The sequence below is a fragment of the Sphingopyxis sp. GC21 genome, assembly GCF_025727575.1.
Lineage (GTDB): Bacteria > Pseudomonadota > Alphaproteobacteria > Sphingomonadales > Sphingomonadaceae > Sphingopyxis > Sphingopyxis terrae_A.
On record NZ_CP095845.1, the window covers coordinates 1,879,301 to 2,100,274 of the forward strand.

The window sequence follows — 220,974 nt, forward strand, 5'->3', positions numbered from 1 at the left end:
GCGCAGCTCAATGTGTCGAACCTGACCAACGAGGATTATTACACCGGCGTGCGCAACAATGTGAACAGCACCACCGGCATCGTCACCGGCGGCTGGGCGACGCCCGGCGAGGAACGCTCGGCGGTCCTCAGCCTCTTCTACAAATTCTGATTGCAACCCCGGGCGCGGCGATTGCCGCGCCCGGGCTTTTCGGCTTAGTAACGCGCATGATCCGCATCATTCCCGACCTCATCGATGCCGAGGGCGTCAAGGCGCTCCGCACCATCCTCGACCGCGCCGACTGGATCAACGGCAACGAGACGTCGGGACCGCAGGCGGCACTGGCCAAGCGCAACCAGCAGCTTCCCGAATTCGGCGACGCGGCGGTCGAGGCGGGCCGGATGGTGATCGACGCGCTCGGCCGCTCGCCGCTGTTCATGGCGGCGGCGCTGCCGCTCAAAATCTATCCGCCTTTCTTCAACCGCTATTCGGGCGGCGAGGCGTTCGGCGATCATATCGACAATGCCGTGCGGATGCGCCGCGGCACCGATTTCCGGATTCGCAGCGACCTGTCGGCGACGCTGTTTCTGGCCGACCCAGACAGCTATGAAGGCGGAGGCCTGGTCATCGACGGCATGGCCGATGCGCCCGGCGTCAAGCTCCCCGCCGGCCACCTCATCCTCTATCCGTCGAGCACCGTTCACCGCGTCGAACCGGTCACGGGCGGCGTCCGTGTCGCCAGTTTCATGTGGATTCAGTCGATGATCCGCGATCAGGCGCAGCGCAACCTGCTGTTCGACCTCGACCTAGGGGTTCAGGGCGCCGCCGCGGCAATGGGTCAGGGCGATCCGACCGTCGTCCGTCTGACCGGCGTCTATCACAATCTGCTGCGCCAATGGGCCGACGCCTGAAGGCCTGGCGTTCCTAATCCAGCATCGCGCGCCACTCACGCGAGACATATTCGCGGCCGTCCGCGATCATCTGCATCGCAAGACCCTGCGCATCGGCAAGCGCCATGCCCTGCTCAGGACCAACGACGGTGAGCGCGGTCGCCCAGCCGTCGGCGATCATGCAGCTGCGATGCACCACCGTCACCGATGCCACGCCGTTGACGAGCGGGCGCCCGCTGCGCGGATCGAAGCTGTGCGAATAATGGCGGCAGCCGTCGGTAAAGCCGCGCCGGTAATTGCCCGAGGTCGCGACCGACAGGTCGTGCAGCGCGAGCCGCCAGGGCGCGAGCGACTGGCCGGGCGGCGGCTCGACATCGACCCACCAGGGCTGTGCGTCGGGCTGCAGCCCCTCGCCGCGCAATTCGCCCCCGACTTCGATCAGGAAATGGCGCACCCCGCTCGCGAGCAGCTGCTCGGCAGCAAGATCGGCGCCGAATCCCTTGGCGATCCCCGACAGGTCGAGCGCCGCCCCCGTCCCGCGCCGGACGCGCGCCGCCGCGGCATCGAAGGCAATGTCAGGTGGTGCATCGGGCGGTGCGATCTCGGGCACCGCAGCGACCGGCCCCGCCGCACCGAAGCCCCAGCGTTCGGTCAGCAGCCCCAGCGCCGGATTGAACGCGCCGCCGCTCGCTTCGGCGATCGCGGTCGCCGCAGCCATCACGCGCGCAAATTCGGGCGGGATCGCGTGCCATTCCCCCGCGGGCGCGCGGTTCAGGCGCGACAGGTCCGATTCCGCTTCCCACTGGCTCATCTGCCGCACGACGCGATCGAGCGCGCGCCGGACGCTTTCGCCCGCCGACGCCGGTGCGTCGACCGCCTGCAACGACCAGCTCGTGCCCATTGTCCGTCCCGAAAAGCTCCGGACCGGCACCCCCGGACGGCGCGCCGCAAAGGCGGCGGGCGTCAGCGCCCGGGGGATCAATATCCGGTCGGTCAGGGCGCCATGACCTCGAGCGTCGTCACATAGCTTGCGCGGCGGGCAAGCGGCGGCGGGCCGCCCGCGCCCTCTTCGCGCTCCGCCTGCGGCGTGGTGACGTTGAGCCAGTACATACCCGGTTCGAGCCAGCTGATCGCGACCTTGCCGTCAGCACCGGTCTTGAGGACCATCTGGCCCAGCTGGTCGCGGTAGCGGATACCGCCCGGGATCACCGTGACGGGCAGGCCCGCCGCGGGCTTGCCGTCGAGCAGGAATTGAAAGGTCGCGGTTTCGCCCGCGAACAGATCATTGGGGTGCGTCACCGGTACCAGCTCGATCCCCTTGCCGGTCGGGGCGAACAGCGTCGTCGTCGGCTCACCCACCGTCACGAAAATCTCGTTGCGGTTGTTCGCCTCGGCGGTTCGCACATTGGTCGCCCCGGCGGGCAGGCGCTCGGCCAGATTGGCCGCCGTCGTCCCGCGCGGCAGGCGTTCGGTCTTGCCGTCCAGATCATAGCTGCCCATCAGCATGTCGGCGACCGAGGCGATGCGCCACGTCCCCTTCTGCGTCAGATGCACGTCGAAGGTGCTGCGATAGCGGCCGGTCGCCTTGTTCTCGATCGGCGCTTCGCTGCCGTCGGGCGCCCATGCCTTCATCGCGTCGAGCCGCAGCGGCTGATGCTCGAAATAGAACAGGTCGTTCGAAACGGCGGCATCGACCGTCACCCACGCATCGTCGCCCGACAGCACGGTCGAGGACGGCAGCATCCATTGGCGGTGCGCCTGCGCGGGCGCTGCGGCGAAAAGGGCCAGCGCGGCACTCGCGGCGATCAGCAATCGGGTCTTCATGATCGGTCCTCTCTTGATCAACGGAAGGAAATCGAAACGGTGCCAAGTTCGGTCTTGCCCGCCGCGCGGCCCCCGGCGCCGGCCTTGGCGGGCCAGCGGAACGGAATGCGCAGCAACTCGCGCCCGCCGACTTCGCGCGCAGCCTCGATCACCAGGACATAGTCGCCGGGCGCCTGCGCCCCGAGCTGCGCGCGGCTGAAGGCGATCCTGTGCGCGCCCGGCGCGCGCGTCGCACCCGTCACGCCATTGGCCGGCAAACGCATCGAACGGCCCGAGGCGCGCCACCACTGCCGCACGTCGCGCAGCCATTTGGTGCCCTCGTTATTCTTCATGTCATGGTCGTACCAGATCGCGACGGTCCTCGCGGGCGCGCCGGCCTTCTCTACCCAGATGGCGACATAGGGCCGATGATATTCGGCGACCTTGATCTGAGGGATGGTGACGCTGACCTCCATCATCCCCGGATCGGCGGCGAGCGCCGGCGCCGACAGCGCCGCGCCCAGCCCCAGCGAGGCGCTGGTCAGGACGGATCGAAACTCAGTTTGCATGGCATCTCCTTAATGGATGAAGAGGATCGCGATGGTGGCGGGGATCGCCACCCCCGCGCCGACGAGCGGCCAGGTGCTCTTGCGCTTGGCCGAATGAAGCTGAAGCAGCACAAGCCCGGTCAGCGCGAACACCAGGCAGGCAAAGGCGAATATGTCGATGAACAGGCTCCACGCGCCGCCCGAATTGCGCCCTTTGTGCAAATCGTTGAGATAGGAAATCCAGCCGCGGTCGGTGATTTCCGCGGTGGCGGCGCCCGTCGCGCGATCGATCGCGACCCAGGCATCGCCGCCGGGACGCGGCGCGGCCATGTAGACCTCGTCGGCGGACCATTCGACTTCGCCCGCACGGACCGGAAAATTCGCCTCGACCCACGCCGCAACCGGCGCGGGGAGCGTCCTCTTGTCGTCCGCCGGGTCCGCCGCCGCCAGCGCTTCGAGCAGCGGCGCCGGCAATTGCGCGCTACGCTCGGCGACGCGCGGTGCCCCCTCTATATCGGCGGCATGGTTCAGCGTGAAACCGGTGATCGCGAACAACAGCAGCCCGATCAGGCTGATAGCCGAGCTCATCCAGTGCCACATGTGAAGCTGTTTGAGCCAGAAGGCGCGGCGGCTCTTCTTGGTCGGCGTGCGCGTTGGGGTCGGTGCGTGCATGGAGGAGAGAGGCCCTTGAAATTTGGCCCTCACTATCGCGAACGATTCGCATTTACAATAGATAAGCGGGCGAAATTTGCGCGCATGCCCGCAGCCGCGGGCGACCGCCGCGAGCTGCTCGAGACAAATGGAAGGAAGAGGTGGCGGAGACGGAGGGATTCGAACCCTCGGTACGGTTCCCCGTACGACGCTTTAGCAAAGCGTTGGTTTCAGCCACTCACCCACGTCTCCGCATGGTCTGCCGCGCGAACGGCAGGTTGGCCTGAGCGGGCGCTATAGCCAGACCGATCCCGCCCCGCAACGCCTAACATTGGCCTTTTTGTCACTTATTCCCCTATTGGTCGGTGGAAATGATTCGGTCCGGCGCAAAATCGACTCAAGTCATCGCCCGTTCATTGTCGCGCCGACAGGATGAGTCATGGTTAACCCGGCTTGCGGCGCCCGAAGCCGCCGATTTTTGGGGGATTATATGCGGAATGCGCTCACCAATCTTGCCGTTGCGGCTCTCGCCTCGATCGGGCTGATGCTCGCCGGGCCGGCGGCGCACGCACAGATGACATCGGTCGATCCCAATACGGCGATCGATTCTGACCTCAACAATCCGGCGCCCCCGCCGCCTCCCCCGCCCGCCACGACGACCAGCGACCCGTCGCTCGACAGCGACCTTGCGACCGGTGCCGAACAATATTCGGTCACCTCCCCCGACGCGAGCACGACCACCGCTGCGCCTGCAACCGGAACGACGGCCGCCGATGGCACCACATACAAGGAAGACGATCTGATCGGCGCCGCCGAAGGCGTCTTCGGCAAGGGCGCGCAGGGCCTCGCCGGCCTCATCGAAGATATTCTGAAGAAGCAGGGCGAGCCCAACGCTTATATCGTCGGCCGCGAAGCTGGCGGCGCGCTTGGTATCGGGCTGCGCTACGGATCGGGCACACTGTACCACAAGATCGAGGGTGAACGCCCCGTCTACTGGACCGGTCCCTCGATCGGCTTCGACGCGGGCGCCAATGCCGGCAACACCTTCGTGCTGGTCTACAATCTGTTCGACAGCGAGGATCTCTACAAACGTTATCCGGCGGGCGAAGGCGCCGCCTATCTCATTGGCGGCTTCAATGCGAGCTATCTGCGGCGCGGCGACGTAGTCCTCATCCCGATCCGCGTCGGCGTCGGCGCGCGGCTCGGCGCCAATATCGGCTATATGAAATTCCGCAAAAAACAGAGCTGGGTGCCCTTCTGAAGCACCCGCCACCCCCAAAGGGCGATGGGCCCGCGTCTCCGGACGCGGGCCTTTTTCTTTGGAGGGAAGCCGCGTTGCGGCGCGGTGGGATATGACTGGAATCGGCCCTTAAGCAGACTCTAGCTCAATCTTTTGATCCGCCTCTCGGGGCACGATCCATCCGAATATCACTGGCACCCAGTTGATGATTGATCCGCCGATGTTGAAAGCTACATGATCCGAAACATGCAATGTTGATCCCATGCCAAACTGGAGGATCATCAAAAGCAACCACGCAGTGGATAGCTTCGCATCGCGAAGGCGATGATAAGACATTATCGTCAGGGCAATCCCGGCAACGACTGCAACGAGAAAGATAAACCACGCGGGAATGCCGATATTTGCCGACGCTAAAGCAACGCCAGTAATTGCTACAAGCGCTGCCGAACCAATCCGGTAGCGCGACCTCTCCCCGTAGCGTCTCACATTCATCGGCATCATCAACAGCCTAAGATATGATCCGTCCACTGACCATTTCAAATCCGCCGCACCTCAATCGCCGTCGAAGGCGATCAGCGTTTCGCACGCGAGGCCCGCGGCCTCGAGCCGCTGCGAGCCGCCGAGGTCGGGAAGGTCGATGACGAACAGCGCCGCGGCGACGTCGGCGCCAACGCTGCGCATCAATTCGGCGGTCGCGAGAATGGTCCCGCCGGTGGCGAGCAGATCATCGACCAGCACGACGCGGTGGCCCTCGGTGACGGCGCCTTCGTGCAGCTCGAGCCGGTCGGTGCCATATTCCAGTTCATAGTCGACGCCGATGGTCACGCCGGGCAGCTTGCCGGCTTTGCGCACCGGCACCAGCCCGATACCGAGCGCGGTCGCCATCGCCGCGCCGAACAGAAAACCGCGCGCCTCTATCGCCACGATCAGGTCGGGGCGATAGCGAGCCGCGCGGTCTGCCAGGCGGCGGACGCTTTCGGAAAAGCCCGCCGCGTCGCCGATCAATGTCGTGATGTCGCGAAACTGGATCCCGGGTTTCGGGAAATCGGGGATCGTGCGCACCAGCCCCGAAAGGTCGAGGTCGGGACGCGGCGGAAGGGCGATCATCCTCGACCGCCCTTCGCTATGCCCGCGTCCCCAATCCTCAATGTTCCTTGCCGGCCCAGATGTTCCGGTACGACAGATAGGCAAGGATGGTGAAGATCAGAAGGTAGAGGAACACGGCCCAGCCGGTCCACACGCGCTTCACCAGCTTGGGTTCTGCCGTCCACACAAGGAAGGCGGTCACGTCCTTTGCCATGCTCTTGAGGTCGTTCGGCGAACCGTCCGCGAAGGTCACCTGACCATCGGCCAGCGGCGGTGCCATCGCGAGGTTGAGGTTCGCGAAATAGGGGTTGTAGTGCAGGCCGGTCGCCGGCTGCAGTTCCTTCGGCAGGTTCGCCGGCGGGTTCTGGAAGCCGGTGATCAGCGAATAGACGTAATTCTTGCCGTCTTCGCGCGCCTTGGTGATCAGCGAAAGATCGGGCGGCAGCGCATTGTTGTTCGCCGCGCGCGCCGCGGTTTCGTTCGCATAGGGCGCCGGGAAGTGATCCGACGGCAGGCCGGTGCGGGTCGCCGGCTCGCCCGTGTCGGGGTTGATCGACGGGATATTATCATAGCTTTTGGCAAAGCTCTTCACCTGACCCTCGGTATAGCCGAGTTCGGCGATGTCGCGGAACGCGACGAGATTCAGGCTGTGACAGGCCGAGCATACTTCCTTGTACACCTGCATCCCGCGCTGCAGCTGGGCCTTGTCCCAATGCGGGAACATGCCGTCGCTGGCGAGCGCGAGGTGGCGCGGGTGCTTGTGGAATTCATGCACCGCGTTGGGCTCGTTCGAGAGCGGCGTGGTGAAGATCGCGCACAGCAGCGCCAGGATGAAACCCAGGCCGACGAGAAATCCGAGCGGACGAACCATGGCTGTATCAGCTCCTATAAAAGTCCGGCGCTCAGGCCGTTGCCGGGGCCGACGACGCGTCGGCATTCTTGGCGAGGACCGCCTCGGTGATCGAATTCGGCATCGGAAGCGGCCGTTCGATCCGCGAGATGATCGGCAGGATGATCAGGAAGTGCGCAAAATAATAGGCCGCGCACAGCTGGCTGAGGATCACATAGGGCTGCTCCGCCGGGCTCTTGCCGCAATAGCCCAGGATGAACACGTCGACGACGAGGATCCAGAAGAAGATGCGGTTGAGCGGACGATAGTTCGACGACTTCACCGGCGAGCTGTCGAGCCACGGCAGGAAGAAGAGCAGCGCGATCGCCGCGAACATCGCGATGACGCCCCACAGCTTCGCATCGATCCACAGGAAGTTGAAGGTGAAGGCGCGCAGAATCGCGTAGAACGGCCAGAAATACCATTCGGGAACGATGTGCGCCGGCGTCGAAAGCGGATTCGCCGGGATATAATTGTCCGGGTGACCGAGCAGGTTCGGGCTGAAGAAGGTCAGCGCGACGAAGATCATCAGGAACACGCCGAGGCCGAAACCGTCCTTCGCGGTGTAATAGGGATGGAAGGGGACGGTGTCCTGTTCGTCCTTCACCTCGATACCGGTCGGGTTCGACGAGCCCGGGATATGCAGCGCCCAGATGTGCAGGATGATGACGCCCGCGATCACGAAGGGCAGCAGATAGTGGAGCGAGAAGAAGCGGTTGAGCGCGGCGTTGTCCGGCGCAAAACCGCCGAGCAGCCAGACGCGGATCGGTTCGCCCACGGCGGGTATCGCCGAGAAGAAGCCGGTGATCACCTGCGCGCCCCAGAAGCTCATCTGGCCCCAGGGAAGGACATAGCCCATGAAGGCGGTCGCCATCATCAGGAGGAAGATCACGACGCCGAGCAGCCACACCATTTCGCGCGGCGCCTTGTACGAACCGTAATAAAGGCCGCGGAAGATGTGCAGATAGACGACGATGAAGAACATGCTCGCGCCGTTCATGTGCGCGTAGCGCAGGAACCAGCCGGCGTTCACGTCGCGCATGATATGCTCGACCGAGTTGAACGCGACGCCCGCATTGGCGGCATAATGCATCGCCAGCACGATGCCGGTGATGATCTGAATCGCGAGCGCGGCCCCGGCGAGGACGCCGAAGTTCCAGAAATAGTTGAGGTTGCGCGGCACCGGATAGCCGGCCCCGATCGCATTATAGACGAGACGCGGCAGCGGCAGCTTCGCGTCGAGCCACTTCATCAGCGGCTGCTGGGGTTCATAGTTCTTGGCCCAGGGAAAGCTCATCTTATCTCGCTCCTCAGCCGATCGTCACGACGGTGTCGCTGTTGAATTCATAAGGCGGCACGAACAGATTCTTCGGCGCCGGGCCTTTGCGGATACGCGCCGCGGTGTCGTAGTGCGAACCGTGGCACGGGCAGAAATAGCCACCATAATCGCCGCGCGGCTCGCCCTCGGCGGCGCCGAGCGGCACGCAGCCCAAGTGGGTGCAGACGCCTAGCGTGATCAGCCAGTTTTCCTTGCCGGGCTTGGTGCGCTCGTCGAGCGTCTGCGGATCGCGCAGATCGCTCAGTGGCACCTTCTTCGCCTCGGCGATTTCGACGGGCGTCAGGTTGCGGACGAACACCGGCTGCTTGCGCCAGCTCGTCTTGATCGCCTGACCCGACTGGATCGCGGAAATGTCGATTTCGGTCGACGACAGCGCCAGCACGTCCGCTGACGGATTCATCTGGTTCACCAGCGGCAAAACGACGGTGGCCGCACCAACACCCGCGAAGCTGACCGCCGCGATATTGATGAAGTCCCGGCGCCGCACGCCATCCTCGATGCCGGCGTTGAGATTGGATTCACTGGCCATTCGATTGCCCTTGCGCTGGGTGAACTGACAATGGTTCTCGGAAAACTGGCCACCCCGTTTTACGCGCGCAAAGCGTCGCAAATCCCGGCGGCCCCTCCGGGAATTGCGGGCCTGATAGCCGCACACAACAGCCTTGCCAACAGGCAATTTCCGCTTTGTGACCGCTATGTTGCCCCCTCTCGATTCCGCAAGCGCGCGAAGCTAAGGCGGAGCGATGCAAATCGCCCTGTTTCAGCCCGACATCGCCGGTAACGTCGGCACCATCCTGCGAACCGCGGCCTGTCTCGGCGCGCGCGCGCACATCATCGAACCGTGCGGCTTTCCTTTTTCCGACCAGGCACTGCGCCGCGCCGGAATGGATTATGCCGTGCGCGCCAATGTGCAGCGCCACGCCGATTGGGCGGGCTTCGGCGACTGGAACCGGGCCGAAGGCGGGCGGCTGGTGCTGATGACCACCGCGGGCGCGACCGCCCTGCCCGATTTCGTCTTTCAGGAGGGCGACGTGCTGCTGCTCGGCGCGGAGTCGTCGGGCGTCCCCGCGCATGTCCATGCCGCCGCGGCGGCGCGGGTCGCGATTCCGATGCGGCCGGGCTTTCGGTCCTTGAATGTCGCGGTCGCGGCTGGCATCGCGCTGGCCGAGGCACTCCGGCAGACGAAAGGCTTTGCGTCATGATTTCGCTCGATCCCCAGCAACAGGCGGCGCGCGACTGGTTCGAGTCGCTGCGCGACCGGATCTGCGCCGCGTTCGAGGCGATCGAGGCCGAGGCGGGCAGCGACGCGCGCTTTACCTATACGCCGTGGGACCGCGAGGCCGAGGGTGTTGCGGCGGGCGAAGGCGGCGGCGGCGTGCGCGGGGTGATGACCGGCCAGGTTTTCGAAAAGGTCGGGGTCAATGTTTCGACCGTCGCGGGCGAGTTCGCGCCCGATTTCGCCCAGTCGATCAACGGCGCCGAAAGCGACCCGCGCTTCTTCGCCACCGGCATCAGCCTCGTCGCGCATATGGCCAATCCGCATGTTCCGGCGGTGCATATGAACACCCGCTTTCTCGCGACGACTAGGCGCTGGTTCGGCGGCGGTGCCGACCTCAACCCGCCCATCCCCTATGCCGAGGACACCGACGCCTTTCATGCGCGGCTGCGCGCCGCCTGCGCGCCCTTCGGTCCCGATGCCTATGCCCGCTATTCGAAATGGGCGGAGGATTATTTCTATATCCCGCATCGCGGCGTCCATCGCGGCGTCGGAGGGATCTTCTACGATCATCTCGAATGCGCCGACGATGCAGGCTTCGACCGCAATTTCGAGTTCACCCGCGCCGTGGGCGAGGCCTTCCTCGACATCTTCCCTCAGATCGTGCGGCGCCGGATGAACCAGCCCTTCACCGAAGCCGAGCGCGAGGAGCAACTGGTGTGGCGCGGTCGCTACGCCGAATTCAACCTCGTCTACGACCGCGGCACGCTGTTCGGGCTCAAGACCGGCGGCAATATCGACGCGATCCTGATGAGTCTGCCGCCGCTCGCCAAATGGAGCTGACGAAAAAGGGGCGCCGCGTCGGCTGCGGGCGCCCCTGAATCTTGCGATATTGACCGTCGATCAGGCGAATACGCTGCCCGCATCGACGGGCCCGAGCGCGCGGTAGATGCCCGCCGGAATCCCGACCTGCAGATAGGCGACGGGAATGCTCATCACGATGCTGCCGACGATCAGGCCGACCATCGATCCCGCGCCCGGCATCCCGCCGCTCGCAAAAACCGAAAAGCCGACCACCGCGCCAAGGATCATCGCGATCACCAGGAAGGCGATGCCCAGCAGGATGAAATAGGCAAAGATCTTCCACTGCGCCGCGCCGGTGATCCGCCACGATTCGGACAGGCCGGTCAGGACGTTGAAGGTCCGCTTGTCGGCCATGATCGGCCCGGTGCAGCACAGCCGCGCCGCGAGCCAGACGATGAACAGCAGGAACAGCGGCACGAGGATCAACATCGCGAAGCCCATCCCTGCCAGCGCCGATTCGCTCGGCTGGCGGCCGCTAAGCAGCGCCGGCGCAAAGGCGCCGCCGAAGAGCAGAAAACCGATGATGCCGATCACGAAGAGGATCGCCGCCGTGAAAAGCAGCACGGGCAGCGCGGCGACCAGCCCATAGCCGAGGGCCCCCCCGACATTTTCCTGACCGTCGCTAAAGCCCAACCGCCACGAAGCAAAATAGCTGCCCGTCTGGAGGATGTAATTGACCAGGCCCAGCAGCATCGCAAAACCGCTGAACGCGGCGAAAGCCCCTGCCCCGCTCGTCATCCGCGCCGGATCGAAGGCGGCCATGCCGCCGCCGAGCGCGAGTTGCAGGATCAGCGGCACCGCGATGCCGACGCCGATCAGCGCGATGGCATGCTCGGCGGCACGGCCGCTGAAAAAGCTGGTCGCATAGGACCAGGCCTGACTGATGCTGATATTATTCACATCCATTCTCCCCTGTTGGACATGGTCAGGCGAAAATATCTCCCGCCTGGGTTGTCGCCAGCTGCCGATAGGCGGCCGCCGAAATCGCGATCGAGACCATCGTCGCGACGAGCCCGAAGCCCGCTTCGACCAACCCGCCGAGCATCTTGCCGACGCTGCCCGCGCCGCCGATCATGCCGACGAGCCCGCCCACCAGCGAGGCGGCGATGATGACGACCAGCGTGACGAGAAACAGGAAGAGGAAAATGCGCCAGCCATTGCCGCGCGTCATCTGCCAGCTCGTCGCGATCACCTCGACCGGATTGCGGATCGCGCGGTCGGCGACCAGCGGCGCGACGAAAGCGAGCCGCCCGATCAGATAAAGCCCCGGAATGATGAGCAGCAGAAAGCCGACGCCCAGCATCAGGCCGGTCAATATCTGCACCGCCACGATGGTGAGCAGCATCGAGGCGGCAAAGCCCAGCGCCTCGCCGACGCTGGTGCTCGACCGCGACAGCCACAGCCGCATGATCGCCACTGTCCCGAACATGGTGAACAGCGCAACGCCGATCTGATACGGCAGCATCTGAAGGATATTCTGCCGCATTGCTGCGGTCAGCTGGTCGATCGTCGCTTCGGCGGGCGGCTCGATCGGCGCCGGGCCGAACCAGGCCACCGCAAGCGCCGGCAGGAAAAGGAAAACCGCCGCGATGGTGCCGGTGAGCGGGCGGTGCGCCTTCAGAAGCTGAATGGCATCGTCCCACGCCGCGCCCATATCGAATTTTGCCATTGATACCCCGTCATTTATCGCTTCGGATTGGCGCTGAACCTGACTGGCTTCGCAGCCAAAGTCCAGCCCCGTTCGGTGCGGGTGCCGCCCCCTTGCGCTTCGCGCCCGCGCGGGGCAGAAGCCGCGCGATGTCCGCGCTCCCGCCTCCCGAATGGACCGTTTCGCCCGGCCTTGTCGATTTTCCCGCCGCGCTTGTCGATATGGAGGCGCGCGCCGCCGCGATCCGTGCAGGCACGGCGGGCGAGCGCATCTGGCTGCTCGAACATCCGCCGCTCTATACCGCCGGGACCAGCGCCGACCCCGCTGAGCTGCTCGACCCGCGCTTTCCGGTCTATGACGCGGGCCGCGGCGGGCGCTACACTTATCATGGCCCCGGCCAGCGCGTCGGCTATGTTCAGCTCGACCTCGCGCAGCGCGGGCGCGACGTGCGCGCCTATGTCCATGCGCTCGAAGGCTGGGTGATCGACGCGCTCGCGCGGCTCGGCGTCGAAGCGCGCCGCGCCGAGGGGCGGATCGGCATCTGGACCGATGACCGCGACGGCCGCGAGGCCAAGATCGGCGCGATCGGCGTCCGCGTCCGGCGCTGGGTGACGCTCCACGGCTTTTCGCTCAACGTCGCGCCCGACATGACGCATTTCGGCGGCATCGTACCATGCGGCATCGCCGAATTTCCGGTGACGAGCCTGGCGGAGCTTGGTCGCCCCGCTGATTTCGCCGCGGTCGACGCCGCACTCGCCGATGCCCTTCCGGCCTTTCTCGACAAGCTCGCGGCCAGCGATTAGGACCGGCACATGACGCGGATCATCCTCACCTCGCTCCTCACCTTGTCGCTCGCCGCCTGCGGAGGCAGCGAAGGCAGCAAGACCACGACCAAGCTCGACGCGGTCGAGGTCGAACCCGGCGCGATCAGCGACTCGATGATCGTCCTCGACAATGCGGCGAGCGACGGCACCGCGGTCGACACGAGCGTACCGAGCGACAATATGAAAAAGGCCGACAGCAAGGCCGACGACGAAAGCGTCGACAGCAGCAGCAGCGATGCAGCGCCCGCGGATCAGAGCGACAATCCCGACGCCGTTCCCGCTCCGGCGGCAAAGAAGGCCCAGGTCGACAGCCAGTAGGGCGGTCGCGAGCCTCTTCGCTCAGCGCAGCCCCAGCGTCTTGTGCGTCTGGAGCGACAGGCGCCAGCGCGGATCGCGCATCACCAGATCGATACAGTTCCGGACATTGTCCGCGGCATTGGCATCGTCGAGCGGCTGGATCAGCCGATGCGCAAAATCGAGTTCTGCGAGCCGTTCGACATCGCTTCCCGGCTGCGGCCACACCAGCTTGAGTTCGTCGCCGCTCGTCTGGACCAGTTCGCTGCCTGCCTTGGGACTGATACAGATCCAGTCGATCAGCCGCGGCACCGGCAGCGTACCGTTGCTTTCGATCGCGACGGTGAAGCCCTCGCCATGCAGCGCCTCGATCAGCGCATCGTCGACCTGCAACATCGGCTCGCCGCCGGTGAGCACGACATAGCGGCCCCCTTGCGCCGCCCCCCATGTTTCGCCAATCCGCTCCGCCAGCGCCGCAGCATCGGCATATTTGCCGCCCAGCGTCCCGTCGGTGCCGACGAAATCGGTGTCGCAGAATTTGCAGATCGCCCTGGCGCGGTCCTGCTCGCGCCCCGTCCACAGGTTGCAACCCGCAAAGCGGCAGAAGACCGCGCGCCGTCCGGCCTGCGCCCCCTCGCCCTGCAGCGTCAGGAATATTTCCTTGACCGCATAGGTCATGGGTCAGGCCTCGACTGCGTAGCGCGTCGGGTCGGCGAGCCCGGCGTCGGCGAAGCCCTTGCGGCGCAGGCGGCAGCTGTCACACAGGCCGCAATGCAGTCCCTCGGGCGTCGGGTCGTAACAGGACCAGCTCATCCCCGCATCCATGCCGAGCCGCGCCGCCTCGGCCGCGATGTCGGCCTTGGTCATATGCTGCAGCGGCGCATGGATCACAAAATCGACCCCCTTGTCGCCGTCGCGCGTCGCGAGCTGCGCGAGATGCTGGAAGCCCGCGATGAATTCGGGGCGGCAATCGGGATAGCCTGAATAGTCGAGCGCGTTGACGCCGATGAAGATGTCCTGCGACCGCCGCGCTTCGGCGAGGCCGAGCGTCAGCGACAGGAAGATCAGGTTGCGCGCGGGAACATAGGTGACGGGAATATCCTCGCACACGCCGTCCTTGGGCACATCGATGTCGGCGGTCAGCGCCGACCCGCCGAAGCGCCGCAGATCGAGCGGCAGCACGATATGCTCGGCCGCGCCCACCGCCGTCGCAATCCGCGCCGCCGAGTCCAGCTCGACGCGGTGCCGCTGGTTGTAATCGACGGTCAGTGCAACGATCCGTGCCCCCGCCTCGCGCGCCAGTCCTGCGCAAACCATCGAGTCCAGACCGCCCGACAGAAGGACGATCACCGTTTTTCCGGAAAGATCCTGCATCGCGGCGCGATACGCCCGCGCCGCGCTTCGCGCAAGACCGCGATTTGTGCGGCGCACCAAAGAAAATGGGCCGCGCGTCGTTCGACGAGCGGCCCAGTGCGGCATGAATGCCGTTAGGGAGAAGGACACACATCGGCGTGTCGCAATCCCCCTTCTAGCGAAGGATGGTTAACAAAAGGTTTGTTTCAGCAGCCGCCGGCGCGGCGCGCCTCGATCGCCTGCGAGAAGGGCTTGCCGTCGGCGATCCCCTGCGTGTCGATCTGAACGAGGCGGTTCGTTTCGCTGCGGATCGTGGTGCGGCCATGCCCGGCGCCGGGGCAGGTGTAATGCACCGTCACCGATGTCGGCGTATCCTCGATCACATAGCGCGAGCAGGTCGCGCGCGGATGATAGACCTGGATCAGGCGGCGCGCGTCACCCAGACATACGGTCTGGAGTACCGCATCCGTGCCGCGCTCGCGCAGCTGCCAACTGCCCTTTTCCAGCCGGTCGAGCATGGCCAGCGTCGGCGCCTGCGCAGGCACCGCGCTCGTCGCTCCGGTCAGGGCAAGCGCCATCGCCGATATGCGAAACATGGGAGAGAAGATCGTCATTTGCACCTTGTCCACCGGCCGTTCCGTGTGGAACGGCAACGACCCCGCGCATCACCTAATCATCGAACCCGCATATTTCAACCATTCAGCGCACGCATGCCTCGCTTCATCGACGGCCCGTGCGTCAGTGGCGGGTCGCGATCTCGGCGAGCGGGACGGGGAACAACCGCGAACAAAAGGCGCAATCGACCTGGATGATCCCCTCTTCGTCGGCCATTTCCTGCCGTTCGGCTTCGGGAAACTGTGCCAGCACCCGCGCATAATGGTCGATGTTGCAGCGGCAGCCGCGCGACACCGCCACGCCGGGTTCGACGCGCACTTCCTCTTCGTGGAACAGCCGCCACGCCAACGTCTCGAGCGAGGCCGCGGCGTCGGTCAGTTCCTCGTCCTTCAGCGTCGCCGCAATCGTGCGCGCATGGTCCCATTCGGGATGATCGGCGCGCGCTTCGATCCGGTCGCGCCCGACCTCGCCGTCGGGCAGATGCTGCAGCAGCAGCCCGCCGGCGACACAGCCGAGCTCAGCGTCGTGCCGCGCGCAAAGGCGGACGAGGCTCGGTATCTGCTCGGACTGCTCGAAATAATGTTCGGCGGCATCGGCGATCGACGATCCTTCGAGCGGGACGATCCCCTGCCAGCGCTCGCCGCTCACCGCCTGATCGAAGGTGATCGCCAGAAAACCCTCGCCGAACAGACCGAACAGCGTCGGATCGGGGCCGACCTCGGCCAGTCGTTCGGCATCGAACTTCAGATAGCCACGCAGCTCGCCAGCGCGATAATCGCAGACGAGCAGATCGACGGGACCGCCGCCGGTCTGCGCCTGCAGCGTCATCTGGCTTTCATCGTCCTTGAGCGTCGAACCGAGCAGCACGGTCAGCACCAGCGCCTCGGCGAGCAGCTTTTCCATCACCGGCGGATAGCTGTGCGCCGCCATGATGCGGTTGAGCACCGGCCCCAGCCGCACGAAGCGGCCGCGGACATGCCGCTCGGCGATGGTGAAGATCAGGGGTTCGTCGAACCAGGTTTCGCGCGTCTCGCTCACAATTTCCCCAACGCCCACAAAAGAACCGATTTCTGTGCATGGACGCGGTTTTCCGCCTCGTCCCACACGCGCGACTGCGCGCCGTCGATCACCGCATCGACCACCTCTTCGCCGCGATGAGCGGGCAGGCAGTGGAGGAAGAGCGCATCGCCCTTCGCCTTGCCCATCAATCGCTCATCGACCTGATAGGGCGCCATTGCGGCCAGTTTGTTGTGGGCATGCTCCTGCCCCATCGACACCCAGGTATCGGTGACGACGATATCGGCGCCCGCGACCGCCTCGGCCGCGTCGCGCAGGATGTCGATGCGCGCGCCCTGTGCGCGGGCCGCCTCGACGAAGCGCATGTCGGGGTCGTAGCCTTGCGGCACCCCGGCGCGAACATTGAAGCCGAACAGCCCCGCCGCCTCGATCAGCGAGGCGAGCACATTATTGCCATCGCCAAGCCACGCGAGCTCAAGGCCGGGCAAGGCCTTGCCGCCCTCGACGATCGTCAGCAGGTCGGCAACGATCTGGCACGGGTGCGACAGGTCGGTCAGCCCGTTGATCACGGGGACGCTGGCATGTTCGGCCAGCTCCTCGATCTTCGCATGATCATCGGTGCGGATCATGATCGCATCGACATAGCGCGACAGGACGCGCGCCGTATCGGCGATGGTTTCGCCGCGGCCGATCTGCATCGACCCCGCTTCCATCACCATCGCGCTGCCGCCGAGCTGGCGGATCGCCATGTCGAACGACGCGCGCGTGCGGGTCGAATTCTTCTCGAAGATCATCGCCAGCACATGGCCCGCAAGCGGCGCGTCGGCATCGACCCGGCCCTTGGGCCAGGCTGCGCGCGCCGTCTTGCGGTCGATCGCGTCGGCAAGCATCGCCGCGATGGCATCCCCGCCCGCGTCGGACAGGTTCAGGAAATGCCGCAGCGCGGGTGCGCTCATGCTTCCGGCGGCGTGTAGCTCGCCGCCCCCGCCGACAGTTTCTCGATACATTCGTCGATATGACCCTGTTCGATGTTCAGCGGCGGCAGGATGCGCACGACATTGTCGCCCGCCGCGACCGTCAGCAGTCCGTGGTTGTCGCGCAGATGCGCGACGAAGGCACGGCTGTCGGACTTCATCTTGATGCCGAGCATCAGGCCCATGCCGCGGATGCTTTCGAACAGATGATCGTGATTGGGGATAAGCTGTTCGAGCGCGCCGCGCAGCCGCTCGCCCGTCGCCTTGACCTGATCCATGAAGCCATCCTCCAGGATGACGTCGAACACCGCCTGCCCCGCCGCCATCGCCAGCGGATTGCCGCCATAGGTCGATCCGTGCGTGCCGATGACCATGCCGCGCGCCGCCTTTTCGGTGGCAAGGCAGGCGCCGAGCGGGAAGCCGCCGCCGATGCCCTTTGCGGTCGCCATGATGTCGGGCGCGACGCCGAACTGTTCATGGGCATAGAGCGATCCGGTGCGCGCGACGCCGCACTGGACCTCGTCGAACACCAGCATCAGGTCGCGTTCGTTGCAGATGTCGCGCAGCCCCTGCAGAAAGGGTTGCGACGCCGGGCGGATACCGCCTTCGCCCTGCACGGGTTCGAGCAGGAAGCCCGCCGTGCTGTCGTCGACCAGATCGAGCGCGGCGTTGAGATCGTCGAAGGGCGCATAGGCAAAGCCCGGAAGCAACGGGTCGAAGCCCTTGCGCAGCTTTTCCTGATTGGTCGCCGAAATCGTGCCGAGCGTGCGCCCATGAAACGCATTGTTGAAGGTGATGAGCGTGTGCTTGTGCGCATTGCCCGCGCTTGAATGATAGGCGCGCGCGGTCTTGATCGCACATTCGACCGCCTCGGCGCCCGAATTGGTGAAGAACACCGTATCGGCGAACGTATTGTCGACCAGCCGCTGCGCAAAGGCTTCACCCTGCGGGCTGCCGTAAAGGTTCGACACATGCATCAGCGTCGCCGCCTGATCCTGGATCGCCTTCGTCAGATGCGGATGGCCGTGACCGAGGAGGTTGACCGCGATGCCGCTCGCGAAATCGAGATAACGCTCGCCGCGCTCGCCGATCAGATAGGCGCCCTCGCCTCGCACCGGACGCACACCGCACCGGGGGTAAACGGGCATCAGCGGCGTGATCGACATATCGGGCACCTTTCCAAAAAGCCTAAAGTAAAAAGGCGACCCCAAAGCGGGCCGCCCTTGCACGGGCCGCCCCTATACCGCCGCCGCCAGAGGCGCGTCAACACGGCGCCTGACCCTGTCCTGTTCGATGCAACCAAGCCCTTTGATCCGCGTTCGCCCAATGATGCGAAAGATGCCCGCGCTCCTGTTGCTGCCCCTGCTGCTCGCCGCATGCGACGGCATGCCGCGCGATGCCGGCGGCACCAGCGAACGCATTTCCCGCACCGGCACGATGCGCGTCATCGTCCTTCCCGCGACACCCGACGCCGCGCCCGCGCTCGCCCTGCTCGGTCGCTACGCTGCGGCGCATGGCGCAACCCTCGCGCGCGTCGAGGCGCATGGCGAGCACGCCCTCCACATGCTTGAAGAAGGCGATGTCGATGCGGTGGTCGGCCATTTCGCCAAGGCCTCGCCGTGGAAGACCGAAATCGCGCTGTCGAAGCCGCTGACGCATGGCGAGCCCGACGATGCCGACACGCCCGTCCTGCGCATCGCGCGCCGCAACGGAGAAAATGCCCTCGTCCTCGCTACCGACCGCATGGTCGCAGAGGCGCGGCGATGACCGTCCACGGCGGTATTGATCCCGTCATCGCCGCCGACGTCCGGCGCGGCGAACGGCTCGAATGGTGGACGCTCTTCTGGATGAGCAGCGTGATCGTGCTGATGTGGCTGACGATGGGCGCCAGCCAGGCGATGAAATCGGCGGTGATCGAAGATTTTCTGAGCCTGGTGCCCGCGATCGTCTTCCTGCTCGCGGCGCGATGGGAACGCCGCGATCCGAACCGGCGCTTTCCCTTCGGCTATCGGCGGGGCAACAGCCTGGCCTTTCTGATCGCGGCAACCGCGCTGCTCTCGGTCGGTGCCTTCCTGTCCTATGAAAGCATCACCACGCTCATCCGCCGCGAACATCCCACCGTCGGCGGCGTCACCCTCTTCGGCCACACGGTCTGGCTCGGCTGGCTGATGATCGCGGCGCTGGTCTATTCGATCGTCCCGCCGATCATCCTCGGCCGGATCAAGCAGCCCGTTGCCGAACGCATCAAGGACAAGGTGCTGCACACCGACGCGCTGATGCAAAAGGCCGATTGGCAGACCGGGCTGGCGGGCATCGCGGGCATCGTCGGCATCGGTCTCGGCTGGTGGTGGGCCGATGCGACGGCAGCGCTGTTCATCGCGCTGTCGATCGTCAAGGACGCGATCGGCGCGCTCGATCAGGCGGTCGCCGAACTGCTCGACGGGACGCCGCGCAAACTGGCCTCGAACGAACTGTCCGACGATGCCGAGGATCTGATCGCGGCGCTCAAGGCCCGCTATGGCGATGTCAGCGTGCGGCTGCGCGAAACGGGCCGCTATATCGATGCCGAGGTCGATTGCCCCTCGCCCGCCGACGTGCCGACCGCCGCCGACCTGATGGGGGGCGACGCGGCGTGGCGCCTCGCCAGCCTGAGCTTCCGTCCCGAACCGAGCGATCCGCCCGCCTGATCAGAGGCGCTTCGCCGCCTCGATCGCGATGGCGAGCGAGCGCTTGCGCGCGACATGGTCGTACATCGACGACGCGACGATCACCTCGTCGGCGCCGGTGCGCGCGGCAAAACTCTCTAGGCCCGCGGCGATGTCGTCGACCGTGCCGACCGCCGAACATTGCAGCACATGGTCGAGGATCGCGCGCGCATTGGGTGGAAGGCTGTCCTTGTAACCCGCCAGCGGCGGCTTCATCTTGCCCGGATTGCCGGTGCGCAGCGCGACGAACGCCTGCTGCTGCGACGAGGCGAGCAATTCGGCCTCCTCGCGCGTGTCGGCGGCGAAGACGTTGAACGCGGCGGCGGCGTAGGGCTCGGCCAGCTGCTCCGAGGGCCGGAACTGGCGGCGATAGATGTCGAGCGCCTCGTCGAGCGCGTCGGGCGCGAAATGACTGGCAAAGGCATAGGGCAGCCCGAGCATCGCCGCGAGCTGCGCGCCGAACAGGCTCGACCCCAGGATCCACAGCGGCACATTCGTCCCCTCGCCCGGCACCGCGCGGATACCCAGCGGGTCGTCCCCGGCAAGGAAGGCCTGCAATTCGACCACATCCTGCGGAAACTGGCGCTCGTCGCTCGCAAGATTGCGGCGCAGCGCCTGCGCGACGCGGCCGTCCGATCCCGGCGCGCGGCCAAGGCCCAGGTCGATGCGGCCGGGAAACAGCGCCTCCAGCGTCCCGAATTGTTCGGCGATCACCATCGGCGCATGATTGGGCAGCATGATTCCGCCGGCGCCGATCCGGATGGTCGACGTCGCCTGCCCGATATGCGCGAGCACCACCGACGTCGCCGCACTCGCGATCCCCGCCATCCCGTGATGCTCGGCCACCCAGTAACGCGCATAGCCGAGCGCTTCGGCATGGCGGGCAAGATCGGCGGCATTGGCGAGCGACTGGGCGATCGTGCCCGTGTCGGTGACGGGGACGAGATCGAGGAAGGACAGTTTCAGCATGAAACCGATATGCGGTGGCGGACGATGAGGTTCAAGGCGTTACCCTCGATCAAGCCCGCTCGTCCTTCGGCGAATCCATCAGCACATAGGTGGTGATCGAATGGACCTGCGGCAGCACGCCGAGCACTTCGGTATGGAAATGCTTGTACGCCGCCAGATCCTGCGTCTCGACGCGTAGCAGATATTCGATCGTCCCGGTAATATTGTGGCATTCGCGCACTTCGGGTGCGAGCGCCATCGCCGCTTCGAAATCGCTCTGCGACTTCTTCGTGTGCGACGACAGGCCGACGGTCACATAGGCCAGAAAGGTCAGCCCCAGCTTCGCCGGATCGACCACCGCGCGATAGCCCTTGATGACCCCGCTGCGCTCGAGTTCCTGCACGCGGCGCAGACACGCCGAGGGCGACAGCCCGACGCGGTCGGCGAGCTCGATGTTGGAGATTCGCCCCTCGCTCGCAAGTTCGCGCAATATCTTGCGGTCAATCTGATCCAGTCCAGCCATAAGTTGCAAAACTTATCACATTGACGCCAAAATTTGCAACCCGCCGGGACAGTTTCGCCCTTATGTTGCGCGGCATGCAACAGACCACCTTCGCCGCGCTTGCCGCCTTTGCCCTCGTCTCGTCGATCACGCCGGGGCCGAACAACATGATGCTGATGGCTTCGGGCGCCAATTTCGGACTGCGCCGCACCGCGCCGCATGCGCTCGGCGTGGGGTTCGGCTTCACGCTCATGATCGTCCTCGTCGGCGTCGGGCTGATGGGCCTGTTCGACCTGTTTCCGGTGTTGAACCTCATCCTCAAGGTCGTGAGCGTCGCCTATCTGCTGTGGCTGGCGTGGAAGATGGCCAACGCCGGCGCGCCGAGCGGCGGCGACAGCCTGCGCGGCAGACCGATGAGCTTCGGGCAGGCGGTGCTGTTCCAGTGGGTCAATCCCAAGGCCTGGTCGATGGCGCTGACCGCGATCGCGCTCTATGCGCCCGATCGCAATATCGCCGCGGTCCTGCTCGTCGCCGCGATTTTCGGCGTCATCAACCTGCCCTCGACCAGCCTGTGGGCGGTGATGGGCGTTTCGCTGCGCGGCTGGCTGTCATCGCCCGCACGGCTGCGCGCCTTCAACTGGACGATGGCGGTGCTGCTCGTCGGATCGCTCGCGTTGCTGATCTGATTGCAAGGTTGCGATCCGCAACCTATGCACGGGCCAGCTACCCCTCTCGAGACCGGAGATCCGCCCCATGAAAACGCGCCGCCTGGGCCAGAGCGCCATCCACGTCACCGACATCTGCATGGGCACGATGACTTTCGGCAGCCAGACCGATGAGGCCGAGGCGCTGCGCATCCTCGACCGCTGCTTCGACGAGGGGATCAATTTCTACGACACCGCCGAAGGCTATCCGGTACCGCCGGACATCAAATGGGTCGGCCGCACCGAAGAGATCGTCGGTCGCTGGCTCAAGACCAAGAACCGCGACGCGATCATCCTCGCGACCAAGGTCTCGGGACCGAGCCATGTCTGGTTCAAATCGCCGTGCCGCGGCGGCATGACTGCGCTCGACCGCCACAACATCCGCACCGCCATCGAAGCAAGCCTGACGCGACTGCAGACCGACTATGTCGACCTCTACCAGACGCACTGGCCCGACCATGACGCGCCCTATGACGAGATCATGGACGCGCTCGACGAGCTGGTCCGCGAAGGCAAGGTACGCATCCTCGGCTGCTCGAACGAGACGAGCTGGGGCCTCATGAAATCGCTCGCGGCGTCGGAAAAGCTGGGGGTCGCCCGTTATCACACGATCCAGAATAATTTCAGCCTCAACAACCGCCGCTTCGAGGACGAGCTGGCGCAGGTCTGCCGCCAGGAGGGCGTCAGCCTGATCCCCTATTCGCCGCTCGCCGGCGGCGTCCTGTCGGGCAAGTATCAGGGCGGCGCGACGCCCGAAGGCGCGCGCTTCTCCCGCTATCTGGCGATGGAGGGGCGGCAGGCCGCAATGGGCCGGCGCTTCGTCAACGACAAGTCGCTCGCCGCCACCGAACGCTATCTCGCGATCGCCGCCGAGGCCGGCATCGACCCGGTGACGATGGCGACCGCCTGGTCGAAGCAGCATGACTTCGTCGCCTCGACCATCGTCGGCGTCAGCGGCTACGACCAGCTCGAACCGATCCTCGCCGCAAAGGAGCTGGTGCTCGACGCCGCGCTGATGAAGACGCTCGACCGCGTCGGCAAGGACATCCTCTACCCGATGGGGTGATCGACACGGCGAAGCGTCGGCCATTCGAGGACGAGCGCCTCCCCACACCGTAAGCCCCGCCATGCCTTCGACACCGTATCGAAGGCAGCAAACACGTCGGCTTGGACAGCGTCGATCCGCGCGCGCTCGTCGCTGCTGAGCGTTGTGCGCACGCGCGCAGCCTCGTCCACCGCCGCGCGCTGCGACGCGCTGTCCGAACGGGTCCGGCTGCGCCAACCGATGTCGAACAGGAAAGCGGCGAGCTCGGACAGTTCGCCTTCGCGCCCCTGCCCCTTCATCAGCGCTGCACCCTTCGCTGCCTGTTTGCGCGCCGCGCGGCGATGGGTCCTGGCATCGGCGCCTTCCGGGGCGCCGATATGAAAGGACCCGGCATCCCCGCCCGCCCCAATCTGGCCGAACACGCCGCCTTTCAACCCGAGAAGCGCTTAGGCGACAAAATGCACCATGTCGTGCGGCAAGTCGGGATCGAAACCCGGCGCGGGATCCATCACCAGGGCCGGCGCCGACGCGCGATCGATCCGCATCGCGTAACGCCGCTCGCCCGACCGAATGAAATGAACCCTCATCGCATCATCGGCGGCGTCAGAGCGCCGCCTTGAACAGCTCGAGCATCCGCCCCCACGCCTTTTCGGCTGCCGCCTCGTCATAGGCCCGGCCGTCGGGCGGGCACCAGCCGTGCATCGCGCCCTTATAGACCTCGACCTCGTGCCACTGCTTGCGCGGCAATAGGACCGCGTTCAGCCGGGTCTTTTCTTCAGGGTCCTTCGCATCGTCATTATCGGCGATCGCAAAGAGATACCCGGCGTCGCTCGCGGGGATCAACAGATGCGGGCTGTCGGGCTTGTCGGTCGCGACCGACGCGCCGTGAAAGCTCGCCGCCGCCTTGACGCGCGCCGGATTCAGCGCCGCGGTATAGATGACCATCGGCCCGCCCATGCAATAGCCCGCGGTGCCGACCCCTTTCGCCGTATCGACCTCCGCCTGCGCATCGAGGAAGGCGAGATGCGCCTTGGCGTCGGTCTGCACGAGCGCGCGGTTCAGTTGCTTGAGATAGCCGAACAGCGTCTCGCGCACGCCGGGATCGTCGAAATCATGTCCTGCATAGACCACCGGCGCCTTCGCCCAGCGATAGAAGGGGTTGACGCACAGCACGGAATAGCCCGCCCCGGCAAGCCGGTCAGCCATCTGGCGAAAGGCGGGGCGCAGCCCGCGAATGTCGGGCCACATCAGCACACCGGGATGCTTGCCCTCGCCGGGCGCGACGAAATAGGCGTCGACGGTGCCGTCGTCGGTCGTGATCGTGACGTCGCGCCCCTTGATCGTCCCAGCCGCACAGGCCGCTGCGGGCAGCATTGCCGCCACCGCCCCGACGCCCATCAGCGCGCCGAAGTCGCGGCGCCGCACGGGCAGACCGGCACGGTCAAGGTCGGCTTCGGTAAATTCATCGCACATCGCATCTCTCCTCGGGTGGGGTGGGCCGTGAGAAACGGCAGGAAACCGCCGCTCGTCACGCGCGATCAGGGTTCGCGCGGACGGATCGCCGGGTTACCCGCAGCCTAACCGGCCTTTCCCTTGCAGGACAGCAATTTATGCGGTGGCTGCAATCGGCAGGCGGTGCAGCGTGGCGAAGTCCTCCGCAACATGGTGGACGCCAACGGCGCGCAGCATCGCGCCATGCGCGCCGCGATCGACGATATGCCCGGCGCCGCAAAAGCCGACGACTGTCATCCCCGCGGCAAGCGCCGCCTGCGCGCCCGTCGGCGAATCCTCGATCGCCAGACAGGCGGCGGGAGCGGCGCCGATACCCTTCGCCGCCGCCAGATAGATGTCGGGATGCGGCTTGCCGCGATCCCAGCCGTCGGCGCTGTAGACGTGCCGGCCGAAATGATGCGCAAGCCCGAAGCGGTCGAGCGACATGGCGATATAGGCAGGGCTGCTCGACGAGGCGATCGCGCGCGGCCGGTCGCCCAGCGTCGCCAGAAACTCGGGCGCGCCCGGCACCGGCGCAAAGCCCTCGGCAAAGCGCTCGCGCGCCCGCGCCCGGTGCTGCTCGCGAAAATCAGGTGGCAGCGGCCCGCCGAGCCGCACCTCGATCCGCCGCTGCGTCTCCTGCCAATTATGGCCGTAATAGTCGCGCAGACACTCGTCATAGCTCGTCGGCAGGCCGATCGCGGTCAGGCTTTCGGCAAGCGTCGTGTTGGCGCGCACCTCGCTGTCGGCGATGACGCCGTCGAAATCGAAAATGATGGCGGTGGGCATTACGCGAAACTCATTATCTTCATACTTCACCGATAGAGCGGCCGGGGTCAGGAGACACAGTCATGAAATTCATTACCCTGAAATCGCGCGGCGGCGACTATCTCCTCGTTGCCGAAAATGTCGCCTGGCTTCGCGACTATGAAAATGGCCAGACGCAGGTCGGTATGGTCGGCGGTGCGCCGCTTCTGGTCGCCGGCAAGATCGACGACATTGCGGCGTCGATCCTGGCGCAAGCGAACGCGGCGGAGTGAACCACCGGACTCAGGGCATCACCGCGGCTTCGCGCGCATAGCCCCACGCCCCCTCGCCCGACCAGCCGCGCCCGTCGGGATAGACGAGCTTCAACCCGCTGAGCCGGTCGGGCGCGAACAGCCGCATGTTGACCCCCATCAGATCGACCGCGCCGCCCATCCGCTCGATCAACCCTGCGGTCGCCGACCAATGCGTCGAACAGCCGCAGGTCGTACAGAAATGCAGATCCGAATTGGGGTTCGCCCGGTCGGCGCGATTATAGGTCCGCGTTTTGCCCCCGATCGCGACGTCCTTCGGCGAATAATAGGCCCAGAGGATGCCGTGCGAAAGGCAGAGCGAGCAATTGCACTCGGCCACCTCTTCGGGCGCCTTGGCAAGACGCACCGAGACGGCGCCGCAATGGCAGGTCGTGTTCCAGGTCACTCCACCGTCACCGATTTCGCCAGATTGCGCGGCTGGTCGACGTCGGTCCCCTTCGCCACCGCCACATGATAGGCCAGCAGTTGTACCGGCACCGCATAGACCAAGGGCGCGATCAGCGGGTGGACCTTGGGCATCTCGATCGTCGCCATGCAGCCGTCGCCGGCTTCGGCGAGGCCTTCCGCATCCGAAATCAGTACGACCTTCCCGCCGCGCGCCATCACTTCCTGCATATTGCTGACGGTCTTTTCGAAAAGCGGCCCGCTGGGCGCGAGGACGATCACCGGAACCGCCTCGTCGATCAGTGCGATCGGGCCGTGCTTCATCTCGCCCGACGCATAGCCTTCGGCGTGAATATAGCTGATTTCCTTGAGCTTCAGCGCCCCTTCGAGCGCCAGCGGATAGTCGGGGCCGCGCCCCAGATAGAGGACGTCGCGCGCCGGGGCGATCAGATGCGCCATCGCTGCGATTTCCTCGTCATGCGCGAGCGCCGCATTCAATGCGGCGGGCGCTTCGATCAGATGCTTTACGATCTCGCGCTCGTCAGCCTCGCTGAGCTTGCCCTTCTTGAGCGCGAGGTGCGCGGCGAGCGCCGCGAGCACCGCGAGCTGACAGGTGAAGGCCTTGGTCGACGCGACGCCGATTTCCGGCCCGGCGTGCGTCGGGAGAAGCAGGTCGGCCTCGCGCGCCATGCTGCTCGTCGGCACGTTGACGACCACCGCGATCGTCTGGCCGTTGGCCTTGCAGTGGCGCAGCGCGGCGAGCGTGTCGGCGGTCTCGCCCGACTGCGAGATGAAGAGCGCGAGCCCGCCCGGTTGCAGCACCGGATCGCGGTAGCGGAACTCGCTCGCGACATCGATGTCGACCGGAACCCGGGCAAAGGTCTCGAACCAATATTTGGCGACCATGCCGGCATAATAGCTGGTACCGCACGCGACGATGGTGATGCGGTCGATCGCCGACAGGTCGAAATCCATCTGCGGCAGCGCCACCGTCTGTTCGAGCGGGCGGATGTAGGAGGAGAGCGTCTGCGCGACGACGGTCGGCTGCTCGAAAATCTCCTTCTGCATGAAGTGGCGGTAATTGCCTTTTTCGACTGCCGCGGCGGTGACGCCCGACGTCGTGATCTCGCGCGTCACCGGATTGTTGTCGGCGTCGTGGATCTGCGCGCCGCCCTTCGTGATGACGACCCAGTCGCCCTCTTCGAGATAGGAAATCTTCTGCGTGAGCGGCGCGAGTGCGAGCGCGTCCGAACCGAGATAGGTCTCGCCTTCGCCATAGCCGACGACAAGGGGCGAGCCGAGGCGCGCGCCGATCAGCAGGTCGGGATGCTGGCGAAACGCGATCGCGAGCGCGAAGGCGCCGCGAAGCTGCGGCAGCACCGCCTGCACCGCCTCCTGCGGCGACTTGCCCGCCTCGACCTGTTCCGAAACGAGGTGCGCGACGACTTCGGTGTCGGTTTCGCTTTCGAACACCCGGCCGCGCGCCTGCAGCGCCTCGCGCAGCGACTTGAAATTCTCGATGATCCCGTTGTGGACGAGCGCGACTTCCTGCGTCGCGTGCGGGTGCGCATTGCTCGTCGTCGGGGCGCCGTGGGTCGCCCAGCGCGTGTGCGCGATCCCGACGGTGCCGGGCGCCGGATGGCCCGCCAGTTCCTTGACGAGATTATTAAGCTTCCCCTCGGCGCGGCGGCGGATCAGCTGGCCATCCTCGACCGTGCACACCCCCGCCGAGTCATAACCGCGATATTCCATGCGCCTCAGCCCGTCGACGAGGCGATCCGCCACTTGGGCCTGGCCGATAATTCCGATAATTCCGCACATGGGGATTCTTTCTGCTTAGCGAATTTGAGGGACGCGAATACCCGGCATATTTGCTGGGAAATCCTTGACATTTCGGGTCACGAGGATGCGATGATTAACCTGCGCCGACGCCAGGATCATGGCATCGGCAAGCTTCAGGCGCGGACGCTCCCTGCGCAAAGCAGCCGCATGTGCCGCGATGCGCGTATCGACTTCATCGATCGAAAAGCCGCCCAGAAAATTTTCGATGATCTTGAGCGTGCCGCCGGGCTCTTTCGACAACACCTCGATCCATGTGATCCGGCTGATCCAGGGACGGTCGACGCGCGCAATTTCCGCATGCGCAATCCGGTCCCCGGTCAGCGCATCGATCAGGATGTTGCTGTCGAATGAGTAGCCGCTCACTTTTTCTTCTGCTTGCGCGAAGGCTTCTTGCCCGACTTTCGGGGCGCCTTCATTTCAAGGTAACGCTGACGCTCCCGGCCATCATCCTCGTCGAACAAATCTGGGAATTCAGCCTTCACTTCCTCATAATCATCGTCCCACGGACGAGTCCAGGATGCCCGCTCGCGACGCTGCCATTCAACGGCGTCGCCGATGTCATCCCGATCATTCCATGCGCCGAAGGCCTGATCGAGCCAATGCTTCGAACCGGCATCGTGCGATTGCGCCTTATAGGTGGCCACGACATCGCGGAGAATCGACGCGCGCGACTTGCCCTGCTCGGTCGCAAGCTGGTCGAGCCACTTGATGTCCTCATCGGGCAGGTCGGCAAGTATCCGCGTCATTGATATACTGATATCATATCATGATATCATGTCAATCCTCACGCGCGCCCGAAATTGCGGTCGACGAAGGTCATTGCAAATTGCACCGGATCGGCAGGGCGGCCGTGCGCGGCAGCGAATTTGACGCGGCCGTCGTCCCAAATCTTGCGGATCTGCGCCGCAAGGTCGGGCGCGAATTTCATCTGCTGCGCAACCATCTCCTGCCAGCTTCCGGCAAGGCCCAGGCTGTGGCGCAGCGTCGGTTCCATCGCCGCACAATAGCTGCGCGTCGGCTCGTCGAGATGCCCGATCGCGTCGAGCACCCAGGCGTCGACATAGCGCAGGAAGGGCTTGTCTTCGTAACGGTCGCTCATGCCTTTTTCTCCGCCGCCTTCTTCTTGCGCATCGCGTCGTGGAAGCGGTCGGCCCAGCCGGGCTTTACCGACTGTTCGGCGCGGACAATGCGCAGCTCGCCATCCATCACGTCGCGCGTCACGGTGCTGCCCGCCGCGACGATCGCGTCGGCGCCGATCTTCACCGGCGCGACCAGCGCGCTGTTCGACCCGATGAAGGCGCGTTCGCCGATCACCGTCTGATATTTGAAATAGCCGTCATAATTGCAGGTGATTGTGCCCGCGCCGATGTTAGCGCCCGCCCCCACCGTCGCATCGCCGATATAGCTGAGGTGGTTCGCCTTCGCGCCCCTGCCGAGCACCGCCTTTTTCACCTCGACGAAATTGCCGACCTTCGCCTTGTCTTCCAGCACCGCGCCGGGGCGCAGCCGGGCATAGGGGCCGACCTCGCACCCCGCGCCGATACTCGCGCCCTCGATATGGCTGAAGGCGCGGATCGTCGCGCCGTCGGCGACGCGGACGCCGGGGCCGAAGACGATATTGGGCTCGACCGTCACGTCGCGGCCGATTTCGGTGTCCCAGCTGAACCAGACGGTTTCGGGCGCACGCAGTGACGCGCCGCCCGCCATCGCCTCCTCGCGCTTGAACGCCTGCCACTGCGCCTCGGCAGCGGCGAGTTCGGCGCGGCTGTTGATCCCCGCGACGTCGGCAGCGTCTGTCCTGACCACGGCGCAGTGCCGACCGTCGGCATTGGCGATATTTACGATATCGACGAGATAATATTCCTTCGCCGCGTTGTCGTCGGTTACGCGTGCGAGCAGCGCGAATAGATCGGCCGCCTTTGCCGCCATCAGTCCCGAATTGCAGAGGCGTACCGCGCGTTCGGCCTCGCTCGCGTCCTTGTGCTCGACCATTTTCACGACGCGATCGCCATCGGTGATCACGCGGCCATATTGCAGCGCATCATCAGGCTCGAACGCGAGGACGACGACTGCGGGCGCATCGGCAGCGTTCAGACGGTCGACCATTGCCTGCATTGTCGCGCTGGGCACAAAAGGCACATCGCCATAAAGGATCAACACATCGCCGGTGAAGCCCGCAAGCGCATCTTGCGCCTGCTGCACCGCGTGCCCCGTGCCGAGCTGCGGCTCCTGCACCGCCAGCGCCGCGCTGCCCGCGAGTGCCGCCTCGATCTGGTCGGCCTTGTCGCCGACGACGACGACCTTCTTCGCGGGCGCCAGCGCGTCGACCGCGGCCATCAGATGCATCAGCATCGGCCGCCCGGCAATGGGGTGCAGCACCTTGTGGAGATCGGACTTCATGCGGGTGCCCTTGCCCGCGGCAAGGATGACGGCGGCGATGGAATTGCTCATGCCGCGTGCCATGCCAGCAAATCATTGCGGTTTCCAGAGCGAGCGGCCATGCGGACCGGCATGAGCGACTTTCCCTTCCGCATCGTCGGCTTCGATCTCGACGGCACGTTGATCGACACCGCGGGCGACCTGACCGCCGCGGTGAACCATGCGCTGGCGCGGATAGACCGCGCGCCGCTTGCCGAAACAATGGTGCGGCCGATGATCGGGCTCGGCGCGCGTCACATGCTCGAACAGGGGCTGATCGCGACCGGCGGCGTTCCGGCGGAGGATTTCGATCGCTTGCTCGGCGAACTTCTTGCCTATTACGAAGCGCATATCGCGATCGAGAGCCGCCCCTACCCCGGCCTGATCGCGGCGCTCGACGCGCTCGAGGCGCGCGGGGTGCGCTGCGCGGTGGCGACCAACAAGGCCGAACATATGGCGCGCAAGCTGCTCGGCGAACTGGAACTGGCGGATCGCATGGCTGCGATCGTCGGCGGCGACACGCTCAGCGTCCGCAAGCCCGCGCCCGACCCCATCATCGCGATGATCGAGCGGAGCGGCGGCGGGCGAACCGCCTTCGTCGGAGATTCAATCTATGACGTCATGGCGGCGCGCGCCGCCGGGGTGCCCAGCGTCGCGGTGCGTTTCGGCTTTCTCGATCGCCCCGCCGAAGCCTTGGGCGCCGACCATCTGATCGGCCATTATGACGAGCTTCTGCCGCTGCTAGCGGGACTCTAGCTCTTCCGCCACTTCGTCCAAAGGTGCTTCGCCAGCAGCACCGGCGGCATGCGCAGCCAGTGCGAGCGGATGTAGAAAGCCTGTTGCAACGCGAAATTCGTGGGTCGCCCCCAATCGTCGCGCGCGAGCAGGCGGCGGACGAACCAGCCATCGCCCGGCTCGCGCCGGTCCCAGCCGGGCGGCAGCGCCGCACCGTAAAGATCGCGCGCCAGCCGGGCGGCGCGCTGCACCGGCGCGCGCAGTCCATGAAGCGCGGCGCGCGCTTCGAGCTTAGCCCAGAAATCCGCATCGGCGGCCGCGAAGTCGCGCGTCAGGCAATGGAAATCCCACAGATTGCGCAGGCCGCCCTGCAAGTCGCCGTCGGCGAGCAGATGCGCGGCGCAGTGGCACGCCATGTCGCTCGGACACAGCACGGCAAAACCGCCATCGACCAAGACTGCATCGCCGATCATCGCCAGCGCATCGGGCGTCACCCGGTGCGTGCGCGGCAATATCGTGTGGTGGACGTCGATCATCCGGTCTCGGCCCGAGTGGATCAAGGGCGGCAACTCGTGCATATGCTCGCGGTAATAGGCGTCGTCATAGGGATCGGGCTTCACCCATTCCCAGCCCGCCTCGATCAACTCGTTTTCGGCGCGGCCGATGTCGTGCCAGCCGACCAAAATGTCGAGGTCGCCGATCTGGCGCCCCTCGGCGCAAGACAGGCCCGCCGCCGCATAAGCGGTGCCCTTCAGCAGCACGAACGCGATCCCTTCGGGCGCGAGCGCGCGGCGCGTCATCTCGGCCTCCCACAGCGCCTGCGCCCGCGCGACCGCGGCGGCGGCGCGCTGGTCGGCAAGCAGCGCCGCGACGGGCGGCGGCAGCGCCGCATCCGCAAGCCGGTGGGCGAGCGTCGCGAGCAGCGCCTCGGCGCGCGCGGCGCCGATCACTCCGTTCCAGTCGCGCGGCGCTAGGCCGTCCGCATCGCGCCGCCCCGCGAGCAGATCGATCAGCGTACGCACCGCGCTCATCGCGCTGCCTCCGTCCATAATTGCTCGACCAGCGCCATGCCGGCCGCGCTGTCGGGATAGCTGATGCCGAAAGCGGGGGCCTCGCGGACCAGCCGCGCCAGTGCGGCAAAGCCCGCCTCGCCGAGCGCGACATAGTTCGTCGATGCTTCGGTCAGGCGGACGAACACCTCGCCCGGCGCCATCGGCTCGATCGCCGCCGTGCCGCCGAAGCGCGGAAACAGGATCAGCGCGGGCCGGGCCGGTTCGTGCATCGCGGCGATCGCATCGGCGCGCGGGATCAGATGGCGGATATCGCCCTTGGGCGTTCCGGCAAGCAGCGGGCCGAGCCGTGCGGGGTCGACGCGCACCGCCATTTCGGCGATCGCCGCATTCTTCAGGCTTATGGCGCGCGGAAAGCCCAGCGCATCGCCGCTTGCGGGTTCGATCAGCGTGAATTCGTCGCCCATCAGCCGCCACGCGCCCTCGCCGAGCAGCGCCGCGAGCGTCGATTTCCCCGACCCCGATTCGCCCGACAGGATCACCGCGCGCCCGCCGCGCGCCACTGCGCTCGCGTGGAGCAACATGTGCCGCCGCCAGCCGAGCGCGACCTGCAAATTCATCCCCATTTCGGCGGCCAGCAAGCCCATCGACAGCGGCAGCGGAAGAGCGTCAGGAACGATAAAATCGCCGCCGATATGCACCGAGGGGCGCAGCCAGCGGCGCCACGGGCGCGCGGCGAACAGCCGCACCGTCGCATCGGCGGGGCGCGCCATGTCCTCGGGATAGCCCGCATAAAGGCGGTCGAGCGTCTCGATCGGCGCGCGCCAGTCGCTGCCGATGCGAAACTGGACCGGCCCTACCGCGATGCGCGTGCTGTGCCTCACGCCGGCGCCACCAGCCCCAGCGCCGCAAGCTCGGCGAGCCGCTCGCGCAAGACCGCCGCGACATCGTCGCCGCCCGCGCCCCCCAGGTCGAACATGGCGGCAAGCCGCTCCGCCAGCGCGCCCGCATCGCAGGGCGTATCGCCCATTGCGGCAATTATTTCGGGCATGGGCGCGACGACAAGGTGCGTCTGCATCGATCGCCGGTCGAAGATCGCGGTCAGGTCGCCAAGCGGCTCGATACGCAGCGCGCCGGCCTCGGGGGCACGATAAAGCCTATCCGCCATAATCTTCCGCGGCGCTCGTCAGCTTGGCGAGGATCGCCATCAGCGCGGCGCGCTCGCCCGCGTCCAGCGCCGCCTCCAGCTTCGCCTCGCTGGCGAGCGCAGCGGGCACGATCGCGTCATAGAGCGAGCGGCCCTCCGCGGTCAGTTCCAGATGGTGCGAGCGTCCGTCGGCCTCGTGCGCCTGGCGCGCGATAAGCTGGCGGTCGGCCAGCGCCTTGGCGGCGCGATTGACCGTCACCTTGTCCATCCGCGTCGCGGCGACCAGTTCGCGCTGGGTCAGCGGTCGCCCTTCGCCGAGCACCGCCATCAGCCGCCATTCGGGGATCTTCAGGCCGAAGCGGCTCTGATATTCGGCGGCAATCCGGCTCGATACCGCGTTCGACGCAATCGACAGCCGATAGGGCAGAAATTCCCCGAGATTGAGTGTCTTCGCCGCCATGCCCCTATCCTTATCGCCTCTGCGCCGCCTGCGAAATCAATAAGCGGCGCGTATACCTACCCACAAGGTCCGCGGCGTCGCGCGTTCCAATATGCCCGCCGACGACAGCGCCGCCGGAACGAGCGCGTCGAAGATATTCTCGCCGCGCGCTTCGATCCGCAAGCCCTGCGTCAACCGCAACGACATCCCGGCATCGACGGTCAGCGCATCGCCGAGCGGTTGCAGCCCCAGATCATCCTCATTCTGCCTGCCGATATAGCGCAGGGTCGCGAAGCCGCCGAACGGTCCCGCATCGCCTGCGCGCAGCGACAGGCTGGCGCCATGTTTCGCGATCTGCGCCGGCCGCTTGCGGTCGAGCGCAGCCGCGGCGCCCGACGCCGCGACGCGCGCATCGGTGAAGGCATAGGTGGCGCCCAGCGTCAGCGGGCCGACGCGCTGTTCGGCGCTGACTTCGGCGCCCTTGCTGTCGATCGCATCGAGATTCTGGCGCTGGCTATAGCTCGCCCCCGCCGCGACGAAACCGACGCCGGGGAAATTGCCCGGACCGGTGCCCAGCGTGACATTGGCGATCGCATTGTCGAGCCGGTTCGCGAACAGCGTGACGCTCAGCTTCGTACCGCCGCGCCTCCAGTCGGCGCCGATCTCGCCGCCCCACAATCGTTCAGGAGCCAGCGCCTCGTTCGCGGCCGTCGCATGGGCGCCGACGCGGAAGGGCCGGTAGAGTTCGTTGAGCGTCGGCAGGCGCCAGCCGCGATAGGCGGCGGCGCGCAGCGCCACATCGCCCGCCGACCAGCGGACACCCGCACGCCCACTGCCTTCCCAGCCCTGCCGCGCCGCAATGCGGGCGTCGGTGATCGTCGATCCACCGAAATTATATTCGTGCCGGTATCCGGTGCCGATCCACCATTGATCGACCCGGCCGCTGAGCGTCCACAGCAAGCCGTCATCTTCGCCACCCGACGTCCATTCGGCGAAGGCGCCGACGGTGTCGCTGCTGCCCCCCGCGCTGCGGTGACGGCCGGGATTGAGGCCAGTGAAGAAATAATCCTCCTCGGTCCGCCCGACGGTGCGGCGCCAGTCGGCGCCGATACGCAGCGGGTTGGCCGCGCCGAACGCAGGCCGCAATTCGACGCGCGCGCCGAGCCCGGTCGTCGGCACCTGCTGAAAGAGCGCCGGCGCCACGCTGTTGCGGTTCGCCGCGACGCTGGCAAAACCTGTGTCGAAGTCGCGGACCTGGACATAGCCGAGCGCGAGCCATTGCAGCCCGTCCGCGGGTTCGTGCAGGTACCGCAAGCTGGCATCGATCCCGTCGACCGTGCTGGTCGTGAAATCAGTGCCGCGGTCGCGCCGGTCCGAAAAGCCGCGCACGCTCGCCTCGATCCGGCTGTCGGGGCCAGTATCGAAGCGCAGGCGTACGCCCAGCCCGCCTTGCCGATAGGGCGCGGCGCGATCGGCGCTGCCCCGCTGTCTTTCGACGACGGGCACAAAGCCATCGCCGCGGCTGTAGCGGCCGTCGACCGCGACCTGTCCGTCGCCAAGCCGCGTGCCGACGCTGAACGCCGCATCCCAGCCGTCACGGCTGCCATAGGCAAGGCTCGCCTCGCCGCCGTCGGTCATCTGCGAATAGAGCGCAACGGTGCCCGCCAGCGCGCCCGGTCCGTCGGCGCCGCTGCCGCCGCCACGGGTAATCGCGACGCCGCCCAGCCGGATCGCATCATAGGCGCTCCACGCCACCCAGCCGCCGAACGGGTCGGCCTGCGGCACCCCATCGAGCGTCACCAGCGCGCGGCTCGACGCATTGCCGCCCAGCCCGCGCAGCGTGACGCCTTGGCTCGTCGGATGCGCCGATCGGCTGTCGCTGCGGCGAAACTGGACCAGCCCCGCCTCGTCGCGCAGCCGGTTCTCGACGCGCGCGCCAAGGCCGGGATCAAGGTCGGTCAGCACGGCCACCGCCTGCCCCGCGTCGCCGCTCCCGCTGAGCAGGCCGCCACCGGTCACGATGATGTCCTGCGGCTGCGGGCGACGATAGTCGGCGATCACAATGTCGCTATCGGACGCCGCCTCCTGCGCCAGCGCCGCCGCCGGCATCGCCAGCGCGGCCACCCCCAACACCAGCCGGATCACGCGGGCTTCACCGCATCGGGATGCGCGCGCCGGAACGCCTCATGCTCCATGCACGCAGCGTCGATTTCCATGAGGCGCGGATAATGATCCAGCGGCACCTCGAACCGGCGTGCATTGTACATCTGCGGCACCAGACAGCAGTCGGCGATCCCCGGTTCGTCGCCGCCAAGATATGGGCCTTCGCCGGCCATTGCCTCCAGCGCATCGAAGCCTTGCAATATCCATTCGGCGATCCAGCGATCCTTGGTCTGTTCGTTGAGCCCCAGGTCGCGGGTCAGATATTTGAGCACGCGCAGATTGTTGAGCGGGTGGATATCGCACGCGACGACATAGGCCTGCGCCAGCGCTACCGCGCGCGCCATCGGATCGTCGGGGATCAGCCGCGGTTCGGGGTGCGCGCGGTCGAGCCAGTCGATGATTGCAAGGCTCTGGATGATCGGCTCGCCGTCGGCGACGAGCATCGGCACGAAGCCCTGGGCATTTTGCGCAAGATAGGCGTCGCTCTTCTGTTCGCCGGCGATCAAGCTGACCTCGACGCGCTCGTAATCGAGACCTTTGAGGTTCAGCGCGATGCGAACGCGAAAGCTGGCCGACGAGCGGAAATAATCATGGAGGATGAGAGCGGTCATCGGGCCAGCCTAATGCGCGTCTTTGGGCATCGCCGCAATCCATTCCCGCAACAGCGCCGCGCCTTCCTTGTGAACCGTCGAGCGGCCAAGTTCGGGCATCGCAATGCCGGGGTCGAGACTTTCGAGGCGGTAGATCAGGAAACTGTGGTCGGGATCGCCCGGCTGGATCGCGAAATCCATGCCGCCGCTTCCGCGCCCGGCCGCAGTCGGACGCTTGCCGATGCCGTAGTTGACCCCGACCGGGTCGGTCCAGCGCAAGAACAGCCCGCTGTTCGACGCGCTGCCCTCGGGATTGTGGCAATGTGCGCAATTGGCCTCGAGATAGGCGCGCGCGCGGTCCTGCAGCGTGCCGCTCGCCGGATCGTCCCAGCGCGGCATCGCCGGCTTCAGCGCCGCAGGGTTGGTGAAATAGAGCGCGCGCGTATCGGCGCCGACCGTATCCGCCAGCACCATGTTGCGGGCCTTGGGGCCGATCGGGACGATCGCACCCGCGCGGCTGTGGCATTCCTTGCACTGGTTGCGGTTGGGCACGCCATATTGGATCGCATGCGCCGTCCCGTCGGGGCTTTTGAACGCCACCGGCACGCGCCGCCCCGCGATGGCGAGCGAGGCGTCCCGGCCGTCGGCGTCCCAGATATAGGGCAGCGCCACCCAGCCGCTCGCGCGGTGGATCAGCAGCCGCGTCTCGACCGGACGGCCATCGTTGAAGTCGGGCCAGCCGAAGCTTTTGACGATCACAGTGCCGACCGGAAAATCGACCGTGCCGTCCGCCAGCACCGTCGCCCGCTTGCCCGCCGGGATCGACACGAACCGATGCTTTTCGGCATAGTCGCTGAACAAGGGCGTGCGCAGCGTGTAGGCAAAGCTCGCGATCGGCCGCGCCGGATCATTCCCCGCGAACAGCCCAAAGGCGGAGAGCTTTGCGGGCATCGCGCTGCCCACGATCAAGGCCTGATCGACCGCGGCCGGCGCCGCCCCGCCGCCCGCGCTGGCGTAGAGCAGCGCCGCGATCAGCGCGGCGGCGATACGCTTCACTGGACCTTGGCCTCCATGCCCTCCGGCAGCACGATGGCGGGCAGCGCGGGCGGCGGCGTGCCGCCCAGCTTGACCGGCACCGGCTTCGCTTCGCTCTGCGGCGTCGTCACGTCGGGCAGGCCGAGCGACAGCACGCCGACATCGTCGAGGACGATCGCGTCGCCCGCGCCGTCCCACAGCACCGGCGGAATCGCTCCGCCCATTGCCGCCGCGATCTCGGCTCCGCCCGGAAAGGCCGGCGCGAAGCCCGCCTTGCCATGCGCATTGTCGCGCACCACGATCTGCCGCGGCAGCGGCTGATATTTGGGGTCTTTCTGGTCGTAGCGATAGCCGACGATCATCACATTGGCGGTGCCATTGTCCTCGAACACATTGTCGAAAACCTCGACATTGCGGTTCGCCATCACCAGAACCCCGGTCCCCGTCGGCACGCTGGCGACGATATTGCCCTTCGGCGCGAAATTGGGCGTGCTGTTGTCGCTGACGACATTGTCGAAGACGCGGACATTATGCCCGCCTTGCTGCGGCAGATTGGGCAGGTCGAACACCAGGATCCCGCCGGTATTCTTGTTCGCGATATTGTCGTGCACGTCGGCGTCGAAACAGTTTTCGATCTCGATCCCGGCGACATTTTCGGTCGCGATCGAATCGCGCACGACGATGTTGCGCGACTGGCCCACATAAATGCCGGCGTCCGACGCGCCGCGCACATAGACGCTGTCGATCAGCACATCCTGGCTTTCGACCGGATAGATGCCATAGGCGCCGTTGGTTTCCTTAGGGCCCGCGGTCCATTCGACGCGCAGTTCGTTGTAGACGATGCGGTCGGCACCTTTCGACTTGATGCCGTCGCCGCGCGTGTTGAGCACCGCGAAATTGGTCAGCAGCACATCGTCGGAGGTGACGAGCAGCCCCTCGCCCGCTCCCTGCTGCCCTGAAAAGTCCAGGATCGATCCGCCCTCGCCGGTCCCCGCGCCGCGCACCGTGACGTTATCGACATCAAGCGACAGCCCGTCGGTCAGCTTCCAGGTGCCCGCACCCAGTTGCACGACATCGCCGGGCTCGGCGAGGATCAGCGCTTCCTGCAGTTTCTCGTTGGCGTCGGCGCCCTCGGCCGAGACATTGATCGTCTTGGCCGCGGCCGGACTGGCGGCGACCGCGACCATCGCGGCGGCCAGCGACAGGACATGGAATCGCATTGCACACTCTCCCTTGTTTTGCCCGAGCATGCGGCAAGACTTGACGGATGCCAAGCGGCTTGCTGACAAGCATGTCATTGGCGTGGCGGCACGCGCGCGGGAGACAGGCCGAATGATCGACAATCGCTTTGTGCAGATGATGGCGCGCTACAACGGGTGGCAAAACCGCGCCGCCTATGCCGCCGCCGACACGCTGACCGATGCCGAGCGACGGCTGGATCGCGGCGCCTTTTTCGGGTCGATCCACGCGACACTCTCGCACCTTCTGTGGGCCGACCGCATCTGGCTGTCGCGCTTCGACCGCTGCCCGCCGCCCGATTGTCCGGGCAATGAAAGCGGCGGCTTCGTCGCCGACTGGGACGATCTGAAGGCGCAGCGCACCGCGATGGACACGCTCGTCGTGACCTGGGCCGACGCGATGGCGCCGGGCGCCGTTGCCGGCAATCTCGACTGGTACAGCGGCGCCGCGGGCCGGGACGTCTCCGCCCCGCTCGGCATCGTGCTGCCGCATATCTTCAACCATCAGACGCACCACCGCGGTCAGGTGCACGCGATGCTGACCGCCGCCGGGTGCCGCACCGAAGACACCGACCTCTTCCTGATGCCGACGGCCGACTGGCTGGGCTTCGATCACAGAAGCTAGGCGCCGGAGACTGGGCCGCGTAGACAAATTCCAATGCTGCGAGGACGGCAGCTAACCTCCATTTCGTTCCGAAAGCTGCCTTTCCGGACACGACCGATTGTAGACGTCCGGCCGCTCAACTGACTGCTATTTTGTGTCCCCGCTTTGAAAAAGCTTCATTCGAGCGAGCCAGAAAAGCCATATCATTCCAGAATAGGTTGCTATCGCCAGCATCCGTCCCGGCCAAAGCACCTCGAAAACAATCTCGGAGTCAGGTCGGAAAAACGGCAGACCGATCCACGATCCCAGCGGCGCATAGTAGAGCTGATGAAGGGCAAACAATATCAGATTTGGAAAAAGCTTTAGTAGCAGGAGCAAGGCCGCGGGTGCCGCCAATATGGCTATCGTGATGATCCTGATGGACATACTGCCTTTTTTTAAGCGCGAAATCTTAATGGCAGCTCACCACCCCGGTTTTCGCCATCGGGTGCAGTTCGGGCCGAGATGGCAGCTAAAGACCATTGCGGACGTCGCATCGCAGCGGCATTAAGCGTCGATGAAACCAAGCCTTCTGATCGCCTTTATCGCGCTAGCGGTCATTTTAGCATGGATGGGGTGGGCTTTCCGGGGGTTACTTGTCGTTGATGCATGTCTTGACGCGGGCGGCAGATGGCAAGCCAATGGGCAATATTGCCAAAGTGCTCGCTGACCGGTGCTACGACAGCATTCGACAGATACTGTTGAAAAAGTCGGCCGCCGCACGGCGCCCATCGAATTTCGGTAATAATGATTCATGAAGTCTCGGCCGCGCGAACGATCGATGCGCATAGGCAACTATACTTGGTTCCAATATGGCCCGCCAAAACCCCTTTCGGACTTTTTCAACAGTATCAACCGATCTTAGGCCATTCCAATCGAGACGAGGGTGCGCCAATAGCCGTCATACGTTGACGCCCCGGGGGGGGGGCATCGCGGTGCTTGAATATCGTGTAGCCGGAGGCCTGAATCCCTAGTCGCCGAGCGGACGCTCCGCTTGGGTTTTCACATAGCGTCCCATGAACAGGATCAAACCAGTCCGTAGGTCGCGCAGCAGGAAAAAGAACGGCTTGTCCGCCCGGAATATGAACGGCGGCGGAGGTGGTTCCCTTCGGGCGCTGGAGACGACGATATCCCCGACCGCAGTGGCGGCCGCAGCCTCCGCACCGACCTCGTCCACATCAAGATATGTCTTGTGAATGACGCGAGCGATTTTCAGTCCGACGGCTTCGGGAACCTCGCCGGGGTATGGAATTGTGGCCATTCCCGAAAAGTCGGCATCGTCTGAAAATGCTGTGGGTGCGCCCATCGAGATAAGAGAATTCTTGAGGTCCTGCCGCAATTCTACATGCATCTTGGGTATCGTCAGGATGGTTTCGCGCCGCTCGGCGTTGGCGAGGTCGGTAAGCCAATTTGCGAGATCAGCGGCGGTAAGCTCTTCTTCGAATTTCGGCAGGCCCTTTGCCGAATTGGGCAGAAACACAACCATTTCGACTTCGTGACCCACGTACGGCAGCGAGATCGCCTTGAAGCCGCCCCGCTCGATCAGTCGAAAGTTGGACTGCTGGCGCATGAGCGGCGTGGAAACCTGATCGCCACTCAATTGCGTGAAAGGCTCCGTTTTTGTCTGCTTTTTATCGAAAGCGCCAGCCCATGCGCCCTTCCAGTAGATGGCATTGACGAGGATCGCGCGAGTTCGTTTTGTGATGTCGTCCGGCAGCAGCAGGTCTTTGATCTTGCCCCGAGTGCTTTCTGCAACCCAGCTATTGATCTGGATGCGCGCGGCATTCGCTCCTCCGCGAAAGTTCACACGCTGCAACCCTGCCTGCGCAAAAGCCGTCACGTCCTTCTCATACTCGGGCAGAAGCGGCATCTCGTCCTGCAACCAGACGGCATTCGCCGTTCGTAGTTCGCGTCGCGGTCCGGAAAAATTCATCGTGTCAAGCACTTGCCCGTTGGCACGCAGATAGTCCCACGGCGGCTTGGTGAAATGGAATGTCTTCTCAAGCTCCCCCGCCGTCGTACCGCGCGCGCCGCGATAGGCAAGACCTATGGCAACCGAAACGCTGGCGGGCGAAAGGAAATGGTTTTCATCAGCGGTCAGCGTGCGCCGATAAAGGTCAAGCGAGAACGTGTTGATCCCTGAAATAGCTGCTTTCGCATCTGATTCGACCACTGCCGAAATGGTGCGGATTGGCTCGTTCGACGAGACATCCGCGTCCTGGCAAAAAGCTGGCGAGGCCGTTGTCGTCGCCGCAATAACAACGATCTCTGCGATCCTGCGGAATGACATTTCTTGCTCCCACCCCTTCTTCAGCGCTACCCTTGTGCAAATTTCCCATGACTGCGTTAATTCTATCTTGGCTGATAATTATTAAGTCGTGGCACCATCGGATACTTGTAGCCAAATCCCGGCAGCATTTGCATATAGAAGACGCAGAGCAGCCTTTCAGCTCCCCATCCCATCCCGCTCATTCAGCTCGATGCCGAACATTCGCGAAAGCGGACGCTCCATGAGGTTGGTTTTTGTCCATGCGCCTTAGCTCCCCGACCCCAGCGCCCCGTCTTCGTCGTCCACCTTCGTCTGCCATCGGCTCGGTCCCCTTGCCTTCCTCTCATGCGACCGCGACGCATATAATCGACGAAGTCACTCGAAATTACCAATCCGATTGCTATATTCGATCAATGCAATATTACCTGCCCTCGCTAAAGCAGATGCAATATCTCGTCGCGCTGCACGAGCATGGCCATTTCGGCCGCGCCGCCGATGCCTGCAACGTCACCCAGTCGACGCTGTCGGCGGGTATCCGCGAGCTGGAAACCCTGCTCGGCCAGACCCTCGTCGAACGCACCCGCCGCGTCGTCCGCTTTACCGGGCTCGGCGACGCGATCGTCGAAAAGGCGCACCGGGTGCTGCGCGAGGCGGAGGAGCTTGCCGACATGGCCGCCGCCGCCTCGGCGCCGCTAGTGGGCGAATTGCGGATGAGCGTGATCCCGACGATCGCGCCTTTCCTGCTGCCCGACCTGTTGCCGCGGCTGCGCAAGGAACGCCCGTCGCTCAAGCTGTTCCTGCGCGAAGAGCCGAGCGCGCAGGCGTGTGAATCGCTGCACCACGGCCAGGTCGATTGCGTGCTGCTCGCCCTGCCCTACGCCTGCGGCGATGTGGAGAGCGAGGCGCTGTTCGACGACGCGCTGTTCGTCGCCTTCCCCGGCGATCAGTCGGAGGAACTTCCCGCAATGGTCAGCGCCGACCAGATCGACCCCGCGCAGATGCTGATGCTCGAGGACGGCCACTGCCTCAAAGACCACGCCCTTGCGGCGTGCAACCGCCCCGAACTGCGCGCGGGCGCACGCATGATGGGCACTTCGCTCCATACGCTCGTGCAGATGGTCGACAACGGGCTGGGTATCACCATGTTGCCGCAGATGGCGATCGAGGCGGGCATACTCGACCACACCGACATCGACACCCGCCCGCTCGATTCCGACCACGACTGGCGCACCATCGCCCTCGTCTGGCGCAAGGGCAGCCCGCGCGCCGACGAATTCCGCATGCTCGCCGACATTTTCCGCAAACACCGGGCAAATTGACCGACAGACCGCAACCGCGCCAGGGCGCGCAGCAGTAAAGCGCCCGGCCGGCAGCGGCCCCATTTATAATCTTATGAAAGTCCCGCGTCGATATATTGGTCCCCGGCGATCGAACAATCGCTAACGACCCCATGGCAGTTGCGGCGAATATTGATTATCGAACGCCCGATGCGGCTTATGATTTCGGCCTTTTCTTTGCTCGCGGCGTCCATCGTGATCACCTGTGTTATCGCGAGCGGGATGGAGCGAATCCCGGAGATCACGCGAGATCTCCCAGCAACATACGCCGAGGGTGGGCCGATCTTCGATGCGAGGCTGAAAGCTCGCTTCCCCCTCGGCACTGCTGAAAACGCCATCATCGAGGAGTTGGAGCGACAAGGTTTCTCAATCAAAGAGGGGCCACATGGTCGGTTCGCCACATTCGTAGAGAAGAAGCTGATCGTCTCAAACATATGGAATGTCGGCTGGGAGGCCGAGAACGGGGCGGTCTCGAAGATATGGGGGGTATATGGTGGTCGCGGCCCGTGAAGCACCTAACCATCCCAAACCGTCCCTTCCGCCCGCTCCCTAATCCCAGCCCTCCGCGCGCTCTTGATCGGCCGCGCGCGGTTCGACCCAGCGGACGGCGCCGTCAGCCAGCGTCTCGCGCTTCCACAGCATGACGTCGGTCTTCAGCCGGTCGATCAGAAAGGTGCAGGCAGCGAGCGCTTCGGCGCGGTGCGGGCTGCTGGCGAGGACGAGCACGATCGCCTCGCCCGGCGCCATCGCGCCGACGCGGTGGATCAGCGTCAGCGCCGGCAGCCGCCAGCGGTCCGCGGCGGCGTGCGCCAGGTCGGCGAGGCCGCGCTCGGTCATTTGGGGGTGATGTTCGAGGAACAATTGGATCACGCCGTCGTCGCCGCGCACCCGGCCGACGAAGCTAGCGGTAGCGCCGTGCCCGCCCGCGTCGTGGCGGTCGGTCTCGGTCGCAAAGTCGATCGCCGCGTCCTGGACGACGACGCGGATCATCCGCCCGTCACCGGCGGGAACAACGCGACGTCTTGGGCGCCGGCAAGCGCCGCGTCATTGCCCATCATCTGGCCGTCGATCGCGACGCGAATCCGCGCCGGATCGGCAAAGGCCCGGGCGCCGCGGTCGTCGCGCGCGGCGAGCCATGCGATCAGGTCGGACGCGGTCGCGACATTGGCGGGCGGTTCGACCTGCTCCTCGCCGCATCCCATGCGTTCGCGCACCCATGCGAAATAGGCGAGCTGCAGCGCCACCGGCGTCAGTCCATATGCTTCAGGCCGACGCGCAGATAATCCCAGCCGGTGATCATCGTCAGCACCGCCGCGCCCCACAGGGTCGCCAGGCCGACGCTGCGGACCCATTCCATAGCGGGCAGCGCGCCCGCCAGGATCAGCGCGCCGAACGAGACAAGCTGAAAGGTCGTCTTCCATTTGGCGAGCCGGGTGACCGGCATCGACACCTGCAAGGTCGCGAGGAATTCGCGCAGTCCCGACACGATGATCTCGCGCAGCAGAATGACGAGCGCGGCGATGACGTGGATGCCGGTGATGTCGCGCGTGAAGACGAGCAGCAGGATCACCGCCGCGATCATGATCTTGTCGGCGATGGGATCGAGGAAGGCGCCGAGCCGCGACACGGTGCCGCGCGCGCGGGCAACATAGCCGTCGAAATAATCGGTGATGCCCATCAGGCAGTAGAGGACGAAGGCCAGCGCATAATAGAGCGGCGCCGGCTGGTGCGTTCCCTCGCGCGCGCCCGGCCACAGCAGCGCCAGCAGGATCGGAACCGTCAGGATGCGCGAAAGCGTCAAGATGTTCGGTAGGCTGAGCATGACCCCTGATCGCGCGAAAGTTCCAAAATGGGCTTTGACCGTCCAAGCCCTAACCGATAAGCCCCCCGGGCGACAACCGAATTGCCCCTTTGGCGCGGCCGGGTCGCTATGTCGGACTGCAATGATGGAATTTCAATGACCGGATCCTTTGCGCTTTTGAAGCAACGCCGGTTCCTTCCCCTGTTCGTCACGCAATTGCTCGGCGCGTTCAACGACAATCTGTTCAAGAATGCGATGGTGCTGTTCGTCGTCTACGGCGTCTTCAACGACGAAGCGTCCGAAACGCTGTTCAGCGCGGTCGCGACCGGGCTGTTCATCCTGCCCTTCTTCCTCCTGTCGGCGCTCGCCGGGCAGCTTGCCGACACGCGCGACAAGGCGATGATCATCCGCATCGTCAAATTCTGCGAAATCCTCATCATGGCGGTCGGCGGCACCGGGCTCGTCCTCGCATGGATGGGCTGGGCGGTGCATCTGGTCGCCATTCCGCTGATGATGCTGGCGCTGTTTTCGATGGGCATCCACTCGACCTTCTTCGGTCCGATCAAATATGCGATCCTGCCGCAGCATCTGGAAAGCGACGAGGTGCTGGGCGGCACCGGGCTGGTCGAGGCCGGCACCTATATCGCGATCCTCGCGGGCACGATCCTCGCAGGTATCATCGACGTCGAATGGGCGGCGCTCGGCGTCGTGCTCGTCGCCTTCATCGGCTACTGGACCGGGCGCAAGGTGCCGCCCGCGCCGCCGCAGCACGAGGAAACGGGGATCGACTGGCACATCGTCCGCTCGTCGATCGCGCTGGTGCGCGGCACGATGCATATCAAGCGGCTCTATCTCGCGATCCTGTCGATCAGCTTCTTCTGGACGATTGGCGCGGTGCTGTTCATCCAGTTCCCGCCGCTGGTGAAGAATATCCTCCACGCCGACAAGAGCGTCGCGAGCCTGTTCCTCGCGGTCTTCTCGATCGGCATCGCGATCGGCTCGGTCGCGGTCAACCGGCTGCTCAAGGGCGAGGTATCGGCGCGCTACAGCCCGGCGAGCGTCGTCGTGATGGGCGCGTTCGTCGTCGCCTTCTATTTCGTCTGCCGCAACTGGGAGCAGGATCCCGCGGGCACGCTCTACGGCATCGGCGGCTTTTTAAACCACGCCGATGTCATCCCGCTGCTCGCCAGCCTGATGGGCATCGCGATCAGCGGCGGCATGTTCGTCGTGCCGCTCTATGCCTTCCTGACCACCACCGTGCCCAAGGACCAGACCGCGCGCACCGTCGCGGCGAACAATATCGTCAATTCGGGCGCGATGGTCGCGGGCTCGCTGCTCGCTATCGGGCTCGGCTTCGCGGGCGTCGGCGTCGTCGATCAGCTGTTGATGAGCGCGGTCATGTGCCTGATCTCGGCGTGGCTCGCGGTCAAGCTCCACCGCGCCTGCGACTGACGCCCGCCGCCCTCTTTCGCCTCAGCGCTCCCCCGCCGCCAGCCGCGCGCGCAGCGCCGCCAGCTCGCGCGGTGGCAAGGGGGCGAGCGCCGCCGCCGGCTTGCCCTTGCGCAGCCGAGCGCGATCCTCGTCGGACGGTTCGACCCGCCGCACGCGCACCGGCACCACGCCATGGCGGTGCGCGCCGAGAGCTTCGGCGGCGCCTTTCGACAGGTCGATGATGCGCCCGCCGCCGGCGAACGGCCCGCGGTCGTTGACGCGCACGACGATCCGCCGCCCGCTGTCGAGCGCCGTCACCTCGACATAGGTCGGCAGGGGCAGCGTGGTATGCGCGGCGGTGATCCAGCCGGGCCGGAATTTCTCGCCATTTGCGGTGCGATTGCCCGATTCGCTGCCGTACCAGCTCGCATAGCCGACGGCGTCATAGGCAGGCGCGGCGGCGGGGACATAGGTCGTTCCGCGGACCGCATAGGGCTTGCCGATCCGCACCGGAGTATCGGCCACCGGGCGATATTGGCCGCCCGCGCAGGCGGACAGCGCCAGCATGGCAAGGCCCGCCCCCGCCGCGCGCAGCATCGCCTATCCCATCACCCACTGGCGCCGCGCATAGCCCTGCGCCCACAAAAGCGCGGTCAGGTCGTGGTGGCGGATCGCCGCATCGGCGGCCGCGGCGGCGGCGGGATGCGGGTGATAGCCGATCCCGAGCCCCGCCGAAGTGATCATCGGAATATCGTTCGCGCCGTCGCCGACCGCCAGCGTGTCACCCAGCGTCAGCCCGCGCGCCGCGGCCTCGGCGCGCAGCGTTTCGAGCTTCGCCGAGCTGTCGACGATCGGTTCGGCAACCTTGCCGGTCAGCTGGCCGCCGGCGATCTCCAGCTCGTTCGCGACCACCTTGTCGAAGCCGATCGCTTCGGCAACCGGCGCGGCAAAGGGCAGGAAACCGCCCGACACCAGCACCGACCAGGCGCCATGCGCCTTCATCGTCTGGACCAGCGTGCGCGCACCGCGGGTCAGTCTGACGCGTTCCGCCCGGCATTCGGCGATCGTCGCCTCGGCCATGCCGCGGAGCAGCCCGACGCGCTCGATCAGCGCGGCGCGAAAATCTAGTTCGCCGCGCATCGCGCGTTCGGTGATCGCGGCGATCTGCGGCTTGATCCCGGCATAGTCGGCCAGTTCGTCGATGCATTCGACGGTGATCATTGTCGAATCCATGTCGGCGATGATCAGCTTCTTCGTCCGGTCGCCAAGCGGCTGGACGACGACGTCGAGCGCGCCATGATCCATTTTTGCCAGTTCGGCGCGCGCGCTGACCAGACTGCCCTGAAAGAAGATGTCCGCGGCGTCGCCCTCGTCGATCCAGTGCGGCGCGCCCACCTCATGTCCTGTCGCATCGAGACGGTCGATCGCTTCGCGGACCACCTCGCCCGTCAGCTTCCCGGCTGCTATCAGCGTTGCAACGAACATGGCATCTCCTTCTTCTTCCTTCACGCACCGTCCACCGGTGGCGCTTATCGCTGGCCCCACCGCCAGCGGCAAGAGCGCATTGGCGGTCGCCCTCGCCCAGGCGCTCGGCGACGCAGAGGTCGTCAACGCCGACGCGAGTCAGGTTTATGTGGACATCCCCCTCCTCTCGGCACGGCCGGACGCGGCGGAGATGGCCGGCATCCCGCATCGCCTCTTCGGTCATGTCGATGGCGGGTCCGCCCACAATGCGGCGCGTTGGGCCGAAGAAGCGCGCCGCACCCTGTCCCACGCGCACGCCGCGGGGAAGGTTCCCATCCTCGTCGGCGGCACCGGCCTCTATCTGCGCACGCTGCTCGACGGCATCGCCCCGGTGCCCGAAATCGACCCGGATATTCGCGAAGCAGTGCGCGCCCTGCCCGTCGCCGACGCTTATGCCGCGCTCGCCAAAGCCGATCCCGCCGCTGCCGCCCGGCTCAATCCTGCCGACACGACCCGCATCGCGCGCGCGCTCGAGGTGGTGCGCGCGACCGGCCGGACGCTCGCTGCGTGGCAACAGGAACGCAGCGGCGGCATCGCCGAGGCGATCACGCTGGTGCCGCTCATTCTGCTGCCGCCGCGCGACTGGCTGCGCGAGCGCTGCGACACCCGCCTTGTGCGTATGTTCGACGGCGGCGCGATCGAAGAGGTGAGCGCGCTGCTCGCGCGCGGGCTCGACCCCGATCTGCCTGTCATGCGCGCGATCGGCGTGCCGCAGGTCGCGGCGCATGTCCGCGGCGAAAGCAGCCGCGAGACGGCGCTCGAGGCGGCGCAAGCGGCGACCCGCCAATATGCGAAGCGGCAATATACCTGGTTCCGCCACCAGCCCCCCGCCGGATGGCCGCGCCACGAAGAGTCATTATCCGTCGATTCCGTCAATCAGATCGCAATATTATTACGTGATAGACTGTTGACAGGATAGAATCATATACCTATTGCCCGCTGCCTGCTGCGGCGCAACAAGGCCGCGGACAGGCTGCGCCCAGCATCGGGCCGCACGAAGGAAGGAGCGCATGTCGTGAAGGAAATGAGTGGTGCCGACATGGTGGTTCAGGCGCTGGTCGACCTCGGGGTCGATACGGTGTTCGGCTATCCGGGCGGCGCGGTACTTCCGATCTACGACGCCCTCTTCAATCATCCCTCGATCAAGCATGTCCTCGTTCGCCACGAACAGGCCGCGACCCACGCGGCAGAGGGCTATGCGCGCTCGACCGGCAAGCCCGGGGTCGTGCTCGTCACCTCGGGGCCCGGCGCGACCAACGCCGTCACCGGCATCACCGACGCGCTGCTCGATTCGATCCCGATGGTCGTGCTGACGGGTCAGGTGCCGACGACGCTGATCGGCACCGACGCCTTTCAGGAATGCGACACGGTCGGCATCACGCGCCACTGCACCAAGCATAATTATCTGGTCATGGACCCCGACCGGCTGGGCGCCGTGATTCACGAGGCTTTCTACATCGCGACGCACGGCCGCCCCGGCCCCGTCGTCATCGACATTCCGAAAAATGTTCAGGTCGCGACGGGCAGCTATAGCGTGCCCGAAAAGATCGAGCATCAAAGCTATCGTCCGCAGGTCGAACCCGATGCCGGCGCCATCGCGCAGGCGATCGACATGATCGCCGCGGCCGAACGCCCGATCTTCTATACCGGCGGCGGCGTCATCAACGCCGGCCCCGACGCCAGCGCGGCGCTGCGCCAGCTCGTCAGCCTGACCGGCGCTCCGATCACCTCGACCCTGATGGGGCTGGGCGCCTTCCCGTCGGACGATCCGAAATGGCTCGGCATGCTCGGCATGCACGGCACCTATGAATCGAACATGGCGATGAACCGCGCCGACCTCATCATAGCGGTCGGCGCGCGCTTCGACGACCGCGTCACCGGCCGCCTCGACGCCTTCGCGCCCGAGGCGAAGAAGATCCACATCGACATCGACCGCAGCTCGATCAACAAGATCGTCCCGGTTGACATCGCGGTCGTCGGCGATGCCGGCCGCGCGCTCGACGCGCTGATCGCGGCCTGGGCCGACAAGGGCCACAAGGCGCGCGACCTTGGCGAATGGTGGCGCCGCATCGACGGCTGGCGCGCGACGCGCTGCCTCGACTTCCCCGAAAAAAAGGACGCGGGCGCCGAAATCATGCCGCAGCGTGCGGTCAAGGCGCTCTTCGACGCGACCCGCGGCCGCGATCCCATCATCACGACCGAGGTCGGCCAGCATCAGATGTGGGCGGCGCAGCATTTCGGCTTTGCCGCGCCCAACCGCTGGCTCACCTCTGGCGGGCTCGGCACGATGGGCTACGGCTTTCCCGCCGCCGTCGGCGCACAGATCGCGCACCCGAACCGCCTCGTCGTCTGCATCGCGGGCGAAGCCTCGCTGCAGATGAACATCCAGGAAATGGGCACGGTCAGCCAGTACCGCCTGCCGGTGAAGATCTTCATCCTCAACAATGAATGGATGGGGATGGTCCGCCAGTGGCAGGAACTGACCTACGAAAGCCGCTATTCGAACAGCTATTCGGACAGCCTGCCCGATTTCGTGAAACTGGCCGCCGCCTATGGCTGGACCGGCCTCAGGATCGACACGCTAGGCGAGCTTGAGGACGGCATCCGGCAGATGATCGAGACGCCGGGTCCGGTGATCGTCGACTGCCGCGTCGCCAAGCTCGCCAACTGCTTCCCGATGATCCCGTCGGGCGCGGCGCACACCGACATGATCCTCCAGCCGAGCGACGTCACCGGGACGATGGACGACGAAGCGAAAGCGCTGGTGTGATGATGGCAGACGCTCTTCATCCCCTCCCGCCTGCGGGAGGGGCAGCAAGGCTTGCGAACTTGTTCGCTCGCCGCAGCGGGGTGGGCACCGCAACGCCGCCTGCTCGATGCGCTCGCACCCACCCCTCGATCCCCTCCCGCAAGCGGGAGGGGAAGGAATAACGATGAAAATCACCACCGAAACGGGCGAGCGCCACGTGCTCGCCGTCACCGTCGATAACGAGGCGGGCATCCTCGCCAAGATCACCGGGCTCTTCTCGGCGCGCGGATATAATATCGAAAGCCTGACCGTCGCCGACATCAGCGCCGATCATGCGCTGTCGCGGATCACCATCGTCACCTCGGGTCCGCCCGCGGTGATCGACCAGATCATCGCGCAGCTCGACCGGCTGGTGCCGGTGCATCAGGTCACCGACCTCACCGATCAGGGCGCGCATGTCGAACGCGAGATCGCGCTGGTGAAGGTCGCCGGCACCGGCGAAAAGCGCATCGAGGCGCTGCGCCTTGCCGACGTCTTCCGCGCCAAGGTCGTCGACACGACGCTGACGAGCTTCATTTTCGAAATCACCGGCAACAGCGACAAGGTCGACCGTTTCATCGCGCTGATGCGCGAATGCGGTCTGGTCGAGGTCGGCCGCACCGGCATCGTCGCCATCGCCCGCGGGCCGGAGGCGCTCTAGTTTCACTTTCGCGTTCCCCCGCGAAGGCGGGGGTCCAGTCAACGTCAAATGGGTCCCCGCCTTCGCGGGGACACACTATGGGGAAGAAGAAAATGCAGGTTTACTACGATCGCGACGCCGACCAGGATCTGATCAAGAACAAGAAGGTCGCCATCCTGGGCTATGGCAGCCAGGGCCACGCCCATGCGCAGAACCTGCGCGACAGCGGCGTCAAGGATGTCGCGATCGCGCTGCGCCCCGGCTCGGCAACCGCGAAGAAGGCCGAAGGCGCCGGCTTCCGCGTCCTGTCGAACAAGGAAGCCGCCGCCTGGGCCGACGTCATCATGATCGCGGCGCCCGACGAGCATCAGGCAAGGATTTATTACGACGATCTCGCCGACAATCTGAAGCCCGGTGCCGCGCTCGCCTTTGCGCACGGCCTCAACATCCATTTCGGCCTCATCGAGGCGCGCCCCGACATCGACGTCTTCATGGTCGCGCCCAAGGGCCCCGGCCACACGGTGCGCAGCGAATATCAGAAGGGCGGCGGCGTTCCCTGCCTGATCGCGGTTGCGCAGGAAGCATCGGGCAACAGCGGTAACGGCCACGCCAAGGCGCTCGCCCTCAGCTACGCCTCCGCCGTCGGCGGCGGCCGCAGCGGCATCATCGAAACGACCTTCAAGGAAGAGTGTGAAACCGATCTTTTCGGCGAACAGGCGGTGCTGTGCGGCGGCATCACCCACCTCATCCAGGCGGGTTTCGAAACGCTCGTCGAGGCGGGCTACGCCCCCGAAATGGCCTATTTCGAATGCCTCCACGAAACCAAGCTGATCGTCGATCTCCTCTATGAAGGCGGCATCGCGAATATGCGCTATTCGATCTCGAACACCGCCGAATATGGCGACATCAAGACGGGTCCGCGCATCATCACCGACGAGACCAAGGCCGAAATGAAGCGCGTCCTTGCCGACATCACCTCGGGCCGCTTCGTCAAGGATTTCGTCCTCGACAACCAGGCCGGCCAGCCCGAACTCAAGGCCAGCCGCAAGGCCGCCGCAGCGCATCCGATCGAACAGACCGGCGCCCAACTGCGCGCGATGATGCCGTGGATCGCCAACAACAAGCTGGTCGACAAGGCGGTCAACTGATTGGCGACGGGGGAAAGCGTTCCCTCTCTTTCCGCTCGTGCTGAGCCTGTCGAAGCACCGTTCGTCCTTCTTCCATCGTCGAAGAATAGAACCGCCCTTCGACAGGCTCGGGGCGAGCGGATTTTCCTGTTGTGAGATTATCATCCTTGCCCCCACGGCCTGATCCCTTTCACGCCCACCGTGCCGACCTCGAAGCCCTCGCCGCCGCCGACCGCCGCCGCGCGCTCGCGCCGCGCGCCGGGATCGATTTCGCCTCGAACGACTATCTCGCGCTCGCGGGTTCCTACGCGCTCGCCGAAGCATTGGCGCAGGGCGCCGCGCGCGGCATTCCGGCTGGCTCGGGCGGCTCACGGCTGCTGCGCGGCAACCATGCCGAGCATGAAGCGCTCGAGGCGCATGCGGCGCGCCACTATGGCACCGAGGCGGCGCTCTTCTTCCCCACCGGCTTCGCCGCCAACGCCGCGCTGTTCGCGACGCTGCCGCAGCGCGGCGACCTGATCGTCCACGACGCGCTGATCCATGCGAGCGCGCACGACGGGATGAAACTCGGCCGCGCCGAGCGCACGGAGGCTGCGCACAACGACCCGCAAGCCTTTGAAGACGCGATCCTCCGCTGGCGCGCGGGCGGCGGTACCGGCACGCCATGGATCGCGGTCGAAAGCCTCTATTCGATGGACGGGGACAGGGCCCCGCTCGCCGATCTCGCCGTCCTCGCCGACCGCCACGACGCGGTGCTGATCGTAGACGAAGCGCATGCGACGGGCGTCTATGGCCCGGCAGGACAGGGGCTTGCCCACGCGCTCGCGCCGCGGGCCAATCTGATCACGCTCCACACCTGCGGCAAGGCGCTGGGCTGCGAGGGCGCGTTGCTCTGCGGCCCCGCGATCGTGCGCGACTTCCTCGTCAACCGCGGCCGTCCCTTCATCTTCTCGACCGCGCCCTCGCCGCTCATGGCATGGCTCGTCCGCCAGGCGCTCGAAATCGTCGCCGAACAGCCCGAGCGCGCGGCGCGGCTCTCGGGGCTCGTCCGCCACGCCGAAAAGCGGCTCGCGGCGCTCGGCATCGCGCCGAGCGGCAGCCAGATCATCCCCGTCGTCATCGGCGACAACGCCCGCACGATGCGGATCGCCGCCATGCTGCAGGCCGAGGGTTTCGACATCCGTGGCATCCGCCCGCCGACGGTACCGCAGGGCACGGCGCGGCTGCGCATCGCGATCACCCTCAACGTCTCGACCCGCGACATCGACGCGATGGTCGATGCGCTGTCGGCGGCGATGGCGGCGGCATGACCCGCTTCGTCGTCACCGGCACCGATACCGGCATCGGCAAGACTGTCTTTTCGGCCGCGCTCGCGGGCGCGCTCGGCCTGCCCTACTGGAAGCCGATCCAGTCGGGGCTCGAAGAGGAGACCGACAGCGAAGCCGTCGCGCGCCTCGCCGGCGTTCGCGTCCATCCCGAAGCCTGGCGCCTCGTCACCCCCGCCTCGCCGCACCTTGCCGCCGAAATCGACGGCGTGACCATCGACGCCGACGCGCTCGCCCCGCCGCCCGGCAACCTGTTGATCGAAGGCGCGGGCGGCGCGCTCGTCCCCGTCACCCGCACGATGCTCTACGCCGACCTGTTCGCGCGCTGGCAGATTCCGGTGATCGTCTGCGCGCGCACCGCGCTCGGCACGATCAACCACAGCCTGCTCACGATCGAGGCGCTGAAGGCCCGCCACGTCCCCATCCACGGGATCGCCTTTGTCGGCGAGGCGGCCCCCGACAGCGAAGCGATCATCGCGGCACTATCGGGCGCAAAGCGTCTCGGCCGCCTCCCCCACCTTGACCCGCTGACCCCCGAGGCGCTCGCGGCGGCTTTCGCGGCCAATTTCAACATCGCGGATTTCTCCTGACTCCAATTCCCGTTCGCCCCCGAGCTTGTCTAAGGGCCGTCCTTGTCTTTATCGGGCATCCGACGAAAATGCGGTGTTTCGACAAGCGCAGCGCAAACGCAAAAGAGAGAAACCGCCAATGTCCCCCGTCTGGCACCCCTTCACTCAGCACGGCCTCGGCGAGCCGATCCCGCTGATCGACCGCGCCCGCGGCGCGCGCCTTTACGACGCCGAGGGCAATAGCTGGATTGACGCGATCTCAAGCTGGTGGGTGACGACGCACGGCCATGCGCACCCGCAAATCATGGCCGCGATCCGGGCCCAGACCGAAAGGCTCGACCAGCTCATTTTCGCGGGCTGGACACACGAACCCGCCGAGAGCCTCGCCGCCGAACTGATCCGCATCACCCCCGACCCGCTCACCCGCGTCTTCTTTTCGGACTCGGGTTCGACCAGCGTCGAGGTCGCGCTCAAGATGGCGCTCGGCTACTGGTTCAACATCGGCGAGGCGCGCAGCCGCATTCTCGTCCTCGACCACAGCTATCATGGCGACACGATCGGCACGATGTCGGTCGGGGAGCGCGGCGTCTACAACCGCGCGTGGCAACCTTTGCTGTTCGACGTCGACGCCATCCCCTTCCCCCATGAAGGCATGGAGCAGGCCACGCTCGACGCGCTCGAAGCCGCCTGCCTGCAAAAGCCCGCCGCCTTCATCGTCGAGCCGCTGATTCTCGGCGCCGGCGGCATGCTGATCTATCCCGCGTGGGTGCTCGCCGAAATGCGCAGCATTTGTGCGGCGCACGGCGTTCTCTTCATTGCCGATGAAGTGATGACCGGCTGGGGCCGCACCGGCACGCGCTTCGCCTGCGACCAGGCGGGGGTGATCCCCGATATCGTCTGCCTGTCGAAAGGCCTCACCGGCGGCGCGATGCCGCTCGCGGTGACGCTGTGCAGCGAAGCGATATTCGCGGCGCATTATTCGCCCGACCGCGCAAAGACCTTCTATCATTCGTCGAGCTACACCGCGAACCCCATCGCCTGCGCCGCCGCCAACGCCAATCTCGCCATCTGGCGCAACGAACCGGTGCAGCAGCGGATCGACGCGCTCGCCGATGCGCAGGCCGCGCATCTCGCGATGCTGGCGGCCGATCCGCGCATCACCAACACGCGCCACCTTGGCACCATCGCCGCGCTCGATCTCGTGGTTCCCGATGCGGGCTATCTTTCGGCGCTCGCTCCCCGCCTCACCGCCTTCTACCGCGATCGGGGCGTGCTGCTGCGCCCGCTTGGGAACAGCGTCTACGTCATGCCGCCCTATTGCACCGGCGCTGACGAACTCGCTGAAATATGGGCCGCCATCGCCGCGTCGCTCGATATCGCCTGAGCCCGGTTCGGCTTGCGTTCATCTTCGCGTGCCTATTGCGGATACGGGGATGGTCAGAGGGAACGCCATGTCGATTTCAACCGCCGCCCCGTCGCTGCTGCTCGCCGCTGCCATGCTGCTGGCCCCGCTACCCGCCGCCGCGCAGGACGAAAGCCTCGCGCAGCACAGCGAACCGCCCGAACGCATCTCCTTTCTCGTCACCTATGGCGACGACCATTGTCCGGTCGCCGAGGGTGAGGACATCGTCGTCTGCGCCCAGCGCCCTGAATCGGACCGCTACCGCGTGCCGAAGGAGTTGCGCGGCAAGGACGAGGACACGTCGGTCGGCGGCAGCGCCTGGGGCGCGCGGGTCGAGGATTATGACAATGTCGCCCGCCTGACGCGTCCCGACAGTTGCTCGGTGATCGGCTCTTACGGCTTCACCGGCTGCACCGCCGCGATGCTGCGCCAATGGTTTGCGGAGCGCCGCGCCGCGGGGCAATAACCCTCGCTTCCCGCCAAAGCCGCCCAAGCTCCCCAAAGCCCTCTACGCCCGATTTGCGCCGCGTCGCAATTTTGCCTAACCCTTTGGCTTCCGGCTTCGCCGCCTTGCCGGCGCGGCCGTTCGCGGGGGGCGGGATATGCGGCGGATGCGGACGATGCTGGCGGGGATATGGGCGGTGTTCTGGCTCGTCGCCGCGCTACCGGCCGCGGCGCAGATCGTCCCCGACCTGTCACCGGCGACCGCCGAGAAGGTTGCCGAGAATGACCGCAAGGAACTGGCGGCCGATCTTACCGACCGCGCCGCCATCTCCGAACGCACGCTCAAGCTGATCGCCGCCGACCGCGGCGAGAAGAGCGCTCCCTATCTCGCCAAGCTGCTCGTCCACGCGAATAATCTCAGCTGGGCGCACCGGGCACCCGAATCGCGGCAGGCGCTCGTACGCGCCGTCGAAATCGCCACCGCGCTGTACGGGGCGGGCACCTATGCGACCGCCGATGTCGAACGCCAATATGCGATCGCACTGCGCGTCAACGGCTACCGCGAAGAGGCGATCGAGCCCTTCTCCCACTATGTCCACGCGCTGACCGAGGAAGCCTATGGCTGCGGCCGCCGGGTCCCCGGCATGGTGATGGGCTGCGCGCGCGACGATACCGATCTTGGCGATACCCTGCTCGAATATGGACAGATGCTCAACGACGTCGGGCGCGGCGGCGAAGCCGTCGCCGCTTTCGATGCCGTCATCGCGCGCTTCGAACCGCGCTGGGCGGGGTGCGAGGGCCCGGCATGGGGCACGCGCTGCGACCGCGCGCGCGACAAGCGCGCCGACATGCTGTCGAGCTACGCTGCGCTGCTCGCCCTCGTCGGCCGCGCCGACGACGCCGGGGCGCTGCGCAAACGGCTGTTCGACGACAGCCTCGCCGCGATCGATGCCTGCACCGGCGACGATTGCGAAGGCCCCGATTTCCGCCTCGTCCGCCGCTATTACGACTATCGCGCCGCGCTTGCGGGCGCGAACCACCCCGACGACGCGCTTGCCCTCGACGAACGCATCCTCGCAATCCTGGTCGCCAGCCCGCATTATACGAAGGGCAAGGCGGGCAGCGGCGAATATTTCGACAAGGATATGGTCAATGATGTGACTGGCATCGCCGAAGCCTATGCCAAGGCGGCGGTCGCGGCGGGCAAGGCCGACCGCGCCCGCGACCAGCTCGCCCGCTATGGTTTCGGTGCGCTCGTCGGCACCCAGCTCGCCGGGATCGATTTCGACGCCGAGCAAAAGGCGATCGAGGCGGAGAGACGCACCCTGTCGAGCTATGGCGACGAGATCGAACGCATCGCCAACAGCCGCCGCAAGGTGGCGCTGTTCGCCGGCCATTACGGCAAGGACAGCGACGAATATGCCAAGGCGCTGCGCGACCTTGCCTGGGATCTCGACGATCTGCCCGTCAATGATACCGAAGCCGAAGCCGTCTACCGCGAGGCGCTGGCCGTCGAACGCAAGGCGTTTGGCGCCGGTGATTTCCGTACCCTTCATGCGCTCGACAATTTGACCACCTTCCTCAAGAAGCGCGATCGCAGCGCCGCCGCGATCGCAGTGCTGGCCGATGTGCTGGGCGATCCCGCCAATGACCATCTCGCCCTCTATCTCGACCCCGACCGGCGCTCGGCGCGGCGCGGCAGCTTCGGCGATCCCGACGACACGCTCAACGCGCTCAAGGCCGATCTTTCCGAACTGCTGCTGCGCAACCGCGGCGATCCGGCGCTGGCGCTCGCCGCGGCGCGCCATGCCGCGCTCGGCATGACCAGTTTCCGCGATGCGCTCGGCTTCGACCGCTTCGACGAAATGAAGCTCGACTGGGTGACCGCCGATCCCTGGGCATGGCTCGGCGAACGCCGCTACGCCGATTATTTCCTGCTCTACGCCGACGCCCTGTGGGCGAAGGGCGTACATGACGGCGCTGCCGCCGAACAGGCTTTCACCGCGTTGCAGGATGCGATGGCGGGAACGACCAGCCGGGCCGTCGCGCGCGCCGCCGCCGAACGCGCCGCGGCGCGCGCTTCGGTCTCGCCGCTCGTCGAGGAACGACGCCGGATCGATGCAGAGATCGCGGCGCTCAACACGAAGCTCGAAACGCTCCCCGACGACCCCGCCGAACGCCAGCGTCAGTTCTCGACGCTGCAATCCGAAATCGCGCGCAAGGACGATCGCCGCGCGCAGGTCGATGCCGCGATTGCCGCGGCGACACCCGACTATTTCGCGCTGATCCGGCCGCGTCCGCTCGCCATCGCAGAGGCGCAGGCGCTGCTCGCGCCCGACGAAGCCTTCGTCATGCTCGTGCCGTCCGAATGTGGCACCCATGTCCTGCTCGTCACCCATGACGCGCTGCGCTGGAATCGCGCCGACATGCCCGCGGCAGAGGTCAACGCGCATGTGCGCCGCCTGCTGTGGGACGTCGGCGCCAGTATCGACGTCACCGCCGAAGAGGATGCAAAATGGTCGGCCGAAGGCGAAGGCGATTTTCCCTTCGATCGCGGCACCGCCTGGCTGCTCTACGACCGGCTGCTCGCGCCCTTCGCCGCCGATCTTGCGGGCAAGCGCCATCTCTTCACCGCCGCGACCGGGTCGCTTTCCTCGCTGCCGCTCGGCATCCTCGTCACCGAAAAGCCGACCGGCGCCGATGGCGATCCTGCGGTGCTGCGCGCGACGAAATGGCTCGCCGACGGCCCCGCGCTGCTTCAGCTTCCTTCGCTCCAGTCGCTGCAATTGCTGCGCGCGGTCGCGGCGCGCGACGAGGGCCAGGCGGGCACGCGCATGGTCGGCTTCGGCGATCCGGTGCTCGAGGGTCAGGCGGCCGCACGCGGCATTGCCGGCGCCCGCGCGCGCGGCACGCGCAGCAGCGGACTCCCCGTCACCGCCGGGCTGCAACCCGCGATCGGCGATGCGCAGCCGCTCGCCGATCCCGCGGCGCTGCGCCGCCTTGCCCGGCTGCCGGGGACCGAGGCCGAATTGAAGGCGATGCAGGCGCTGCTCGGCGCCGACGCCGCGCGCCTCTATCTCGCCGGCACCGCTACCGAAACGAATCTCAAGCGCAGCGATCTCGAACATCTCTCGGTGCTTTTTCTCGCGACCCACGGGCTGATCGCGGGCGAGGTAAAGGGGCTCGCCGAACCCGGCCTGGTCTTCACCCCGCCCGCCACCGCGACCCCGCTCGACGACGGGCTGCTTACCGCGTCTGAAGTCGCGGGGCTGCACCTCGGCGCGCGCTGGGTCGTGCTGTCGGCGTGCAACACCGCCTCGGGCGACGGCAGCGAAGGGGCGCCGGGGCTGTCGGGGCTGGCGCGCGCCTTCTTCTTCGCGGGCGCCGAAAGCCTGCTCGCCTCGCACTGGCCGGTGCGCGACGACGTCGCCTCGGTACTCACCGTGCGATTGTTCGAACTGATGCAGAAGAACCCCGGCCTCTCGCGCGCCGAGGCGTTACAGCACGCGATGCGCGATATCCGCAACGATCCGCGCGCCGACGACTTCCTCAAAAGCTGGTCGCACCCCAGCGCTTGGGCGCCCTTCTCGCTGATCGGCGACGGGATCGACTGAGCGGACGAAACGCTGCGTTTCCGGGCGACGCGATTGACGGCGACGCGCGCCCTCGCCTAGCATCGCGTCTCCCCAACAGGAGGCTCCCGCTCATGCGCCGTATCGCATCGCTCACCACGCTTTTCGCTCTTGCCGTCGTTGCCGTTCCCGTCGTCGTCGCCCAGGCGCCCGGCGCCCCCGGCGCGCCCGACAAGAGCCGCGTTACCGCCGGCACCTACGCCGCCGATCCTGCGCACACGATGGTCGTGTGGCGCGTCGATCACCTCGGCTTCAGCAACTATACCGGCATCTTCGGCGACGTGACCGGCACCCTCGTGCTCGATCCCGCCAACCCTGCCGCCGCAAAGGTCGACGTCGTCATCCCGGTGTCGAAGGTCACCACCGCCAGCGCCGGCTTGACCGCGCATCTGCTGCGCGCGGGCAAGGACGGCGGCAAGCCCGACTTCTTCGGTCCCGCCCCCGCCGACGCCCGCTTCGTTTCGACTGCGGTCGTCCTCGACGACGACGGGACAGAGGCAAAGGTCACGGGCAACCTCACCCTCAATGGCGTTACCCGCCCCGTCACCCTCGACGTCGAATTTCACGGCGCCGGCATGGGGATGAGCAAGAAGGATACCGTCGGCTTCGAAGCCGAAACAACGATCAAGCGCAGCGATTTCGGCGTCCTCTACGGCATCCCCTTCGTCAGCGACGAGGTGAAGTTCGACATCCACGCCGCCTTCGAAAAACAGTGACGCATCAATCTGTCACACAGCGCCGCTAGCCAGGGGGCGGGGTCCGGTTGGGGCCCCGCCCTTTTCGCAGGAGTCGGCACGATGAGCGAACTGGTTCGCGAAATAGTCGAGGTGGCCGCCATGGTCGGCGGCGATGCGGACGATCCGCTGCTGATTGTCGAGGCCGACGGCCTCGCCCCCACCGCCGGATGGACGCATGTCCGGCTCGAACCCCATGTCTACATCACCCCGCCCGACGACGGGGTGCAGGATTTCGACCTTGTCGGCGATCGCCCGGCGGGCAGCGCCGCCGATGCGCTCGCCCCGGTTGAGGCGGGCTGGGAAGGCCCGCTTGCCGACTGGCTGATCGGCGTGCGCATCCACGCCGCTGACAATATGGTCGAGGAGGAAGTCTTCGAATTCGGCGATGATTTCGATGACGATGACGACGACGACGCGCGCGATCCCGCCGAAGGCCACGTCCGCGACAACGAAGACGCCTGAGGGGGCAACGCCCTCTCCCGCCGTTAACCCCACCCTGCGCCGGGCCGCCGCCCATCCTCTCGGATGGCGGTCCGGCGACATTTTCGCACGTTGCCCTTGCCAAGCGCGACATAATGCATCATGGGGGCGCCATGCGCGGCAACGCTCTTCTTCTTCTGCGACTTACACGCCCTTGGGCGTGACACTGGCTGCGCGTTAGTCGCGGCCACCCGCTCAAGGGTCCGATCGACACAGCCAGCCAACCCCAGCAGAAGAATTTCACTCCATGACCATGCTCCGCGACCCTTCGGTCAAATACCGCCCCTTTCCCCAGATTCCGCTGACCGATCGCCAGTGGCCCTCGCGCACGATCACGCGCGCGCCGATCTGGCTGTCGACCGATCTGCGCGACGGCAACCAGTCGCTGATCGATCCGATGGATGCCGAGAAAAAGACGCGCTTCTTCGACCTGCTCGTGCGCTGCGGGCTGAAGGAGATAGAGGTCGGCTTCCCCGCCTCGGGCGCGACCGATTTCGACTATATCCAGAACCTCGTCCGCTCGGGCCGCGTCCCCGATGACGTCACGCCGCAGGTGCTGACGCAGAGCCGCGCCGACCTCATTCGCACCAGCTTCGACAGCCTCGCGGGCGCGAAAACCGCGATCGTCCACGTTTACAACGCCGTCGCGCCCGCGTGGCGCAAGATCGTCTTTGGCATGGACAAGGCCGATATCAAGGCGATCGCCGTCGAAGGCGCGAAGCAGCTGCGCGACAATGCCGCGCGCCTGCCCGGCACCGACTGGCGCTTCGAATATAGCCCCGAATGCTTCTCGACGACCGAGATCGATTTCTCGATCGAGGTCTGCGCCGCGGTGATGGACATTCTCCAGCCCAGCGCCGACAAGCCGATCATCCTCAACCTGCCCGCGACGGTCGAGGCGGCGACCCCCAATATCTACGCCGACCAGATCGAATATTTCGGCAAGCATCTGCCGAACCGCGACGCCGCGCTGATCAGCCTGCACACGCACAACGACCGCGGCACCGGCGTCGCCGCGGCCGAGCTCGGCCTGCTCGCCGGCGCCGACCGCGTCGAAGGCTGCCTGTTCGGCAATGGCGAGCGCACCGGCAACACCTGCCTCGTCACCATCGCGCTCAACATGTACACGCAGGGCGTCGATCCCGAGCTGGATTTCTCGGACATCGATCAGGTCATCCAGACGGTCGAATATTGCAACAATATCCCCGTCCACCCGCGCCATCCCTATGGCGGCGATCTGGTCTACACCGCCTTTTCGGGCAGCCATCAGGACGCGATCAAGAAGGGTTTTGCCGCACGCGAACGCCAGAATGACGAAGCGTGGGAGGTGCCCTATCTGCCCATCGACCCCGCCGATCTGGGCCGCAGCTACGAAGCGGTGATCCGCGTCAACAGCCAGTCGGGCAAGGGCGGCGTCGCCTGGGTGCTTGAACAGGACAAGGGACTGAAGCTGCCCAAGAAGATGCAGGCGAGCTTCAGCCACGTCGTCCAGGCGCTCGCCGACGAAACGAGCCGCGAACTCGCCGCCGACGATATCTGGCAGGCGTTCGAACGCACCTATCTCGCCACCGAAGGCAAGCGCTTCCAGCTCGTCGACTGGTCGGAGACCCATTCGGGCGCCGACCGCATCTTCGCCGGCAAGCTAACCATCGACGGCACCGAACGCAGCGTCAGCGGCCGCGGCAACGGCCTGATGAGCAGCGTTATCGCTGCGCTCGCCGAATCCGGCGGCCCGCTGATGGACATCGTCGATTACAGCGAACACGCGATCGGCCAAGGCAGCAATGTGCAGGCCGCAGCCTATGTCGAATGCCGTACCGCCGACGGGAAAAGCCTGTTCGGCTGCGGCCTCGATACCGACGTCGCGACGGCGAGCGTGCGGGCGATACTTAGCGCGGCGAATGGGGCTTAAAGAAGTCATCCATCACTCGCCTCCTCGCAATCTCCCATTGGAAAACTCAGCTCCAGCGGGCGAAGGTCGGCATGTCGCCGTCCGCCGTCTATCAGTTGAAACAGCGGCCCTAAGGGGCGACGTTTCGCATCGGCTGCGCGGCGGCGGTGCTGATTGCGCGGACGCGGCTCGCCGACGAGTTTCTCGACTGCGCGATCCGGGGGCATGACGAGCCGGTGGAGATGCTGCGCGAAGAGGGGCGCAGTTTTGCCAAGCGCCGCCGCACCGACGCGCGGCTCGACCGCATGGTCGAAACGCGGGCGCGCGCGAACGATCGCGCGGTCGGTCCGCCCCCCGCCGCCGGGCGCGCGGCGCACGCCACGTAAAACGGCGCCGCGCGGCTGAATAATGGCGAATATTGTGGCGATCGTGGAAAATAGAATGGCGCGTCTTGCTTATATTCCGCCGGCTCGGGATGACTTAAAATCGGGGGGCGTTGCGGCGCGCAATTTTACCGCCATTTGCGCGGCACCTTGACTTTTCGGGAACAATCCTCCATATCGGCCTCGCTAACGTCGCCTGCGACGGAATTTGACGGCCCCTTGGGGCAGACTCTTCCCTTCACACGCTACCAGCTCCTCCGGTGCTTTTGCCGGGGGATTCCCGTTTCTCGTGAAAGGAAACACCCTATGCCGATCGGCACCGTAAAATTCTTCAGCCAGGACAAGGGCTATGGCTTCATCGAAAATGAAGATGGCTCGGGCGACGCATTCGTCCACATCACCGCCGTCCAGAACGCCGGCATGACGACGTTGGACAAGGACCAGCGCGTCCAGTTCGAACTCGAAACCGGCAAGAACGGCAAGACGTCGGCAGTCAACCTCCAGTCGGCCTGATCTTGGCCAAAGAGGAAGTCATGACCTTCGAAGGGCAGATCAACGAGATCCTGCCCGACGGGCGCTTCGGTGTCACGCTCGAAAACGGTCATCGGCTGATCGTCTATACGGCGGGCCGGATGCGGCGTTTCCGCATCCGGTCGGTCGTCGGCGACGCCGTGCGCGTCGAAGTGACGCCCTATGACCTCAGCAAGGGCCGCCTTGTCTACCGCGAACGCGGCGGCGGGCCGGTTCCGCCCAGCCAGCGCAAACGGCGCGGGCTCTGATCCTTCAAGGGTCAAACGATACGGGATCGGCGCAGTGGCGCCGGTCTCCAAAAACCACAACATCCAAAGCAAAGATAAAGATGATGACGAACTTCTATAACAACCCTTCTATTTTTCCCGCTCTGCCCGCGCTGTCGCTGGCCGGCCGGGCGCAGACGGCCCGGATTTCTCCGGCCCGCGCGCCGCGCCGCCGCCCGACGCTGTCGCGCCGCGAGCTTCGGCGCCTGATCGCCGATATGGTCGATTGATCGACCGTAACGGACAACCGTACAAGGAAGAGCAGCCATGTCGGCCACCACCGAATTCTACATCGCCCAGGCGGACAAGTGCCGCACCGATGCCGATGCATCGTCGTTGACGCAGGTGCGCGACCGCAATCTGCGCGCCGCCGCGGCGTGGCAGGCGATGGCCGACAAGCTGCTTCACTCCGAACGCCTGCGCGCCGAAAAGGAAGCGCGGGTCGTGGAGGAGGCTGAAGCCAGAACGACCGCGCCCGCGCCCTGACAGGTGCGCCGTGCGAGGCGCCGCTCAGCCGATGGTGCGCCACTCCTCATGCACGATTTCGCGGGCAATCCGTCCGCCGCGCATGTGAAAGACATGCACCAGCCGGAGCTCGACCCGCGCCCCGATCGCCACCGGTGCATTGACCATCCCGTCACCCGTCAGGCGAAAGCGCACCTTCATGTCATCGACGACGCGAGTTTCGGTGGCAAAACGGTCGAGCGGCTCCAGTTCGACCTCGGCCAGCGAGGCGAACATGCGGCGGTAATTGGCCTCGATTGCCGACTTGCTGTCGAGATATAGCCCCCGTCCCGGCACTTCCAGGACGATGTCATCGGTATAAAGATCCATCACCGACGCCGGATCGCGCGCCTCATTCTCGATATGCTCCGCCGCCACCGCCAGATTGCGGGCCACCATCTCGTCGCTGCGGTCCATCGCGGCCACCACCTGCTCCATTGCCGTCACTTTCTATCACAGCCTCCGGCGGATCGCCGATATAGGCAGTTATTCTGTCTAATGGTGCAATAGACAGTTAATCTGTCTTGTGTCAAGAGGCTGCAATGACCGAAAATCTCCCTCCCCCGCCATCCGGCGACGGCCAACGCCTCGCTCAGCTCTTCCACCTTGCCTACGACCGGCTGCGCACCCGCATCTACGGCCAGGCCCGCGACGCCGGCTTCGCCGACCTCCGCCCCGCTCACTCCAGCCTGCTACGCAACATCGACCCCGCCGGGTCGCGGGTCGTCGACCTCGCCGAGCGGGCCGGCATGACGAAACAGAGCATGGCCTATCTGACCGACAGCCTGGCCAAACTCGGCTATGTCGCCGTCGGCCCCGATCCCGACGACGGGCGAGCGAAACGGGTTGTGCTTACCGAACGAGGCAAAGCCGCGGTCGACACCCTTGCCCGTCTAAGCCGCGAGGCCGAGGCCGAACTGACGAAAACGCTGGGCGAAACGGAAATGATGCGGCTTCACGCCGCGATGCGCCAGCTGGTCGCAGCGCTCCACTGATGCAGCGCCGGACTAATCGACCGACCAGTAATCCGCGGCCCCCAGTGCCCCGCCGCGGCGGCAGATGAGCACGCCTTCACCATCACTAAGCTCGGCCCAGCTACCAACCGGCTCGCTCTCAGCTAGGGCTAGCGCTGCAACGAGATCTGCCGCCTCGAAAGCGACGTGCTTCTCGATGCCGAACCATCGATCTTCGTAACGCAGGACGTATGTGTTTGGCGGCGGCATAGCGGGCGCATCACCGGCCGGTAGCGGCAGGCAGTCGCAACCGCCGCGCGGCACACCGTTATTTGGGGAGGGGATAGGCATGGTATAAATCCTTCGGCGGGGGGAAACGAAGGGGTCCGGCAGGCTTGTCAGGCCAGCCCGCGACCTGGGCAGGGCAATATCTCGACGCGCGAACTCCGAATCGCATACCGCCCAACCGGCACACGCTTAGTCCAACTTATAGAAAGATAGAGATATTTTTGCTTTATCTACTAAGCATCGTCTCTTCGACGGGCCGACGCTGCGGCTCGACGAACGACGGCACCATCCTTCCAAACAACGGCGCAAGTCTGTCTTGATGCCCAACACGCTCGATGTCCCCAGACGCGGCTACGCCAAGCAGAGCGCGGCGCTTCATGCTTGCGCCACCTTCCGTTTACGTTAGGGTAAGCTCAAGACCATCTTGGAGAGACTGATTCATGGCCCTTCCCCCGATTTTCGACCGCCTGCGCCTGCCCGTCATCGGCTCGCCGCTGTTTATCGTTTCGGGCCCCGATCTGGTCATCGCGCAGTGCAAGGCGGGGATTGTCGGCAGCTTCCCGGCCCTCAACGCCCGGCCGCAATCGCTGCTGGACGAGTGGCTCCACCGCATCACCGAGGAATTGGCGGCATGGGACCGCGCCAACCCCGACCGGCTGTCAGCCCCCTTTGCCGTGAATCAGATCGTTCACCGCTCGAACGATCGGCTCGAGGCGGATATTGCAACCTGCGAAAAATGGAAGGTGCCGATCACCATCACCTCATTGGGCGCCCGGGAGGAATTGAACCAGGCGGTCCACGGGTGGGGCGGCATCACCTTGCACGACGTCATCGACGACCGCTTCGCGCGCAAGGCGATCGAAAAGGGCGCCGACGGACTGATCCCCGTTGCCGCGGGCGCCGGCGGCCATGCCGGCACCCAGTCGCCCTTTGCGCTGGTGCAGGAAATCCGCGAATGGTTCGATGGCCCGGTGGCGCTTTCGGGTGCCATTGCCCACGGTCGCTCGATCCTCGCTGCCCAGGCGTGCGGCGCCGACCTGGCCTATATGGGCAGCGCTTTCATCGCCGCTGCCGAAGCCAATGCCGACGACGGCTACAAGAACGGTATCGTCGAAGGGCGCGCGGCCGACATTGTCTATTCAAACCTCTTCACCGGCGTGCACGGAAATTATCTGCGCCAATCGATCGTGGCCGCGGGGATGGATCCCGACAATCTGCCGGAAGGCGACCTCAAGACGATGAACTTCGGGTCTGGCGGCAACACCAAGGCAAAGGCATGGAAGGATATCTGGGGCTCGGGTCAGGGGATCGCCTCGGTCCGCGGCGTGCGCCCGGTCGCCGAATTCGTCGCTGAACTCGAAGCGCAATATCAGGACGCATGGTCCGAATTGCAGGGCAAGGTGCGGCTCCAAGGCTAACGGAACAGCCGCGTGATCGCTTCGTCAAGATATGGGCGATCCGCGAACAAGCGCATCGGATCGCGCCGGTTAAAGCCGGTGCCGCGGCGGTCGGTGAGCGCGCGGCGCAAGCTGTCCTGCAGCAACGCCGGACGCATCGCGGCCGTGCGCCGTGCCGCGGGGGCGTCGCGATTGATCTGCCGCTCGAAACATATCCGGATCCTATCGACCCGCGCCGTCATCACATCATGATAACCATGGTGAGGGCCGCGGCTTTTGGGCATGGCCGCACGACAGCGCCAGCGGCTCCGAGCGAGGCGCCGTATGACTCAGCGCGACTTCGGCGCCCCCCGGCAGGGTCGAAAAGTCATTTCCCGCAATCAGCGCGAAGGGCGCCGGCGCGGCGGGCCGTAACGAGGCGGAGCTAATCCCTGCTTGCATGTCGCGCGTCCCGATGGGTTCGCCCCAGCATCGCACGACGCGCGCCGATGTTCAGACGCCTGTCTGTTCAGAGCTGACGATCAGATGGCAACCTGGCTTCCCAGTTCGACCACGCGGTTGGTCGGCAGACGGAAATACTCCATCGCGCTTTCCGAATTGCGCAGCATCCATGCGAACAGCTTTTCGCGCCAGATCGGCATGCCGGGCTTCTTGGCGGCAATCAGCGTCTGACGCGACAGGAAGAAGCTCGTCTCGATCATCTTGAATTCGCCGCCGCACGCGGTCGTGCGTTTCAGCGCATCGGGCACGTCGACCGGCTGCATGAAACCATAGTGCAGGATCAGTCGGTGAAATCCCTGCCCCAGATCGTCAAGCTGGCAGAGTTTCGTTTCCGGCACGAACGGCACGTCGGCAATCTTGATGGTCAACAGGATGATGCGTTCGTGCAGCACCTTGTTGTGCTTCAGATTGTGAAGCAGAGCGTGCGGCACCCCATCGGAGGTCGACGTCATGAAGACAGCGGTGCCCGGAACGCGCGTTGCGCTGTTCGCCGCGGACTTCACGAACACCGGGATCGGCATCGCGCTTTCCGCCATTTCCTGCTGCATCAGCTTGCGGCCGCGGGACCAGGTCGTCAACATGGTGAAGATCGTCAGACCGATCACGAGCGGCACCCAGCCGCCATCGGGCACCTTGATCAGATTGGCGCCGAAATAGGCGACATCGACGATGAAGAATACCGCGAGCACGGGCAGCGCTTTCCACGCCGGCCAGCGCCACAGGCTGAACAGCACCACGCTCATCAGACAGGTGTCGATGAACATCGCGCCGGTCACGGCGATACCATAAGCCGCAGCCAGATTGCTCGACGAACCGAAGAACAGCACGAGCAGAATGACCATGACCATCAGGCCCCAATTGACGACGGGAATGTAAATCTGCCCCTGCGCCGACGCACTGGTATGTTCGACCCGCAGGCGCGGCACGAAACCGAGCTGGATGGCCTGCTGCGTCAACGAAAAGGCGCCCGAAATGACGGCCTGACTGGCAATGATCGTCGCCAGCAGCGCGAGCAGCACGACGGGGACGCGCCACGCGTCGGGCATCATCAGGAAGAAGGGATCCTGGATCAGTTGCGCCGTAGGTGCGACCTGTCCGGCAAGCACCATCGCGCCCTGCCCCATGTAATTGAGCATCAGCGCGGGTAGTACGAAACACAACCAGCTCAGCCCGATCGGCGCGCGGCCGAAATGGCCCATGTCGGCATAGAGCGCCTCCGCCCCCGTTACCGCGAGGACGACGGCCCCAAGCGCGATGAAGGCGGTGAAGCCGTCATAATAGAAAAAGCGCATCGCGTTGATGGGGTTCAGCGTGTGCATGACGATCGTCGGATGATCGACGATATGCATGACGCCCAACACCGCGAGCATCACGAAGTAGCCGAGCATGATCGGCCCGAAAAGCATCCCGACCTTCGCGGTTCCGCGCGACTGGATCGCAAAGAGGCCGATCAGGATCGCAAGCGCGATCGGAACGATATAGGGTTCGAAACCGCGGCTGACATATTGCAGCCCCTCGGTAGCCGACAACACCGACATCGCCGGAGTGATCATGCTGTCGCCGTAAAAGAGCGCGGTGGCAAAAACGCCGAGCAAAACGATCGGCCAGGTCCAGCGAGCACCGCCCGACGAGCGACTTATCAGCGCGAGCAGCGCCAGACTGCCCCCCTCGCCCTTGTTGTCGGCTTTCATGATCGTCATCACATATTTGAAAGTGACGACCAGCATCATCGACCAGAAGACGAGACTGAGCACGCCATAGATGTGCAGCTGGTCGGCTTCGATCGAATGATGGCCGGCGAAGGTTTCGCGGAAAGCGTAGAGCGGGCTGGTGCCGATATCGCCGAAAACGACGCCGACGGCGCCGACCGCCAGCTTCAGCGTGCCGTCACCGTGATGGCCGTGACCCGTTTGGCCCGCTTCGATTCCGGTGGGCGCGGCGCTTTCGGCGCTTGCCTGACCCTGTTGCGACTCGACAGTCATTGGCGCGCCTTAGACCAGCGGGAGAGACAGGAATAGCATTGAATCAAGGCCCGGTCGGCGCATCGGGGGACAGGTCCGGCCCCATCGCCTGTCGCAATTGGGCCAGCCGCATCTCGAGGTCCGCGCGCCACGGCGCATCGGGCGGGGTGCGCGCCAGAAGCTGGCTCCATACCGCGTCCGCACCCTTCAGATCGCCGCTCTGCGCCATCGCAAGGCCTGCAAAGAAAGGCGGCGCGGGATGGTTCGGGTCGCGCTTTGCGGCCTCATCGAACGCGAGCGCGGCGGCGGGCGACATCACGCCTCCGCCATGCGCAACAAGCGCATTGCCCAAGCCGACCCAAAGATCGACATTGTCGGGATAACGCTCCAGCCCCTTTTCAAGCGTTTGCGCAGCCAGCGCCGTCTTGCCGGTTCGCGCAAAGCCGTCCGACATCGCGATCCATTGTGCGGCCGGTCCAAAACGGTCGGCCATACCCTGCTGACGATCGGTGATCGCCTCGCCGAACCCTTCAAGCTGTTCGGGCGCCACGATCGGCTTGCCGGGCAAGGATGGGCTACCCTGCAGAGCATAACCGGCGACGCCCACCATGACCGCAGCGACAGCAAGCGGCCGAGCCGCCGCCGGCAGCTTGCCGAACAAGAAGATGGCGCCCAGCGTGACCAAGCCGACAAGCAATATCCACATCCAGATCATGGAGCGTTCTCCGCATCGCCTGCGTCGCGGCGGAAACGCCCGAAGGCCAGCCATCCTCCGAGCAACAGGAAAGCGAGCGGGCCGAGCCACAACAGGGCGGTGGCCGCATCGAACGGCGGATCGTAACTGACCCAATTGCCATAGCGCGCCACCAGCCATTGGCGGATCGCATCGGGGCTTTCTCCCGCGGCAATCTTGGTGCGCACCTCATGCCGCATGTCGCCGGCGAGCGGCGCATCGCTGTCGGCGATCGACTGCCCCTGGCAGACGAGGCAGCGCAACGTTTCCATAAGTGCCTTGGCTTTTTCTTCCTGCGCGGGATCGGGAAGCTGCTGATAGGCATAGGGCGCCGGCGGCAGGCGATCCTGCGCGGCCGCAGGCGCAGCGGCCAGAACAAGCGAGGCGAGCAGGATGGTCCAGCCCCTCACTTCATCTTCTCCAGCTTGGCGACGATTTCCGGCACCTGTTCCTGAAGGATTACGCCCTGTATCTGTTCGCGGATGATCCCCTTGCCGTCGATCAGGAAGGTTTCGGGGACGCCCGACGAGCCGAGCGCGATCTGGACGCTGCTTTGCACATCCGACCCGATGCGGTCGAAGGGATTGCCATTTTCCCGCAGGAATTGCGCCACATCGTCGGGCCGGTCGCGGATCGCGATGCCGTCGATCGGAACGCCCGCGGCCTTCAGCGCCTCAAGCTGCGGCGCCTCGGCACGGCACGGGATGCACCAGCTGGCAAAGACGTTGACGAGGCGCGGCCGCCCGTCGGCGAGGTCGCTGCTTTTCAGGCCCTCGACGCCGGCGGTTGCGGGCGGCAGGTCGAACAACGGCATCGGCTTGTTGATCCACTGCGACTGGATCAGCGTTTCGGGCGGAGTCGTCAGGCGATAGATGAAGGCCCCAAACAGCAGCGCGGTAATCGCCAAAGGCACAAACAGGATCCAGCGGGTCTTCATGGGTAGCGCCCCTCGGCCTTGCGCGCGCGGTGACTGCGCCACAGGGCCAGCAATTGCGCACGGCCGAGCAGCGACAGCGCCGCGCCGATCGCGATCAATGCCCCACCCAGCCAGATCCACCAGACGAGCGGCTTCCACCACAGGCGAAGCTGGTAGCGGTCGGCGCGGCCATCGGCGCCCGTGACCGGCTGGCCGAGCACGGCATAAAGCTGTCCGCCCGGCCGCGTCAGCAATGCGGCCTCATTGGTTTCGGTTGGCGCGCCGCCCATCAGGCCCGGAAAAGTTCGCGCCTCGGGCCGCAGGGTGAAGCTGTGTCCGGAGGGCGATGTCGCGATCAGCGTTCCTTCGACCGCGGTGTAATTGGGGCCAGCGATCGGGCGGACGCCGACGAACTTCACCGTAAAATCATCGACGGTGACCGTCTCGCCCGGCGCCGCAGCCACCAGCCGTTCCTTGATGAAAGCGCTTTCGGCGGCCATCCCGGCAAGCGCGACCGCGACGCCGAAGTGCGCGATCACCATGCCCCATGTCGGCAGCGGCGTCCGGCGCAGATTGCGGCCCCACAATGGCGCCAGGCTGGCAACCGCGACGATCCCGGCGACCGTCATGCCAAGCAGCGGCAGCACGCCGACCTTGCCGCCGAACAGGATCAGGCCGAACAGCACCGCCGACCCGGCAAGAATCGCGGCAGGAAGTCGCGACCACAGCTTGCGCCCGTCGTCCTTGCGCCAGGCGAGTAGCGGACCGGCCACCATGACCAGACACAGGATCAGCGCGAGCGGGCCCGCAACCTTGTTATAATAGGGCGGTCCGACCGAAATCTTTTCGCCCATGGCCTCAGCCACGATCGGATAGAGCGTACCGAGCAGCACGAGCGCAAGGATCGTCGTGAGCAGCAGATTGTTGATGACGAGCGACCCCTCGCGACTGAGCAGCGCGAATTTCTTGCCTTCGGCGACGCTGCTGGCGCGCAACGCGAACAGCGTCAATGCGCCGCCGATGTAGATCGCCATCAGCGCGAGCAGGAAGGTTCCGCGTTCGGGGTCGACGGCAAAGCTGTGCACGCTGGTCAGCAGGCCCGACCGCACGATGAACGTGCCGACCATTGACATCGAGAAAGCGACAACCGCGAGCATCACCGTCCATGCGCGCAACGCGTTGCGCGTCGCGGTCACGCTCACCGAGTGGAGCAGCGCCGCGCCTGCAAGCCACGGGATGAGCGACACATTTTCAACCGGGTCCCAGAACCACCAGCCGCCCCAGCCCAGCTCGTAATAGGCCCAATAGCTGCCGGCGGTAATTCCCAGAGTCAGGAAAATCCAGCTTCCCAAGACCCACGGCCGCATGGCGCGCGCGAAGGCCGGGCCGATCTCGCGCGTGATCAGCGCGCCGACCGCAAAGCTGAAGGCGACCGACAAACCGACGTAGCCGACGTAAAGCGTCGGCGGGTGAAAGGCGAGCCCGGGATCCTGCAACAGCGGGTTCAGCCCCTGCCCGTCGGGCGGCGCGATCGGCAGCCGCTTGAAGGGGTTCGATGAAAAGAGCAGAAACGCAAAAAAGCCGAGGCTCAGCGCCGCCTGCGCAGCAAGCGTTGCGACCAGCGTATCCTCGCGCAGCCGCTTTTCGAAGATCGCAACGAGCGCGCCCGACAGGCCGAGGATCGTGAGCCACAGAAGCATCGATCCTTCATGATTGCCCCAGGCGCCCGCGACCTTGAACAGCATCGGCTTCAAACTGTGGCTGTTGCGCGCCACCAGTTCGACCGACATGTCGGACCGCACGAAAAGCGCGATCAGCATCGCGAAAGCCGCCGCGGTCAAAACGCCCTGCGCGACGCTCGCCGGCCGGACGAGGGCTGCAAGATCGCCTTTGCCGCTCCGCAGATAGAGGCTGCCCGCGACGAGCGACAGGCAGGCGAGCGCCGCAGCCATCCACAACAGCGCGAGACCCAGTTCGGCGATCATGCTTTCGGCGCTGCTTTCATAGCCTTGGGCATATCGCCCATTTGCGGCGGCATATAGCGTTCGTCATGCTTGGCCAGGATACGGTCGGCCACAAAGGTGCCATCGGCCCGCATCCGGCCGTCGGCGACCATTCCGGCATTTTCGGCAAACAGATCGGGCACGATGCCCTTATATTCGACGGGGATCGATGCCTTTCCGTCGGTGGCGACGAAGCGGATCGTCACGCCGTCGGGCTGATGCCTGATGCTGCCGGCCGCCACCATTCCGCCCAGCCGCATTGCTTCGCCCACTTCGGCTTTGCCCGCTTGAATTTCGGCAGGCGTGCGGAAATAGGCCGCCTCGTCGCGCAGCGCGCTCGCCGCGAGAACCCCCGCGCCGCCGACGCCGCACAGCGCCACCGCCGCCAGGATCAGTCGTTGATGTTTCGCCTTCATGTCCGGTCCCTGCGCAGCGCAGCGCTGCGCTTTTCAGCCTTCGTCATCGTCCGCCAGCTATGCCAGACCACCGCTCCGGTCAGGAGCGCGGTCAGCATATAGGCAGCCGCGACATAGGCCCATTGACCGTTTCCGGTTATGACGCCGGTCAAAATTCGGTCCCCTCATCGTCCGCCAACCGGCGCAGGCGCGCCGCGACGCGATTGTCGGCAATGATTCGCCGCATGCGCATCAATACGATCGCCCCGAATAGCAGCGAAAATCCGGCCAAGGTCAAGCCCAGCGGCCACAACAGGCTGCCGTCGATGCTCGATCCGCGCATGGTGATGCTCGGCCCTTGATGCAGGCTGTTCCACCACACGACGCTGCGATTGATGATCGGGATGTTGATCGCGCCGACCAGCGCATAAATCGCCGCACCGCGCGAAAGCGTTCCGCCCTGCCGCTCGCTTTCGTCGCCCGTCGTCAACGCGACGAAACCGGCATAGAGAAAGAGCAGCACGAGCATCGACGTCATGCGGCCGTCCCATTCCCACCAGGTCCCCCAGGTCGGCTTTCCCCAGATCGATCCGGTCGCGAGACACAGTGCGGTGAACAGCATGCCAGGAACCGCGATCGCGCGCGCCGCAATCCCTGCCAGCGGGTGCCGCCACACGAGCTGCACCAATCCTGCAAGAGCGAGCGACGTCCAGCCCCCCATGCCGAGCCAGGCGGCGGGAACATGAACATAGAGAATGCGCGCCGTCTCGCCCTGCTTCGCTTCGCCCGGCACCATCGTCAGTCCGGCCCATGCCCCGGCGAGCAAGAACGCCAGTCCCAGCCACAGCAGCCACGGCGTCAGCGGACGCGCAATGGCCAGAAAACGGGTCGGATTCGCATAGGCGTGCATCGCGCGCCGAGCCTTAGGCGAGCGCACGGCCGCGGTCTAGACAATTGACGCCATCGGCGTCACGCACGAATGATATCGATAGCAATGGTGGGAAGACATAAAATTACTTAGCATGCGGCGATTGTGTGGCTCAATTGCCACATATGTCACCAAAACGAAATAATAGCGCCCCGCTCGGCCGCGTGAGGGGTGGAAGCGTCGGCATTTCTCATCAAACCTGTGCAGGTCGTTTCTAGGGGCAATCAACAGGGAAAGATGACCATGAAAAACACGACCCAATTATCGAGCCTCGCGCTCGCCACCGCTCTTGTCGCAAGCGGTTGGACTGCGCCGGCTTTCGCACAGGAAGGCGCCAACGACGCGGATGCGAACGAAACGATCATCGTAACCGGCACCCGCCGGACCGACCGGACGATCGCCGACAGCACCGTGCCGATCGACGTGATCTCGAGTGAATCGCTGCAGAATAGCGGGACGACCGAAACGAACCGGCTACTCAACCAGCTCGTTCCTTCGTTCAATTTCCCTCAGCCGTCGCTGACCGACGGCACGGACTCGCTGCGTCCGGCCACGCTGCGCGGCCTCGCGCCCGACCAGGTGCTCGTGCTCGTGAACGGCAAGCGCCGCCATCTTTCGTCGCTGCTCAACCTGAATGGCTCGATCGGACGCGGCTCGGCGGGCGTCGACATGAACACGATTCCGCCGCTGGCAATCGAGCGTATCGAGGTGCTGCGCGACGGCGCGTCCTCGCAATATGGCTCGGACGCGATTGCTGGCGTTATCAACATCCAGCTCAAGAAAAGCGTCGGGGGCCGTGCGCAGATCAGCTTCGGCAAATATATCACGACGATGGAGGATGTCGCGCAGGTCGCCAGCGTCGCACCGACGACGGGCGCGTCCGACGATCCGGCAATCACCTACACGGGCGAGGATCGCAAGCGCCGCGACGGCGACACCTGGACCATCGGGACCAATATAGGCCTGCCGATCGGCGATGCGGGCTATTTCAACTTCACGGCCGAATATAAGGACCGTTCGCCAACCAACCGCTCGGGCCCCGATTTGCGGCGCAACTATGCCGCTGCGGGGGATCCGCGCGAGGTCACCTTCAACCGCTACGAACACCGCTTCGGCGATGGCGAATCGAAGGACATGAACTTCTTCTTCAACGCCGGGATGGATGTTGGCGAAAGCTTTGAGCTCTACAGCTTCGGTAGTTACGGCATCCGTGACGCCAATGGCGCGGGCTTCTATCGCCGCTCGCTCGACTCGCGCAACGCCGACTGGGACAATGGCGGCCAGCCAATCTATCCCGACGGCTTCCTGCCGCTGATTACCAGCACCATTCAGGATATCGCCATCGCCGGCGGGCTGCGCGGCGAAACCGCAGGCTGGAATCTCGACCTGTCGGTCAACTATGGATCGAACCGGCTCGACTATGGCGTCGAGAACAGCGTCAACACCTCGCTCGGCAGCCTGAACAGCCCGCGCAAGTTCGACGCAGGCGGTCTCCGCTCGGGGCAAACCTCGGTCAACCTCGACGCAAGCCGTGACCTGAACCTCGGTATCGGCAGCACCACGCTGGCGCTCGGCGCGGAATGGCGGAACGAGAATTACCGCATCGTTCCGGGGCAGCTCGAAAGCTATATCGCCGGTCCTTACACCTTCTCCAACGGCGCGGCGCCGGGTTCGCAGGTGTTCCCCGGCTTTTCGCCGACCACCGCGATCGACAAGTCGCGCGACAGCTTTGCCGGCTATCTCGAACTCGATGCCGATATCAGCGATATGTTCAACGTCCAGGCCGCCGGCCGCTACGAACATTTCTCGGACTTCGGCGACACGGTGAACGGGAAGCTTGCGGCGCGGTTCGAGCCCATCGACGGTCTCGCTTTCCGCGGGTCGGTTTCGACCGGTTTCCGCGCACCGGGGATGGCCCAGCAGTTCTTCTCGACCACCTCGACGAACAATGTGAACGGGACGCTGATCGAGATCGGCACCTTCCCGGTTGCATCGCCGATTGCCGTCGCACTCGGGGCGCAGCCGCTGAAGCCGGAAAAATCGGTCAACTTCGGCGGCGGCTTCGCCTTCAACATGGTTCGCGGACTCAGCCTGACAGTCGATTATTACCGCATCAAGATCAACGATCGCATCACGCTCACCGAAAACCTGCAGGGCGCAGACGTCGTCGCGATCCTTCAGGCAGCCAATGTGCAGGGCACATCGGCACGCTTCTTCATCAACGGAATCGACACCCGCACGCAGGGTGTCGATATCGTCGGAAGCTATCGCCTGCCCGATTTCGGGATCGGCAAGGTTACGCTCACTGCCGGCTATAATCTCAACGATACCAAGATCACCGATCGCCGAACGTTCAGCGGCTTTACGGCGCAGCGGCTGTTCGCTCGCCCCGAAAGCTTCCGCCTGACCGACGGCCAGCCCTCGAACAAGCTGAACGTCGGGGTCGATTGGGAGGCGGGTCCCGCCGGCATGACGCTCCGTGCCAATCGCTATGGCAAGGTCTTTCTGCCCGGCCCCAGCCTCGACATCACCATCCCGAAGGGTGCCGCTCCTGGCGATATCACCCTGACCCCGAAATGGGTTGTCGATCTGGAGTTCCGCTTCCGCCCGATCCAGCCGGTGCAGATCGCCGTCGGTGCCAATAATCTGCTCGACGAATATCCGGACCGCCTGCCGTTCGGGGTTGTCGATGGCTATAACTATGGCCTGAACAACAGCTTCCTGCCCTATTCGTCGCAGTCGCCGTTCGGCTTCAGCGGTCGCTTCGTCTATGGGCGTGTGTCGGTCGACTTCTAAGCTCGGACGACATTGCTGAAAGGGACAAGGCCGGGGGCTATGCCTCCGGCCTTGTCCATATCCAGCTTCCCGTTACGACGGCCGCGATGATCGGCGCCATCATCCACGGCCAGGGCGCAAAGAGCAGCGCCAGCGCAATGCTGAAAACAAAGGCGGCACTTGCGGCAAGCTTGCCGCGGCGACTGATCGCCCCCTTCTCGCGCCAAGCAACAATGTGGTTTCCAAAGGTCGGATGCGTGAGCAGCCAGGCCTCGAGGCGCGGCGACGAGCGCGCGAAGCAGAAGGCGGCTAGGATCACGAAGGGCACGGTCGGCAACAGCGGCAGGAACGCACCGAGCGCGCCGAGCCCCAATGAGGCCCATCCCGAAACCAGATAGAAATGCCGCTTCATGGGAGCGGCTTAGCGCGTTTTCGCGCGCACGCCATCCCATGTTGCAACCGGCCGCTGGTCAGCGCCGCCCGATCAGCTTTTGCGCCATATGATCCGCTACCGTCGATGCCGGCGTGCCGCTTGCCTTGCTCTCGGCCCAGATCTCGGCGAGGCGACCCGGAATCAGGTGGATGCGGCTTTCGACCTCCTCCTGACTGCCCTGCCCCAGATATTCGAGCGCCACGTTGATGATGCCGCCGGCGTTGATCACATAATCGGGCGCGTAGACGATGCCGCGATCGTGGATGCGCTGCCCGTCGGCGGCAGTCGCAAGCTGGTTGTTCGCGCCGCCCGCGACGATCGGCACGCGCAACTTTTCGATGCTGCGTTCGGTCAGGATCGCCCCCAGCGCATTGGGGCTGAGCACATCGGCTTCGATTTCCATGATAGCCGCCGAGTCGGCGAGATCGGCACCCAATTCCTCTGCCAGTGCTTTTGCGCGCGCCAGATTGACGTCGGCAAGGGTCAGCTTCGCGCCTTCGGCCGCAAGCCGCCGCGCAACGCCGCCGCCGACGCTGCCGACGCCCTGGATCGCGATCCGCACGCCCGCGGCGCTGTCGGTACCCAGCCCTTCGCGGATCGCCGCCTTGATACCCAGATAAACGCCAAGCGCGGTATAGGGACCGGGGTCGCCCCCGGCCTCGCCGCTCGCGACCGGAAGGCCGCTGACATGTTTGGTCTGCTTCGCGATCTGGACCATGTCGGCGTCGGTGATGCCGACATCTTCCGCGGTCACATAGGCGCCGCCCAGCGATTCGACCGCCCGACCGAAGGCGGCAAGCAGTTCGGGGGTCTTGGTGCCGGCTTCGTCGGCCAGGATTACGCCCTTGCCGCCGCCCATCGGCAGCCCCGCCATCGCATTCTTATAGCTCATGCCGCGCGAGAGGCGTAGCGCATCGACGATCGCGGCCGACCGCTGCGGATAATGCCAGAAGCGCACCCCGCCCGCACCGGGGCCGAGGTGGGTCGAATGCACGGCGATGACCGCCGTCAGTCCGCTGTCGCGATCGCGGAACATGTGAACATGTTCATGATCGTCGAAATCGGCGAAATCCCAGACTGCGGACATGGCGTCACCCTCGCGTTAAAAAATTACGTAGGGGCGTAATAATGAAATAGTCGGCGCGAGTCACCCCCAAAGGGATCGCCACGGTTCTGATCAACGAAAAGCTTTGAAAATGGGGCGATCGACGGGACTTGAACCCGCGACCCCCGGTACCACAAACCGGTGCTCTAACCAACTGAGCTACGATCGCCATATGCCGGGCGAGACCGCCTGCGACAGCGCGCGGCGATAGGCGTGACCACCCCTTTCGTCAAGCATTGTTCGCATGGCCAACGCCGCCTAAAAGAGGCCATGTCCGGAAACGAGCATGTCGATATGGCGCTGTCGGGCGCCGACCGTACCGCCGAGCGGCTGGCGCTGCTTCCCGGCATCCGGCGCGCACCGACGCCCAAGCTGCAGCAATTCATGCTGGTGGGTTTTCTCGATCCCGCAACATGCGCCGGGCTGATGGCGCAGATCGACCGCGACGTGCGCCCTTCGACGATCGCCGATCCCAATGGTGACGAAGCTTTCCGGACCAGCACGACCTGCGACCTCGATCACCGCGATCCGCTGGTGCGGGCGGTCAACGCGCGGCTGCACGATATCACCGGAATACCGCTGGATCATGGCGAGCCGCTACAGGGGCAGCGCTATGATGTGGGGCAGGAGTTCAAGGCGCATACCGACTATTTCGACCCGCACGGCGCCGACTGGGAGACCTATTGCGCGATTCCCGGACAGCGAACCTGGACGTTGATGGTCTATCTCAACCAGCCCCAGGCGGGCGGCGCGACGCGCTTTCTCGCCACGGGCAAGATGCACCAGCCTGAAACGGGCAAACTCGTCGCGTGGAACAATGTCCGCGCGGACGGAAAGCCGAACCCCGAGACGCTCCATCACGGAATGAAGGTGCGCAAGGGCCGCAAATATATCATCACCAAATGGTTCCGCGAACGCACCTGGCCTTGGGCCGAGGGCGAGCTAGGCTGATCCGGCCGACCGTGCCTCGGCGTCTGCCGAGACACGGCCCAGACCTTTAGCGTACCAGCCGATACTGGAAACTCAAAGTCAACGTGTTGCCGACCTGACCCGGCTCGACCGGCGTCGATTTGGCCTCTGCGGCCATCATCTGCACGCGCGGCATGGGGACCGGCCCGCCGACAGCACCGCCTTCGCTGATCGAAACCAGCTCGGCGGCGCGATAGCCGGCCAGCTTGGCATAGTCCGCCGCCTTCGCTTCGGCAGCCTTGATCGCCGCGCCGCGAACGCCGACAAGCTGCGCATCGGGATCTTTCATCGCGAACCAGGGGCCATCGATATTGGTCCCACCCGCCGCGACGAGCGCATCGAGCAGCGGCCCGATATCGTCGATCTTCGGCGTCGTCGCGCGCACGCTGTTGCTGACCTGATAGCCCAGGAAGCGCGGCGGCTGACCGTCGCTACGATTATTATAGTCATATTGCGGCGACAAGCTGATGCCGCTTGTCTGAATATCCTCGGCCTTGATCCCGCGCGCCTTGGCAGCGGCGATCAGCTTGTCCATCGCGGCGGCGTTCAGCCGCATTGCTTCGACTGCGGTTGGCGCGGTCGTCGTCACGCCGGCGCCCACCGTCGCCTCATCGGGCCGCGAACGGACCTCCTCGTTCACGCTGAAGCTCAGGATCGGTCCTTCCGTCGTCGCTGTCGTCACCGTCGAACCTCCCTGCTGTGCAATGGCCGGCGTCGCAGCCAGCAGCGCGATGCCGGTCGCCATGGCGGTGAACATATGCTTGGTCATATCAAACTCCTGTAGGCCGGACCCCCGGCCGATCGTGGATACCCACCCCATACGCAGGACGGAGTGGGCCCGTTCCCGCCTTTGGGCGCTCGGCGCTTGCATGACGCTGAACGCCTATGTAGCGAGCCGTTCATCATGGCAGCTCCCATTCTCTCTTACGAAGGCCTGGCCCTGGTGCAGGGCACCGGCTGGCTGTTTCAGGATCTCGACATCTACGTCGGCGCGCGCGATCGGCTTGCACTGATCGGCCGCAATGGTGCGGGCAAGACGACGCTGCTCAAGTTGCTCGCCGGACGTATCGAGCCCGACAAGGGCAAGCGGACGATTGTCCCCGGCACCCACGTCGTGCTGCTGGAGCAGGAGCCCGATTTCACGGGCTATGCAACGCTGATGGACTATGCGATCGGCGGCGCGAACCCGCCCGCCGAACATGAGGTGGCGGCGATCGCCGACCAGCTTGGCATCGAAATGGCGCGCGAAGCGGCAAGCGCCTCGGGGGGCGAGCGTCGCCGCGCCGCCATCGCGCGCGCGCTGGCGCAGAACCCCGACGTGTTGCTGCTCGACGAGCCGACCAACCACCTCGACCTAGCGGCGATCGACTGGCTCGAAGGCTGGCTGTCACGCTTCTCCGGCGCCTTCGTCGCCATCAGCCACGACCGCACCTTTCTGACGCGCCTGACGCGCCAGACCCTTTGGCTCGACCGCGGCGGCATCCGGCGCAAGGAGATCGGCTTCGGCGGCTTCGATGCGTGGATGGAGGCCATCTATGCCGAAGAAACGCGCGCTGCGGAAAAGCTCGATGCGAAGCTGAAGCTGGAGGCACACTGGCTCCAGCGCGGCGTGACCGCGCGCCGCCGCCGCAACCAGGGCCGGCTCGAAAAGCTGATCGAGATGCGGGCCACGCGCGCGGCGATGATCGGCGGCCCCGGCGTCGCCAAGCTCGGCCTCGCCAACGACGACGTCCGCTCGAAGTCGGTGATCGTCGCCGACCATATCAGCAAGCGCTTCGGCGATCGCACGATCATCAAGGACTTCGACTTTCGCGTCCAGCGCGGCGACCGCATCGGGATCGTAGGCGCCAATGGCGCGGGCAAATCGACGCTGCTGAAGCTGCTCACTGGCGAAATCGAACCCGACGAGGGCAAGGTCACCCTCGCCCCGACGCTCGATGGCATCGTCATCGATCAGCAGCGCAGCCTGCTGTCGCCCGAAAAGACCGTGCGCGACATCCTCGCGGACGGCGGCGACTGGGTCGAGGTGCGCGGCGTGAAGAAGCATGTCCAGGGTTACCTCAAGGACTTCCTCTTCGATCCTTCGGTAGCCGAGGCCAGCGTCGCCGCGCTTTCGGGCGGTGAACGCTCGCGGCTTCTGCTCGCGCGCGAATTCGCGCGCGAATCGAACCTGCTCGTCCTCGACGAACCGACCAACGATCTGGACCTCGAAACGCTCGACCTCTTGCAGGAGGTCATCGCCGACTATGCGGGAACCGTGCTGTTGGTCAGCCACGATCGCGACTTCCTCGACCGCACCGTGACGGTCACCCTCGGCCTCGACGGATCCGGCAAGGTCGATATCGTCGCGGGCGGCTATGCCGACTGGGAAGCCAAGCGCAGCAAGCCCTCGTCGGCGAAAGCCAAGGCGGCCGGCGCCGATACCGCGCCGCCCCCACCGCCCCAGGCACGCCGGAAACTCTCCTACAAGGACCAGCGCGACTATGACCTGCTTCCGGGCCGTATCGAGGAGATTGAGAAGGAGATGGCCGGCATCGAAACCGAATTGTCCGACGGCAGCCTGTTCACGCGCGACAATGCGCGTTTCAGCGCCCTGACGGCAAAGCTCGACGCGTTGCGCTCGGAAAAAGCCGCAGCCGAGGATCGCTGGCTGGCGCTGGCCGAAGAAGTCGACGCGCTGGGATAAGTCCTGCACCATAGGCAAAGAAAAAGGGCACCGCGTTGCCGCGGCGCCCTTCTACGAAACAGGATTTCGTATCGAAGACGGTCTTACTTGATACCGTCGCGTTCCATCCGCTTGCGCTCCATCTTGCGGGCGCGGCGGACGGCGGCGGCGCGTTCGCGCGCACGCTTTTCGCTCGGCTTTTCGTAGTGACGGCGCAGCTTCATTTCGCGATACACGCCTTCCCGCTGCAGCTTCTTCTTGAGCGCGCGGAGGGCCTGGTCGACATTATTGTCGCGAACGATGATCTGCATACGCCGTGTCGTCTCCTGTTCGTCAGACGGCCGAGGCTTCCGGCGGAAATCCGGGTTGCCATAGCTCGCCGATATTCGGGCAATAAAAAGAGCGTCGCAAAGGCGCGACGTTCCGTTGGGGCGGCCACTAGAGAGATTCGCGCCAAAATGCAAGCCCCCACGCGGCAAATCGTCGCTCTTCCGCGCGCGGATGCCCGCCGCCGCCATTGCGCGCGCCCGCTCGCCTGTGGCATAGGTAGCAAGACGAAACCGACAGGAAGAGGATCGCCCGATGGCAACCCAGCTCAAGCGCAACAGCAAATATAGCGAAGCCGAATGGACGGCGCGGCTCGAACTCGCCGCCTGCTACCGAATTTTCGCGATGATGGGCTGGGACGAAATGATCTTCAACCACATCACGGTGAAGGTGCCGGACGAGGACGGCAGCTACCTCATCAACCCCTATGGCATGCACTTCAGCGAAGTGACTGCGTCGAGCCTGATCAAGATCGACATCGACGGCAACAAGGTCGACGTGGATAATCCGTGGCACGTCAACAAGGCGGGCTTCGTCCAGCACAGCCTGTTCCACCGCGTGCTGCCCGACGCCCATGCGATCATCCACACCCACACGACCGCGACAACGGCGGTCTGTTCGCTAGAGGGTGGGCTCCAGCCTGTAAACTTCTATGCCTGCAATTTCATGGGCCAGCTTGGCTATCATGATTTCGAGGGTGTGACGGTGCGCGAGGAAGAGGGCGAACGCCTCGTCGAAAATCTGGGCGACAAGCGCATCCTGATGCTGAAGAATCACGGTCCCGTCGTGATGGGCAAGACGCTGACCGACGCCTTCATCAAATATTGGGCGCTCCAGCGCGCCTGCGAAATCCAGCTCGCTACGATGAGCATGGGCAAGCCGATCACCGTCCCCGAAGACGTGATCAAGGTTCATCAGCGCGACCTATACATGGCCGCAATTCCCGGCCAGTCGGGCAAGGCCGAATTCGACGCGATGGTGCGCAAGGTCGACAAGATCGACACGAGCTGGCGTGACTAATCACCGCGTTCGGCTAAGACGGGCGGCATGACAAAATTCTCGGTCAACGACCGCCCGGTCGAATATCGCATGGATCCCGAAACGCCCCTGCTCTGGGCGCTGCGCGATGCGTCGAACCTGACCGGGACCAAATATGGCTGCGGCACCGGCGACTGCGGCGCCTGCACCGTCGATATCGACGGTGAGGCCATCCGCAGTTGCCTTGTGACCATTGCCGAATGCGAAGGCCGTTTCGTCACCACGATCGAGGGATTGTCACGCGACCGCAGTCACCCGGTCCAGCAAAGCTGGGTCGCCGAACAAGTGCCGCAGTGCGGCTTTTGCCAGTCTGGGATGATCATGACGGCCGCCGCGTTGCTGCGCAAGAACAGCAACCCCAGCGACGCCGAAATCGACGCCGCGATGACGGGCATTTGCCGCTGCGGCAGCTACCCCCGCATGCGCGAAGCGATCCGCCGCGCCGGCCGGGTGATCCGGGGTGAGGAGCGCATCGCCGCCGCACCGCCGCCGGGCATCCGACCCGACGACGCTGCTCGCGCCGTCCCGGCGCTGCGCCCGGCGGAGAGAAACTGAACGACAGGCAACAGTCCGGTTCAGCGCTCACTCATCTGATCGGCGGTAATTTCCGATTCATCATCCCGATCGGCCGGGTGCCGCATGGGACATGGATCTGGAGTGTGCCGAAATGAAGAAGACATTCGGAGGATTGCTGATCGCAGCGACGATCCTCACCCCCATCGCGCCCGCCGCCGCTCAGGCGAATGGCGAGCGCATTCAGATTGCCCAGCGCGGCGATCGCGGTGACCAGCGCGGCGATCGCGGTGACCACCGCGGCTCGCGTGGGACCGATGGCCGCCGTGGCGACTGGAACGGCGGCAATCGCGGCCAGAACCGGACCGCCCAGCCAGCACCGCAACCGCAGGCCCAGCCGCAGCAGCGCAATTACCGCACCGACCGGCGCGCGCCGCAGGGGCAGCAGTGGCAGGGACAGCGCAACGATACGCAGCGCCAGCAGCAATGGCAGGGTCAGCGCGGCGAAAGTCAGCGCCAGCAATGGCAAGGCCAGCGCGGCAACACGAGCGACCGCAGCCGAGATCGCAGCGGCCAGCCCGACCGCCGTTTCTATCGTCAGGACAATGACCGGAACGACCGGCGTTACGACCGCAACGATAATCGGCGCTATGACCGGAACGACAACCGCCGGTACGATAACAACCGGCGCTATGATAACGACCGTCGTTACGACAATCGGCGCGGCAACAACTGGAACCGCGACTGGCGCAGCGACCGTCGCTACGACTGGCGCGGGTATCGCGACCGCAACCGGAGCTATTACCGGATGCCGCGCTATTACAACCCGTACCGGGGCCGCAATTACACGCGCTTCAGCATCGGTTTTTCGCTGGGTTCGCTCTTCTACAGCCAGCGCTACTGGATCAACGATCCCGGCTATTATCGCCTGCCGCCCGCTTACGGTCCCTATCGCTGGGTGCGCTATTATGACGATGCGCTGCTCGTGAACACCTACACGGGCCAGGTGGTCGATGTGATCTACGACTTCTTCTGGTAATATTCCTTTCGGTTATCAGAAGCCAAACTGAAGGGCCGGTTCGTCCGGCCCTTCTTTTATGCACCCTCCCCTTGCCCTCGCGCTCCGGCCGCGCCACGGTAGGCGAAAGACAGGGGAGATATCATGCTGAAGAAAAGCCTGCTCGCCGCCGCAGCGGTTGCCGCCATGCTGGGCGGCGTTGCCGCCGAAGCCAAGACGACGCTCATCTATGCCGCGCGCGTCATCACCGATCCCGACAAGCCCGCGCTTGGCCCGTCGACCGTGACCGTCACCGATGGCCGGATCATGACGATCGAGCCGGGCCGCGCCGCCACTCCGGCAGGTGCCGAATTCATCGATCTCGGCGACAAGACGCTGCTTCCCGGCCTGATCGACCTCCACGTTCATCTGACCGGCGATCCGGGCGGTGATTTCCGCAACGAAGCGGTCGATCCCGACGAATGGGGCGTTGTCGTCGGCGTCAAAAATGCCGCGATCACGCTGCGCGCCGGCTTCACCACGGTGCGTGAGGCGGGGTCGGGGCAATATACCGCCTTCTCGCTGCGCCGCGGTACCGCCGAAGGGTTGATCGAAGGACCGCGGATCATAGCCGCCGGTGTGCCCTTGTCGATCATCGGCGGCCATGGCGACGTCACGGGCTTCCGCGAAGATGTCCACGCCATACTCGATCAGGGCTATACCTGCACGGGCGCCGTGGAATGCGCCGAAAAGGTGCGCAAGGCATCGCGCGCCGGCGCCGATGTCATCAAGATCACCGCGACCGGTGGCGTCCTGTCGCAGCAGGGCCGCGGCCTCGGTGCGCATTTCTCGAATGCTGAACTCGTCAGCATCGCCGATACCGCCCATTCGCTGGGCCTCAAGGTCATGGCGCATGCGCATGGCGAGCGGGGGATCGAGGCCGCCGCCGCCGCCGGGATCGACAGCATCGAACATGGCACCTTCGCCGATGATGCGGCGCTCAAGGTCATGAAGGCCAAGGGCACCTATCTCGTCCCGACCCTCATGGCGTTCGAGGGCGTGCGCGAACGGCTCGGCAAGGGCATCTACACCCCCACTGTCGAGGAAAAGGTCCGCATGACGCTCGGCCGCGTGGGTCAGGCCGTGACGCGGGCAAAGGCGCTGGGCGTGCCGATCGCGTTCGGCACCGACGCCGGTGTGTTCGAACATGGCCGCAACGCTGGCGAGTTCGCGCTGCTCGTCAAGGCGGGGCTGACCCCGCGAGAGGCGTTGGCGAGCGCGACGACCACCGCCGCCCGGTTGCTGTCGATGGAAAACGAGATCGGCCGCATCGCACCGGGCATGTCTGCCGACATGATCGCGGTCGATGGCGATCCGCTCGGCGATGTGACGACCCTCGAACATGTGCGCTGGGTCATGGCGCGCGGGCGTATCGCCGACTGACGACAGGAGATCAGGCGGCGCGGTCGATCCGCCCGCCTGTCCGGCGTTCCTTCGCCCCGGCGCCGCCGACCAGCGCGCCGATGTCGACCATTTGTGCAAAACGGACGCCGACGCGGTTCCCGTCGGACCAGCGCGCTTCGGCGTCCATCACCACATCAGCGCCGAATTCGATTAGCAGCGACGTTCCTGCGGGGACATTCCACAAACCTTCGATCAGCGCGCCGCGCGACGACAGATTGCGCACAATCGCTTCATAGCGATAGCCGCCGCTCGCGATCTGGATCGTCCGGAAGGTCCGCATCCGCGCTTCGCGCGCGCTCTTGTAACCCTGCGCGACAGCCTTGCCATTGCCGTCGGCAAGCAAAGCCAGCACTTCCTCGACGGTCATCGGCTTGCCGTAGATATAGCCTTGGACATGGCTGCAGCCGAGGCCGCGGATCAGCGCCAGATCGTCGTGCGTTTCAACCCCCTCGGCGGTGGTTTCCATCTTGAGCGCCGTCGCCAATCCGACGATCGACGAAATGATCGCGGCATTCATGCTGCTGGGATCGGCCGCGCCGAGCACGAAGCTCTGGTCGATCTTGATCTTGTCGAACGGCGCCTTCTTCAGATAGCCGAGCGCCGAGTAGCCGGTGCCGAAATCGTCGAGGGCTAGCCGTACCCCGGTGCGCTTCAACCGTTGGAACATCTCCAGATTCTCGGGACTTTCGTCGAGAAAGACACCTTCGGTAATTTCCAGCTCGAGCTGATCGGGACGAATACCCGCGGCCGCGACCGCGCTGAGGATCGTCGCGGGCAGTTTTTCATTGGCAAACTGTCGCGGCGACACATTGACGGCAACGCGATACTCCTGCCCCAATCGCGCAATCGTGGCGCAGGCGGTGCGGATGATCCATTCGCCGATCGGGACAATCAGGTTCGATTCTTCGGCGATCGGAATGAACTTAGAGGGGCTGATGACCGCATCGCCGCCCTGTTGCCAGCGGATCAGCGCCTCGAAGCCGCTGATGCGTTCGCTGCAGACATTGACGATCGGCTGGTACAGCAGCTTCAGTTCGTCCTTCGCCAGCGCATCGCGCAGCGCATCTTCGATCGCCTTGCGCTCGCTTGCCTGATTATGCATCGCGTCGGCATAGAAGCGATAAACCCCGCGCCCGGCGTCCTTCGCCGCATAGAGCGCAAGATCGGCGTTGCGCACCAGCGCCGACGAGCCGATCCCGTCGCTTTCCGAAATGGCGATGCCGATCGACGATCCGATGCGGATGCGCTCGCCCTCGATCAGAAAGGGCTTGGCAAGGCTCAGGATGATCGCATTGGCGATCCCCGCGAGCTTTTCGACCTGGGTGATCTGGGGCAGCACGATCTGGAACTCGTCGCCGCCCAGTCGTCCCACCTGCCCTTTGTCGCCGACGACCTGCGTCAGTCGCGCCGCGACCTGTTGCAGCAATTGGTCGCCGACCGGATGCCCCATCGTGTCGTTGACCGCCTTGAACCGGTCGAGGTCCATCAGCAGAAGCGCGCAGGGCTGCGCCTGCCCGAGATGATTCTTGAGCGCGCGCTCGAGCAGATCGGTGATGTGCAGGCGGTTCGCGAGGCCGGTCAGCGTATCGTACCGCGCGAGCTGATTGATCTGCTGTTCGGACTTGCGCTTTTCGGTGAGGTCGGTGCCGCTGCCGCGAAAGCCCTGGAAATTGCCGAGCGCGTTCGAAATCGGATGGCCTGAAATCGACCACCAGCGCTCCTCGCCCGCGACCGCTGCCTGGACCGTCAGGTCGTTGAACGGCGTCCGCGACGACAGGCTGAAGCCCAGCGTGCGCTCCTCGCTCTCGTCGGCGCCGCCGCGCTTGCGGATCATGTCGGTAAACGGGCGCCCGAGCAGATCTTCGGCCGGCCGATCGAGCTTCGCCGCGACGGTCGGCGAAATATAAACGAGGTCGCCGTTGCGGTCGGTTTCCCAGAACCAGCCGCGTCCGGCACGCTCGAAGTCGCGCATCAGCCCAAGCGCCCGCTGCTGCTCGCTTCCCGACTGGCGTCGCACGCGCGTCGCGCGCCGCTGATGCCGGACATCCTCGCGCATCATCACGACCAGCATTCCCAGGAAGATGATACCCGCAATCCCGAACGGCCAGGACGCGATACCGACCGCGCCGCCGATCGCGGTGCCGCCGGCAAAGGCAAAGAAGGCCGGACGCACAATCGCCGCCGCGGCCGCGGCTACGAGGACGGTACCAAGCCGGATTGCCGAAAAGGCATCGAGGTGGGACAGCGCGTCAGGCGTCGCGAGTGCTGCGAAGGTGCCGATGGAAACGAAGAATGTTCCTGCGCCGACCAGTGCAAGCGAGGCGGCGGCAAGCGTCGGCAGCCATTCGATCCGGTGCGCCCAGCGCAAGCGCGAGCATTGGCCGATCACGGTAAGCGCGACATCGCACAGCAGTCCAGCCACCAATGTGGCCCATTGCAGCGGATGCGATAGGAAGCCCGACAGGCCGGGGACGAAAGCGAAAGCGAAGAAGGCCACGGTCCGGCCGATCAGCACATAGTGCCACAGCTGCGCGACGCGCATCATGCGCCCCACGAATTCGGGGGTCTGCAACAGCGATTCGTTGTCGGATGACCCGCCGCTTGCGCCCCGGCTGATGCTGTGCCTAACCCCCAATGTGTTTGCCAATCCCGCTATCTGGTTCCGCCAGCCGCTCTGTCGCCGACGGGGTTTCCAAATCCTTACTGCGGGTGGATCGTTAACCCCATTGCTGTGCCAAAATGGAAGGGGTTGGGTTTCGCTTCGCAACGGGTTACACCGGGACATGGCCGCCGTCCGCCTCTTGCCGCCCGATCGCTTTTTCGACCGCCAGCAGTGGGCGGCGATCACCAAGCCCTCCGCCTGGTACGGTATCTGGCTCGTCGCGCACGGCTGGATCGTCAGCGTCGCTGCCATCGGCTTGGCGGCGTGGAGCGGCAATCCGCTGGCCTGGCTGCTCGCCATCATCATTGTCGGCGGACGCCAGCTCGGCTTTGCGATCCTGATGCACGACGCCGCGCACGGCGCGCTGCACCCCGATCGCAAGATCAACAATTTTCTGGGGCAGTGGCTCACCGGAGCGGCGGTGGGGTCCGATCTGATCGCCTATCGCACCTATCATCTCCAGCACCACAAATATACGCAGCAGGCCGAAGACCCCGACCTTGCGCTGTCCGAGCCATTCCCGACCACCCGCGCCAGCCTGATGCGCAAGATCAACCGCGACCTGACCGGACAGACATTTTTCAAACAGCGCGCCGCCCAGTTCCGCTTCGCGCTCGTCGGATTGAAGGCGATGCTTCGCGGCGAAAGGGCGGAGAAAAGAGGCGCGAGCACCAAGGCGGGCACGCCGTTCAACAAGCAATCCGACGACGGCGTAACATCGCCCATGATCGATCTTGCCGGTGCGATGACGGTCACACGGTCCGTCGGCCGCTTTCTACTCGTTCAGGCCATACTGCTCGCGGCGTCGCTACTGCTCTACGGCTGGACGCCCTATCTGCTCTGGCTTGCCGGACTGGCGACGACCTTTCAGCTCTATCTGCGCATCCGTAACATCGCCGAACATGCCTGCACCGCGACGGGAAGCGACGATCCCTTCAGCCACGCGCGCACGACGCACGCCGGCTGGCTCGCGCGCGCGACGGTTGCGCCCTATTGGGTGAATTATCATGCCGAGCATCACCTCTTCATGGGCGTGCCCTGCTATCGCCTTCCGCAAGTCCATGCCGCGCTCGGCCGCGCCGGCAAGCATGATGCGATGACGATCGCGCCGAATTACGCTGCGGTACTGCGTCAAGTTGCCCCTGCGGCCTGATCGGCCAGTATCAGCACGCCGTCGGCAAGCCACCGGGCGAGCAGCGCGGCCAGAGTTTCCATCGCGGTCGCCTCCCCAACTTCGTCCACTAAATGCGCGCTGATATCCGCGAAACTGGCGCCGCGCCCGATCCGCGCCAGCGCAGCCGCCTCAACCCCGGCAAGGCTGCGAAACTGCGGCTGCAGCCCGCTGCGCCACACCAGCACATCGACAGGCGGGTCAAGGACCGCGAGCGCCGGAGGGGCTTCGCCGGCGCCGAGGGCGCTCCACAGGGCGGCGCTGTTATGGTGCATGGTGAGCAGCCGCGCCGAGGGATGCAGCGCTAGGCCGGCCCCGATCCATCCGTCGCCGAGCACGCCGATCGCGCCGGCATCGAGCGGCGATGCGTCGGGCGCGTCGAAGGCGTGGCGCAGGGCCCAGTCCAGCCGGGCAAGTTCGGCCAATTCGCCGTCTTCCGGAAAATGATGCGCGATAAAGCCGGGCAGCGTGGCGCCGTAGTAGCGCAGATTTCGGGTCGTCGACGGGTGCGCCTTTACATAGGCATCGGCGATATGGCCAAATTGCGCATCGCCCAGATAGGCATGCAGCCGCTCGAAATGATCGGCGAGGACGCCGGTCAGGCTCACGCGGTAATTGTTGCGATAAATGCCGATCCGGCGGGCCGCGCCGACGCGCGCGTCATCGACAATCAGGGCTTCGGCATCCGCATCCTCGCCCATGATCGCGGCGAGAAAGCGTTGCTGGATGGCGTACAGTGCGTCAGCCACCGACCGGCTCCAGCGCCGCCTGCGCCAGCTTGCGGGCCCGTTCGAGTTCGGACAACAGCGCCGCCAGCGGCGGAATGTCGTCATCGCGTTCGATCATCGTCGCGACGGGGCCGACCATCGCAATGGCGCGGGCGTAAAGATCCCATACCGCATCGCATACCGCTGCATCGTGCGTGTCGATGACATAATCGCCCATGTCGCTGTGGCCCGCGAGATGGATTTGCTGGATACGCCCGGCGGGCAAGCCGCTCAGATAGTCCAGCGGATCGAAGCCATGGTTACGCGCGCTGACGTAGATGTTGTTGACGTCGAGCAGCAGCAGGCAATCGGCGCGTTCCGCCATTTCAGCCAGAAAATCCCATTCGCTGCGATCGGAGGCGCGAAAGCTGACATAGCTCGACGGATTTTCGATCAGGATCCGCCGCCCCAGATAATCCTGCACGCGGCCGATATTGTCGACGACGCACTGCAATGTCGGTGCATCATAGGGCAGCGGAAGCAGATCATGGCTGTTATGCGCGTTGATCCCGGTCCAGCACAGATGATCCGAAATCCAAAGCGGATCGACCCGATCGGCGAGCGCCTTCAGCGCTGACAGATAGATGTGGTCGAGCGGCTCGTCGGACCCGATCGACAGCGACACACCGTGCATGACGATCGGATAATCGGCGCGAAGCCGGTCGAGCGTCGCCATCGGGCGTCCGCCCGGCACCATATAATTTTCCGATATGATCTCCAGCCACTCGACCGGTTGGCGCCGCGCCAGGAAATCGGGATAGTGGGCGGGGCGCAGTCCCAGACCAAAGCCGGGCGAAGGGATCGCGATCTGCTGATCTTGAGACATGACCGAGCTCGATTATTCCCTCCCGCACGGAGCCGGAGCGCCGCGCGGGAGGGAATGGCATCAGCCGACGTCGCCGATGACGCCGCCGCCGGTCAGGCACTTGGCGGCGGCCATGGCCTTGAAACCATGGCCCTTGCATTCATTCTGACCCTTGCATTCGTTGGCCGAGGTCTTGCAGTCGGCCGTGCCCTTGCAGCTGTTGACGCCATAGCAATGCACGGTGTCCTTGGCGCCGACCGCGGCGCCCGAGCTGCCGGCAGGCGCCGGAGCGGCCAAAGCGGCGCCGGCGAGCGCGAGGGCGGTGGCCGAAGCGGCGATGGCAGCGGCGAATTTCGTGTTGGTCATACTATCCTCCGAAGACGGGATGGAGGGACAATATGTCCGTCCATGCTCCTATATTCGGAGACGCGCGCGCGAGGTTACAGCCGGGGCTATTCGCCCGCCGCGACGAAACGGCCGCCCGCGCGGTCCTTCACCGTGGTCTCGGGATCGAAGATCATGCCGTTCATCGCGACATAGACGTCGGGCGGCAGCGTCTGCACTGCCGCCAGCGCAAAGCCCACATTGAACTCGGCGTCGCTTGCCCGCACCGATGCGGGCTGCATCGCGCCGGTCAGCACAATCGTCTTGCCCGCGATTCCCGCCAGCGCCCGGCCGGTCACGACCATCGTGTCGGTGCCATGCGTGACGAGAACATGTGCCGAATCGCTCGCGGCGACCGCAGCGCGGATCGCCTCGCGGTCGGCGTCGGTGAGTTCCAGGCTATCCTTGCGCATCAACTGGGTGACGCGGTGGGGCACATGGACATTATTCTCTCGCAGCATGTCGGGGATCGCCGCCGGGCCGATCTGGAACTCTGACAGCGCGTCGAAATAGACTTTGTCGATCGTCCCGCCGGTGGTGAAGATGTCGATCACGCCAAGGCTTCCGCAATCAGGCGCCGCGTGTTGTCGATCCCGAACAGCGCGATGAAGCTGCCCATGCGCGGACCTGCGCTCGACCCGAGCAGCGTTTCATAAAGCGCCTTGAACCAATCGCGCAGATTTTCAAAGCCATAGGCTTCATTCTTGCCGATCTCATAGACGATATTCTGGATATCGTCGGCCGACGCATCGACATGCAGCGCCGCGAGCCGCTCGTCGAGTTCCTTGAGCGCAGCGCCCTCGCCCCCCACGGGCTTGCGGCGCTTCAGCGTCGGGGCGACATAGTCGCGATTGTACGCCATCGCATTGTCGATCAGCCGGTCGAGTTCGGGCCAGGTCGCCGCGTCGGCGCCCGCGACATATTGACCGAGGTAGCGCCAGATTTGGTCCTTCGCCGCATCGGCGCCCATCACGGCGACAAGGTTGAGCAGCAGCCCGAAGGTCACCGGCAGCACCGCGTCGGGCACATCTTCGCCGCGCGCGACATGGACGTGATGCACGGGGTTACCCAGCTTCTTGTCGGGTTCCTGCGCCGGATAGCTTCCGCGCATCTGCAGATATTCGTCGACCGCCTTCGGGATGACGCCGATATGAAGCTGCTTCGCCGCCTTGGGCTCGCGATAGGCATAGAAAGCCAGGCTCTCTTCGCTGCCATAGCTCAGCCATTGTTCGATCGACAGGCCATTGCCCTTCGACTTCGAAATCTTCTCGCCCTTTTCGTCGAGGAACATTTCGTAGATCAGCCCCTCGGGCTTGCGTCCGCCTAGCGCCTTGGCGATCTTGCCCGACTGGATGCCGCTGTCAGTCAGATCCTTGCCATACATCTCGTAATCGACGCCGAGCGCGACCCAGCGCATCGCCCAGTCGACCTTCCACTGCAGCTTGGCACCGCCCGACAGGATGCTGTGGGTGATCGTCTCGCCCTCATCCTCGAACGATACGAGCCCCGCATCGGGATCAACAACCGTCACCGGCACCTGCAGCACGATCCCCGACTTGGGGCTCACCGGCAGAATCGGCGAATAGGTCGCGGCGCGCTCGGCACGCAGCGTCGGCAGCATGATGTCGAGAATATCCTGATTGTGGCGCAGGACATTCTTCAAAGCATCGTCGAACGCGCCCGACCGATAGCGTTCGGTCGAGCTGACGAATTCATATTCGAAGCCGAAGCGGTCGAGAAATTCGCGCAGCATCGCATTGTTGTGATGCGCAAAACTCTCATATTTGCCGAAAGGATCGGGAATCGCGGTGAGCGGCCGACCCAGATGCTCGCGCAGCATGTCGCCGTTCGGCACATTGTCGGGAACCTTGCGCAGCCCGTCCATATCGTCGCTGAACGCCACGAGGCGCGTCGGCGCGCCGCCCGTCAGCGTTTCATAAGCGCGCCGCACCATCGTTGTGCGCAGCACTTCGTTGAAGGTGCCGATGTGCGGCAGGCCCGACGGACCATAGCCGGTTTCGAACAGCACCGGCGCGCCGCCCGGCTTGCCGTCGGGATAGCGTTTGATGAGCTTGCGCGCTTCCTCGAACGGCCAGGCCTTGGACGTTTGCGCGGGCTCGCTCAGCGAAGGATGAAGGTGCAAGTCGGTCATCGGGCGCCCATAGCGGCAAGCGCCCCCGAATCGAAAGGCAAAATTGTCCGCACACCGCAAAGGAACCGCGCCAGACATGGTTACGCCAGATTAACCACGTCCGTCCTAGCCTCGGGCCATGACGAGTCCCCACGCTCCCATCACCCGCGCTCACAAGCGCACCCCGGTCACGATCGAGGTGATCGTCAACGGCGTGCTCAACCAGATCGAAGGGCGCATCTGCGACCTTTCGGAAGGCGGCGCCCGCATCGAAGACGCGAGCATGCCGGCGCGATCCCGCTGCGAAATCCACTATGGGGGCCAGGTCGTCTATGCGATCGTCATGTGGTCCGAATTCGACCGCATGGGCGTGCGCTTTCCCTACGAGCTGTCGCACGGACCGCTGTTCAACGCACTCGAACGCGCGCGCGGCGCCGCCAGCGCGCATCCTGCGCAGATATTTCTGTCCAACCGCAGCGCAGGTTTCGGACGGCGCGGGCTGAGCTGAGCGATCAGAAGGGCGCGATGGTAACGCCGTCGCGCTCATTGTCCCAGATCATCGCCATGATACGCCACCCGCGTTCGGGATCTTTGAATAGCTGGATCGAATTGATGCCGCGCCTCTCGGGCAGGGGGTCGTCGAGCGCCGAACGCGCTTCATAAGCGCTCCATACGTGCGCCATGTTGCCGAGTACGTCGATCCGCCGCGCAATTTCGAGCTCAAAGAAATCATTCTCGGCAAAGAAGGGCGTCGTATCGCGAGCATAGTCGGCGAGGCCCATACTACGAAATATCGCGCGGCCATCAGCATCAACGCCCGTTCGTATCTGACGCGCATCGGGATGGAAGCAATTATCCTGGCGCGACCAGTCGCGCGGCCCCTTCGGGCCCGAAATCATCGCATACATTTCGTCGACCACCGCGCCGATCGCAGCCTCTTCACCCATTGTGTCGCCCCTCTCATCAATCGCCCGCCGAACGATGGTCGTTTTTCACGCCGCTGCAACCCGAAAGCGTGTCACATTGATTGCCCGCCTTGCCGCGTTCGCCTTTTGTGCCTAGCGTGGGGCAATGGCGCCCGATCCGCTCTCCCTCCCCGCAATCCACGCGAGCCATGTCGGCATCTGGATCGCCGACGCCTCGGGCCGCGTCCAGCGCGTCGGACGCGGCGAAGCGATCGCGGCGGTCGCCGCAACTCCGCATGTCCTGCTCGGCGCGACGCTGACAGGCGACCGGCTCGGCTATCCCGAGCTGTCGGGGCTCGATCTGCTCGAACTCTTCGCCTTCCTGTTTCCCGCGCGCTTTGCGGTGCCGACGCCGGCGGGCATCGCCGCCGCGATGGACATCGCCCCGCCCGCTAGCGAAGCCGATGTTGCGGCGTTCCTGCCGCGCGCCGCCGCAGCGATGCTCGATCGCGCGGGCGATGCCGCGTGGCCCGAGCGCGAGGGCGCGTGGCACGGCCTGCAGGCGCTGTCGCGCCAGCGCTGGCCGTGGGCGCCGCTTCTGCAGCCCCGCATCGGCGCGCCCGAACGCAGCGAGCGCTGGCTGTTCGCGCGGCTGCCCGAATGGGAGGAAGCTGCCCCGCGCCCGCAGCCGCGCCAGGTAACGGTCAATCCCGACGATGTGACCGCCCGGCTCGACCGGCTCACCGGCGATGGCGCCGAACGCCGTGCGGGACAGCGCGACTATGCCCGCGCCGCCACCGCGATCTTCGAACCGCGCGAACGCCGCGATCGACCGCAGATGCTGGTCGCCGAGGCGGGCACGGGGATCGGCAAGACGCTGGGCTATCTCTCCCCCGCCAAGCAATGGATCGATCAGTCGGGCGGCAGCGTCTGCGTGTCGACCTATACCAAGGCGCTGCAACGCCAGCTCGCGCGCGAGACCGAGCGGTTGTATCCCGATGCACGCACGCACCGCGAAAAGGTGGTGGTGCGCAAGGGACGTGAAAATTATCTCTGCCTGCTCAATCTCGAGGATGCGCTGCAAGGCGGCTTTTCGGGCCGCGCGGCCGTTCTGGCGCAGCTCGTCGCGCGCTGGGCCGCGTATACGCGCGACGGCGACATGGTTGGCGGCGATCTGCCCGGCTGGCTGCCCGCGCTGTTCCGCCGCAACGGCACGACCGCGCTGACCGATCGGCGCGGCGAGTGCATCTATGCGGGCTGCCCGTATTTCCGCAAATGCTTCATCGAACGCTCGACCCGCGCGGCAGCGCAGGCCGACATCGTCATTGCGAACCATGCGCTGACGATGGTGCAGGCCGCCCGGCCCCGCGACGGCGGCGCCCCCGCAACGCGGCTGATCTTCGACGAAGGCCACCATCTGTGGGATGCCGCCGACAGTATGTTCGCCGCTGCGCTCACCGGGCAGGAAGCGATCGAGATCCGCCGCTGGGTGTTGGGGCCGGAGGGCAAGTCGCGCGGCCGCCGCCGCGGTCTCGCGGCGCGGCTGGCCGATGTCGCAAGCTATGACGAGGCTGGCGACAAGGCGATTCACGCGGCGATCGAGGCCGCGGGCCAGCTTCCCGGCGACGGGTGGCTCGCGCGCATTGCCGAGAACGACCCCTGGGGCGCGATCGAGCGGCTGCTCGTCGCCGCACGCGGGCAAGTCTATGCACGCGGCACCGATCCGAAAAATGCCGACAGCGGCTATGGCCTTGAAACCGAACTTGCCGATCCCGGCCCCGATCTGGTGGCGGCTGCCGCCGACGCGAGCGATGCGATCGAGGCGCTGCTGCGGCCGCTGATGACGCTCGGCAAGCGGCTCGACGCGTTGGTCGATGATCCGCCCGACTGGCTCGACGGACAGGCCCGCGCCCGCGTCGACGGCGCCCGCGCCAGCCTCGGCACGCGCATCGACACGCTCGGCGCGTGGCTGTCGCTGCTCGGGCGCGTCGGCGGCCCGGCCGATCCCGACTTTGTCGACTGGCTGGCGGTCGACCGCTTCGACGGGCGCGAATATGATATCGGCCTGCACCGCCACTGGCTCGATCCGGCGCGCCCCGTCGCCGATATCGTCTACGCGCCGGCGCAGGGCGTGCTCGTCACCTCGGCGACGTTGCGCAGCGGCGCGCAGGCGACCGGCGATGCAGGAAGCGGCTGGACTGACGCGGATATCCGCACCGGCGCACGGCACATCGACGGCGGCGTCCGCCATTTCGCGGTCCCGAGCCCGTTCGACTATGCGCGGCAGGCCGAGGTGCTGATCGTCACCGACATCGCGCGCGGCGATCTTCCCGCCCTTGCCGGCGCCTACAGCCGCCTGATTGAAGCATCGGGTGGCGGCGCGCTCGGCCTGTTCAGCGCGATCCGCCGGCTGCGCATCGTCCACGCCCGCATCGCCGACCGCCTCGCGCGCGCCGGGCTGCCGCTCTACGCCCAGCATGTCGACCCGCTCGACACCGGCACCCTCGTCGACATTTTCCGCGCCGATCCGCACGCCTCGCTGCTCGGCACCGACGCGCTGCGCGACGGAGTCGACGTGCCCGGTGAATCGCTTCGGCTGGTGATCATGGAAGGGGTGCCATGGCCACGCCCGACGATCCTTCACGCGGCGCGGCGCGCGGCGCAGGGCGGCGGCGCCTATGACGACGGCGTCATCCGGGCCCGCATCGGGCAGGCGTTCGGCCGCCTGATCCGCCGCGCCGACGATTTCGGACAGTTCGTCATGCTGTCGCCCAGTTTCCCGTCGCGGCTGCTCAGCGCCTTTCCCGCCGGGACGCCCGTCCGCCGCCTGCCACTCGACGAGGTTGTGAACCATGTTGCGGCGGCGAACGGCGAACAGCGAAAAAGAGCGTTTGCTGCCTTTTCACCGTCATGAGTTTCCGGCAGAAGGCAGCGCAGCAAGGCTATTGGGCTTAGGGGCTGGCGCAGCGGCGCGGGGAGAGATTTTGAAGACTTTGACTATCCTGCGTCATGCGAAATCGGGCTGGGACGCGACCGTCGAACGCGACTTCGACCGCCCGATCAACGCGCGCGGCCGTCGCGGCGCCGAACTCGTCGGCCAATATGCACGGCGGCACGCGATGGCGATCGACCGCATCATCGCCTCGCCCGCGGTGCGCGTGACTGAAACGCTCGATCTGTTTCAACCTGCCGCGGGAATCGATGCAATCGAACCCGATTGGGACCGCCGCATCTATCTTGCCTCGTCTGCGACGCTGATCGATGTAATCCGCGACATGGGCAAGGACTCGCAGAATTTGCTGATCTCGGGCCATAATCCGGGGCTGGAGGACCTGATCCTCGAACTCGTCCCCGAATCGCCCGACGACGAACTGCGCGCCAAGGTCGAGGAGAAACTGCCGACATCGGCACTCGCCCGCCTCGAACTCGACATCGCCGACTGGCGCGACCTCGATACAAAGAGCGCGCGTTTCGTCGCTTTCATCCGCCCCCGCGACCTCGACGCATCACTGTCCCCCGCGATGGACGACGACTAAGGGATTTGACAATTGTGGGGTGGAGAGCCGCCACAAGCCTTACCTTCAGTTCGATCTCATGCAATTCCGTGTTCGGCGACTTTGATTAGCAGGTCGGCACCTTCTTTACGGTTAGCTGTTTCTGGCATTCCCTTGCTTATGAGATCGCCAAGCTTCTCTGCGAGAGGACTGCATTTCTGAAAGCGATACAGATTCGCTTCACCGTTTGCAGGTTCAATATCGGTGGACCGCCAACCCGCTCTATCCATGTCGCTTTTCAAGCACTTCCAATGGACTTCGTGTGCCTCAAACACGACGAAGTTGCTTTGCTGCATTTTTGAGCCCGCAAAATGTTCAAATAGTGGTCTAGCAAGCCAGATAACCCCGACTGCCAGCACTAGCGCCAATGCCACGACCAGTTCGATCCAGTCGATTAACAGTTCCATCACATCGAGACCTCTTGTTAATTGGCTACCCGTATGACGACCAAGGACTAAGGATTTCCTACGTCAGCAATCTGCCGATACTGTTGAAAAAGTCAGCCGCGGCGAGGCGTCCGTCGAATTTCAGTAGGAATGATTTATGAAGCCTCGCTGCACGAACGATCGACGGCGGCGGTATCCGGATGATAGAGGGCGACGGGCAACTTCGTGTCGCCTTCTGTCACCTTCCCCGATGGATGCCTCGTTCTCCCCTGCCGTGACGCAACTTCTTGTCGCGCCCCGCCGCCCCACCGGCATTGCACCGCCCCCCTGCTGTGCTAACCGGTTGCCATGACCAGTATCGAATTGCTTGACAGCGCTTTCGCCACCCTGCCCGACCTCGTTCGCGCCCATGCCGCCGAACGTCCCGATGCCGTAGCGGCCGCAGACCCGGCGCGGCGATTGAGCTGGTCCGAACTGGATCAGATGGCCGACCGAATCGCCGCGCGGTTGCAGCAGGATGGGCTGGCGAAGGGCGACCGGACCGCGATTGCGGGCCTGAACAGCGTCGAACAGATGGCGGTCATTCTCGGCACGCTGCGCGCCGGCGGCGTCGCCGGGCTGATCACCAACAGCGCGACGGGCGAGCAAATGGCAGCGATGATCGCCGATACCGGCGCGCGCCACCTCTTCCTCGACAGCGCGGCGTCCGCAAGCCTCGAAGGCCAGACGGTCACAGCCAGCGATCGCATCGCGATGGACGGCAGCGACGTCGGCGTCGCGCTGGTCGAATGGATGGCGCCCGCAGGCACCACACCTGCAGCGGTCCCGATCGATCCGCTCGACGGCTTCAATATCATCTATTCGTCGGGGACGACCGGAACGCCGAAAGGGATCGTCCACAGCCACGCGATGCGCTGGCAGCACATCCAGCGCGGTGTCCCGGCCTATGGCCCTGACGCGGTGACGATCCTGTCGACGCCCCTCTATTCGAACACGACGATGGCAAGCTTTCTGCCCACGGTCGGTTCGGGCGGTCAGGTCGTGCTGATGAAGAAGTTCGATGCCCGCGGGTTTCTGGAACTGGCAGAGCGCGAACGCGCCACGAACACCATGCTCGTTCCCGTCCAGTATCGCCGCATCATGGCGCTCGAAGATTTCGACCGTTTCGATCTGTCCAGCTTCGTGATGAAATATTGCACCTCGGCGCCCTTCGCCGCCGCACTCAAGGCCGACGTGCTGAAGCGTTGGCCAGGCGGCCTCGTCGAAATCTATGGGATGACCGAAGGCGGCGCGGCCTTCATTCTCGAAGCGCATCAATTCCCCGACAAGCTGCACACCGTCGGCAAGCCCGCACCGGGCCATGTCGCAAAGGTCATCGACGAAGAGGGGCAGGAACTACCGCAAGGGTCGGTCGGCGAAATCGTCGGTCGCAGCCCGGCGATGATGACCGGCTACAACAACCGTCCCGATGCAACCAAGGCGATGCACTGGCACGATGCGGAGGGGAATCTCTTTTATCGTCATGGCGACATCGGCCGCTTTGACGAGGACGGTTTCCTGACGCTGATGGACCGCGCCAAGGACATGATCATTTCGGGCGGGTTCAACATCTTCCCGAGCGACCTCGAGGCGATCCTGCTTGCCGACGAGCGCGTGGTCGAGGCGGCGGTGGTCGGCATGCCGAGCGAGGAGTGGGGAGAAACCCCCGTCGCTTTCGTTGTGCTGAAACCCGGCACCGATGCGGAAAGCGTGCGCGCCGATTGCAACGCCAAGGTCGGCAAGACCCAGCGGCTGAGCGCGATCACCACCGTCGACGAACTGCCGCGCAGCCCGATCGGCAAGGTGCTGAAGCGCGAATTGCGCGACGCCTACGCCCGATAGGCGGGCCGCGGGTCGTTCAGATGGGGCTTGGCTGGCTCAGCGCAGTGCAGCCGCCAGCCGCTCCCGCAGTGCCACCAGCGCCGCCACCGGAATGCCCTTCGCTTCGCTGTGCGTCGCCCGCGCGACCGGGACATCGCGGGGTGTGGCGGCAGCGCCGTCGGGTTCCGACGACAGCGCCTTGCGGGCGCCATCGACCGTATAGCCCTTGACGTGAAGCAGGTGATGGATGCGCTCCGCCAGCGCAATATCATCGGGCCGGTAATAGCGCCGACGGCCCGACCGCTGGAGCGGCCGAAGCTGCGGAAAGCGCGTTTCCCAGTAGCGCAGGACGTGGGTCGGCACCCCGATGCGGTCCGCGAGCTCGCCAATGGCAAGCATCGCTCCGACCGCCTTGCCGTCCCCGTTGCGGCTATCGTGATCGCCCATCGGATACGACCGGCTTATTTGCCCGCAACGCGGGCGCGCATCGCCTGGCTGGCGCGAAAGGTCATCACCCGGCGCGGGAGGATTGGAACCTCGATCCCCGTCTTGGGATTGCGGCCGACGCGTTCGGCCTTGTCGCGCAGCACAAAGGTGCCAAAGCCCGAAATCTTCACATTCTGGCCCGCGGCCAGCGCGTCCGACATATGCGCGAGAATCGATTCGACGATCGTCGCCGATTCGTTTCGCGACAGGCCGACTTGCTGATTGATGCGCGCGGCAATGTCGGCGCGGGTAAGCGTTCCTGCTGTCATAATTGACCCCTCCCCTCCTGAAGCGGATGCACAAGAGGAACCCAGACAGCCCCCACCGTCGCGAGTCCCGGGATTATATGTAACAAAAGCGAATTAATCCGCCAAACTTAAACGGATGGAGCGTGGAGTTGATGCGACGAGCGTCGAACGCCCGTTCGTGGACTGCAAAAACTAGACGCGCAGGACCGCCGCACCCCAGGTAAAGCCGCCGCCCATCGCCTCCAGCACGACCAGATCGCCGCGCTTGATGCGCCCGTCGCGTACCGCAAGATCGAGCGCCAGCGGGACCGACGCCGCCGACGTATTCGCATGCTGATCGACCGTCAGCACGACTCGGTCGGCGGGCAGGCCCAGCTTTTTCGCGGTTGCGTCGATGATGCGCTTGTTCGCCTGATGCGGAACGACCCAGTCGATATCCTCCGCCTTCAGCCCGACGTCGGCCAGCACCTCGCCCAGCACACTGGCAAGATTGGTGACGGCATGGCGGAACACTTCGCGGCCCTGCATCCGGACATGGCCAACGGTGCCGGTGGTCGAGGGACCGCCATCGACATAGAGCATGTCGCAATATTGCCCCTCGGCGTGCAGCCGCGTCGCGAGGATGCCCTGGTCGTCCGCCACGTCCTTTGCCGACAAGATCACCGCCCCCGCACCGTCGCCAAACAGGACGCAGGTCGTGCGGTCCTCCCAGTCGAGGATGCGACTGAAGGTTTCGCTGCCGATCACCAGCGCATATTCGGCCGTACCGGTGCGCAGCATCGAATCGGCGACCGAGACGGCATAGAGAAAGCCCGAACAGACCGCCGCCACGTCGAACGCGATGCAGTCTGGCGCGCCGAGGAGCGCCTGGACCTTGGTGGCGGTGGCGGGGAAGGTGTTGTCGGGCGTCGCGGTCGCGACAATGAGCAGGCCGATGTCCGCAGGCGACAAACCCGCCGCCTTCAGCGCCTCGCGCGCCGCATCGGCGCCCAGCGTCGCTGTCGTTTCATCGGGTTCGGCGATATGGCGAAAGCGGATACCGGTGCGTTCGACGATCCATTCGTCGCTGGTATCGACGCGTTCGGCCAGTTCGGCGTTGGAAACGCGGGTGCGCGGGAGCGCCGAGCCGGTGCCGGCGAGGACAGCGCGCCGGGTCATGCCGCGGCGTCGCTGCGGAAATTGGCAAGATCCTCGGTCACCTGGCGTGTAATGTCCTTTTCGACGAGTTCGGCGCACAGATGCACCGCGTTCGCGACGCCCTTTGCATCGGCGCTGCCGTGGCTCTTGAGTACCACGCCGTTGAGGCCGAGGAATACCGCGCCATTGTGATTATTGGGGTCGAGATGGTGGCGCAGCAGTTCGGTCGCCGGCCGCGAGATCAGGAAACCGATCTTCGACCGCACCGACGAGGTGAAGGCGCGCCGCAGCAGATCGGTCACGAACCGCGCGGTGCCTTCGATCGTCTTGAGCGCGATATTGCCCGAAAAACCGTCGTGGACGACGACGTCGACATTGCCGCGCGACAGCTTGTCGCCCTCGATGAAACCCGCGAACTCCATCGGCAGCCCCGTAGCATCGCGCAGGATCGCGGCGGCGTCGCGAATTTCGTCGGTGCCCTTGAGCTCTTCGGTGCCGATATTGAGCAGCGCGACGCGCGGACGCTCCAGCCCCATCGCGGTGCGCGCATAGGCAGCGCCCATGACCGCGAACTGGACGAGGTTGTTGGCGTCGCAGTCGGTGTTCGCGCCGAGATCGAGCATGACGACGTCATTGTCGCCGAGCGACGGCAGCAGCGCCGCGAGCGCCGGCCGGTCGATGCCGGGCATAGTGCGCAGCGCCAGCTTCGACATCGCCATCAGCGCGCCGGTGTTGCCCGCCGAAACGGCGCCGCCGGCATCGCCGCGCTTCACCGCATCGATGGCGAGCCCCATCGAGCTGCCGCGGCCGCTCCGTAGCGCCTGGCTGGGCTTGTCCTCGCCGGACACGACCTTGTCGGTGTGGATGATGTCCGACGCGGCGCGCAGATTGGGGTGATTGTCGAGCGCAGCCTTGATCTGCTGCTCGTCGCCGACGAGCAGAAACCGCAGGCCGTCGTGCCGGTGGCGCGCCATGGCCGCGCCGGCGAGCATCACGCGCACGCCGACGTCACCGCCCATCGCATCGATCGCGATTCGCGGTGTAAGGCTCATACCAACGCCCTCCGGCTAATGCTTAGGCGCCAGCCGAAACCACTTCGCGGCCGTTATAATGGCCGCAGGCGTTGCAAAGGTTGTGCGGACGCTTCAGTTCGCCGCAGTTCGGGCATTCCTGATAGGCCTCGACCTTCAGGCTGTCGTGGCTGCGACGCATGCCGCGCTTCGAGGGCGAGGTTTTTCGCTTGGGGACGGCCATTTTAAATCCTGCATTCTCAAATGTTTATACGAATCGGCAAACCCGGTGTTGTCACCCCCCGATGCCGGGGAATGACTGGCCCGCCCGCCGCGCCGAAAACCATAACTGCCTTGGAACTGCAGTATAATCTTCCGCCGGAAGGTGCCTCAACGCCTGATGGTGTCGGGTGCCGGATCGGGCGCGGCTATAGCGTTTTTGCCCGCAAAGGCAACCCCCTCGCCGCGCGTCGGAGTACGGGCGGATGCTCCTTCCCCGTCGCCCCTTGCCGCGGACGCGCGCCGGTGCCACATCTGCACCCGGTCGCGCCAGCACGAGCGCCGGCCGATAACAAGAGGGGGAATTTCATGTTCATGTTGCCGATCAGCCTGACCATCGCCGCGGGCGCCGCCCTGCTCAATCTCTGGCTCGCGACCCGGGTCGGGCGCGTGCGTGGACAGGAAAAAGTCTCGATCGGCGACGGCGGCAACGACAGGCTGATTCGCCGCATGCGCGCGCAGGCCAATTATGTCGAGAATACGCCCTTCGTCCTGATCCTGCTTGCGCTGATCGAACTGGGGATCGGCTCGTCGATCTGGCTGTGGGCGGTGGGCGCGCTCTATCTCGTCGGGCGCATCCTGCACGCGGTCGGCATGGACGGCATGATGTGGGGCCGCATGGTGGGCACCGTTATCACCATGCTGACCCTGCTCGGGCTTGCGATCGCCGCGCTGCTGTCGGTCTATCTGACCCCGACGAAATTCGTCAGCACCGAAGTCACCGAAACCGTCGCCATCCAGCCGCAATAGAATGATGCAAGCGGGGCGGCCGCTTCAGCCGCCCACAACGCCGTCGGCGACATAGGGATTGGTGCGCCGCTCCTGCGCAAAGCTGCTGTGCGGACCATGGCCGGGCAGGAAGATGGTATCGTCGCCGAGCGGCCACAGCTTGCCGGTGATCGAATCGATCAGTTGCTGGTGATCGCCGCGCGGAAAATCGGTGCGGCCGATCGACCCCTGGAATAGCACGTCGCCGACGATCGCGAGCTTCGAGGGGCCATGATAGAAAACAACGTGGCCGGGGGTGTGACCGGGGCAATGGATGACGTCGATCGTCAGATTGCCGACCTTCACCGTATCGCCATCGACCAGCCAGCGGTCGGGCTCGAACACCTCGCCCGTCATGCCGAAGCGCGCGCCATCCTCGCCCAGCCGCTCGATCCAGAAACGATCGTCCTCGTGCGGCCCTTCGACCGGCACGCCCAATTCCCGGGCGAGCACCCCCGCCTGCCCGCAATGATCCATATGACCGTGGGTGACGAGAATCTTTTCGACCTCCACCCCCGTCTGCCGGATCGCCTCGCGCAGCTTGGGCAGGTCGCCGCCGGGATCGACGAGCGCCGCCTTGTTGGTTTCGGTGCACCACAGGAGAGTGCAATTCTGCTGAAAGGCGGTGACCGGGATGATGGCGGCCCTGAGCGGCGGGTTGGGAGCGTTCATACTCGCAGATGTGGGGAAATGCCGCGCAAATGGCAAGCAGGCGCGAGCCCTGAAGAAGAACCGCCCGCGACCGATGCCGCTGCGTCAGGACTTGAAGGTTCCCGGACAGTCCCCATTTATCCGGTGCGGGCCGGGCCCCTCTGGCGATCCCAGGATCGTGATGTCGGACCGCATCGAGCGTGCTCGGTGCGTGATCGGCCATGGCCTTCGCTCTCCGCGCATCCTCGATGGATCGAAATCTTTCCACGAGGTGACCATGACATCTGCCCACAATATGCCCTGCCCCATCTGCAAGGTTCCGCTCGCGATGAGCGACCGGCAAGGCGTTGAAATCGACTATTGCCCGCAATGCCGCGGGGTATGGCTCGATCGCGGCGAACTCGACAAGATCATCGAACGGAGCGCTGCCGAAGCCGCGCCCCGCCCGGCAGCGCCGCAGGCCACGCCGCCGCCAGCTTACGGCCATGGCAACGATTATCGCCGCGGCTACCCCAAGCGGCGCAAGTCATTCCTGGAAGAATTGTTCGACTGATTCCCGGCGACGGGCGCGCCATTCGGATGGCGCGTCCGTCGTACTTTAAGCCGACGGCGAATACCCGGCGACTGGCTTGGCGTCCTAGCGCAGCGTCATTGTGTCGCCTTCGACATTCACCGCAGCGAGCTTTGCAAGATAGCTTTGGCCGAGCAGCGACACCCCCATGTTGGCATCGACCACTGCCGCCTCGACATTGCGGATCGTGATGCCGTCGACCTCGACACTGTCGAGAAGGACCGTCCGCATCGGCACCGTGCCACCCGCGGTCTGGGCGGTGCCGCCGATCGGCAGACGGTCGACATCGATGCCGATCGCCTCGGCATCGATCCGCGTCAGCGCGACGAGCGATGCGCCGCTGTCGACCAGCATACGAACCTGCCTGCCCTGGACACGGGTGTCCGCATAGAAGTGCGAATCGGATGCCCGCCGGATCCGGACTTCGCTGGGCCGCGAGGCGGCGTCGCTGGCAGTCACGGCGGCCTTATCGCGCGCGCCGGTCGTCCAGTTGCTCTCGCCGGCATAAGGATCCACAGGCGCTTCGGGCACATCGGCGACCTGCCGGCCGGCGATGCTCGCCATGCCGATCGATATGCCCGCGATCCCGGCTACCAGGGTAATGAAACGCCTCACCATGCCCGGTTTATTCGCAAATCGGGGTTGGAGAATGGTTAAATGGCGCCGCGATTTTGTGGTTCGGCAAGACCGCCTTCCGCCTGATCGATGAAGGCGCGCCATTGCGGCTCCCCGCCGCGGATGCTGTAGGCGATCCGCGCGCAGGCATAGGGGCGTCCCGGCCGGTTGTCGGCATCGAAGGCGGCGATCGGCCACAGGCGTTCGGCATCGACACGATCGGACCAGCACACGATCGCCTCGGCCTCCTGTCCCGCATCGACCAGCGCCCGTTCGCCCGCATCGAGCGTGGCCGCGTCCCAACCCAAAATCACGCGCTGCAGCTTCGCCGGAGCGCGCAACGCCGATGCAAAGGGGATTGCCTGCGCGCCGAGCAGGCGCTCGACCCGCGCGCGGTCGGCGGCGGCCAGCCAGCGCCCGCCAAGCAACGGCACCCATTGCTTCGGATCGCCCGAGCGCAACGCGGGAAACAGCGCATCGGCCGCCGCGGCAAAGCGCGCCGCCCACGGCGAATCCGCAGCAAGCGGGCGAAGCTTCCATGCAGCCGGCGCGACGTCGGCGCGCAGTCGCCGTTCCACCGGCCGGTCACGAACCCTGTCCGCCCCCACGATGTCGAGCGTCGGCGCCGCTTCGGCCGCGCATTGCACGCCCGTGCAGCGCGCCGTCAGCGCGGTCAGGTGCAGCCATTGGGGCATCGACGCACGCGGCGCACCGGAATTTCCCGCATCGACAAATTCGCGCGAGGCCGGGTCGAAGACCATCCGCGCGGGCCCGCCGCGCATAGGGCGGCCCGGTACGTCGCCGCGATAGGCGATCGACACCCCGGCATAGATGGCGCCCACATCGGCGTAGAGGCGGCCGTTCCACGCGATGGCCTCGAGCTGCACGCAAAGCCCCGGCTCCGCCGCAGCGGCTTCGGCCAGCGTCATCGTGCGCGCATGATCGTCCGGGCAGGAGGCCGGACCGGCGGCGGCCAGCGCGGCGGGAGCAAGCAGGGCGAGCGGTGCGATCATCATTCCCCTCTACCCCGCCCGCGCTGCACCGGTCATGAACCGGGCGAAAGAAGGGCGCTGTGCATCCAGGCGGGTGCTTTCGCCGGATCAATGCCCTCGACGCGCCGATGCTCCACCGACCAGCCGAGTTCGGGATAGGCGATGACCTGACGCTTTTCGTCGGCTTCGGCGATCGGCACGACTATGAGTCGACGATTGACCTTCTGCCGCCAGTTCATCCGCGCGGTATTTTCCTGTCCGACGTAGCAGCCCTTGGAAAAGCTGACGCCGTTCAATTCGGCGGCATTGCATTCGAGCCACAGCGTCGTGCCGTCGCCGAGTTCGGCCCGCCCTTCGGTGACGCCGAGCGCCAGGCGGTACGCGCGCCATGCCGCCTCGACGCCCGCCGCGCCGCCTTCCTCGGCGGGAGCGAGCCAGCGCTGCCCCAATTCGGCAAGCCGCGGGTCGACGACGCCAAGATCGCCCTCGGGCGCCCAGTGAACCCGCAAAACCTCCTCGCGCTCGATCGTAATCGCGCGGCGCAGGCGATAGAGCGTCAGGCGCCGGGTCAGATCGTCCGCTGCCGCCGCCTCGCAATCGATCAGCACATCCGCCTCGTCGGCCCAGATCAGAAAATCGAACAGCGCCTTGCCCTGTGCGGTCAGCAGCGCCGCCCAGACCGGCAGATTGCCCGACACATCATTGGTGACAAGGCCTTGCAGAAAGCCGCGGACATCATCGCCCGACAATCGGATCAGCGCGCGGTCGTTGAGGGTGGTATTGGCCATGCCGATAATTTAGGGACGGGGCAGCCAAAGCCAAGCCACGATTTGCCCGAGGGCCCGCCATGACCGATCGCCTGACCATACGCCGCCCCGACGACTGGCACGTCCATCTGCGCGATGGCGCGATGCTGGCGCATGTCACGCCCTATACCGCACGCCAATTCGCGCGGGCGATTGTCATGCCCAATCTGTCGCCGCCGGTGACGACCGTGGCCGAGGGCCGCGCCTATCGCGAGCGGATCGTCGCAGCGATCCCCGCGGCGCTCGATTTTACCCCGCTGATCGTCGCCTATCTGACCGATGGCACCGATGCGGAGGAAATGGCGCGCGGCCACGCCGAGGGCGTGTTCACCGCCGCCAAGCTCTACCCCGCGCATGCAACGACGGGCAGCGCCCACGGCGTGACCGATGTCGCGAACATCATGGGCGTGCTCGAACGCATGGCCGATATCGGCATGCCGCTCCTGATCCACGGCGAAGTCACCGACCATGACGTCGATATCTTCGACCGCGAGGCGGTATTCATCGATCGCACGCTCGCACCGCTCGTCGCGCGGCTGCCCGAACTCAAGATCGTGTTCGAACATATCACGACGGCGGAGGCGGCGCAGTTCGTCGCCGATGCGCCCGCCAATGTCGCCGCGACGATTACGCCGCAGCATCTTCACATCAACCGCAACGCGATGCTGGTCGGCGGCATCCGTCCGCACGCCTATTGCCTGCCCGTCGCCAAGCGCGAGCATCACCGGCTCGCGGTGCGCGCCGCCGCGACCTCGGGCTCGCCCAAATTCTTCCTCGGCACCGACAGCGCGCCGCACGCGGTGCATACCAAGGAAGCGCCGTGCGGCTGTGCCGGCATTTTCAACGCCCCCTTCGCGCTCGAAAGCTATATCGCGGCGTTCGACGAAGACGGCGCGCTCGACCGGTTCGAGGGTTTTGCGAGCGAACATGGCCCGCGCTTCTATGGCCTGCCGCTCAATCAGGGCACGATCACGCTCGAACGCGGCGCGACCGTGGTTCCCGACCGGATCGGCGATGTGGTGCCGTTCCATGCCGGAGAAACGCTCGGCTGGCGGATCGTCTAAACCCTAGGCGATCTCATAGGCCCTAGGCGATCTCGACCATCCTGTCGGCGCGCATTTTGCGCCACATGTCGAAACTGAACACCGCAATGCTGATCCAGATCAGCAAGAAGCACGCCAGTTGCACGGGCTTCAGCGGTTCGGCGAAGACGAACAGGCTGAGCAGGAATTGCAGTGTCGGCGCCAGATACTGGACGAAGCCGAGCGCTGCATAGCTCATCCGCCGCGCGGCGGTGGCGAAGAGGAGCAGCGGCACCGCGGTGACGATTCCCCCGGCCATCAGCAGTAGGCTGATTTTCGGGTCCGATCCGAAACCGCGCCCGTCGCCGATCCACAGATACCAGGCCGACGCCGCGAGCGCCAAGGGCATGAGCAGCGTCGTTTCGATCGCGAGGCCGGGCAGCGAGCCCACGGGCACCACTTTTCGCAGCAGCCCGTAGAGGCCGAAACTGAAGGCGAGCGTCAGGCTGATCCACAGCGTGTCGAGCGCACCGCCGAGCAGGATCGCCACCCCGACGGCGGCGATCGCGACCGCCACCATCTGCAATCGCGACAGGCGCTCGCCCAGGAAGACCATTCCCAGCATCACATTGACGAGCGGATTGAGATAATAGCCGAGGCTGGCGGCGAGGACATGATCGGTGAAGATCGAATAGATATAGACGAGCCAGTTCACTGCGATCAGCAGCGCGCTCGCCAACAGCATGCGCAGCACCCGCCAATCGCGCAAGGCGACAAGATAGTCGGCGATCTGCCGCCGGAATGCCATGATGAAGAAACAGAGCGGCAGCGACCAGACGATGCGCTGCGCCAGCACCTCGACCGGCGGCACGCTCGCAAGCAGCTTGAAAAACAGCGGGACGAAGCCCCAGATGCCATAGGCGGCGAGCGCGAAGGGCAAGCCGTTCTGCTGGCTCTCCGACGGAGCGGCGGGCGCTGACATTCTATGCGCGCTTAGAGCAGACCGCCGCCGAGCATCAGCCGGACGACGCCGACGACGATCACGACGATGTTCAGATTGCGCCCGCTCGTGCGGCTCGACATCGCACCAAGCGCGAGCCCGACCACGGCGATCGGGATGATGACCCAGTTCGCCCAGCCCAGAAACGGAATGAACGCGGGGATCGCGAGAATCAGCGCGACCAGACCGATGAAAATCGAAGCAATGTTCAGCATTTCCAATGTTTCGCACGCCGCCGGACGGCGGACAAGTGCCTTTCGGTTCGTCGATGACAGCACTCATTTCGTCTTGTTGCCGAAGGTTCATGCAACGCTGTGCGGACCCTTCTCGTTGTTTCGGGCGAAGCGCTCGTTCCTGAACGGTCGAGGCGCGAACCAGGAAAGGACAGGATATGGCTATTCTTACCAAAGGCATGATGGGCGCAATTGCGGCCGCCAGTGTCGTAGCGACCGCCCCCGCCTATGCCGGCATGGCAAGCGCCGTTCCGGCGCAGGTCTTGCACAAGAGCGAAATCACCGCTGACTTTTACAAGCGCAAGCATCACGACCGTCGCTATTATGCGAGCCGCGACCAGCGCGTCGGCGCCAACACGCGGATCTGGCGCGGTAACGACGGCCGATATTACTGCAAGAAGGACAATGGCACCACTGGCCTGCTGATCGGTGCCGCGGTCGGCGGCCTTGCCGGTCACGAAATCGCTGGCCGGGGCGACAAGCTGCTCGGCGTGGTTCTCGGCGCAGGCGCCGGTGCGCTCCTCGGCCGCGAGATCGACCGCGACAAATATCGCTGCCGCTAATTGACAGAAACCGTCCGGGTGCGGGTCCGAGACCCCTCCATCCGCACTCTGTGATGGCGAGGGCGTCGGTTCGAACCGACGCCCTCAAGGCCGATCGCGCGTTCGCGGTGCGTGTTTCAGCTTGCCCGCCAGCCTCCTTTCTCCCAGAAGCGTTGGCCACTGCTGCGGGAGAATATCGATGCTAAACGGCCCTCTGCTCGTTACCGAGCGGCTGATCCTCCGCCCGCCCGCGACCGAAGATTTCGACGCCTTCGCCGAAATGTGCGCCGAAGAAGACACGATGACCTTCATCGGTGGCAGCTGCGCGCGATCGCAGGCGTGGCGCCAATGGTGCACGCTCGCGGGGGCATGGCATATCCGCGGCTTCTCGATGTTTTCAGTCCTCGAACGCGCAAGCGGCGAATGGGTCGGGCGGCTCGGCCCGTGGGAACCCGACGGCTGGCCCGCGCCCGAGATTGCCTATGGCGTGCGCGCCAAATTCGCCGGGAAAGGCTATGCGTTCGAGGGGGCGGTCGCCGCCTGCGACTTCGCGGTCGAATTCCTCAAATGGCCCGAGCTGATGCACAGCATCGCCCCCGACAATGTCCGCTCGCAGGCGCTGGCCAAAAGGCTGGGCGCGACCAACAGCGGCCCGACGCACCTCCCCGCCCCGTTCGAACAGACCCGCGTCGACGCCTGGACGCAGAGCGCCGAGGCATGGCGGGGCAAACGCAAGGAGTTCCAGCCATGAGCGATCGTCACATCGACCCCGAACGCGCGCAGTTCGACACTTTCAAGGCATTGCCGCGCGATACGCCGATCCACATGCTCAACCTCGTCCGCTTCAAGGACAGGGCGACTTATCCGGACGATCACCCCCTCGCCGGCAAGGCACTGACCGGCGCGGAAGCCTATGCCAATTATGGCAAGGACAGCAGCGCCGTTTTTTCGCGCGTCGGCGGCAGTGTCGTTTGGAGCGGCATGATGGAGGCGATGGTGATCGGCCCAGCAGATGAACATTGGGACGCGATGTTCATCGCCCGCTATCCGAACAGCGGCGCCTTCATGGAGATGGTCACCGATCCGGTCTATCGTCAGGCGGTTGTCCACCGTCAGGCGGCGGTCGAAACCTCTCGCCTGATCCGCTGCGCGAGGAATCCGTCTCGGTCCGAGACAGTTTTCGGCTAACAAAGTCTTACCAATTAACGCTTTTTGCTCACATCTTCTTAACCAGCTTCCGGCAAGTCCGGGTGAGAGATTAAGGGAGTGTTAGCAATGATCGTCCGGGGAAAATGGCTGATTGCCGGCCTGCTGATGGCCGCGGCCCCGCTCGCGGGGTGCCGCGACAATCCGCAGGCAAAGGCCGACCTCAATCCGCTCGACGACGGGCTGACCAATGAAGACCCCGCGCTGAAGGGCGCGCTCGAAGACAAGATCATGGTTGACCCCAAGCTGGCCGGGCAGGCGAACCGCAATGCGGCGACGCCGGGCAACCGGCCCGTCGACGGCGGCGTTCCGGGCGTGGCGAGCGGCAAGGCGGCCGCGGCGGCCGAAGCGGCGGCGGCGCAGGCTGCGGGCAAGCTGCTCACCGCGCCCAAGGCACTGCCGTTCGAGGAAGGTTGCAACGGCGATTGCGCCGCCAAGCGCCCGGTCACCATCGGCGCGCTGGCGCGTGAACAGCAAAAGGGCAGCTGCGACGCCAAGCTGACCTACGGCAACCAGTGGGCCGACCGTCTGCCGCCAGCGTTCAAGCTCTATCCGCGCGCGACGCTGCGAGAGGCGGCGGGGGTGGCCGGCGGAAAATGCAACATCCGCGTCGTCAATTTCCAGACCGCCGCCTCGATCCAGGGCGTTCTCGACTATTATCACACGATGGCGGTGCGTGCGGGTTATACGAGCGACCACCGCGTGCGCGGCAACGAACATATTCTGGGCGGGACAAAAGGCGACCTCGCCTATGTCCTGTTCCTGCGCACCGACGGCGGGATGACCGACGTCGATCTGGTCGCATCCGGCGGCAAATAACGCCGCGTTCCCGAACCAGCAAAAAGCCCCCGGGATCGCTCCCGGGGGCTTTTTGTTGGCCGGTGGCCAGAGCGGGTCGGTCAGACCTTGTCGCCGAGCGCGCCCTGCACCTTGCCTTTGATGTTCTGGGCTTCGCCCTTGCGTTCCTGAAGGTCGCCTTCGGCGCGCAGGCGTTCATTGTCGGTCGCCTTGCCGATCGCCTGTTTGGTGTTGCCGATCGCTTCGTTCGTCAGGCCTTTCGCCTTTTCCGTCAGTTCGCCCATGGGGAGTCTCCTTTGCTGCAAAGAGGCGATCGCGCCTCTCGTCAAATCAACGACTTGCCACCCCTCATTGTTCCTTGGTCGCGGGACGAAACGAGACGAAGCGTCGACCGAGGGGCTTAGGCCGCACGCGCGTCCCGCTGCTGCATGAGCAGCGCGCGCAGGCCCATCCGAACCGGCGGCAGCGCGCCAAGCCGCAGCGCCGCATGGCGGAGCGCCATCGCCGGATGGCGGTTGTCGGTGAAGAGGCCAACGATCGCACGCGTCGCCTGAAACAGCGGCCAGGTCTCGGCACGATGCGCGGCAGCGTAGCCCGCAAGGCGGCGCGCATCGCCGACATCATCCGCAAACGCCAACAGCTTCGCGAGCCGGACCGCGCCCGCCAGCCCGAAGTTGAAGCCATGGGCGGTCACCGGATGCATGCCGACCGCCGCATCGCCGATCAGAACCGCACGCGGCGCCGCAAAGCGATGCGCGAAGGTCGTCGTCAGTGGATAGGCATGAAAATCACTCGCCAACGCGACCGCGCCCCATCTGCCGCGCGTCATCGCCGCAATCCGGCGCGCCTTTACCTCGCCGGATTCGGCCATGAAGGCATCGGCGGCTTCGGGCATCAGGGTGATGACTGCCGACGAAAGCCCCTCCCCCAGCGGCAGCATCGCCAGCGTGTGGTGCCGGGCGAACCATTCGGTCGCGACGCCCGCCTTGCAGGGCGCGTGACCTACCCGGCCGACGAGCATCGTCTTGCCGACCGGCCTGACGTCCACGCCGATGCCGAGCTGATCGCGTATCGCCGAAAAGCGCGAGTCCGCCGCGACCAGAAGATCGGTCTCGATCACAGCGCCATCGGCAAGGGTCACGGTGACGCCGCCGCGCCCTGCCTGAACGCGCTCCACCGCGCATCCCGCGCGCAGATCCATATTCGCCTGTCCCGCAACGCTTTCGAACAGCGCCCGGCGCAAATGATGGTTCGACACGAGATGGCCGAGCGGCCGCGCGTCGCCGGCCCCCGGATCGATCCGCATCGCAAACCGCGCCCGGCCGCTCAGCACCTCGGCGCGGTCAAGGCGGTGAATGTCCGCCGCCGGAATCCGCGACCAGGCATCCAGGTCGCGCAGCGCGCGTTCGGACCGATGCGTCAGCGCAATCTCGCGCCCGTCGAAGCGCGGTTCGGCCAGTGCGGCAAGCGGCGCGCGCTCGATCAGCGTAATCTCGGCGGGCGTATCCGCCAGCGCGCGCGCGAAACTCAGCCCCGCCGGTCCCGCCCCGACGATGACGATCCGGCGCCGCGTGCCACCCATGCCCATGCCTCCTTGTCAGAGACACCGGCATGGCAGCGCCGCGCGGGCGGCGCATTGCGCTGGATCAATATCAGATGAGCCCGGCGAGCGGGCTCGACGGATCGGCGTAGCGACGCTGGCCCATACGGCCGGCGAGATAGGCATCGCGCCCCGCCTCGACCGCGAGCTTCATGGCGCGCGCCATGCGGATGGGGTCTTTGGCTTCGGCGATCGCGGTGTTCATCAGCACGCCGTCGCAGCCGAGTTCCATCGCCACCGCCGCATCGCTCGCCGTCCCGACGCCCGCATCGACCAGCACCGGCACCGACGCCCCCTCGACGATCAGGCGGATCGTCACCCGGTTCTGGATGCCCAGCCCCGACCCGATCGGCGCGCCGAGCGGCATGATCGCAACCGCGCCCGCATCTTCCAGCTGCTTGGCGGCGATCGGATCATCGACGCAATAGACCATCGGCAGAAAGCCTTCCTTGGCCAGCACCTCGGTCGCCTCCAGCGTTTCGCGCATATTGGGATAGAGCGTCTTCGCTTCGCCCAGCACCTCCAGCTTCACCAGATCCCAGCCGCCCGCCTCGCGCGCCAGCCGCAAGGTGCGGATCGCGTCGTCGGCATTGAAGCAGCCGGCGGTATTGGGAAGATAGGTGATCTTCTTCGGGTCGATATAATCGGTCAGCATCGGCGCGGTCGGGTCCGACACATTGACGCGCCGCACCGCAACGGTGACGATTTCCGCACCCGACGCGGCGACTGCCGCCGCGTTCTGCTCGAAATCCCTGTACTTGCCGGTGCCCACGATCAGGCGCGAGCTAAAGGTCCGTCCGGCAACGCTCCACTGGTCGGTCAACAACCGCCTCCTACAAAATGAACGATTTCCAGCGCATCGCCCTCAGCAAGCGCGATGTCGGCGAGCGTCGAGCGCGGTACGATCTCGCGATTGCGCTCGACCGCGACCTTCTTGACGTCGAGGCCCAGCGACGCGACCAGATCGGCAATGCTGCCTGCGCGCACCTGCCGCGGATCGCCGTTGAGAATGATGGAAATCACGAGTCCCGCCTGCTTTGCCTTTTGACGTGCAGCCCATATAGGGGGAGCGACCCGCGTCGCAACCGAAAGACCGTGCCCTTGTCCAACGAGTGTTCCGAAACGCCCGCCGTCTTTGTCCTTTCGGGCCCCAACCTCAACCTGCTGGGCACGCGCGAGCCCGAAATCTATGGGCATGACACGCTGGAGGACATCCACGAGCGGCTCGCCGAGCGTGCGGCGGCACTGGGTCTGCGCGTCGATTGCCGCCAATCGAACCACGAAGGCACGCTGATCGACTGGCTACACGAAGCGCATTTCGCCAGCGCCAAGGCGGTGCTGCTCAATGCCGGGGGCTATACGCACACATCGGTCGCGCTGCACGACGCGATCAAGTCGATCCGCGTTCCGGTGATCGAGGTCCATCTGTCGGACCCGATGAAGCGCGAATCCTTTCGCCATATCAGCTATATCGGCATGGCGGCGGCCGCGCATTTTGCAGGCCACGGCGCAGACAGCTATATGCTGGCGCTGGACGCCGCCGCGCGCTTCTGACAAGAGGCGCGATCAGAAACGGGGTCAAGGCACGCGATCAACAGTGCCGCAACAACAGGAAATATCTCATGGGTGACCATAAAGAGCACGGCATCAACATCGATCCGGCCTTCGTCCGCGCGCTCGCGGAACTGCTCGACGACACGCAGCTTTCCGAAATCGAGGTCGAGGACGGCGAACGCAAGGTGCGCGTTGCGCGGACGCTGACCGCCGCCGCGGCGCCGGTCGCTTTCGCGCCGGCCCCGGTTGCCGCGCCCGTCGCTGCCGCACCCGCAGCCGCCGCGCCGGCCGCCGTAGCTGCCCCCGCCGCCGACAGCTTCGCCGACGCCGTGAAGTCGCCGATGGTCGGCACCGTCTATCTTGCTGCCGAACCGGGCGCGCCCAATTTCGCGAGCGTGGGTTCGGCGGTGAAGGAAGGCGATACCATCCTGATTATCGAGGCGATGAAGGTGATGAACCCGATCACCGCGCCCACCTCGGGCACGCTCAAGGCCGTGCATGTCGAGAACAGCCAGCCGGTCGAATATGACCAGCCGCTCTTCACCATCGGCTGAGGGACCGCCGATGGCCATCGAGAAACTGCTCATCGCCAACCGCGGCGAGATCGCGCTGCGTATTCACCGCGCCTGCCACGAAATGGGCATCAAGACGGTCGCGGTCCATTCGACTGCCGACGCCGATGCGATGCATGTCCGCCTGGCCGACGAAGCCGTCTGCATCGGCCCGCCGGCGGCGAAGGACAGCTATCTCAACATCCCGGCAATCATTTCGGCTGCCGAAGTGACTGGCGCCGACGCCATCCACCCCGGCTATGGCTTCCTGTCGGAAAATGCGCGCTTTGCCGAGATTATCGAAGCGCATGACATGATCTTCGTCGGGCCGAAGCCCGAACATATCCGCACCATGGGCGACAAGGTCGAGGCGAAGCGCACCGCGGTCGCGCTCGGTCTCCCGGTGGTGCCGGGTTCGCCCGGCGCCGTCACCTATGGCGAGGAAACGAAACGGATGGCCGAGGAAATCGGCTATCCGGTGCTGATCAAGGCCGCGTCGGGCGGCGGCGGCCGCGGGATGAAGGTCGTCCCCGACCCCTCCGGCCTCGAAAGCCTCATGGGTCAGGCATCGAGCGAGGCTGCGGCGGCGTTCGGCGATCCGACCGTCTATATGGAAAAATATCTCGGCAACCCGCGCCACATCGAATTTCAGATTTTCGGCGACGGCAAGGGCAACGCCATCCATCTCGGCGAACGCGACTGTTCGCTGCAGCGCCGCCACCAGAAGGTGCTCGAAGAAGCCCCCTCGCCCGTGATTTCGGCCGAAGAGCGCGCCCGCATGGGCGGCATTTGCGCCGATGCGATGGCAAAGATGGGCTATCGCGGCGCGGGGACGATCGAGTTTCTGTGGGAAAATGGCGAATTCTATTTCATCGAAATGAATACGCGCATCCAGGTCGAACATCCGGTGACCGAGATGATCACCGGCTTCGACCTCGTCCGCGAACAGATCCGTATCGCCGACGGCATGGGTCTTTCGGTGCAGCAGAACGAGCTGGAATTCCGCGGCCATGCTATCGAATGCCGGATCAACGCCGAAGATCCGCGTAACTTCCTGCCCTCACCGGGCAAGGTGACCAATTATCATGCCGCCGGCGGCATGCATGTGCGCGTCGATAGCGGGCTTTATGCCGGCTATTCGATCCCGCCTTATTACGACAGCATGATCGGCAAGCTGATCGTCTATGGCCGCACGCGCGAAAGCTGCATGATGCGGATGCGCCGCGCACTCGAGGAAATGGTTATCGGCGGGGTGAAGACGAACATTCCGCTGCATCAGGCGCTGCTCGCCGATCCCGACGTCATCCACGGCGATTATACGATCAAGTGGCTGGAGGAATGGCTGGCGAAGCAGGATGCCGACAACAAGGCCTGACGCTGCCCCCATCGACGCCGGGTTCGCGCGCGGACACGACGGATTGTGTCCCAGCTCACTTTCGCACGGGGGGATTATTGGCTATGGGCCTTAACCATGGCCAGAAATCTCCCCCTTTACGCGCGCCCGGCCGCGGCGCTTATCCTCCCGCTGACCCTGCTTGCGGCGCCCGTCGCCGCACAGACGAGCGTCAAGGAGGACTCGGTCGTTCTGCAACCCGACAAGGTGACCGATGACGCGCCCGAGATCGAAACGGTCGCCGAGGCCAATCTGCCGAGCTGGAGCGTCGACAATGCCAGGGCGCTGCTCGCCTTCATCCAGTCGGCGGGCGATGAAGGCCTGTTCCCCAAGGATTACAATCCAGAAGCGCTGAAGGCCGCGATCGACGGCGGCAATCAGATCACGCTCGACAAGGTCGCGACCGATAGCTTCCTGCTGCTCGCCACGCACATGCGCGACGGCCGCACGCCCAATGCTGCGCGCAAACAATGGTTCATGACCGATGGCGACGCGCAGACCGAACCGCTGATCCCGCTGCTCGGCAGCGCGCTCACCGCGAACGACGTCGCGCAGGCGCTGGTCAGCCTCGACCCTGTCCATCCCGATTTCGCGGTGCTGAAAGCCGCGCTCAAGACCGCAAAGACGCCCGCCGACGCCAACGCGATCCGCGTCAACATGGAACGTTGGCGCTGGATGCCGCGCGATCTTGGCGAAGGCTATGTTGTCAGCAACGTGCCCGAATATCTGACCCGCGTCGTCCATGACGGCGTCGTCATCGCGACGCACAAGGCGGTCGTCGGCAAACCGTCGACCCCGACGCCGCAGCTCAACCCCATGGCGACGGGGATCATCGTCAACCCGACCTGGACGCTGCCCAAGAGCATCATCGCCGAAGGCATCGGATCGACGATTGCGACCAATCCGGCGCGCGCCCGCGCGCAGGGCTATACCTGGACGGGCAGCGGCAAGGCGCTGTCAGTGGTGCAGCAGCCGGGTGCCAACAATGCGCTGGGCGTCATGAAGCTCGAAATGCTGAACCCGCACGCCATCTATTTGCACGACACGCCCTCGAAGGGCGCGTTCGCCGCGGATTCGCGCGCCTTCAGCCACGGCTGCATCCGCACCGAAAAGGCGCTGCATTTCTCTGGCCTGATGGCGGTGATGTTCGCCGGCCGCACGCCCGAGGAATTCGGGGATGTCGTCGCTAGCGGCAAGACGACGCGCTTCGGCTTCGAAAAGCCCTTCCCCGTCTATGTCGCTTATTGGACCGTCGTCCCCGACGGCAAGGGCGGCATCAAGAAGCTGAACGACCTTTACGGCCGCGACGCGCCGGTGGTGACGAGCTTCGCCAAGCCCGGCCGCGCCGCTGCCGTGGTGATTTCGCCGACGCCGCCCGCGGTCGTTCCGACGACGCAGACGGTGCAGGCGCCCAAACCCGAAAAAGGCGCAATCTACTGATCAAGCGGCGACCGGGCGGCGATGCCCCCGGCTCCGTTCTTCCTTTCGGAATCGGATGACATTGCGTTGACATCCTCGGGCATGAAACCCGAGAATTCTCAATCAGCCTTGGTCGGCATCGATCCCTGGGTGGCGCCGGTGCGGATGATATTGTCGGCGACCGGCGGCAATTCGAAGGGCAGCGGAGACGCGGGCGCTAAGCTCAGCTTGTCGGCGTAGAGCAATCGGCCCGGCCCCAGCTTGTATAGAATTTGCGGCAGCAACTCCTCTCCGAACACGAAACAGCCCTCGCTGCGCCCCAGCTTGCCTTGCGTCGCGATCAGCGACGGCTCGGCGTACCAGGCGCCATGCACGACGATCGCGCGCATGTCGGCATTGCTGTTGTCGGCCTCCAGCCCCGCGAGCCGCATCGACGATCCGTTCGATCCCCAATAATAATCGCTCGTGCGATAGGCGCCGCGCGACGAGGCTAGTGAGCCGGGGACGTTCGAAAAGGTCTTGAGCCATCCGTCATGCTGCGGGTCGGATCCGCGGCCATGGGTGACCGGATACATGTCCACCTTGCCGGCGATCAGATCGACGAGCGCAAAGCGCGGGCGATAGGAGGGCAGCCCGAAATCGACGATCCCGACACGGTCGGCCTGCGCGATCCGGTTGCCCTGCCGCGCCAGCTGTTGCCGCGCGACGGCCAGATAGTCGACCGGCGGTGTCGCCGCCTGCCCATGCCCGGTGATCCAGTCCGGAAGTGGGGCTGCGCGCGCCGATGTCGCGGCCAGCGCCCCCGCGCCCGCCATCGCCGCCAGCATAGCCCTGCGATCGATCAATTCTTTCACGTGCAACCCAGCCCTCATTGCCGCCTTTGGCGGTCCCTCGGCAGACTATAAGCCGTGGTTCGGGCGCCAAAGGCAAGGAGTCCAAGCCTCTTCATGCGGGCAAATGTGCCATATATGCCATGAATAGTGCGTTTACGTTCCATTACGCTCCCGTTAGGAACTGCGCCATGAAGGCAACCATCTGGCATAACCCCGCCTGCGGCACTTCGCGCAAGACGCTGGCGATTCTCGAGGAAACCCCCGGCGTCGATGTCGAGGTGATTCAATATCTGACAACGCCCTACAGCGCCGACAAGCTGCGCCAGTTGTTTCGCGACGCGGGTCTGAGCGCGCGGGACGCGCTGCGCCTGCGCGGCACCGATGCCGAGGAACGCGGCCTGCCCGACGCCGACGAAGAAGCAATTATCGCGGCGATGGTCACCAACCCCGCCTATGTGAACCGCCCATTCGTCGAAACCGACAAGGGCGTCCGCTTCTGCCGCCCGCAGGATGTCGTGCGCGAGATTCTCTAGCAGTGTGGCCCGATCGGCGGTCCGCCGTCAGATCAGGAACATCATCGCCGCGGTAAAGAAGATCGCGAAGCTTTCCGCGAACAGACGAAAATCGCTGTCGCGCGACCAGAGCGCGGGACGCTCGCGCTGCGCCGCAAGCGCGCCACGCAATTCGCCCTGCCAATCCTCCGGCGCGCTCAGCCGCGCAAGGACCAGTTGCCGGGCGCCATAAGCGCGGATGCGCTCGCGGATGTCGATATGCTCGTCCGAATCCATGCCCGGCAGGCTAGGCGCCCGTTAACGAGTCGATAAGGTTAAAAGAGTGTTAACATCGCCGCCGTCCCGGCGCGGGACGCCTTGCCCTGCAGGTGTTAATCCATCGGCCGCACGCGCACCGCGCGCGCATCGGCGAGGCCGCGCTGAAAGGGTTTGCACGCCTCCGGCCGCATCCGCGGCCCCAGGCACAGCCGTACCTCGGTCAGCCAATCGCCGCGATCGGTCGCGACCGCGATCATCCGCTCATCGATGCCGCGATTGACCTTCGCAAAGGCGCGCCGCACGTCGCCCGCGGTGCGGACGTGCCCCGACAGCGCCTTCATGTCGGGGAAGCGCACGGCGCGGAACAGGATTTCGGCGGCGCGAAAATAGGCGGCGGGGTTGGAACTCATGCAGGTGCCGTGCTTCGCCCATTCATGCTGCAAAAGCTGCGCCGAAGGGGTCATGCACATATGGCGGCGCAGCACTGGCGCGGCGACGATCTTCGCGGGACGGCACCATTGGGGATAGGCCGGTGTATCGGTCTCGGGCCACAGACCGTGGAGCACCCATCCGAAACGCCCGTTTTCGCCCGAACATTGGAACCGGTCGCGTGCATCCTTGGGATTGCGCGCGCCTGCGCAATGCTGCGGGGACCAGCTCATGCTCAGCAGATAGCCGGTCGTCGGCGGCTTGCGGACGGGTTCGCCGCGCGCGGGCCGCTCGATCCGCGGCACCGGCGTCCGGTCGGGCGCGGCACAGGCCAGCGATTGCGCCTGCGCCGCCGCGGGGGCGAGCAGCAGAGTCAGCGCCAGAAGCGCCTTTCCTATCTTCCGCTCGTGCTGATCCTGTCGAAACACCGTTCTTCCTTGCCAAGGATGATGAAGGTCCACCCTTCAGACAAGCGCAGGGCGAGCGGATAGGGAGGGCGTATCAGACGAGCGCAAAATCGAGCCCGATGTCGGCCGCCGGCGCCGACTGGGTCAGGCGCCCGACCGAAACAAAGGTGACGCCGGTCGCGGCGATGGCGCCAATCGTGTCGAGCCGCACCCCGCCCGACGCCTCGGTCGGAACGCGCCCGGCGACGATCACCACCGCCTCGCGCAGTTGGTCGGGGGTCATATTGTCGAGCAGCAGATGCGTCGCGCCCGATGCCAACGCGGCCTCGACCTGGTCGATACGGTCGACCTCGACGATGATATCGGCGATTCCCGCCGCCACCGCCCGGCGCACCGCCTCTTCGACCGATCCCGCGACCGCGACATGATTGTCCTTGATCATCGCCGCGTCCCAAAGGCCCATGCGGTGATTGGTCGCGCCGCCCATGCGGGTTGCATATTTCTCCAGCACGCGCAGGCCGGGGATCGTCTTGCGCGTATCGAGCAGCGTCGCGCCGGTGCCGGCGATCGCATCGACATAGCTACGCGTCATCGTCGCAATGCCCGATAGATGCTGGACGGTGTTGAGCGCCGACCGTTCGGCGGTCAGCATCGCCCGCGCATTGCCCGAAAGGCGCATCAGGTCGGTGCCGGCGGGAACGCATGCGCCCTCCTCGACCAGAATCTCGATGACCATATCGGGCGCCAGCGCGCGAAAGAATCGCTCGGCGATCGGCAGCCCCGCAACGCTAATCGCATCGCGGCTGTCCATCACCCCGGTGAAAACGGCGTCGGCGGGGATGACGGCCATCGACGTGATGTCGCCGCCGCTCCCCATATCCTCGGCAAGCGTCGCACGGACGAAGGCGTCGAGGTCGAAATCGGGTAAGGAAAATCCGGTCATGCCCCGGCGATAAAGCGTGGCGGGCGCAAATCAACTTGACGTTTACGTCAACTGGCGCTGACATGGGTGCAAATAGCAAATTGGAGAGAGAGACATGCAATCGCCCATCTGCGCCATGCTCGGAATCGAATTTCCGTTGCTCGCCTTTTCGCATTGCCGGGACGTCGTCGTCGCGGTGTCGAAAGCCGGCGGCATGGGCGTGTTCGGCGCCGCTTCGTTGCCGCCCGAGCGACTTGAGGAAGAGCTTGCGTGGATCGACGCGCACATCGGCGGCAAGCCCTATGGCGTCGACCTGATCGTCCCCAACAGCTTCGCCGGCAAGGGCGAGGCACCGGCGGCGGGCGCGGCGCGCGTGCCCGAGACGCATCTCGGCTTCGCGGCCGATGTGCTCGACAAATTCGGCGTCGATGCGGCCGGCCTCGACGGTGCGACCGAAGCGCGGCAGAGCTTCGGCGACAATATGCATGAAGAAGGCGCGGCGAAGCTGCTCGAAGTTGCGTTTCGCCATCCGATTCGCCTGATCGCCAACGCGCTCGGCGTGCCGCCGCAACTGATGCTCGAACTCGGCAAGCGGCACGGCGTGCCGGTCGCCGCGCTCGTCGGCACCCGCGATCATGCGCTGGCGCAGGTCCGCGCCGGGGTCGATATCCTTGTCGTTGCGGGCGGCGAAGCGGGCGGCCATTGCGGTGAGGTCGCAACGATGGTGCTGGTGCCTGAGGTGGCTGCGGCGCTCGATGCCGTCGGCGCGACGACGCCGATCCTCGCTGCGGGGGGCATCGTCACCGGGCGTCAGATGGCCGCAGCGATGGCGATGGGCGCGCATGGCGCCTGGTGTGGATCGGTGTGGCTGACCACGTCGGAAGCCGAGACCAATCCGGTGGTGAAGGAAAAAATGCTCGCCGCCTCGTCGCGCGACACGGTGCGATCGAAGAGCCGGACGGGCAAGCCCTCGCGCCAGCTCCGCTCGCCCTGGACCGATGCGTGGGAGGCCGAGGGCGCGCCGAAACCGCTCCCGATGCCGCTGCAATCGCTGGTCAGCGAACCCGCGCTGCGCAAGGTCGACAAGCTGTCCGAAGGCGGTCACGAAGGCGCCAAGCAGCTCGCAACCTATTGGGTCGGCCAGGGCGTCGGCCTGATGAACGAGGCGATGAGCGCGGGCCAGGTCGTCCAGGCGTTCAAGGAAGACTGGATCGCCGCTTGCGAACGGTTGAACGGGTTCGTGGGAGAATGATGAAAGCCAAATCATCATCGCGAGCGCCCGCAGGGCGCGTGGCGATCTCCAGCCATCGTAACGTCATGCCGACAGCTGGAGATTGCGTCGTCGCCTGCGGCTCCTCGCAATGACGGAGCGAGTTACGCAACCGTCGCCTTGACGATCTTGCCGGGCTCGCGCGGCGGCTCGCCCTTGGGCAGCGCGTCGACATTTTCCATGCCTTCGATCACTTCGCCCCACACCGTATACTGGCGGTCGAGGAAGCGCGCATCGTCGAAGCAGATGAAGAACTGGCTGTTCGCGCTGTTCGGATTCTGCGCGCGCGCCATCGAACAGACGCCCCGGACATGCGGTTCGGCGTTGAATTCGGCGGGCAGGTCGGGAAGCTTGCTGCCGCCCATGCCGGTGCCGGTCGGATCGCCGCCCTGTGCCATGAAGCCGGGGATGACGCGGTGGAAGACGACGCCGTCGTAAAAGCCTTCCTGCGCGAGCTGGGTGATGCGTTCGACATGCTGGGGCGCGAGGTCGGGGCGCAAGCGGATGACGACGTCGCCGGTCGACAGCGACAGGGTAAGGGTCTGTTCGGACATGGTGTCTCTCCTTCGAATGAGTTGGCGCCGCCATAGCGGCGCGCCGCGCCAATGCCACGCACTAAATTCGGCTGCAGCGTTGCCATGACGCGCGTCCGCGACTAGTGGAGGGCCTTCGACGCCGTAGCAGCCAGGGAGGACCGCGCGATGGACAAACGCGAAGATTCCCTGCCGCCCGAAGACGTGCTCACCGCCGACGGGCTCGATCATGACCCCGGCCATCCCCCGCGCGAAACCGAAACCGAACTCGACGAAGACGATCGCCTGAAACCCGCGTTCGTGCGCGACGTCATCGATCTTGCCGAAGAGGGCGAGGTCGAGGCGGCGCGCGAACGCGTCGGCCGCCTGCACCCTGCCGACATCGCCGACCTTTTCGAGCTCGTCTCTGACGAAGACCGCCCGCTCCTGGCGCAGGTGCTCGGCGACCTTCTGTCGCCCGACGTGCTGGCGGAAATGAACGATTATGTGCGCGAGCGGCTGATCGATCTGCTCGCGCCCGAACAGGTCGCCGAAATCGCGTCCGAACTCGACACCGACGATGCCGTTGCGATCATCGAGGATATGGAGGAGGACGAGCAGCAGGCCGTTCTCCGCGCCATGGAGCCCGAAGATCGCGCCGCGATCGAGGACGCCCTCTCCTTTCCCGAGGAGTCCGCCGGGCGCCTGATGCAGCGCGAATTCGTCGCGGTGCCCGAACATGTCACCGTCGGCGACGTCATCGACCGGCTGCGCGAGGATGTCGATCTCGCCACCGACTTCTGGGAAATCTTCGTCGTCGACCCGATGCACCGCCCGGTCGGCACCTGCCAGTTGAGCTGGATATTGCGGGCGCCGCGCAGCGTCGCAATCAACGACATAATGAGGCGCGAACAGACGCTGATCCCGGTCGACATGGACCAGGAAGAGGTCGCGCTGCGCTTCCAGAAATATGCGCTCATCTCGGCCGCGGTGGTCGACAGGGCGGGGCGGCTCGTCGGGATGATCACGGTCGACGACGTCGTCCACATCATCCAGGAAGAGGCGGGCGAGGATATTTTGCGCCTGTCGGGTGCCGGCGACGGCGACATCAACGAACCGATCACGCTGACTATCCGCACCCGGCTGAGCTGGCTGGTCGTCAATCTCGGCACCGCGATGCTCGCAGCATCGGTCGTCGGCATCTTTGAAACCGCCATTGCCAAATATGCGCTGCTCGCGGTGCTGATGCCGATCGTCTCGGGCATGGGCGGCAATGCCGGAACCCAGACGCTCGCCGTGACCGTGCGCGCGATCGCCACCAATCAGCTTACCGCGTCGAACACGATGCGCATGATCCTGCGCGAATTTCGCATCGCGACAGTCAACGGCCTCTCGCTCGGCATTCTGATCGGCGCCGGCACCGCGCTCATCTTCGGCAACCCGCTTCTGGGTGCGGTGATCGCCTCGGCGATGCTCATCAACAATCTGGTTGCGGGGCTCGCGGGCATATTGGTGCCGGTAACGCTCGACCGTTTCGACATCGATCCGGCGGTGTCGTCGGCCGTCTTTGTAACGACGATGACCGACATGATGGGCTTTTTCTCGTTCCTCGGGCTTGCGGTGCTCAGCGGCCTGACGGCGATGGGCTGACCCAAATCGCTGGATTTGCACGCTTCGCCGGGCTCCCCGAAAATTTTTTCATCGCGGCGATTTTTTTGCGGAACTTATCCCTCGCAACGCGGGTTTCCCATTTGAGCAGCGATCATCGCCCCCCCGCAGCGCTGCTCAGCAACATTGGCCCGGCTCGCATTCCCTCCCCCCCCCTCGAAGCGCGCCGGGCCATTTTGCAAAAAATCCCGTGAGAGGTGACAGACTATGACGAGTGCTCGCGTAATCCTTCTTACCCTGCTCGCCAGCTTTCTGGTCGCTGGCTGCAACACGGTGAAGGGCGTCGGCCGCGATATCGAATCGGTCGGCCAAGCCGGCGACGACGCCATTCACTGATCGGCGGGTTACTTACCCTTTAGCCTCTTCCGGAGGCTCGACAGGCGCCGCTTCGGCGCCTGTTTTGCGTCGGCGCTGGGTAAACCAGATCGCAAAGATCGAAATCTCGTAAAGGAAGACAAGCGGCACCGCGAGGAGGAGCTGGCTCATCACGTCCGGCGGCGTGAACACGGCGGCGATCGCGAACGCCGCGACGATCATGTAGCGGCGCGCGCCAATCAGCTGCTGGCGCGTCACCAGCCCGGCGCGCTCGACCAGCATCAAAAGGATCGGCAACAGAAAGGCGATGCCGAACGCCATGATGAACTGCATCACGAAGCTCAGATAATTGCCTACTGACGGCAGCGCTTCCTGCGTCACGCCGCCGATCTCGCCCTGATAGCCGAGCAGGAATTTCAGCGCGATCGGGATCGTGATGAAATAGGCGAAGGAGGCGCCGATCGCGAACAGGACCGGCGTTGCGAAGAGGAAGGGCAGCAGGGCGCGCTGCTCCTTGCGATAAAGGCCCGGCGCGACGAATTTCCACAGCTGATTGGCGATCACCGGAAAGGCGATCATCATCGCCGCAAACAGCGCAACCTTGATCTCGACGAAAAACGCCTCGAACAATTGCGTGTAGATCAGCTTGCCCTGCCCCGCCGCGACGAGCGGGTGCACCAGCACGCCGAAGATCGGTCGCGCGAAATAGAGGCACACGCCGAATGCGAGCGCGATCGCGAGTAGCGATTTCAGCAACCGCGACCGCAGCTCGATCAGATGGTCGAGCAGCGGCATCTTGCCGCCCGCGCCATCCTCATCCTCTTTATGAACCGGCGTATCGGCGCTCATGGTAACGGGCCGTCCTTCGGCGGAACGGCGTGGGTTTCCGGCGGAGTTTCGGTCGACGTACCGGACGGAGCGGCGGTAGGCGGCGTCAGGGCCGCGGAATGATCGGGATCGACGGGCGGCGTTTCGCCGGCGTCGGCCGCGGCCGCGTCGGGCAGCGAGGTCGCCGGAATCATCGGCGGCGCATCGACGCCATCGAGGCGCGGGAACTGGCGCATGATCGCGTCATTCTGTTCGCGCCACTGCTTTTCCAGCTCCTCAAGCTCGGCCTCGCGCATCATCGTGTCGAGTCCCGAACGGAAGTGACGCGCCATGCCGCGGGCCTTGGCGACCCATTTGCCGACAAAACGCATCGCCTTCGGCAGATCCTTGGGTCCGATGACGACCAGGGCTACCACCACGACGAGCAGCAACTCGGTCGGCGCGACGTCGAACATCGTTCAGGCCTTCCCCCGCGTGCGGGCCGCGATCAGCGGTTTTCGGTTTCCGCGGTGGGGGTCGGGGTGGCCTCGGGCGCGCGCTGACCGTCGATCTGGCGCGGTGCGGGCGGCGGCACATCGTCTTCGGCCATGCCCTTCTTGAAGCTTTTGATGCCCTTGGCGACGTCGCCCATCATGTCCGAAAAGCGACCCTTGCCGAACAATAGCAGGACGAGAATCCCGACCACGAGCCAGTGCCAGATGCTGAAGCTACCCATCTCAAATTCTCCTTGAGGCCGCTATCTAGGCTTCCTCGCCGTCTTTTACTAGGTCCAGTTCGTCCATCGCCGCATCGAAGGCGAGATCGACCGGGTCGAGCAGGCCCGCCGCGCGCAGATCCTCGATCCCGGGCAGATCCTTGCGGCTCGCGAGCCCGAAATGCTGCAGGAAAGCGTCGGTGGTCTTGTAGATCAGCGGCCGCCCCGGCACCTCGCGCCGCCCGGCAGGCGCGATCCATTCGGCCTCCATCAGCACGTCCAGCGTCCCTTTCGACGTCTGAACGCCGCGGATCGCCTCAATCTCGGCGCGGCTCACCGGCTCGTGATAGGCAATGATCGCCAGCACTTCCGCAGCGGCGCGCGACAGCTTGCGCGGATCGTCGCGTTCGCGGCGGAGCAGATGCGCAAGATCGGCGGGGGTCTGGAAATGCCAGTGGCCGCCGCGCTCGACCAGTTCGATACCGCTCCCCGCGTGGCGCGCCGCGATCGCCTGCAGAATCGCGCGCACTTCGCCCGGCGTCAGTTCGTCGTGGAAACGCCCGGCAATCTGTCGCGCATCGAGCGCCTCGTCGCTGGCAAAGACCATTGCCTCTATCGCGCGTTCGCGGTCGTCGATCTCGCTCATCCCTGGCTCGCTTTCAGATAGAGGGGCTCGAACGCCGCCTCCTGCCGCAATTCGACCCGCCCCTGCCGCGCCAGTTCGAGCGCGGCGACAAAGCTCGACGCGATCGCCGACCGGCGCAGCGGCCCTTGATAATCGGGGGGCAGAAAGGCCGACAACTCGGCCCAATCGAGCTGGATGCCCAGCATCCGCTGCAAGTGGGTGAGCGCCGCGTCGAGCGTCACCACGGGACGCCGCGCGACCATATGCACGACGGGTTCGGTGCGCAGCTTGACCTGCCCATAAGCCGAGAGCAGATCGTACAGGCTCGCATCCCAGCGCCGCACCTTCACATCCTGCAACCCCTCGGGATTCGGACGCAGGAAGACGTCGCGGCCGATCCGGTCACGCGCCAGCAGCCGCGCCGCCGCCTCGCGCATCGCCGCGAGCCGCTGCAAGCGCAATTGCAAACGCAGCGCCAGTTCGTCGGGCGACGGATCTTCGGCCGGATCCTTGGGCAGCAGCAGCGCCGATTTCAGATAGGCAAGCCACGCTGCCATCACCAGATAATCGGCCGCAACCTCCAGCTTTGCGCGCATTTCGGCGATGAAGGTCAGATATTGTTCGACCAGCGCCAGGATCGAAATCTGACGCAGGTCCACCTTCTGACTGCGCGCGAGCGTCAGCAGCAGGTCGAGCGGCCCTTCCCAGCTTTCGAGATTGAGCTGGAGCGCATCCTCGCGCTCCGCCGCTGCCGGCACGACTTCATATTCGAGCGGCAGTTCCTCCATCGATGCCTCAGCCCGCCATCACGCCAGCGCCAGCAGCGCGTCGCGCTGGTCGATCAGCGCCGCGAACTGGCGCTCGTCGTGCATCCCGGCGATCCGCTCCATCGCGCCTTCGAGCCGGGCGAGCGAGTCCGCGCCGATGGGGTCGAGTGCGTTGGCGATGCCGACCATGTCGTCCATCTTCGCCCAGCAGTTGAGCGCCAGGTCGCAGCCCGCGGCGATCGCCGCCGCCGCGCGCGTCGGGACGTCGCCCGACAGCGCCTCCATATCGAGGTCGTCGGTCATCAACAGGCCGTGAAAGCCGATGCGCTGACGGATCACGCTGCCGATGATCGTCGGCGAAAGCGTCGCGGGCAGATCGGGATCCCACGCCTTGAAGATAACGTGGCAGGTCATCGCCATCGCCGCGTCACGCAGAGCAGCAAAGGGCGCAAGGTCGGTCTGCAACTCGCGGTCGTGGGCATCGACGACGGGCAGTGCCTTGTGCGAATCGATCAGCGCACGGCCATGCCCCGGAATATGTTTGACAACCCCGACGACGCCGCCGTCCTGCAATCCGCTCAGGATCGCGCGGCCCAGCGCCGCAACGCGCATCGGCTCGCTGCCCAGCGCGCGATCGCCGATCACATCGCTTGCCCCCGGCTGGCGCACGTCGAGCAGCGGCAGGCAATCGACGGTGATCCCCACTTCGGCAAGCATGGAGGCGAGCGCCATCGCATTGAGCCGCGCCGCCTCGATCGCGCTCGCCGGCGCGCGTTCGTACAGCGCATCGAACGCCGCCCCGCTCGGAAAATCGGGCCATTCGGGCGCCTTCATGCGCGCGACGCGGCCGCCTTCCTGATCGATCAGGATCGGCAGATTGGCGCGCCCGTCAAGCTCGCGCAGCGTGTCGGTCAGGCGGCGAAGCTGGGTGCGGTTCTCGATATTGCGGCCGAACAATATATAGCCCGCGGGCGCGCTGTCGCGAAAGAAAGCGCGCTCGTCGTCGGTCAGCGTCAGGCCCGACAGGCCGAAGATCGCGGGTATCATCGTACGTCAACCTCCACCGGCGGACGCCCCCTCAGGCATCGGCCAAGGGATCGACTATGCCATAGCCGGTGCGGCGAACCAACGGCGGGTGCGGCAAAACGGGCGATATCAACGAACGACGACGCAATTTTCGCCCGCAACACGCAATTTTCCGCACAAATTCGATGCGTTAGCCGCCGTACCCGTCGCCACGCGCAAACGGTAGACGGTGCCGCTCCCGGTCTTCACCGGCGAAACGAACCGGTTCAATTCGGACAGATAGGCAAAGCGCTTGCTCAGATTGCCCCACGCCTTGTTCGCCGCCGCCTCGCTGCTGAACGCGCCAAGCTGAACCAGTCCGGTCGCGGCGCCAGCCGCCTCGGCCTGCGCGCCTGTCGCTTCGCCGGTCTTGACCGACATCGCCGCGGGCTTGGGCTTGCCCTTGTCAGCCGCCGCGATCCGCGCCGCTTCGGCCTTTGCAGCGGCGGCCTTGTCGGCCTGCGCCTTCGCGGCCTCGGCCTGCGCCATCGCGTCGCGTTCGGCGGGTGTCACTGCGGGTTCCTCGGGCATGCGGCTCGGATCGACCTTGCCCCCGGGGGTCAATCCTTCACTCGCCGCAAAACTCGCTGCGCCCTCACCCTCGAACGTCTTGGCGCCGTCGGTCTTTGGGGGCACTTTGTAGTCGCCCTTGTCGGCGACGATCAGCTCGCCCTGCCCGCGCGCGCCGCCGTTCTGGACCCACCACAGCCCGCCGAGCACAGCACCGATCAGCAGAAGCCCGCCGAGCACCATGATGAGCAGGCGCGCGGGCGAGACTTCGGCATCATCCTCGAAACCTTCGGCGGGTTCCAGCCACGGCAGGCGATCCTCGTCCTCCAGCCCCAATCCCGCATCCGTCGCCATCACGCCATCTCCTCGAGCGCCTCCACCCCCATCAGGTGCAGCCCGTTGCGGATAACCTGCCCGATTCCATCGGCCAAATAAAGGCGGGTTGCGGTCAGTTCGGCGTCATTTGCCAAAATGATACGGGCGTCGGGCCGATCGTTGCCCATGTTCCACCACGCATGAAAGGCCGCGGCGACATCGCCCAGATAAAAGGCGATGCGATGCGGCTCGCGCGCCGTCGCCGCCGCCTCGACCGTGCGCGGGAATTGCGCGAGCAGCTTGACCAGCCCCAGCTCATAGGCGTTGAGCCGCGCGATGTCGGGCGCCGCCGCAGCGATACCCGCATCGGCGAGCTTGCGCTTCAGCGATGCGATCCGCGCATGGGCATATTGAACATAGAAGACCGGATTGTCGCGCGACGCCTCGACCACCTTGGCAAAGTCGAAATCCATCTGCGCGTCAGCCTTGCGCGTCAGCATGGTAAAGCGCACCGCATCCTTGCCGACCTCATCGACGATGTCGGCGAGCGTGACGAAATTGCCCGCACGCTTCGACATCTTGAACGGCTCGCCATTCTTGAGCAGCCGGACCATCTGGACCAGCTTGACGTCGAACTTCTTGGCGCCGCCGGTCAGCGCCGCGACCGCCGCCTTGATGCGCTTGACCGTCCCCGCATGGTCGGCGCCCCAGATGTCGATCAGCTCGTCGGCATCCTGCGCCTTCTGATAATGATAGGCGAGGTCGGCGCCGAAATAGGTCCAGCTCCCGTCCGATTTCTTGATCGGCCGGTCCTGATCGTCGCCGAACTTGGTCGAGCGGAACAGCGGCAGTTCAACCGGCTCCCAATCCTCGGGCGTCTCGCCCTTCGGCGCTTCGAGCACACCGTCATAGACCAGGTCATGCTCGCGCAGCCATTTTTCGGCGGCGGCGGGCTTGCCCTCGGCCTGCAGCTCGGCCTCCGACGAGAAGAGATCATGATGGATGCCCAGCTTGGCGAGGTCGGCGCGGATCATGTCCATCATCGCGCTCACCGCCTCGGCGCGGAACAGGCCGAGCCACGCGCTTTCGGGCGCGCCGACATAACGGTCGCCATATTCGGCGGCGAGCTTTTCAGCGACGGGCTTCAGATAATCGCCGGGGTAGAGCCCCTCGGGAATCGCGCCGATATCTTCGCCCAGCGCCTCGCGGTAGCGCATGTGGACCGAGCGCGCGAGCACATCGACCTGCGCACCGGCGTCGTTGACATAATATTCGCGCGTGACCTTGTGCCCCGAATATTCGAGCAGCGCCGCCAGCGCGTCGCCCACCACCGCGCCGCGGCAATGGCCCACGTGCATCGGGCCGGTCGGGTTCGCCGACACATATTCGACATTGACGCGCCGCGCGGCGCCCATCGCCGAGCGGCCATAATCGCCCGCCTCGGCATGGATCAGCGCCAGCTCGCCGCGCCAGCTATCGTCGGCGACGCGCAGGTTGATGAAGCCCGGTCCGGCGACGCTCGCTTCGGTCACTTCGCCGATCGCCGTCAGTTCGGCGACGAGCAGTTCGGCGAGCGTGCGCGGGTTCGTCCCTGCGGGCTTGGCGAGCACCATTGCGGCGTTGGTCGCGACATCGCCATGCGCCGGGTCGCGCGGCGGCTCGACGCTGATCGCCCCGCGATCGAGCCCGGAGGGCAGTGCCCCGCGCGCGACAAGCGCATCCAGAGCGGTATCGATATGGTCGGAAAAACGGCTGAACAGGGTCATGGGTCAGGTCAATCTTCGGTCAAAAGGTCGGTCGGCGCCCTACCGCAGCTTGGCAGGCACGAAAAGCCCCGCGTCGCCCGGATGGCGGCGCAGGGTGAAACGGATGCGAACGGCGCGCGCATGCGCGCCGCCGCGACGCCTATCGTCGGACGTTATATTCGAGCTGTTCCTGCGTCAGCTGAAAGCCGACGAGCAGTTCGAAGCTCGCGCGCTGCACCGCGGCGCGCACTTCGGGGATGCTCAGCGGGTCGATCGCGGCGTCGGCATCGCCGGCGCGGCGCTTGCGGTTGATGCGTTCCTGCACATCAGCGGGCAGCGTCGCGGCGGCGCGGTCGACATAGGCGGCCGCCTGGGCATGGCCGCTGCCGCGCGTCTGGCCTTCGGGGAAGGAGACGGTGACGGTGCCGAGCCGCTTGGCCACGACCGCGGTGCCGCCCTGGACGACAGTCGCGAAATAGGGAAGCTCGACCGTCCGGGCCGGGCCGGCATCGCGGCGCGTCGCCACGACGTCGAAATCGGCAAGCTGATAGACTTTCTCCGCCTGGTCGTTGCACTGCGGCACAACATGGGTGATCGTCGCGACGACGTCGACCGCGCTCGCATCGCGGCTCGTCGCCGGATCGAACAGCGTGATGTCGCCGGTGTGCAGCGGCACGGCAACCGCCGGACAAGCGCTGCGCGTCGCGGTGATGCCGACGCCCGACGACAGGTCGATATCATTGTCCTTCGCGCACCCCGCGACCATGACCATGGCGGCCGCGCCGCACAGCATGGCGATTGATTTACGGGGCGGGACGAAACTGGGCATCATGATATAGCTTTCCAATCAGGCGCGGGCCGCGGAGGACGAACGTCACCGCTCCATGCGCGCCGCTTCTTATCGGTGCGATGAACAAGGCGCAACATGGACGAAGCGGCTTTACCTTGTCACGGCCGCTGCGCTAGAGCGCGCGGGTCATGACAGATCTTACGCAATCCGCCGCCGAAGCCCCGGAACTCAAGGTTTTGGTGGCTGCCCCACGCGGCTTTTGCGCCGGCGTCGACCGGGCGATCCGCATCGTCGAGCTCGCGATCGAGCGTTATGGCGCGCCCGTCTATGTCCGGCACGAGATCGTCCATAACCGCTATGTCGTTGAATCGCTGAAGGCGAAGGGGGCGATTTTCGTCGAATCGCTCGATCAGGTACCCGACGGCGTTCCGGTCGTGTTCAGTGCGCACGGCGTTCCCAAGGCGGTTCCGGCAAAGGCCGAAGCGCGCGGGCTCGACTATATCGACGCGACCTGTCCGCTGGTATCCAAGGTCCACAAACAGGCCGAGCGCGCCAACGAACAGGGCCGTCACATCATCTTCATCGGCCACGCCGGCCACCCCGAAGTCATCGGCACGCTCGGCCAATTGCCCGATGGCGCAATGACGCTGGTCGAATCGGTCGACGATGTCGCCGCGCTGTCGCCCGCCGATCCCGATAATCTCGCCTTCCTGACCCAGACCACATTATCCGTCGACGACACGCGCGACATCGTGGCGGCGCTGCAGCATCGCTTCCCCACCATCCAGGGGCCGCGCGGCGAGGATATCTGCTATGCCACGTCGAACCGGCAGGAAGCAGTGAAAGCAATCGCCGGCCAGTGCGACCGCGTCATCGTCATCGGCGCGCCCAACAGCTCGAACAGCCTGCGTCTCGTCGAAGTCGCGGAACGGCTCGGCACCCCTGCCCACCTCGTCCAGCGCGGCACCGACGTCGAACCCGCATGGCTGGCGGGGATCGCGACGCTTGGCATTACCGCCGGAGCCAGTGCGCCAGAAACACTGGTGCGCGAGGTAATCGACGCGGTCGCGGCGCATCGCGCGATCGTCGAAGATGTCGTCGTCACGGCCGAGGAGCATATGACCTTCAAGCTCCCCCGCGGGCTCGAGCCGGCGGCCGCCTGATGGCCGTCTATACCGCGGTCGACCCCGACGATCTCGCCGCGCTGGTCGGCCGTTACGACATCGGCACGGTGCTGTCGTGCAAGGGCATTGCCGAGGGCGTCGAAAACAGCAACTTCCTGCTCGAAACGACCGGCGGGCGCTTCATCCTGACGCTGTACGAAAAGCGGGTGCAGGAGGGCGACCTGCCCTTCTTTGTCGATCTGCTCGGCCATCTCGCACGGCGAGGCTGCCCGGTGCCGGCGATGATCCGCGACCGCGACGGCCGCGCGATCCAGCAGATTTCGGGGCGCCCCGCCTGCATCATCCAGTTTCTCGCGGGCATTTCGCTGACGCATCCGACCCCCGCGCAATGCGCCGCTGCGGGTGCCGCGCTCGGCGCGATGCACAAGGCGGTCGAAGATTTTTCCGGCGCCCGTGAAAACAGCATGGGCCGCGCGCATTGGCGCGGCGTCGCCGCCGCTGCGGGCGATCTGGACACCGTGCTTGCCGGGCTGCAGGCAATCGTCGATGGCGAGCTTGCCTTCCTCGACGATCGCTGGCCGACAGACCTGCCGCGCCACGTCATCCACGCCGACTTGTTCCCCGACAATGTGCTGATGCTCGGCGATCGCGTGACCGGTCTCATCGACTTTTATTTCGCGGCGACCGACTTTCGCGCCTTTGACCTCGCGGTCACCCATGCCTCTTGGACCTTTTCCGACGACGGCCGGACCTGCGACAGTGCCCGCGCGTCGGCGCTGATGCGCGGCTATGCTTCGGAAATCGATCTCAGCGCAAACGAAGTCGCCGCGCTGCCGCTGCTCGCACGCGGCGCTGCGCTGCGCTTTCTGCTCACCCGCGCGCACGATTGGATCCACACCCCCGCTGATGCGCTGGTCACACGCAAGGATCCCGCGCCCTTCCTCGAACGCCTGCGCCGCTACCAGGCCGCCGACGCCGCCGACCTGTTCCGCGCGGGATGAGCGCTGCAATGGGCAAAGGCCATACCGTAATCGTGGCGACCGACGGCGCCTGCAAGGGCAATCCCGGCCCCGGCGGCTGGGGTGCGGTGCTGCGCTGGGGCGATGTCGTCAAGACGCTGTCGGGCGGCGAGGCGGATACCACCAACAACCGCATGGAGTTGCTCGCCGCGATCGAGGCGCTCGCCGCGCTCAAGCGCCCGTGCAAGGTCGAACTGTCGACCGACAGTGTCTATGTCCGCGACGGCATCACCAAATGGGTCCATGGGTGGCAGCGCAACGGCTGGAAGACCGCCGCGAAAAAGCCTGTCGCCAACGCCGACCTGTGGCAACGCCTGGTGCGCGAGGCCGCACGGCACGAGATCGAATGGCTGTGGGTCAAGGGCCACGCCGGCCACGGTGACAACGAACTCGCCGACAAGCTCGCGAGCGACGCCGCGTTGGCGATCAAACGCTAGGCGGCACGGGCCGACACGATGCGGCTAACCCTGTGCGGCAGTGGGGAGCAGCAGACGTTGCCGAAATCTCTTTTGCGTACCCCGGCGAAGGCCGGGGTCCACGGCCCTGTGCCGGCAATGTCAGCGCTGGACGCCCTGGACCCTGGCCTTTGCCGGGGTAAACAATATCAATGCCGCCCCTCTATTCGTTCGCAAAGCGCGCTCAGGCCGGCTTCCAGCTCTTGCGGTCTTCGGCCTGCTTCAGCACCTCGAACGCCGCCTGCCCGGCCGCGAAGCGTTTGGCAGCGTCGGCGTCGCCGGGCTTGACGTCGGGGTGGCATTCCTTGGCATAGGCGCGCCAGGCCTTTTTGGCCGCGTCGAAGTCGGCGTCGCTGTCGAGCCCGAACACCTCCAGCGCGCGCATCTCGTCCGCGCTGCGACTGCCGTCGCCCGGGCCGCCCCAGCCATAATGCTGTGCGCGGGCGTAACTGCGTGCGCCCTGCGCCTCTTCGGCGGCGCGCGCCGCGGCGTCTTCGGCGCTCAGGCCTGCGAAATAGTCCCAGCCGCGATTATATTCAGCGGCATGGGCTTCGCAGAAATACCAGCGTTCAGGACTGTTGGGCGATTTGGGTGCGGGGCATCGTCCGGGGGCGTCGCAACCATGGCGGTCGCACAGACGAACCTTTTGCGCCTCGCGGCCCTGCCCATAGGCGCGCCAGCGGGGGAAACCCCAATCGTCGGATCTCTTGGCGCGGCTCATCGGGACCATGTAGCGGCTCACGGCAGCGATTGCTACCCGAGCCGGCCAAAATCCTAAGTCTTTGGTTTATATCCGAACGCCTTTTGCGCCAGCTTCACGACAGCGGGATCGCGGTCGGGCGGGGTCATCGGAACCGCCGCCTCCAGCGTGGCCGCAACATGCGACAGCGCCGCGATCCGCGCCGCCTTCTTGTTGTTGCCGTCGATAACCTTCCACGGCGCCCAGCGCGTATCGGTGTGCGCGAACATGTCGTGCATCGCGTCCAGATAGGCGCCCCGGTGCGCGCGGTTGCGATAATCCTCGGGCCCGGTTTTCCAACGCTTCCACGGATCGTCGAGGCGGTCGGCAAGGCGCTTGTCCTGCTCGGCCTGAGTCACATGGACGAACAGCTTGACCAGATTGGTGCGGCTGCCGGTCAGCTGCGCCTCGAACTCGTTGATCTCGTCAAAGCCCTTGCGCCATTCGGCCTCGGTCGCGAACCCCTCGACCCGCTCGACAAGGACGCGGCCGTACCAGCTCCTGTCAAAGATCGAGATGTCGCAATTGCCAGGCAGGCGGGTCCAGAAACGCCACAGGAAATGACGCGCCTTTTCCTCGTCGGTGGGGGCGCCGATCGGCCAGACCTCGAAATAGCGGGGATCGAGCTGCGCGGTCAGGCGCTGGATGATCCCGCCTTTCCCCGCCGCGTCCCAGCCTTCGAGCATGATGATGCTGCGCTGCCCATGGGTGATGTGCGCCGCCTGGACATTTTCGAGCCGCGCCTGCAGCGCCGCCAGATCCTTGGCGTAATCGCCGTCATATTTGGCGCCGGCTTCATAGTCGGCGAGGTCGATCGTCATCCATCCATCCCCTTGGTCCGCGACCGCTGCTAACACAGCAGCGCGGTCGATGCGACGGGGTTAACCCTGAATGGCGGCAAGATCGGCGAGCAGCGCGGCGACGCGCGCGGGGTCTTCCATCGGGATGAAATGACTATGCTCGTCCCAGCGCTCGTCGCGCACCGCGCCGATATGCGCGCCGAGCCCCGGCCAGGTGGGACTTTGCGAAAAGTCCATCGAATCGCCGCGTTCGCCGCTCGGCGCGCGGATCAGCGTCACCGCCGCCGCCAGCCCCGATAGCCAGCGATAGGGGTCGATGCGCAGCGCATTCTGATAGACCGACGCCTCGAGGCGCGGCGGACAGGCCAGCTCCAACCCCGTCCCTCCGGACGCGGGCAGCAGGCCATAGCGGCAATAATCATCCAGCACCGCCGGTTGCCAATGTGCATAGGGCGGACGATCGGCGAAGCGCGCGCGCATCTGTTCTGCGCTGTCCCAATTATCGCGCCGACGCGCCACGGGATGCTCGGCGGGATCGGGGATCGGCAGCGCATCCTGACCCTCATAAAGGTCGGGCGCCATGATGACCGGATCGATCAGGACAAGGTGACGAAAGGCATCGGGCCGCTGCGCCGACAGACGGGTCAGCGCATGCCCGCCCATGCTGTGCCCGCACCCGATCAGCGGCGTTCCGGCAAAGCGATCGATGAGCGGCAACAGCGCGTCGCCGGTCGCGCCCCAATCGGCGAGCGTCGCGGGGCGATAGCTGCGCCCATGCCCGCGATGATCGGGCGCGATGACATGCGTGCCTTGCGGCAAGGCGGCGACGACCTGGTCCCACAGCCGCGCATGAAATCCCGTCGCATGAAGCAGCAGCAGCGACGGCCCCGCCCCCGCGGTCCCCCATTCGAACCAGCAGATGTCGCCTTCCGGCGTAGCGAGCCGGTGTTCGCGCGGCCCGTTCATCGGGTCAGCTCTTCGGCCCGTCCACCAGACGGATATGCAATTCCTTGAGCTGCTTCTCGGAGACCGGTGCCGGTGCGCCCATCATCAGATCTTCGGCCTTTTGCGTCATCGGGAAGACAATCACCTCGCGAATGTTCGGCTCGTCGGCGAGCAGCATCACGATGCGGTCGACGCCCGGCGCCGAACCGCCATGCGGCGGCGCACCGAACTTGAAGGCGTTGATCATGCCCGCGAAATTGGTGTCGACATCCTGCTGGCTGTAGCCCGCAATCTCGAACGCCTTGTACATGATATCGGGGCGGTGGTTCCGGATCGCCCCCGACGACAGTTCGACGCCGTTGCAGACGATGTCATATTGATAGGCGAGGATGTCGAGCGGGTCCTTGGTTTCCAGCGCCTCCATCTCGCCCTGCGGCATCGAGAAGGGATTGTGGCTGAAATCGATCTTGCCGGTTTCCTCGTCGGCCTCGAACATCGGGAAATCGACGATCCAGCAGAATTCGAAGCGGCTCTTGTCGATAAGATCAAGCTGTTCGGCGACGCGGGTGCGTGCAAGACCGGCGAGCTTCGCCGCCTTGGCTTCCGGGCCCGCGGCGAAGAAGATGCCGTCGTTCGGGCCGAGACCCATCGCATCGGCGATTGCCTTCATGCCTTCCTGGCCGTGGTTGTTGGCGATCGGGCCGCCGAACACGCCGTCTTTCTGCGTCGCATAGCCCAGCCCCGGAAAACCCTCGGACTGCGCCCAGCTGTTCATTTCGTCGAAGAATTTGCGGCTCTTCTCGTGCGTTTCGGGCGCGGCAACGGCGCGGACGACCTGCCCTTCCTCGACCATCGAGGCGAAGCGGCCGAAGCCCGAGCCCTTGAAGAAATCGCCCACGTCATTGACGAGCAGCGGGTTGCGCAGGTCGGGCTTGTCGCTGCCATATTTCAGCATCGATTCGCGGTAGGGAATGCGCTGGAACGGCAGCGGCGACACGGTGCGGCCCTTGCCGTCGAAATCGGCGAACTCCTCGAACACGCCGTGCAAGACGGGTTCGATGGCGTTGAAGACGTCGTCCTGCGTGACGAAGCTCATCTCGAAATCGAGCTGGTAGAATTCGCCCGGCGAACGGTCGGCGCGCGCATCCTCGTCGCGGAAACAGGGTGCGATCTGGAAATAGCGATCGAAGCCCGCAACCATCAGCAGCTGCTTGAACATCTGCGGCGCCTGCGGCAGCGCATAGAATTTACCGGGGTGGACGCGGCTGGGCACCAGATAGTCGCGCGCGCCCTCGGGGCTGCTCGCGGTCAGGATCGGGGTCTGGAACTCGGTGAAGCCCTGGTCGATCATACGGCGGCGCAGCGACGAAATGACGTTCGAGCGCAGCACGATATTCTTGTGCAGCCGTTCGCGGCGGAGATCGAGGAAGCGGTTGGTGAGGCGGATTTCTTCGGGATATTCGGCCTCGCCGAACACCGGCAGCGGCAGGCGGTCGGCCGCCGACTGCACTGTCACCGCGCTCGGATAGATTTCGATCTCGCCGGTCGCAAGCTTGGGGTTCAGCGTCTCGGGCGACCGCGCGGCGACCTTGCCGGTGAAGGTCAGGACGGACTCGGGGCCGACGCCATTGACCGTCGGATACAGGTCCGAATCCGTCTCCACCACGATCTGGGTGATGCCATAATGGTCGCGAAGATCGACGAAGAGCACATTCGCATGCTCACGCGTCCGGTGCACCCACCCCGAAAGACGGACTTCCTCGCCGACGTTGGCGGCGCGAAGGTCGGCGCATGTGTGGGTGCGATAGGCGTGCATTATGTTCGTCTTTCAAATGTCCGGGGAGGCGCGCCGGAAAACGTGCCAATATGGCCGCGCCTAAGGCAGGTCGCGGGGCCTTTTGTCAAGGGTGGACCCGCGATTCGCCCCGAACGGCGCCGCCCATGTCCCTGCGATGAACAGCGGTAAATTTTCCTGACGATTATGCTGCGGGCGCTGTATAGGCTCCCCATGCAAATTCATCCGTTAATCGAGTCCAGCGAAGCGCTTCACCAGTTTGTCGACCTGATCAAGGGCAGCGACTTCATCGCCGTCGACACCGAATTCATGCGCGAAAACACCTTCTGGCCCGAACTCTGCCTGATCCAGGTGGCCGATGCACACCACGCCGCCGCCGTCGATCCGATGGCGCCGGGCATCGACCTCGCCCCGCTGCTCGACCTGCTCGTCGACAATGAAGATGTGCTCAAGGTCTTCCACGCGGGCGGGCAGGATGTCGAAATCATCTTCAACCTGACCGGCAAGACGCCGCACCCGATCTTCGACACCCAGATCGGCCAGATGGCGCTCGGTCAGGCCGAACAGGTCGGTTATTCGAATCTCGTCGAGGCCTGGCTCGGCCTGCAGCTCGACAAGGGCGCGCGCTTTACCGACTGGAGCCGCCGGCCGCTCGACAAGCGGCAGATCGACTACGCGATCGGCGACGTCACCCATCTGGCCAAAATTTTCCCGATGATGCTCAAAAAGCTCATCAAGACGGGCCGCGGCCACTGGCTCGACGAGGAAATGGAAAAGCTCGCCGATCCGTCCAACTATGCGATCGACCCCGAAAAGGCGTGGCAGCGGATCAAGGTGCCGTCGCGCAAGCTGGACGCGCTCGGCCGGCTCAAGGCTCTCGCCGCATGGCGCGAGCGCGAGGCGCGCAACAAGAATCTGCCGCGCGGACGCATTGTCAAGGACGAGACGCTCGCCGACCTTGCCGCGCATCCGCCGAAAAATCAGGACGGCCTCGGCAGCGTGCGCGGCCTGTCGGCGACATGGCGGTCGAACGACATCGGCGGGCGGCTGATGGACGCGCTCGCGAGCGCTAAGCCGTTGCCCAAGGACGACATGCCCGACCGCGCCCCGCGCGGTCCGGGGCTGGGCAAGGAAGGCGCGCTCGTCGCCGATCTGCTCAAGCTGCTGCTCAAGATTCGCTCGCGCGAACTCAATGCCGCGGCGCGGCTCATCGCGCGCAGCGACGATCTCGAAGCGCTCGCGGCCGGGCGCCGTGACGATATCCCGATGATGAAGGGCTGGCGCTACGACGTGTTCGGCCACGCCGCGCTCGACCTTGTCGAAGGCCGCGTCGGCTTTGCGGTCAAGAACGGCAAGCTGGTAATGAGCGAGATCGAAGCCCCCGCTCCGGCCGAAACCGACGCCTGAGGGCGCACCTGCGCGCCCTCCCATTCTGTTCAGAGCAGCACCAGCTCCGGTTTGACTCCGAACGCCTGCGCCAGCGCACGCAGGCGCCGGTCGACCGATTCGCCCGCCAGATGATGCCAGCCGGGATCGAGGCTGAGCCGCAGCTTGCCGTCGTCGAGTGCGATGGCGCTCGCCTTGAGCGGCGCCTCCACCCCGCCGGTGAGCCGCTGCGCCAGCCGGATGGCAAGCCCCCACTGCCGCGCCCGGTCGATGCGGTCCGCAGGAACGAGGCTGGTCATCGCGGGAAAATCGATGTCGGCGCCGCCGAACCCGGCGTGCAGGGCGCGCGCGAGCAGGATGCGGCCGGGAATGTCGATGCTGCGCCAGTTGCCGTGCAGCCCGATCTCGGTCCCGCGTTCGGCACGGAAATCGGGGTTTGCCGACCAGGCGACATCGCTGAGCAGGCTGGCGGCGAGCCGGATGCGGCTGTCGCTCGCCTCCTCATTGGCGAACAGCGGCGCGATCCACTCGGCGATCGCGCGGCCGTGCGGGGCGAAGCGAGCAAGTCGTCGTCCCTCGAACTCCGCCGCGACGATCAGCGGATCCTGCGCCCGGGTCGCGGGGTCGAGCGCCTGATAGAGCAACCCTTCGCGCAGCCCCGATGAGGAGACGGTCATCTCGGGCACGTCGATGATATTGACCAGCGCCGCGAGCAGCGCCGCGGCATCGGGGAGCGTTGCAGCGCGGTTCGACGCCATCCCCGGTATCGCGCGCAACTCCTCGAAACTCATCCGTTTTGTCGCGCGCAGCAGCCGGCGCAGCGCGGCGCGCGGCATCACATGATGGTCGAGCACCGGCAGCGGGTCCTGCGTCAGTTCGATGTCGAGACGCGACAGCGCGCGCCACGATCCGCCGACAAGATAGAGCGGCAGCCCGGTCATATTGTCCGGCCAGCCCGCGCCCTTGAGCATCTTGCGCACGGATCGCTCGAAAACCTGCTGCCCCTGCTTGCGCAGCGCGGGCAGGCGCAGCACGCCGAGCGGGAAGGACACGCGCCGCCCGACGGTGCCGCCCGACACTTCGGCCAGCTCAAGGCTACCGCCGCCTAGGTCGACCGCGATACCGTGCGCGTCGGGGATTGCCGAGATGACGCCGCAGCCCGCCGCTTCGGCTTCTTCTTCGCCCGACAGCAGGCGGATCTTCAATCCCGCCTCGGCAGCACCGGCGATGAAATCGGGGCCGTTCTCTGCATCGCGCACCGCCGCGGTCGCGACGCATTGCAGGTCCTTCACCTCCATGTGCCGCGCGAGCAGCGCATAGCGGCGCAGCGCGATCAGCCCGCGTTCGGCATCTTCGGGCGCGATGCGATTGTCGATCGCGAGCCCGCGGCCCAACCCGGCCGGCACCTTTTCGTTGAAGATCACCGCGGGCGCGCGCGGCGGCCCTTCATAGACGACGAGGCGGACCGAGTTGGACCCGATATCGATGACGGCGGAACGATGGGCGGTCAGTCTGGTGGATCGGGCGATCGGCAAGTGTCAGTCTTCGCGCATGTTGAAATCGAGGGTCGGAACATCCTGCCGCTTGTGCAGCGCGGTCCCGCGCCCCGAAAGCGAGGGGTTGTTCATGAAATAATGGTGCAGGTTAAACGGCTTGTCGCCCGGATCGACGCGCACATAGGTGCCGTCGGCCTGCAGCACCCAGCTTTGTTCATTGTCGATCAGATTGGCAACGAGCACCTGATCCAATATCTGGTCGTGGACGGTCGGGTTTTCGATCGGGATCATATATTCGACGCGGCGATCGAAGTTGCGCGGCATCCAGTCAGCGCTCGAGATATAAAGCTTGGCGCGCTGGTGCGGCAGGCGCGATCCGTTGGCGAAGGCCCAGATGCGGCTATGTTCGAGGAAACGGCCGACGACCGATTTGACGCGGATCGTCTCCGACAGGCCGGGAACGCCGGGACGCAGGCAACAGATGCCGCGCACGATCAACTCGATCGGCACCCCCGCCGCGCTCGCTTCGTAAAGTTTGTCGATGATGCCGGGATCGACAAGGCTGTTCATCTTCGCCCACAGCCCCGACGGCAATCCCGCCCGCGCCGCCGCAATCTCGGCATCGACAAGCTCGCAAAGATGCGCGCGCATGTTGAGCGGCGACATCGTCACCAGCTCGAGCCGCTCGGGCTCGACATAGCCGGTGATATAATTGAACAGTTGCGCCGCATCGCGCCCTGCGCGCGGATCGGCCGTGAAGAAGCTGAGGTCGGTATAGATGCGCGCGGTGATCGGGTGGTAATTGCCCGTACCGAAGTGGCAATAGGTCCGGTACCCCTGCCCCTCGCGGCGCACGACCATCGAGATTTTGGCGTGCGTCTTCCACTCGATGAAACCGTAGACGACCTGCACCCCGGCGCGTTCGAGCTGGTTCGCCCAGAGTAGATTCTGCTCCTCGTCGAAGCGCGCCTTGAGTTCGACAACCGCCGTCACCGACTTGCCCGCCTCGGCTGCCTCGATTAGCGCGCGGATGACGGGCGACTGGTTGCCGGCACGATAGAGCGTCTGCTTGATCGCGACGACATCTGGATCGGCGGCTGCCTGCCGGAGAAAGGACACGACGACGTCGAAGCTTTCATAGGGGTGATGGACGACGATGTCCTTGGACCGGATCGCCGCGAAACAATCGCCGCCATGTTCGCGGATGCGTTCCGGAAAACGCGGCGAATAGGCCGGGAATTTCAGGTCGGGGCGATCGACATCGACCAGCGCAGACAGCGCCGCGAGCCCTACGAAACCGCCGATCTTCGCCACGATCGCTTCATGCCCCTGAATATCGGCGTTGAGCACTGCGGCCAGTTCGGCCGGCATGTCGGCCTCGAGTTCGAGCAGGATCACCCGCCCGCGCCGGCGGCGGCGGATCGCGGTGCGGAACAGGCGCACCAGATCCTCGGCCTCTTCCTCGATTTCGATGTCGCTGTCGCGGATGATGCGGAACACGCCGATCGAGCGGCTCGTATAGCCGGGGAAAATCAGGTCGGCGAACAGTTCGACCAGATATTCGATCGGCACGAAGCTCGTCGCCTCGCCCGGTACCGGTACCAGTCGCGGCAGCGAAGCGGGGATCATCACCAGTTCGCGCACCGTGTCGCCCGTCGCCTGGCGCTGGAGATCGAAGATCACGCCAAGGCCGCGGTTGGGGATGAAGGGAAAGGGGTGCGCAGGATCGAGCACCTGCGGCGTCAGGATCGGGAATATCTGTTCGCTGAAATATTGGCGGAGCGAAGCGCGCAGTCGCTCGCGCTCCGACCCGGCGCCATGAACGATGACCCCTTGTTCGGCGAGCAGACCGTGCAGCTTCTGCCACTCGCTCTGCTGTTCGTCGACGAGCCGGTTCACCTCGGCCTCGATCTCGGCGAGCTGCTGCCCCGGCGAGCGGCCGTCGGCCGACGGATCGTCGATCCCCTGAAGCTGCTGCCCCTTCAGGCCGGCGACGCGGACCATGAAGAATTCGTCGAGATTGCTCCCCGAAATCGACAGGAAGCGCAGCCGCTCGAGCAAGGGATGCGCCGGATTGCGCGCCTCCTCCATCACCCGCCGGTTGAAGGCGAGCCACGACAGTTCGCGGTTGAAAAAGCGGTCGGGGTTCTTCTTGTCGAAGTCCGGAACCACTGGATCATTATCGGCGCGAAGGGGCTGACCGGTTATCGACATGTGCCTGTTTCCTGCCTTTCGAGCAAATCGGGATCGATGAGCCCCTGTGACAGTAATGTTTCACGCGTAAGACGAATGCTAATGGCGCGCCCTTTTTCGAGCGATGCCGCGTCGAGCGCCGCAACGACGCGGTGGATCATCGCATAGCTGCGCTCCATCCGCGGCACGACATAGGCGGCGACGTCGGGCGAAATCGCCATCCCGCGCTGGGCAAAAAGTGCGTCGATCAGGTCGCGTGCCAGGCAATCGTCGGGCTCGCCGATCGTCAGCACCGGCACTGCGCGCAACCGCGAAGCAAGGTCGGGAAGCGCGATCGCCCATTCGGACGGCGGCGCATCGGCAATGATGAGCAGAGGCGTTCCCGACGCCTGCGCCGCGTTCCAGGCGTGGAAAATCTCCTCTTCGGACACGCTGGCATGACCATCGATCACGCGCCCGCCCGATTCGCGTGCGAACAGCCGCCCCATCAGGCTGCGCCCCGATCCGCGCGGCCCGGTCAGCACCGCAGTGCGCACCGGCCAGGTCGCGACATGGCGCAGATAGCGCACCGCGTCGGCGTTGCTCGTCCCGACGATCAGCGGACCGTCATTGGCGCCGCCCGCGCTCCAGTCGAGCGGCAGCGCGATCTGTCCCGAACCACGAGGCATCAGCGACTGATCCTGAGCTGGCCGCCGCCTTCCTGCACCTTGAAACCGCGCGCCGCGAGCGCCGCCTTCAGTGCGCCGACGTCGCCGCGGAAGGTGACGCGCATCACCGACATGCCGCCGAGCGCGAGACTGCTCGTCGCGGCCGACTGGACTCCCGAAATGCCGCCCACGGCGCGTTCGGTCGCCGAAACCGATTCGACGTCGGGTGATGCATATTGGACCGTGAAGGTCTGCAGCCCCGCAGGCGCCGTCGTCGGCAGGCTGGTGTCGGTCTCGCCGGCCACCACAGTCTCGTCAGTCGCCACCTCTTCGGGCAGATCCTCCTTCTCGACCGGCTTTTCGAGCACGAGATAGGCGTCGGTGCGCAGCTGTCCGGCGGCGAGCGCCTGCGTGTAGAGCGCATCCATCCGTGCCACCGCCTTTTCCATCATGTCGGGAATCGCGGCGGCGTTGGGCGCGGTCATCGTGAAAGCGCCGATCAGGCGGTTGTCGGGACTGTAGCGCGCGGCGAAATGGCCCGTCACCGGTCCGCCGGGATAGCTGTATTCGACCCGCGCGATCGGAATCAGCACGTCGGCTGCGCCATATTGGTCGAGGATGACGCGCCACCAGACGCGGCCGCGCCGTCCGGTCTGCCCCGGATTGAGCAGCAGCGTGTCGGCGCCGGTGCCCGCGGTGCGGACATAGTCGATCGCGCTCTGCCCGGTATTATATTCGGCCCAGGCGCGCTGCCACGCGCTGCGCTGTTCGAATACCTGCTGAATGCCGTCGATCGAATAGACGGGAATCACCAGCAGCGGCGGCGAACGCAGGGTGCGGCCGCTGACGCCGAGGATCTGCCCGGCACGGACGCGGTCGAACTGGACGCCCAGCGTCGCGACATAGCGGCGCGGCCCGACCTGTTCCTTTTCCACCACGATCGCGGTGACGATGCCGTCGAGTACCGAATCGGACAGCGCCGGACCGTCGCTGCCGTTGGTCTTGCGATAGAGTTGCTGCCACCCCTTGCGCTGCGCCTCGCGCCATCCCTTTTCGCGCGCATCCTCCGGATTGTCGCCGGTGACGTCGATCGCGATGCCGCTCGCCAGAAAATCGCCGCTGCTGTTGATCGGCGTGATCCCGCGGTCGCCATGCGCGATCTGCCCCTGGACGACGCCGACGACAAGAATCAGCGTGAGGAAGCCGAGCAGGACGGCAAGCCGCCGGTCGCGGCCAAGAATTCCGCCAAGGTCGATGCGCGGAAGCGGGCGAAGGGATAGGGCGGAAATCATCTCTTCTCTGTTCTTTGCCCCGAAGTGCGGAGCCGGACAAGGAAATCATGGCATTTGTCGGCCGGAAGCGTTAGTCGCGCGGGCCATGGATTCCAAGCACAACCCGCCCGACGGCCAACCCGCCTCCTACACCTATGCGCAGGCCGGCGTCTCGATAGAGACCGGCAATGCGCTGGTCCGGGCCATCGCCCCGCTTGCCCGCGCAACACGCCGCCCCGGCGCCGATGCCGACCTCGGCGGCTTTGGCGGCTTTTTCGACCTGAAAGCGGCGGGGTTCGACGATCCGCTGCTCGTCGCCGCGAACGATGGCGTGGGCACCAAGCTCAAACTCGCGATCGACGCGGGCAAGCATAACGGCGTCGGCATCGACCTCGTTGCCATGTGCGCCAACGACCTCATCGTGCAGGGCGCCGAGCCGCTGTTCTTCCTCGACTATTATGCCACCGGCAAGCTCGACAATGCGATCGCGACCGAAGTGGTCGCCAGCATCGCGGAGGGCTGCAAGCAGGCGGGCTGCGCGCTGATCGGCGGCGAAACTGCCGAGATGCCGGGGATGTATTCGGACGGCGACTATGATCTTGCGGGCTTTTGCGTCGGCGCGGTCGAGCGCGACCAGGTACTCACCGCCGACAAGGTCGCGGCGGGCGACGTGATCCTCGGCCTCGCTTCGTCGGGGGTGCATTCGAACGGCTTTTCGCTCGTGCGCCGCCTCGCCGCCGACAAGGGCTGGAAGCTCGACCGCCCGGCGCTGTTCGATCAGACCGTCCTGCTGATCGACGCGCTGATGGCGCCGACGCGCATCTATGTGAAAAGCCTCCTGCCGCTCGTGAAGACCGGCAAGGTCCATGCGCTCGCGCACATCACCGGCGGCGGCCTGCTCGAAAATATCCCCCGCGTGCTGCCCAAAACGCTCCACGCGCATATCGATGCCGACGCCTGGGACCAGCCGCGGCTGATGGCGTTCCTGCAGGCGCAGGGCAATATCGAGCCCGAAGAAATGGCGCGCACTTTCAACTGCGGGATCGGCATGGCAGTCGTCGTCGCCGAACGCGACGTCGCGGCCGCGACCGAAACGCTCGAAGCAGCCGGCGAAACCGTCCACCGCATCGGCCACATCGCGGCGGGCGAAAAGGGCTGCACCGTGTCGGGCGGCGCGGAAACGTGGAGCGCGATGGGTGCGTGGAGCGCCACGCACCACGGCTGACGCACATTTCCGTTCGCCCTGAGCTTGTCGAAGGGCCGTCCTTCCCTTTGGACCTTGAAAGAGAAGAACAGTGCTTCGACAAGCTCAGCACGAACGGATTGAAAGGGTGGCGCCGTGATGAAAGCGAAAGTCGCGGTCCTCATCTCGGGCGCCGGGACAAATATGGCGGCGCTGCTCTATGCCGCAAAGGCCGCCGGCTGCCCTTATGAACTGGTGCTGGTCGCGAGCAACAACCCGGAAGCGCCGGGCCTCGCGCTCGCCGCTGCCGAAGGCATTGCGATCTGGGCGCAATCGCACAAGGAAATGTCGCGCGCCGCCTTCGACGCGCTGGTCGACGAACGGCTACGTGCCGCCGGCGCCGACTATGTCGCGCTTGCGGGCTATATGCGCATTCTCAGCGACGATTTCGTCGCCGGCTGGACCGACCGGATGCTCAACATCCATCCCAGTCTGTTGCCGCTCTACAAGGGGCTCGACACCCATCAGCGCGCGATCGACGCTGGCGACCGTTTCGGGGGGTGCAGCGTCCACATTGTCACGCCCGCACTCGACGATGGGCCGGTGCTGGCCCAGACCCCGGTCGCGATCGTGCCCGGCGACACCGCTGAAACATTGGCGGAACGCGTCCGTTTTGCCGAGCATCAGCTCTATCCCGCCGCGCTCGCCGCCTTCGTGACGCGCGAACGCGCACCCGACTGGCTGCTCGGCCGTGTCCGCACGCTGGCGATGGCGCTGCCCGAAGCCGACGAAGTGACGTCGCACGGCATGCCCTGTTTTGGCATCGTCAAGGGCAAGAAATTCGCCTATTTCACGCACGACCACCATGGCGACGGCAAGACCGCGCTGCTGGTCAAGATCAGCGGCGCCGACGAGCAGGCGCAGCTCATCGAACTCGACGAAGCGCGCTATTACCGCCCCGCCTATTTCGGCGACGGCTGGATCGGCATCCGCCTCGACCTCGGCGATACCGACTGGGATGCGATCGGCGACTGGCTCCGCAAGAGCTGGCTGGCGATCGCGCCGAAAAAGCTCGCGGGGCTGATGGGGGTGGCGGAGGAATTTTAGGCTCGGGCCGCAGTCAGCCAATTCGTCATCGCGAGCGGAGCGAAGCAACCCAGAGCAGATTACGCCCGCCCGGGATTGCCGCGTCGCTTCGCTCCTCGCAATGACGCCAAGGATTCCCCACCTTTCCCCTCCCCCAAAATTCGCACTGGCATTTTGCGCCAAAGCACGATGAACTGGCGGCGATGGAGTATGATTTCGCCCTGATCCTGTGGGCCGCGTACATCGCGGTCTTCATCGTCATCCTGGGCCGGATCATCCTGCGGCCGCAGCGCGAGCCCGCCTCACGGCTCGCGTGGTTGATCGCGACGATCGCGGTGCCGGTCGTCGGCATCCTCGCCTATCTGCTGCTCGGCGAGGCGCGGATCAGTGCTAAGCGCCGCGCGCGCTATGCCGCGATCGAGGCGCATCTGCCGCACCCCAGCGAGAAGGACGCCGTCCGCCGCGCGCTCGCCCGCAGCGCCTGGGCGGCGCCCTTCGTGCTCGCCGAAACGGTGAACGCGCTGCCGCCGACCGCGGGCAATCGCGCCCGTCTCGCCGCCGACAGCAACGCCGCGATCCGCGAGATGGTCGACGACATCGACAATGCGAAGTCGACCGTCCACCTCTGTTTCTATATCTGGCTCGCCGACAGTAACGGCTTCCGGATCAAGGACGCGCTGGTCCGCGCGGCCCGGCGCGGCGTGAAGGTCCGCGTCCTCGCCGACGCGCTGGGCTCGCGCGGTTTCATCCGGTCGGCCTATTGGATCGAGCTCGAAAATGCCGGGGTCGATGCGCGCATCGCGCTGCCGATCGGCGGGCTCATCTGGACGCTGATCCGCGGGCGCTTCGACCTGCGCAATCACCGCAAGCAACTCATCATCGACAATCGCATCGCCTGGTGCGGCAGCCAGAATCTCGCGGACCCCGAATTTCGCATCAAGTCGAAATATGCGCCATGGGTCGACATCATGACGCGCTGGGAAGGCCCGGTAGTGCGAGACTGCCAGTTTGTCTTTGCCGCCGACTGGGAAAGCGAGCGCGGCGACGACATCGGCGACCTTTTGCAGGACGATGCCGAGCCGCCTGCCGCCGTCGACCCGGGCATCGCGGCGCAGGTGATCGCGACCGGCCCCAATGTTCGTTATGCCGCGATGACCGCCTGTTTCACCGCGCTCATCCATTCGGCGCGGCACGAGCTGGTCGTCACCACCCCCTATTTCGTCCCCGACGAACAATTGCTCTTCGCGCTGCTCGACTGCGCGCGGCGCGGCGTCGCGACGGTGATGATCGTGCCGCACCGCAACGATAGCCGCGTCGTCGCGGGCGCGAGCCGCAGCTATTATGCCGACCTCGTCGACGCGGGGGTAAAGCTCTACGAATATCGTCCCGGCCTGCTCCACGCCAAGACGATGGTGGTCGACGGCGAAGTCGCACTGATCGGCTCCGCCAACCTCGATCGCCGCAGCTTCGAACTCAATTTCGAGAATAATATCCTGTTACGTGACAAGGCTTTCGCTACCGAACTTCGTACGCGGCAGGAAGTCTACCGCGCCGATTCGATACCCGTCGGCGCCGCCGATGTCGCATCCTTCGGCATCGTCCGGCGGCTGTGGCAAAACCTCGTCGCGACGGTCAGTCCGCTGCTCTAGCGCCAGCCGCTCCGCCACCGCCCGTTCCACCTGATTGCGGGCATGTTGACAGCGCTCCGCCCCTTCCCGAGAAGTGCGCTGCTAGATCTGGGGGATTTGACGATGGGCAAGGAATTCAATGCATTTTCGATCGTGGGCGTGGCGCTGCTGGCGACATCGGTGCCAGCTCATGCAGCGAGCGACCCTTTTATCGGCGAAGTAATGATGACAGCCGCGACCTTCTGTCCGCGCGGTTGGACCGAAGCCAATGGCCAACTTGTATCAATCAGCGAGAATATGGCGCTTTTTTCGTTGCTGGGAACGACTTATGGCGGGGATGGGAGCAAGACCTTTGCGCTCCCCGATCTGCGGGGACGCGCGCCGGTTCATGTAGGTAACGGCCGTGACGTACCGCCGCTGGTGCTCGGCCAAAAGGGCGGCAACAGCAGCGTCGCCCGCGACCCCGCGGCGTCGGGCGCAGTCAAAACGCAGCCGACACTAGCCATTCGCTACTGCGTCGCGATCCAAGGCATCTACCCGTCGCGCAACTGAAAAAGGCCGCCGGATCACTCCGGCGGCCTCTTTGGCCTTGCGGCTCGGCTGGTTCAGCCGACGATTTCTTCGGGCTTGAAGAAATAGGCGATTTCGATCGCCGCATTTTCGTCGCTGTCGCTGCCGTGTACCGTGTTCGCTTCGATGCTTTCGGCCAGCTCCTTGCGGATCGTGCCGGGGGCCGCATCCTTGGGGTTGGTAGCGCCCATCACGTCGCGGTTACGCTGCATCGCATTCTCGCCTTCGAGAACCTGGACGACGACCGGACCCGAGGTCATGAATTCGACGAGTTCGCCGAAGAAGGGGCGTTCCTTGTGGACCGCGTAAAAGCCCTCGGCCTGTTCCTTGGTCATGTGGATGCGCTTCGACGCGACGACGCGCAGGCCGGCGTCTTCCAGCATCTTGGTGACGGCGCCGGTGATGTTGCGGCGGGTCGCGTCGGGCTTGATGATCGAAAAGGTGCGGGTGACCGCCATTGGGAAAGCTCCTGCTTTATATCTTGTCGGAATGGGCGCGCCTCTAGCCGCGCTTTCGCCGCTCCGCAAGCAAAGAGCGCGGGGGCCTTTCCCGGCGCCGGATCAGCCGCCGTGGCCGTAGGTGATCGACCCGTTGACCATGTCGCCCGCCTGCGTCGCCGTGACCTGCACGCCCGACTTGCTGTCGCCAGGCCGTTCGGCGCCGAACATAGCGGTTTCGCCGGCCTTGACCTCGGTCGTGATCTTCATGCCCGCAGCCTCGGCCTGCTTGCGGAAATGCGCGATCACGTCAGCGGCCTGGCCCTTGACCTCAAAGCTCGCCATGCCGCCAGCGCCATCCTTGTTCGTCGCGGTGAAGCCGCCCGTAACCTTTGCACCCGGATAGGGCGAGAAACCGGCAGGGAATTTCGCATTGCCCGCGCCGCCGCCGAACTGCATCTCGCCATCCTCGGTCTTGATGCTGATCGTGCCATTTTCGCCGCTGGTGTCGGACGTCACCTTATAGTCGGCGGTCTTTCCGGTTTCGGGGTCGGTGTAAGTGCCGCTGGCGACTTCCTTTTCAGATTTCGACCCGCACGCCGAAAGCGTTATCGCCAGCGCGATCGCGGTGCCAAGCGTCAATGTCCTGAGTGTCGCCATAATCTACCTCCTGCTGCCCCGAATCTCTCGGCTGCTGTCCCTAGGGTGCGACCCGATTGCCGTCGGTGATCCCCCTCACAGAAGACGATCTGCCCCGGCTCGGCCAGCCTATCGCGTCACGGCCCTTCGGACCAGCGTCCGCGTTCATCCTGTTTCCAGAAGTGAATTTCTACGCCCTCGGCCGTGGTCAGCGCGCGCCAGGTCGCGCGCGCATCGTCGATGCGGCTGTTGTCGAACAACAGGAATGCGCGCTGGAACGCCAGCGCCTCTTCGCGCCATTCGCTATCGGCGAGCGCGACATGGGTGGCGCCGTTGATCGCCGGGGCGCTGAGCGTGCCCGCGAGCAGGATCGGCTCGATCGCCTCGTCCGGCGATCCCGCCGCGCCGTGCGGCAGGAAACTTGCCGGTTGCAGCGTCCACAGCGCCTCGTCAATCGCCTGCCGCTGCAACGCCGCGGCGGCGACGACGAGCAACCGGTTGCCGCCTTGCAATATGCGCGTGGCGATCGCGGGGAGCACCCGTTCGACCGGGTCGCGGGTCAGCCGATAGAAGTCGACGCGCGCCATGCTCCCCGAACCGGATCAGCCTTCGTGATTGTCGGCGATATAGCGGTCGAGCAGGCGGACGCCATAGCCCGTCGCGCCCTTCGCCCACACCGGGCCGTCCTTGTCACTCCAGGCCGTGCCGGCGATGTCGAGGTGCGCCCAGGCGACTCCGTCCTCGACGAAGCGCTTGAGGAACTGCGCCGCGGTGATCGAACCGCCTTCGCGCGGGCCGATATTCTTCATGTCGGCGATGGGACTGTCGATCAGCTTGTCATAGGCCGGCGACAGCGGAAAGCGCCACAGCTTGTTGTTCGTCGCCTCACCCGCTGCGATCAGTTTTTCAGAAAGCCCGTCGTCATTGGCGAAAATGCCCGCATATTCGTGGCCGAGCGAGATCACCATCGCGCCGGTCAGCGTCGCCAGATCGACGATGACCTTGGGCTCATAGACCTTCTGCGCCCAGGTGATCGCGTCGCACAGCACCAGCCGCCCTTCGGCGTCGGTATTGAGCACCTCGACCGTCTGGCCCGACATGGTGGTGACGATGTCGCCGGGGCGCTGCGCATTGCCGTCGGGCATATTTTCGACAAGGCCGACGATGCCGACGACATTCGCCTTGGCCTTGCGGCCCGCGATCGCTTTCATCGCGCCCGCGACGGCGCCCGCGCCGCCCATGTCCCACTTCATCATGTCCATGCCCGGGCCGGGCTTCAGGCTGATCCCGCCGGTATCGAAGGTCACGCCCTTGCCGATGAATACGACCGGCTTGTCGTCGGCATTGCCGCCGTTCCAGCGCATCGCGAGCAGCCGCGGCGGCCGCACCGACCCTTGCGCGACGCCAAGCAGCGCGCCCATGCCGAGCGCCTTCATCTGCCGTTCGTCGAGCACCTCGATCTCGACGCCAAGGTCGGCCAGATGCTGGCAGCGCTCGACGAAGCTTTCGGGATAGAGGATGTTCGGCGGCTCGGCGACCAGCGTCTGGGTCAGCGCCACGCCGTCGGCAACCGCCGAATAGCTGCCCCAGCGCGCCGAAATATCGCCCGCGGGCGACGCGATCACGATGGTTTTCAGGCTGGGCTTGGCGGTGTCGGAAAGGCGGGTGCGATAGGTGTCGATGCGCCAATCGCGCAGCTTCGCACCCATCGCGAAGGCGAGCACATCATCCTCGTCGATCTGGCCCGCGCTCGCAAAATCGACGTGCAGCACCGCCACGCCGCTCGTCTGCAGCCGCGCGGTCAGCGCGCCGCCGCCGCGCTCGAGATCATGGACCGTCCCTTCGCCGATGCCCACCAGCAGCAGCCGCGTGGCCCGGTCGCCATCGAAAGCGGCGGTTTCGGCCACCGAACCCGCGGCGCCGTCGAACCGCGCCTGCTTCGCCAGCGCGCCGAGCAACGCGCCGAGGGCGCCAGCCTCGCCCTTGCGGACCGGAAAAGCGACAACGTCGGCAGACGCATCGATTTGCGCGACAAACTGAATGTCCATCTTTTAACTCTCTTATGCGATGATTGATTGGAACGTGCCGGACCGATAGGGGTTTCGCTCGCGAGTTGCAAAACTAAAGCAGCCAGCCCGCAAAGGGTGGACGCAAGATAAGGTGTGGGACAAAGAAATTAAATGAGTCGGACTTTGTTCCCCCACGCGGCGCGCGCGCGGCCCCTTTGGGTCGCCACCGCAAGCGGCATGCTGCTTGTCGCCGTGCCCGCCGCGGCACAGACCGACACGCCCGCGTCGGCTCCGGCCGCGCAGCCCGACCTCCAGAATCGCGACGTTTCGGCCGTCACGGTCGATGCACCGAAGCCCGGTGACGAAGAACAGATCGGCTTTGCCGCCGACAATCTGAATTACGACAGCGATGCCGACATCGTCGTTGCCGACGGCAATGTCGAAATGAACCGCGACACCATCTCGATGCGCGCCGACAAGGTGACGTGGAACCGCAAGACCGGCGAAGTGGTCGCCGAGGGCGATGTCGCGATCAAGAATCCCGAAGGCGACACCGCCTATGGCGACCGCATCGTGCTGACCGACACGCTGCGCGACGGCATCGTCCAAAATATGCTCGTCGTGTTCGATAATGGCGCGCGGCTCGCCGCGGTGAAGGGTAGGCGCTTCGACAACGGCAATATCGAGCTGGAAAACGCCGCCTACACGCCCTGCCCGGTCGAGGATGACGCTGGCTGCCCCAAGAACCCCAGCTGGCAGATCCGCGCCGTCCGCGTCATTTACGACCAGGCGAAGAACAAGATCCGCTACAAGGGCGCGCGCGTTGAAGTCTTCGGCCTGCCGCTCATCCCGCTGCCGGGGCTCAGCCACCCCGCCAACAATGATGCAGGAAGCGGTATCCTCGTCCCCGACGTCCGCCTCGGCCGCACCAACGGGTTCGAAATTGCCCTTCCCTATTATCTGCGCCTCGCCCCCGACCGCGACCTGACGATTACGCCGCACGTCTACACCAATACGGCGCCGATGATCGAAGGCGAGTTCCGCGCTCTCACCGATATCGGCGCTTTCCGAATCAACGGCTACGCGACCTACAGCTCGGTGGTGCCGCTGACCGGAACCGGCACCGCCGCCGATCAGCGCAACGATTTTCGCGGCTATCTGGAAAGCGCAGGCAAGTTCCAGTTCGATCCCAAGTGGAGCCTGACCTATTCGGGCCGGATCACCACCGACCGCACCTTCATGCGCCGCTACGATATCAGCCGCGACGACAGGTTGCGATCGATGTTCGAGCTCGAGCGGATCGGTGGGCAGAGCTATTTGTCGATAGCCGGCTGGGCGACGCAGACCCTGCGCGCGGGCGACAGCCAGGGACAGCAACCGATCGCGCTTCCGATCATCGACTATCGCCAACGCCTGCCCGATCCGTGGCTGGGCGGACAGTTTGAGCTTCAGCTCAACACGCTGTCGATCGCCCGCACCGCGGGACAGGATACGCAGCGCGCCTTCGCCGGCGCGCGCTGGGATCTGCGCGGGCTGACCGGGCTCGGCCAGGAAGTCACGCTGACCGCACTGGTGCGCGGCGATGTCTATCACAGTGACGAAAATCTGCTGACGCCGATCGCCGACTATCGCGGCAAGTCGGGCTGGCAGGCCCGCGGCATCGCCGCCATCGCCGCCGACATGCGCTGGCCCTTCATCGGCGAATTCCTCGGCGGCACCCAGACGCTGACCCCGCGAGTGCAGATCGTCGCGACGCCGCCGCTCAAGAATGTCGATATTCCGAACGAGGATTCGCGCGCCTTCGATCTTGAGGACGGCAATCTTTTCGCGATCAATCGCTTCAACGGCTACGACCGGTTCGAGGACGGCGCGCGCATCACCTATGGCGTCGAATGGAATTTCAGTCGCCCCGGCTTCAATATCAGCAGCGTCATCGGGCAAAGCTATCGCCTGTCGGACAAGCCGACGCTGTTCCCCGACGGGACGGGGCTCACCGACCGGCTCTCCGACATCGTCGGGCGGACGACCGTCGCCTACAAGGATTTCCTGCGCCTCACCCACCGCTTCCGGCTCGACAAGGATAATCTGGCGATCCGCCGCAACGAATTCGACGCGACGATCGGCAGCCGCTCGACCTATGCCGTGCTCGGCTATTCGCGCCTCAACCGCGACATCACCCTGCTCGGCGAAGATCTGCAGGATCGCGAAGAAGCGCGCGTCGGCGGCCGTGTGGCGGTCGCGAAAAACTGGTCGATCTTCGGCTCGGCGATCGTCGATCTGACCAGCAAGGCCGACGATCCGCTCAGCACATCGGACGGCTTCGACCCGATTCGCCACCGGCTCGGCGTCGCCTATGACGACGACTGCCTGTCGATCGCCTTCACCTGGCGCCGCGATTACATCGACACCGGCGACGCGCGGCGCGGCAACAGCTTCTCTTTCCGCGTCGCGTTCCGCAACCTCGGTTTCTGATCGCTCAGCCTGCGTTCAGCGTTTTCCCGCTATCTCCCGGCTTCAAAGGTCCGGATGGCGGATTGCGCTGGACCATCGGGCGCTTCGGCTGATACGGAGCGTCGCATTCTTACTCGAATAGGATGGCAATGACCAAAATTTCGACCATGTTCGGACTGATTGCCGCTGCGGCCGTGGGGTCCGTCCCGGTGTCGGCCCAGACCGTAGCCGACAGCGAAACCCCTGCGACCAACCTCGCCATTCCCGGCAATGTCCAGCTTTACGGCGACGGCAAGCCCAACGTCTATCGCCCCTCGGCGATCGTCAACGGCGAAGTCATCACCGCGACCGACATCGAGCAGCGCATGGCGCTGATCCGCATTGCGAACAACAATATGGAATTGCCCGCCGAGGAAATTCAGCGGCTGCGCCAGCAGGTGTTCAGCAACCTGATCGACGAAAAGCTCCAGATTCAGGAAGCCCGCGCGGCAAAGATCGACATCGACGAAAATGTCATCAACGAACAATTTGCCCGGCTGGCGGCGCGTTTCAAGCAGACGCCCGACGAATTCAGCAAATATCTCGCGTCCAAGGGGTCTTCGGCCGCCGCGGTGAAGCAGCAAATCCGCGGCGAATTCGCTTGGGACCGCCTGCTGTCGCGCAATATCCAGTCGACGACCAATGTATCGACCGACGAGGTGGAAGCGGTGGTCAAGCGGCTGCAGGAGGCCAAGGGTCAGGACGAACTGCACCTCGGCGAAATCTATCTCGCGACGACGCCCGAAAATGCCGCCGCCGTGATGGCGAATGCGCAAAAGATCATTCAGGCGCTTCAGGCCGGCGGCAGCTTCGCTGCCTATGCACGCCAATTCTCCGAAGCCTCGACCGCGGTCGTTGGCGGCGATCTCGGCTGGGTCCGCCCCGCGACCCTTCCGCCGTCGATGGCGCAGGCGGCGCTCAACATGCAGCCCGGCCAGCTCGTCGGCCCGGTCGAAGTCCCGGGCGGGATATCGATCCTGCTGATGATCGACCGGCGCCAAGTTCTGACGGCCGACCCGCGCGACGCGGTGCTCAGCCTCAAGCAGGTGTCGCTCGATTTCGCCCCCGGCACGACCGAAGCAAAGGCGAGCGAGCTCGCCAGCCAGTTCGCCGACGCGACGCGCAGCATCGCCGGTTGCGGCGCGGCCGACGATATCGCCGCCAAGCTCGGCGCGAATGTCGTGTCGCGCGACAATATCTCGATGCGCGCACTGCCACCGCAGCTGCAGAACACGCTGACCAACATGCAGATCGGCCAAGTCACTCAGCCGTTCGGCGCCGCCAATGAAGGGGTCAGCGTCCTGGTCCTTTGCGGCCGCGACCTGCCCGAATCGGCGACCGCTCCCGACGTTCAGGCGATCGAGCAGAAGCTGCTCGAGGACAAGGTCAACAAGCGCGCGCAACGCTATCTGCGCGACCTGCGCCGGGATGCGGTGATCGAATATAATTGATGACGGCTATGATTAAACGACGCCCGATCGCGGTCACCATGGGCGACCCGGCGGGCGTCGGTCCCGAAGTTGCGGCCCGCGCCTGGGCCGAACGCCACAAGCATGACCTTCCCCCCTTCGTCACCGTCGGCGACGCTGCGGTGATCGAAGCCGTCTGGGACGGCCCGATCGTTCGCGTCAACGACATGGAGGAGGCCGGACGGCTGTTCGACACGGCGCTGCCCGTCTGGCATCTCGAGGACAGCGGCCCCCTCACCCCCGGCGAACCGACTGCGGCCGGCGCGACTTGCGCCCTGCATGCGCTGGAAACCGGCATCGGCCTCACCCGCAACGGCGCCGCCGCGGCGCTGGTGACGGGTCCGGTGTCGAAACATGCGCTGCAAAGCATCGGCTATACCCATCCGGGGCAGACCGAATTCATCGCCGAACGCTGCGGCGTTACCGCGACCAATGCGGTGATGATGCTCGCCGGCCCCGGCCTGCGCGTCGTACCGCTGACCGTCCATATCCCGCTCGCCGAGGTGCCCGAACGCCTGACCGCCGAGCTTATCGTTGCCAAGGCGCGCATCGTCGTTCGCGGCCTGATCCGCGACTTCGGTATCGCCCAGCCGCGCCTCGCGATGGCCGGGCTCAACCCCCATGCCGGCGAAAGCGGCCGACTCGGCGACGAGGAAATCCGCATCATCGCCCCCGCGATCGAGCAGCTTGCCGCCGAGGGGATCGTCGTCGACGGCCCGCTCGCCGCCGATGCGCTGTTCGCACCCGGCATCCGCGACCGCTATGACGCTCTGCTCTGCGGCTATCACGATCAGGCGCTGGCGCCGTTCAAGGCGCTGCATTTCCACGACGGCGTCAACCTGACGCTCGGGCTGCCGATCATCCGTACCTCGCCCGATCATGGCACCGCCTTCAACATCGCGGGTTCGGGAACCGCCGATCCCGGACCGACGATCGCCGCGATCGCAATGGCCGCGCGGATGGCCGGGGCGCGGGCGCGCGGCTGCGCCGCCGCCGCGTGACGACGCAGCCCAATCGTCCGCTGCCGCCGCTGCGCGATGTCGTGCGCGCGCACGGGCTCTCGGCCAGCAAGGCGCTTGGGCAGAATTTCCTTTTCGACGAACAATTGCTCGATCGCGTCGCGGCGATCCCCGGCAATCTCGACGGCGCGACGGTGTTCGAGGTCGGTCCCGGACCGGGCGGGCTGACGCGCGCGCTGCTGCGCGCCGGGGCGCGGGTGATCGCGGTCGAACGCGACGAACGCTGCCTGCCGCTGCTCGCCGATCTTGCCGATGCCTTCGAGGGCCGGTTGACCGTCGTGTCAGACGACGCGATGGCAGTCGATGCGAACGCGCTGGCGGGCGGCCCCTATCATATCGTCGCCAACCTTCCCTATAATGTCGGTACCGCACTGTTCACGCGCTGGCTCGAACCCGCTGCCTGGCCGCCGCAATGGCTGTCGCTGACGCTGATGTTCCAGCTCGAGGTCGCCGAACGCATCGTCGCCCCCGTCGGCAGCTCGGCTTACGGGCGGCTCGCGGTGCTGGCGCAGTGGCGCGCCCAGGCGAAGCTCGCGATGAAGGTCCACCGCTCGGCGTTCACCCCGCCGCCCAAGGTGATGTCGGCGATCATCCATGTCACCCCGGGAGACGAACCGCCGGGCGTGTCGCCTGCGATGCTGTCGAAGCTCACCGAAAAGGGGTTCGGACAGCGCCGCAAGATGCTGCGCCAGAGCCTCAAGGGGGTTCCCGGCGCGATCGAGGCGCTGGACGCGCTCGGTATCGATCCGACCCGGCGCGCTGAGACGGTCAGCGTCGCCGAATGGGTGGCGCTTGCACGGTCGCTGACGCCCGCCGCCTGACGCTGGTGGATTGAGGCCCGCGGACCCGGCGCGACGCGACGCCCCTTGGCACCGCCGCCCATCTGCGCTAGCCTCTAGTTAACGTTTACGTAAATGGGAGGGTGCCGTGGCAGAGGCCCGCGAATTCGACATCATCGTCTATGGTGCGACCGGCTTTACCGGCCGCCTCGTCGCCGAATATTTCGTGCAGCATTATGGCGGCCGCAAGGACGCGCCCAAATGGGCGATGGCGGGACGCAGTCTCGACAAGCTTGCCGAGGTGCGCGACCTGATCGGCGCGCCGGCCGACACGCCGCTCGTCGTCGCCGACGCCAGCGAGCCCGCCAGCCTCGACATGATGGCGCATCGCACGCGCGTCGTGCTGACCACCGTCGGCCCCTATCAGCTTTATGGCAGCGACCTCGTCAACGCCTGCGCCAAGGCCGGAACCGCCTATGCCGATCTGTGCGGCGAGCCCGGCTGGATGCGCGAGATGATCGACGCGCATCAGGATCAGGCGCAGGCATCGGGCGCGCGCATCACCTTTTCGTGCGGTTTCGATTCGATCCCCTTCGACCTCGGCGTGCTGTTTCTCCAGGCCGAGGCGGTGAAGCGCCACGGCAAACCCGCGCCGCGCGTGAAGGGCCGCGTACGCAAGATGCAGGGCGGCGCCTCGGGCGGCACCATCGCCAGCCTGACCGAAACACTGAAGGCCGTCGCCAAGAAGCCGTCGCTCGCGCTGTTGCTCAAATCCTCCTTCGCGCTGACCCCGGGGTTCGAAGGTCCGCACCAGCCGTCGGGACTGATCCCCGAATATGATCATGCGACCGGCACCTGGACTGCGCCCTTCGTGATGGCGCCGATCAACACCAAAAATGTCCACCGCACCAATTTCCTGCTCGGCCACCCATGGGGGTCCGACCTTGTCTATGACGAGATGGTGATGACGACGATCGGCGAGGCCGGAAAGGCGATGGCCGAAGCGATGGCGAAGGCGAGCCCCTTCGGCGAATCCAAGCTCAAACCCGGCGAGGGACCGAGCAAGGAAGAGCGCGAAAACGGCTTCTACGACATCCTCTTCGTTGGCGAATATCCCGACGGCACCACGATCCGCGCCAGCGTCCAGGGCGACCGCGACCCCGGCTATGGATCGACGTCGAAGATGCTCGCCGAAACCGGCATGACGCTGCTCGAAACCGATGGCGCGGGCGGCGTGTGGACCCCCGGCGCGCTGCTTGGTCAGGCCCTGATCGACCGGCTGACCGCCCATGCCGGACTGACCTTCCAGATCGAGGATTGAGTTTACCGATGACAAGCTCCCCCAGCGCGCTCGACGCGCTGCTCTCCACCCTGCGCGTCGACGGCAATGTCGCGACGGCGCATATCGACGACGGCTGGATGCAGGGCCGCACGGCCTATGGCGGGATCAGCTCGGCTGTCGCGCTCGCCGGCACGATGGCGCTCCACCCGACCGAGGCGCCGCTTCGCTATGCGCAGATCAGCTTCGTCGGGCCGGTCAGCGGCGATTGCACCGTGCATACGCGCGTGCTGCGCCAATCGAAATCGAGCCTGTTCATCGACGCTGGCGTCACCAGCGATGCAGGCTTCGGCACCGCCGCGGTCTTCGCCTTCTCGCCCGACCGGCAAAGCCATCTCGATCACGACCGGCTCGCCATACCCGACGCGCCCGCCCCCGAAACGCTTCAGCCGGTGCCCGAGCACAAGGCGCGGCCCAGCTTCACCCGCCATTTCGACATGCGCCCGACGACCGGCCCGCGCTTCAACTGGAAAAGCGATGTCGGCGAATATCTGACTTGGGTGCGCTTTGTCGAAGAGCCCGCCTGTCATCCGGCGGTCGCGCTGCTCGCGATGGGCGATGCACTGCCCCCCGCGGCGATGGCGCTGTTCACCGAATTCGGTCCGATCAGCTCGATGAACTGGACGGTCAACATGCTCACCGCAAAGCCCGAGACCGACGACGGCTGGTGGCTGCTCTCAGCCAAGACCGGCTTCGCCCGCAACGGGCTGTCGGTGCAGGACATGATGCTGTGGAACCGCGCCGGCGAACCGGTGCTGCACGGCAGCCAGGCGATTGCGATTTACGCCTGATAACGACCCCATCGCGGACTTAGGTGATCGAAGCCAAAAAAACCAGATGGCTGGCCTGACTCAACTGGAACGCGCCGCATTGCAGGCAATTTTTGCAGAAGCTGGTAATCTCGCAAGAGGTCTTGACCGTCTGCTCGATGCTGAGGTGCTGTCACGCGAAAACACCGGCGGAGGTTTCTTCACAACCCTAGCTGCACCGATTGCCCCTCGCCGGGAAAGTCTTCATTTAGGAGAGCATGTTTGGGTCGCGGTTGAAGGGCTGGATTTTGGCCTTGGCATCATCCTTCACCTTCACGAACAGCGGCTACCGTTCATTGAGGGTTACGCGGTTGCGCTGGAAGACACATTGCAGGTGAACTTCGCTGAGGTCCGATTTGCGATGGTCAGCGAACCCGGCGCGATGCCGGCGGACTTCGGCTAACCACCCGTCTTACGTCAGAACCGGTAGCACAATCGCCGCCTCGAGCCCGCCGCCCGGACGGTTCGCCAGTACCAGCTCGCCGCCCTCGCCCGCCGCAATCTCGCGCGCGATCGACAGGCCGAGGCCGGCGCCGCCCGTCGCGCGGTTCCGCGACTGCTCGCCGCGCGCAAAGGGTTCGACCAGCGTGAGGATTTGCTCGTCGGTCAGCCCCGGGCCGTCATCGGACACGATGATGCGCGCATGGTCGCCCTCGCGCACCACCGACAGCCGCGCGCGAACGCCATAGGCCAGCGCATTGTCGATCAGGTTGCGCAGCGCCCGGCGCAGCAGCATCGGGCGCGCCCGCGCCGCCGCCTCGGCGAGCGCGCCCGCCGCGACATCCTTGCCCTGCTCGCCATAGTCTTCCGTCAGTTCGCGCAGCAGCAGCGGCAGCGCGATCGCCTCGGGCGCCTCGGTTCCCGCCCCCGACCGCGCGAGCGCCAATATGTCGGCCAGCATCGCGGTCATTTCCTCGATCGAAGCGATCATCTTTTCGCGCAGCCGGTCGTCGTCGACCTGCTCGACGCGGACGCGCAGACTTGCGAGCGGGGTGCGCAGATCGTGGCCGACCGCACCCAGCATCCGATCCTTGTCGGCGAGCATCGTGCCGATGCGCGCGCGATAGGCGTTGAACGCCGCAATCAGGTCGCGCACGTCGGACGGCCCCGCCTCGTCGATCGGCGGCAGATCGCGCGCCGCCGGATTGGCCCGCACCGCGCGGGTCAACTCGCGCAGCGGCGCCGCGACGCGCCACGCGATCAGGATGATCGGCACGAGGAGCAGCAGATAGAGCGACAGCGTCTGCCATAGCAAAAAGCCTTGCAGCCGCCCGCCGGTCGCCGGAATGCGGCTCCGCACGGTGAAATAGCGCCCGTCGACGCGCGCGCTCACCACGACGACGCGGCCGGGATAGCTGGTTTTCTGCGCACGCGGCCGCAGCGGCATCGCCCACGCGGACACCTCGCTCGCCTTGACCCCGCCCTCGCTCAGCAGGTCGGCGACATAGGCTGACAGGTCGGCAAGCGGCACCGACCCCGGAATCAGCGGCGGCGGCCCGTCGGTAATCAGTAGTTTCTGGACCCGGTCGTGCCGGCCTCTCGCGGCGCCGTCGTCGATCCGGCCGCGTCGGTCGCGATCAATCGCATCGATGATCCGTGCGACCGCCATGCCGCCGCCATGCGCAAGCGTCTGCTGCTTCTGGCCGCGTGCGAGCATCACGAAATTGATCCCCTGCGCGACGAACAGCATCGCTGCGACGGCCAGCACCAACTGCCCGATCAGGCTGCGCGGCCACAGACGAATGCTCATGCGGCCGGCCCCAGCCGCTTGACCTCGCAGGCCAGCGTATAGCCGCCGCCCCACACCGTCTTGACGATCTGCGGGTGCGCGGGGTCTTCCTCGATCTTTTTGCGCAGGCGGCTGACCAGATTGTCGATCGCGCGGTCGAAGATGTCGGCCTCGCGCCCGCGCACCAGATCGAGCAGCCGGTCGCGGCTCATCACCTGTCGCGGATGGCGCACCAGCGCTTGAAGCAAGTGATATTCGCCCGACGACAGCGCGACTTCGGTGCCCGCCTCGTCGACCAGCACGCGTTCGACCTCGCGCAGCACCCACGGCCCGAAGGCATAGCTCGTCCCGCCCGGATCGACCGCGCGGCCGTTCGCCTGCGTCCGGCGCAGCACGGTGCGGATGCGCGCGACCAGTTCGCGCGGGTTGAAGGGTTTGACGACATAGTCATCGGCGCCGATCTCCAGCCCGATGATGCGCTCGGTATCTTCGGCGCGCGCGGTGAGCAGGATCACGGGGATGCTGCTCGTCTCGCGCAGATGGCGGGTCAGCGACAGGCCGTCTTCGCCGGGCATCATGATGTCGCTTACTACCAGGTCGACCGATTGCGCGCGCAGCACCGACCGCGCTTCGGCGGCATTGGCCGCGTCGGTCACGGCAAATCCCTGCGCCTCCAGATATTCGGAAAGCGGCTCGCGGATCGACGGTTCGTCGTCGATCAGCAGAATGCGGGGGGTGTCGCTATCGGTCATGGCTATCCGCTACAAATAACTAGTTCGCCCACCGGCCCGCAGGGGGCCGATGGGCGATAGCTGGCAGGACGCGGCGGCAAAGGCAATGCCAGCGTGGGGGGCTAGGGAGGGGGGATAGGCCCACCCACGCCGCCCGCGTCACTGCCAATCAGTTGGTGGCGGGCGGCGCCGGCGGCGCACCGCGCTTGTCGCGCATCCCTTGGCGCATGGCCTGCCGCTCTTCCGCTGTCACCTTGCCGTCCTTGTTGGTATCCATCCGGTCGAAGCGCGCCAGCGCGCCGGCGACAAATTCGGCCTGGCTGATTGCCTTGTCGCCATTAGCATCGGCCTTCATCCAGCCGCCCGGACCGCCATGTCCGCCGCGCTTGCCGCCGTGATGGCCGCGCATCGCGTGCCGCTCGCCGCCTTCGCCCGGCGCACCGGCGCGTTCGCCGCGCTTGGCTTTCCATTCGGCGCGCTTCGCCTGGCGCGCGGCATCGGCCTGGTCCCATTCGGCCTTGCTGATGCTGCCATCCTTGTTGGCGTCAAGGCGGTCGAACATCTGGGCGCGCTTTTCGGCATGGCGAGCGGCGCGATCGGCCTGGTCGAGCTTGCCGTCCTTGTTGATGTCAAGCTTGACGAACATCGCCTTGGCGTGCGCTTCGGCCTCAGCGCGGGTCAGCACGCCGTCCTTGTTGGCGTCGCCCATGTTGCGGTCGCCGCCGGGGGCAGCCAGCACCGGCACCGCGATCAGCGCGGCGCCCAGCGTCAAAAGGGTCATCTTTTTCTTCACGTCACGAACTCCTGTCCAAGGGACCAGATGAAAGGGGGAAGAGCCTTCGGTCCCGATGACACCCTTCTAGGCTCCGTTTGTCCCACAGCATTGCCGCATGGTCGGAATAGTGTCGCAAAATGTCGCAAAACGCCCCCCGCGTTCATCCCACTGCAAGTTCCGGCTGCGCCGCCAGGCGATGGCAATCCGGACGCAAAGGCGCTAAGCAGCGGCACGGGTCGGTGGCGATCGCAAGAGGGGCAAGGGATGGGCGGCAAGTCGAGCGAAGAGGTCGAGCTCAAGCTCGAACTCCCGCCGGACGCGCGCAGCACGGTCGATTGGCCGGCGCTGTTCGGCGCGCCGCCGACGATGATCGCCCAGCATGCGGTCTATTTCGACACTCCCGACCGCGCGCTCGCCGCCGCGGGCTTTTCGCTGCGTATCCGCACGAGCGGCACCAAGCGCCTCCAGACGGTGAAGGCGCGTGCCGCGGCCGCAGGCCTCTTCGCACGCGCCGAATGGGAATTTGCGGTGGAGGGCGACATCCCCGTGCTCGACGATCGCACCCCAGTCGCGGCGACGCTGGGCGCGCGCACGGCGAAGCTTGGCCCCGTCTTTACGATCGAAAACGAACGGATGCTCTGGGATTTGGGCGGGATCGAGGTCGCACTCGATCACGCCCGCGTCGCCACCCCCGACGCCGAAACCCCGATCGACGAGATCGAGCTCGAGGCAAAGGGCAGCGCAATTCCCGCGCTATTCGCCCTCGCCCGCCGGATCGATGCGGCAACCCCGGTTCAGATCGCTATACTCAGCAAGGCCGACCGCGGCTACCGGCTGCTCGCGCCGCCGGCTCCCGGCGAAAAAGCCCGGCCGGTGGCGCTGGCGGCCGGGATCACGGCGGCGGAGGCGTTTTGCGCCATCGCCCGCGCCTGCCTGCGCCAGTTCCGCCTCAACGCCGCAACGGTGATCGAGCGCGGCGATCCCGGCGCGCTGCATCAGGCGCGCGTCGCGCTGCGACGGCTGCGTTCGGCGCTCGCGGTTCACGCGCCGCTGTTTCCGCCCTCCGCTTCCGCGCGCTGGGACGACGAGCTACGCTGGCTTGCCGGCGAATTGGGCGCGGCGCGCGATCTCGACGTTCTCGCCGTGCGCGCCGGACCGGGCGCCCTCGCCGACCGGCTGCGTCCCGCGCGCGAAGCCGCCTATGCGCGCGCCACCGCGGCGCTGCTTGCCCCGCGCGCGCGGCACCTGATGCTCGATTTCGTCGAGTGGCTCACCATCGGCGACTGGCGCACGGGTGATGAAGCCGCGGCGCCGTGCGCACGTCCGGTACGCGGCTTCGCGGCCGAGGAGCTGGACCGGCTGCACCGGAAGGTCCGCAAGCGCGGGCGCCACTTCGCGCGCCTCGACGATGCAGCCCGGCACCGCCTCCGCAAGACGGTCAAGAAGCTGCGCTACACCGCCGATTTCTTCGCACCGCTGTTTTCCGACGACGGGCGGTCTGCGGCCCTGCGCGATCATGCCAAGCTCACCGAGGCGCTGCAGGACCATCTCGGCGCGCTCAACGACATCGCCACCGCACCCCAGTTGCTGCGCAGCCTGTCGCTCGATGCGGTTCCCGAAGTGGTAGCACTTTTCGCCACTGGCGATCGCGAGCGCCTGCTCGGCGAAGCGCGCACCGCCTTTCGCGCGCTCCGCGATGCCGCCCCCTTCTGGCGCTGAGCCTATAGCGGCAGTTCGGTCGTCGACTTGATCTCGGACAGCGCGACCGTCGAATTGATTTCCTGGACGCCGGGCAGCTTGCTCAGCTGATCGAAGAAGAAGCGTTCATAGGCGTCGATGTCGCGCGCGACGATACGCAGCATGAAATCGGTCGTCCCCATCAGCACATAGGCATCGAGCACTTCGGGAAAGCCGCGGATCGTCGCGCTGAATTCATCAAGATTGGCGCGGCCGTGCGCGTTGAGCTTCACTTGCGCAAAGACATGCGCGTTCAGTCCGACCTTGCGCCGGTCGACGATCGCGACGCGTTTCCGAATAAATCCCTCGCGCTCCAGCCGGTCGATACGCCGCCAGCAGGGCGACACCGACAGCCCGACGCGATCGGCGATCTCGGCGGTCGTCTGGCTCGCGTCGCGCTGCAATTCGCGAAGGATTTTTATCTCGAACGGATCAAGATCGGTCATTCATTTCCCATATCAGCAGATTTCCGGTTTCAAAATCCTCAAAATCACCAATGCGGACGAAAATGCGAACAAGTATGTCCGGCGACATGATGCGATAAGGCTGAGCGAATTTACACCAGCCATTCCGCCAATCATTTCAAGGAGAACCATGATGGTCAGCCGCCCCGCCCGTATGACCCCGCCGGTCGAATGCGTCCGCCTGTTCGATGCCGCCGCCGGCCTCGACGGCGTGATCGCAATTCACTCGACCGCGCTCGGGCCGGGCGCTGGCGGTTGCCGCCTGTGGCACTATGACGATGTCGATGGCGCGCTCGCCGATGCGCTGCGGCTGGCCGAGGGGATGAGCTACAAGAATGCGCTCGCGGGCCTGCCCTTCGGCGGCGCCAAGGCGGTGCTGCGCCGCCCCGCCGGCTCGTTCGACCGCACAGCGCTGTTCCGCGCCTTCGGCCGCGCGGTTGAGGCGCTCGGCGGGCTCTACGTAACCGCCGAGGACGTCGGCACCACCGTCGCCGACATGCAGGATATCGCGGGCGTCACGCGCCACGTCGCCGGCCTGCCCCCTGCGGGCGGCCGCGCGGGCGGCGACCCCTCGCCCTGGACCGCGCGCGGCGTCTTCGACGCGATGCAGGCAGCGGCGGCGCACACGCTGGGCCGCGACCTTACCGGCCTGACCGTCGCGGTGCAGGGCACGGGCAATGTCGGCGCCGACCTCTGCCGCCGCCTCGCCGACGCCGGGGCGCGGCTCGTCATCGCCGATCCGAACCCCGCGCGGCGCGACCGGCTCGCGGCGATCCACGGGGCAGAGGTCGTGCATGTCGACGACATCCTTCGCGTCGAAGCCGACATCCTCGCCCCCTGCGCCCTCGGCGGCGCCCTCAATGCCGAAAGCGTCGGCGGGCTGAAGGCGCGGCTGGTGTGCGGCGCCGCGAACAACCAGCTCGCCGAACCGGCGGTCGCCGACCTGCTGATGGCGCGCGGCATCGCCTATGTCCCCGATTATGTCGCCAACGCGGGCGGGATCATCAGCGTGTCGGCCGAATATCTGGGCGAAGACGAAGCCGAGGTTGCGGCGCGCGTGGCGAAGATCGCTCCGCGCGTGACCGCACTCCTCGACCGCGCCGCACAGGAAGGACGCTCGCCTGCCATCGTCGCCGACGAAATGGCCGAGGAGGTCATCGCGGCCGGGGCACAGCGCGCGGCGGCCTGAATGCACCGCTTTCACATCGCCGCGCTCGCCGATCCGCAGTCGCTTCCCCGCATCACCGGCTTCTTCGGGCAGCGCGGCCTCGTCCCCGCGGCGGTTGCCATGCAGACCGGCGACGGCGCGATGCGACTGCGGATCGACGTACCTGGCCTCGACGATGGCGCGGCGGCCGTCATCGCATCGAAACTCGGCGCGCTCTTCGCCGTGACTGATGTCGCAATGATCGAAGCCGCCCTCGCCGAATAGGCTATTTCCCCTGCGCCGCGACGACGCGCAGGATGTTGCCGCTCCACATTTTTTCGATGTCAGCGTCCGAATAGCCTGCGGCCTTCAGCCGCTCGGTGACTTTCGGCAAGGCCGAAATATCCTCGATGCCCTTCAGGCCGCCGCCGCCGTCCCAGTCGGCGCCGAAGCAGATATGATCGACGCCGCCGACCTCGATCGCGCGTAGCACCATCTTCATATAATCCTCAAAATCCGCGGCCCACATCGCCTCGCTCTTGTCGAGTTCGCGCCACTGACGCGTCAGGTCCGCCTGCGCTTCGGGCGTAATCTCGCCGATATGCTCATATTTTCTGAACAGCTTGGCGCGCGCCGGCGACATGTTCATCTCGGACATGAAGATCGTCGAAATGCACATCGCCCCGTCCTTTTCGGTCAGCTTGCGCAAGCGTCCTTCGTCTAGGTTTCGTGGATGGTCATGCGCCGACCGCAGGCTCGAATGCGAGAGCAGGATCGGATATTTCGACAATTGCAGGATCTGGTCGAAGGTCGCGTCCGACGAATGGCTCGCGTCGATCACGATGCCCAGCCGGTTCATTTCTGCCACCCATTGTTTGCCGAGCGGGCTCAGCCCGTTCCAGCGCGGCTTGTCGGTCGCGCTGTCGGCAAACTCATTGTTCGCCGAATGGACCGGCCCCGCCAGCCGCACGCCCTTGTCATAGAACTCCTGCAACAGCGACAGATCCTCGCCGAGCGGATAGCTGTTCTCCATCGACTTGAAGGCGACGAGCTTGCCTTCCTTGTTCAGCCGCCGCGCATCGTCGGCGGTGCGCGCCGCGCCGATGACCCCGCTGTTGTCGGCGATCATCTTGTCGATCAGGTCGGACCGTTTGCGCGCATGGGCAAGCGCCGCGGCATAGCCCGCCGGGGTCAACGGCCCCTGTTCGGTGTAGATGGCAAAGAAACCGCCATCGAGATTGCCGTCGCGCATCCTCGGGATATCGAGCTGCGACAGGTCGGTCGCCAGATCGTGCCGGTCGGCGAAGTTCCAGTCCTGCCGCTCGAAGTGGAGCGGCGTGTCGAGATGGGTGTCGAGCACCAGCATCCGGCTGTGCAGCGGCGGCGGCGCCGCCTCCGGCTTGTCGCCCGCCGCCGAACAGGCGAACAGCGCGGTGGCGGCGAGCAGAATGGCAATGCGCTTCACTTCTTGTCCTCCACGGGCTTGAGGTCGAGATCCTGATAGTCCCAGCTGAAATCGGCGATCATGCTGACGGGCTTCATCGTCACGCCGGTCACCTTGCCGTCGGCGTCGAGCGCGAAGGTCACATAGGCGGGCTCGATCGCGGGATCGTCGAATTCGGTGACGAAGCTGTCATATTGCCAATGCTTGAGCCGGCCCGCCATGCGCGGGGTCGAGGTGAAGTCGATCGTCAGCCCCTTCGCCCCGTCGGCGATCACGACATCGCCGTACCACGGATCGCGATAGCGCCCCGCATAGCCCGCGGGCTTCAGCGACGGGCCGACCTTCGCCGGCGATGCCTTCGCCTGTTTCAGATATTCGACGCCGCCCGCCAATCGCGCTTCGAACCAGTCCTGCCATTTGGTCGTCCAGCCATAATCGGGCTGATCCAGATAATGGTCGAGCAGTTCGTAGGTCAGCCCTAGGATCATCCCGCTGTCCTCGCTGTTCATCATGATCGCAAAGCCGACATTCTTGTCGGGAATCATCACGACGCGCGTGATCGAACCGAACACGCCGCCGCTGTGCTGGATGATGCGGTGGCCGCGATAATCCTGCACCTGCCAGCCGAGCGCATAGGCCTGCTGCATCGGCTGCGCGGGTTTCAGGCTGTCGGGCAGTTCGGTGATCGGCATCGGCGTTACCGGGGTCCACATCTGCTTCGCCTGTTCCTCGCTGAACAGCCGTCCGCCGCCGGGCAGCGCGCCATGGGCAAGCTGGATTTTCAGCCACGCCGCCATATCGTCGGCGCTCAGCGCCAGCCCGCCCGCGGGCGCACCGTTGCGGCCGAGCTCGTCGCGTTCATCGAGCGCCTGCTGGGGCCCCAGCCCGCGCAGCGCCCCCGACAGGCGCGCATGCGGCCACGAGCGGTTGGGGATACGGAAGCGGTCTTCGCTATCGCTCGTCGCATTCTTCATGCCGCCGGCGCGCAGCACATGCTCGCGGATGAAATCCTCCCAGCGCTGGCCGGTCACCTCCTCGATCAACTGCCCGGCAACGGCATAGAGGATATTGTCATAGGCATAGGCCGAGCGGAAACTCGTCTTGGGCTTGAGAAAGGCGACGCGCTCGACCGTCTGCTTGCGCGTCAGATAGGTGCGCGGCACGAACATCAGGTCGCCCTGCCCCAGCCCCAGCCCGCTCCGGTGGACGAGCAGATCGCGGATCGTGATCTCGCGCGTGACCCACGGGTCGTTCATGCGGAACCACGGCATATGCTTGATGACCGGATCGTCCCACGCGATCTTGCCCTGATCGACGAGCACCGCCAGCGCGGCGGCGGTCATCGCCTTGCCGGTCGATCCCGTCTGAAAGATGGTTTCGGCGTCGATCGGCGCGCTCTCGCCCAGCTTGCGCACGCCCCAGCCGCGCGCCAGCGTCGTCCGGCCGTCCTCGACGATCGCGATCGACACGCCGACCGCGCCGATCATCTGGCGCAGCGCCTCGACGCTGTCGCCGATGTCGGCGGGCGGCTCGGCCCAGCCGGGAACCGAAAGGGCGAGCATCAGCGATGCCGCCAGCAGACGCGCGGATTTCATGGACGAACCTCCTGCTTGGACGAGGGGCCCCGCTTGACGAGGCGATAGGTGCCGATCCCCAGCAGCGGGACGACGTAAACGGCCAGGAACAGCCAGGCGAGGATGCGGTATCCGCTCGCGATCAGGTCGACGAGCCCGACGCGCGCCGCGACGAACATGCAACCCGCCAGGATGGCCGCGCCGATCAGCGCGCGTCCCGCGGTGCCGGGTGCCGCGCGACCGCGCGCCTCGAACGCACCCGCGATCCGTTCGTTGATCGCATGGATCGCCCCCACCCCGCTTTCGAGCAGCGCGGTGAAGATCATCAGCTGGAACAGCAGGTGAAAGCCCGGCACCGCCATCTGCCGCAAAAGAAAGTCGGAGGGCAGCGTCTCGTCGCCGATGCCGGGATAAAAGGCCATCATCGCCACGAAGAACAGGATCGCAGGCAGCATGGTCAGCGGCCCGGCGATCGCGCCCGCGATCAACGCGTCGCGGCGGCTCGTCAGGTGGCGCAGCACCGGCAGCACGACGACCGCCCCGACGATGTTATAGCTCGCATAGGTGATGCCGCCCGCCATCCACCCGTCCGCCGGCGGTCCGGCCGCGGCGAAACCCGCGCCGATGCGGTCGCCAAAGCGGGTCAGCGCAAAGAAGAGGAACAGCGCATAGACCGCATAGATCAGCATCGAGGCATATTTGAACAGGCGCTCGACCCCCGCTTCGCCGAACGCGGTCGCAAACAGGATCGCGGCGGCCAGCACGATCGCCCCCATCAGTTCGGGCCAGCCGAAGGTCGCCGCCCCGATCGCGCCGGCGGCGGCGCCGAACACCGCGAGGATCAGCACGACGAAGATCAGATAGGCCGCCTCGAACAGCACCCAGCCGGGGCCGAGCAATTGCTGGAAGAAGCTGCGATAGTCATAGGCGTGCAATTGCCGCGCGAGCGCGAAGGTCAGCGCCGCGACGACGCTCCAGATCAGCGTCGCGAGCAGCATCCCGGCAAGCCCGCCCCACGGTCCGGCCGGCACGAAATATTCGGCCAGTTCGCGGCCCGTCGCATAGCCGCCGCCGATGATGACCGCCTTCAGTGCGAAACCGGGCAGCAGAAAGCGCTGAAACCAGCTCCCTCCGCTGCCCGCCTCGCCCACCATCACGCGAGACAGTTTTCGACGAGCTCCGCGAACGCCGCGCCGCCGCGGATCGGATCGGCGACCGGCAGGCCTAGCCGCGCCGCCTCGGCCGCCATCAGCGCCGCGGCCGCATCGGCATCATAGCTCGAGGTGTTGAGGCTGACGCCGCCGCAGCGGATCGCGGGATTGGTCCGGCTGCCGAGCCGGATCGTCAGGTCGATCACCTCCTCGATGCTCGGCAGGGCGAAGCTTTCCATTCCCAGAATGACCGTGCGCGTCGGATCGTGGCAGACGACGAACACGTCGGGCTGGCTGCCGTGGAGCAGGCCGAGCGATACCGCGGCATAGGCGGGGTTGAAGATCGACCCCTGCCCCTCGATCAGATCCCAGTGATCGGCAGGCGCGTCGGGGCTCAGCATTTCGGCAGCACCCGCTTCGAAATCCGACACCACCGCATCCATCGGCATCCCGCCGCCCGCGATCATGATCCCCGTCTGCCCAGTGGCACGGAAATCGGCATCGATCCCGCGCTCGGCAAAGGCGCGGTGCAGCGCCAGCGCAGTATATTTCTTGCCCAATGCACAATCGGTGCCGACGGTCAGCAGCCGCTTGCCGCTGCGCTTGCGGCCGTTGCCGATCGGAATCGAAGGCGGCGGGGTGCGAACGTCGATCAGCCGCTGGCCGGTGTGCCGCGCTGCATCGGCGAGCGCGGGGATGCTCGTCAGCCGGACGTGAAGCCCGCTCACGATGTCGAGCCCCGCCTCCATCGCCTCGACGAGCACCGCGACCCAGCTGTCGCCGATGATGCCCCCCTGATTGGCGACGCCGATGACCAACGAACGCGCGCCCGCCGCCCGCGCCTCTGCCGGCGACAGGCGCGGCAGGCCGGTGGTGACGGCGCAGCCGCCGATCCCCCATTCACCGACGCAGCGGTCGGCGGCCCAGTCGGCAAGGCCAAAGGCGGTCTTGGCATAGCCCGCCTCGGTCGTGTCGCCCAGAAAGAGCAGATAGGGCTGCGGGAGGGTGAGCTGGCTGTCCAGCCGGCCCGTCGGCGCGTTCATCGCTGTCACTCCGCTTTCGTTCAAAAGGCCATGTCGATCGCGACGCCGATCGTGCGCGGCTGCAACGGCGAGATCGACAGGAAGCTCGGCTGGTTCAGCCCGTCCGCCATCGTCGAGCGCGCCATCTCGCCCTTGTTGTCGAACAGGTTACGCGCGTAGGCGCGCAGCGTCCAATGGCCGTCCCACGTCACCGACGCATTGAGGTCGACCGAGGTATACGGCTCGGCGCGCGCGGTCAGAGGATCGCTTTCGACCAGCGACAAGCGGCTGCTCGCGTGGCGGATGCCGGCGCCGAGGCTGCCCTTGGCGCTGCCGCCCAGCTCAAAGTCGTAGTCGGCGCGGAGCGCGCCGCTGAACTTCGGCACCGCTGGCAAACGGTCGCCCTTCGCTCCGCTGATTTCGGGAACATCCTCGCTCAGCGAGGCGTCGGTGTAGCTGCCGGTCGCGCTGATCGTCAGGCCCGGCGCCGGGCGAAAGGCGATGCTGCCCTCGAAACCCTTGCTCGTCGCCTTGCCGCCGTTGGCCCCGCCATTGACCCCGCCGAACGAGCGGACGACCTGAATGTCGGTCCAGTCCATCCAGAAGGCGGCGACATCGACCGTCACCATCCGGTCGGCCAGATCGGCCTTCAGTCCGACCTCATAGTTGGTCATGCGGTCGGCGGATACCGTCGGGGGCACATTGGGAACGATGACGTTCGGGCCGCCCGGACGGTAGCCGGTGGCGACGCGGCCGTAGAGCATTGCGTCCTTGTTTATGTGAAATTGCGGGCTGACCGAAAAGGTCCAGACGCTCTCTGCAGAGCTTCCCGGATCGTCGGCCTGGGGCACGATCGCGCCCGAGCTAATCTGGCGGAACGTCTGCTTGTTGCGCGCCCAGCGTAGCCCGCCGGTCACGTCGAACTGCTCGGCGAGCTTCAGCGTCGCATTGCCGAAGATCGCATATTCCTTGTAGGTCGCGGGCAGCCCGACGATCGCCAGCGGATCGAGCCCGGCGATCGGATCGCCGTTCATGTCATAGGACCGCACAAGCTGCGCGTTGCTCGTCTTCTCGTCGGTGAAAAAGCCGCCGATCATCCATTCGAACCGCCCGCCGCTTGGCGAGGTCAGCCGGACTTCCTGCGTCCACTTGTTGAGCCCGAGGTCGAGGTAAAACGGCGTGATGCCCGGATCGACGGCGCCATCCGTAAGCAGCGGAAAGAGTACGCCGAAAGCATAGCTCGCATCCTGCACCTGACGGCTCTTCGTCTTGCTGTAGGTGGTCGCAGAGGTCAGCGTTGCCACGCCGAAATCATAATCGATCGTCGCCGAATAATAATCGAGCGAAATATCATAGGATTCGGGGACATAATTGTTGAACGAATGGCCCTTGCCGAGCCGGTTGCCCGCAAGATCTGCGGCATAGAGGCCGTTGCCGTCCGAATTGAGCGACTGCCAAATGCCCGCCAGCTTGACGCTCAATTGCGGCGTTGGTTGCCAGAGCAACGCCGCGCGGCCGCCGCGCTGTTCGAAATCATTCTGATCGGTCAGCCCGGAATTATTGACGCTGTCGACCCAGCCCGGGCTCCTGCGCCAGGCGAAACTGCCGCTGATCGCCAGCGTGTCCTGCGCGATCGGGACGTTGACATAGGTTTGCGCGCCCCAGCCGAGACCGCCTGCATCCTTGATCGAAAAGCCCTCGAGCCCGGCGCGCACGCGGAATTCATGCGTGTCGGGTTGCACCGTGACATATTTGACAAGGCCGCCGATCGAGCTCGCACCATACAGAGTGCCCTGCGGACCCTTCAGCACTTCGACGCGATCGAGGTCATAGGGCATCAGGTCGATCGTGAAGGCCCCCGCGCGATTGTAGATCGCGCTCGATCCGACCGGCGCATCGTCGAGGTAGATGCCGACCGTCTGCGCGGCGCTCAGCGGTGCGACGCCGCGCAGCGTGATCGTCGTCTGCCCCGGCGTGCCGCCGTTGCTCACGTTCATGCCTGGAACATAGCCGGCATAATCGACGAGCGAGGCCGAACCCTGCTGCTGGATATCCTCACCGCCGACCACGCTGATCGAAATCGGCACGTCCTGCACGTTCTGCACGCGCTTCTGGGCGGTGACGACGATCTCGCCGCTATATTCCGCGCCGCCCGCTTCCTGCGCCTGCACCGGCATCGCCACCGCGAGCGCCGCGATGCTGCTTGCAATCCAAAGACCCTGTTTCATCGCCTTACCCCCACACTTGCGCGAGCAGGCGGCGGAAATTGCCCCCCAGCACCGCGCGGATGTTATCGTCCGAATAGCCGCGACGGATCAGTTCCTCGGTCAGGTCGAAGACCTTGAGCGGGTGGTCGAAACCGTCGATGTCGATCTTGTCGCGAAAGGCATAGCTGTCCTTGTAGCTTGCCTTCAGCGCCGCATATTCCGCCGGCGCCATGTCGTCATAGCCGTTGAGGTCGGCGTCGGACCCGATGCCGACATGCTCGATCCCGACCAGCTTGGCGACATGGTCGATATGATCGGCCATATGGCCGACATTGGTGGGGTCGCTCGCGCGGACGAACATCCGCACTCCGGTGATCCCCATAACCCCACCCTTGGCGGCGAGCGCCTTGATTGCCTCGTCGGTCTTGACCCGCGGATGGTCGACCAGCGCGCGCGCATTGCTGTGGGTGATCGCGATCGGCCCCTTGGCGAGCGCGATCGCGTCGAGCGTGGTGCGGTCGCCGCAATGAGACACGTCGATCAGCATCTTCGCCCGCTCCATCGCGTCGATGATCGCCGCGCCATAGTCGCTGACCCCGCCATCGACCCGGTCGGTACTGCCCGACCCGATGCGGTTCTGGCTGTTATAGGTGAGTTGCGCGCAGCGCAGGCCCAGCCGGCGAAAGACCGCGACATCCTCGACGCCGTCGAACTGGTCGGCATTCTGAAGGCCCATGATGACCGCGCATTTGCGCATCGCCTTTGCGCTGTCGAGGTCGTCCACCGTGTCGACGAGCGAAAAAACATGGCCGTTGCGGCCGACGAAGCCCTGCCACCCCGCCATATATTCCATCGCCTGCGCCCGCGCATCGGGGCCGCCCAGACCGAAGCTGTTGTGGAAGCCCGTGATCCCGCTCGCGCGAAACTCCCCCGCCTCGGCATCGGTCAGACGGTGCGCGATATAATCGGGGGCCATCGTGATCTTGAGCGGCGCGAGCATGTCGATCACGAGCGAAGCAGCGACCAGATCGACCGCGCGCGTCGAATAGCTGCGCGCCGGCGTTGCGGCGAAGGCATAGGCGCCGCGTCCGATCATCGGCGCTGCGATCGTCGCAGACAAGGCTGTCCCGACCGCGCCCGCCACAAAGGCGCGGCGCGTCGCCGGGAATGACGCGGTCATTCCACCCTCCACCTCAAGAAAATTTCATTTTCTAGACTATTGTCCTAATCAGAAAATTGTCAACCCATTTAGGACAGGAAAATTCATATCAGCCGCCACCCCACAGGCTCGGCGGACAATGGATCTTGCCGTCGCGATAGGTGACGCCGGGCTCGCGGTCGCGCGCGAGGAACGTCGGCCCGTCGAGGTCGACGATGTCGCAGAGCTGCCCCACGAGGTAGGATGGCGCCATCGACAGGCTGGTGCCCATCATATTGCCCACCATCACGTCGAGCCCCAACCGCCGCGCCTGCCGCGCGATCGCCAGCCCCTCGGTCAGCCCGCCGCACTTGTCGAGCTTGATATTGACGACATCGAAGCGCCCGACGAGCGAGGCGGTGTCGGCGAGCGACAGCGCGCTTTCGTCGGCAACGAAAGGCAAGGGCCGCTTGACCCCGTCGAGGTCGGCCTCGCGCCCGCGCCGCAGCGGCTGTTCGAGCTGCGCGATGCGATGCGCGACGAGCAGCGGCAACAGATCGCCCAGCGTAGCGCGGTCATAACCCTGATTGGCATCGACGCCGATCCACGCATGCGGCCGCGCCGCGCGGATCGCGGCGATGCGCGCCGCGTCAAGGTCGACCTCGCCCGTCAGCTTTACCTTCACCGGCGCGTGCGGGTCGATCGCCAGCGCGGCGGCGGCCATCGCTTCGGGGCTGTCGGCGCCGAGCGTCAGCGTCGAGCGCAGCGCGCGCGGCGGGTCGAGCCCGGCCAATTCCCAAACGGGCTTGCCCGCACGCCGGGCCTCGAGATCCCAGAAGGCGCAGTCGATCGCGTTGCGCGCGCCGCCGGGGGGCAGCAGATGCTGCAGATCCTCGCGCGTCGCGCCGCCTTCGATCGCGGGCCGCACCCGCGTCGCTTCGGCGAGCATATGGTCGATATCGTCGCCGAGGTAATAAACCCCCGCCCCCTCGCCGCGGCCCTCATGGCGGCCGTCGGACAGGGTGGCGACGAGCAGCGCAGTCTCGGTGAACACATGGCCCGCGATGCGGAACGGCTGGTGATAGGGAAAACGCTCGACGCGAAGGTCGAGCGTCAGTCCGGTCATGACATCGGCCGTCATCAGTAGACCATGCCGAAGCCATAGAGGTGGAAGTGCAGCGTCAGCCAGACGAGCACCAGCGCCGACAGCAGCAACAGCACCGCCCCCAGCTTCATCGTCCAGCGGCGCTTGTCCTTGATGCACAGCCACAGGTGCCACGCGCTCGTCGCCAACAGGCCAAGGCTGGCGATCGGCGTCAGCACGCGCAGCAGGATGATCAGCCAGTCGAGCGGGCCGCCGACGCTCCCGATATCGCCCGAGAAGGTGACGATGAACATCGCCCATCCGGCGACCGCCGCGATGACGAGCCACGCGAACAGCCGCGACAGCCGCCACGCGCGCCGCGCCTGGCCTTCGAGCGCAAAGGTCGCGCCATAGCTGCGGCGGACCAGCGCGCGCACCGGCCATGCGAGCGCCGCAAGCAGCACGAGCAGCAGCGCTGCGATCAGCGCCGGGTTCAGCCAGGCGACATTTTCGCCCGCCGGGGCCGGCCAGAAGACCATGAAGGGCGACGCGGCATCCAGGCTGATGCGCACGACGCGTCCGTCCTTGACCTCGGCAGCGAGCCGTTCGCCGGTGCCGGTGTCGCGCCACACAAAGGGCTCGACTTCGACCCAGTCGCGCGGTCCGGCGCTCAGCCCGTCGAGCGCGGGCATCGCGATCTTGCCGTCGGTTCCGACCACGATCTGCGCCTGGCCGAGCAGGCCGAACAGGCTCATGAAATTGGTGAAGGACCCGCGGCTCGACACATAATGGCCGGCCAGCATCGCGGCATGGTCGCGCGCAGTCTTTTCATCGACCTGTCCGGGCTTGGGCGTGCCGGGCAGATAGCGGTCGGCGAACTGGTGGAACAGCGCGCTGCGGATCGCGCCCGCTGCGCCTTCCTTGCCGGGGCTGTTCATCGACACGAACAAGCCGATGTCCGAATCGGGGAACAGCCACAGATAGCTGTGGAACCATTCGGTATCGCCGCCGTGCGCGATCGCGCGATGCCCGTTGACCCATTGTTCGTAGAAGCCGAGCGCCATGCTGTTGAGCGGGCCGACGCCGGGCGCCTTGTAATCGTGCATCAGCTTCGCCGTCTCGGGCTTCAGCAGCACGCCGCCGTTGTTCAGATGCGCCATCATGAACTTGCCCATGTCGCCGCCCGACGCCGACAGGCTGCCCGCGGGGGCCGGCACGACGATTTCGAAGGGCTTGGCCTTGTCGGTCATCACGCGGTAGCCGCTCGACATGAAGGGCGCGAGCGCGGCCGGCAGCGGCTGGCGGAAGCTCGCATATTTCATGCCCAGCGGCGCAAAAATGTGCCGATCGATATAATCATCGAAGGATTCGCCGCTGGTGCGCTGAACGATGTATCCGGCCAGCGCGGTCGCATAGTTGGAATAGGCGGGCGTGCTTCCCGGCGCAAAAACCCGCGCGGGCAGCGCTTCGCGCGCATAATCCTTCAGCGGCATCACCGCCTCGGGATCGCTGCTGATCAGATAGCGGATCGATTCTTCAAAGCCCGCGGTGTGCGTCATGATATTGCGCAGCGTCACCGGCTTGCCCTCGAAGGGCGGAATCTTGAAATCGAGATAGGTGTTCACATCCTTATCGAGGTCGAGCTTACCGGCTTCGACAAGCTGCATCACCGCGGTCCAGGTAAACAGCTTCGACACCGAACCGGGGCGAAACAGCGTCGTCGCGGGATCGACGGGCTTGCGCGACGCGACATCGGCAAAGCCATAGCCCTTCTGCAGCACCGTGCCGCCGCCGCGCACCACGACGACGACCGCACCGGCAACCTCGCCGCGCGCGAGCGCATAGGGCATGAAACCGTCGAGCCACGCCTCGACATCGGCGGCGTCGAGCTTGGCCGCGCCCGCGGGCGGCGGCGGCACGGCCGGCGTCTGCTCCGCCGGCTTGGCGGCAATCTGCTGCACCGGCCCCTGCGCGGCCAGCGGGACGGCCGCCAGCACTCCCAATCCTATCATAAGCTTGCGAAGGAAACGCATCGCTTTATCCCCCTTATCCGGCGCGCCGCGCGACATGCTTGCAGCGAGCCGCGAGACGCCTTACCAAGGGTCAGCAATAAGTGACCCAATGCGGACATAATGATCCTGATTGGAAAATTGTCAAATGAGGAATGGACCGACCCGATGACATCCCGATCGAATCCCCCGACGCTCGGCGAGGTCATGCGGGGAATTCGCACCCGAAATGGCTGGACGCTCAAGGAAATGAGCGCGCGCTCGGGCATCCCGGTATCGACGCTGTCGAAGGTCGAACATGACCGGCTGACGCTCAGCTACGACAAGCTGCAACAGCTCAGCCAGCGGCTCAACATCCGCATGTCCGACCTGTTCGCCGAAGATGCGGGGGACAGCGCGCCGCGCGTCACCGGCCGGCGCAGCGTCGGCACCATCGACACCGCGGTTCGCGTCACCACCGACAATTACGACTATCATTATCTCTGCACCGACCTGCGGCAAAAGCGCATGATCCCTATCATCACGCGCATCCGCGCGCGCAGTGCGAGCGAATTCGGCGAGCTCGTCCACCACCAGGGCGAGGAGTTCATCTATGTCATCGAAGGACGGATCGAAGTGCACAGCGAATTTTACGATCCCGTGGTCCTCGACGCGGGTCAGGGCATCTATATCGATTCGTCGATGGGTCACGCTTATGTCGTCGCCGACGGCTGCGACGAGGCGCTGGTCCTCGGCGTCTGCTCGAGCGCCGACGAAGGGTTGATGGATTCGCTGATGAGCCTCCATGCATAGCCGCTCGCCCTTCGTCGCGGCGCTGCTCGCCAGCTCGCTGCTCCTTTCGGCCTCGGCCGGCGCGCGCGGCGCGGCCCCTGCCTATGACGTCGTCATCCGCGGCGGGACGCTCTACGACGGTTCGGGCGCCGCCCCCGTCGTTGGCGATATCGCGCTGAAGGGCGACCGCATCGTCGCGGTCGGCACGGTCGCGGGCCGCGGCCGGACCGAGATCGACGCAAAGGGCATGGCTGTCGCGCCCGGCTTCATCAACATGCTGAGCTGGGCAACCGAATCGCTGATCGCCGACCCGCGCAGCCTCAGCGACATCCGCCAGGGCGTGACGCTCGAAGTGATGGGCGAAGGCTGGTCGATGGGCCCGTTCAACGCGACGATGAAGGCGCAGGAGACCGAGCGTCAGGGCGATATCAAATATGACATCAGCTGGACGACGCTGGGCGATTATTTCGCCTATCTCGAAAAGCGCGGCATTGCGCCCAATGTCGCGAGCTTCGTCGGTGCGGCGACAGTGCGCGTGCACGAACTGGGCGAAGGCGATGTCGATCCCACCCCCGAACAGCTCGCGCGGATGCGCGCGCTCGTCCGTCAGGCGATGGACGAAGGCGCGCTGGGGGTCGGCAGTTCGCTGATCTATGCCCCCGGCTCCTATGCCGAGACCGACGAACTCGTCGCGCTGACCAGCGAGGCGGCGCGCTGCGGCGGCATGTATATCAGTCATATGCGCTCGGAAGGCGACCGGCTTGAGGAAGCGGTCGACGAACTGATCGCCATCGCGCGCCGGTCGGGCGCGCCAGCCGAAATCTATCACCTCAAGATGGCCGGCCGCGCGAACTGGGACAAATTCGCGCCCGTCGTAGCGAAGATCGAGGCGGCGCGCGCCGCGGGAACGCGGATCACCGCCGACATGTACACCTATACCGCGGGCGCCACCGGGCTCGACGCCGCCATGCCGACCTGGGTTCAGGCGGGCGGACTGGAAGCGTGGATCGAGCGGCTGAAGGATCCGGCGATCCGCGCCCGCGTCGCGGCCGAAATGAAAAGTCCGGGCAGCGACTGGGAGAATCTCTACATCGGCGCGGGTGCCGACAAGATGATCCTGACAGGCTTCAAGAATGACGCGCTCAAGCCGCTCACCGGCAAGACGCTGGCCGAAGTGGCGGCGATGCGCGGAAAATCGCCCGAGGAAACCGCGATGGACCTTGTCGTCGAGGATGGCTCGCGCGTCGGGACCGTCTATTTCCTGATGTCGGAAGACAATGTCCGGCGCCAAATCCAGCTTCCCTGGATGAGCTTCGGCTCGGACGCCGCATCGCAGGCGGCCGAGGGCGTGTTCCTGAAGTCGGGCGCCCACCCACGCACCTATGGCAATTTCGCGCGCCTGCTCGGCCGCTATGTTCGCGACGAAAAGCTGATCCCGCTCGAAGAGGCGGTGCGGCGGCTGACCTCGCTCCCCGCGGGTAACCTCAACCTTCAGGATCGCGGCGCGCTGCGCCCCGGCTATTTCGGCGATGTCGTGATCTTCGATCCGGCGACCGTCGGCGACCGCGCGACCTTCGAAAAGCCGCACCAATATGCGACCGGCGTGCGCGATGTGTTCGTCAACGGTACCGCGGTGCTGCGCGGCGGCGACCCGACCGGCGCGACGCCGGGCAAGGCGGTACGCGGATCGGGCTGGAAGCGCTGCTCCTGATCGCGCGCGCATTGATCGGCGGTGATTGACCGGCGGCGGCCGAAACCGCCGCCGGCCCCGTTCAATTCCGTCTTTTCAGTTGGATTCGCTCTGATCGGCGCCGTCGGCGGGCGCTTCGGCCGGCGGGGCGGCCGCGCGCGCCTTGCGCATCGCTTCCATTTCGGCCTTGTCGACGAAGCCGTCGCCATTGGTGTCGAGCCGCTTCATCAGCGCATCGACCCGCTCGGGCGTCGCCATCGATGGCTCGCCCATGCGCTCGGCGCGCATTTGCATCATCTTCGCGATCTCGTCCTTGTCGAGCTTGCCGTCGCCATTGGCGTCCATCATCGCGAACATGCGTTCGCCATTATGCGCCGGCGGCTGCGCGTGCGCGGCCGGTATTGCAAGCATCAGCGGCGCGGCAATCGTCAGAAATTTTCTCACATGTCGTCCTTCACTATGGGCGGCAAAGCGCCGGGCACCCCGCGGCTCAATGACCCATGGTTTGTCGCAAAACTATGCCAGTTGCGCCGTGGTGCCGCAGTCGCGGGCCAAAGCGCCGCCGCGCCCACTCGTCAAGGCGTCAGCACGACCTTCCCCACCACCTCGCGCCGCTCGAGCATGGCAAACCCCGCGCGCCAATCGGCAAGATCGAGCACGGCGTGGACATGGGGGCGGATCGCCCCGCTCTCCGCCATTGCGTCGATTGCGACGATATTCTCGGCCCCGCGCTCGGGAAAGCGGCGGCCATATTCGCCCGCGCGCACCCCAACGACCGAAAAGCCCTTGATCAGCGGCATATTGACCGAAATATCGGGAATCCGCCCCGATGCAAAGCCGACGACAAGCAAGCGGCCGCCGAAGGCGATGCAGCGCGTCGATTCGTCGAACACATCGCCGCCGACCGGGTCGAAGATGACATCGGCGCCCCTCCCTTCCGTCAACGCCTTAACCGTCTCGCGAAAACCGGGCGCCGCCTCGATCACCGCGTCGGGTGTGTAAAGCGCGGCAATGGCATCGCGCTTCGCGGCGCTGCTTGCCGCCGCAATCACCCGCGCGCCCAGTCCGCGCGCCAGATCGACCGTCGCCAGGCCCACACCGCCCGCCGCGCCGTGGACCAGCACCCAGTCGCCGGGCGCGACCCGCGCGCAGCGGACGAGCGCGACATAGGCGGTCAGATAGGCGACCGGACACGCCGCCGCCGCCGCCCAGTCGAGCGCGGCGGGCTTGCGCCGCAGCGTCGCCGCCGGAACGATGCAATATTCGGCCATCGCACCGAAACGATTGCCGCCGATCACCGCATCGCCGGGCGCCCAGCCTTCGACGCCCGCGCCCATCGCATCGACCTCACCCGAAAACTCCAGCCCCGGCACGAAGGGCAGCTCGGGTTTGAGCTGGTAGGCGCCGCGCGTCATCAGCAGGTCGGGAAAATTCACTGCTGCTGCCCGCACCCGCACCCGCACCTCGCCCGGCCCGGGTTCGGGTCGCGGCCGGTCGGCGATCGCGCAACCCGCGTGATCGGGCGCCAATTGGCTCACTTGCAGCGCGCGCATGAAAATCCTTTCCTACAATATTCCAATATGGTTCGTTTCAATATCTCAGTGAACCAAAGAAGCGAATCATGTCACTTGCCGACCTGCCCCGCCTTGCGATTGACGCATTGATCGATGCCCTCATCGACCGCGAAGGCGGATATGTAAACCACCCCGCCGATTGCGGCGGCCCGACGCGCCGGGGGATCACCGATGCCGTAGCGCGGGCGCAGGGCTATACGGGGCCGATGCGCGATCTGCCCCGCGCCGAGGCGGCCACCATCTATTGCCGCATCTATTGGCTGCGCCCCGCCTTCGATCGCATCGCCGCGCGCGCCGCGCATTGCGGCCGAACCGTTAGATACCGGCGTCACATGGGTACCGCGATCGCCACTGGCGTTCTCCAGCGCGCACGCAACGCGCTCAACCGCACGGCGCGCGACTATCCCGATATCATGGTCGACCGCGCCATCGGCCCGCGCACGCTGTCGGCACTCGACGGTTCTTCTGAAAGCGCGCGGCAAGGGCGGCGTAACCGTGCTGCTGCGAGCGATGGAGGCGCTGCAGGGCGAACGCTACATCGCGCTCGCCGAACGCCGCCCGAGCCAGGAGGCATTTCTCTACGGCTGGCTCGCAAACCGCATCGGCGGCGGCTGATGAGTATCATCATACCGGGACGTACCGTGAACTTTGACAACTTCCAGCAAAAGGATCCGCAAATATGAGCATCATCGAAGGCCTGATCGGCCCCGTCGCCAAGCTGATCGACAAGATCATCCCCGACCCCGAAGCGCGCGACCACGCCAAGCTCGAACTGCTGAAGCTCGAGGACAGCCAGGAAATGGAGGCGATCAAAACGCGGATGACCGCGATCGTCGCCGAAGCGAACAGCACCGACCCCTGGACCAGCCGCGCGCGGCCCAGCTTCCTCTACGTCATGTATACGCTGCTTCTGTGGGCGATCCCGATGGGCCTGATCGCCGCGACGCGCCCCGACATGGCAAAGGGCATCGCAGAGGGCATGAACGCCTATCTCGCCGGCATCCCCGAACCGCTCTACGCGCTCTTCGGCACCGGCTACCTCGGCTACACCGCCGCCCGCGCATGGGGGAAAGCGAAAGGGGGGGAGGACTGAACCTTTCCAAGCCCTGCTCTCAATTGTGTGTCCCCGTGAAGGCGGGGACCCATCTCCCGCCGGCTCGTAATTGCACTGCCGGATGATGGATCCCCGCCTTCGCGGGGATACAGGTCGCTATTAACTGGCCGCTCTTTCTCCCACCACCGCCGCCAGCTTCGCCAGCGACGACGTCAGCCCCGCCTCATGATCCTTCGCCGAAATCCCCGGCGGCACATGATGCGCATCGACCGTGACCAGCGTCCCGCCGCCCTTGCGCGACAGATACCAGTGCATCGCCATCGTGCCCGAAAAGCGGGGATCATCCGACACGAATTCGACCTCCCACACGATCAGCCGCCCGTCATCGAGCACCGGGATGTGCACCGCGACCAGATCGCTGTCATCGTCGCTCTTGGTCTCGACATCGGAGTCGTCGAAGGTCAGGCGCAGGCGGAACCCGCCGCCCTCGCGCAGATCGCTATGCTCGAATGCGCCCGTCGCGCCCTCGGGCGGTAGCCAGCGCGCCAGTTTTTCGGCGCTGGTAAAGGCCGCGAACACATCGACCAGCGGCGCGGCGATCAGCCTCTCGGCATGATCGGTGCGCCGCGTCTTCTTTGTCGGTTTCACGTCCCACCGTTTCAGGCGAGCGCGGCCTTGACCGCCGCGACGGCGTCGTCCGCCGCGCCGCCGTTCGGGCCGCCGCCCTGCGCCATGTCGGGACGGCCGCCGCCGCCCTGCCCGCCGAGCGCCGCAACCGCGACCTTGACCAGATCGACCGCGCTATGGCTGCCCGTCTTGTCGTCGGTCACGCCAACCGCGACCGACGCGCGGCCATCATTGACCGCGACGAGCATCGCGACGCCGCTGCCGACCTGCTTCTTGAGGCCATCGACCGTGCCGCGAAGTTCCTTGGGATCGAGCCCCTCGACGACCTGCGCCAGAAAGGCGACATCGCCGACCTGTTCGATCGCCGGACCCGCCGCCGCTCCGCCGCCCGCACCGCCGCCACCAAGCGCCAGCGCCTTCTTCGCGTCGGCCAGCTCGCGTTCGGCTTTCTTCAGCGCCTCGGCCATCGCGGCAACGCGCGCCGGCACCTCGTCGGGCGAGGTCTTGAGCGCCGCCGCCGCCGACTTCAGCGCCTCGTCGCGGCCCAGCAGCCACTGGCGCGCCGCCTCGCCGGTCAGCGCCTCGATACGCCGGACGCCCGACGAAACCGCGCTTTCGCTGATGATCTTGAACAAGGCGATGTCGCCCAGCGCCCGCACGTGCGTACCGCCGCACAGTTCGACCGAATAGCTATGCTCGTCGCCCTTGCCCATGCTGAGCACGCGCACCTCGTCGCCATATTTCTCGCCGAACAGCGCCATCGCCCCCGCTGCGATCGCGTCCTCGGGGGTCATGAGCCGCGTCGAGACGGGTTCGTTCGCCCGGATCTGCGCGTTCACATCGGCTTCGATCTGGGCGATTTCCTCCGGCGTCAGCGCCTTGGGGTGCGAAAAGTCGAACCGGAAACGATCCTCGGCAACCAGGCTGCCCTTCTGCGTGACATGCGCACCCAGACGGTTGCGCAGCGCGGCGTGGACAAGGTGCGTCGCGCTGTGGTTGGCGCGGATGCGATCGCGGCGCGCGGCATCGACCGACAGATGCACAGTGTCGCCGACCTTCAGCTTGCCCGCCTCCAGCTTCGCCTGATGCGTGTGCAGCCGGCCGAGCGGCTTGCCGGTGTCCTCGACATTGGCCTTGGCGCCTTCCAGCGTTGTGATCGTTCCCGCGTCGCCCATCTGGCCGCCGCTTTCGCCATAAAAGGGCGTCTGATTGGTCAGCACGACCACCGTGTCGCCGGCTTCGGCGGTCTCGACCGGCTGGCCGTCCTTGACGATCGCGATCACCTCGCCCTCGCCCTCTGTCGAGGTGTAGCCGGTGAACTCGCTGCTGCCATTGGCTTCGGCAAGGTCGAACCAGATTTCATCCGACGCCTTTTCGCCGCTGCCCTTCCATGCCGCGCGCGCCGCTGCCTTCTGCTGCGCCATCGCCGCATCGAAGCCCGCGCGATCGACCGCGATACCCTGCGCCCGCAGCGCATCTTCGGTCAGGTCATAGGGAAAGCCGAAGGTGTCATAGAGCTTGAAGGCGACATCGCCGGGCAGCGTCGCGCCCTTGCCCATGCCCACGGTCGCCTCGTCGAGGAGCCGCAATCCCTTGTCGAGCGTCTGGCGGAACTTGACCTCCTCGCGCTCCAGCGTCTCGGCGATCAGCGCCTGCGCGCGGATCAGCTCGGGATAGGCCGCGCCCATCTCGGTCGTCAGCGCCGGGAGCAGTCGGTACATCAGCGGATCCTTGGCGCCGAGTAGATGCGCGTGCCGCATCGCGCGCCGCATGATCCGGCGCAGCACATAACCGCGCCCTTCGTTCGACGGCAGCACGCCGTCGGCGATCAGGAAGCTCGATGCGCGCAGATGGTCGGCGATGACACGGTGGCTCGCCAGGCTTCCGCCCTCGGCGGCAACGCCCGTCAGATCGACCGACGCTGCGATCAGCGCCTTGAACGTGTCGATGTCGTAATTGTCGTGGACGCCCTGCATCACCGCCGCGATGCGTTCCAGCCCCATGCCGGTATCGATGCTCGGGCGCGGCAGGTCGACCCGCTGCCCATCCGGCATCTGCTCATATTGCATGAACACCAGATTCCAGATTTCGATGAAGCGGTCGCCATCCTCTTCGGGCGATCCCGGCGGGCCGCCCCAGATATGGTCGCCATGGTCGTAAAAGATTTCGCTGCACGGCCCGCACGGACCGGTGTCGCCCATCGACCAGAAATTGTCGCTCGTCGGGATACGGATGATCCGCTCTTCGGGAAGACCCGCAATCTTGCGCCACAGGTCGAACGCCTCGTCGTCGGTGTGATAGACGGTCGCGGTCAGCTTGTCGGCGGGCAGGCCCCAGGTCTTGTGAACCAGCGTCCAGGCATGGTCGATCGCCTGTTCCTTGAAATAGTCGCCGAAGGAGAAATTCCCCAGCATTTCAAAGAATGTATGATGCCGCGCCGTATAGCCGACATTGTCGAGATCGTTGTGCTTGCCGCCGGCGCGAACGCATTTCTGCGACGACGCGGCCGTGCTGTACGGACGCTTCTCCAGCCCGGTGAAGACATTCTTGAACGGCACCATGCCCGCGTTGACGAACATCAGCGTCGGGTCATTGAACGGCACCAGCGGTGCCGACGGTTCGATATGGTGGCCGGCCCCGGCAAAATAGTCGAGGAACGAGCGGCGGATGTCGTTGGTCGATGTCATGCGCGCGATCTAGTGCCGGATCGTCCGTTACTCAAGCACAGACGCGCAGCATCAGCGCTGGCAGAGCCGGTCGAGCTGCTGCCCGGTCAACCCCTGCTGGTTCACCAGCGCCTGCGAGATGAACTGCACATCATATTGGGCGATGCGATATTCGCCTTCGCGAACGCGCTGCACCAATATCCCGCCGCACGTTCCGGCAATCCCCGGATGATCGTCGAGCACCGAAAACAGGACATAGGCGCCGGGATATGCGGCGCCACCTGGATTGTTGCTCCACGCGACGAATTGCGGCGTCATCGATCCGTCGCCGGTCTGGAACTGCGTGGCGCCGGCATGCAGGTTTGCCCAGTCCTTCGGCGTGATTTCCGCCAGCGGGTCCATCATCGCGATCCCGGCCTGATCGCCGCGATCGAGCCGGTCGAGGAAGCGCGTCACGAAGCTGGTCGCCGCCGCCGTATCGGCGTCGCTCGCCTTCCAGTCCGCCGGAACGGGCTTGTAGGGATCGGTCGCGGGATCGTAGCAGAAGAATTTCTGCCGCAGATTTTCGATCATCATGACATTGCGGGTCGTATCGACGCGGCTGTCGAAATTATACCGGCCGAAACGCACCTTCATCTTGCCGCAGCGCTGCGCCGCAATCCGCTGGACCTCTTCCATCGTCGTCGTCAGCCGCGCCGCCTCGATATCGGCGACATCGGCGCTGAAACCACCCGCGGCCAGCTTCTCGACGCGAATTGCGGGCTCGCCCGCCGCCGCAAGCAACAGCGCCAATAGCAGACCTGCCATAACCCCGAACTCCCCCCGCCTTCCGTCGATCGGATGACCGCAGGCCGATATTGCGGACAACGGGCGCGCGCCGCAAGTCCGATGAGGGCTGGCTCAGCGCCACTGCGCTCAAAAAGCGGTCGCGATGCCCTTGCCCAGATAGCAGGGAAGCTGATGCAGCACGTCGGCCTTGGGCACCCCGTCCTCGATCAGGGCAGGCGGCACTTCCGACGTATCGACGCGCACGACGGTGAAGGCGGCACGGGGCGCGCTGCGATGGACGACGACATAGCCGCAATCCATCGTGCCATCCTTGCGATCGCCGCGAAAATCGAACGCGGCATAAAGGCCGGGCGGCTGTCCCGCCGGGTCGGCATACCAGGTCAGGCGCAGGATGCGCAGCGTGCCATCGGCCCACAGCGCAGCCCGCTTGCGCAGGTTCATCTCCCATTCCAGCCGCGGGTTCGACGCCTGAAACGACAGGCGCAGCATCGCATAGGCCGCCTCATAGTCGCGCTTCGCCAACGCCATCGTGAACCCGGTGAAGCGGTCGATCGCGCCCTCCTCGTCGGCTGGGGCGGGCTCGAAGCTCTTACCCGCGGGTACCACGACGTCGCGCTCGACCCCGGGCCCCAGAACGGGCGGCGCGGCCGCCAACGGGGTCGCCGCTGTGAATAGTGCGGTCAGGAGCAGCACGCCAAACCGGCGATCAAAAGACAAAATAATCGCCCCCGCGTTCGCGCGCGCGCTGCCAGGCGGGGCGCGCGTGGCACGCCGCGACGAAGGCGGCGAGGCGCGGATAGCGATCGGCACCGTTCATCGCCGCAACCTCGGCCGGGAAGCTCAGCATGATGTCGGCAGCCGACAGGCGATCGCCGATGAAATGCCCGGCGTCGCCGATCTCGCTTTCGAGATAGGCGAAATGCGCGCCGAGCTGTTCGTCGATCCGCGGTCGCAGCGGCGCCGCAGCATCGCCGAGGCGGGCAACATAGAGATTGAGGAGAACAGGAGTCATGGCCGAACCTTCGGCAAAGTGCAGCAGCTCAAGGTGCCGGACATGATTGTCGGTGCCGCGCGGCGGGATCAGGGCGTCACCGCCATGGCGCTCGCACAAATATTCGACGATCGCGCCCGATTCCTGGATCACCCGCCCGTCGTCCTCGAGCAGCGGCGATTTGCCGAGCGGATGGACGGCTTTCAGCTCGGGCGGCGCGAGGTTGGTAACGGCGTCGCGCTGATAGTGGCGAATTTCGAATGGAGCGCCGATTTCCTCGAGCAGCCACAATATGCGCTGCGACCGGCTGTTGTTCAAATGGTGGACGATCAGGCTCATCGCATTCTCCTCTTATCCGCGCCAATATCCGTTGCGATCGATTAACGCCGCCAGCTCGCGCACCAGCTTGGCGCCGACAATAGCGGTCACGCCGCCGATGTCGCGGCCCGGATGATGTTCGACGATGTCCGCGCCGACGATCGGCGCGCACTGCCGGTGCAGCACCGCGAGCAGTTCGCGCACTGTCAGCCCGCCGGGCTCGGGATGCGCGACGCCGGGCGCCGCCGACGGATCGAGCCCGTCGAGGTCGATCGAGATATAGAGCGGGCCGCTCAGCACCGGCACCGCTTCGGGAACCAAGCCCGCCATCGGGACGATCTCGACGCCGAAGCGATCGGCTTGTGTGGCGCAATGGCGATTCAACGTGCGGATACCGACCTGGACCAACCGCGCGGCAAGGCCCGCTTCGCATATCCGGGCAAAGGGCGACGCATGGCTGCGCGGATTGCCGCCGAAGTCGTCGTACAAGTCGGGATGCGCGTCGATGTGCAGGATGTTGAGCGGACCGAAACAAGCGGCGGCGGCTTCGACGAGCGGAAATGTCACCGCATGATCGCCGCCGAGCGCGAGCGGAATTTCGCCATCCTCGTGCAGCATCGCGACATGGCGCCGGATCGCGGCATCGTCGTGTGCGACATGCTCGGTCAGCGGCAGGTCGCCATCGTCAGTGAAGGCGATATCCGTGCCGATTTCGGGACCGAGCTCGCTTGCCATATTGCCGCGATCGCTGCGCAGCGCCGCACGGATCGCCGCAGACCCGCCCGCCGCGCCGCGTTCGAAACTACTGTTGACGTCGGTCGGCAAACCGAAAAGGCGGATCGCGGGCATCGAGCCTGTGTAGTCCTTGCCCCTGAACACGCAAGCCGGGATGCGGTACACGCCCCCGCCAGCATGGTCAGCGGCGGCATGGTCAACGGCGGCCGGGCCGACCTGCCAAGAGAGGGGTCGGGCAGATCCAAGGAGGCGTGCCGGAGAGGCACGGACCCGCCGCCGTTCGCCGGCGAGCCGTATTGCGACGGCTCGCCGGATCCGGATTAGATATCGTCGTCGTCCGCGTCGGGGCCGGTCATCATCTCTTCGGCCACCGCATCGGTGCGGCTGCGGATCGCCTTTTCGAGCCGTTCCATCAGTTCGGGATTTTCGGTCAGGAAATTCTTCGCATTTTCGCGGCCCTGACCGATGCGGATCGAATCATAGCTGAACCAGGCGCCCGATTTTTCGACGAGACCGGCCTTGACCCCGAGGTCGAGAATTTCGCCGATCTTCGAAATGCCCTGCCCGTACATGATGTCGAATTCGACCTGCTTGAACGGGGGCGCGACCTTGTTCTTGACGACTTTGACACGCGTGGTGTTGCCGACGATTTCGTCGCGGTCCTTGATCTGGCCGGTGCGGCGGATATCGAGGCGGACCGAGGCGTAGAATTTGAGCGCATTGCCGCCCGTCGTCGTCTCGGGATTGCCGTACATCACGCCGATCTTCATGCGCAGCTGGTTGATGAAGATCACCATGCAGCGCGAACGGCTGATCGAGCCGGTGAGTTTGCGCAAGCTCTGCGACATCAGGCGCGCCTGAAGGCCGACATGGCTGTCGCCCATCTCGCCTTCGATTTCGGCGCGCGGGACGAGCGCCGCGACCGAGTCGACGACGAGCACGTCGATCGCATTCGAGCGCACCAGCGTATCGACGATTTCAAGCGCCTGTTCGCCCGTATCGGGCTGCGACACGATCAGCTCGTCAATGTTTACGCCCAGCTTCTTCGCATAGACGGGATCGAGCGCATGTTCGGCATCGACGAAAGCCGCGGTTCCGCCGGTCTTCTGCGCTTCGGCGATGCAATGCAGCGCGAGGGTGGTCTTGCCCGAGCTTTCGGGACCGTAGATTTCGATAACGCGGCCACGCGGCAGACCGCCGACGCCGAGCGCGATGTCGAGCCCGAGCGATCCGGTCGAGACCGCCTCGACCTGCATCGCTTCCTTCGATCCGAGCTTCATCACCGAGCCCTTGCCGAACGCGCGATCGATCTGCGCGAGTGCGGCGTCGAGCGCCTTCTGCCTGTCTGTGCTGTTCACTGATTTCCCCGATTCGACGAGTGATAATTGTCCGGCCATGACCGTTCCTTTCCAGCTCTAGAGCGAAGGCAGAACCACCGCAACGCCAGAGCTGTGTACGCTATTTGTTCTATAGGAACAAGTGGAGAACAAATATTTTTGCGCTATCGGCGAGGCGCGCGCTATTCCCCGAAAAAACCATCCAGAACGGCCTCGATTTCGGCGATACGGAACGGCTTCGTCACCAGCTTGCGGTTCGCATGCGGCGCGGGAATCACGTCGCCGCCGCCTGACGTGAAGGCAAAGGGAATCCCCCGCTCCGCCAGCGCATCGGCGACCGGCCATCCCTTTTCGTCGCCCAGGTTGATATCGACGAGTGCGCCCGCCACCGGCTGCGACGCGACTACCGCGAGCGCTTCCTCGTTGGTCGTCGCCTGCGCCGGTTCGGGATAGCCGAGCGCGTCGAACATATCGACGAGCATCATGCCGATCAGGACATCGTCTTCGACAAGCAGGATCAACCTGTCTTCAGCCATGACCCACCCTATGCGCCGCATCGTCGAGCGCCATCGATACTGCTTCTGCAAGCTGCGCAACCGAGAAGGGCTTGGGCAGGAAGGCGACATCATCGATGTTGATCGACTGGCGCAACTGCTCCTCGGCATAGCCCGACATGAACAGCACCGGCAGGTTCGCCCGCTTGGCGCGCATCGCGCGGACCATCGTCGGCCCGTCCATCGTCGGCATCACAACGTCGCTGATCACCAGGTCAATCTTGTCCATCGCGGCGAAGCGTTCAAGCCCCTCTTCGCCCTGCGAAGCGGTAACGACCGTATAACCCGCGCGGGTCAGCGCCCGTTCGGCGACGGCCCGCACCATATCCTCGTCCTCGACGAGAAGGATGGTACCGGTGCCCCACTGGCTTTTCTTCGCCTTCGCAGCCGGCGGCGGCGTTGCCGGCACGCCGCTTTCGGCTCGGTGGACCGGCAGGTAAATGGTGAAGCTGGTCCCCGCGCCCGGTTTGCTGTCGGCAAAGATAAAGCCCGCCGATTGTTTGATGATGCCATAGACCGTCGACAGTCCCAGCCCTGTCCCCTTGCCGACATCTTTGGTCGTGAAAAAGGGTTCGAAAATTTTAGGCAGCACTTCGGCCGGAATGCCGGTCCCCGTATCGCCGACCTTCAGCGCGCTGTAATCGGCGGGCGGCATGAATTCATTGCCCATCTGGCGAACTTCAGCGGCGGAAACGGGATAGGTTTCGATCGTCAACGTCCCGCCGCCGGGCATCGCGTCGCGCGCATTGACCGCAAGGTTGATGATGACCTGCTCTAGCTGCCCGGGGTCGGCGCGCACCGCACCCAGCCCGCGGCCATGATGCACCGACAATTGCACCGTATCGCCGATCAGCCGCTTGAGCAGATGCGACACTTCCGAAATCACGTCGGGAAGCTGCAATATCTGCGGCCGCAACGTCTGCTGGCGCGAAAAGGCGAGCAACTGCCGCGTCAGGCTCGCCGCGCGGTTGGCGTTGCTGCGGATTTGCTGAATATCGTCATAGTCGCTGTCGCCCGGCGTGTGCCGCATCAGCATCAGATCGCAGCTTCCGAGCACCGCGGTCAGGATATTGTTGAAATCATGCGCGACGCCGCCCGCAAGCTGGCCGACCGCCTGCATCTTCGATGCCTGCGCCACCTGCCGCTTGAGGCGCGACTCTTCGCTCGAATCCTTGAGGCTAAGCAGAACCGCCGCCTCGCCCAGCCCGCGCACGCCGACGACGCGCATCGACACCGGTTCGTCGCCTTGTCCGGCCAGCCGGATCGACAGATCGCCGCCGACCTGCTGCCCGCTGCTGTGACGGCGGATCATGTCGGCGAGTGGTCCCTTGTCCTCGCCGACCACAAGATCGCCGGGGTAGCGCGGCCTCTTGCCATCGGCGACGCCCGCGGCGCGCATGAAAGCGCGGTTCATGTACAGAAAGCGCCCGTCGCGATCGACGAGCGCAAGCCCGAAGGGCAGCAGTGACAGCAGCGTTTCGATATAGCTTTGCGCGGTGCCGCGATCGGCGGGTCCGATCTCCTCGTCGAGCATGGCGAGCAGCATCGGCCCGTGCGTATCGGCCGGCGTCAGCGGGATTTGCAGCATCCGCACCGGCGTTGCCCGATCGCCCTCACGCGCAAAATAGAGCGCGCCGGCATCATCGAGCCGCAACATTCCGGCGACATCGCGCCCCGCATAATGCAGCGCATCCTCTTCGCCGAGCGCGCGCAAAAGAAATGCCTGATTGGCAACGCGCAACCGGCCCTCGGCACTGACCAGCGCCGCCATCACCCCCGCCTGCGCCAACGTGCGCCCTGCGGGTCCGTCGAGGTGGCGGACGATCTCTCCTGCCAGATCGAGCCGTTCATGGGCCGAAAAGCGCCAGATGAGATAGTCTTCGGCCTGCCCCGATCGCAGCACTTGTGCACGAAGTTGCAAGGGCCCGACTGCGATTTCATCGACCCCGCCCTCACCTTCGCGCCACGCGGTCCGGCCCGCATTTTTGAGCAGCTCGGCGCCGCGCCCTTCGAGCGGCAGGCCCGGCGGCGTGACGAAGCCGCCCATCCATGTCGCGAACAGGTCGTTCGCACAGACGAGGCGTCCGGCCCGGTCGGTGATCGCAATCGCAATATCGTCATGATTGACCGCGGCGCGCAGCATCGACCAATCGGTCGGCGCCGCCTCGCCCACCGCGGCCGCCGGAAACAGACGCCGCGCGAGGATCATGCCGCCCGCCGCGAGCGCGAGTCCGGCAAGGAAACCGGCGGCAAGCACCGCGTCGCCGGTGGCCCAGAACAACAGCCCGACCGACACCAGCGCGAGGCCGCCGAGCAGCGCAAGGTCGATCCGGGAAAGCCCTTGAATTGCGGAAAGCGGACCGGCAGCGCCCACCCCCCTGCTGAAATCGGTATCAGCGGAAGGCAGGCTCTGCGCGGTCAATTCACACTTTCCCAGTCAGCGCATCACCAGATGCGAACACGATCCTTCGGATCCAGATAGAGCGTCTGGCCCGGCTTAACCTGATAGGCCTTATACCAAGGGTCAAGATTGCGCGAGACCCAAGTCCGCTGGATCGAGGGCGAATGCGGATCGGTCGAAATGCGCTGCGACAGATTCTGTTCGCGATAGTTGCGCCGCCATACCTGCGCCCAGCCGAGGAAAAAGCGCTGGTCGCCGGTCAGCCCGTCGATCACCGGCGCCTCCTTGCCGCCCAGCGACGCCTTGTAAGCGTCATAGGCGATGTTGAGGCCGGCGAGATCGCCGATATTCTCACCCAGCGTGAAGGTGCCGTCGAGATGCTCGCCCGGCAGCACTTCATAGGCGTCATATTGCGCGACGAGCGCCTTGCTCGCTGCTTCGAACGCCTTCACATCCTCGGGCGTCCACCAGTCGGCGAGTTTGCCGGTTTCGTCATATTTCGAACCCTGGTCGTCGAAATGGTGGCTGATCTCATGGCCGATCACCGCGCCGATGCCGCCATAGTTGATTGCGGGGTCGGCCTTCGGATCGAAGAAGGGCGGCTGCAGGATTGCGGCCGGGAAGACGATCTCGTTCATGCCGAAATTGGCGTAGGCATTGACCGTCATCGGGGTCATGCCCCATTCCCAGCGCCGGATCGGACCGCCGAGACGGCTGATATTGTCGTCATGCTGCCACTGGTTGGCGCGCAGCGCGTTACCAAACAGGTCGTCGGCCCGGATCTCCAGCGATCCATAATCCTTCCAGCGATCGGGATAGCCGATCTTGGTCGTGAAATTGGCCAGCTTCTTCTTCGCCTTCACCTTAGTTTCGGGCTGCATCCACGCAAGATTGTCGATGCGGTGGCCGAGCGCCGCGATGACATTCTTGACCAGCTTGTCCATTTCCGCCTTGGTTTCTGGCGGGAAATATTTCGCGACATAATCCTTGCCGACCGCTTCACCCAGATTGCCGGTCGTGAAATCGACCGCGCGCTTCCAGCGCTCCTGCATCTGCGGCGTTCCCGACAGCGCGGTGCCATAGAAGGAGAAGGCTTCCTTCGCGACCGCATCGGGCAGCACGTCCGAAAAGCCGTCGAGGCTGCGGACGAGCAGCGCGTCGCGCAGCACGCCGATCGGCGCGTCGGCAATCAGCTTCGCCTCGCCGGTGAAGGCGCTCGGCTGCGACACGAGCAGCGCGTCTTCCTTGACGCCGATGCCGCGAACAAAGGTCGTCCAGTCGAAGCCCGGCGCCGCCTTTTCCAGTTCGGCAAGCGTCATCTTGTTATAGACCTTGGTGGCGTCGCTGCTGTCATTCTTGTCCCAATGGACCGTCGCGATCTGCTTTTCGAAGGCATAGACTGCCTGCGCCCGCGCCGCGGCGTCCTGTTCGCCTGCCAGCGTCAGGACATTTTCCAGATGCTTGAGGTAAGCCGCCTGCAGCTTGGCGTTGCGCTCATTGTCCTTCAGGTAGAAGTCGCGATCGGGCATGCCGAGGCCGCCCTGGAACATCGTGTAGATGTAGACGTCGGGATTCTTGTCGTCCTGCCCGACATAGCCGCCGAAGAAGTGCGAGACGCCGTTGCGGTCGGCTTCGGCGAGCAACGCGGCAAGGCCCGGTTTGTCGACGGTGCGGATCTTCGCGAGCCACGGCTGGATCGGGGCAAGCCCCTTCGCCTCGACCGACGCCGAATCGAGATAGGAGGCATAGGCGCGTCCGATCATGCTGCTCGGATCGCCCTTCGCCGCTTCGAGAATCTCCTGCGTGCGCTTTTGCGACAGATCGGCAAGCGCGGTGAACATGCCATAGTTGGACTTGTCCGCCGGGATCGCGGTGTTCTTGGCCCAGGTGCCATTGGCATAGGCGTAGAAGTCGTTGCCGGGCAGCACGCTCTTGTCCATGCCGGTCGTGTCGAAGCCGAAATCGCCGATTTCGGGCTTGTCGGCCTTGGCCGAGGCGGCGGCCTGCTCCTTGGCCGAAACCGAAACCGCCGGCGCCATGCCGAACAGTATCGCGCCCAGCGCGGCGGTCGCCATCAGGCGCGAAGAATGCGTCATACGTGTCATGATTATCCCCAGGTTGACGGGCAGGACATGATTCTCCGCACCGTGAATGGCGCGGATCCTGCGATGGAGACAGCTATAAAAGCTGGCGGCCTGCGATCAACCGGCCGCCGTGTCGCTCGTCGATGACTCAAGTCGTTGGTCGCGCGCGCGGCGCAATTTGCGCCGCCAGCGCAGGCGGATCCAATTGTCCCAGATTACCGCCGCGAGCAGGAAGCCGACCACCGCGGTGACGACCGAGATTACGAACAGGCCCGCGATGAGAGCCGGCGCAGCGTCGGACAACAGCCACCGCGCCCATTCGCCGACCGATGCGCCATTGTCGATCATGATCGAGAAGGTCGCGACATTCGCATGCAGCCCGAACAGATCATTGCCGAGCCAAACCGCCGCGGCGATCAGCAGCGGCGTCGTCGCGGGGTTGGACAGGAAAGTCATCGCGACGCCGATCGGAATATTGGCACGGAAAGGCAGCGCGAGCATTGCCACGCCCAGTATCTGCGCGCCAGGGATCAGGAAAAAGATGCCGACGAACAGACCGAGCGCGGTGCCACGGCGCACCGAGGTGCGGGTGAAGCGCCATAAATGGCTATGCGCGACGCGATGGGCAAAGGGCTTGACGAACCGGCTTTCGAGCAGCTCCTCACGCGACGGCGAGTGGCGCTTGATCCAGTTCATCACCGCCGCCTTGTCGCGCGGCTTCCCCCCGCTCATCCCCGTTCCTTCATCAATCGCTGCTTGTCGCGCTTCCAGTCGCGTTCCTTGATCGACTCGCGTTTGTCGTGCGCCTTCTTGCCCTTGGCGAGCGCGAGTTCGACCTTCGCGCGCCCGCGTCCGTTGAAATATACGCTCAAGGGCACCAGCGTCATCCCTTGCCGGGCCACCGCCGCGTGCAATTTATTGATCTCGCGCGTGTTGAGCAGCAGCTTGCGGGGTCGGCGCGGTTCATGATTGAAACGGTTGCCATGGCTGAATTCGGGGATGTTGGCGTTGATCAGCCACACCTCGCCGCCGGCGACTTCGGCATAGCTTTCGGCGATCGTCCCCTCGCCGAAGCGCAACGATTTCACCTCGGTGCCCTGCAGCGCGATCCCCGCCTCGAAAACCTCGTCGATGGCATAGTCGAAGCGCGCCCGCCGATTTTCGGCGACGACCTTCTTCTTGTCGAATTCGGGGGCGGATTGCGGACGGGCCATGAATGAAGAAAACCTCGAGGAAGAAAACCTAGAGAACGCCCGCCGAAACCAGTGCGGCATCGACGGCGGCGCGCGATGCAGCGGACGCCGGAATGATAGGTAGGCGCAGATCGGCCGAAAACCAGTCGTGCACCCGCGCCAGCGCATATTTGACCGGCGCCGGTGACGCGTCGGTGAACATCGCCTTGTGCAGCGGAAACAGCCGGTCGTGCAGGACCAGCGCGCGCGCCCAGTCGCCCGCGGCGCAAGCGGCGGCGAAATCGGCGCACAGGCGCGGCGCGACATTGGCGGTGACCGAAATGCAGCCCACCCCGCCCAGAACGGCGTGCGGCAACCACAGGTCGTCGTTGCCGCTGAGCTGGCAGAAATCGGCGCCCGCCCCGGCCCGGTGCATCGTCACGCGCGCAAGGTCGCCGCTCGCATCCTTGGTCGCGACGACCGTCGGAATTTCGGCGAGTTTGCACATGGTTTCGGCGCTGATGTCGGCGACGGTACGGCCGGGGACATTGTAGACGACGATCGGCAGATCGCTCGCGTCGGCGAGCGCCCTGAAATGGGCGAGCATGCCTTCCTGGCTCGGGCGGTTGTAATAGGGCGCGACGATCAGCGCGGCGCTCGCCCCTGCGGCCTGCGCATGCCGCATGTGGCGGATCGCGGTGGCGGTGTCGTTCGACCCGCAGCCGGCGATCACCGGCACCCGTCCCGCCGCCGCCTCGATGCACGCGTCGATGATGCGATAATGTTCGTCGAAGCTCAGCGTCGGGCTCTCGCCGGTCGTACCGCACGGCACGAGCGCGCTCGTCCCCTCTTTGATCTGCCAGTCGACGAGGCGCGCAAAGGCCTGCATATCCAACGCACCGTCGCGAAATGGCGTCACCAAAGCGGGAATCGACCCCGAGAACATGCTCCGCTCCTTTACAAAAAGCCGCTTTCACCGATAGAATCCGGTCAGCGCGCCGCGTCATGAACGCCTATTCAGCGCCCTGCAAGGAGTTTGCCACTAACATGGCCGGCATGTTTTCGCTGCCCCCAATTTCCCGCCTCGCGCTCGCTGCAGCGCTGCTTGTCCCATCGGTCGCCACCGCGAGCGAACTGACGCCCGATCAGATGGCATGGTATCGCGCTCAGATGGGGCTCGCGTCGGTCTCGACCTCGCCGCCGAGCGCGACCAACACCGTCGGCGACGCGGTGCTCGAATGGCGGCGGCTGACGCAGGACCAGACTGCGTCGTTCGACCGGCTTTCGCGGTTCCTGATGGCCAATCGCGACTGGCCCGATGCCGACAAGATGCGCGTCCGCGCCGAAAAGGCGATCGCGATCGACAGTTTCGATCCCGCGCGCACGCTCGCCTATTTCCAGGCCTTTCCGCCGCGCACCGCGAGCGGCGAGCTGCGTATGGCGCTAGCGCTCAACGCGTCGGGCCGCCGCGACGAAGCCTATGCCGCGGTGCGCCGGGCCTGGACCGGCGGCACGCTCGATGAAGCGGAGGTCAGCCGGGTGCTGAGTCTCTTCCCCGGCGCGATCTCGCTCGCCGATCATGATGCACGGATGGACAAGCTGCTGTGGCTGGGCGCGACCGGCCCCGCCTCGCGCCAACTCGCCTTCACCTCGCCCGACCGGCGGCCGATCTTCGCGGTGCGGCTCGCAATGCGCAGCGGCGCGGTCGACGCCGCGATGCAGGCGTCGGCGATCGAAGCGCAATATCCGTCGCTGACCCGCACCGACCCCGGCTATATCGCCGACAAGGCAACGTGGCTGCGCAAGGCGGGCCGCGTCGGCGAAGCGCGCGCGCTGCTCGCTGGGCCGCGCAATCTGGCCTCGGCACCCACTGATGCCGAGGAATGGCTCGAAACCCTGCTCACCAACGCGCGCCAGGCCGATGCCGCGGGCGACAAGGTGACTGCCTATAATATCGCGCGACAGCTTGATGACGCGCTGCCGTCGGGGACGGTCGTGCGGGAACAGCCGCTCGGCGTGCGCGACGATTATACCTCGCTGGCATGGCTCGCAGGCCAGCTCGCTTACAAGAGCCTCGGCCGGCCAGGCGAAGCGGTACGGCTGTTCCGCGCTTATGGCGAAGCCGCGCGCTCGGCGCAGACGCGCACCAAGGGCTTTTACTGGGCGGCCCGCGCCGCGCTCGCAGCGGGCGACACGGCTGCGGCCAAAGCGCATTTCGCCGACGCGGCCGAACATTATGACCAGTTTTACGGCCAGCTCTCGCTCGAACGGCTTGGCCGCCGCCAGCCCAAGCCGGTGCCCGTCCCGACGATCCGGGTCAGCGCATCAGAGCGCGAGGCATTCGATGACGACCGGCTGGTGCGCGCCGCGCGCGCGCTGGGCGAGATTGGCGCGTGGCGTGAACAGTCGCTGTTCCTCCGTGCGCTGGCGCAGCGCGCGACGACGCCGACCGATCATGTTCTGGCGGGCCAGCTCGCCGCGTCGATCGGCCGTCCCGACCTCGGCGTCATGATCGGCCGCAGCGCGCAGGCGAACAGCCTCGACGCGGTCGAGGTTTCGGGCTTCCCCACGGTGCGTGTCCCGGCGGGGCAGGAAAACAACTGGACCTTCATCCACGCGATCACCCGTCAGGAAAGCCAGTTCGACCGCCAGGCGATCAGTCACGCCGGCGCGCGCGGGATGATGCAGTTGATGCCGGGAACCGCGCGCGAAGTCGCAAGTAAGCTCGGCCTCGGCTATGACGCGAGCTCGCTGACCAGCGACACCAATTATAATATGACATTGGGGTCGACCTATTTTCAGCAGATGCTCAGCTATTTCGGCGGCAGCTATCCGCTCGCGGTCGCGGCCTACAATGCCGGGCCGGGCAATGTGAACAAATGGCTGCGCGCCAATGGCGATCCGCGATCGGGCACGGTTGACATGATCGACTGGATCGAGGCGATTCCGATTTTCGAAACGCGCAACTATGTTCAGCGCGTGCTCGAAAATGCGGTCGTCTACGACACGCTGCGCGACGGCGACCGGTCGCTGCCCAATGCACCGCTGAGCTTCTATCTCGGCAAGCGCACACCCGGCTGACCGGTCGATGGCGGGGGACAAGACCAATATCATCAGCCCGTCGGGCTTCGCCGCGCTGCGCGCCGAATATGATTTGCTGTTCGTAACCGAACGCCCCAAGCTCGTCGAAACGATCAGCTGGGCGGCCGGCAATGGCGACCGCAGCGAGAATGGCGACTATATCTACGGACGCAAACGGCTGCGCGAGATCGACCGGCGGCTGTCCTTCCTCGCGCGCCGGATGAAGGCCGCGCGGGTCGTCGATCCCGCGGAACAGCCCGACAAGCACCGTATCTGGTTCGGCGCCACGGTCGAACTCGCCGACGAGGAGGACGCGCGCCGCACCGTCACGCTGGTCGGCGACGATGAGGCGGATGCGGGCGCCGGCCGGATCGGCTGGAACAGTCCGCTGGCCCGGGCGCTGCGCGGCGCGGCGACCGGCGATTTGCGCACGGTCCAACTGCCCGCGGGGCCCAAGGAATGGGAAATCGTCGCCATCGCCTATCCGTGATCGCGGCACGTGCCGCCTGTGCGCGCGATCACAGCGACGCGCGAAAGATCGTGCGAAGCCATCCGATCGTCACGCAAGGAGAGGGTCGATGCGGGGAATCATCATCGTTGCATTGTCGCTGGCGGCAACCGATAGCCAGGCGATGCAGCCGCCGGGCGACGCGCAGATCAAGGCCGAACTGGGCCGCGGCGAAGAGATTGAAGCACGCATCGCGGGCGACCTGAATGGCGACGGCGTCGATGACATCGCCTATATCGTGCGCGGCGACGACAAGAGGATATTGCGCGTCCGCCTGGCCGACAAGGGCAAGGGTTTCGGTCGCGCGCCGCAGGGCATGCTCGACCTCGACGCCTACCCGCTCGGCGCAGCCGAGATGTCCGTCGCGAAAGGCGTATTGGTGGTCAAGGATCTGACCGGGGGAACGACCGCGACGGCGGCAACCTATCGCTTTCGGCTAGACCCGGAGGCTGGGCGCATGAAGCTCATCGGCCTTGATGCAACGATGTATAGCCGCACCTTCGCGCAGGACGGCAGCGAACTGAGCTGGAACCTGCTGACCGGCGACGTCATCACCTCGACGCTCAAGCTAAGCGGGTCGCGCGAAAATGCATCCTATCAAAAGACGGGACTCAAGCGCTTCCGCCGCCCGATCCGCGTCTATTGGATGGAAGACGCCCCCAGCGGCGAGGATGCGTTCGGCGCTGCCGCCAGATAATTATTGCCCCTGCCCCATCAGCGCCGGGATGATCCAGACCACCGACAGCACGATGACCGCCAGAAACAGCGAAATCGCAAGGACATAGCGCACGCCGTTGCCTTTGACGCCGCTGCTGGCTTCTTCGTCGGTCACTTCGACATGGTCGTCGACGACTTTCATGGTTCGTCTCCCTTCAGACTGTCTGCATCCAACGCGGGGCTGGACAGCGCGGTTCCCGCGCGCGGGGCGCGCGGGGATGGGAGAGTGAAGCCAGAGGGTCTGTAAGCCGGGTTCTGTCCACCCCGTTGCCGGGGATGGGCGATCATTCCTCTAGGCGGCCGGTTGCCCGGACGCTCAAGCAGTCAACCCGGACGGCGGGGCCGGAACCAGCCCTGAGTCACCTCGTGCCATCCCTATTCGACCTTGCTCCCGGTGGGGTTTGCCGTGCCGCGTCCGTTGCCGTCCGCGCGGTGCGCTCTTACCGCACCCTTTCACCTTTCGCCGGGCCGAAGCCGTTAGCGGTCTGCTCTCTGTGGCACTTTCCCTTGCTCCGGTTGCCCGAAGCCGCCGGACGTTATCCGGCACCGTGGTTTCCGTGGAGCCCGGACTTTCCTCCCCCGCTTGCGCGGCGGCGATCGCCCGACCCTCTGGCCTCATGCAGTTATAACGCGAACGAACGCCGATTGCGAGCGATTGCGTGAACGACTGACATGGGTGGATCCCAGCCGTTTAACGCTCGTCATGCTGAATCAAGTTCAGGATGACGATGCTGCGATGTCTCGCTTCGGTCACTCCCGCTCGATCAATCACCCTCGGGCTGCGGCAGCAGCAGTGCGAGCAGGATCGCGCGGCATTCGCCGTCGATCGTTCCGTCGATCAGTTCGGGGCGGAAGCGGCGCTGAAAGGCGACGGTCGCGGCAAAGCCGTCGGTGACATCATAGCCGAAACGTTCGAGCGCGAGCAGGAAGCCGGCGTCGGTCCATAGCGGATCGGTCAGTTTCTTGGTCGGCCGCGGCAGCGCCAGGCGCCGGCGCGCCAGCTCACCCCACGGAAAAAGCTCGCCCGGATCCTGCTTGCGCGTCGGCGCGATGTCCGAATGACCGACGACATTGCCGCGCGTGATCGCGTGGCGGTCCTTGATCTGGTGCACGAGCCGCACGACCGAGGCGACTTGCGGGTCGGGAAAGGGGACATAGCCGAATTCATGCCCGGGATTGACGATTTCGATACCGACGCTCGCCGAATTGATGTCACTGATGCCGCGCCAGTGCGACTTGCCCGCGTGCCACGCGCGCTTGTCCTCGGGCACCATATGGGTGATCTGGCCGTCTTCGCTGACGACATAATGCGCCGACACCTTCGCCTCGGGATCAGCAAGCCGATCAAGGGCTTCGGCGCCGGTCTTCATGCCGGTATAATGCAGCACGATCATCGAGATGGGCAGCGCGCGCTCGTCGAAATTGGGTGACCAGCGTTCGATAAAGTCGCTCATGCGTGTCGCGGCCCGTTCCTGCCCTGCCTTGTGTTCGCTTGCGCCAGTCGAGCGCAAAATGCAAGGTCAGGCCGCGACCGGCGCGCGCACCTGCTGATCGGCCGGCTCATAAAGTCCGCGCAGACGGCGGCTCGCCACGAACTGGTCGGTCTGGCCGAGCACCGTCTCGCCCGCTCCCAAGACCAGAAAGCTTTGCGGCGCGGCCACGGAACGCAGCCGCGCGAAAGCCTTCTGGCGCATCGGCAGCGAGAAATAGAGCAACAGGTTGCGGCAGAAGATCAGATCGGCCGGGCTGGCAAGCGGCGGGCGGTCGACGAGCATATTCTGCACGGAAAAGTCGATCCGGCGCCTCAGGTCGGCCTTGGCAAGCCAACCGCCTTCGGTCTGGTCGAACCAGCGCACCATGCGCTGCACCGGCAGGCCGCGCTGAATCTCGAACTGGCTGTACAGCCCGACGCGCGCGCGGCTGATAGCATGATAGCTGACGTCGGTGCCGACGACATCGACCTGCCACCCCGCCCATTGCTCGCCCTGTTCGGCCAGCAGCATCGCCATCGAATAGGCTTCCTGGCCGGTCGACACGCCGCAATGCCAGATGGTCACGCGCCGCTTGGCCGCATTGGTTTCGCGAATATGCTCAAGCGCTGTCTTCGCTATGTCATCGAACACACTGTGTTCGCGGTAGAAATAGGTTTCATTGTTGAGCATCGCATCGACCGTGTCGTCAAGCAGCTGCCGGCTGGTCGAGGTGACGAGCGCAGCGACGAGCGCGTCGAGATCCGCGATACCGTGACGCTGCATCACCGGCTTCAGCGACATTTCGATCCGCCATATCCGGTTCGGCGACAGCGTCTGGCCGGTGCGCGATTCGAGCACGCCCATCAGCACGCGATAGGCGGACTCGCTGGCACCGCCGCCCATCATGACTTTTTGCTGCCGCCAAGATAGGAGCCGAGCATCAGCGCGATCGCATCGGGGTTGAGCGTCGCCGCGGCAATCCCCGCCTTGGCAACGGCACCGGGCATCCCCCAGATAACGCAGCTTTCGGGCGCCTGCGCGAGGACGGTCCCGCCTGCATCCTTCAGCCGCGCCGCGCCGGTCGCCCCGTCACGGCCCATGCCGCTCAGCACGACGGCCACGCCCCCGGCGCCGTAGACATCGGCGACCGAAGCCAGCATCGGGTCGGCGGAGGGGCAACAACCATTGTCGACCGGACGGCGATCGAGCGCGATCTCCTGCCGCCGCCCTGCGTTGACGACCATCAGATGGGCGTCGCCGGGGGCGAGATAGATATGGTTCGGCAACACCGGCATGCCCGCCGCCGCGACGCGGACGGTGCGCACCGTCATCGTCGCAATCTGGCGCGCGTAAAATTCCATGAAGGCATCAGGCAGATGCTGGGTCAGCAGGATCGGCGCCGAAATTCGCGGGTCGAGATTGACGAGGAAGTTGGTGAAGGCCGGAATGCCGCCGGTCGACGCCGCGACCGCGATGCAGGCCAGCGGCGCCGCCGTATCGAATGCCACCGGGACCGGGGGCGGAATTTCGCGGCGGGCGAGCCGCGCCTCGGGCGGGTTCGGCTGCCGCTGGCCAAGCGACAGGATGCGGTCGGTCAGAATCTCGGCGAAGCGACCCGAAAAGCTGCCCCGCCCCGGCTTCGCCAGCGTATCGCTCGCGCCGAGCGAGAGGGCGTCGATCGCGGCCGGGCCGCCTTCGACACAGTTCGACGAGAGGATCAGGACACGGGCGTTCACGGCGCTGCGCAGGATATGCGGCAGCGCGTCGATCCCGCTCATCCCCGGCATTTCAATATCGAGCACCACGACATCGACAGGTTCGCTCGCGAGAAAGGCAAGCGCATCATGCGCCGATGCAACCGACGCACACACCGTCAGCCCCGGTGTCCCGTCGACAATACGTTCAAGGATGCTGCGGACAACCAGGCTGTCGTCGACCAGCATCACGCGAACCGTGCGCGCCGCCGGTATGTCGGTTTCGACCCTGGGGTCGGTCAGCGAAGATTGGGGCAGCGACACGTCCGGGCTCAGGCAACGCCGACGAGTTGCAATTTCCCTTCCAGCGTCTCGCGATCGAACGGCTTCATGACATATTCGTCGGCTCCGGCCTCGATGGCGGCGCGGATATGGTCGATGCTGTTTTCGGTCGTGCAAAAGACGACGCGCGGGCGCTCCTCGATCCCGAAATCGAGATCGTTGAAGGCGCCGAGAAATTCCATCCCGCTCATCACCGGCATATTCCAGTCGAGCAGGATCACGTCGGGCCGATTGGCGCGGCAGAAGGTCAGCGCCTCCTGCCCGTCGGCCGCTTCGTCGACCGAAAAGGACATGCTTTCAAGAATATGTCGCGCGACCTTGCGAATGACTTTGCTGTCATCGACGACCAGACAGGATTTCGACATTTATTCCTCCGACCCCCGGAATTTACGCCACGTTACGGCCAAGGGGTGTCCACTATGTTAATACGGCCCGCATCACGCTGCCTTAAGCGCGGGCGGTACGATAAAATGCGACGGGTCGACCACGAGCAGCGACGCGCCCTCATGCTCGATCATCGCTTCGGCGACACGCGCCCATCCCGGCATCAGCTTGCCGGCCAGGCGCGTCTCGGCCGCGTCGATGAAGCACACATCCTCGATTTCATCGGCGAGCAGCGCGTAGCCATGTTCCGCAACATCGACCACGATCACCCGCTGCCCGCTCGCCACCGCCACCGGCGGCAGGCCGACGACGACATGCGGGTCGATCAGCGTGAAGACGCGGCTGCGCAGCGCGAACAGGCCTGCGACGTGCGGCGGCGCGCCCGGCACCTCGACCGGTGCCCCGACCGTGACCACCGAATTGATCGAGCGCGAGCGCAGCGCGACGCGCGTGTCGGCGATACGCGCGATCAGATACAGTTTTTCCATCATGACCGCGCTCCTCCGACCTTACGGCGCAGCGCCGCGAGCAAGCCCGCTCGATCGTAGCGATAGACGCTCGCATCCTCGGGGCTTGCCGAAACCGCTGCCGATCGCAGGCAGATGACGGGAAGATCGCCCGCATCATGGGCGCAGCCCTGCCCGCTTTCGGTCAGGCACAGCATCACATCGGCCCCCTCGCCCGCGTCGGCGGCCGTGGCAACGCGGTAGCCCGCGCCGCGCAGCAGCGGCGCCAGAAAATTCTCGCCCCACCCGTCGGCATCGCCTGCGAGCCGGCACAGCGGCGCGCGGCCCGCGACGGCGGTGCGGCCGCCGGCGTGACACTCCATGATCCAGAAAGGATCGATGAGTTCGACGGGCTCGCCACCGACCAGCACCACGCCCGCGATCAGGCCCGGTGCCGACGCGGGTTCGACCACGTCGGGCAGGCGCACGATGTCGATCACCGCCTCGATCGGGTAACAGATCACCGTGTCGCCGTCGTACAGCCGAAGCAGCTTCACCGCCGCCTCGCCGGCAGGCACCGTTGCCGCATGGACCGGGAATATCTCGTCGCCAACCTGCACCCGAACGGCGCCGCCGCTTTCAAACAGTGCCGATTGCGGCACTTCTTCGACCCGTTCGATCACCGACAGGCGAACACCGCGCGTGCGGCCGTCGGCCTCGCGGAACAGCAGCAATTGCGTCGCGTTGCGCGCCCGCTCGGCCTGCGCCTCGCGTTCGTCGGCGCGGTCCTGACTGCGGCCAGCCTCACCGGCATCCACGCCCGACGCCGCGAGCAGCCCCTGAACATCGAGCAGCAGCACCGGCCGCCCGTTGTCGGGCAGCGTGGTGCCCGCATAAAGGCCGGTCGCCATGATCATCGGTGCGGCGGGCTTGATGACCAGTTCCTCATGGTCATGGATCGCCGCGACGCTGAGCGCATAGCTCTGCCCCTGCCCAGGCCGGATGATGACGAGAGCGCGGTCGTCCACATCGTCGTCGTCGCCGCGCTGACGCGCCAGCACATCCTCGAGCCGCAGCAAGGGGAATTGCTCGCCGCGCACCGTTGCGATTTCGCCGCCACCGAGCCGCTCGATACGAACGCTGTCGTTCGTCTCGAGCAGAATTTCGCGCACCGATCCGCGCGGAATGGCAAAATATTGCCCTGCAGCGCGCACCATCAGCCCCGAAATGATCGTCAGCGTCATCGGAACGCGCAGCAACACCGACAGGCCGCGTCCCTCTTCATTGCGCAGTTCGACGAGGCCGCCGATCTTTTCGACATTCGCCTTGACGATGTCCATGCCGACGCCGCGGCCGGAAATTTCCGTAATCTGCGCCGCGGTCGAAAAGCCCGGACGAAAGATCAGCTCCAGCTTTTCAGCCGGCGTCAGCGTCCGTGCGTCGGCCGCCGAGAGCAGCCGGTTGGCGATCGCCTTGGCAACCAGCGCGTCGGGCGAAAGGCCGCGCCCGTCGTCGCTCACCTCGATCTCAATCTGATTGCCCGACTGGCGCGCCGAAACCCTTATGGTGGCGGTAATATCCTTCCCCGCCGCGACCCGCTCGTCGAGCCCCTCGATCCCGTGATCGATGGCGTTGCGGACGATGTGGATCAACGGATCGCGGATATTCTCCATCATCTCGCGGTCGAGTTCGACCTCCCCGCCGCTCGTGTCGAAATGGATCTTCTTGCCGAGTTCCTGCGCCAGATCGCGCACAATGCGCGGCAACGGCGCAAACAGCTTGTCGATGCGCTGCATCCGCATCTGGCTCACCGATTGGCGCATCCCCGCGATCGAATCGGACAAACGGTCGAACGCGCCAATCAGCGCCGCATCGGCCCCCGATTCGCGCAGCATCCGCGCGAACTCGTTGCGCGCGAGCACGATGTCGGTAACCCCCGTCATCACGCTGTCGAGCAGCGGCAGCGGCACGCGGATCGACCGCCAGCCCTGCAATTCGGTGATGATATCATCTTCGCGCCGTATCCGGATCGCCTCCGGAACCGCGGGTGCCGCGTCCGCCTGCACCGGATCAGGCGCACCGGCTGACAGGGCGGCGATCACGTCGCCATCCTCACCCGCCGGCTCGGCGCCTTCGCTCGCCAACCGCTCGCACAGCATCGACAGTCGATCGACGATGGCGAGCACGCCCGTGACGAGCGCGGCGTCGGGCGCGCGATGACCGCGGCGAACCTGGTCGAGCGCCTCTTCGGCGGCATGCGAAAGCGCGGTCACGCGTGGCAACGCCAGAAAGCCCGAGCTTCCCTTGATTGTGTGCATCATCCGAAAGATAGAATCGAGCTGCGCCCGGCCGGCCGGATCGGCCTCCCACACGACCAGCGCCCCGCCGGCATCGGCAAGGATTTCCGACGTTTCAGCCAGAAAATCGTTCAGAAGATCGTCCATCGCGGTTCCGCAGCGCCCCAAAATCAAGGCGCAACCATGACCGACAATGGTTAAGGAGGGCTTTACCTGGCGGGCCGCAGCACCGCGCCGACGAGCAACGACGTCGGCGTTTCGCGCGCCAGCATCACGGTGCCGTTATTCTGCGCCGCCACCGCCTGGACGAGCACCGCGGGAGCGGTTCGTGAGGTCATCGCGGCGGCCGCCTCGCCTTCCGCAAGGATGCGTTCGACGTCGGCATCGACAAGGATGCGCTCGGCCTCGGCATGCAACGCGATCTCGATGTTTTCGCCCTGCCGCTCGCAGCCGATGTCGAGCCGTCCGCCGCGGACCAGGGCATCGACCAGGATCAGCGCGAGGTTGAGGATGATCTTGACCGCCGGCTTGGGCAGAGCGTCGTCGCCGATCATCCAGTTGAGCGTGATCGGGCGGTCGGCCATGATCCCTTCGATCGCGCCCTTCGCTTCGGTCGGCGGCACCGCTTCGCCGAAGCCGCCCGCCGATCCGAAAGCGAGCCGGAAGAATTTGAGCTTCGCCGCCGATGTCCGTGCGCTTTGTTCGAGCAGGTCGACCACCCGCGCCCGCATCTCAGGGTCTTTTTCATCGGCCAGCAGCTCGAGGCCGTTGGCAAAGGCCCCGACGGGGCTCAGCAGGTCGTGACACAGGCGCGAGGCCATCATCGAGGCGAAATCGACGCGATCGTCGGTCATGGATGCATTGGCTCCCCAAGCTCGGCAGTTTCCGGCACCGCCGCTCCTAGGGCAGCCGCCCCCTTCAGGGCAAGCGCCATCCCCTTGAATATTGACCGGACGGGGCCACATGACGACCAATGAAGGGGGACGACGACATTCTGACCGTGGCGTTGGGCGACAGCGCGGCCGGGTTGCGGCTCGACCGGGCGTTGGCCGAGGCTTTGCCCAGCCTGTCGCGCGAGCGCGTCAAGACGCTGATCAAGGGCGGCCGCGTCACCGATGCTGGCGGGCGCATCCTGTGGGATCCCGCCGCCAAGGCATCCGCACCGGCGAAGCTCGAACTGCGCCTGCCCGCCCCCGCCCCCGCGCATAATGTGGCGCAGGACATGAATCTCGTCATCGCCTATGAGGACGAGCATCTGATAGTGGTCGACAAGCCCGCGGGAATGGTCGTTCACCCTGCCGCCGGCAATCTCGACGGCACGATGGTCAACGCGCTGCTCCATCATTGCGCCGGGCAATTGTCGGGAATTGGCGGCGTCGCGCGCCCCGGCATCGTCCACCGTATCGACAAGGATACGAGCGGACTGATCGTCGCCGCCAAGCACGACAAGGCGCATGAGGGGCTGGCGAAGCAATTTGCGGCGCACAGCATCGACCGCCGCTATCTCGCGATCGCGACCGGCCGCCCGATGCCCGCCAACGGCACGGTGGAGGCCGCGCTCGGCCGGTCGAGCGTCAATCGCAAGAAGATGGCGGTGGTCGAGCCGGGCCGCGGCAAACATGCGATCACCCATTACCGGACGATCGAGCCGCTGCGAGACGCAACTTTGGTGGAATGCCGGCTGGAAACGGGCCGCACGCATCAGGTTCGCGTCCATATGGCGCATATCGGCCACCCGCTCGTCGGCGATCCGGTCTATGGGCGCGCCCGAAAGCCGCTTTCGGACCTGCTGAAAGCCCGCCATTTTGCGCGTCAGGCGTTGCATGCAGCCCATTTGGGCTTTATTCATCCGGTGACCGGTAACAGCATCGCGCTCGACAGCGAACTCCCGGCAGACATGCGGGAACTGATCGATGAATTGCGCGTTTAGGTTTCGAATGAAAATCTATTTTGACCGCGAAAGGCAATTGCGGCAGGATATTTTCAGGTTTTAGGGAAGACACTCTCCATGGCTAACAAAAGCAATGTTCCGGCAGTGGTGCCCGCGCTCGGCGGTGAGGCGAGCCTGAACCGCTATCTGGCCGAAATCCGCAAATTTCCGCTTCTGACGCCCGAGCAGGAATATATGCTCGCCAAGCGTTTTCAGGAGCATGGCGACAATGAAGCTGCGGCGCAGCTCGTCACCTCGCACCTGCGTCTCGTCGCTAAGATCGCGATGGGCTATCGCGGCTATGGCCTGCCGGTCAGCGAACTGATCAGCGAAGGCAATATCGGGCTGATGCAGGGCGTGAAGAAATTCGACCCCGAACGCGGCTTCCGCCTCGCCACCTATGCGATGTGGTGGATCCGCGCCTCGATCCAGGAATTCATCCTGCGCTCGTGGAGCCTAGTGAAGATGGGCACTACCGCGGCCCAGAAGAAGCTGTTCTTCAACCTGCGCCGGATGAAGAATAATCTCGAAGCGTTCGAGGACGGCGATCTCAGCCCCGAAAACGTCGCCAAGATCGCAAAGGATCTGGGCGTCACCGAGGATGAGGTGGTCAGCATGAACCGCCGCATGGCGATGGGCGGCGACACGTCGCTCAACGTGCCGATGGGCGAGGATGGCGACAGCCAGTGGCAGGACCTGCTCGGCGACGAAGGACCGCTTCAGGACGAGCGCGTGGCCGAGGCCGAAGAACGCGACGTGCGGCACGAGCTGCTCACCGAAGCGCTCGCAACGCTCAACGAGCGCGAACGTCACATCCTGACCGAACGGCGCCTGACTGACGACCCGAAAACGCTCGAGGATCTGAGCCAGGTCTATGACGTCAGCCGCGAACGCGTCCGCCAGATCGAGGTGCGTGCCTTCGAAAAGCTGCAAAAGGCGATGCTCAAGCTTGCCGGTGAACGCCGCCTTATCGGCGCCTGAACGCTAAGCCTCGCGCCCACCCCGGTTGGGAGCGAGGTTAGCGGTCTTGTTCCGATCGCGCGCTTGCCTCAGGCGCGCGAGCGGTTAATTTGCCCGGCATGGCATCCCGATCCCGCGCAAGAAAGCGCACGCTCCCTTGGTATCTGCGCCCCTTCAAATGGCTGCTGTGGTTCGCCATAGGGTCGGCGGCGTGGGTGCTCGTCTATGCGGTGGTGCCGCCGCCCGTCACCTTCACCATGCTCGCCGACAGCAACGGCATCACCAAGGACTGGACGAGCCTTTCGGCGATCGACCGCAACATGGTCCGCGCCGCCATCGCCGCCGAGGATGGAAAATTCTGCACCCACAACGGCTTCGACACCGAAGCCATCGAAGATGCGATCGAGCGGAATGCCAAGGGCAAGCGGCTGCGCGGCGGGTCGACGATCAGCCAGCAGACGGCAAAGAACGTCTTTCTGTGGCAGGGCAGCGGCTGGACCCGCTATCTGCGCAAGGTGCCGGAAGTTTGGTTCACCTTCCTGATCGAAACCTTCTGGAGCAAACGGCGGATCATGGAAGTCTATCTGAACGTCGCCGAGACGGGGATCGGCACTTATGGCGTCGAAGCGGGCGCTCGGCGCTATTTCAACCATGGCGCGAACCGCCTCAGCCCGGCCGAGGCCGCGCGCATTGCCGCGATCCTGCCGCTCCCCAAGAAGCGCGAGGCGATCAGTCCGTCGGGGTTCACACGCCGTTACGGCAATATGATCGCGGCGCGCATCGGTCAGGTCCGACGCGATGGTCTGGACGCGTGCATCTATAAATAGGACAGCACAAGCGGCGCGCCGCCTTCAGTCCTGGCTGCCTCAGTTTTGGCTGCCTCAGTTTTGGCTGCCTCAGTTTTGGCTGGGAGTCACGGTCGCGACGACGGGTTTGGGCGTGATCGCCTCTGCCGCGACGACGCGCTTCGTGTCGCCATTGGCGATTGCCTTTTCGAGCGCCGCGACCTGCGGGCATTTATCCTTGCACAGCCGCTGCACGTCGGCGAGCTTTTCGCGCGCCAGTTCGATCGCGCCCTTGTCGGCGAGCGCTTCGCCCTGCCCCGCCAGCGCGGCGATGTCGTTGGGTTCGAGCAGCAGCGCTTCGCGATAAAGACCGATGGCCTTGCCCGGCAGGCCCTGAGCGCGCGCGACCTGCGCCAGCGCGACGATCGCCGAACGGTTGCGCGGGTCGGCGGCGAGCGCCGATTCATAGGCGTCGATTGCGGCGTCGAGATCGCCCTTCGCTTGCGCCGCCTGGCCCTGGTTCATCAGCGCGACGGACTGGGGCAGGATATCATTGTCGGCACGCTGCGCATCGGAGGCTACAGGCAGGCTGGCCAGAACGAGACCGGCGCCAAGGGCCAGTAAACTGATGCGCATCGCATTCTCCCATCGCTTCATTTGCGGCGACGCTAACATGGCGCGGTCAGCCGTGCGAGGAAAAAGCCGTCGCATCGGTCGTGCGCCGGGGTGAACAGATAGCCCGCGCCCGCGGCGCGCGCGATGCCATCCGGCAAATACCCGCTGTCGGCGGTCCAGCCCCGACGTAGGTCCAGAAACGCTTGCACCTGTGCCCGCCCCTCGCGCGCGATGATTGAGCACACAGCATAAAGGAGTTTACCGCCCGGCGCCACCATATCGGCACCGATGGCGAGCAGGTTCGCCTGATCGGCCAGATGACGCTCGAGCCGCGCCGGCGTCAGCCGCCAGCGCAGTTCGGGACTGCGCCGCCAGGTGCCGCTGCCCGAACAGGGCGCGTCGACGAAAACATGCGTCGCCTTGCTGCGCCAGTCGGCGAGCATCGCCGATTCCTTCCCCGGATCGAGCAGGCGCGTCTCGATGCGCGTTGCCCCCGCCCGCTCCGCACGGGGCGGCAATTGCTGGAGCCGCGCGCGATTGACGTCGCACGCCAATATGTCGGCGGCATCGCCGGTCAGCGAGGCGATGGCGAGCGTCTTGCCGCCGCCCCCGGCGCACAGATCGACGATGCGCGCGCCCGCAGCGGCACCCAGCGCTGCGGCGGCATATTGGCTCGCGGCATCCTGCACCTCGAATGCGCCGTTTTCATGGGCGGGATGCTGGATCGCCGCGGTTTCAGGCGGCAGGCGCCAGCCGTCGGGCGCACCCTCGATCGCGCGCCCCTCGGGGAAAAGTTCGGCAAGCCCGTCGCGCGACGCCTTCAGGCGGTTGGCGCGCAAGTCGAGCGGTGCGCGCTCGAGCATCGCCCCCTCTTCGGCGCTCTCGATCAGCGGATCGAACAATTCGGCGAGCGCCGACGCGGAGATGCCGGTTTCGGCGCGCGGCTCGTCGCTGCCTATCGGCGCGGGCCCGTAAGGCGATCCGTCGAACAGCGCTGCGAGCGCCGGATCACGGTCGGCGAGCGCGAGCATTGCCGCGCGCCCCGACGCCGGCACCGACCGCACCGCGCGGATCGCGTCATAGACGTGACCGCGGATCGCGCGCCGGTCCTTCGATCCCGCATAGCGCCGTGCCCGCATCGCCTCGGCGAACAGCGCGTCGGCGGGCGCCCCGCCCTCGCGCGCCGCGGCAGCGATGGTATCGAGAATCTCGATCGCGGTCTGGACGCGGGCGGCGGGGGTCATGCGGTGGCCTCAGCCCGCCGGATAATTCGGCGCCTCGCGCGTGATCGACACATCATGGACATGGCTTTCGCGCAGGCCCGCATTGGTGATGCGCACGAATTTGGCGCGCTCGCGGAAATCGGGCAGCGTGCGGCTGCCCGTATACCCCATCGCCGCCTTCACGCCGCCGACGAGCTGGTGGATGACATCTTTCGCCGCGCCTTTGAACGGTACCTGGCCTTCGATGCCTTCGGGAACCAGCTTCATCTGGTCCTTGATGTCCTGCTGGAAATAGCGGTCGGCGCTGCCGCGTGCCATCGCCCCGACGCTGCCCATGCCGCGGTAGCTCTTGTAGGTGCGTCCTTGGTAAAGGAAGGTTTCGCCCGGCGCCTCGGCCGTCCCGGCGAGCAGCGATCCGACCATGACGCTCGACGCCCCGGCCGCCAGCGCCTTGGCGATGTCGCCCGAGGTACGCAGACCGCCATCGGCGATGACCGGAACGCCATGCTTGGCGGCAACTTCGACGCTGTCGAGGATCGCGGTGAGCTGCGGGACGCCGACCCCGGCGACGATCCGCGTCGTGCAGATCGATCCCGGTCCAATGCCGACCTTCACCCCGTCGGCGCCGGCGTCGATCAGCGCCCGCGTCGCTTCGCCGGTCGCGACATTGCCCGCCAGCACCTGGACCCGGTTCGACAGCTTCTTGATCTTCTCGACCGTCGCGCCAACCATCTTGCTGTGACCATGCGCGGTATCGACGACGATCAGATCGCATTCGGCATCGAGTAGCGCCTCGGCCCGTTCGACCCCGGTGTCGCCGGTGTTAGTCGCGGCGGCAACGCGCAGCCGGCCGCTCTCGTCCTTGGTCGCGTCGGGGAAGTTGACCGCCTTTTCCATATCCTTGACGGTGATGAGGCCGATGCAGCGATAATCTTCATCGACCACGAGCAGCTTTTCGATGCGGCGCTGGTGGAGCAGCTTGCGCGCCTCTTCCTGGCTGACGCCCGCGCGGACCGTCGCCAGATTCTCCGCGGTCATCAATTCGCGCACCGGCTGGCCCGGATTATCGGCAAAGCGCACGTCGCGGTGGGTGAGGATGCCGACCAGCTTCCCGCCGGTCTCGACCACCGGAATCCCCGAAATGCGGTGCTGCGCCATCAGCGCGGTGGCGTAGGACAGCGGCGCGTCGGGCGTGATAGTGATCGGATTGACGATCATCCCGCTTTCAAAGCGCTTCACCTGGCGCACCGCCGCGGCCTGTTCTTCGATGGTGAGATTGCGGTGGAGGACGCCGATCCCGCCGATCTGCGCCATCAGGATGGCCATGTCGGCCTCGGTAACCGTGTCCATCGCCGACGACAGGATCGGAATGTTGAGGCTGATCTCGCTGGTCAGCCGGGTCGACAGATTGGCGTCGGAGGGCAGAATGTCCGAGGGGCCCGGCACCAGCAGCACATCGTCGAAGGTCAGGCCGGTGAAAATTTCCATGGGTGCCACTTTCTGGTGCGGGCGTCGCCTGACCCCGCGGCGGCGGGCGGCACACGCGATTCGTTCGGTGGCGGCCCATGTAACCAGTCAATTCCCGGCGCGCCAGTGGGCGGCGCAGGAATATTTGCGCCGGTTCGCGGCGCGAAAGGGCGGCGGGTTTGCGGCCAACTGTCCGCACTCCCGCCGCCCTGCCCCTACCAGCGCCCGAGCACGAGGAAGAGCCCGCCGATAAACAGCGTCACGCCGACCGCGAACTTCAGATAGTCGGCAACGCCCAATGTGAGCTTCGCACCGTGCCGGGCGCGAAAGGCCGCGACATTGGCGCGCAGATCGGGGGTTCCGGTGACGCGTCCGACCTCAAGATGACGTCCCGTCTTGAGAAAGGCGAGCGCGTGCGCGACTTCCTCTTCGGACACATCGGGATAACGGCGAAATATGTCCTCGGCGCGCAGCGCGTCGGCGCCGAGCGGAGGCCCGGCGGCAATTGGTTCGGTCATGTTCAAATTCCATCGATGATCGCCCTCCGCACAGGGGGCAAGGATCGGCCGGCGCACGGTCGCGCACGGCCCGTCGATCAGATGGCAATCATCGGCGGTGCGCGCGCCGAATAGGGCGTAGCAGCAGCACTGCGCGTCCAGCCGGCGGCGACCCGGCCGAAGTCGGGCCGGAATAGCCCGACGGCGGGCAATGCCGGCGGCGCGGCTGACAGCTTGGCGAGATCGCCGCCTACCGGATGCCGGTCGTCCTCGCCGGCGCGATAATGCGCGCTGAGCGTAAGGCCGCCGGCACGGACGAAAGGATGCCCGCCATCATAGGGCGCTCCCGCGATGGCGGCGGCGGTTTGATCGACCAGCCGCGCCGGCGCCGAGGCATCACGCACGAGGCCGCCCGCGCCGAGCGCAACGAGCGCCAGCCACGCCAGAAAGACGCCAACGCGGTGGCGCAGGTCGGAATCGAACATCCGCATCGCCTCCATATTGCGTCTCGCGGCCGCAAAAGCTAGCGCGGAGGGGTGAACGCGCCAACGACACCCCGGGCATCCTCTCCCTTCGCGCCTTTTCGCTATCCTGCGTTTCGCGCGATCTGGATCGCCAATCTGGCGTCCAATATCGGATCGATGATCCAGTCGGTCGGCGCCGCCTGGCTGATGACCGAGCTCACCGGCTCGCATCTGCTCATCGCGCTGGTGCAGGCGAGCGCGACGATCCCGATCATGCTGCTCGGCGTCTTTGCCGGGGCAATCGCGGACAATTTCGATCGCCGCCGGATCATGCTGGCGGCGCAAAGCGCGATGCTGATCGTGTCGGCGGCGCTGACCGTCACGGCCTGGATGGGGGAGTTGACGCCGCTGCTGCTGCTCGGCTTCACGCTCGCGGTCGGTTGCGGTACCGCGCTCAACGGCCCCGCGTGGCAGGCATCGGTGCGATTGCAGGTCGGGCCGAAGGATCTGCCGCAGGCGATCACGCTCAACAGCGTCGCCTTCAACCTCGCGCGCAGCGCCGGCCCGGCGCTTGGCGGCTTGCTCATCTCGCTGACCGGCCCCGCCACGGCCTTCGGGATCAATGCGCTCAGTTATCTGGCGCTGATCGTCGTCCTGCTGCGCTGGCACCCCGAAGTCACGCCGCCGCGGCGCACCCCCATATTGGGCGCGATCGCGATCGGCATCGGCTATTGCGCCCGCTCCAGCCCGCTGCGCCGCGTGCTGACGCGCGGCTTTGCCTTCGGCATCGCCGGCGCTGCCTTTTCGGCGCTGCTGCCCTCGCTCGTTCGCGATCGGCTGCACGGAACCGAGATCATCTACGGCCTCTGCCTCGCCGCGTTCGGCGCAGGATCGATCTTCGCGGCGCTCTGGGTCGGCGAAGCGCGGAAACGCTGGGGCAGCGACCGCGTCGTCAGCATTGCGTCATTGGTCTTTGCCGCCGCGATGATACCCGCCGCCACGGCGCTGACGCTGCCGCCGCTGCTGGCG

At 65.6% G+C, this 220,974-nt stretch carries 239 protein-coding genes, 2 tRNA genes, 1 other RNA gene and 1 pseudogene (2 of these 243 only partly in view); 92 read left to right on the top strand and 151 right to left on the bottom strand.

Going from position 1 to position 220,974, the window contains the following annotated elements; genetic code table 11:
• Together MU856_RS08915 and MU856_RS08920 are read left to right on the top strand one after the other, a co-directional pair.
• Nucleotides 1–150, top strand: partial view of a TonB-dependent receptor gene (locus MU856_RS08915; protein ID WP_263588922.1) — the end only. The gene continues 2,208 nt to the left of window position 1, outside the view; the window shows 150 of its 2,358 coding nt (coding positions 2,209–2,358); its start codon lies beyond the left edge, outside the window; the stop codon is at nt 148–150.
• A gap of 56 nt (nt 151–206) precedes the next feature.
• Nucleotides 207–890: a Fe2+-dependent dioxygenase gene (locus tag MU856_RS08920; RefSeq protein ID WP_217372346.1), complete on the top strand. Its 684-nt coding sequence runs from the start codon at nt 207–209 to the stop codon at nt 888–890.
• Nucleotides 891–903: 13 nt separating this feature from the next.
• On the opposite strand, the gene MU856_RS08925 is transcribed toward MU856_RS08920, so the two are convergent.
• The 5 genes from MU856_RS08925 to MU856_RS08945 all read right to left on the bottom strand — a co-directional run bounded on the left by MU856_RS08925 (nt 904) and on the right by MU856_RS08945 (nt 4,123).
• Nucleotides 904–1,851 (bottom strand): FAD:protein FMN transferase, encoded by a 948-nt coding sequence (locus tag MU856_RS08925; protein WP_186402223.1) that lies wholly within the window; start codon nt 1,849–1,851, stop codon nt 904–906.
• 11 nt (nt 1,852–1,862) lie between these two features.
• Complete coding sequence (locus tag MU856_RS08930; protein ID WP_217372347.1) at nt 1,863–2,693, bottom strand: DUF4198 domain-containing protein; 831 nt, start codon at nt 2,691–2,693, stop codon at nt 1,863–1,865.
• A 17-nt stretch (nt 2,694–2,710) separates the two neighbouring features.
• The gene (locus MU856_RS08935) at nt 2,711–3,241 is read right to left on the bottom strand and encodes a DUF2271 domain-containing protein (RefSeq protein ID WP_263588923.1); all 531 of its coding nucleotides are present in this window, start codon (nt 3,239–3,241) and stop codon (nt 2,711–2,713) included.
• Between the two features lie 9 nt (nt 3,242–3,250).
• Nucleotides 3,251–3,892, bottom strand: a complete 642-nt coding sequence (locus tag MU856_RS08940; protein ID WP_263588924.1) for a PepSY-associated TM helix domain-containing protein — start codon at nt 3,890–3,892, stop codon at nt 3,251–3,253.
• Between the two features lie 141 nt (nt 3,893–4,033).
• Nucleotides 4,034–4,123: transfer RNA gene (locus MU856_RS08945), tRNA-Ser, on the bottom strand.
• 238 nt (nt 4,124–4,361) lie between these two features.
• On the opposite strand from MU856_RS08945, the gene MU856_RS08950 reads away from it, so the two are divergent.
• A complete protein-coding gene (locus tag MU856_RS08950; protein WP_062902656.1) occupies nt 4,362–5,132 on the top strand; it encodes a DUF1134 domain-containing protein in 771 nt (256 codons plus the stop codon).
• Between the two features lie 108 nt (nt 5,133–5,240).
• On the opposite strand, the gene MU856_RS08955 is transcribed toward MU856_RS08950, so the two are convergent.
• The 5 genes from MU856_RS08955 to petA are packed head-to-tail and all read right to left on the bottom strand — an operon-like array spanning nt 5,241 to nt 8,954.
• Nucleotides 5,241–5,615: a hypothetical protein gene (locus tag MU856_RS08955; protein ID WP_263588925.1), complete on the bottom strand. Its 375-nt coding sequence runs from the start codon at nt 5,613–5,615 to the stop codon at nt 5,241–5,243.
• Nucleotides 5,616–5,663: 48 nt separating this feature from the next.
• Entirely contained in the window at nt 5,664–6,218 is a 555-nt protein-coding gene (locus MU856_RS08960; protein ID WP_186402228.1) for an adenine phosphoribosyltransferase, read from the bottom strand.
• 37 nt (nt 6,219–6,255) lie between these two features.
• On the bottom strand, nt 6,256–7,068 hold the full coding sequence (locus MU856_RS08965) for a cytochrome c1 (protein WP_003050484.1): 813 nt from the start codon (nt 7,066–7,068) through the stop codon (nt 6,256–6,258).
• Nucleotides 7,069–7,099: 31 nt separating this feature from the next.
• Nucleotides 7,100–8,383, bottom strand: coding sequence for a cytochrome b (locus MU856_RS08970; RefSeq protein WP_062902658.1), 1,284 nt, complete (start codon nt 8,381–8,383; stop codon nt 7,100–7,102).
• A 13-nt stretch (nt 8,384–8,396) separates the two neighbouring features.
• Nucleotides 8,397–8,954 carry a ubiquinol-cytochrome c reductase iron-sulfur subunit gene (petA, locus tag MU856_RS08975; RefSeq protein ID WP_003050479.1) on the bottom strand — a complete coding sequence of 186 codons (558 nt, stop codon included), beginning with the start codon at nt 8,952–8,954 and terminating at the stop codon, nt 8,397–8,399.
• Nucleotides 8,955–9,168: 214 nt separating this feature from the next.
• Here petA and MU856_RS08980 point away from each other — a divergent pair, with 214 nt between their 5' ends.
• Nucleotides 9,169–9,627: a tRNA (cytidine(34)-2'-O)-methyltransferase gene (locus tag MU856_RS08980; RefSeq protein WP_062902659.1), complete on the top strand. Its 459-nt coding sequence runs from the start codon at nt 9,169–9,171 to the stop codon at nt 9,625–9,627.
• Nucleotides 9,624–10,484 carry an oxygen-dependent coproporphyrinogen oxidase gene (hemF, locus tag MU856_RS08985; protein WP_263588926.1) on the top strand — a complete coding sequence of 287 codons (861 nt, stop codon included), beginning with the start codon at nt 9,624–9,626 and terminating at the stop codon, nt 10,482–10,484. The genes MU856_RS08980 and hemF overlap by 4 nt, the downstream gene beginning before the upstream one ends.
• A gap of 60 nt (nt 10,485–10,544) precedes the next feature.
• Here hemF and MU856_RS08990 read toward each other — a convergent pair whose 3' ends face one another.
• Nucleotides 10,545–11,405, bottom strand: a complete 861-nt coding sequence (locus MU856_RS08990; protein ID WP_186402231.1) for a hypothetical protein — start codon at nt 11,403–11,405, stop codon at nt 10,545–10,547.
• 25 nt (nt 11,406–11,430) lie between these two features.
• Nucleotides 11,431–12,174 (bottom strand): hypothetical protein, encoded by a 744-nt coding sequence (locus MU856_RS08995; RefSeq protein WP_234178637.1) that lies wholly within the window; start codon nt 12,172–12,174, stop codon nt 11,431–11,433.
• Nucleotides 12,175–12,302: 128 nt separating this feature from the next.
• On the opposite strand from MU856_RS08995, the gene lipB reads away from it, so the two are divergent.
• Together lipB and MU856_RS09005 are read left to right on the top strand one after the other, a co-directional pair.
• Entirely contained in the window at nt 12,303–12,956 is a 654-nt protein-coding gene (gene lipB, locus MU856_RS09000) for a lipoyl(octanoyl) transferase LipB (RefSeq protein WP_263588927.1), read from the top strand.
• A 9-nt stretch (nt 12,957–12,965) separates the two neighbouring features.
• Entirely contained in the window at nt 12,966–13,295 is a 330-nt protein-coding gene (locus MU856_RS09005; RefSeq protein ID WP_263588928.1) for a hypothetical protein, read from the top strand.
• A gap of 21 nt (nt 13,296–13,316) precedes the next feature.
• On the opposite strand, the gene queE is transcribed toward MU856_RS09005, so the two are convergent.
• The 6 genes from queE to MU856_RS09035 form a co-directional block, all read right to left on the bottom strand.
• Complete coding sequence (gene queE / locus MU856_RS09010; protein WP_234178633.1) at nt 13,317–13,949, bottom strand: 7-carboxy-7-deazaguanine synthase; 633 nt, start codon at nt 13,947–13,949, stop codon at nt 13,317–13,319.
• A 3-nt stretch (nt 13,950–13,952) separates the two neighbouring features.
• A complete protein-coding gene (queC, locus tag MU856_RS09015; protein ID WP_062903239.1) occupies nt 13,953–14,645 on the bottom strand; it encodes a 7-cyano-7-deazaguanine synthase QueC in 693 nt (230 codons plus the stop codon).
• Between the two features lie 185 nt (nt 14,646–14,830).
• Nucleotides 14,831–15,220, bottom strand: coding sequence for a hypothetical protein (locus tag MU856_RS09020; RefSeq protein ID WP_263588929.1), 390 nt, complete (start codon nt 15,218–15,220; stop codon nt 14,831–14,833).
• Nucleotides 15,221–15,362: 142 nt separating this feature from the next.
• On the bottom strand, nt 15,363–16,277 hold the full coding sequence (locus tag MU856_RS09025; protein ID WP_186402233.1) for an Hsp33 family molecular chaperone HslO: 915 nt from the start codon (nt 16,275–16,277) through the stop codon (nt 15,363–15,365).
• Nucleotides 16,274–17,212 (bottom strand): ornithine carbamoyltransferase, encoded by a 939-nt coding sequence (argF, locus tag MU856_RS09030; protein ID WP_217372365.1) that lies wholly within the window; start codon nt 17,210–17,212, stop codon nt 16,274–16,276. The genes MU856_RS09025 and argF overlap by 4 nt, the downstream gene beginning before the upstream one ends.
• Nucleotides 17,209–18,396 carry an aspartate aminotransferase family protein gene (locus MU856_RS09035; RefSeq protein ID WP_062902667.1) on the bottom strand — a complete coding sequence of 396 codons (1,188 nt, stop codon included), beginning with the start codon at nt 18,394–18,396 and terminating at the stop codon, nt 17,209–17,211. Before MU856_RS09035 ends, argF begins: the two co-directional genes overlap by 4 nt.
• A 172-nt stretch (nt 18,397–18,568) precedes the next feature.
• Between MU856_RS09035 and MU856_RS09040 the strand changes: the two genes are divergently transcribed.
• A complete protein-coding gene (locus MU856_RS09040) occupies nt 18,569–18,997 on the top strand; it encodes a hypothetical protein (RefSeq protein WP_186402236.1) in 429 nt (142 codons plus the stop codon).
• On the top strand, nt 18,994–19,917 hold the full coding sequence (locus MU856_RS09045) for a cation diffusion facilitator family transporter (protein WP_263588930.1): 924 nt from the start codon (nt 18,994–18,996) through the stop codon (nt 19,915–19,917). Before MU856_RS09040 ends, MU856_RS09045 begins: the two co-directional genes overlap by 4 nt.
• Here MU856_RS09045 and MU856_RS09050 read toward each other — a convergent pair whose 3' ends face one another.
• Both MU856_RS09050 and MU856_RS09055 read right to left on the bottom strand, forming a co-directional pair.
• Nucleotides 19,918–20,904 carry an LLM class flavin-dependent oxidoreductase gene (locus MU856_RS09050; RefSeq protein ID WP_263588931.1) on the bottom strand — a complete coding sequence of 329 codons (987 nt, stop codon included), beginning with the start codon at nt 20,902–20,904 and terminating at the stop codon, nt 19,918–19,920.
• A 49-nt stretch (nt 20,905–20,953) separates the two neighbouring features.
• Complete coding sequence (locus MU856_RS09055) at nt 20,954–21,406, bottom strand: Lrp/AsnC family transcriptional regulator (protein ID WP_186402239.1); 453 nt, start codon at nt 21,404–21,406, stop codon at nt 20,954–20,956.
• A gap of 74 nt (nt 21,407–21,480) precedes the next feature.
• On the opposite strand from MU856_RS09055, the gene MU856_RS09060 reads away from it, so the two are divergent.
• Both MU856_RS09060 and MU856_RS09065 read left to right on the top strand, forming a co-directional pair.
• Nucleotides 21,481–22,071, top strand: a complete 591-nt coding sequence (locus tag MU856_RS09060; protein WP_263588932.1) for a LysE family translocator — start codon at nt 21,481–21,483, stop codon at nt 22,069–22,071.
• A 67-nt stretch (nt 22,072–22,138) separates the two neighbouring features.
• Nucleotides 22,139–23,155 (top strand): aldo/keto reductase, encoded by a 1,017-nt coding sequence (locus MU856_RS09065; protein ID WP_062902672.1) that lies wholly within the window; start codon nt 22,139–22,141, stop codon nt 23,153–23,155.
• Here the strand turns inward: MU856_RS09065 and MU856_RS09070 are convergent.
• The 4 genes from MU856_RS09070 to MU856_RS09085 form a co-directional block, all read right to left on the bottom strand.
• The gene (locus tag MU856_RS09070; RefSeq protein WP_263588933.1) at nt 23,140–23,556 is read right to left on the bottom strand and encodes a hypothetical protein; all 417 of its coding nucleotides are present in this window, start codon (nt 23,554–23,556) and stop codon (nt 23,140–23,142) included. The two genes, MU856_RS09065 and MU856_RS09070, sit on opposite strands and share 16 nt — an antisense overlap.
• Before the next feature lie 24 nt (nt 23,557–23,580).
• The gene (locus MU856_RS09075) at nt 23,581–23,721 is read right to left on the bottom strand and encodes a hypothetical protein (RefSeq protein ID WP_263588934.1); all 141 of its coding nucleotides are present in this window, start codon (nt 23,719–23,721) and stop codon (nt 23,581–23,583) included.
• A gap of 16 nt (nt 23,722–23,737) precedes the next feature.
• A complete protein-coding gene (locus MU856_RS09080) occupies nt 23,738–24,607 on the bottom strand; it encodes a dienelactone hydrolase family protein (protein ID WP_186402242.1) in 870 nt (289 codons plus the stop codon).
• Nucleotides 24,608–24,742: 135 nt separating this feature from the next.
• The gene (locus tag MU856_RS09085) at nt 24,743–25,414 is read right to left on the bottom strand and encodes an HAD family hydrolase (RefSeq protein WP_186402243.1); all 672 of its coding nucleotides are present in this window, start codon (nt 25,412–25,414) and stop codon (nt 24,743–24,745) included.
• Between the two features lie 62 nt (nt 25,415–25,476).
• On the opposite strand from MU856_RS09085, the gene MU856_RS09090 reads away from it, so the two are divergent.
• Nucleotides 25,477–25,665: a hypothetical protein gene (locus tag MU856_RS09090; protein ID WP_058811798.1), complete on the top strand. Its 189-nt coding sequence runs from the start codon at nt 25,477–25,479 to the stop codon at nt 25,663–25,665.
• A gap of 10 nt (nt 25,666–25,675) precedes the next feature.
• Here MU856_RS09090 and MU856_RS09095 read toward each other — a convergent pair whose 3' ends face one another.
• Genes MU856_RS09095 through glmU form a run of 6 tightly spaced genes read right to left on the bottom strand, consistent with a single transcriptional unit; the run spans nt 25,676 to nt 30,393 of the window.
• Complete coding sequence (locus MU856_RS09095; protein ID WP_186402244.1) at nt 25,676–26,089, bottom strand: GFA family protein; 414 nt, start codon at nt 26,087–26,089, stop codon at nt 25,676–25,678.
• Complete coding sequence (gene glmS, locus MU856_RS09100; RefSeq protein WP_234178626.1) at nt 26,086–27,909, bottom strand: glutamine--fructose-6-phosphate transaminase (isomerizing); 1,824 nt, start codon at nt 27,907–27,909, stop codon at nt 26,086–26,088. Before glmS ends, MU856_RS09095 begins: the two co-directional genes overlap by 4 nt.
• 15 nt (nt 27,910–27,924) lie before the next feature.
• On the bottom strand, nt 27,925–28,293 hold the full coding sequence (locus tag MU856_RS09105; RefSeq protein WP_062902678.1) for a type II toxin-antitoxin system VapC family toxin: 369 nt from the start codon (nt 28,291–28,293) through the stop codon (nt 27,925–27,927).
• Complete coding sequence (locus tag MU856_RS09110; RefSeq protein WP_062902679.1) at nt 28,290–28,676, bottom strand: ribbon-helix-helix protein, CopG family; 387 nt, start codon at nt 28,674–28,676, stop codon at nt 28,290–28,292. The genes MU856_RS09105 and MU856_RS09110 overlap by 4 nt, the downstream gene beginning before the upstream one ends.
• Nucleotides 28,677–28,714: 38 nt before the next feature.
• Nucleotides 28,715–29,029 (bottom strand): hypothetical protein, encoded by a 315-nt coding sequence (locus tag MU856_RS09115; RefSeq protein ID WP_062902680.1) that lies wholly within the window; start codon nt 29,027–29,029, stop codon nt 28,715–28,717.
• Nucleotides 29,026–30,393 carry a bifunctional UDP-N-acetylglucosamine diphosphorylase/glucosamine-1-phosphate N-acetyltransferase GlmU gene (gene glmU / locus MU856_RS09120; protein WP_263588935.1) on the bottom strand — a complete coding sequence of 456 codons (1,368 nt, stop codon included), beginning with the start codon at nt 30,391–30,393 and terminating at the stop codon, nt 29,026–29,028. Before glmU ends, MU856_RS09115 begins: the two co-directional genes overlap by 4 nt.
• Before the next feature lie 48 nt (nt 30,394–30,441).
• Between glmU and MU856_RS09125 the strand changes: the two genes are divergently transcribed.
• Nucleotides 30,442–31,104: an HAD-IA family hydrolase gene (locus MU856_RS09125; RefSeq protein WP_082820068.1), complete on the top strand. Its 663-nt coding sequence runs from the start codon at nt 30,442–30,444 to the stop codon at nt 31,102–31,104.
• Here MU856_RS09125 and MU856_RS09130 read toward each other — a convergent pair.
• Genes MU856_RS09130 through MU856_RS09165 form a run of 8 tightly spaced genes read right to left on the bottom strand, consistent with a single transcriptional unit; the run spans nt 31,101 to nt 38,687 of the window.
• A complete protein-coding gene (locus MU856_RS09130) occupies nt 31,101–32,114 on the bottom strand; it encodes a nucleotidyltransferase family protein (protein ID WP_186402247.1) in 1,014 nt (337 codons plus the stop codon). The genes MU856_RS09125 and MU856_RS09130 overlap by 4 nt on opposite strands.
• Complete coding sequence (locus tag MU856_RS09135; RefSeq protein ID WP_263588936.1) at nt 32,111–32,977, bottom strand: HprK-related kinase A; 867 nt, start codon at nt 32,975–32,977, stop codon at nt 32,111–32,113. Before MU856_RS09135 ends, MU856_RS09130 begins: the two co-directional genes overlap by 4 nt.
• Nucleotides 32,974–33,261: an HPr-rel-A system PqqD family peptide chaperone gene (locus MU856_RS09140; protein WP_263588937.1), complete on the bottom strand. Its 288-nt coding sequence runs from the start codon at nt 33,259–33,261 to the stop codon at nt 32,974–32,976. Before MU856_RS09140 ends, MU856_RS09135 begins: the two co-directional genes overlap by 4 nt.
• Nucleotides 33,251–33,700 carry a MarR family winged helix-turn-helix transcriptional regulator gene (locus tag MU856_RS09145; RefSeq protein WP_062902685.1) on the bottom strand — a complete coding sequence of 150 codons (450 nt, stop codon included), beginning with the start codon at nt 33,698–33,700 and terminating at the stop codon, nt 33,251–33,253. The genes MU856_RS09140 and MU856_RS09145 overlap by 11 nt, the downstream gene beginning before the upstream one ends.
• Nucleotides 33,701–33,736: 36 nt before the next feature.
• Entirely contained in the window at nt 33,737–35,824 is a 2,088-nt protein-coding gene (locus tag MU856_RS09150) for a TonB-dependent receptor (protein WP_263588938.1), read from the bottom strand.
• On the bottom strand, nt 35,821–36,453 hold the full coding sequence (gene maiA, locus MU856_RS09155; RefSeq protein ID WP_062902687.1) for a maleylacetoacetate isomerase: 633 nt from the start codon (nt 36,451–36,453) through the stop codon (nt 35,821–35,823). The genes MU856_RS09150 and maiA overlap by 4 nt, the downstream gene beginning before the upstream one ends.
• Before the next feature lie 9 nt (nt 36,454–36,462).
• Complete coding sequence (locus tag MU856_RS09160; protein ID WP_263588939.1) at nt 36,463–37,488, bottom strand: SO2930 family diheme c-type cytochrome; 1,026 nt, start codon at nt 37,486–37,488, stop codon at nt 36,463–36,465.
• Nucleotides 37,485–38,687 (bottom strand): parallel beta-helix domain-containing protein, encoded by a 1,203-nt coding sequence (locus tag MU856_RS09165; RefSeq protein WP_186402254.1) that lies wholly within the window; start codon nt 38,685–38,687, stop codon nt 37,485–37,487. Before MU856_RS09165 ends, MU856_RS09160 begins: the two co-directional genes overlap by 4 nt.
• A gap of 112 nt (nt 38,688–38,799) precedes the next feature.
• On the opposite strand from MU856_RS09165, the gene MU856_RS09170 reads away from it, so the two are divergent.
• Nucleotides 38,800–39,330, top strand: coding sequence for a DinB family protein (locus MU856_RS09170; RefSeq protein ID WP_062902690.1), 531 nt, complete (start codon nt 38,800–38,802; stop codon nt 39,328–39,330).
• Between the two features lie 126 nt (nt 39,331–39,456).
• Here MU856_RS09170 and MU856_RS09175 read toward each other — a convergent pair whose 3' ends face one another.
• Together MU856_RS09175 and MU856_RS09180 are read right to left on the bottom strand one after the other, a co-directional pair.
• Nucleotides 39,457–39,735: a hypothetical protein gene (locus MU856_RS09175; protein WP_062902691.1), complete on the bottom strand. Its 279-nt coding sequence runs from the start codon at nt 39,733–39,735 to the stop codon at nt 39,457–39,459.
• A gap of 583 nt (nt 39,736–40,318) precedes the next feature.
• Nucleotides 40,319–41,638, bottom strand: a complete 1,320-nt coding sequence (locus MU856_RS09180; protein ID WP_263588940.1) for a serpin family protein — start codon at nt 41,636–41,638, stop codon at nt 40,319–40,321.
• A gap of 392 nt (nt 41,639–42,030) precedes the next feature.
• Here MU856_RS09180 and MU856_RS09185 point away from each other — a divergent pair, with 392 nt between their 5' ends.
• Both MU856_RS09185 and MU856_RS09190 read left to right on the top strand, forming a co-directional pair.
• Nucleotides 42,031–42,936, top strand: coding sequence for a hydrogen peroxide-inducible genes activator (locus MU856_RS09185; RefSeq protein ID WP_186402258.1), 906 nt, complete (start codon nt 42,031–42,033; stop codon nt 42,934–42,936).
• Between the two features lie 168 nt (nt 42,937–43,104).
• The gene (locus tag MU856_RS09190; protein ID WP_263588941.1) at nt 43,105–43,464 is read left to right on the top strand and encodes a hypothetical protein; all 360 of its coding nucleotides are present in this window, start codon (nt 43,105–43,107) and stop codon (nt 43,462–43,464) included.
• Nucleotides 43,465–43,503: 39 nt separating this feature from the next.
• Here MU856_RS09190 and MU856_RS09195 read toward each other — a convergent pair whose 3' ends face one another.
• From MU856_RS09195 to pgsA, 3 genes are read right to left on the bottom strand one after another with little or no spacing between them, the layout of a single operon-like run.
• Nucleotides 43,504–43,944 carry a molybdenum cofactor biosynthesis protein MoaE gene (locus MU856_RS09195; RefSeq protein ID WP_062902695.1) on the bottom strand — a complete coding sequence of 147 codons (441 nt, stop codon included), beginning with the start codon at nt 43,942–43,944 and terminating at the stop codon, nt 43,504–43,506.
• Nucleotides 43,941–44,198: a MoaD/ThiS family protein gene (locus MU856_RS09200; RefSeq protein WP_217372376.1), complete on the bottom strand. Its 258-nt coding sequence runs from the start codon at nt 44,196–44,198 to the stop codon at nt 43,941–43,943. Before MU856_RS09200 ends, MU856_RS09195 begins: the two co-directional genes overlap by 4 nt.
• A 5-nt stretch (nt 44,199–44,203) precedes the next feature.
• Nucleotides 44,204–44,776 (bottom strand): CDP-diacylglycerol--glycerol-3-phosphate 3-phosphatidyltransferase, encoded by a 573-nt coding sequence (gene pgsA / locus MU856_RS09205; protein ID WP_062902696.1) that lies wholly within the window; start codon nt 44,774–44,776, stop codon nt 44,204–44,206.
• 135 nt (nt 44,777–44,911) lie between these two features.
• On the opposite strand from pgsA, the gene MU856_RS09210 reads away from it, so the two are divergent.
• On the top strand, nt 44,912–46,207 hold the full coding sequence (locus MU856_RS09210) for an MFS transporter (RefSeq protein ID WP_062902697.1): 1,296 nt from the start codon (nt 44,912–44,914) through the stop codon (nt 46,205–46,207).
• 21 nt (nt 46,208–46,228) lie between these two features.
• On the opposite strand, the gene MU856_RS09215 is transcribed toward MU856_RS09210, so the two are convergent.
• A complete protein-coding gene (locus MU856_RS09215; RefSeq protein WP_186402260.1) occupies nt 46,229–46,783 on the bottom strand; it encodes a septal ring lytic transglycosylase RlpA family protein in 555 nt (184 codons plus the stop codon).
• Between the two features lie 3 nt (nt 46,784–46,786).
• Nucleotides 46,787–47,671, bottom strand: coding sequence for a phosphoserine phosphatase SerB (gene serB, locus MU856_RS09220; protein ID WP_263588942.1), 885 nt, complete (start codon nt 47,669–47,671; stop codon nt 46,787–46,789).
• Between serB and miaA the strand changes: the two genes are divergently transcribed.
• The 17 genes from miaA (at nt 47,670) to MU856_RS09305 (ending at nt 64,411) form a co-directional block, all read left to right on the top strand.
• Nucleotides 47,670–48,629, top strand: coding sequence for a tRNA (adenosine(37)-N6)-dimethylallyltransferase MiaA (gene miaA / locus MU856_RS09225; RefSeq protein WP_263588943.1), 960 nt, complete (start codon nt 47,670–47,672; stop codon nt 48,627–48,629). The two genes, serB and miaA, sit on opposite strands and share 2 nt — an antisense overlap.
• Before the next feature lie 96 nt (nt 48,630–48,725).
• Nucleotides 48,726–50,480 carry a biosynthetic-type acetolactate synthase large subunit gene (gene ilvB / locus MU856_RS09230; protein ID WP_058813435.1) on the top strand — a complete coding sequence of 585 codons (1,755 nt, stop codon included), beginning with the start codon at nt 48,726–48,728 and terminating at the stop codon, nt 50,478–50,480.
• Nucleotides 50,481–50,643: 163 nt separating this feature from the next.
• Nucleotides 50,644–51,159 carry an acetolactate synthase small subunit gene (gene ilvN / locus MU856_RS09235; RefSeq protein WP_062902701.1) on the top strand — a complete coding sequence of 172 codons (516 nt, stop codon included), beginning with the start codon at nt 50,644–50,646 and terminating at the stop codon, nt 51,157–51,159.
• Between the two features lie 92 nt (nt 51,160–51,251).
• Nucleotides 51,252–52,286 carry a ketol-acid reductoisomerase gene (gene ilvC, locus MU856_RS09240; RefSeq protein WP_263588944.1) on the top strand — a complete coding sequence of 345 codons (1,035 nt, stop codon included), beginning with the start codon at nt 51,252–51,254 and terminating at the stop codon, nt 52,284–52,286.
• A 146-nt stretch (nt 52,287–52,432) separates the two neighbouring features.
• Complete coding sequence (locus tag MU856_RS09245) at nt 52,433–53,575, top strand: 8-amino-7-oxononanoate synthase (protein ID WP_263588945.1); 1,143 nt, start codon at nt 52,433–52,435, stop codon at nt 53,573–53,575.
• On the top strand, nt 53,572–54,180 hold the full coding sequence (gene bioD / locus MU856_RS09250) for a dethiobiotin synthase (RefSeq protein ID WP_263588946.1): 609 nt from the start codon (nt 53,572–53,574) through the stop codon (nt 54,178–54,180). The genes MU856_RS09245 and bioD overlap by 4 nt, the downstream gene beginning before the upstream one ends.
• A 118-nt stretch (nt 54,181–54,298) precedes the next feature.
• Nucleotides 54,299–55,543, top strand: coding sequence for an adenosylmethionine--8-amino-7-oxononanoate transaminase (locus MU856_RS09255; RefSeq protein ID WP_263588947.1), 1,245 nt, complete (start codon nt 54,299–54,301; stop codon nt 55,541–55,543).
• Between the two features lie 67 nt (nt 55,544–55,610).
• Nucleotides 55,611–56,027 carry a hypothetical protein gene (locus MU856_RS09260; RefSeq protein WP_062902705.1) on the top strand — a complete coding sequence of 139 codons (417 nt, stop codon included), beginning with the start codon at nt 55,611–55,613 and terminating at the stop codon, nt 56,025–56,027.
• Nucleotides 56,028–56,172: 145 nt separating this feature from the next.
• On the top strand, nt 56,173–59,619 hold the full coding sequence (locus tag MU856_RS09265; protein ID WP_263588948.1) for a CHAT domain-containing protein: 3,447 nt from the start codon (nt 56,173–56,175) through the stop codon (nt 59,617–59,619).
• A gap of 92 nt (nt 59,620–59,711) precedes the next feature.
• The gene (locus MU856_RS09270) at nt 59,712–60,353 is read left to right on the top strand and encodes a YceI family protein (RefSeq protein WP_263588949.1); all 642 of its coding nucleotides are present in this window, start codon (nt 59,712–59,714) and stop codon (nt 60,351–60,353) included.
• Nucleotides 60,354–60,434: 81 nt separating this feature from the next.
• Entirely contained in the window at nt 60,435–60,836 is a 402-nt protein-coding gene (locus MU856_RS09275; protein ID WP_062902708.1) for a hypothetical protein, read from the top strand.
• Nucleotides 60,837–61,107: 271 nt separating this feature from the next.
• On the top strand, nt 61,108–62,766 hold the full coding sequence (gene leuA, locus MU856_RS09280) for a 2-isopropylmalate synthase (RefSeq protein ID WP_263588976.1): 1,659 nt from the start codon (nt 61,108–61,110) through the stop codon (nt 62,764–62,766).
• A 146-nt stretch (nt 62,767–62,912) separates the two neighbouring features.
• Nucleotides 62,913–63,131, top strand: a complete 219-nt coding sequence (locus MU856_RS09285) for a hypothetical protein (protein WP_062902710.1) — start codon at nt 62,913–62,915, stop codon at nt 63,129–63,131.
• 303 nt (nt 63,132–63,434) lie between these two features.
• Complete coding sequence (locus tag MU856_RS09290; RefSeq protein WP_003047572.1) at nt 63,435–63,641, top strand: cold-shock protein; 207 nt, start codon at nt 63,435–63,437, stop codon at nt 63,639–63,641.
• 2 nt (nt 63,642–63,643) lie between these two features.
• Complete coding sequence (gene infA, locus MU856_RS09295) at nt 63,644–63,907, top strand: translation initiation factor IF-1 (protein ID WP_040590296.1); 264 nt, start codon at nt 63,644–63,646, stop codon at nt 63,905–63,907.
• An 80-nt stretch (nt 63,908–63,987) separates the two neighbouring features.
• Entirely contained in the window at nt 63,988–64,155 is a 168-nt protein-coding gene (locus MU856_RS09300; protein WP_156001238.1) for a hypothetical protein, read from the top strand.
• A 37-nt stretch (nt 64,156–64,192) separates the two neighbouring features.
• Entirely contained in the window at nt 64,193–64,411 is a 219-nt protein-coding gene (locus MU856_RS09305; RefSeq protein WP_062902711.1) for a hypothetical protein, read from the top strand.
• Between the two features lie 24 nt (nt 64,412–64,435).
• Here the strand turns inward: MU856_RS09305 and MU856_RS09310 are convergent, their stop codons facing one another.
• A complete protein-coding gene (locus MU856_RS09310; RefSeq protein ID WP_186402267.1) occupies nt 64,436–64,867 on the bottom strand; it encodes a nuclear transport factor 2 family protein in 432 nt (143 codons plus the stop codon).
• A 104-nt stretch (nt 64,868–64,971) separates the two neighbouring features.
• Here MU856_RS09310 and MU856_RS09315 point away from each other — a divergent pair, with 104 nt between their 5' ends.
• Nucleotides 64,972–65,424: a MarR family winged helix-turn-helix transcriptional regulator gene (locus tag MU856_RS09315; RefSeq protein WP_263587425.1), complete on the top strand. Its 453-nt coding sequence runs from the start codon at nt 64,972–64,974 to the stop codon at nt 65,422–65,424.
• A gap of 12 nt (nt 65,425–65,436) precedes the next feature.
• Here MU856_RS09315 and MU856_RS09320 read toward each other — a convergent pair whose 3' ends face one another.
• The gene (locus MU856_RS09320) at nt 65,437–65,733 is read right to left on the bottom strand and encodes a hypothetical protein (protein WP_234179952.1); all 297 of its coding nucleotides are present in this window, start codon (nt 65,731–65,733) and stop codon (nt 65,437–65,439) included.
• A 377-nt stretch (nt 65,734–66,110) separates the two neighbouring features.
• Here MU856_RS09320 and MU856_RS09325 point away from each other — a divergent pair, with 377 nt between their 5' ends.
• Nucleotides 66,111–67,088 (top strand): NAD(P)H-dependent flavin oxidoreductase, encoded by a 978-nt coding sequence (locus tag MU856_RS09325; RefSeq protein WP_234179950.1) that lies wholly within the window; start codon nt 66,111–66,113, stop codon nt 67,086–67,088.
• On the opposite strand, the gene MU856_RS09330 is transcribed toward MU856_RS09325, so the two are convergent.
• From MU856_RS09330 to ccmC, 9 genes are all read right to left on the bottom strand, one after another.
• Nucleotides 67,085–67,351 carry a hypothetical protein gene (locus tag MU856_RS09330; RefSeq protein WP_234179948.1) on the bottom strand — a complete coding sequence of 89 codons (267 nt, stop codon included), beginning with the start codon at nt 67,349–67,351 and terminating at the stop codon, nt 67,085–67,087. The genes MU856_RS09325 and MU856_RS09330 overlap by 4 nt on opposite strands.
• A 237-nt stretch (nt 67,352–67,588) precedes the next feature.
• Nucleotides 67,589–69,550 (bottom strand): potassium transporter Kup, encoded by a 1,962-nt coding sequence (locus MU856_RS09335; protein ID WP_234179946.1) that lies wholly within the window; start codon nt 69,548–69,550, stop codon nt 67,589–67,591.
• Nucleotides 69,551–69,593: 43 nt separating this feature from the next.
• A complete protein-coding gene (locus MU856_RS09340) occupies nt 69,594–70,244 on the bottom strand; it encodes a tetratricopeptide repeat protein (protein ID WP_062902717.1) in 651 nt (216 codons plus the stop codon).
• Nucleotides 70,241–70,672 carry a cytochrome c-type biogenesis protein gene (locus MU856_RS09345; RefSeq protein WP_062902718.1) on the bottom strand — a complete coding sequence of 144 codons (432 nt, stop codon included), beginning with the start codon at nt 70,670–70,672 and terminating at the stop codon, nt 70,241–70,243. Before MU856_RS09345 ends, MU856_RS09340 begins: the two co-directional genes overlap by 4 nt.
• Nucleotides 70,669–71,199: a DsbE family thiol:disulfide interchange protein gene (locus tag MU856_RS09350; protein WP_186402274.1), complete on the bottom strand. Its 531-nt coding sequence runs from the start codon at nt 71,197–71,199 to the stop codon at nt 70,669–70,671. Before MU856_RS09350 ends, MU856_RS09345 begins: the two co-directional genes overlap by 4 nt.
• Nucleotides 71,196–73,163: a heme lyase CcmF/NrfE family subunit gene (locus MU856_RS09355; protein WP_263587426.1), complete on the bottom strand. Its 1,968-nt coding sequence runs from the start codon at nt 73,161–73,163 to the stop codon at nt 71,196–71,198. The genes MU856_RS09350 and MU856_RS09355 overlap by 4 nt, the downstream gene beginning before the upstream one ends.
• On the bottom strand, nt 73,160–73,597 hold the full coding sequence (gene ccmE, locus MU856_RS09360) for a cytochrome c maturation protein CcmE (protein ID WP_062902721.1): 438 nt from the start codon (nt 73,595–73,597) through the stop codon (nt 73,160–73,162). Before ccmE ends, MU856_RS09355 begins: the two co-directional genes overlap by 4 nt.
• Nucleotides 73,594–73,749 (bottom strand): hypothetical protein, encoded by a 156-nt coding sequence (locus MU856_RS09365; protein ID WP_186402276.1) that lies wholly within the window; start codon nt 73,747–73,749, stop codon nt 73,594–73,596. Before MU856_RS09365 ends, ccmE begins: the two co-directional genes overlap by 4 nt.
• Nucleotides 73,746–74,486: a heme ABC transporter permease CcmC gene (gene ccmC, locus MU856_RS09370; protein WP_186402277.1), complete on the bottom strand. Its 741-nt coding sequence runs from the start codon at nt 74,484–74,486 to the stop codon at nt 73,746–73,748. The genes MU856_RS09365 and ccmC overlap by 4 nt, the downstream gene beginning before the upstream one ends.
• 261 nt (nt 74,487–74,747) lie before the next feature.
• On the opposite strand from ccmC, the gene MU856_RS09375 reads away from it, so the two are divergent.
• Complete coding sequence (locus tag MU856_RS09375; protein WP_082820070.1) at nt 74,748–77,300, top strand: TonB-dependent receptor plug domain-containing protein; 2,553 nt, start codon at nt 74,748–74,750, stop codon at nt 77,298–77,300.
• Nucleotides 77,301–77,337: 37 nt separating this feature from the next.
• Here MU856_RS09375 and MU856_RS09380 read toward each other — a convergent pair whose 3' ends face one another.
• The 3 genes from MU856_RS09380 to MU856_RS09390 form a co-directional block, all read right to left on the bottom strand.
• Complete coding sequence (locus tag MU856_RS09380; protein WP_263587427.1) at nt 77,338–77,691, bottom strand: YbaN family protein; 354 nt, start codon at nt 77,689–77,691, stop codon at nt 77,338–77,340.
• Between the two features lie 58 nt (nt 77,692–77,749).
• Nucleotides 77,750–78,799, bottom strand: a complete 1,050-nt coding sequence (locus MU856_RS09385) for a Glu/Leu/Phe/Val family dehydrogenase (RefSeq protein ID WP_062770180.1) — start codon at nt 78,797–78,799, stop codon at nt 77,750–77,752.
• A 110-nt stretch (nt 78,800–78,909) separates the two neighbouring features.
• Nucleotides 78,910–78,986: transfer RNA gene (locus MU856_RS09390), tRNA-His, on the bottom strand.
• A gap of 101 nt (nt 78,987–79,087) precedes the next feature.
• On the opposite strand from MU856_RS09390, the gene MU856_RS09395 reads away from it, so the two are divergent.
• Nucleotides 79,088–79,768 carry a prolyl hydroxylase family protein gene (locus MU856_RS09395; RefSeq protein WP_263587428.1) on the top strand — a complete coding sequence of 227 codons (681 nt, stop codon included), beginning with the start codon at nt 79,088–79,090 and terminating at the stop codon, nt 79,766–79,768.
• Between the two features lie 46 nt (nt 79,769–79,814).
• Here MU856_RS09395 and MU856_RS09400 read toward each other — a convergent pair whose 3' ends face one another.
• On the bottom strand, nt 79,815–80,555 hold the full coding sequence (locus MU856_RS09400; protein WP_263587429.1) for an SIMPL domain-containing protein: 741 nt from the start codon (nt 80,553–80,555) through the stop codon (nt 79,815–79,817).
• Nucleotides 80,556–80,690: 135 nt separating this feature from the next.
• On the opposite strand from MU856_RS09400, the gene MU856_RS09405 reads away from it, so the two are divergent.
• Entirely contained in the window at nt 80,691–82,472 is a 1,782-nt protein-coding gene (locus tag MU856_RS09405; RefSeq protein ID WP_263587430.1) for an ABC-F family ATP-binding cassette domain-containing protein, read from the top strand.
• Between the two features lie 83 nt (nt 82,473–82,555).
• Here MU856_RS09405 and rpsU read toward each other — a convergent pair whose 3' ends face one another.
• On the bottom strand, nt 82,556–82,762 hold the full coding sequence (gene rpsU / locus MU856_RS09410) for a 30S ribosomal protein S21 (RefSeq protein WP_003047635.1): 207 nt from the start codon (nt 82,760–82,762) through the stop codon (nt 82,556–82,558).
• Nucleotides 82,763–83,033: 271 nt separating this feature from the next.
• Between rpsU and MU856_RS09415 the strand changes: the two genes are divergently transcribed.
• From MU856_RS09415 to MU856_RS09430, 4 genes are all read left to right on the top strand, one after another.
• Nucleotides 83,034–83,798: a class II aldolase/adducin family protein gene (locus tag MU856_RS09415; protein WP_062902728.1), complete on the top strand. Its 765-nt coding sequence runs from the start codon at nt 83,034–83,036 to the stop codon at nt 83,796–83,798.
• A 27-nt stretch (nt 83,799–83,825) separates the two neighbouring features.
• Nucleotides 83,826–84,371 carry a (2Fe-2S)-binding protein gene (locus tag MU856_RS09420; RefSeq protein ID WP_186402282.1) on the top strand — a complete coding sequence of 182 codons (546 nt, stop codon included), beginning with the start codon at nt 83,826–83,828 and terminating at the stop codon, nt 84,369–84,371.
• A 112-nt stretch (nt 84,372–84,483) separates the two neighbouring features.
• Nucleotides 84,484–85,368: an RcnB family protein gene (locus tag MU856_RS09425; RefSeq protein WP_186402283.1), complete on the top strand. Its 885-nt coding sequence runs from the start codon at nt 84,484–84,486 to the stop codon at nt 85,366–85,368.
• Nucleotides 85,369–85,491: 123 nt separating this feature from the next.
• On the top strand, nt 85,492–86,769 hold the full coding sequence (locus MU856_RS09430) for a metal-dependent hydrolase family protein (RefSeq protein ID WP_186402284.1): 1,278 nt from the start codon (nt 85,492–85,494) through the stop codon (nt 86,767–86,769).
• 10 nt (nt 86,770–86,779) lie between these two features.
• On the opposite strand, the gene MU856_RS09435 is transcribed toward MU856_RS09430, so the two are convergent.
• The gene (locus tag MU856_RS09435; protein ID WP_263587431.1) at nt 86,780–89,362 is read right to left on the bottom strand and encodes an EAL domain-containing protein; all 2,583 of its coding nucleotides are present in this window, start codon (nt 89,360–89,362) and stop codon (nt 86,780–86,782) included.
• A gap of 211 nt (nt 89,363–89,573) precedes the next feature.
• On the opposite strand from MU856_RS09435, the gene MU856_RS09440 reads away from it, so the two are divergent.
• On the top strand, nt 89,574–90,605 hold the full coding sequence (locus MU856_RS09440; protein WP_263587432.1) for a fatty acid desaturase family protein: 1,032 nt from the start codon (nt 89,574–89,576) through the stop codon (nt 90,603–90,605).
• On the opposite strand, the gene MU856_RS09445 is transcribed toward MU856_RS09440, so the two are convergent.
• From MU856_RS09445 to MU856_RS09465, 5 genes are all read right to left on the bottom strand, one after another.
• Nucleotides 90,584–91,372, bottom strand: a complete 789-nt coding sequence (locus MU856_RS09445) for a DNA-binding domain-containing protein (RefSeq protein ID WP_263587433.1) — start codon at nt 91,370–91,372, stop codon at nt 90,584–90,586. The two genes, MU856_RS09440 and MU856_RS09445, sit on opposite strands and share 22 nt — an antisense overlap.
• Complete coding sequence (locus MU856_RS09450; RefSeq protein WP_263587434.1) at nt 91,365–92,216, bottom strand: DUF692 domain-containing protein; 852 nt, start codon at nt 92,214–92,216, stop codon at nt 91,365–91,367. The genes MU856_RS09445 and MU856_RS09450 overlap by 8 nt, the downstream gene beginning before the upstream one ends.
• 60 nt (nt 92,217–92,276) lie before the next feature.
• Nucleotides 92,277–92,561: a hypothetical protein gene (locus MU856_RS09455; RefSeq protein ID WP_062902734.1), complete on the bottom strand. Its 285-nt coding sequence runs from the start codon at nt 92,559–92,561 to the stop codon at nt 92,277–92,279.
• An 86-nt stretch (nt 92,562–92,647) separates the two neighbouring features.
• The gene (locus MU856_RS09460) at nt 92,648–93,133 is read right to left on the bottom strand and encodes an asparaginase domain-containing protein (RefSeq protein WP_263587435.1); all 486 of its coding nucleotides are present in this window, start codon (nt 93,131–93,133) and stop codon (nt 92,648–92,650) included.
• Complete coding sequence (locus MU856_RS09465) at nt 93,130–94,731, bottom strand: lysine--tRNA ligase (RefSeq protein ID WP_263587436.1); 1,602 nt, start codon at nt 94,729–94,731, stop codon at nt 93,130–93,132. Before MU856_RS09465 ends, MU856_RS09460 begins: the two co-directional genes overlap by 4 nt.
• Nucleotides 94,732–94,849: 118 nt before the next feature.
• Between MU856_RS09465 and MU856_RS09470 the strand changes: the two genes are divergently transcribed.
• Complete coding sequence (locus MU856_RS09470; RefSeq protein WP_263587437.1) at nt 94,850–95,218, top strand: PilZ domain-containing protein; 369 nt, start codon at nt 94,850–94,852, stop codon at nt 95,216–95,218.
• Between the two features lie 4 nt (nt 95,219–95,222).
• On the opposite strand, the gene MU856_RS09475 is transcribed toward MU856_RS09470, so the two are convergent.
• Nucleotides 95,223–95,657, bottom strand: a complete 435-nt coding sequence (locus tag MU856_RS09475) for a hypothetical protein (protein ID WP_062902738.1) — start codon at nt 95,655–95,657, stop codon at nt 95,223–95,225.
• 124 nt (nt 95,658–95,781) lie between these two features.
• Here MU856_RS09475 and MU856_RS09480 point away from each other — a divergent pair, with 124 nt between their 5' ends.
• Both MU856_RS09480 and MU856_RS09485 read left to right on the top strand, forming a co-directional pair.
• Nucleotides 95,782–98,529 carry an ATP-dependent DNA helicase gene (locus MU856_RS09480; RefSeq protein WP_263587438.1) on the top strand — a complete coding sequence of 916 codons (2,748 nt, stop codon included), beginning with the start codon at nt 95,782–95,784 and terminating at the stop codon, nt 98,527–98,529.
• Between the two features lie 70 nt (nt 98,530–98,599).
• Nucleotides 98,600–99,151 carry a SixA phosphatase family protein gene (locus MU856_RS09485; RefSeq protein ID WP_062902740.1) on the top strand — a complete coding sequence of 184 codons (552 nt, stop codon included), beginning with the start codon at nt 98,600–98,602 and terminating at the stop codon, nt 99,149–99,151.
• Between the two features lie 56 nt (nt 99,152–99,207).
• Here MU856_RS09485 and MU856_RS09490 read toward each other — a convergent pair whose 3' ends face one another.
• Nucleotides 99,208–99,576 carry a hypothetical protein gene (locus MU856_RS09490; RefSeq protein WP_263587439.1) on the bottom strand — a complete coding sequence of 123 codons (369 nt, stop codon included), beginning with the start codon at nt 99,574–99,576 and terminating at the stop codon, nt 99,208–99,210.
• Between the two features lie 327 nt (nt 99,577–99,903).
• Here MU856_RS09490 and MU856_RS09495 point away from each other — a divergent pair, with 327 nt between their 5' ends.
• Complete coding sequence (locus tag MU856_RS09495; RefSeq protein ID WP_217372397.1) at nt 99,904–101,436, top strand: class I adenylate-forming enzyme family protein; 1,533 nt, start codon at nt 99,904–99,906, stop codon at nt 101,434–101,436.
• A gap of 36 nt (nt 101,437–101,472) precedes the next feature.
• Here MU856_RS09495 and MU856_RS09500 read toward each other — a convergent pair whose 3' ends face one another.
• The 5 genes from MU856_RS09500 to rpmF form a co-directional block, all read right to left on the bottom strand.
• Nucleotides 101,473–101,862 (bottom strand): MerR family transcriptional regulator, encoded by a 390-nt coding sequence (locus MU856_RS09500; protein ID WP_186402295.1) that lies wholly within the window; start codon nt 101,860–101,862, stop codon nt 101,473–101,475.
• 14 nt (nt 101,863–101,876) lie between these two features.
• A complete protein-coding gene (locus MU856_RS09505; RefSeq protein WP_003047685.1) occupies nt 101,877–102,170 on the bottom strand; it encodes an integration host factor subunit alpha in 294 nt (97 codons plus the stop codon).
• Between the two features lie 171 nt (nt 102,171–102,341).
• Complete coding sequence (locus tag MU856_RS09510; protein ID WP_263587440.1) at nt 102,342–103,307, bottom strand: beta-ketoacyl-ACP synthase III; 966 nt, start codon at nt 103,305–103,307, stop codon at nt 102,342–102,344.
• Nucleotides 103,304–104,338: a phosphate acyltransferase PlsX gene (gene plsX, locus MU856_RS09515; RefSeq protein ID WP_003047692.1), complete on the bottom strand. Its 1,035-nt coding sequence runs from the start codon at nt 104,336–104,338 to the stop codon at nt 103,304–103,306. The genes MU856_RS09510 and plsX overlap by 4 nt, the downstream gene beginning before the upstream one ends.
• 22 nt (nt 104,339–104,360) lie before the next feature.
• Nucleotides 104,361–104,540 (bottom strand): 50S ribosomal protein L32, encoded by a 180-nt coding sequence (gene rpmF, locus MU856_RS09520; protein ID WP_003047695.1) that lies wholly within the window; start codon nt 104,538–104,540, stop codon nt 104,361–104,363.
• Nucleotides 104,541–104,884: 344 nt separating this feature from the next.
• On the opposite strand from rpmF, the gene MU856_RS09525 reads away from it, so the two are divergent.
• The gene (locus MU856_RS09525) at nt 104,885–105,325 is read left to right on the top strand and encodes an MAPEG family protein (protein WP_186402296.1); all 441 of its coding nucleotides are present in this window, start codon (nt 104,885–104,887) and stop codon (nt 105,323–105,325) included.
• Between the two features lie 24 nt (nt 105,326–105,349).
• Here MU856_RS09525 and MU856_RS09530 read toward each other — a convergent pair whose 3' ends face one another.
• Nucleotides 105,350–106,015, bottom strand: coding sequence for an MBL fold metallo-hydrolase (locus tag MU856_RS09530; RefSeq protein ID WP_186402297.1), 666 nt, complete (start codon nt 106,013–106,015; stop codon nt 105,350–105,352).
• A gap of 256 nt (nt 106,016–106,271) precedes the next feature.
• On the opposite strand from MU856_RS09530, the gene MU856_RS09535 reads away from it, so the two are divergent.
• Entirely contained in the window at nt 106,272–106,547 is a 276-nt protein-coding gene (locus tag MU856_RS09535) for a zf-TFIIB domain-containing protein (protein ID WP_062903246.1), read from the top strand.
• Nucleotides 106,548–106,631: 84 nt separating this feature from the next.
• Here MU856_RS09535 and MU856_RS09540 read toward each other — a convergent pair whose 3' ends face one another.
• The 3 genes from MU856_RS09540 to MU856_RS09550 are packed head-to-tail and all read right to left on the bottom strand — an operon-like array spanning nt 106,632 to nt 108,960.
• The gene (locus tag MU856_RS09540) at nt 106,632–107,183 is read right to left on the bottom strand and encodes a TIGR02281 family clan AA aspartic protease (protein WP_263587441.1); all 552 of its coding nucleotides are present in this window, start codon (nt 107,181–107,183) and stop codon (nt 106,632–106,634) included.
• 35 nt (nt 107,184–107,218) lie between these two features.
• Nucleotides 107,219–108,196: a hypothetical protein gene (locus MU856_RS09545; RefSeq protein WP_263587442.1), complete on the bottom strand. Its 978-nt coding sequence runs from the start codon at nt 108,194–108,196 to the stop codon at nt 107,219–107,221.
• Nucleotides 108,197–108,225: 29 nt separating this feature from the next.
• Nucleotides 108,226–108,960, bottom strand: coding sequence for a YgfZ/GcvT domain-containing protein (locus MU856_RS09550; protein ID WP_263587443.1), 735 nt, complete (start codon nt 108,958–108,960; stop codon nt 108,226–108,228).
• Between the two features lie 59 nt (nt 108,961–109,019).
• Between MU856_RS09550 and pyrC the strand changes: the two genes are divergently transcribed.
• Nucleotides 109,020–110,042, top strand: a complete 1,023-nt coding sequence (pyrC, locus tag MU856_RS09555) for a dihydroorotase (protein WP_186402300.1) — start codon at nt 109,020–109,022, stop codon at nt 110,040–110,042.
• Between the two features lie 22 nt (nt 110,043–110,064).
• Here pyrC and rarD read toward each other — a convergent pair whose 3' ends face one another.
• Together rarD and MU856_RS09565 are read right to left on the bottom strand one after the other, a co-directional pair.
• Nucleotides 110,065–110,982 (bottom strand): EamA family transporter RarD, encoded by a 918-nt coding sequence (gene rarD / locus MU856_RS09560; RefSeq protein WP_062902752.1) that lies wholly within the window; start codon nt 110,980–110,982, stop codon nt 110,065–110,067.
• Nucleotides 110,983–110,993: 11 nt separating this feature from the next.
• Complete coding sequence (locus MU856_RS09565) at nt 110,994–111,215, bottom strand: hypothetical protein (protein WP_003047722.1); 222 nt, start codon at nt 111,213–111,215, stop codon at nt 110,994–110,996.
• Between the two features lie 176 nt (nt 111,216–111,391).
• Here MU856_RS09565 and MU856_RS09570 point away from each other — a divergent pair, with 176 nt between their 5' ends.
• From MU856_RS09570 to MU856_RS09585, 4 genes are all read left to right on the top strand, one after another.
• On the top strand, nt 111,392–111,796 hold the full coding sequence (locus MU856_RS09570; RefSeq protein ID WP_263587444.1) for a glycine zipper 2TM domain-containing protein: 405 nt from the start codon (nt 111,392–111,394) through the stop codon (nt 111,794–111,796).
• A gap of 178 nt (nt 111,797–111,974) precedes the next feature.
• A complete protein-coding gene (locus MU856_RS09575) occupies nt 111,975–112,526 on the top strand; it encodes a GNAT family N-acetyltransferase (RefSeq protein ID WP_062902754.1) in 552 nt (183 codons plus the stop codon).
• On the top strand, nt 112,523–112,963 hold the full coding sequence (locus tag MU856_RS09580) for a DUF1330 domain-containing protein (RefSeq protein WP_062902755.1): 441 nt from the start codon (nt 112,523–112,525) through the stop codon (nt 112,961–112,963). The genes MU856_RS09575 and MU856_RS09580 overlap by 4 nt, the downstream gene beginning before the upstream one ends.
• 87 nt (nt 112,964–113,050) lie before the next feature.
• A complete protein-coding gene (locus MU856_RS09585; RefSeq protein ID WP_217372401.1) occupies nt 113,051–113,800 on the top strand; it encodes a hypothetical protein in 750 nt (249 codons plus the stop codon).
• An 80-nt stretch (nt 113,801–113,880) separates the two neighbouring features.
• Here MU856_RS09585 and MU856_RS09590 read toward each other — a convergent pair whose 3' ends face one another.
• The 4 genes from MU856_RS09590 to thiS form a co-directional block, all read right to left on the bottom strand.
• Complete coding sequence (locus MU856_RS09590) at nt 113,881–114,063, bottom strand: CsbD family protein (protein ID WP_062902757.1); 183 nt, start codon at nt 114,061–114,063, stop codon at nt 113,881–113,883.
• Nucleotides 114,064–114,179: 116 nt separating this feature from the next.
• Nucleotides 114,180–115,361, bottom strand: a complete 1,182-nt coding sequence (gene ubiM, locus MU856_RS09595; protein ID WP_263587445.1) for a 5-demethoxyubiquinol-8 5-hydroxylase UbiM — start codon at nt 115,359–115,361, stop codon at nt 114,180–114,182.
• A gap of 70 nt (nt 115,362–115,431) precedes the next feature.
• Entirely contained in the window at nt 115,432–116,202 is a 771-nt protein-coding gene (locus MU856_RS09600; protein WP_234179908.1) for a thiazole synthase, read from the bottom strand.
• Complete coding sequence (thiS, locus tag MU856_RS09605; RefSeq protein ID WP_234179906.1) at nt 116,199–116,402, bottom strand: sulfur carrier protein ThiS; 204 nt, start codon at nt 116,400–116,402, stop codon at nt 116,199–116,201. Before thiS ends, MU856_RS09600 begins: the two co-directional genes overlap by 4 nt.
• A gap of 78 nt (nt 116,403–116,480) precedes the next feature.
• Between thiS and MU856_RS09610 the strand changes: the two genes are divergently transcribed.
• The 4 genes from MU856_RS09610 to MU856_RS09625 all read left to right on the top strand — a co-directional run bounded on the left by MU856_RS09610 (nt 116,481) and on the right by MU856_RS09625 (nt 120,317).
• Nucleotides 116,481–116,933 (top strand): type II 3-dehydroquinate dehydratase, encoded by a 453-nt coding sequence (locus MU856_RS09610; RefSeq protein WP_062902761.1) that lies wholly within the window; start codon nt 116,481–116,483, stop codon nt 116,931–116,933.
• Nucleotides 116,934–117,001: 68 nt separating this feature from the next.
• A complete protein-coding gene (gene accB / locus MU856_RS09615; protein ID WP_003047748.1) occupies nt 117,002–117,487 on the top strand; it encodes an acetyl-CoA carboxylase biotin carboxyl carrier protein in 486 nt (161 codons plus the stop codon).
• Between the two features lie 10 nt (nt 117,488–117,497).
• The gene (accC, locus tag MU856_RS09620) at nt 117,498–118,859 is read left to right on the top strand and encodes an acetyl-CoA carboxylase biotin carboxylase subunit (RefSeq protein ID WP_058812720.1); all 1,362 of its coding nucleotides are present in this window, start codon (nt 117,498–117,500) and stop codon (nt 118,857–118,859) included.
• A gap of 96 nt (nt 118,860–118,955) precedes the next feature.
• Entirely contained in the window at nt 118,956–120,317 is a 1,362-nt protein-coding gene (locus tag MU856_RS09625) for a L,D-transpeptidase family protein (RefSeq protein WP_263587446.1), read from the top strand.
• A gap of 98 nt (nt 120,318–120,415) precedes the next feature.
• On the opposite strand, the gene MU856_RS09630 is transcribed toward MU856_RS09625, so the two are convergent.
• Entirely contained in the window at nt 120,416–121,150 is a 735-nt protein-coding gene (locus tag MU856_RS09630; RefSeq protein ID WP_263587447.1) for a murein L,D-transpeptidase catalytic domain family protein, read from the bottom strand.
• Nucleotides 121,151–121,317: 167 nt separating this feature from the next.
• Here MU856_RS09630 and MU856_RS09635 point away from each other — a divergent pair, with 167 nt between their 5' ends.
• Nucleotides 121,318–121,662 (top strand): arsenate reductase family protein, encoded by a 345-nt coding sequence (locus MU856_RS09635; protein WP_062902764.1) that lies wholly within the window; start codon nt 121,318–121,320, stop codon nt 121,660–121,662.
• Between the two features lie 27 nt (nt 121,663–121,689).
• Here MU856_RS09635 and MU856_RS09640 read toward each other — a convergent pair whose 3' ends face one another.
• The 3 genes from MU856_RS09640 to nadC all read right to left on the bottom strand — a co-directional run bounded on the left by MU856_RS09640 (nt 121,690) and on the right by nadC (nt 123,678).
• Nucleotides 121,690–121,917, bottom strand: coding sequence for a hypothetical protein (locus MU856_RS09640; protein ID WP_062902765.1), 228 nt, complete (start codon nt 121,915–121,917; stop codon nt 121,690–121,692).
• Between the two features lie 95 nt (nt 121,918–122,012).
• A complete protein-coding gene (locus tag MU856_RS09645) occupies nt 122,013–122,756 on the bottom strand; it encodes a ribonuclease T2 family protein (RefSeq protein WP_263587448.1) in 744 nt (247 codons plus the stop codon).
• Nucleotides 122,757–122,829: 73 nt separating this feature from the next.
• A complete protein-coding gene (gene nadC / locus MU856_RS09650; RefSeq protein WP_263587449.1) occupies nt 122,830–123,678 on the bottom strand; it encodes a carboxylating nicotinate-nucleotide diphosphorylase in 849 nt (282 codons plus the stop codon).
• A gap of 94 nt (nt 123,679–123,772) precedes the next feature.
• On the opposite strand from nadC, the gene MU856_RS09655 reads away from it, so the two are divergent.
• Nucleotides 123,773–124,909: an NAD(P)H-dependent flavin oxidoreductase gene (locus MU856_RS09655; protein WP_003047772.1), complete on the top strand. Its 1,137-nt coding sequence runs from the start codon at nt 123,773–123,775 to the stop codon at nt 124,907–124,909.
• Between the two features lie 122 nt (nt 124,910–125,031).
• On the opposite strand, the gene MU856_RS09660 is transcribed toward MU856_RS09655, so the two are convergent.
• Nucleotides 125,032–125,481 (bottom strand): peptidylprolyl isomerase, encoded by a 450-nt coding sequence (locus MU856_RS09660; protein ID WP_058812727.1) that lies wholly within the window; start codon nt 125,479–125,481, stop codon nt 125,032–125,034.
• A 147-nt stretch (nt 125,482–125,628) separates the two neighbouring features.
• Between MU856_RS09660 and mgtE the strand changes: the two genes are divergently transcribed.
• Entirely contained in the window at nt 125,629–127,089 is a 1,461-nt protein-coding gene (gene mgtE, locus MU856_RS09665; RefSeq protein ID WP_186402310.1) for a magnesium transporter, read from the top strand.
• A gap of 225 nt (nt 127,090–127,314) precedes the next feature.
• On the top strand, nt 127,315–127,443 hold the full coding sequence (locus tag MU856_RS09670; protein ID WP_003047780.1) for an entericidin A/B family lipoprotein: 129 nt from the start codon (nt 127,315–127,317) through the stop codon (nt 127,441–127,443).
• 12 nt (nt 127,444–127,455) lie between these two features.
• Here MU856_RS09670 and tatC read toward each other — a convergent pair whose 3' ends face one another.
• The 9 genes from tatC to MU856_RS09715 all read right to left on the bottom strand — a co-directional run bounded on the left by tatC (nt 127,456) and on the right by MU856_RS09715 (nt 134,803).
• The gene (tatC, locus tag MU856_RS09675) at nt 127,456–128,271 is read right to left on the bottom strand and encodes a twin-arginine translocase subunit TatC (protein WP_003047782.1); all 816 of its coding nucleotides are present in this window, start codon (nt 128,269–128,271) and stop codon (nt 127,456–127,458) included.
• Nucleotides 128,268–128,705, bottom strand: coding sequence for a Sec-independent protein translocase protein TatB (tatB, locus tag MU856_RS09680; protein WP_062902767.1), 438 nt, complete (start codon nt 128,703–128,705; stop codon nt 128,268–128,270). The genes tatC and tatB overlap by 4 nt, the downstream gene beginning before the upstream one ends.
• Before the next feature lie 32 nt (nt 128,706–128,737).
• Nucleotides 128,738–128,965, bottom strand: a complete 228-nt coding sequence (locus MU856_RS09685) for a twin-arginine translocase TatA/TatE family subunit (protein WP_062765399.1) — start codon at nt 128,963–128,965, stop codon at nt 128,738–128,740.
• Between the two features lie 25 nt (nt 128,966–128,990).
• Nucleotides 128,991–129,590: an SMC-Scp complex subunit ScpB gene (gene scpB / locus MU856_RS09690; protein WP_062765402.1), complete on the bottom strand. Its 600-nt coding sequence runs from the start codon at nt 129,588–129,590 to the stop codon at nt 128,991–128,993.
• The gene (locus MU856_RS09695) at nt 129,587–130,357 is read right to left on the bottom strand and encodes a segregation and condensation protein A (protein WP_263587450.1); all 771 of its coding nucleotides are present in this window, start codon (nt 130,355–130,357) and stop codon (nt 129,587–129,589) included. The genes scpB and MU856_RS09695 overlap by 4 nt, the downstream gene beginning before the upstream one ends.
• A gap of 18 nt (nt 130,358–130,375) precedes the next feature.
• A complete protein-coding gene (nagZ, locus tag MU856_RS09700; protein ID WP_062902769.1) occupies nt 130,376–131,383 on the bottom strand; it encodes a beta-N-acetylhexosaminidase in 1,008 nt (335 codons plus the stop codon).
• 108 nt (nt 131,384–131,491) lie between these two features.
• On the bottom strand, nt 131,492–132,265 hold the full coding sequence (locus tag MU856_RS09705; protein ID WP_234179892.1) for an SPOR domain-containing protein: 774 nt from the start codon (nt 132,263–132,265) through the stop codon (nt 131,492–131,494).
• Nucleotides 132,265–133,992 carry an arginine--tRNA ligase gene (gene argS, locus MU856_RS09710; protein ID WP_263587451.1) on the bottom strand — a complete coding sequence of 576 codons (1,728 nt, stop codon included), beginning with the start codon at nt 133,990–133,992 and terminating at the stop codon, nt 132,265–132,267. The genes MU856_RS09705 and argS overlap by 1 nt, the downstream gene beginning before the upstream one ends.
• 139 nt (nt 133,993–134,131) lie before the next feature.
• Nucleotides 134,132–134,803: a hypothetical protein gene (locus MU856_RS09715; RefSeq protein ID WP_003047809.1), complete on the bottom strand. Its 672-nt coding sequence runs from the start codon at nt 134,801–134,803 to the stop codon at nt 134,132–134,134.
• Nucleotides 134,804–134,949: 146 nt separating this feature from the next.
• On the opposite strand from MU856_RS09715, the gene ispH reads away from it, so the two are divergent.
• Genes ispH through rnhA form a run of 3 tightly spaced genes read left to right on the top strand, consistent with a single transcriptional unit; the run spans nt 134,950 to nt 137,341 of the window.
• Entirely contained in the window at nt 134,950–135,924 is a 975-nt protein-coding gene (gene ispH, locus MU856_RS09720; RefSeq protein WP_062902772.1) for a 4-hydroxy-3-methylbut-2-enyl diphosphate reductase, read from the top strand.
• A complete protein-coding gene (gene thrB / locus MU856_RS09725) occupies nt 135,924–136,886 on the top strand; it encodes a homoserine kinase (RefSeq protein WP_263587452.1) in 963 nt (320 codons plus the stop codon). Before ispH ends, thrB begins: the two co-directional genes overlap by 1 nt.
• A gap of 8 nt (nt 136,887–136,894) precedes the next feature.
• Complete coding sequence (rnhA, locus tag MU856_RS09730; protein ID WP_003047820.1) at nt 136,895–137,341, top strand: ribonuclease HI; 447 nt, start codon at nt 136,895–136,897, stop codon at nt 137,339–137,341.
• A gap of 202 nt (nt 137,342–137,543) precedes the next feature.
• Here the strand turns inward: rnhA and MU856_RS09735 are convergent, their stop codons facing one another.
• The 4 genes from MU856_RS09735 to aspS are packed head-to-tail and all read right to left on the bottom strand — an operon-like array spanning nt 137,544 to nt 141,659.
• Complete coding sequence (locus tag MU856_RS09735) at nt 137,544–138,080, bottom strand: DnaJ domain-containing protein (RefSeq protein WP_062903249.1); 537 nt, start codon at nt 138,078–138,080, stop codon at nt 137,544–137,546.
• 53 nt (nt 138,081–138,133) lie between these two features.
• Entirely contained in the window at nt 138,134–138,919 is a 786-nt protein-coding gene (locus tag MU856_RS09740; RefSeq protein ID WP_062902774.1) for a polyphosphate kinase 2 family protein, read from the bottom strand.
• 60 nt (nt 138,920–138,979) lie between these two features.
• The gene (locus MU856_RS09745) at nt 138,980–139,864 is read right to left on the bottom strand and encodes an alpha/beta fold hydrolase (protein WP_263587453.1); all 885 of its coding nucleotides are present in this window, start codon (nt 139,862–139,864) and stop codon (nt 138,980–138,982) included.
• Between the two features lie 4 nt (nt 139,865–139,868).
• Complete coding sequence (gene aspS / locus MU856_RS09750; protein WP_263587454.1) at nt 139,869–141,659, bottom strand: aspartate--tRNA ligase; 1,791 nt, start codon at nt 141,657–141,659, stop codon at nt 139,869–139,871.
• A gap of 192 nt (nt 141,660–141,851) precedes the next feature.
• Here aspS and rnd point away from each other — a divergent pair, with 192 nt between their 5' ends.
• On the top strand, nt 141,852–143,045 hold the full coding sequence (gene rnd / locus MU856_RS09755) for a ribonuclease D (RefSeq protein ID WP_062902777.1): 1,194 nt from the start codon (nt 141,852–141,854) through the stop codon (nt 143,043–143,045).
• Nucleotides 143,046–143,074: 29 nt separating this feature from the next.
• On the opposite strand, the gene MU856_RS09760 is transcribed toward rnd, so the two are convergent.
• The 4 genes from MU856_RS09760 to MU856_RS09775 are packed head-to-tail and all read right to left on the bottom strand — an operon-like array spanning nt 143,075 to nt 148,652.
• The gene (locus tag MU856_RS09760; protein WP_062902778.1) at nt 143,075–144,559 is read right to left on the bottom strand and encodes a Ppx/GppA family phosphatase; all 1,485 of its coding nucleotides are present in this window, start codon (nt 144,557–144,559) and stop codon (nt 143,075–143,077) included.
• Between the two features lie 3 nt (nt 144,560–144,562).
• A complete protein-coding gene (locus MU856_RS09765) occupies nt 144,563–146,734 on the bottom strand; it encodes an RNA degradosome polyphosphate kinase (protein WP_234179883.1) in 2,172 nt (723 codons plus the stop codon).
• Nucleotides 146,725–147,381, bottom strand: a complete 657-nt coding sequence (locus tag MU856_RS09770; RefSeq protein ID WP_003047844.1) for an HdaA/DnaA family protein — start codon at nt 147,379–147,381, stop codon at nt 146,725–146,727. The genes MU856_RS09765 and MU856_RS09770 overlap by 10 nt, the downstream gene beginning before the upstream one ends.
• A complete protein-coding gene (locus MU856_RS09775; RefSeq protein WP_062902779.1) occupies nt 147,381–148,652 on the bottom strand; it encodes a hypothetical protein in 1,272 nt (423 codons plus the stop codon). Before MU856_RS09775 ends, MU856_RS09770 begins: the two co-directional genes overlap by 1 nt.
• Nucleotides 148,653–148,737: 85 nt before the next feature.
• On the opposite strand from MU856_RS09775, the gene purM reads away from it, so the two are divergent.
• From purM to MU856_RS09795, 4 genes are all read left to right on the top strand, one after another.
• Nucleotides 148,738–149,856 carry a phosphoribosylformylglycinamidine cyclo-ligase gene (gene purM, locus MU856_RS09780; RefSeq protein WP_263587455.1) on the top strand — a complete coding sequence of 373 codons (1,119 nt, stop codon included), beginning with the start codon at nt 148,738–148,740 and terminating at the stop codon, nt 149,854–149,856.
• Between the two features lie 114 nt (nt 149,857–149,970).
• Nucleotides 149,971–150,921 carry a phosphoribosylglycinamide formyltransferase gene (gene purN / locus MU856_RS09785; protein ID WP_062902781.1) on the top strand — a complete coding sequence of 317 codons (951 nt, stop codon included), beginning with the start codon at nt 149,971–149,973 and terminating at the stop codon, nt 150,919–150,921.
• A 182-nt stretch (nt 150,922–151,103) separates the two neighbouring features.
• Complete coding sequence (gene cls, locus MU856_RS09790; RefSeq protein WP_263587456.1) at nt 151,104–152,549, top strand: cardiolipin synthase; 1,446 nt, start codon at nt 151,104–151,106, stop codon at nt 152,547–152,549.
• A 102-nt stretch (nt 152,550–152,651) separates the two neighbouring features.
• Complete coding sequence (locus MU856_RS09795) at nt 152,652–153,080, top strand: phage tail protein (protein WP_062902783.1); 429 nt, start codon at nt 152,652–152,654, stop codon at nt 153,078–153,080.
• A gap of 53 nt (nt 153,081–153,133) precedes the next feature.
• Here MU856_RS09795 and ndk read toward each other — a convergent pair whose 3' ends face one another.
• The 4 genes from ndk to MU856_RS09815 form a co-directional block, all read right to left on the bottom strand.
• The gene (gene ndk, locus MU856_RS09800) at nt 153,134–153,556 is read right to left on the bottom strand and encodes a nucleoside-diphosphate kinase (protein WP_003047863.1); all 423 of its coding nucleotides are present in this window, start codon (nt 153,554–153,556) and stop codon (nt 153,134–153,136) included.
• A gap of 102 nt (nt 153,557–153,658) precedes the next feature.
• Entirely contained in the window at nt 153,659–154,195 is a 537-nt protein-coding gene (locus MU856_RS09805) for a hypothetical protein (RefSeq protein WP_186402327.1), read from the bottom strand.
• A gap of 116 nt (nt 154,196–154,311) precedes the next feature.
• The gene (locus MU856_RS09810; protein WP_263587457.1) at nt 154,312–154,761 is read right to left on the bottom strand and encodes a DNA polymerase III subunit chi; all 450 of its coding nucleotides are present in this window, start codon (nt 154,759–154,761) and stop codon (nt 154,312–154,314) included.
• Nucleotides 154,762–154,776: 15 nt separating this feature from the next.
• Nucleotides 154,777–156,222 (bottom strand): leucyl aminopeptidase, encoded by a 1,446-nt coding sequence (locus tag MU856_RS09815; protein ID WP_062902786.1) that lies wholly within the window; start codon nt 156,220–156,222, stop codon nt 154,777–154,779.
• 132 nt (nt 156,223–156,354) lie between these two features.
• Here MU856_RS09815 and MU856_RS09820 point away from each other — a divergent pair, with 132 nt between their 5' ends.
• The 7 genes from MU856_RS09820 to MU856_RS09850 all read left to right on the top strand — a co-directional run bounded on the left by MU856_RS09820 (nt 156,355) and on the right by MU856_RS09850 (nt 164,491).
• Nucleotides 156,355–158,655, top strand: coding sequence for an LPS-assembly protein LptD (locus tag MU856_RS09820; protein WP_263587458.1), 2,301 nt, complete (start codon nt 156,355–156,357; stop codon nt 158,653–158,655).
• Nucleotides 158,656–158,783: 128 nt separating this feature from the next.
• Nucleotides 158,784–160,124 (top strand): peptidylprolyl isomerase, encoded by a 1,341-nt coding sequence (locus MU856_RS09825; RefSeq protein WP_186402330.1) that lies wholly within the window; start codon nt 158,784–158,786, stop codon nt 160,122–160,124.
• Nucleotides 160,124–161,143, top strand: a complete 1,020-nt coding sequence (gene pdxA, locus MU856_RS09830) for a 4-hydroxythreonine-4-phosphate dehydrogenase PdxA (RefSeq protein ID WP_062902788.1) — start codon at nt 160,124–160,126, stop codon at nt 161,141–161,143. Before MU856_RS09825 ends, pdxA begins: the two co-directional genes overlap by 1 nt.
• Nucleotides 161,140–161,982 carry a 16S rRNA (adenine(1518)-N(6)/adenine(1519)-N(6))-dimethyltransferase RsmA gene (gene rsmA, locus MU856_RS09835; protein ID WP_263587459.1) on the top strand — a complete coding sequence of 281 codons (843 nt, stop codon included), beginning with the start codon at nt 161,140–161,142 and terminating at the stop codon, nt 161,980–161,982. Before pdxA ends, rsmA begins: the two co-directional genes overlap by 4 nt.
• A 106-nt stretch (nt 161,983–162,088) precedes the next feature.
• On the top strand, nt 162,089–163,261 hold the full coding sequence (locus MU856_RS09840) for a saccharopine dehydrogenase family protein (protein ID WP_263587460.1): 1,173 nt from the start codon (nt 162,089–162,091) through the stop codon (nt 163,259–163,261).
• Between the two features lie 8 nt (nt 163,262–163,269).
• Nucleotides 163,270–164,070, top strand: coding sequence for an acyl-CoA thioesterase (locus MU856_RS09845; protein ID WP_062902790.1), 801 nt, complete (start codon nt 163,270–163,272; stop codon nt 164,068–164,070).
• Nucleotides 164,071–164,116: 46 nt separating this feature from the next.
• Complete coding sequence (locus tag MU856_RS09850) at nt 164,117–164,491, top strand: hypothetical protein (RefSeq protein ID WP_263587461.1); 375 nt, start codon at nt 164,117–164,119, stop codon at nt 164,489–164,491.
• 9 nt (nt 164,492–164,500) lie between these two features.
• On the opposite strand, the gene MU856_RS09855 is transcribed toward MU856_RS09850, so the two are convergent.
• From MU856_RS09855 to MU856_RS09865, 3 genes are all read right to left on the bottom strand, one after another.
• Nucleotides 164,501–165,838: a sensor histidine kinase gene (locus MU856_RS09855; RefSeq protein WP_062902792.1), complete on the bottom strand. Its 1,338-nt coding sequence runs from the start codon at nt 165,836–165,838 to the stop codon at nt 164,501–164,503.
• A complete protein-coding gene (locus tag MU856_RS09860; protein ID WP_263587462.1) occupies nt 165,835–166,569 on the bottom strand; it encodes a response regulator in 735 nt (244 codons plus the stop codon). Before MU856_RS09860 ends, MU856_RS09855 begins: the two co-directional genes overlap by 4 nt.
• A 148-nt stretch (nt 166,570–166,717) precedes the next feature.
• Nucleotides 166,718–167,341: a hypothetical protein gene (locus MU856_RS09865; protein ID WP_062902793.1), complete on the bottom strand. Its 624-nt coding sequence runs from the start codon at nt 167,339–167,341 to the stop codon at nt 166,718–166,720.
• Nucleotides 167,342–167,587: 246 nt separating this feature from the next.
• On the opposite strand from MU856_RS09865, the gene MU856_RS09870 reads away from it, so the two are divergent.
• Complete coding sequence (locus MU856_RS09870) at nt 167,588–169,042, top strand: CHAD domain-containing protein (RefSeq protein ID WP_263587463.1); 1,455 nt, start codon at nt 167,588–167,590, stop codon at nt 169,040–169,042.
• Nucleotides 169,043–169,044: 2 nt separating this feature from the next.
• Here MU856_RS09870 and MU856_RS09875 read toward each other — a convergent pair whose 3' ends face one another.
• On the bottom strand, nt 169,045–169,506 hold the full coding sequence (locus MU856_RS09875) for an Lrp/AsnC family transcriptional regulator (RefSeq protein ID WP_058813303.1): 462 nt from the start codon (nt 169,504–169,506) through the stop codon (nt 169,045–169,047).
• Between the two features lie 151 nt (nt 169,507–169,657).
• On the opposite strand from MU856_RS09875, the gene MU856_RS09880 reads away from it, so the two are divergent.
• Both MU856_RS09880 and MU856_RS09885 read left to right on the top strand, forming a co-directional pair.
• Nucleotides 169,658–170,713 carry a Glu/Leu/Phe/Val family dehydrogenase gene (locus tag MU856_RS09880; RefSeq protein WP_263588977.1) on the top strand — a complete coding sequence of 352 codons (1,056 nt, stop codon included), beginning with the start codon at nt 169,658–169,660 and terminating at the stop codon, nt 170,711–170,713.
• Nucleotides 170,714–170,956 carry a hypothetical protein gene (locus tag MU856_RS09885; RefSeq protein ID WP_062902795.1) on the top strand — a complete coding sequence of 81 codons (243 nt, stop codon included), beginning with the start codon at nt 170,714–170,716 and terminating at the stop codon, nt 170,954–170,956.
• A gap of 1 nt (nt 170,957) precedes the next feature.
• On the opposite strand, the gene MU856_RS09890 is transcribed toward MU856_RS09885, so the two are convergent.
• The 8 genes from MU856_RS09890 to MU856_RS09925 form a co-directional block, all read right to left on the bottom strand.
• Complete coding sequence (locus tag MU856_RS09890) at nt 170,958–172,136, bottom strand: membrane dipeptidase (RefSeq protein WP_263587464.1); 1,179 nt, start codon at nt 172,134–172,136, stop codon at nt 170,958–170,960.
• Nucleotides 172,133–173,710, bottom strand: coding sequence for a serine hydrolase (locus MU856_RS09895; protein ID WP_263587465.1), 1,578 nt, complete (start codon nt 173,708–173,710; stop codon nt 172,133–172,135). The genes MU856_RS09890 and MU856_RS09895 overlap by 4 nt, the downstream gene beginning before the upstream one ends.
• A complete protein-coding gene (locus tag MU856_RS09900) occupies nt 173,707–174,843 on the bottom strand; it encodes a hypothetical protein (RefSeq protein ID WP_263588978.1) in 1,137 nt (378 codons plus the stop codon). Before MU856_RS09900 ends, MU856_RS09895 begins: the two co-directional genes overlap by 4 nt.
• The gene (locus tag MU856_RS09905) at nt 174,843–175,883 is read right to left on the bottom strand and encodes a DUF1611 domain-containing protein (RefSeq protein WP_263588979.1); all 1,041 of its coding nucleotides are present in this window, start codon (nt 175,881–175,883) and stop codon (nt 174,843–174,845) included. Before MU856_RS09905 ends, MU856_RS09900 begins: the two co-directional genes overlap by 1 nt.
• Before the next feature lie 20 nt (nt 175,884–175,903).
• A complete protein-coding gene (locus tag MU856_RS09910; RefSeq protein ID WP_263587466.1) occupies nt 175,904–178,090 on the bottom strand; it encodes a TonB-dependent receptor in 2,187 nt (728 codons plus the stop codon).
• 4 nt (nt 178,091–178,094) lie between these two features.
• The gene (locus tag MU856_RS09915; RefSeq protein ID WP_263587467.1) at nt 178,095–179,249 is read right to left on the bottom strand and encodes a dipeptidase; all 1,155 of its coding nucleotides are present in this window, start codon (nt 179,247–179,249) and stop codon (nt 178,095–178,097) included.
• A gap of 88 nt (nt 179,250–179,337) precedes the next feature.
• On the bottom strand, nt 179,338–180,348 hold the full coding sequence (locus MU856_RS09920; protein ID WP_222103021.1) for a dipeptide epimerase: 1,011 nt from the start codon (nt 180,346–180,348) through the stop codon (nt 179,338–179,340).
• Nucleotides 180,348–182,288, bottom strand: coding sequence for a serine hydrolase domain-containing protein (locus MU856_RS09925; RefSeq protein WP_263587468.1), 1,941 nt, complete (start codon nt 182,286–182,288; stop codon nt 180,348–180,350). Before MU856_RS09925 ends, MU856_RS09920 begins: the two co-directional genes overlap by 1 nt.
• A gap of 180 nt (nt 182,289–182,468) precedes the next feature.
• Between MU856_RS09925 and MU856_RS09930 the strand changes: the two genes are divergently transcribed.
• Together MU856_RS09930 and MU856_RS09935 are read left to right on the top strand one after the other, a co-directional pair.
• The gene (locus tag MU856_RS09930; protein WP_062765817.1) at nt 182,469–183,092 is read left to right on the top strand and encodes a helix-turn-helix domain-containing protein; all 624 of its coding nucleotides are present in this window, start codon (nt 182,469–182,471) and stop codon (nt 183,090–183,092) included.
• Nucleotides 183,085–184,782 (top strand): N-acyl-D-amino-acid deacylase family protein, encoded by a 1,698-nt coding sequence (locus tag MU856_RS09935; RefSeq protein WP_062902802.1) that lies wholly within the window; start codon nt 183,085–183,087, stop codon nt 184,780–184,782. The genes MU856_RS09930 and MU856_RS09935 overlap by 8 nt, the downstream gene beginning before the upstream one ends.
• Nucleotides 184,783–184,857: 75 nt before the next feature.
• Here the strand turns inward: MU856_RS09935 and MU856_RS09940 are convergent, their stop codons facing one another.
• Together MU856_RS09940 and MU856_RS09945 are read right to left on the bottom strand one after the other, a co-directional pair.
• Entirely contained in the window at nt 184,858–185,205 is a 348-nt protein-coding gene (locus tag MU856_RS09940; RefSeq protein WP_062902803.1) for an EF-hand domain-containing protein, read from the bottom strand.
• A 131-nt stretch (nt 185,206–185,336) separates the two neighbouring features.
• Entirely contained in the window at nt 185,337–186,314 is a 978-nt protein-coding gene (locus MU856_RS09945) for an NADPH:quinone oxidoreductase family protein (RefSeq protein ID WP_263587469.1), read from the bottom strand.
• 68 nt (nt 186,315–186,382) lie between these two features.
• Here MU856_RS09945 and MU856_RS18745 point away from each other — a divergent pair.
• Together MU856_RS18745 and MU856_RS09955 are read left to right on the top strand one after the other, a co-directional pair.
• Nucleotides 186,383–186,950, top strand: a pseudogene (locus MU856_RS18745) (glycoside hydrolase family 108 protein).
• Between the two features lie 64 nt (nt 186,951–187,014).
• On the top strand, nt 187,015–187,428 hold the full coding sequence (locus MU856_RS09955) for a holin family protein (protein WP_062902805.1): 414 nt from the start codon (nt 187,015–187,017) through the stop codon (nt 187,426–187,428).
• Between the two features lie 120 nt (nt 187,429–187,548).
• Here the strand turns inward: MU856_RS09955 and MU856_RS09960 are convergent, their stop codons facing one another.
• From MU856_RS09960 to dapA, 13 genes are all read right to left on the bottom strand, one after another.
• On the bottom strand, nt 187,549–188,037 hold the full coding sequence (locus tag MU856_RS09960; RefSeq protein WP_062902806.1) for an SRPBCC family protein: 489 nt from the start codon (nt 188,035–188,037) through the stop codon (nt 187,549–187,551).
• Nucleotides 188,038–188,048: 11 nt separating this feature from the next.
• The gene (gene alaS / locus MU856_RS09965) at nt 188,049–190,703 is read right to left on the bottom strand and encodes an alanine--tRNA ligase (protein WP_263587470.1); all 2,655 of its coding nucleotides are present in this window, start codon (nt 190,701–190,703) and stop codon (nt 188,049–188,051) included.
• Nucleotides 190,704–190,754: 51 nt separating this feature from the next.
• Nucleotides 190,755–191,489 (bottom strand): hypothetical protein, encoded by a 735-nt coding sequence (locus MU856_RS09970; RefSeq protein WP_263587471.1) that lies wholly within the window; start codon nt 191,487–191,489, stop codon nt 190,755–190,757.
• A 108-nt stretch (nt 191,490–191,597) separates the two neighbouring features.
• Nucleotides 191,598–192,164 carry a hypothetical protein gene (locus MU856_RS09975; protein WP_238929690.1) on the bottom strand — a complete coding sequence of 189 codons (567 nt, stop codon included), beginning with the start codon at nt 192,162–192,164 and terminating at the stop codon, nt 191,598–191,600.
• Between the two features lie 13 nt (nt 192,165–192,177).
• Nucleotides 192,178–192,801, bottom strand: coding sequence for a glutathione S-transferase family protein (locus MU856_RS09980; protein WP_062902810.1), 624 nt, complete (start codon nt 192,799–192,801; stop codon nt 192,178–192,180).
• 12 nt (nt 192,802–192,813) lie between these two features.
• Nucleotides 192,814–193,629: an agmatinase family protein gene (locus MU856_RS09985; RefSeq protein WP_263587472.1), complete on the bottom strand. Its 816-nt coding sequence runs from the start codon at nt 193,627–193,629 to the stop codon at nt 192,814–192,816.
• Between the two features lie 206 nt (nt 193,630–193,835).
• Entirely contained in the window at nt 193,836–194,912 is a 1,077-nt protein-coding gene (recA, locus tag MU856_RS09990) for a recombinase RecA (RefSeq protein ID WP_003050311.1), read from the bottom strand.
• A gap of 122 nt (nt 194,913–195,034) precedes the next feature.
• Nucleotides 195,035–195,388 (bottom strand): response regulator, encoded by a 354-nt coding sequence (locus MU856_RS09995; protein ID WP_062902812.1) that lies wholly within the window; start codon nt 195,386–195,388, stop codon nt 195,035–195,037.
• Nucleotides 195,381–197,780, bottom strand: a complete 2,400-nt coding sequence (locus MU856_RS10000; protein ID WP_062902813.1) for a response regulator — start codon at nt 197,778–197,780, stop codon at nt 195,381–195,383. Before MU856_RS10000 ends, MU856_RS09995 begins: the two co-directional genes overlap by 8 nt.
• A gap of 71 nt (nt 197,781–197,851) precedes the next feature.
• A complete protein-coding gene (locus MU856_RS10005; RefSeq protein WP_263587473.1) occupies nt 197,852–199,903 on the bottom strand; it encodes a M13 family metallopeptidase in 2,052 nt (683 codons plus the stop codon).
• Nucleotides 199,904–200,008: 105 nt separating this feature from the next.
• A complete protein-coding gene (locus MU856_RS10010; RefSeq protein WP_082819993.1) occupies nt 200,009–200,623 on the bottom strand; it encodes a DUF2062 domain-containing protein in 615 nt (204 codons plus the stop codon).
• On the bottom strand, nt 200,620–201,105 hold the full coding sequence (gene smpB / locus MU856_RS10015) for an SsrA-binding protein SmpB (protein WP_062902814.1): 486 nt from the start codon (nt 201,103–201,105) through the stop codon (nt 200,620–200,622). Before smpB ends, MU856_RS10010 begins: the two co-directional genes overlap by 4 nt.
• A 28-nt stretch (nt 201,106–201,133) precedes the next feature.
• Nucleotides 201,134–202,009, bottom strand: a complete 876-nt coding sequence (gene dapA / locus MU856_RS10020) for a 4-hydroxy-tetrahydrodipicolinate synthase (protein WP_186402357.1) — start codon at nt 202,007–202,009, stop codon at nt 201,134–201,136.
• 101 nt (nt 202,010–202,110) lie between these two features.
• On the opposite strand from dapA, the gene MU856_RS10025 reads away from it, so the two are divergent.
• From MU856_RS10025 to MU856_RS10035, 3 genes are all read left to right on the top strand, one after another.
• A complete protein-coding gene (locus tag MU856_RS10025) occupies nt 202,111–204,144 on the top strand; it encodes a lytic transglycosylase domain-containing protein (RefSeq protein ID WP_263587474.1) in 2,034 nt (677 codons plus the stop codon).
• Between the two features lie 7 nt (nt 204,145–204,151).
• Nucleotides 204,152–204,634, top strand: a complete 483-nt coding sequence (gene greB / locus MU856_RS10030) for a transcription elongation factor GreB (protein WP_186402359.1) — start codon at nt 204,152–204,154, stop codon at nt 204,632–204,634.
• Nucleotides 204,635–204,722: 88 nt separating this feature from the next.
• On the top strand, nt 204,723–205,349 hold the full coding sequence (locus MU856_RS10035; RefSeq protein ID WP_263587475.1) for a hypothetical protein: 627 nt from the start codon (nt 204,723–204,725) through the stop codon (nt 205,347–205,349).
• Here the strand turns inward: MU856_RS10035 and MU856_RS10040 are convergent, their stop codons facing one another.
• From MU856_RS10040 to MU856_RS10080, 9 genes are all read right to left on the bottom strand, one after another.
• Nucleotides 205,350–205,511: a hypothetical protein gene (locus MU856_RS10040; protein WP_186402361.1), complete on the bottom strand. Its 162-nt coding sequence runs from the start codon at nt 205,509–205,511 to the stop codon at nt 205,350–205,352.
• Nucleotides 205,512–205,597: 86 nt separating this feature from the next.
• An RNA gene (gene rnpB / locus MU856_RS10045) (RNase P RNA component class A) lies at nt 205,598–205,982 on the bottom strand.
• A 151-nt stretch (nt 205,983–206,133) separates the two neighbouring features.
• Entirely contained in the window at nt 206,134–206,823 is a 690-nt protein-coding gene (locus tag MU856_RS10050; protein WP_062768003.1) for an N-acetylmuramoyl-L-alanine amidase, read from the bottom strand.
• Nucleotides 206,824–206,889: 66 nt separating this feature from the next.
• Nucleotides 206,890–207,747, bottom strand: coding sequence for a CheR family methyltransferase (locus tag MU856_RS10055; protein WP_120649319.1), 858 nt, complete (start codon nt 207,745–207,747; stop codon nt 206,890–206,892).
• Nucleotides 207,744–208,859 carry a chemotaxis-specific protein-glutamate methyltransferase CheB gene (gene cheB, locus MU856_RS10060; RefSeq protein ID WP_217372439.1) on the bottom strand — a complete coding sequence of 372 codons (1,116 nt, stop codon included), beginning with the start codon at nt 208,857–208,859 and terminating at the stop codon, nt 207,744–207,746. The genes MU856_RS10055 and cheB overlap by 4 nt, the downstream gene beginning before the upstream one ends.
• Before the next feature lie 8 nt (nt 208,860–208,867).
• A complete protein-coding gene (locus MU856_RS10065) occupies nt 208,868–209,242 on the bottom strand; it encodes a response regulator (RefSeq protein WP_003050271.1) in 375 nt (124 codons plus the stop codon).
• A gap of 72 nt (nt 209,243–209,314) precedes the next feature.
• The gene (locus tag MU856_RS10070) at nt 209,315–209,752 is read right to left on the bottom strand and encodes a chemotaxis protein CheW (protein ID WP_120649320.1); all 438 of its coding nucleotides are present in this window, start codon (nt 209,750–209,752) and stop codon (nt 209,315–209,317) included.
• The gene (locus MU856_RS10075) at nt 209,749–212,151 is read right to left on the bottom strand and encodes a chemotaxis protein CheA (protein ID WP_263587476.1); all 2,403 of its coding nucleotides are present in this window, start codon (nt 212,149–212,151) and stop codon (nt 209,749–209,751) included. The genes MU856_RS10070 and MU856_RS10075 overlap by 4 nt, the downstream gene beginning before the upstream one ends.
• A 62-nt stretch (nt 212,152–212,213) precedes the next feature.
• Nucleotides 212,214–212,858 carry a histidine phosphotransferase family protein gene (locus MU856_RS10080; RefSeq protein ID WP_062902821.1) on the bottom strand — a complete coding sequence of 215 codons (645 nt, stop codon included), beginning with the start codon at nt 212,856–212,858 and terminating at the stop codon, nt 212,214–212,216.
• A gap of 119 nt (nt 212,859–212,977) precedes the next feature.
• On the opposite strand from MU856_RS10080, the gene MU856_RS10085 reads away from it, so the two are divergent.
• The 3 genes from MU856_RS10085 to mtgA all read left to right on the top strand — a co-directional run bounded on the left by MU856_RS10085 (nt 212,978) and on the right by mtgA (nt 215,721).
• Nucleotides 212,978–213,934, top strand: a complete 957-nt coding sequence (locus tag MU856_RS10085; RefSeq protein ID WP_062767855.1) for an RluA family pseudouridine synthase — start codon at nt 212,978–212,980, stop codon at nt 213,932–213,934.
• A 78-nt stretch (nt 213,935–214,012) separates the two neighbouring features.
• On the top strand, nt 214,013–214,915 hold the full coding sequence (rpoH, locus tag MU856_RS10090) for an RNA polymerase sigma factor RpoH (protein ID WP_263587477.1): 903 nt from the start codon (nt 214,013–214,015) through the stop codon (nt 214,913–214,915).
• Between the two features lie 98 nt (nt 214,916–215,013).
• Nucleotides 215,014–215,721: a monofunctional biosynthetic peptidoglycan transglycosylase gene (mtgA, locus tag MU856_RS10095; RefSeq protein WP_062767853.1), complete on the top strand. Its 708-nt coding sequence runs from the start codon at nt 215,014–215,016 to the stop codon at nt 215,719–215,721.
• Between the two features lie 69 nt (nt 215,722–215,790).
• Here the strand turns inward: mtgA and MU856_RS10100 are convergent, their stop codons facing one another.
• The 5 genes from MU856_RS10100 to MU856_RS10120 form a co-directional block, all read right to left on the bottom strand.
• Nucleotides 215,791–216,336, bottom strand: a complete 546-nt coding sequence (locus MU856_RS10100) for a tetratricopeptide repeat protein (RefSeq protein WP_318153194.1) — start codon at nt 216,334–216,336, stop codon at nt 215,791–215,793.
• Nucleotides 216,337–216,347: 11 nt separating this feature from the next.
• Nucleotides 216,348–217,538 (bottom strand): RsmB/NOP family class I SAM-dependent RNA methyltransferase, encoded by a 1,191-nt coding sequence (locus MU856_RS10105; RefSeq protein ID WP_263587478.1) that lies wholly within the window; start codon nt 217,536–217,538, stop codon nt 216,348–216,350.
• Nucleotides 217,539–217,547: 9 nt separating this feature from the next.
• The gene (gene guaB, locus MU856_RS10110; protein WP_186402368.1) at nt 217,548–219,005 is read right to left on the bottom strand and encodes an IMP dehydrogenase; all 1,458 of its coding nucleotides are present in this window, start codon (nt 219,003–219,005) and stop codon (nt 217,548–217,550) included.
• A gap of 194 nt (nt 219,006–219,199) precedes the next feature.
• Complete coding sequence (locus MU856_RS10115) at nt 219,200–219,502, bottom strand: hypothetical protein (protein WP_062902825.1); 303 nt, start codon at nt 219,500–219,502, stop codon at nt 219,200–219,202.
• Nucleotides 219,503–219,579: 77 nt separating this feature from the next.
• A complete protein-coding gene (locus MU856_RS10120; protein WP_202988324.1) occupies nt 219,580–219,966 on the bottom strand; it encodes a hypothetical protein in 387 nt (128 codons plus the stop codon).
• Between the two features lie 51 nt (nt 219,967–220,017).
• On the opposite strand from MU856_RS10120, the gene MU856_RS10125 reads away from it, so the two are divergent.
• Nucleotides 220,018–220,974, top strand: the 5' portion of a protein-coding gene (locus MU856_RS10125; RefSeq protein ID WP_263587479.1) for an MFS transporter. The gene runs 285 nt beyond the window's last position; 957 of the gene's 1,242 nt are visible here — the first part of the coding sequence; its start codon is at nt 220,018–220,020; the stop codon falls past the right edge of the window.

What these genes read in the sequence shown, in the direction of transcription:
- MU856_RS09140 (WP_263588937.1), bottom strand. Translation starts at nt 33,261, where the DNA reads ATGGCGGATAGGCTTTATCGTGCCCCCGAGGCCGGCGCGCTGCGTATC.
- MU856_RS09670 (WP_003047780.1), top strand. Translation starts at nt 127,315, where the DNA reads ATGACGAGTGCTCGCGTAATCCTTCTTACCCTGCTCGCCAGCTTTCTG.
- MU856_RS09905 (WP_263588979.1), bottom strand. Translation starts at nt 175,883, where the DNA reads ATGAACGCGCCGACGGGCCGGCTGGACAGCCAGCTCACCCTCCCGCAG.
- MU856_RS09565 (WP_003047722.1), bottom strand. Translation starts at nt 111,215, where the DNA reads ATGCTGAACATTGCTTCGATTTTCATCGGTCTGGTCGCGCTGATTCTC.
- MU856_RS10065 (WP_003050271.1), bottom strand. Translation starts at nt 209,242, where the DNA reads ATGTCGAAATCCTGTCTGGTCGTCGATGACAGCAAAGTCATTCGCAAG.
- MU856_RS09475 (WP_062902738.1), bottom strand. Translation starts at nt 95,657, where the DNA reads ATGGGTGAAGAGGCTGCGATCGGCGCGGTGGTCGACGAAATGTATGCG.
- ccmC (WP_186402277.1), bottom strand. Translation starts at nt 74,486, where the DNA reads ATGCACGCCTATGCGAATCCGACCCGTTTTCTGGCCATTGCGCGTCCG.
- MU856_RS09380 (WP_263587427.1), bottom strand. Translation starts at nt 77,691, where the DNA reads ATGAAGCGGCATTTCTATCTGGTTTCGGGATGGGCCTCATTGGGGCTC.
- miaA (WP_263588943.1), top strand. Translation starts at nt 47,670, where the DNA reads ATGGCATCTCCTTCTTCTTCCTTCACGCACCGTCCACCGGTGGCGCTT.
- tatC (WP_003047782.1), bottom strand. Translation starts at nt 128,271, where the DNA reads ATGAGCGCCGATACGCCGGTTCATAAAGAGGATGAGGATGGCGCGGGC.
- MU856_RS09490 (WP_263587439.1), bottom strand. Translation starts at nt 99,576, where the DNA reads ATGGAACTGTTAATCGACTGGATCGAACTGGTCGTGGCATTGGCGCTA.
- MU856_RS09845 (WP_062902790.1), top strand. Translation starts at nt 163,270, where the DNA reads ATGACAAGCTCCCCCAGCGCGCTCGACGCGCTGCTCTCCACCCTGCGC.
- MU856_RS09995 (WP_062902812.1), bottom strand. Translation starts at nt 195,388, where the DNA reads ATGGCTGAAGACAGGTTGATCCTGCTTGTCGAAGACGATGTCCTGATC.
- MU856_RS08960 (WP_186402228.1), bottom strand. Translation starts at nt 6,218, where the DNA reads ATGATCGCCCTTCCGCCGCGTCCCGACCTCGACCTTTCGGGGCTGGTG.
- MU856_RS09740 (WP_062902774.1), bottom strand. Translation starts at nt 138,919, where the DNA reads ATGACGATCGACCTCGCCGACTATGAAGCCGGCGCCAAATATGACGGC.
- queE (WP_234178633.1), bottom strand. Translation starts at nt 13,949, where the DNA reads ATGACCTATGCGGTCAAGGAAATATTCCTGACGCTGCAGGGCGAGGGG.
- bioD (WP_263588946.1), top strand. Translation starts at nt 53,572, where the DNA reads ATGACCCGCTTCGTCGTCACCGGCACCGATACCGGCATCGGCAAGACT.
- MU856_RS09660 (WP_058812727.1), bottom strand. Translation starts at nt 125,481, where the DNA reads ATGTCCGAACAGACCCTTACCCTGTCGCTGTCGACCGGCGACGTCGTC.
- MU856_RS09185 (WP_186402258.1), top strand. Translation starts at nt 42,031, where the DNA reads ATGCAATATTACCTGCCCTCGCTAAAGCAGATGCAATATCTCGTCGCG.
- MU856_RS08995 (WP_234178637.1), bottom strand. Translation starts at nt 12,174, where the DNA reads ATGGCAAAATTCGATATGGGCGCGGCGTGGGACGATGCCATTCAGCTT.
- MU856_RS10075 (WP_263587476.1), bottom strand. Translation starts at nt 212,151, where the DNA reads ATGGACGATCTTCTGAACGATTTTCTGGCTGAAACGTCGGAAATCCTT.
- MU856_RS09215 (WP_186402260.1), bottom strand. Translation starts at nt 46,783, where the DNA reads ATGCTGCGCGCGGCGGGGGCGGGCCTTGCCATGCTGGCGCTGTCCGCC.
- rarD (WP_062902752.1), bottom strand. Translation starts at nt 110,982, where the DNA reads ATGTCAGCGCCCGCCGCTCCGTCGGAGAGCCAGCAGAACGGCTTGCCC.
- MU856_RS09855 (WP_062902792.1), bottom strand. Translation starts at nt 165,838, where the DNA reads ATGAGCATTCGTCTGTGGCCGCGCAGCCTGATCGGGCAGTTGGTGCTG.
- ccmE (WP_062902721.1), bottom strand. Translation starts at nt 73,597, where the DNA reads ATGAAGGCGAAACATCAACGACTGATCCTGGCGGCGGTGGCGCTGTGC.
- MU856_RS10035 (WP_263587475.1), top strand. Translation starts at nt 204,723, where the DNA reads ATGCGGGGAATCATCATCGTTGCATTGTCGCTGGCGGCAACCGATAGC.
- MU856_RS09175 (WP_062902691.1), bottom strand. Translation starts at nt 39,735, where the DNA reads ATGTCCATCAGGATCATCACGATAGCCATATTGGCGGCACCCGCGGCC.
- MU856_RS09355 (WP_263587426.1), bottom strand. Translation starts at nt 73,163, where the DNA reads ATGATCGCCGAACTGGGTCTCGCGCTGTTGTGGATGGCTGCGGCGCTC.
- MU856_RS09655 (WP_003047772.1), top strand. Translation starts at nt 123,773, where the DNA reads ATGCAATCGCCCATCTGCGCCATGCTCGGAATCGAATTTCCGTTGCTC.
- MU856_RS08935 (WP_263588923.1), bottom strand. Translation starts at nt 3,241, where the DNA reads ATGCAAACTGAGTTTCGATCCGTCCTGACCAGCGCCTCGCTGGGGCTG.
- greB (WP_186402359.1), top strand. Translation starts at nt 204,152, where the DNA reads ATGGCGGGGGACAAGACCAATATCATCAGCCCGTCGGGCTTCGCCGCG.
- MU856_RS09505 (WP_003047685.1), bottom strand. Translation starts at nt 102,170, where the DNA reads ATGACAGCAGGAACGCTTACCCGCGCCGACATTGCCGCGCGCATCAAT.
- MU856_RS10010 (WP_082819993.1), bottom strand. Translation starts at nt 200,623, where the DNA reads ATGAGCGGGGGGAAGCCGCGCGACAAGGCGGCGGTGATGAACTGGATC.
- argF (WP_217372365.1), bottom strand. Translation starts at nt 17,212, where the DNA reads ATGAGCGCACCCGCGCTGCGGCATTTCCTGAACCTGTCCGACGCGGGC.
- MU856_RS09080 (WP_186402242.1), bottom strand. Translation starts at nt 24,607, where the DNA reads ATGTGCGATGAATTTACCGAAGCCGACCTTGACCGTGCCGGTCTGCCC.
- MU856_RS09870 (WP_263587463.1), top strand. Translation starts at nt 167,588, where the DNA reads ATGGGCGGCAAGTCGAGCGAAGAGGTCGAGCTCAAGCTCGAACTCCCG.
- cls (WP_263587456.1), top strand. Translation starts at nt 151,104, where the DNA reads ATGGAGTATGATTTCGCCCTGATCCTGTGGGCCGCGTACATCGCGGTC.
- MU856_RS09715 (WP_003047809.1), bottom strand. Translation starts at nt 134,803, where the DNA reads ATGATGCCCAGTTTCGTCCCGCCCCGTAAATCAATCGCCATGCTGTGC.
- MU856_RS09090 (WP_058811798.1), top strand. Translation starts at nt 25,477, where the DNA reads ATGAAATTCATTACCCTGAAATCGCGCGGCGGCGACTATCTCCTCGTT.
- MU856_RS09985 (WP_263587472.1), bottom strand. Translation starts at nt 193,629, where the DNA reads ATGCCCGCGATCCGCCTTTTCGGTTTGCCGACCGACGTCAACAGTAGT.
- MU856_RS09770 (WP_003047844.1), bottom strand. Translation starts at nt 147,381, where the DNA reads ATGCCTCGTGGTTCGGGACAGATCGCGCTGCCGCTCGACTGGAGCGCG.
- MU856_RS09350 (WP_186402274.1), bottom strand. Translation starts at nt 71,199, where the DNA reads ATGAAGACCCGCTGGATCCTGTTTGTGCCTTTGGCGATTACCGCGCTG.
- pgsA (WP_062902696.1), bottom strand. Translation starts at nt 44,776, where the DNA reads ATGCTCAGCCTACCGAACATCTTGACGCTTTCGCGCATCCTGACGGTT.
- MU856_RS09590 (WP_062902757.1), bottom strand. Translation starts at nt 114,063, where the DNA reads ATGGGCGAACTGACGGAAAAGGCGAAAGGCCTGACGAACGAAGCGATC.
- rnhA (WP_003047820.1), top strand. Translation starts at nt 136,895, where the DNA reads ATGGGCAAAGGCCATACCGTAATCGTGGCGACCGACGGCGCCTGCAAG.
- MU856_RS09640 (WP_062902765.1), bottom strand. Translation starts at nt 121,917, where the DNA reads ATGGATTCGGACGAGCATATCGACATCCGCGAGCGCATCCGCGCTTAT.
- MU856_RS09550 (WP_263587443.1), bottom strand. Translation starts at nt 108,960, where the DNA reads ATGGCCAATACCACCCTCAACGACCGCGCGCTGATCCGATTGTCGGGC.
- MU856_RS09850 (WP_263587461.1), top strand. Translation starts at nt 164,117, where the DNA reads ATGGCTGGCCTGACTCAACTGGAACGCGCCGCATTGCAGGCAATTTTT.
- MU856_RS09915 (WP_263587467.1), bottom strand. Translation starts at nt 179,249, where the DNA reads ATGACCGCGTCATTCCCGGCGACGCGCCGCGCCTTTGTGGCGGGCGCG.
- guaB (WP_186402368.1), bottom strand. Translation starts at nt 219,005, where the DNA reads ATGGAAATTTTCACCGGCCTGACCTTCGACGATGTGCTGCTGGTGCCG.
- MU856_RS09300 (WP_156001238.1), top strand. Translation starts at nt 63,988, where the DNA reads ATGATGACGAACTTCTATAACAACCCTTCTATTTTTCCCGCTCTGCCC.
- MU856_RS09580 (WP_062902755.1), top strand. Translation starts at nt 112,523, where the DNA reads ATGAGCGATCGTCACATCGACCCCGAACGCGCGCAGTTCGACACTTTC.
- MU856_RS09395 (WP_263587428.1), top strand. Translation starts at nt 79,088, where the DNA reads ATGTCCGGAAACGAGCATGTCGATATGGCGCTGTCGGGCGCCGACCGT.
- MU856_RS09405 (WP_263587430.1), top strand. Translation starts at nt 80,691, where the DNA reads ATGGCAGCTCCCATTCTCTCTTACGAAGGCCTGGCCCTGGTGCAGGGC.
- aspS (WP_263587454.1), bottom strand. Translation starts at nt 141,659, where the DNA reads ATGCACGCCTATCGCACCCACACATGCGCCGACCTTCGCGCCGCCAAC.
- nadC (WP_263587449.1), bottom strand. Translation starts at nt 123,678, where the DNA reads ATGACCGGATTTTCCTTACCCGATTTCGACCTCGACGCCTTCGTCCGT.
- MU856_RS09085 (WP_186402243.1), bottom strand. Translation starts at nt 25,414, where the DNA reads ATGCCCACCGCCATCATTTTCGATTTCGACGGCGTCATCGCCGACAGC.
- hemF (WP_263588926.1), top strand. Translation starts at nt 9,624, where the DNA reads ATGATTTCGCTCGATCCCCAGCAACAGGCGGCGCGCGACTGGTTCGAG.
- MU856_RS09495 (WP_217372397.1), top strand. Translation starts at nt 99,904, where the DNA reads ATGACCAGTATCGAATTGCTTGACAGCGCTTTCGCCACCCTGCCCGAC.
- MU856_RS09540 (WP_263587441.1), bottom strand. Translation starts at nt 107,183, where the DNA reads ATGGTGAGGCGTTTCATTACCCTGGTAGCCGGGATCGCGGGCATATCG.
- MU856_RS09480 (WP_263587438.1), top strand. Translation starts at nt 95,782, where the DNA reads ATGGCGCCCGATCCGCTCTCCCTCCCCGCAATCCACGCGAGCCATGTC.
- MU856_RS09375 (WP_082820070.1), top strand. Translation starts at nt 74,748, where the DNA reads ATGAAAAACACGACCCAATTATCGAGCCTCGCGCTCGCCACCGCTCTT.
- thrB (WP_263587452.1), top strand. Translation starts at nt 135,924, where the DNA reads ATGGCCGTCTATACCGCGGTCGACCCCGACGATCTCGCCGCGCTGGTC.
- MU856_RS09465 (WP_263587436.1), bottom strand. Translation starts at nt 94,731, where the DNA reads ATGACCGACTTGCACCTTCATCCTTCGCTGAGCGAGCCCGCGCAAACG.
- MU856_RS09930 (WP_062765817.1), top strand. Translation starts at nt 182,469, where the DNA reads ATGACATCCCGATCGAATCCCCCGACGCTCGGCGAGGTCATGCGGGGA.
- mgtE (WP_186402310.1), top strand. Translation starts at nt 125,629, where the DNA reads ATGGACAAACGCGAAGATTCCCTGCCGCCCGAAGACGTGCTCACCGCC.
- MU856_RS09765 (WP_234179883.1), bottom strand. Translation starts at nt 146,734, where the DNA reads ATGTCGATAACCGGTCAGCCCCTTCGCGCCGATAATGATCCAGTGGTT.
- MU856_RS09165 (WP_186402254.1), bottom strand. Translation starts at nt 38,687, where the DNA reads ATGCGATTCCATGTCCTGTCGCTGGCCGCCGCGATGGTCGCGGTCGCC.
- scpB (WP_062765402.1), bottom strand. Translation starts at nt 129,590, where the DNA reads ATGAGCGAGATCGACGACCGCGAACGCGCGATAGAGGCAATGGTCTTT.
- MU856_RS09190 (WP_263588941.1), top strand. Translation starts at nt 43,105, where the DNA reads ATGCGGCTTATGATTTCGGCCTTTTCTTTGCTCGCGGCGTCCATCGTG.
- MU856_RS10050 (WP_062768003.1), bottom strand. Translation starts at nt 206,823, where the DNA reads ATGAGCGACTTTATCGAACGCTGGTCACCCAATTTCGACGAGCGCGCG.
- MU856_RS09195 (WP_062902695.1), bottom strand. Translation starts at nt 43,944, where the DNA reads ATGATCCGCGTCGTCGTCCAGGACGCGGCGATCGACTTTGCGACCGAG.
- MU856_RS10115 (WP_062902825.1), bottom strand. Translation starts at nt 219,502, where the DNA reads ATGACCGAACCAATTGCCGCCGGGCCTCCGCTCGGCGCCGACGCGCTG.
- MU856_RS09455 (WP_062902734.1), bottom strand. Translation starts at nt 92,561, where the DNA reads ATGACCAACACGAAATTCGCCGCTGCCATCGCCGCTTCGGCCACCGCC.
- MU856_RS09170 (WP_062902690.1), top strand. Translation starts at nt 38,800, where the DNA reads ATGATCGACAATCGCTTTGTGCAGATGATGGCGCGCTACAACGGGTGG.
- MU856_RS09425 (WP_186402283.1), top strand. Translation starts at nt 84,484, where the DNA reads ATGAAGAAGACATTCGGAGGATTGCTGATCGCAGCGACGATCCTCACC.
- MU856_RS09545 (WP_263587442.1), bottom strand. Translation starts at nt 108,196, where the DNA reads ATGATGATCGCACCGCTCGCCCTGCTTGCTCCCGCCGCGCTGGCCGCC.
- MU856_RS09385 (WP_062770180.1), bottom strand. Translation starts at nt 78,799, where the DNA reads ATGTCCGCAGTCTGGGATTTCGCCGATTTCGACGATCATGAACATGTT.
- MU856_RS09400 (WP_263587429.1), bottom strand. Translation starts at nt 80,555, where the DNA reads ATGACCAAGCATATGTTCACCGCCATGGCGACCGGCATCGCGCTGCTG.
- MU856_RS09970 (WP_263587471.1), bottom strand. Translation starts at nt 191,489, where the DNA reads ATGGCAGGTCTGCTATTGGCGCTGTTGCTTGCGGCGGCGGGCGAGCCC.
- purM (WP_263587455.1), top strand. Translation starts at nt 148,738, where the DNA reads ATGGATTCCAAGCACAACCCGCCCGACGGCCAACCCGCCTCCTACACC.
- MU856_RS09885 (WP_062902795.1), top strand. Translation starts at nt 170,714, where the DNA reads ATGCACCGCTTTCACATCGCCGCGCTCGCCGATCCGCAGTCGCTTCCC.
- MU856_RS09315 (WP_263587425.1), top strand. Translation starts at nt 64,972, where the DNA reads ATGACCGAAAATCTCCCTCCCCCGCCATCCGGCGACGGCCAACGCCTC.
- MU856_RS09935 (WP_062902802.1), top strand. Translation starts at nt 183,085, where the DNA reads ATGCATAGCCGCTCGCCCTTCGTCGCGGCGCTGCTCGCCAGCTCGCTG.
- MU856_RS09815 (WP_062902786.1), bottom strand. Translation starts at nt 156,222, where the DNA reads ATGGACATTCAGTTTGTCGCGCAAATCGATGCGTCTGCCGACGTTGTC.
- rpoH (WP_263587477.1), top strand. Translation starts at nt 214,013, where the DNA reads ATGGCTAACAAAAGCAATGTTCCGGCAGTGGTGCCCGCGCTCGGCGGT.
- MU856_RS09260 (WP_062902705.1), top strand. Translation starts at nt 55,611, where the DNA reads ATGTCGATTTCAACCGCCGCCCCGTCGCTGCTGCTCGCCGCTGCCATG.
- MU856_RS10025 (WP_263587474.1), top strand. Translation starts at nt 202,111, where the DNA reads ATGGCCGGCATGTTTTCGCTGCCCCCAATTTCCCGCCTCGCGCTCGCT.
- pyrC (WP_186402300.1), top strand. Translation starts at nt 109,020, where the DNA reads ATGACCGATCGCCTGACCATACGCCGCCCCGACGACTGGCACGTCCAT.
- rpsU (WP_003047635.1), bottom strand. Translation starts at nt 82,762, where the DNA reads ATGCAGATCATCGTTCGCGACAATAATGTCGACCAGGCCCTCCGCGCG.
- plsX (WP_003047692.1), bottom strand. Translation starts at nt 104,338, where the DNA reads ATGAGCCTTACACCGCGAATCGCGATCGATGCGATGGGCGGTGACGTC.
- MU856_RS09130 (WP_186402247.1), bottom strand. Translation starts at nt 32,114, where the DNA reads ATGAGCGCGGTGCGTACGCTGATCGATCTGCTCGCGGGGCGGCGCGAT.
- MU856_RS09500 (WP_186402295.1), bottom strand. Translation starts at nt 101,862, where the DNA reads ATGGGCGATCACGATAGCCGCAACGGGGACGGCAAGGCGGTCGGAGCG.
- MU856_RS10080 (WP_062902821.1), bottom strand. Translation starts at nt 212,858, where the DNA reads ATGACCGACGATCGCGTCGATTTCGCCTCGATGATGGCCTCGCGCCTG.
- smpB (WP_062902814.1), bottom strand. Translation starts at nt 201,105, where the DNA reads ATGGCCCGTCCGCAATCCGCCCCCGAATTCGACAAGAAGAAGGTCGTC.
- ubiM (WP_263587445.1), bottom strand. Translation starts at nt 115,361, where the DNA reads ATGGGTGGCACGCGGCGCCGGATCGTCATCGTCGGGGCGGGACCGGCG.
- leuA (WP_263588976.1), top strand. Translation starts at nt 61,108, where the DNA reads ATGCTCCGCGACCCTTCGGTCAAATACCGCCCCTTTCCCCAGATTCCG.
- MU856_RS10120 (WP_202988324.1), bottom strand. Translation starts at nt 219,966, where the DNA reads ATGTTCGATTCCGACCTGCGCCACCGCGTTGGCGTCTTTCTGGCGTGG.
- MU856_RS09075 (WP_263588934.1), bottom strand. Translation starts at nt 23,721, where the DNA reads ATGAGGGTTCATTTCATTCGGTCGGGCGAGCGGCGTTACGCGATGCGG.
- MU856_RS09020 (WP_263588929.1), bottom strand. Translation starts at nt 15,220, where the DNA reads ATGTTTCGCATATCGGCGATGGCGCTTGCCCTGACCGGAGCGACGAGC.
- MU856_RS09530 (WP_186402297.1), bottom strand. Translation starts at nt 106,015, where the DNA reads ATGAACGCTCCCAACCCGCCGCTCAGGGCCGCCATCATCCCGGTCACC.
- MU856_RS09825 (WP_186402330.1), top strand. Translation starts at nt 158,784, where the DNA reads ATGACCAAAATTTCGACCATGTTCGGACTGATTGCCGCTGCGGCCGTG.
- MU856_RS08970 (WP_062902658.1), bottom strand. Translation starts at nt 8,383, where the DNA reads ATGAGCTTTCCCTGGGCCAAGAACTATGAACCCCAGCAGCCGCTGATG.
- MU856_RS09525 (WP_186402296.1), top strand. Translation starts at nt 104,885, where the DNA reads ATGTTCATGTTGCCGATCAGCCTGACCATCGCCGCGGGCGCCGCCCTG.
- MU856_RS09805 (WP_186402327.1), bottom strand. Translation starts at nt 154,195, where the DNA reads ATGGCGACACTCAGGACATTGACGCTTGGCACCGCGATCGCGCTGGCG.
- petA (WP_003050479.1), bottom strand. Translation starts at nt 8,954, where the DNA reads ATGGCCAGTGAATCCAATCTCAACGCCGGCATCGAGGATGGCGTGCGG.
- MU856_RS09745 (WP_263587453.1), bottom strand. Translation starts at nt 139,864, where the DNA reads ATGAACGGGCCGCGCGAACACCGGCTCGCTACGCCGGAAGGCGACATC.
- MU856_RS09265 (WP_263588948.1), top strand. Translation starts at nt 56,173, where the DNA reads ATGCGGACGATGCTGGCGGGGATATGGGCGGTGTTCTGGCTCGTCGCC.
- recA (WP_003050311.1), bottom strand. Translation starts at nt 194,912, where the DNA reads ATGGCCGGACAATTATCACTCGTCGAATCGGGGAAATCAGTGAACAGC.
- MU856_RS09290 (WP_003047572.1), top strand. Translation starts at nt 63,435, where the DNA reads ATGCCGATCGGCACCGTAAAATTCTTCAGCCAGGACAAGGGCTATGGC.
- alaS (WP_263587470.1), bottom strand. Translation starts at nt 190,703, where the DNA reads ATGACATCGACCAACGACATCCGCCGCTCGTTCCTCGACTATTTTGCC.
- MU856_RS09735 (WP_062903249.1), bottom strand. Translation starts at nt 138,080, where the DNA reads ATGAGCCGCGCCAAGAGATCCGACGATTGGGGTTTCCCCCGCTGGCGC.
- MU856_RS09055 (WP_186402239.1), bottom strand. Translation starts at nt 21,406, where the DNA reads ATGGCTGGACTGGATCAGATTGACCGCAAGATATTGCGCGAACTTGCG.
- MU856_RS09900 (WP_263588978.1), bottom strand. Translation starts at nt 174,843, where the DNA reads ATGGTGGGCGAGGCGGGCAGCGGAGGGAGCTGGTTTCAGCGCTTTCTG.
- serB (WP_263588942.1), bottom strand. Translation starts at nt 47,671, where the DNA reads ATGTTCGTTGCAACGCTGATAGCAGCCGGGAAGCTGACGGGCGAGGTG.
- MU856_RS08920 (WP_217372346.1), top strand. Translation starts at nt 207, where the DNA reads ATGATCCGCATCATTCCCGACCTCATCGATGCCGAGGGCGTCAAGGCG.
- MU856_RS09045 (WP_263588930.1), top strand. Translation starts at nt 18,994, where the DNA reads ATGACCGTCCACGGCGGTATTGATCCCGTCATCGCCGCCGACGTCCGG.
- MU856_RS09040 (WP_186402236.1), top strand. Translation starts at nt 18,569, where the DNA reads ATGCCCGCGCTCCTGTTGCTGCCCCTGCTGCTCGCCGCATGCGACGGC.
- MU856_RS09050 (WP_263588931.1), bottom strand. Translation starts at nt 20,904, where the DNA reads ATGCTGAAACTGTCCTTCCTCGATCTCGTCCCCGTCACCGACACGGGC.
- MU856_RS09775 (WP_062902779.1), bottom strand. Translation starts at nt 148,652, where the DNA reads ATGATTTCCGCCCTATCCCTTCGCCCGCTTCCGCGCATCGACCTTGGC.
- MU856_RS09625 (WP_263587446.1), top strand. Translation starts at nt 118,956, where the DNA reads ATGGCCAGAAATCTCCCCCTTTACGCGCGCCCGGCCGCGGCGCTTATC.
- MU856_RS09210 (WP_062902697.1), top strand. Translation starts at nt 44,912, where the DNA reads ATGACCGGATCCTTTGCGCTTTTGAAGCAACGCCGGTTCCTTCCCCTG.
- MU856_RS09430 (WP_186402284.1), top strand. Translation starts at nt 85,492, where the DNA reads ATGCTGAAGAAAAGCCTGCTCGCCGCCGCAGCGGTTGCCGCCATGCTG.
- MU856_RS09005 (WP_263588928.1), top strand. Translation starts at nt 12,966, where the DNA reads ATGACGCGGATCATCCTCACCTCGCTCCTCACCTTGTCGCTCGCCGCC.
- MU856_RS09325 (WP_234179950.1), top strand. Translation starts at nt 66,111, where the DNA reads ATGGCCCTTCCCCCGATTTTCGACCGCCTGCGCCTGCCCGTCATCGGC.
- pdxA (WP_062902788.1), top strand. Translation starts at nt 160,124, where the DNA reads ATGACGGCTATGATTAAACGACGCCCGATCGCGGTCACCATGGGCGAC.
- mtgA (WP_062767853.1), top strand. Translation starts at nt 215,014, where the DNA reads ATGGCATCCCGATCCCGCGCAAGAAAGCGCACGCTCCCTTGGTATCTG.
- MU856_RS09705 (WP_234179892.1), bottom strand. Translation starts at nt 132,265, where the DNA reads ATGGCGACGGATGCGGGATTGGGGCTGGAGGACGAGGATCGCCTGCCG.
- MU856_RS08965 (WP_003050484.1), bottom strand. Translation starts at nt 7,068, where the DNA reads ATGGTTCGTCCGCTCGGATTTCTCGTCGGCCTGGGTTTCATCCTGGCG.
- MU856_RS09945 (WP_263587469.1), bottom strand. Translation starts at nt 186,314, where the DNA reads ATGCGCGCGCTGCAAGTGAGCCAATTGGCGCCCGATCACGCGGGTTGC.
- MU856_RS09145 (WP_062902685.1), bottom strand. Translation starts at nt 33,700, where the DNA reads ATGGCGGCGAAGACACTCAATCTCGGGGAATTTCTGCCCTATCGGCTG.
- MU856_RS09330 (WP_234179948.1), bottom strand. Translation starts at nt 67,351, where the DNA reads ATGCCCAAAAGCCGCGGCCCTCACCATGGTTATCATGATGTGATGACG.
- accB (WP_003047748.1), top strand. Translation starts at nt 117,002, where the DNA reads ATGGGTGACCATAAAGAGCACGGCATCAACATCGATCCGGCCTTCGTC.
- MU856_RS10085 (WP_062767855.1), top strand. Translation starts at nt 212,978, where the DNA reads ATGAAGGGGGACGACGACATTCTGACCGTGGCGTTGGGCGACAGCGCG.
- MU856_RS09980 (WP_062902810.1), bottom strand. Translation starts at nt 192,801, where the DNA reads ATGAGCCTGATCGTCCACCATTTGAACAACAGCCGGTCGCAGCGCATA.
- MU856_RS09470 (WP_263587437.1), top strand. Translation starts at nt 94,850, where the DNA reads ATGACGAGTCCCCACGCTCCCATCACCCGCGCTCACAAGCGCACCCCG.
- MU856_RS09420 (WP_186402282.1), top strand. Translation starts at nt 83,826, where the DNA reads ATGACAAAATTCTCGGTCAACGACCGCCCGGTCGAATATCGCATGGAT.
- MU856_RS09110 (WP_062902679.1), bottom strand. Translation starts at nt 28,676, where the DNA reads ATGACGCGGATACTTGCCGACCTGCCCGATGAGGACATCAAGTGGCTC.
- MU856_RS09035 (WP_062902667.1), bottom strand. Translation starts at nt 18,396, where the DNA reads ATGTCGATCACGCCGCTGATGCCCGTTTACCCCCGGTGCGGTGTGCGT.
- MU856_RS09320 (WP_234179952.1), bottom strand. Translation starts at nt 65,733, where the DNA reads ATGCCTATCCCCTCCCCAAATAACGGTGTGCCGCGCGGCGGTTGCGAC.
- ndk (WP_003047863.1), bottom strand. Translation starts at nt 153,556, where the DNA reads ATGGCGGTCACCCGCACCTTTTCGATCATCAAGCCCGACGCGACCCGC.
- MU856_RS09305 (WP_062902711.1), top strand. Translation starts at nt 64,193, where the DNA reads ATGTCGGCCACCACCGAATTCTACATCGCCCAGGCGGACAAGTGCCGC.
- rnd (WP_062902777.1), top strand. Translation starts at nt 141,852, where the DNA reads ATGCAAATTCATCCGTTAATCGAGTCCAGCGAAGCGCTTCACCAGTTT.
- lipB (WP_263588927.1), top strand. Translation starts at nt 12,303, where the DNA reads ATGTCCGCGCTCCCGCCTCCCGAATGGACCGTTTCGCCCGGCCTTGTC.
- MU856_RS09340 (WP_062902717.1), bottom strand. Translation starts at nt 70,244, where the DNA reads ATGATCTGGATGTGGATATTGCTTGTCGGCTTGGTCACGCTGGGCGCC.
- argS (WP_263587451.1), bottom strand. Translation starts at nt 133,992, where the DNA reads ATGACCCTGTTCAGCCGTTTTTCCGACCATATCGATACCGCTCTGGAT.
- tatB (WP_062902767.1), bottom strand. Translation starts at nt 128,705, where the DNA reads ATGTTCGACGTCGCGCCGACCGAGTTGCTGCTCGTCGTGGTGGTAGCC.
- MU856_RS09875 (WP_058813303.1), bottom strand. Translation starts at nt 169,506, where the DNA reads ATGACCGATCTTGATCCGTTCGAGATAAAAATCCTTCGCGAATTGCAG.
- MU856_RS09125 (WP_082820068.1), top strand. Translation starts at nt 30,442, where the DNA reads ATGAGCGACTTTCCCTTCCGCATCGTCGGCTTCGATCTCGACGGCACG.
- MU856_RS09065 (WP_062902672.1), top strand. Translation starts at nt 22,139, where the DNA reads ATGAAAACGCGCCGCCTGGGCCAGAGCGCCATCCACGTCACCGACATC.
- ispH (WP_062902772.1), top strand. Translation starts at nt 134,950, where the DNA reads ATGACAGATCTTACGCAATCCGCCGCCGAAGCCCCGGAACTCAAGGTT.
- MU856_RS09570 (WP_263587444.1), top strand. Translation starts at nt 111,392, where the DNA reads ATGGCTATTCTTACCAAAGGCATGATGGGCGCAATTGCGGCCGCCAGT.
- MU856_RS10100 (WP_318153194.1), bottom strand. Translation starts at nt 216,336, where the DNA reads ATGAAGCGATGGGAGAATGCGATGCGCATCAGTTTACTGGCCCTTGGC.
- MU856_RS09115 (WP_062902680.1), bottom strand. Translation starts at nt 29,029, where the DNA reads ATGAGCGACCGTTACGAAGACAAGCCCTTCCTGCGCTATGTCGACGCC.
- glmS (WP_234178626.1), bottom strand. Translation starts at nt 27,909, where the DNA reads ATGTGCGGAATTATCGGAATTATCGGCCAGGCCCAAGTGGCGGATCGC.
- MU856_RS09575 (WP_062902754.1), top strand. Translation starts at nt 111,975, where the DNA reads ATGCTAAACGGCCCTCTGCTCGTTACCGAGCGGCTGATCCTCCGCCCG.
- MU856_RS09810 (WP_263587457.1), bottom strand. Translation starts at nt 154,761, where the DNA reads ATGGCGCGCGTCGACTTCTATCGGCTGACCCGCGACCCGGTCGAACGG.
- queC (WP_062903239.1), bottom strand. Translation starts at nt 14,645, where the DNA reads ATGCAGGATCTTTCCGGAAAAACGGTGATCGTCCTTCTGTCGGGCGGT.
- MU856_RS09060 (WP_263588932.1), top strand. Translation starts at nt 21,481, where the DNA reads ATGCAACAGACCACCTTCGCCGCGCTTGCCGCCTTTGCCCTCGTCTCG.
- MU856_RS10005 (WP_263587473.1), bottom strand. Translation starts at nt 199,903, where the DNA reads ATGACGCATTCTTCGCGCCTGATGGCGACCGCCGCGCTGGGCGCGATA.
- dapA (WP_186402357.1), bottom strand. Translation starts at nt 202,009, where the DNA reads ATGTTCTCGGGGTCGATTCCCGCTTTGGTGACGCCATTTCGCGACGGT.
- rpmF (WP_003047695.1), bottom strand. Translation starts at nt 104,540, where the DNA reads ATGGCCGTCCCCAAGCGAAAAACCTCGCCCTCGAAGCGCGGCATGCGT.
- MU856_RS09820 (WP_263587458.1), top strand. Translation starts at nt 156,355, where the DNA reads ATGAGTCGGACTTTGTTCCCCCACGCGGCGCGCGCGCGGCCCCTTTGG.
- MU856_RS10055 (WP_120649319.1), bottom strand. Translation starts at nt 207,747, where the DNA reads ATGATGGGCGGCGGTGCCAGCGAGTCCGCCTATCGCGTGCTGATGGGC.
- MU856_RS09535 (WP_062903246.1), top strand. Translation starts at nt 106,272, where the DNA reads ATGACATCTGCCCACAATATGCCCTGCCCCATCTGCAAGGTTCCGCTC.
- MU856_RS09275 (WP_062902708.1), top strand. Translation starts at nt 60,435, where the DNA reads ATGAGCGAACTGGTTCGCGAAATAGTCGAGGTGGCCGCCATGGTCGGC.
- ilvN (WP_062902701.1), top strand. Translation starts at nt 50,644, where the DNA reads ATGAAAATCACCACCGAAACGGGCGAGCGCCACGTGCTCGCCGTCACC.
- MU856_RS09955 (WP_062902805.1), top strand. Translation starts at nt 187,015, where the DNA reads ATGAGCATCATCGAAGGCCTGATCGGCCCCGTCGCCAAGCTGATCGAC.
- MU856_RS09910 (WP_263587466.1), bottom strand. Translation starts at nt 178,090, where the DNA reads ATGAAACAGGGTCTTTGGATTGCAAGCAGCATCGCGGCGCTCGCGGTG.
- accC (WP_058812720.1), top strand. Translation starts at nt 117,498, where the DNA reads ATGGCCATCGAGAAACTGCTCATCGCCAACCGCGGCGAGATCGCGCTG.
- MU856_RS09795 (WP_062902783.1), top strand. Translation starts at nt 152,652, where the DNA reads ATGGGCAAGGAATTCAATGCATTTTCGATCGTGGGCGTGGCGCTGCTG.
- MU856_RS09860 (WP_263587462.1), bottom strand. Translation starts at nt 166,569, where the DNA reads ATGACCGATAGCGACACCCCCCGCATTCTGCTGATCGACGACGAACCG.
- MU856_RS09510 (WP_263587440.1), bottom strand. Translation starts at nt 103,307, where the DNA reads ATGACCCGGCGCGCTGTCCTCGCCGGCACCGGCTCGGCGCTCCCGCGC.
- MU856_RS09585 (WP_217372401.1), top strand. Translation starts at nt 113,051, where the DNA reads ATGATCGTCCGGGGAAAATGGCTGATTGCCGGCCTGCTGATGGCCGCG.
- MU856_RS09310 (WP_186402267.1), bottom strand. Translation starts at nt 64,867, where the DNA reads ATGGAGCAGGTGGTGGCCGCGATGGACCGCAGCGACGAGATGGTGGCC.
- MU856_RS09450 (WP_263587434.1), bottom strand. Translation starts at nt 92,216, where the DNA reads ATGTCTCAAGATCAGCAGATCGCGATCCCTTCGCCCGGCTTTGGTCTG.
- MU856_RS09695 (WP_263587450.1), bottom strand. Translation starts at nt 130,357, where the DNA reads ATGGAGGAACTGCCGCTCGAATATGAAGTCGTGCCGGCAGCGGCGGAG.
- MU856_RS10040 (WP_186402361.1), bottom strand. Translation starts at nt 205,511, where the DNA reads ATGAAAGTCGTCGACGACCATGTCGAAGTGACCGACGAAGAAGCCAGC.
- MU856_RS09635 (WP_062902764.1), top strand. Translation starts at nt 121,318, where the DNA reads ATGAAGGCAACCATCTGGCATAACCCCGCCTGCGGCACTTCGCGCAAG.
- nagZ (WP_062902769.1), bottom strand. Translation starts at nt 131,383, where the DNA reads ATGATACCCGCGATCTTCGGCCTGTCGGGCCTGACGCTGACCGACGAC.
- MU856_RS09335 (WP_234179946.1), bottom strand. Translation starts at nt 69,550, where the DNA reads ATGACTGTCGAGTCGCAACAGGGTCAGGCAAGCGCCGAAAGCGCCGCG.
- MU856_RS10105 (WP_263587478.1), bottom strand. Translation starts at nt 217,538, where the DNA reads ATGACCCCCGCCGCCCGCGTCCAGACCGCGATCGAGATTCTCGATACC.
- maiA (WP_062902687.1), bottom strand. Translation starts at nt 36,453, where the DNA reads ATGACCGCTCTCATCCTCCATGATTATTTCCGCTCGTCGGCCAGCTTT.
- MU856_RS09255 (WP_263588947.1), top strand. Translation starts at nt 54,299, where the DNA reads ATGTCCCCCGTCTGGCACCCCTTCACTCAGCACGGCCTCGGCGAGCCG.
- MU856_RS08980 (WP_062902659.1), top strand. Translation starts at nt 9,169, where the DNA reads ATGCAAATCGCCCTGTTTCAGCCCGACATCGCCGGTAACGTCGGCACC.
- MU856_RS08950 (WP_062902656.1), top strand. Translation starts at nt 4,362, where the DNA reads ATGCGGAATGCGCTCACCAATCTTGCCGTTGCGGCTCTCGCCTCGATC.
- MU856_RS09415 (WP_062902728.1), top strand. Translation starts at nt 83,034, where the DNA reads ATGGCAACCCAGCTCAAGCGCAACAGCAAATATAGCGAAGCCGAATGG.
- MU856_RS08930 (WP_217372347.1), bottom strand. Translation starts at nt 2,693, where the DNA reads ATGAAGACCCGATTGCTGATCGCCGCGAGTGCCGCGCTGGCCCTTTTC.
- ilvC (WP_263588944.1), top strand. Translation starts at nt 51,252, where the DNA reads ATGCAGGTTTACTACGATCGCGACGCCGACCAGGATCTGATCAAGAAC.
- MU856_RS08940 (WP_263588924.1), bottom strand. Translation starts at nt 3,892, where the DNA reads ATGCACGCACCGACCCCAACGCGCACGCCGACCAAGAAGAGCCGCCGC.
- MU856_RS09685 (WP_062765399.1), bottom strand. Translation starts at nt 128,965, where the DNA reads ATGGGTAGCTTCAGCATCTGGCACTGGCTCGTGGTCGGGATTCTCGTC.
- glmU (WP_263588935.1), bottom strand. Translation starts at nt 30,393, where the DNA reads ATGGCACGCGGCATGAGCAATTCCATCGCCGCCGTCATCCTTGCCGCG.
- MU856_RS09440 (WP_263587432.1), top strand. Translation starts at nt 89,574, where the DNA reads ATGGCCGCCGTCCGCCTCTTGCCGCCCGATCGCTTTTTCGACCGCCAG.
- MU856_RS09880 (WP_263588977.1), top strand. Translation starts at nt 169,658, where the DNA reads ATGGTCAGCCGCCCCGCCCGTATGACCCCGCCGGTCGAATGCGTCCGC.
- MU856_RS09270 (WP_263588949.1), top strand. Translation starts at nt 59,712, where the DNA reads ATGCGCCGTATCGCATCGCTCACCACGCTTTTCGCTCTTGCCGTCGTT.
- MU856_RS09920 (WP_222103021.1), bottom strand. Translation starts at nt 180,348, where the DNA reads ATGACGGCCGATGTCATGACCGGACTGACGCTCGACCTTCGCGTCGAG.
- MU856_RS09180 (WP_263588940.1), bottom strand. Translation starts at nt 41,638, where the DNA reads ATGTCATTCCGCAGGATCGCAGAGATCGTTGTTATTGCGGCGACGACA.
- MU856_RS09895 (WP_263587465.1), bottom strand. Translation starts at nt 173,710, where the DNA reads ATGAAATCCGCGCGTCTGCTGGCGGCATCGCTGATGCTCGCCCTTTCG.
- MU856_RS10070 (WP_120649320.1), bottom strand. Translation starts at nt 209,752, where the DNA reads ATGATGGAAAAACTGTATCTGATCGCGCGTATCGCCGACACGCGCGTC.